This is a genomic window from Martinezella sp. CNPSo 3957, assembly GCF_057784395.1.
Genome location: NZ_JBXSOU010000003.1, coordinates 1 through 230686 on the forward strand (window position 1 = coordinate 1; position 230686 = coordinate 230686).

Sequence of the window (230686 nt, forward strand, 5' to 3'; positions counted from 1 at the left end):
GATCGTGCCGATGTTAACGTGCGGCTTATTGCGCTCAAACTTACTCTTTGCCATTTGAATGCTTCCTGTGAACGTAATGAGTGACCCCGGCGAACCGGTTTAGTGCCGCCGTTTAAGGCTTTCATCGCATTTGCGCAAGACTTAATTGCAGGCCCTATTTTCGGCAAAGGCGAGCAGATGGCGCATGATCTCAAGCCATCAACATTCCTTCGCCGCGTAAGGTCCGCCGGCCGATCCGGAAAGACAAAAAAGCATTTGCCGGTTCAGGCGCTTAGATAGGAAGGCACGGCGAAGAATTCCAGTGCCAATAGAGGGGGAGGCATTCGTCCGATCTCGAACGCAAAGCGCCCTCTCCCGGCGGGAAAGGGCGCAGAACTATCAAACCACAATCAATCGTCGCTTGTCACGATGCATCATTCGACGCAGCCGATCGGAGACGCCGAAGCTTTGCAGCGGTCAATCGAGCAGATCGGCCGGCACCTTGCCGCCATTGTCCGAAAGCTTCTTCAGAAGAGCCTTGTGAAGGAAGATGTTCATCTTGGCGGAATCGCCGGCATCGCCGGTATAGCCAAGCTCCTGCGCCAGTTCCTTGCGCTCGGAAAGGCTCGCATCCATGCCAAGCGCCTTCATCAGGTCGACGATGGAATGCTTCCAGTCCAGCTTCTGGCCGCTTTTCTTGACCGCTGCATCGAGGATAGAAGCGATATCCACCGGCGCGGACGGCGCGCTGGTCGCAGGCGATGTTGCCGCTGTCGTCGCTGAAGGAGTCGGCGTCGGCGCAGGCGCCGGATTGTCAGTTGCGGCGGTGGTCGATGGTGCCGGAGCTGCCTCGGCAGCCTTTGCCTCTCCCCAGATTGCACCCTTGATCTTGTCGAAGATACCCATTTGCGCTCTCCCGTTTCGGTTGCCTGAGCAATATGTATCGCTCGCGCAAATATAAGCAACCCTTCATGTCAAATACGCAAAGACGGAAACTAATACGCACCGGTGAGGCACGCTGACCGCAGCAACGATCAGGACCAGCAGCCATCCAAGGCACGTCACGCTCTTCGCCGTAACACGGAACGTTAAAGATGCTAACAAATTGAAATTCTTGGAGCGGGTAGCGGGAATCGAACCCGCGTATTCAGCTTGGAAGGCTGCTGCTCTACCATTGAGCTATACCCGCGGGATGGTCAAGATCCGGCACGGAATGGTGGAGGGAGTTGGATTTGAACCAACGTAGGCTGAGCCAACGGATTTACAGTCCGTCCCCTTTAACCACTCGGGCATCCCTCCAGTATTCCGACTGGATCTTGCGACCAAGCTTGTCAGACCGTGGCGTCGCCGCCGTGATCTGCGCCGCGTATATGGCCGGACCACTTCCGTCTGTCAACACAAGGAATTACCAAAAATGACAAAAAAAATTTCAGCCTGTGGGAAAAGCCCGGCACTGAAAGAGGCTAGGCGCTTGCGGACGCGCTGGTTATAAAGCCGCATGAGCAAAGATAAAATTTCCGGCCGCGCCGGCCCAGACAGCACCTCCGACGACAAGTCGGCCAAGGACACGCATTACGCCACCCTGCGTCGCGCGCATCGCGATGCCAAGCGCGAGCGCGGCGAAATCCCGACGCCGACGCCGCAGAAACGTAAGAAGACTGGTGCGGACGATTGGAAGCCGCCGGCGCTCGCACCCGACCAGGTCTTTCTCTATGGCCTGCATACGGTCCGAGCCGCGCTTGCCAATCCCGAGCGCAAGAACATCAAGTTGTCGACGACGCAGAATGCGCTGGTGCGGCTGGAAATCGGCCCCGCGGATGCACTCGGCATTCCCGTCGAGATCGTCTCGCCGCAGGATATCGACAAGATTCTCGGCCCTGAAGCCATCCATCAGGGCGCGATGCTGGAAACGCGCCCCCTGCCCGTGCGCCGTCTCGAGGCATTGAAGGACAGCCCGTTGCTTCTGGTGCTCGATCAGGTGACGGACCCGCACAATGTCGGCGCCATCATGCGCTCGGCGGTCGCTTTCGATGCGGGTGCCGTCATCACGACACAGCGCCACAGCCCAACCGAATCAGGCGTAATGGCAAAATCGGCCTCGGGCGCGCTGGAACTCATACCTTATATACAGATCACCAATCTCGCCGATGCGCTCGGCGAGCTGCACCGGCTCGGCTTCACGACTATCGGACTTGATTCGGAAGGTCCGGCACCGCTGGAAGGCACCTTCAGTGGCGACAAGATCGCCCTCGTGCTCGGCTCCGAGGGTAAGGGCCTGCGCCAGAAGACACGGGAGACGGTGAATGCGCTCGCTCGGCTCGATATGCCGGGCGCCATCAAGTCGCTCAATGTCTCGAATGCTGCCGCGATCGCGCTATATGCGACGCGGTCCTATCTCAAATCATAGTGGCGCCCTTGGCGGCCGCAGCACGTTGGGAGAATTTGCTTTGATCCGTCTTCTTGGTCCCGCGGCGGTTGCCGCCGCCCTTGCTTTGACCATAGTCCAGCCGGCGCGCGCCGCCGATGACGAAATGATCCAGGCACAAGCAGGCGTCTGGCTGGTTGCGCCGGAAAGCGGCGCTAAGGGCTGCCGCCTCACCTTCGGGACGAATACGGTGTCCGGCGGCTACGAGATTACGGGGGCGGATGCGTGCGCGACGCCGCTCCCCGCCCTTACCGCGGCCAAGATCTGGAATTTCACCGATGATGGCGCGCTGGCGATCGCGGACGGTGGGGGCAAGCCGCTCATGCGCTTCCAGCAGGAGGAAGGCTCGCCGTGGGAAAGCGAAGGCGGCGATCGGACCTGGCTGCTGCCGGCGCTCGGCGATGTCGATCACGTGCCGACTACCGAAAGCCTTGCCGGCGCGTGGCGCATCCAGACGCCGGACGGCAAGCCCATCTGCGATATCACGCTCACAACCGACAAGGATCAGGACGGCACCTCCAAGATGTCGCCGAGCGGTGATTGCGCCAGCGAAGTCGGTGACCTCAAGCTCTCACTCTGGGCGACGGAAGGGTTCGGGCTTGTCATGCTGGGCAATGACGGCTCCTCGCTCTCCTTCGATATGAAGCCCGACGGCAGTTTCCAGAAGTCCGAAGAAGAGGAAGGCGAGCCGTTGCTGCTGGTACGCAAATAAGCAGAGCCCGGCCGCGGCCCGCCGTATCGCAAACATAGCCACATTTCTGATGTTGGCGACCGCCTTCATACGAGGCCGAGGCCGCTTCCCGAGGCTGCTCTTTCCGCGCACCTAGCGCCGCCAATGCGCGGACAGGTGATTAGTGTATCGCAGGATCCGCTTCGTCGAAGAACGACCTGATGCCATCGCGTGCAATCGTCGCAAGGAACTCGTCGAATGCCTCGCGGTCGGTCGCGAAGGGCTCTTCCCATTCGATCAGATCCTCTTCCGGCGTGATGACCTCCATCCGCCAGTCGGCATTGGTGCCAGCCGGGCGAAAGATATCGACCAGGACGGTCACGCCATCATCGGTGAATTCACCCGAAAGCTCGGAGTGTTCGAGTTTAGGCTTCTTGGGCTTGCTGGGCATAGGGTTCCAGGCACACGAATATAGGATTGATGACTGCTACGCGTGTTCCGAACTCGCGCAGCACGACATATTATATCGCCGCCGCCGGTTTTCCATACCGGAGATAAAACGATCGACGATATCCAGGAAAAAATGGTGCCCCCGGCAGGGTTCGAACCCGCGACCCCCTGATTACAAATCAGGTGCTCTACCAACTGAGCTACAAGGGCGTATGGGCATGCCAAGTAACAGATTTTGAAATCCTGTAAAGGGAAAATCGGTCGATCGGAGTCAAAGCTGGGGATCGACCGATTCACCAGTTCGCGCGAAACGTCTTGTCGCGACAAGGGAATAACATTACGAAGAATCGCTATTCAGAGGACATTGCATGTCGCGCAATCTTCAATCCGTTTGTTTTCTCGCCTCCACCGCGCCAGAGGCTCAAGCGGCGCAGGAAGAGCTTATTGACCTTTACGGCCAGACATCGCAGGAAGATGCGGATATTGTCGTGGCTCTCGGCGGCGATGGTTTCATGCTGCAGACGCTGCACAAGACGATGAATACCGGCAAGCGCGTCTATGGGATGAATCGCGGCTCCATCGGCTTTCTGATGAACGACTACCGCACGGATGGCCTGGCCGAGCGCATTGACGCAGCCGTCGAAAACGCGTTTCACCCCCTGCAGATGACCACACGCAATGCGGACGGCAGCTCCTGCGTCGCGCTCGCCATCAATGAAGTCTCGCTGTTTCGTCAATCCTATCAGACGGCAAAGCTGAAGGTGGAGATCGACGGGCGGGTCCGCCTGCCGGAACTGATCTGCGACGGGCTGATGGTGACGACGCCGGCGGGCTCCACCGCCTACAATCTTTCCGCCCATGGCCCGATTCTGCCGCTGGAAGCGCCGCTGCTTGCCATGACGCCTGTCAGCGCCTTCCGCCCCCGCCGCTGGCGCGGCGCGCTCCTTCCCAACAGAGTGACGGTCGACATCACCGTGCTCGAAGCGGAGAAGCGCCCCGTCAATGCCGCCGCCGACAATACCGAAGTCAAATCGGTTCTCGGCATTCAGATCCGCCAGAGCGAGGATACGACGGCTCGTATCCTCTCCGATCCGGACAGGTCATGGTCGGACAGGATCCTGGCGGAACAGTTTTCGGATTGACCGAGCTATCTGCATCAGGCCCAAGAGACCGGAAGCAGCCGGGCAGAATGCACCATGAAAAAAAGCCCCGTCTCCGGGGCTTTTTCTATGCGTGAACGGACGCGACCTTATTCGACGTCGTCGACGACGGCATCGGCAGCACCGCTGATGCGATGCGCTAGGGCTGCTTCCATGAACTCATTGAGATCACCGTCCAGAACGTCGCTCGGCGCCGTGCTGGCAACGCCGGTGCGCAGATCCTTCACCAGCTGGTAAGGCTGCAGGACGTAGGAACGGATCTGGTGACCCCAGCCGATATCCGTCTTGGAAGCGGCTTCGGCATTGGCAGCCTCTTCCCGCTTCATCAATTCGGCCTCGTACATGCGGGCGCGCAGCATGTCCCACGCCTTGGCGCGGTTCTTGTGCTGCGAGCGTTCCTGCTGGCACTGCACGACAATCCCGGTCGGAATGTGCGTGATACGCACGGCCGAATCGGTCGTGTTGACGTGCTGACCGCCGGCGCCCGACGAGCGGTAGGTATCGATGCGGCAGTCGCTTTCATTGATCTCGATCTGGATCGAGTCGTCGACGACTGGGTAGACCCAGATCGACGAGAATGACGTGTGGCGGCGCGCGTTGCTGTCATAGGGCGAGATGCGCACGAGGCGATGCACGCCCGATTCGGTCTTCAGCCAGCCATAGGCATTGTGGCCCTTGACGAGCAACGTTGCAGACTTGATGCCGGCTTCTTCGCCGTCATGGACTTCCAGCAGCTCCACCTTGAAGCGCTGGCGTTCGGCCCAGCGGGTATACATGCGCAGAAGCATGTTGGCCCAGTCTTGGCTCTCGGTGCCGCCGGCGCCGGAATGGACTTCGAGGTAGGTGTCGTTCGAGTCAGCCTCGCCCGACAGCATGGCTTCCACCTGCCGGCGCGCGGCTTCCGCCTTCAAGCCCTTGAGCGCTTCTTCAGCCTCGCGGACGACATCGGCGTCGCCCTCTTCTTCGCCCAGCTCGATCAGTTCGACATTGTCGGCAAGCTGCTGCTCCAGCGCGCGCACGCCACTGATGCCGTCGTCAAGCTGCTGGCGCTCGCGCATCAGCTTCTGCGCCTCAGAAGCGTCGTTCCAGAGGGTCGGATCCTCTGACTTGTTATTCAACCAGTCCAGTCGTCTTACCGCCTGGTCCCAGTCAAAGATGCCTCCTCAGCAGGGTGATAGCCTGCTTGGTTTCATCGACTACTTTCTCGATTTCGGCTCGCATAGTCCCACTTCTTCATTTCACCGCTCAAGACAAGCGGTCATCCAATTCAAAGAGTGCTGGTGACATAGATATACATGCCGCTGGTGTAAAGCCCCGCGGCATGTCGATCAGACAAATAGGGTCGGATCAGAAGAGACCGCCGGATCCGGAGGTAACCGCCTGGTTCGCCTGCGGCGAAGTCCTGAGGATTTCCTCAGGCGCCACCTGCGCCGCGGCATCGCCGCCGCCGATGACCTGCAGGCTTGTGGCCGGGCCGGTGCCGGGCTTGAAGGCTTCCATGATTGCATTCGGCTCGCCGGGCTGTGCGGCCATGCCGGTCGCGCGGTTGACCGCAACCATCGTCATGCCGGCCGGAACCTGGAACTTCTCAGGCGCCTCATCCTTCGTGGCAGCCTGCATGAACTCGTTGAAGATCGGCGCGGCAAGGGCGCCGCCGGTGCCACCGCGGCCGAGCGTAGCTGGCGTATCGTATCCGATGTAAAGGCCGGCGACGAGGCTCGGCGTGTAGCCGACGAACCAGGCATCCTTCTCATCATTGGTGGTGCCGGTCTTGCCGGCAACATCAGTATTAAGCTTGATCTTGCCGGCGGCCGTACCACGGATGATGACGCCCTGCATCATCGACGTGACCTGATAGGCCGTCATCGGATCGAGCACCTGCTCGCGATTGTCGGCGATGACGGGCTCGTCCTGATTCTGCCAGGCGCTGACATTGCAACTGTCGCAGACGCGTTCCTCATGCTTGAAGATGGTCTTGCCGTAACGGTCCTGGATGCGGTCGATGAGCGTCGGCTTGATCTGCTTGCCACCGTTGGCCATGACCGAATAAGCCGAAACCATGCGCAGCACCGTCGTTTCGCCAGCGCCGAGCGACATGGCGAGCACGGGGTTCATATGGTCGTAAATGCCGAAGCGCTCGGCATATTCGGCAACCAGAGGCATGCCCATATCGGAAGCGAGACGCACCGTCATGAGGTTACGCGAGTGTTCGATGGCAAAACGAAGCGTATGGACGCCACCACCCTCGCCTTCGTAGTTCGTCGGCTTCCAGACATCGCCATTGCTCAGCGTGATCTGCAGCGGGTCGTCCAGAATGACGGAGGCCGGTGTATAGCCATTATCCATGGCGGCCGCGTAGACGAAAGGCTTGAACGATGAACCGGGCTGCCGCTTGGCCTGCGTTGCACGGTTGAATTCGGACTGCCCGTAGGAGAAGCCGCCGACCATGGCGAGCACGCGGCCGGTATGCGGGTCCATGGCAACGAGACCGCCCTGCACCTTCGGCGGCTGGCGCAGACGGTAGCTGCTCGAATCGGCATTGCCGGTCTTCTGCACGTAAATCACATCACCGGGGCTCAAAACGCCGCTCGGTGATTTGGCCGACTTGCCGCCGGCCGAGCGATAGGCCCAGCGCATGTCGGCGGGGGAGATCGTGCCGCGCGTCCGCTCCGTCGATACCTTGCCGGCGGCATCGACGCGCGGTTGCAGGCCGATATCAACGCCTTGATCCGATACGGAAAGGACGACGGCGACCCGCCATTCCGGCACGTCGCTCAGGCTTGGAACCTTCGCGAGCTCGACGCCCCAATCCTGTGAGGTAGCAATCTGCTTGAGCGGGCCGCGATAGCCGCGGCGCTCGTCATAATCGATCAGACCATCCTGAAGGGCCTTGCGAGCTTCGAGCTGCATCTGCGGGTCGAGCGACGTACGAACGGAAAGGCCACCTTCGTAGAGGGTCTTCTCCCCATATTGGTCGATCAACTGGCGGCGAACTTCCTCGGCAAAATAGTCGGACGCGAAGAGCGACGGGCCGCTCTTCGGTGGCACGACGCCAAGCGGCTGCTTCTTTGCCTCTTCACCGTCGCTCTGGCTGACATAGCCGTTCTCGACCATGCGATCGATCACCCAGTTGCGGCGGGTGAGCGCTGCTTCGGCACGGCGGAAGGGATTATAGTTCGACGGACCCTTCGGGAGCGATGCCAGATAGGCCGATTCGGCGATGGTCAGTTCGTTGACCGACTTGTCGAAATAGGTGAGCGCAGCGCCGGCGATGCCGTAGGAATTCAGGCCGAAATAGATTTCGTTCAGGTAAAGCTCGAGGATCTTGTCCTTGCTGTAGGCCTGCTCGATGCGGAAGGAGAGAATCGCTTCCTTGATCTTGCGGTCGAACGTCTGGTCGGCGGACAGTAGGAAGTTCTTGGCGACCTGCTGCGTAATGGTGGACGCGCCGACGAAGCGGCGGCCGGAGCCGATATTCTGCAGATTCACGGCCACGGCGCGGATAAGACCACCGACATCGACGCCGGGATGGTTGTAGAAATTCTTGTCTTCCGCCGAAAGGAAGGCCGCCTTGACGCGATCGGGAATGGCCTGGATCGGCACGAAAAGCCGGTTCTCGCGCGAATATTCCTTCATCAGCGCGCCGTTGCCGGCGTGGATGCGCGTCGTGACGGGCGGCGCGTATTTGGCAAGCACCTCGTAATCGGGCAGTTCCTTCGAGACCACGCTCAGATAGATGGCAGCCGCAGCCGCCACACCCAGAAACAGGAGGCAGCCTAGGCCAAAGAAATATCCAATCAGTCTGATCATCTGATACTACCGGTGCTTGTTCTTCATGCGGCACGTGCGCGAGATCATCGCATAATCACGGGCGTTTTGCACGCTCGCGGCGTGAATGCAAGACGGCAATGGGACAAAGCCGTGCTTCATACGCGAGCAAATGATACTTCGCTGTAACGGCGGGAATGTGAGCAAAATAGGGCCCGACGCCAGCATTCCAATTTCATCCAGTCCTAAAGTACATCGCTGTTACATGGAAGCCACGACGGATCGTCCAATCCGAAGCCATCAGCCGCCATTGGCGATGATGGCCACGCGATACCGCTTCACCGCCTCCGTCAGACGATCGGCGACCTTCTCGCGCCAATTGCCATCGAGCAGCAGCTTTTCATCCTCCTTGTTGGAGAGAAAACCGAGCTCGAGCAGGATCGAGGGCACGTCGGGCGCAGTCAGGACCTGGAAACCCGCATGGCGATGCGGATTGTTGATCATGGCGATCTGCCCGTTGAACGAAGACAGCACGTCCTGCGCCAGCGAAATGGAAAAGGCTTGCGTCTCGCGGCGTGTCAGATCCATCAGAATATCATTGACGGCGGCGGGCTGCGCCTGTGTTTCGGCACCGGCAATCTGATCGGAATTGTTTTCACGATCGGCTACCTCGCCGGCAAGACGGTCCGACGCCTTGTCCGAGATAGTGTAGACGGTCGCGCCGCGGATATCCTTCTGCTTCAGCGTATCGGCATGCAGCGAGATGAAGAGCGAAGCGCGATTCTGCCGGGCGATGGTCACGCGTTCGGACAGCGAGAGATATTGATCTTTGTCGCGCGTGAGGAAGGCCTTGATGCCGGGCTGTGCATTCAGCTTGTCGGCAAACATCTTCGCAAATGCGAGCGTAATATCCTTTTCCTGCGTGACGCCGTCCGTGCCGGTCGCGCCCGCGTCGATACCGCCATGACCGGCATCGACGGCAACGAGGAAGACATTCGGATCGGCTTTCTGCGCCGGCTCGACCGGACCGACGTCCTTGGCGGTATCGTCGCTCGTCCAGCTCTGCTTATTTACAAGCTCGGCAAATTGTTCGGCAGGCAGCATCTCGGCATCCAGCACGAGGCGCTGCCCCTTGCCGCTCTCATCGGCCTGAACCTTGGCCGCGACCAGCTTAACCGGTTTCTTTGCCGTCAGCACGATACGGGCGCTGTCCGCATCCATCGTGCCGTAGCGAATATCCTTGAAGAGGCCGGTCGGCTTCAGACTGCCGGCGGGGAAGCCGAATGCGGTTGATGGGAGATCGACGACGACACGGACGGGATTGTCAAGGTAGTGAACCGTGAAAGTGGGAGCCCGGTCCATATCGATGACGATACGCGTGCGGGCATCGTCGCCGGCAATGCGGGCGCCATAGGCAAGGACAGAAGCATCCGCCGCCACTGCGGGCGCAAATGCAGAAACCGAAACGAGAATTACCAGAGCAAAGGCCGCTGCCGCAAATCGCAAAGCCCTCACGCCACTCTCCGCCACATGCCGCAATCCCTTTACCAAGTGCCCAATGCGCCCCATATTGGTTTCGGCGTTGTTTTTGAAGTGCCAATAACGGGAACCAGGTTTGACCTGATGGCTGCATCGGTGATGCGCCGGGAGACGAATCGACAAGACATCCTCCCTCGTCCTCATCATCCGACGAATCCATCAATATTATGGCATACTTGGCTTTTCCCTTGCTATTGTGACAGATAAAACATACAACGCATATTAGGGTAGAAGTGTTGACGGGATAGAGTCGTCGCAAAGGCAGCCGCCTCGAGTACCAGGCGCCAATAAGCGGCATTCATCCGCCGTCTGCAGTACTTCTGCTCGAAACAGTGGATATCTGAATTTCCGGCTTCAAACGGGAAATTCATCGGTGGAGAGCCACCAAACGCTCTTTAGAGAGCACCTTCATCGGACCCATTTGTGGGTCTAAGGCATAGTCGATCTCGCTTGGTTACGGATGTTACCGCAGCAGCTTTTTCAGAAAGTCAACAGACCCCAGGGATATGATGCCCCGGCTGCCGTCTGGATGCTGTCATCGCCGAACCAATCGCGACTTTCATTATCCGGTGCAACAATTGCGGATCACATCCGGCTTGTCCCAGTGACAGGCAGGCCCCCATCCGACTGTCTGCGCCGAGGAGCACAGCTTTCATGGCAGACAAAATGCTTATCGATGCGTCTCACGAGGAAGAGACGCGCGTCGTTGTCGTTCGCGGGAACCGCATAGAGGAATTTGACTTCGAGTCCCAGCACAAGAAGCAAATTCGCGGCAACATCTATCTTGCAAAGGTAACGAGGGTCGAGCCCTCGCTTCAAGCCGCTTTCGTTGATTACGGCGGCAACCGGCACGGCTTCCTGGCCTTTGCGGAAATCCATCCCGATTACTACCAGATCCCGCTGGCCGACCGGCAGGCGCTTTTGAAGGCTGAGGCCGAAGAGCATCGCCGCGACGACGACGTCGAGCATGTCGAAACAGCGCTCGATCTTTCGCAGCAGGAACAACCCGATATCGGCATTGTCCCGGCGCAGGCCGAAGAAGCCGCAGTGCCGGCCGCAATCGCGGAAGAGGCTTCTGCCTCGGAGGCTGTCGAAGCCACCGAAAAGGCCGCACCTGCCAAGAAGGCAAAGCCGCGCCGCAGCCGCAAGAAGGCCGCAGTTGAAGAAGCCGCCGCCCCTGAAGCGACGGACGCAGTCGATGCGCCGAGCGAGGACGAAGAAGGACCGTCGGGCGAAATGGCGGCGATGGTTGAAAGCGATTCGATCTCGGAAGACGTCGCGACCTCCAAGCGTCGCCGCGATGACGACGACGATGATGACGATCATGACCATGAAGAGGAAGTGATCGAATCCGTCGGCGCCGAAGACGCGATGGAAGAAGTTCCCGATCGCGCCCAGCGCAAGCCGCGCAAGCAATACCGTATCCAGGAAGTCATCAAGCGCCGCCAGATTCTACTGGTGCAGGTGGCGAAGGAAGAGCGCGGCAACAAGGGTGCGGCACTCACCACCTATCTTTCGCTCGCAGGCCGCTATTCGGTTCTCATGCCGAACACGGCGCGCGGCGGCGGCATCTCCCGCAAGATCACCAATCCGCAGGATCGCAAGCGCCTGAAGGAAATCGCCAAGATGCTCGAAGTGCCGCAGGGCATGGGCGTCATCCTGCGTACCGCCGGTGCCAACCGCACCAAGGTCGAGGTCAAGCGCGATTTCGAATATCTGATGCGCCTGTGGGAAAACGTCCGCACGCTGACGCTGGCATCGACCGCTCCTTGCCTCGTCTACGAAGAAGGCAGCCTGATCAAGCGCTCGATCCGCGACCTCTACAACAAGGATATCAGCGAGATCATCGTCTCCGGCGAGGAAGGCTATCGTGAAGCGAAAGACTTCATGAAGATGCTGATGCCGAGCCACGCCAAGGTGGTTCAGCCGTATCGCGACATCCATCCGATCTTCTCGCGCTCCGGCATCGAAGCGCAGCTCGACCGCATGCTGCAGCCACAGGTCACGCTGAAGTCCGGCGGCTACCTGATCATGAACCAGACGGAAGCGCTGGTTTCGATCGACGTCAACTCCGGCCGCTCGACCCGCGAACATTCGATCGAGGACACCGCGCTCCAGACGAACCTCGAAGCAGCCGACGAAGTGGCTCGCCAGCTTCGCCTGCGCGACCTTGCCGGCCTGATCGTCATCGACTTCATCGACATGGAAGAAAAGCGCAACAATCGCGCCGTCGAGAAGAAGTTGAAGGAATGCCTGAAGAACGACCGCGCCCGCATCCAGGTCGGCCGCATCTCGCATTTCGGCCTTCTGGAAATGTCGCGCCAGCGCATCCGCGCTTCGGTTCTCGAAAGCACGACGCAGATCTGCTCGCATTGCGGCGGCACGGGTCACGTCCGCTCGCAGTCTTCCGTTGCCCTGCATGTCCTGCGCGGCATCGAGGAATATCTGCTCAAGAACACGACGCACGACATCACCGTGCGCACGACGCCGGACATTGCGCTCTATCTGCTCAACCACAAGCGCCAGACGATCATCGATTACGAAAGCCGCTTCGGCGTCGCGATCCTCATCGATGCCGACAACGCCGTTGGCACGCAGCACTTCGCGATCGACCGTGGCGAGCCGGTCGCCAATCCGGTGAAGATCGAAAGCCTGTTCAACTTCGCAGCCATCCCGGACGATGATGACGACGATATCGTCATCGAAGCCGATGAGGATGAAGACGAAGAGTTGGAAGAAAAGGCTGCAAGCGCCGAGCAGCAGCCTGCCGCTCGCTCTGAAAGCAATGATGGCAACCGCAAGCGCAAGCGTCGTCGGCGGCGTCGTGGCCGCGGCAATGATAACCAAGCCGCTCCTGCTTCCGAAGATGGCTCCACGGCCGATACCGCCGATGATGGAGACGAAGGCGACGATGACGAGGATGATGCCGGCACAGATAATGCCGCATCCGCTGGCGGCGACGATGACGCGCAGCAGAAGCGCAAGCGCCGCCGTCGCGGCAAGCGTGGTGGCCGGCGTAATCGTGAAAACGAAGGCAACGAACAGACCGCTGCAGGCGAGGAAACCGGTTCCGGCGAAGCTGATGAGAATGATGCCGAAGACGGCGACGAAGCAACCGTAACGGTGGCCGAGATCGCGGTTGCCGAAGGCGAAGCTGCCGTCGAGGCGCAACCCGCTATGGCAGCAGTCGAAACCGCAGCAGCCGTCACTGAAGACGTCAAGCCCGCCAAGGGCCGCGGTCGTCGCAAGGCAAAGGCCGTCGAGGCATCGCCCGTCGAAACGCCTGTGGTCGACGAAGCGCCGGCAGCGGATGTCGAAATCGAAGCAGTCGCTGAGACCACCGAAGCTTTGGACAATTCGGCGGAAACGGCCACGCCCGAAGCGACTGGGGATGCAGCCAAGCCGGCCCGTGCCAATCGCGAATCGAACGTTTCCTCCTCTGCTCCAGTGGTAAAATCCACTCGCACCAATGAAGGTGGTGAGAGCGACGGAGAGTCGGCGAAGCCGAAGAAGGCCGGCTGGTGGCAGCGCCGCGGCTTCTTTTAAGAAAACCGACTGAGAATAATTTGACAAAAATCCGGTCGTGGCGACGCGGCCGGATTTTTCGTTTCCGTCGCGCGATTTGTTCGTCAGTCATGCCCAAGCACTGAACAGATCGAGGCCAAAGCGTACAGCCCTTCGACTTGCGAAAGCACTTTCGCAAGCTCGCACAAGCCATTGATTGCGGATTCTATTTCAGCCAGGCCGCCATGCGTTCGGTGGCTTCCTCGATCTCGGCATTCGAACCGGCATAGGAGAAACGCATCGCGCGATGTCCTTCCACGGGATCGAAATCGAGGCCGGGCGTGGCGGCGACATTGATTTCCGCCAGCATCTTTTGCGCGAAGACCATGCTGTCGTTCGTGAAGCGGCTGACATCGACATAGGCGTAGAAAGCGCCATCCATGGGCGAGGCAATGCGAAAGCCGATTTCCGGCAGCCGGCGCATGAGGAAATCGCGGTTGCGGCCATAGCTCTCGCGATAGACATCCAATTCGGCACCTGCGCCGAGCGCTGCCTCGGCGGCGATCTGCGACAATTCCGGTGCGGAGATATAAAGGCTCTGGGCCACACGTTCGACGGGGCGGACCAGCCGCTCCGGCAAAACCATCCAGCCGATGCGCCAGCCGGTCATGCAATAATATTTCGAGAAGGAATTGATGACGATCGCCTCGTCCGTCAGTTCCAGCGCGCTCGTCTCCTCGCCGACGAAGGTCAGCCCGTGGTAGATTTCATCGGAGATGAAAGCGATGGAGCGATCGGCGCAATAATCCGCCAGCGCCTTCAAAGCCGCCCTGCCCGTCACCGTGCCTGTGGGATTAGCCGGGCTTGCCAGCAGCACGCCCTTCAGGCGCTTGCCGCTAGCTACCTGTGCTGCCTCGAGGCTCTCGGGCGTGAGCGTAAACTGGGTTTCCTCGGTGACCGGCACTTCGACGACGTCGAGGCCGAGTGCGGCAAGGATATTGCGATAGGCCGGATAGCCGGGCCGGGCGATGGCGACGCTGTCACCGGCATCGAACAAGGTCAGAAAGGCAAGGTTGAAGCCAGCCGACGATCCGGTCGTGATCGCAATACGCTTCGGATCAATGCTGAGGCCGTGGTGTGCCTGGTAATGGGTGGAGAGTGCCTGCCGCAGGGCTAGAGTGCCGAGCGCATCCGTATAGCCGATGCGGCCATGGCCGAGAGCCGCACGCGCAGCCTCCAACGCCGCCTGGGGTGCGGGATGAGACGGCTGTCCGACAGCCATGGAAATGACCGCGTGTCCGGCTTGGCGTCTCCGCGTCGCTTCCGCCAGTACGTCCATGGCGTGGAAGGGTTCGACATCGCTGCGCTTGGATAGGGAAAACAAGGTCAATTCTCTCTCGGATCGGATAGACAAGCGACATTTGCCGCAAGATCGGCTCGTTCACAATCCTGCGATTGCGGCTTTGTCGTGAAAATTCCTGTTTCTGGAAATAAGGACGCACCGTAAATTGTCGATGCCTATTTGCGGATGTTAACCCGACGATGCTATGGCGCATCTAAGAATGACGTCTCCGATCAGATCCAAACGAGGACCCAATGACCTTTTCTCTCAAAAGCCTGCTGACGGTTTCGGCGATTGCCCTGACAGCGTCCTTCGCCACAATCCAGCCGGCCGCGGCGCTGGACGACCAGCAGAAGAAGGAAATCGGGGATTTCATCAAGGAGTATCTCGTCGAGCATCCGGAGGTGCTGCTGGATGCGCAGGCCGCGCTCGAAAAGAAGCAGGACGAAGCCCGGACCGCACAGTCGTCGCAGGTGATCACGCAGAACAAGGACGCGATCTTCAATTCCAAGGATGATGTCGCCATCGGCAATCCGAAGGGCGATATCACCGTTGTCGAGTTCTTCGACTATAACTGCACCTATTGCCGGCATGCGCTTGGCGACATGGACAAGCTCCTGCAGCAGGACAAGAATGTTCGCTTCGTGCTGAAGGAGTTCCCGATCCTTGGCCAGGATTCGGTAGCAGCTTCCCGGGTTTCCAGCGCGTTCCGCCTGCTCGCACCGGAAAAATATGCCGAGTTCCATCATAAGCTGCTGGGCAGCGACGGCCGCGCCTCCGAGGACACGGCCATCGATGTCGCCACCTCGCTTGGCGTCAGTGAGGCGGCCATCCGCGCCGAAATGGCAAAAGCGCCGAATACCGCCATGATCAAGGCCACCTACCAGCTTGCTACCGATCTCGGCGTTAACGGCACACCCGCCTACGTCATCGGCAACGAGATGATTTCCGGGGCAGTTGGCCTTGATGCCATCAAGGAGAAGATCGCCAACGTTCGCAGTTGCGGCAAGACGAGCTGCTGAGCGGCGCAAAAATGCCAAAATCGCGGCGTTTCCACATCTAGAGGCACGCAACCTTCGCACCGGGGCTTTCCTATAGGGCCTCGGGAGTCTATAGGTTGCGCTGCACTTTGACGGAACCACTGATGGCGCAAACTATTTTCGTCCTTAACGGACCCAATTTAAATGCTCTCGGCAAGCGCGAGCCGGGCATCTATGGCGGCAAGACGCTCAAGGATATCGAAGCCGACTGCAAGTCCGTCGGTGAAAGCCTGGGCTTCGTTGTTGATTTCCGGCAGAGCAATCACGAAGGCGTGCTGGTGGACTGGATCCATGAAGCCGGCGACAAGGCCGCCGGTGTCGCGATCAATCCCGGTGCCTACGGTCACACGTCGATCGCTTTACACGATGCGATCCGCGCCATCTCCATTCCCGTCGTGGAGGTGCATATCTCCAATATCCACGCACGCGAAGAATTCCGGCACAAATCGATGATCGCGCCCGCTGCAAAAGGCATGATCTGCGGTTTCGGACCTCATAGCTACATCCTGGCGCTTCAAGCGCTGAAATCCATCACCCAATAACAAAAATACAGGGCAAGAAATCCAATGGCTGAAAAGAAATCGGGTATCGACCAGGCGCTGATTCGCGATCTCGCCAATATTCTCAACGACACGGATCTGACCGAGATCGAAGTCGAACAGGAAGATTTGCGCATCCGCGTATCGCGCGCCGGCGCGACGCAATATGTTCAGGCGCCGATTGCCGCCCCGGTCGCCTATGCGGCTCCCGCCGCCGCTGCAGCAGCACCGGCCGCCGCTGCTCCGGCAACCAACGCCCGCAATCCCGACAATGTCGTCAGCGCACCCATGGTCGGCACTGCCTACCTGGCGCCGGCACCGGGCTCTGCTGCCTTCATCCAGGTCGGCGCGGCCGTCAAGGAAGGGCAGACGCTGCTCATCATCGAAGCCATGAAGACGATGAACCAGATTCCCGCGCCGAAGTCCGGAACGGTGACTGAAATTCTCGTTCAGGACGGTCGTCCGGTCGAGTACGGCGAAGCCCTGGTCGTCATCGAGTAAGGTCGGCCCATGCCCATTATTTCGAAGATTCTCATAGCCAATCGCGGAGAGATCGCTCTGCGCGTGCTGCGCGCCTGCAAGGAGCTTGGCATTGCGACCGTTGCGGTGCATTCGACCGCTGACGGCGACGCGATGCATGTGCGCCTGGCGGATGAAAGCGTTTGCATCGGCCCGCCGCCGTCGCGCGACAGCTATCTCAACATCCACCAGATTGTTGCCGCCTGTGAAATCACCGGCGCGGACGCCGTGCATCCCGGCTATGGCTTCCTTTCGGAAAATGCCAAGTTCGCCGATATTCTCGATGCACACGGCATCACCTTCATCGGTCCGACGGCGGAGCATATCCGCATCATGGGCGACAAGATCACTGCCAAGACCACGGCGCAGCAGCTCGGCATTCCGGTTGTCCCCGGCTCCGACGGCGAAGTGAAGACCGAGGCGGATGCGCTGAAGACGGCGCGCGAAATCGGCTATCCGGTTCTCATCAAAGCAACCGCCGGCGGCGGCGGCCGCGGCATGAAGGTTGCCCGCACGGAAGAGGACCTGATCGAGGCCTGGTCGACGGCCCGCACGGAGGCCGCAGCCGCTTTCGGCAACGAATCCGTCTACATGGAGAAGTACCTCGGCAAGCCGCGCCACATCGAAATCCAGGTTTTCGGTGACGGTGAAGGCAACGCCATCCATCTCGGCGAACGCGATTGCTCGCTGCAGCGCCGCCACCAGAAGGTCTGGGAAGAAGCCAACTCCCCGGCGCTCAACGTCGAACAGCGCATGAAGATCGGCCAGATCTGCGCCGACGCGATGAAGAAGCTGAAATATCGCGGCGCCGGCACCATCGAGTTCCTTTATGAGAACGGCGAGTTCTATTTCATCGAAATGAACACACGCCTGCAGGTGGAACATCCGGTCACGGAAGCGATCACAGGCATCGACCTCGTGCACGAGCAGATCCGCGTCGCTTCCGGCGGTGGTCTTTCGGTAACGCAGGACGAGGTGCATTTCCAAGGCCATGCCATCGAATGCCGCATCAATGCCGAGGACGCGCGTACCTTCGTCCCCTCGCCCGGCACGATCACGCATTTCCATGCGCCCGGTGGCCTCGGTGTTCGTATCGATTCCGGCGCCTATCAGGGCTACAGGATCCCCCCCTACTACGACAGCCTGATCGGCAAGCTGATCGTGCACGGGCGCACCCGCGTCGAATGCATGATGCGCCTGCGCCGCGCGCTGGACGAATTCGTGGTGGATGGCATCAAGACCACCCTGCCGCTCTTCCAGGATCTGGTTTCCAACCAGGATATCGCCAACGGCGATTACGATATCCACTGGCTGGAAAACTACCTGGCAAACACATCGGCTTAACCAATGCCCGGAGCGCGCGGCAGACATCCCGGCATTACCCCGGAGATCCTGTTGCGCGCCTATTCCATCGGGCTTTTCCCGATGGCCGAATCGGCTGATGACCCGGAAATCTTCTGGGTCGAGCCGGAGCTGCGGGGCATCATCCCTCTCGATACGTTTCACGTCTCCAAGAGCCTCGCCAAGAAAATCCGTCAACACCCCTTCGACATCCGTTTCGATAGCGATTTTGAGGCGGTCATCGCGGCCTGCGGCGAACAGACGAGCGATCGCCCCAGCACCTGGATCAACGAGACGATCCGCTCGCTCTACGCCACTCTGCACCACATCGGCCATGCCCATTCCGTCGAAGCCTGGGAAGGCGATCGGCTGGTCGGCGGGCTCTATGGCGTCTCACTGGGGTCCGCCTTCTTTGGCGAAAGCATGTTTTCGCGCCGCACGGATGCTTCCAAGATCTGTCTTGTCTATCTGGTGGAGCGCCTGCGCGAACGCGGCTTCACCCTGCTCGACACGCAATTCACCACCGAGCATTTGAAGACATTCGGCGCCATCGACGTGCCGAAGGATGCCTATGCGAAGATGCTGGAGGAGGCGATGGAATCGCCCAATCTCACCTTCTCCGACGGTGGAAATCTGCCCGAAATTAATTGATTCCGAAACGGACTGCCCTAAGTTCGGCACAACAGCCGAGGGTAGAATAGTGAAGAATCATATTGCAATTGTTTTTCTCGCCGCGTTGACGATCACAACGCAGGCCAACGCCAAATCATTCCAAGATATGTTCGGAGCTGAGCCGCCTGCAGGCGATGAAAGCACCGTGCTGAAAACGCTGGATTTCCAGCAGGGCGCGATCAAGATCCCCACCGCTAATGCCACGCTGAATGTCTCTGACCAGTTCTATTATCTCAATCCGCAGGATTCAAAGAAGGTGCTGGTCGAGCTCTGGGGCAATCCGGAAAGTTCGGTCGGCAATCCGCTCGGCATGATCTTCCCGGCGAAATACCCGCCCACCGACCCGCATTCCTGGGGTTCCGTCATCGACTATGACGGCAGTGGCTATGTCTCCGACGAGGATGCCGCGTCGACCGATTACGACGACCTGCTGAAAAAGATCCAGGACGCGATCAAGGAAGCGAATCCTGAACGCGAACGGCAGGGCTTCGATCCGATCACGTTGGTCGGCTGGGCAGAACCGCCACATTACGATAAGGCGACCCAAGCCCTGCACTGGGCGCGCGATCTGATTTTCGGCAAGGATCCCAGTGCCGGCCACACGCTTAACTATTCCGTACGTGTGCTGGGGCGAGAGGGCGTCACCGAGCTCGATTTCGTCGCCGGACTGGATCAGCTGCAGGAAATCAATGCCGCCATCCCCAATGTCATCAACACCGTGCAATATGACAGCGGCAAGCGTTATGCCGACTTTGCCAATGGCGACAAGATCGCCGCCTATAGCATGGCGGGCATGATCGCTGCCGGCGCGGGCGTGAAGGTTGCGGCAAAGCTCGGCCTGCTTGCAGTCGTTCTCGGCTTCTTCAAGAGTTTTGGCGTCGCCCTTCTGGCATTGAAGAAGGGCCTCATCGTCGTGCTGGCGGGTGTCGTCGCGGCCGGCCGCAAGATCCTGGGTCTGTTCCGCCGGAGAGGGAATACCGACGCGTGAAGCAATCCAGGCCTGAAGTTCTTTGCATCTTCAAATTCTAATTGTAGTCTGCTATCCCTGCTCGAGAAGAGCTTTGGTGCGTAGAGGTTCCACTTTGCCGTCGTAAATACCGGTCTCATCCAAATCACCCCGTGCCTCAGGGCGGCAAGATGCCATCCGATGCATGTTCACGTCCATCGGGTGATGGCCTGAGACCGGTTTGGCATTGTCAAAACGCGCCTAATACAGCCGCCGCTGTCTCAGCTCTTCAGCCGTCCCGCAATATCGCCATACCGTGCCCCGACGGGCTTGTCTCACCGCCAGCTTGGTGGACTTCCATACGGAAGACCAAGACGGCATGTGCAATATTTTTCAGGTCCGTTGGACCCTTACGCCTAAAACATCGCCTCAGCCATGGATCGCCTGCAGCGGCTGCGGATGCCAGAAACCGTTCAGATCAAGCGGCAAGGTAAGGCTCAATGCCAATGGCAAGCGGCTCGACGCCTGGCTCGTCTATAAGTGCATCGATTGCGACAAGACATGGAACCGAACGCTCTTCGAGCGCCGGACCGTTCAAGACCTTGGCCCGTCCACGCTAGAGGCGCTACAAGGCAGCGATCCGGAGTGGGTGCGAGCGCAAGAGTTCGAGCTTGATGGATTGAAGCGGAAAGCAAAACGTATCGACGAGCCGCCCGACATTATCATCCGGAAGGAGACGATACGTGCGGCAAGCGACTGGACTTTGCTTGATATCGAGATATCAGCCAAGTTCCCGGTGAACCTGCGTCTTGATCGGCTGCTTGCATCGGAGTTGTCGATCTCGCGCTCGCGGCTTCAGGCCCTCCGTGACGGAGGCAAGTTGAGAACCCATCCGGACCGCAACGACTTGTTTCGTCATAAGGTCAAAGACGGCGTGAGGATCATTCTCGACTTGTCGGAGATTGCCGATCGTCAGGCGATAGGTGAAGCCGCCGCCCCTACCGAGTAAAGCTAAAACCATGCCCGCAGGAGCAAGGCTTCTGCGGGCTGTCCTATCCCGCAATCTACGTCTTCAGGTCGATTACTTCGCGCGGGTGCCGGCGGTATCCGGCGCCGGCACGTCCGACTTTTGCTTGCACTCTTTCAGCCAAACGTCATAGATCGGGTGCTCGACGGCGTTGAGGCCGGGGCTATCGGCAAACATCCAGCCCGTGAAGATACGGCGGATACGGCGATCGAGGGTGATCTCGTCGACTTCGACGAAACCGTCTACCTTCTGCTGCTCGGTATCGTCTCGCGAATAGCAGGCGCGCGGCGTCACCTGCAGCGCGCCGAACTGCACGGTTTCGTTGACATAGACATCGAACGTGGTGATGCGTCCGGTGATTTTGTCGAGGCCGGAGAAAACGGCGACCGGATTTGCGATGCGGGCGGCCTCGGCGGTGGAAGCTGCCAAAATGCCGGCGACGAGAGCAACGCCGGCCACGGCCATTGCACGCAAAGAAGCGCTCCGCGTGAAAACCATCATATCCGCCACTCTCCGCTTGGTCTCGGTCAAGGCGCCGAGCAAAAGCCGGCATATGTCGCGCCTAAAGCCCAATTGTGGCCAAAGGACGAGCCGGCTTCTCGCTTAGTTGCCCGGGGTCCAGGCGTCGTAATCGCCAGTCACGCGTGGACGCTCGCCGGCAACGGCGAGGGAGCCCGGCGGGCGGTAAGCCTGCGGCGAGCCGGTTGGATTGGCGCGATGTTCCTTCTGCCATTCCTTGGTGACATAGTTTTCCTTGGTCGGCGGAACGTCGGTGCGATGATGCATCCAGCCGTGCCAGCCCGGAGGAATGGCAGAAGCTTCGGCATAGCGCTTGTAGATCACCCAGCGCTTCGGAAGGCCGTAGGAGGACGTGCCGCCCTCGTAATAGACGTTACCGAATTCATCCTCGCCGACACGCTTGCCAAAACGCCAGGTCGCGAAGCGCGTGCCCATGGTCTGACCGTTCCACCAAGTAAATGTCTGTACGATGAAATTCCACATGTCTTTTCCTCGATACCCGCTAGGCGGCGAGCGATACCAGAATTCGATAGTTTGCTTATGCCGCCCCTGATCCTGCTTGTCCAGTGATTCCAGCAGGCAAAAGGCTTCATTTCAATAGCATCTTGAAGCCTAGATGCGTCGGCTTGAAACCCAATCTCTCGTAAAAGCGATGCGCGTCCTTGCGGGCATTATTCGATGTCAACTGAATCATCCGCATCCCGCGGCTTTTTGCCTCGTCGATGCAGAAATTGATCATGACGGCGCCAATCCCCTGCCCACGCATATCGGCGCGCGTCTGGACCGCTTCGATGATCATGGCGGAACTACCTCGCCCGGTCAGCGTCGTCGTGATCATCGTCTGGAACGTCCCGACAACTTCGCCGGCGCGTTCGGCGACATAGAGCGTCTGCTCAGGCGACGCCGCGATGGTGCGAAACGCTCGGAGATAATCGTCATAGGCGGAGGCGTCGGTCGTATCGCCATGGCCACCCACGGCGTCGGCGGCAAATAGACCGATCAGAGCACGAAGGTCGGCTTCTTTCGCTTCGCGGATTAGCAGGCGGGCGGCTTCCATGAGCGGTCTCGTCTATTCTTTCAGTGGGCCGTCAACGGCTTCTCGAAGATCAGCGCTGGAATGCCGGACTGCCCATTGCCGCAGTTTTCCGTGCGGCCGACCTCGACAAAGCCATGGGCTTGGTAAAAGGCGATCGCAGGCTCGTTCTGCGGATCGACTTCGAGGCGCATGATCTCCGCATCCGGGAAACAGGTCTCCAGCTCAGCGAAAATATCGCGGCCGATACCCTCGCGCTGATGCTTTGGACTGACATAAAGCATGTGGAGCATGACGGTTTTCGTCATCTCCTTGGACATGGCGGCATAGCCCATGCCACCGATTGTCTTGCCGTCATCGGCCACAAGGAATTCCGAATTCTTGTTCGCCAGCCGCGCCTTCAGCGAGGCCGGCGAGTGCCAGGAGGCATGCAGCTCGCTGACCCTTTCCGGCCCATAGATCCGGTCATAGGTCGCATGCCATGTTTCGCCGAGCAGAGCGCGGACCTTTTCCAAGTCCTGCTCGCTGGCGGTGCGGACGAAGAACACCGATTATTCCTCTTCGATGCCGAGCTTGGCCTTGACCAGCGCCTGCACCGCCTGTGGGTTGGCCTTGCCGCCCGTCGACTTCATCACCTGGCCGACGAACCAGCCGGCGAGCGTCGGCTTAGCCTTGACCTTGGCAACCTGATCCGGATTGGCGGCGATGATCTCGTCGACAGCCTTTTCGATCGCGCCGGTATCCGTGACCTGCTTCATGCCGCGGGCTTCGACGATCTCGGCAGGATCGCCGCCCTCGGTGAGCACGATTTCGAACAGATCCTTGGCGATCTTGCCGGAGATCGTTTCGGCCTTGATGAGGTCGATGATCGCGCCGAGCTGAGCGGGCGAAACCGGAGTCTCTTCAATGTCTTTGCCGATTCTGTTCAGAGCGCCCAGGAGGTCGTTGATGACCCAGTTGGCAGCCATCTTGCCATCGCGGCCGGTAGCAACAGCTTCGAAATAATCGGCGATCGCCTTTTCCGAGACAAGCACGGAAGCGTCGTAGATCGAGAGGCCGAGTTCGCGGACGAAACGTTCCTTCTTGTCGTCTGGCAGCTCAGGCAGATGCTCGGCAAGCTCCGCGACGAAGGCATCGTCGAATTCGAGCGGCAGCAGATCCGGATCGGGGAAATAGCGGTAGTCATGCGCATCTTCCTTCGTGCGCAGCGACCGCGTCTCGCCCTTGTTCGGATCGAACAGGCGGGTTTCCTGGTCGATCGTGCCGCCGTCTTCCAGAATGCCGATCTGCCGGCGCGCTTCATATTCGATCGCCTGACCGATGAAGCGGATGGAGTTGACGTTCTTGATTTCGCAGCGCGTGCCGAATTCGCCGCCTGGACGGCGGACCGAGACGTTGACGTCGGCGCGCATGGAGCCTTCGTCCATATTGCCGTCGCAGGTGCCGAGATAGCGCACGATCGAGCGCAGCTTCGTCATATAGGCCTTGGCCTCGTCCGACGAGCGGATATCCGGCTTGGAGACGATTTCCATCAACGCAACGCCGGAGCGGTTCAGGTCGACATAGGACATCGTCGCATGCTGGTCGTGCATCGACTTGCCTGCATCCTGTTCCAGATGCAGACGCTCGATGCCGATCACGATGTCCTCGAACTGGCCCTGGCGATCCGGCCCAAGTGAGATGACGATCTTGCCCTCGCCGATGATCGGATCCTTGAACTGTGAGATCTGATAGCCCTGCGGCAGATCGGGATAGAAGTAGTTCTTGCGGTCGAAGATCGAGCGTTTGTTGATCTGCGCCTTCAGGCCGAGACCGGTGCGCACGGCCTGCTTCACGCATTCCTCGTTGATGACGGGCAGCATGCCTGGCATGGCGGCATCGACCAGCGACACGTTGGAATTCTGCGGCTTGCCAAACTCCGTCGAGGCGCCGGAGAAGAGCTTGGACTTGCTCAGCACCTGGGCGTGGACTTCCATCCCGATAACGACTTCCCAATCACCGGTGGCACCGGGAATGAAGCGTTTCGGATCAGGCGTACGGACGTCGACAATGGTCATGGGAAGCTCTTGTATAATGCTGTTTTCTGCTTTGGTGAGGTAGAGCAATTGGCGTGACGGCGCAAGGCTTTCGGCATCGACCGCTTGCTATATGCCCGGGCCATAGGCGCCGTCGCTGTCATCGACCAGCGATTTCGAAAGCCCGACCGTCGGCACGTCGCTGTCGAGCTTGGGGGAATAGACGATCGACAGCCAGCGGATTTCATAGCCGCGTGCCCTGAAGAAGCCTATGGCATCGGTGTTGCCTGCGTGGCTCTGCAATGAAACCTTCTCCAGTCCCTGCCCGCGCACATCCGCTTCGATCCGCGCCAAAAGCGCCGTGCCGAGGCCGCGTCTGACGAAATCCGGATCGATCCAGAAATCGGAAATCGCCTCGTCCAGCGCCTCGCGCGCCGCCCAACCCACAGCCTCGCCGTTGAGCTCTATGACTGATATCGTCAGCCAGAGATTGCGGGTGAAATTTTCAAAGGCTTCGCTGGCACTCTCCAGCAGTTCACCCGTGCCGCCGATCGCGCTCATCGCCTTTTGCCAGGAGCGCAGGCCGATGCTTGCAAGCACCGCCGTTTCACCTTCATGGGCATTGCGAATGTGGATCATCGAGCCCCCGCTATTTGGAGATAGTAAAGCACCCATAGAAAGCATTTGCCAGCGGCGAGATTGGCAAACAGCTATGAAGCAAAACGCATCGAATGGGTTGAACTTGACGACGTGGCGCAACCTGCTTTAGAGAGAAACATCAACGGAGTTTTGATGTCTAACTTTTGTCAGTCCCGGTAGAGGCCCCGCTCGCAAGTCTTCTTGCGTGCCGGGCCTGAAAAACGAAGCCCCGACTTCCCGAAGGGAAGGCTCGGATCGTTTTTGTGCGCCCTTTGGCGCTATATGGATTCTGACGACAATGGACATTTCCCGCGCGGAACAGCGCATTCTCCACCTGCTCGCCCAGGGCGGGCGCATCGAAATCGAACGCAGCGACAATAAGAAGATCGAGACAGTCTACTGCTTTACGCGAGATGGCTGGGTCTACCCCGATTTCGACCTCGACCTCTTCCGACGACTGAAGCGTCTCAAGGCGATAAAATCCACCGACGGCCATCCCTATCGCATCAGCGAAAAGGGATTGCGGCTGGTGAGGGCGCAGTTGAACAATCGATAAACCGGACACGAGAGCCGCCGAATGAGGCGGCTCTCGTCGAGCGATACTATTCGGAAAAGAAAGCGCTGGGCGATCAGAAGCTGCGGATGATCTCCGCCACGTCATCACCGCGGCGATCGTTTTCTGCCTGCACCGCATCGCGCCTTTCGTTGAGGGCAGCGATTTGATCCTCGCTATTTGCCAGAGCCTTCAAATAGCGTTTCTTCAGATCGCTATTGTCAGGTACGGCACCGAGATTCTGTCTTATCCGTTCTTGTTCGCTGGTGGTCTTCTCGATTTCGCTGTCGAGGCGCTCCAGATCGTTCTGGACGGCAACCTGCCTTTTGCGTGCATCGGCGAGGTTTGTCAGCTTATCCGTAAGTGCCTTGTCATGTGCCGAAGCCGACCATCCCAGCAGCAGGTCCGGTTCGGCATCGACCAAAGCATAACTGCTGCTCTGAAGCTGCTCGTCGACTGCGGTCAACACTTTCTCCGTGCCTGCCGGCACGACCGCCTTGAGACGCTGATGCGTTGCCGTCTTGCCGAAGCTTTCAGCCGAGGAGAATGACCAGCCATCCCGGATCGGATGCTCGATGACAACAGTCCGTTCGCCGTCCAGCGCGCCCGATACGGTGTAAGTCGTCGTCTGACGATATTTGACGGTGGCATTCATCACGCCATCGGCGACTTTCAGCGAGACAATCTCCTCTGTCGGCATCTGCTGCTCGCTGATCGTTACCTTACGATCGGTCGCGAAGCTGGCGAGGCGCGTGTCGTCCTTCGGCAGCGCCGATAGCTGAGAATCGCCAATGTAGCCCGTCTTGCCGTCATAGAGCGTCAGAATTCCTGCCGGCATGCTGACACCGGTGCTGTTCCTGAGCATCACGGCGGCGATGGGATTGCGATAGGCACTGCCGGCCCGATACATGTCCACCATGTCGGCTTCCACATCCGCATCCATGATCGGCACCGACAAGGTATCGCCATTGGCCAGATCGTAAGTGCCTGGGAGCTCGAAAGTAGCGGAGATATCGCTTTCGGTCGCAGTGGTGGGATCGACTGCAGCCATTTGCATGGGTCTAGCCGGCTTTTCCAGCTCGTCAGCAGTGTCTGCCGCTGCCTTCCTACTGACGCCGCCCATCATCGCTTTTGCGGGTGCGGGTGCCGCCCGTTCCTCGAAATTCGCCGGCAGGGGCTGTCGGTTGGACAGGTCGCCGCTATCGGGATCAGGAACATTATTCGACGCCGTGTTGACCGGCACCTCCTGCCGCTCACGCCAATAGAGCTTGTGCAGACCCTGCTTCAGCGTTACCGGTTCGGCCGAGGTCAGCGTCAGTTTCACGCCTTTCCAGTCTTCGCCGCTGGCGTTCTCCAGCACCGTCCATGCCTGCAGACGTGCCCTATTCTTTTCGTCGATCACGACCTTGTAAGCCGTTTTCCAGATTGGAGACGGCACGACATAGGTCAGGCCGACGGTGCTGCCGTCCTTCACACCGTTCAGCTTGATGTCGATGGTGCGGGTGCGATCGTTCTTGCCGTGGGCGATGGCTGCCGCAGCTTTGGCAATCTTCGCTCTCAGTTCGGCATCCTCAAACCGGACGGATGCGTCCTCGCCCAGTGCCAGCGTCTCCACTGCGCCATCCCTATCGATAACGGTGAGCAGGTAAGCCGCTGCTTTATCGCCGGACTTTCTCGTCTCGATACCGAGAATATTTCCCTCGACGGTCTTTCCCCCGCTGGTGACGGACACCCTGGCGCCCTGCATCGATGTCAGAAGCGACGGCACGGACGAAAGCGCTTCGGGCGTGAACGGCAGGCCCTTGAAGGTCTCCTGCAACGGCTGTAGGCCGGCTAGCGACATGCCGGCCACCGAGCCCGCCGACCCATTCACCACAAGGCTCTTCAGGATATCATCGACCTGATCGAGCGGTACCTCGATCCGGATCACGCCGTCGCTACTGATATCGGCTGATCGAGACACCTGGGCTAGGCCGCCCGAGGACAAGGTAATGGATCGAATGGCGGCCCCGTTGTCGGCCGCCAGCGCAATCGCTGGAAAGGACGCGCTGAGGAGCAGGATCGCCGTGACTTGCTTGAGCATGAAGAGACCTTCCGATTCGGTTGCAGAGGACGAGACCAAGCGGCCGGCTGCAATTTATGATCGTATTTCGGTCCAAAGTGTGATGGCGCGCGGGCGGAATATTGGCACATGAAAAAGGGCCGTCCGGATTTCCGGACGACCCTTTTTCTATTGGCTTTAAACTCCGCAAAACTTGACGAGATCGTTCATCAAGCCCCCTCGTCCGAGGGTAGCGCTTACCACCACTTCGCCGGCGTGAACTTGCCGGCGGCCTGTTCGATGACGTGGGCGGTCTTGAAGAGGGTTTCTTCTTCGAACGGCTTGCCGATGAGCTGCAGGCCGAGCGGCAGGCCCTTGGGGTCGAGGCCGGCGGGAACGGCGATACCAGGCAGGCCAGCCATGTTGACCGTCACCGTGAAGATGTCGTTCAGGTACATCTTCACCGGATCGGAAGCGAGGTCCTCGTCGGCGATGCCGAAGGCCGAGGACGGCGTGGCCGGAGTCAAGATCGCGTCGACGCCGGCATTGAAGGCCAGCTCGAAGTCACGCTTGATCAGCGTACGGACCTTCTGCGCGCGCAGATAATAGGCGTCGTAGTAACCGGCCGACAGAACATAGGTGCCGATCATGATGCGGCGCTTCACTTCCTGACCGAAACCGGCAGCGCGCGTCTTTTCATACATGTCGACGATGTCCTTGCCGTCGACGCGCAGGCCGTAGCGGACGCCGTCGTAACGGGCGAGGTTCGACGAAGCCTCGGCAGGCGCGACGATGTAATAGGCCGGCAGCGCATATTTCGTATGCGGCAGGGAGATGTTGACGATCTCGGCGCCGGCATCCTTCAGCCAGGCGATGCCCTGCTGCCAGAGCGTTTCGATCTCTTCCGGCATACCGTCGACGCGGTATTCGTTGGGGATGCCGATCTTCATGCCCTTCAGCGACTGGCCGAGCGAGGCTTCGTAGTCCGGCACCGGCAGGTCGACGGAGGTCGTATCCTTCGCATCGACGCTTGCCATCGACTTCAGAAGGATGGCGGCGTCGCGCACGTCGCGGGCAATCGGCCCGGCCTGGTCGAGCGACGAGGCGAAGGCGACGATGCCCCAGCGCGAGCAGCGGCCATAGGTCGGCTTGATGCCGACGGTGCCCGTGAAGGCGGCCGGCTGGCGGATGGAGCCGCCGGTATCGGTCGCGGTCGCGCCGGCGCAGAGATGCGCGGCAACGGCTGCAGCCGAACCGCCGGACGAGCCGCCCGGAACCAGCTGCTGGTTCGAACCCTCGGCACGCCAGGGGTTGATGACCGGGCCGTAGTAGGAGCTTTCGTTGGAGGAGCCCATGGCGAACTCGTCCATGTTGAGCTTGCCCAGCATGACGGCGCCGTCATTCCAGAGGTTCTGCGTGACGGTCGATTCGTAGCGCGGCTTGAAGCCGTCGAGAATGTGGCTGCAGGCCTGGGTATGGATGCCTTCGGTGCCGAACAGATCCTTGATGCCAAGGGGAATGCCTTCGAGCGCGCCGGCGTTGCCGGCGGCGAGACGGGCGTCCGAGGCCTTGGCCATCTCGCGCGCCTTGTCGGGCGTAACAGCGATATAGGCATTGATCTGACCGTTGGCCGCATCGATCGCCGAGATATAGGCCTCGGTCAGTTCAGTGGCAGTAATCTGCTTGGCACGCAGCTTGTCGCGGGCTTCGGCAATGGTCAGGCTGGTCAGTTCGCTCATTTTGTTTCGCTTCAGATCTGGAATTGGGCAACGGGTCGGAAAGGCTCGAAGGAACCGTTATTCGACGACTTTGGGCACCAGGAAGAAATTCTGATCGGTATTCGGCGCATTGGCGACGATGTCGGCGGCCTTGTTGCCGTCCGTTACTTCGTCGGTGCGCTTCTTCATCGCCATCGGGGTTACCGAGGTCATGGCTTCGACGCCATCGACATTCACTTCGGAAAGCTGCTCGACGAAGCCCAGAATGCCGTTAAGCTCGCCCATCATCCGCTGCGCTTCGTCTTCATTGACGGCGATGCGGGCGAGATGGGCGACGCGTTTGACAGTAGCGAGATCGACGGACATGGCATTCTCCGGATAGCAAGATTATCCACCAAAAGTGGATTTGCTTCACGCTATAAAGGCCATGCCCGCCATACGCAACGGGTATCGTCAGGCAGAAACGCTCTCGCCCGCCTTCGGCGCGGCAACCGCGGTCTTCGAACCGTCCATGCCGGCGATGAACTTTTCCGGCGTCGGATCGATGATCGGGAAGGTGCCGTAGTGGCAGGGAATTGCGGTCTTGAAGTTGAAGAAGCGCTGGCAGGCGAGTGCCGCCACCGCACCGCCCATGGTGAAGCGGTCGCCGATCGGCACGATGCCGATATCGGGCTGATGCAGCTCGTTGATGAGAGCCATATCCGAGAAGATATCCGTATCACCCATGTGGAACAGCGTCGGCTCGTCGTCGAAATGCAGCATCAGGCCGTTCGGGTTGCCGAGCGCGTGGGAAACGCCGTCCTCGGTGATCTGGGCGGAGGAATGCAGTGCATTTGTAAAGGTGGCCGAGAAGCCGCCGAGGCCGACTGTGCCGCCGGTATTGCCCATTTCCAGCTTCTCGACGCCCTTGGTGCCGAGCCAGGAAGCGAGGTCAGCATTGGCGAGAACGACGGCGCCGGTATCCTTGGCGATCTGAACCGTGTCGCCGACGTGGTCTGCATGTCCATGCGTCAGCAGGATATGGGTGACGCCTTGCGCAACGTCCTTGATGTTGAGACCGGCGGCCGCAAAGGAAGAATTGTAAGACAGAAATGGATCGATCAGTATTTTTGCATTGGCCGTTTCGATACGAAAAGCGGCATGGCCGAGCCAGGTGATCTTCATTGGATTTCTCCTTATGACTTGATTTGAAATGAAAGGCTGGTGTCTGGAGCATTTCCGATGGAAACGCTCCTTCTATTGGCTCTTCCGCATTTCCGCAGGCAAAACCGCTGTGCGCTTTTGCTGGAAATGCTCTAGGAGATATCCCAAACCGCAGCAAAGAAAAGCGGTTAGGACTTCAATTTGTTTTGACGAGAGCGAGACCCTGATGACGACGCTGACCATCGAAGACCTAGCCGTGATGCTCCTGCCCGGCCAGCCGATCGCCGGTCTCGATCTCGGCACGAAGACGATCGGGCTCGCGATGTCCGATCTCGGGCGGCGCTTTGCTACGCCTCGCCCGGTCCTCAAGCGCGTGAAATTCACCCAGGATGCCCAAACATTGCTTGCTTTCGCCGAGAAGGAAAAGGTCGCAGCCTTCGTCATAGGGCTTCCGATGAATATGGATGGTTCTGCCGGACCGCGCGTACAGGCAACCCGCGCCTTCGTGCGCAGCATGGCGGAAAAGACCGCCCTACCCTTCGTGTTCTGGGACGAGCGGCTCTCGACCGTTGCCGCCGAGCGAGCGCTTCTAGAAATGGACGTCTCGCGGGCCAAGCGCGCCGAGCGGATCGACTCGGCAGCGGCAAGCTTCATTCTTCAGGGAGCGTTGGATAGGCTATCGGCACTCGGAAGAGCGGCCTTGCCCGACCTCGATGCCTGACGGCGCCTCCACCATTCGATGATGGCAGCGCGGCGGCGAAAGCCGAAAATCGCGAACACAAGGACGCTGTCGAAAGCGATCGCGCGCGCGACCAGCGGCGGGATGGTTTCCGGCGGAATGCCGAGAATCTGGCCGTAAATGTCGAACACGAGGTCATGCATCTGCCGCGTCAGCATGAAGATGCCAAAACTCATGTCGTAGTACGACAGGTAATACCATACCCCGAGAAACGAGACCGGTCCGGCCCAGCAAATCAACAACCACTTCATGCGGTACCCCTTCGACGCTGAAATTGCGTCGTGCCAGCCGAAAGGACGAGCCAGTTCGACAGCGCCATGGCGCTCAAGACCATCGCGGGCAGCGTAATATCTAGTGCGAGCACGGCGAAGAACATCACTGCCGTCACGAGAAACACGAATTTAGTGGGCTTCAACCCCATTGCTGCACGCTTGATGGTTAACTAATCATCTTCCAACAGTGACGAGTTAACCGCTGCGGCGCAATGTAAACCATTTGTTAAGGTTAATGGCCGAGCGAGCCTGTGGATATCCGCTGCCCGGTGGTCGATATCAGCCGTAGACGCCGCGCACGATCCGCTTCAAGGCCGTTGCTGCCTTCTCCCAATCCTTGCCGTTTTTCAATGCGAGGCCGGCGCATTGATCGCTGACGGCTGACGCCAGCACGATGTGCTGAATGGCGGCAAAGATCATGGCGTTGACCGCCTGGGCATCGACGCCCTTGGGCGGCACCAGCGAGCCGCGCATGCGCTCGATCCAGCCGGCGAGCGCCTTCGAACGTGCTTCCGACAGGCGGCGCACCTGCTCGCTATTTTCCGAGACTTCCCAAGCAACGATGCGGCGCATCAGCGGATCGGCCCGCAAGGCATCGAGAAATAGCATCGAAAGCCGCTCCATCAGATCCCCATAGGTCAGAAGGAACATGCCGCCGGTATCGTCCGGAATGCGATCCGTCACCCAGCTGCCGAGATCGGTGCCGATGGCTTCCACCAGGCCGTCGAGGCCGCCGTAATAGCGGTAAATCAGCTGCTTGTCGCAGCCGGCACCGCGGGCCACCGCATTGATACCGAAATTCTGGAACCCCTCCTCCGCCAGAAGGCGTTTGGCGGCGTCCAGGATTGCCTGCTCAGTCGCGGCGCGATTGCGCACGCGCTTTTCCACGACAGGCATTTCCAAAGGGATTTTAACGGCAGCGTTTGCGGGGGCCATCGACTCGACTCCAATCTGTCACCGAGCGGTGAATAACAAGCCAAGTCGCCCTAAACAACAAAGCCGTCAGGCCTCTGTCCGTCAAAACGCGCGAATCCACAGATTAGAGAAACTGACCAAACCACACTGTCGTTTCGGACGCCAGACATCTCTTCAAAGATGCCGACCGACATCCATTCGCCGGTGCAATATGCGAATGATCGCGATTTCACCATCCCGCAAAAGATAGTAGATCACATGGGACCCTACGGCATATTTGAAATAGCCGTCGCGGATGTCGGTCGCGCGGCCAATTTTTAGACCGGATGCCAATCCCTCGAAAGCCTCGACGATTTCGGCATGGTAGATCTCGGCTTGTCTTACAGACCAGTTCTCGACCGTATATCGCCAGATACCTTCAAGATCGGCCACCGCAAGCGGGGAAAGACCGTACTTGCGAGGCCTATTCACCATAGGTCGTGCGCATTCGCTGGAGGAATGCGGCGTTATCGAAGGAAGCAACCTGCCCGGATTCTTCCCCAGTGATCAACGCATCCTGCAGAGCCCTGACCTTTGCCTCGTGCTCTTCAAGCAGGCGCAGGCCCGCGCGAACAACATCACTGGCAGAGCCATATCGGCCTGTCTTTATCTGTGCCTCGATGAAGGCGCTGAAATGATCTCCCAGCGAGACGGATGTGTTGCGAGCCATGGAGCCCTCCTTGCCGATATCAATAGATAATAAATATTGGTATCGCATCAATCAAGGATGCCGCGACAGAACCGCTGGCGCAGCGCTATGTCGCTGGTGGATACAGCAGATCGACGATGTAGCTGGCATCGAAGCGCGAATCGAGCATGCCATAGGTGGCGCGCCAGCCGCCAGCAAGACGGGTTTCGATGAAGGCATCGGCGATCTTGCCGGCTCCCAGGCGATAAAGCTCGGCAGCACCGGCCGCGAGCGCCATCTGTTCGACCAGCAGGCGTGCAGCGCCCTCATCCTGCTCGCAAAGTGCCATGGCCGCGCGCAGGACATCGATGGTCTTCTTGCCGGCCGGGCCGAGATCGCGGGCGAGACCGGCAAAGACGGTCTCGAACAGGTCCTTGCCCCGGTTCAATACGCGCAGCACATCAAGCGCCATGACATTGCCGGAGCCTTCCCAGATCGCATTGACGGGGGCTTCGCGGTAATGGCGGGCAATCGGACGCTCTTCGATGTAGCCGCTGCCGCCGATGCACTCCATGGCCTCGTAGATCAGCGCGGGCGCGATCTTGCAGCACCAATATTTGGCGACCGGCGTCATGACGCGGGCATAGGCCGCATCTTCCGTGCTGCCGCTGGCCTTGTCGAAAGCTTCAGCCAGACGGAAGGCGAGCGCGGTCGCGGCGGCGACATCGAGCGCCATATCGGCAAGTACGCGCGTCATGATCGGCTGGTTGACCAGCATCTTGCCGAAGACGCTGCGGCCGCGAGCGTGATGCACGGCTTCGGCGAGCGAGGCGCGCATGATGCCGGCGGAGGCCAGAGCGCAGTCGAGCCGCGTCAGCGTCACCATGTTAAGGATCGTGCGGATGCCGCCATCGGGCGCGCCGAGCAGAAAGCCGAAAGTGTCGGTGAACTCCACTTCCGAGGAAGCGTTCGAGCGGTTGCCGAGCTTATCCTTCAGCCGCTGGAAGTGCAGGCCGTTGGCCGAACCATCCTCAAGCAGCCGCGGCACCAGGAAGCAGCCCATGCCGTCCTTGGTCTGCGCCAGCATGATGAAGGCATCGCTCATCGGCGCCGACATGAACCACTTGTGGCCCGAAAGCCTGTAGATGCCTTCGCTGACCTTATCGGCACTCGTCCGGTTGGCACGCACATCCGTGCCGCCCTGCTTTTCCGTCATGCCCATGCCGATAGTGACGGCGCTCTTCTGCATGGCGGGCTTGTTGGACGAATCGTACTTACGCGAGAGAATCTTCGGTGCCCAATCCTTCTGCACTGCTGGGGAAGCCATCATGGCGGCGACGGAGGCACTGGTCATCGTGAGGGGGCAGAGGTGGCCGCATTCGAGCTGCGCCGTCAGATAGAAACGGGCGGCGCGCACTTTATGCGAATGACCCTTCGCTTCAGGGTCAGCCTGCGCATCCCAGATCGAGGAATGCAGGCCCATCGCCATGGAGCGACGCATCAGCGCGTGCCAGGCGGGGTGAAACTCGACGACATCGAGACGCTCGCCGCGCGGGCCGTGGGTGCGCAGTTGCGGCACGCCTTGGTTCGCCATGCGCGCCAGTTCCTGCGCCTCATGCGAGGTGACGAAACGACCATGCTGCTCCAGCTCTTCCCGTATCGAACGCGGCAGGCTGGAGGTGAGATCGACGATCAGCGGATCGGAACGATAAGCATTGATGCCGGTCCAGAGGCTCGGCTGGTTCAGGTCGGCAAAGGGGTCGTCAGTCCGGGTCGCTTGGGTCATGAATCGCTTGTAGAACAAGTGGGTTGCAAAGGGAAACTGGAAGTTACGTCTCCCACCGGCATCGCTCCTGTAGCGGGATTCGGGCGAAATTGCATGGGGAACAAACGGCCTCAGCAGATACCCCCGCTTGCCCCATCGGCGCTCCCTCTTTATAGACCGCCTGACGAAATCCGGAGGCAGGTTCATGGTCTTCTTTCCCCACCGCCACCTCATTGGCATCAAGGGCCTCACCGAGCAGGATATCACCTATCTTCTCGACAAGGCCGACGAGGCGGTCAAGATCAGCCGCCAGCGCGAGAAAAAGACATCGACGCTTCGCGGGCTGACGCAGATCAATCTCTTCTTCGAAGCATCGACGCGCACGCAATCCTCCTTCGAGCTTGCCGGAAAACGGTTGGGCGCCGATGTGATGAACATGTCGGTCGGCAACTCCTCGGTCAAAAAGGGCGAGACGCTGATCGATACGGCGATGACGCTGAATGCCATGCGGCCTGATGTGCTTGTTATCCGCCATTCGAGCGCGGGCGCTGCCGCGCTCTTGGCGCAGAAGGTCTCCTGCTCCGTCGTCAACGCCGGCGACGGCCAGCACGAGCATCCCACCCAGGCCCTGCTCGACGCGCTGACGATCCGCCGCGCAAAGGGCAAGCTCTCGCGCATCATCGTCGCCATCTGCGGCGACGTGCTGCATTCGCGCGTGGCCCGCTCCAATATCCTGCTTCTCAACGCCATGGGTGCACGCGTCCGCGTTGTCGCACCCGCCACGTTGCTGCCAGCCGGCATCGCCGACATGGGTGTTGAAGTCTTCCATTCGATGAAAGAAGGGCTGAAGGATGCCGACGTTGTAATGATGCTGCGGCTGCAGCGCGAGCGTATGTCCGGCGCCTTCGTGCCCTCGGTGCGAGAGTATTATCACTTCTACGGGCTCGACGCCGAAACGCTTAAGGTCGCCAAGGAGGATGCGTTGGTCATGCACCCGGGGCCGATGAACCGCGGGGTGGAAATCGCCTCAGAGGTGGCCGACGGCCCGCAAAGCGTCATCGCCGAACAGGTGGAGATGGGCGTCGCCGTCCGCATGGCCGTGATGGAAACCCTGCTCGTTTCACAGAACCAGGGACCTCGCACGGAGGGAGCAGGCGCATGAGCAACTCGATCGTCTTCCAGAACGTCCGCATCATCGATCCCTCCCGCGACCTCGACGAGGTCGGCACGATCGTCGTCGAAGACGGTGTGATCGTAGCCTCCGGCAAAGATGCGAAGAGCCACGGCGTTCCCAAGGGCGCGACCGTTCGCGACTGCAATGGGCTTGTCGCCATTCCCGGCCTGGTCGATGCGCGTGTCCATGTCGGCGAGCCTGGCGGCGAACATCGCGAAACGATCGCCTCTGCGAGCCGTGCGGCTGCGGCCGGCGGCGTCACTTCCTTCATCATGATGCCGGACACGAACCCCGTCATCGACGATATCGCGCTGGTCGAATTCGTCCGCAAGACGGCCCGCGACACGGCTGTCGTCAACGTCTATCCGGCAGCGGCTCTCACCAAGGGACTTGCCGGCGAGGAGATGACGGAAATCGGCCTGCTGCGCGAAGCCGGAGCCGTCGTGTTTACCGACGCACATTCCAGCCTTCACGATAGCCAGGTCCTGCGCCGGGTGATGACCTATGCGCGCGAATTCGGCGCTGTCATTTCCTGCGAGACGCGCGACAAATACCTCGGCGCAAACGGCGTGATGCATGAAGGACTGCTCGCAAGCTGGCTTGGCCTCTCCGGCATTCCGAAGGAAGCTGAACTGATCCCGCTCGAGCGCGACCTCCGCGTCGCGACGCTGACGCGCAGCCATTACCACGCCGCTATGATCTCAGTGCCGGAATCGGCGGAGGCAATCCGCCTCGCCCGTTCGCGTGGCGCCAAGGTCACCTGCGGCATCTCCATCAACAATCTCGCGCTCAACGAGAACGACATCGGCGAGTACCGGACCTTCTTCAAGCTCTACCCGCCGCTGCGCTCAGAGGATGACCGCACAGGCATGATCGAGGCCCTGGCCGACGGCACGATCGACATCATCGTCTCCTCGCATGATCCGCAGGATGTCGATACGAAACGCCTGCCGTTCGGCGAGGCAGAGGACGGTGCGGTCGGGCTGGAAACGCTGCTTCCGGCAGCGCTCCGGCTCTATCATAGCGGCCAAGTCAGCCTAATGCGGCTCGTCGATGCGCTCTCGACGCGGCCGGCACAGATCTTCGGGCTGCCCGCCGGCACACTGAAGCCCGGCGCCAAAGCGGATATCGCTCTCGTCGATCTCGACGAGCCTTGGCTTGTCGCAAAAGACATGCTTTTGTCGCGCTCGAAGAATACGCCCTTCGAAGACGCGAGAATGAGCGGCCGGGCGGTTGCAACCTATGTCGCCGGCAAGCTGGTTCACAGTCTCTAAGGCAATCGCCAGGGTTTACGGAGAATAAGACGCGATGGCTGATTTCTGGACTTGGCAGCTTACCCTGCAGACCGCGCTGGCCGCGCTTGTCATCGGCTATCTGCTCGGCTCCATTCCCTTCGGCCTCCTGCTGACCCGCATGGCCGGGCTCGGCGACGTGCGCAACATCGGTTCGGGCAATATCGGCGCGACCAACGTGCTGCGCACCGGCAACAAGGGGCTTGCAGCCGCAACCCTGCTGCTCGATGCCTTCAAGGGTACGGCCGCCGTGCTGATCACCGCGCATTTCTTTGGCGAGGATGCCGGCGTTCTTGCCGGCTTTGCCGCCTTCATCGGTCACATCTTCCCGGTCTGGATCGGCTTCAAGGGCGGCAAGGGTGTCGCTACCTATCTCGGCATCCTGCTCGGGCTTGCACCGCTGATGGCCCTGATCTTTGCCATCGTCTGGCTGGCGATCGCCTTTACCACCCGCTACTCCTCGCTTTCCGCACTGGTTGCAACTCTTGTCATCCCGGTTGTATTGTGGATATTGGGGGCCGATAAGATCGCCGCCGTCATGGCGCTGATGACCGTCATCTCCTGGTACAAGCATAGGGCCAATATTGCCCGGCTGACCGCGGGAACGGAAGGCAAGATCGGAGCAAAGGGATAATGGACACAGGCAGCGCAAGACGGACCGGAGTTGCGCTGACCGAAAAACAAAGGATCGCCTGGCTCAGGCTCATCCGCTCCGACAATGTCGGACCGTCCACCTTTCGCGACCTCATCAATCACTATGGTTCGGCTGAATCCGCTCTGGCCGCATTGCCGGAGCTTTCGCAGCGCGGCGGCTCGACGCGCGCGATCCGCATTGCCGATGAGCGAGACGCCCTGCGGGAGTTGGAATCAGCACACCGCTTCGGCGCACGTTTCGTCGGCATCGGCGAGCCGGATTATCCGCCCACCCTTCGCGAGATCGATGGCGCGCCGCCGCTGCTTGCCGTCAAAGGCAACATATCCGTAGCGACGAGGCCGGCCATCGGCATGGTCGGCTCGCGGAATGCCTCGATCAGCGGTGCCAAATTCACCGCCATGATCGCACGCATCTGCGGCGAGGCCGGTTATGCGGTGGTTTCCGGTCTGGCACGTGGCATCGACACGGCAGCGCACCGCGCCAGCCTCGCCACCGGCACGATCGCCGCCATGGCAGGCGGGCTCGACCAGCCCTACCCGCCCGAGAATATCGGCCTGCTCAATGACATCTGGGATGGCAACGGGCTTGCCGTCAGCGAGATGCCTTTCGGCTGGGAGCCCCGCGCACGCGATTTCCCGCGCCGCAATCGACTTATTGCGGGCATATCGCTCGGTGTCGTGGTCGTCGAGGCGGCAACGCGCTCCGGCTCGTTGATAACAGCGCGACTTGCAGGCGAATTCGGCCGGCTCGTCTTTGCCGTTCCCGGCTCGCCGCTCGATCCGCGCTGCGAAGGAACGAACGGCCTACTGAAAGATGGCGCGATGATCGTCACGACACCGGACGATGTCGTCGAAGCGCTGCGGCCGCTCGCCGAGCCCGATCTCTTTCGCCCGCGCCCCGCAACAGCACCTGTCGAAAGAAGCAAGCCGCTCTCCGCGCCACCCGATGATGCAGAGCGAGACCATATCGTCGAGGCGCTAGGGCCGACGCCGGTCGAGATCGACGATATCGTCCGCCATACCGGCCTGCCGATATCGGCCGTTCACTCCGTTCTTCTCGAACTCGACATGGCCGGCCGGCTGCATCGGCATCCCGGCGGACTCGTATCGATCTCCATGCTGGATTGAAAACTGCGATCCGCGTACCGATTCTAAGCACGCATCGTCGCGCCAAGCGCAAAAATCGCATTCCAGCGCCACGCGTCACATATGACGCGCAAAGGTCGCTGCAACACGTTAAAGGTGCTGCCTAATTTTATGCTTCAATCGATTCCGATTTAAGGAATTATGCAGTAGCCTCTTGACCGCGACGATTTCCCTGTCCATGTCGGAAGGCCGGGAAGACGGAAAAACCCGGTATCTCCCGCGTCTTATACCGGCGCGACCTCTTATTCAGAGACTTGATGATGAACGTTGTAGTGGTGGAATCGCCTGCCAAGGCCAAGACAATCAATAAATATCTGGGACCCGGATATAAGGTTCTTGCATCCTTCGGCCATGTGCGTGACCTGCCCGCCAAAGACGGCTCGGTGCTGCCGGACCAGGATTTCGAGATGCTGTGGGAAGTCGATGGTGCCTCGCAAAAGCGCATCAAGGACATAGCCGACGCGCTGAAAACCTCCGACGGCCTGATTCTCGCGACCGACCCGGATCGCGAGGGTGAAGCCATTTCCTGGCATGTGCTCGACGTGCTGAACAAGAAGCGCGTCATCAACGGCAAGCCGGTGAAGCGCGTCGTCTTCAACGCCATCACCAAAAAAGCCGTGCTCGACGCAATGGCCGAGCCGCGCGACATCGACGTGCCGCTGGTGGACGCCTATCTTGCCCGCCGCGCGCTTGACTACCTCGTCGGCTTCAACCTGTCGCCGGTTCTGTGGCGCAAGCTGCCGGGCGCGCGCTCGGCCGGCCGCGTGCAGTCCGTGGCCCTTCGCCTCGTCTGCGATCGCGAGTCCGAGATCGAGCGCTTCATCTCGGAAGAATACTGGAATCTCTCGGCAATCCTGAAGACGCCGCGCGGCGACGAATTCGAAGCCCGCCTCGTATCCGCCGACGGCAAGCGCCTGCAGCCGCGTGCGATCGGCAATGGCGAAGAGGCCGGCAAGCTAAAGGCGCTGCTCGAAGGCGCTTCCTATATCGTCGACACCGTCGAGGCGAAGCCGGTCAAGCGCAATCCGAGCCCGCCCTTCACTACTTCGACGCTGCAGCAGGCTGCCTCCTCGAAGCTCGGCTTCTCGGCTTCGCGCACCATGCAGGTGGCGCAGAAGCTCTATGAAGGCGTCGACATCGGCGGCGAAACAGTCGGTCTCATCACCTATATGCGTACGGACGGCGTGCAGATGGCGCCGGAAGCGATCGATGCGGCACGCCACGCCATCGCCAACCAGTTCGGCGACCGCTACCTGCCGGAAAAGGCGCGCTTCTATTCCACCAAGGCAAAGAATGCCCAGGAAGCACACGAAGCGATCCGCCCGACCGATTTCGACCGCGTGCCGGACCGTATCCGCAAGTTCCTCGATGACGATCAGCTCAGGCTTTACGATCTGATCTGGAAGCGCGGTATCGCCAGCCAGATGGCATCGGCAGAAATCGAGCGTACGACGGTCGAGATCCTGGCCGACAACGCCGGCAAGAAGGCGGGCCTGCGTGCCGTCGGCTCCGTCATCCGTTTCGACGGCTTCATCGCCGCCTATACCGACCAGAAGGAAGACGGCGAGCAGAGCGACGACAGCGAAGAAGGGGGCCGTCTGCCCGAGATCAACGCGCGGGAAAATCTCGCCAAGCAGAAGATCAACTCGACCCAACATTTCACCGAACCGCCGCCGCGCTATTCTGAGGCGTCGCTGATCAAGAAGATGGAAGAGCTCGGCATCGGCCGCCCCTCCACCTATGCGGCGACGCTGGCGACCCTGCGCGACCGCGATTACGTGACCATCGACAAGCGCAAGCTTGTGCCGCAGGCCAAGGGACGGTTGGTGACGGCTTTCCTCGAAAGCTTTTTCACCAAATATGTCGAATACGACTTCACGGCCGATCTGGAGGAGAAGCTTGACCGCATCTCCGCCGGCGAGCTGAACTGGAAGGACGTGCTTCGCGATTTCTGGCGCGATTTCTTCGCCCAGATCGAAGACACGAAGGAACTGCGCGTCACCAATGTTCTAGATGCTCTGAACGATGCGCTGGCACCGCTTGTCTTCCCGAAGCGCGAAGACGGCAGCGATCCGCGCATCTGCCAAGTATGCGGCACGGGTAACCTCTCGCTGAAGCTCGGCAAATACGGCGCCTTCGTCGGCTGCTCGAATTATCCGGAATGCAATTATACCCGCCAGCTTTCGTCGGAAGGCGGCGCAGAGGCCGAATCCAACGGATTGAACGAGCCGAAAGCGCTTGGCACCGATCCGGTGACCGGTGAAGAGCTGACGCTGCGTTCGGGCCGCTTCGGTCCCTATATCCAGCGCGGCGACGGCAAGGATGCCAAGCGTGCATCGCTGCCGCGCGGCTGGAAGCCGGAGGATATCGATTATGAAAAGGCGATGGCGCTGATCTCGCTGCCACGCGACATCGGCAAGCACCCCGAGACCGGCAAGATGATTTCTTCCGGCATCGGCCGCTATGGACCGTTCCTGTTGCACGACGGCAGCTACGCCAACCTCGAAAGCGTCGAGGATGTCTTCACCGTTGGTCTGAACCGCGCCGTCACCGTTCTTGCCGAAAAGCAGAGCAAGGCAGGCGGTGGAGCGCGCGGCGGGACGCCCGCAGCGTTGAAGGATCTCGGCGCGCATCCGGATGGCGGCGGGTCGATCACCGTTCGCGACGGCAAGTATGGCCCCTACGTCAATTGGGGCAAGGTCAATGCGACGTTGCCGAAGGGCACGGACCCGCAGGCGATCACCGTCGAGGAAGCCCTGGCTCTCATCGCAGCCAAGGCCGGCAAGAGCGGCGGCACCACCAAGAAGGCGCCCGCCAAGGCAAAGGCCGCGGCAGCCGGCGCAAAAGCCACGAAAACGACTGCCAAGCCGAAAGCTGCTGCGAAGAAGCCAGCGGCCAAGACGGCAGCGAAAAAGAAGAGTGCAGAGTGAGCAAGGAATCGCGCGGTAGGATTTCATCGTCGGAGCGACGCCCCGGCAAGTCTGGTCGCGCGACCAAGCGGGGCGAGAACGCTGAGCCGATGATGGCAATTATCCACGGCGAGCTGCCGCCGCGCGAGATCATCCTGCGCTTCATCGCCGATCATCCGCAACAGGCTTCCAAGCGCGAACTCGCCAAGGCCTTTGGCCTGAAGGGCGAGAGCCGCGTCGCGCTGAAGGAACTGCTGCGCGAGCTTGAAGAAGAAGGCATGGTGCAGAAGAGCCGCAAATCGCTCATCCGCCCTGGCGCGCTGCCGCCGATTGCCGTTCTCGATATCACCACCCGTGACAAGGATGGCATGCTGATCGGCCGCCCCGCCGAATGGGCCGACGAAAACGGCGTCGCGCCCGCAGTCATGATCAAGCAGTCCTCCTCGCCGGCCGGCCGCAACGGTAAGGGCAAGGCGCCGGTCGCCGGCATGGGCGACCGCATTCTTGCGAAGATCTTCTCGGCCGTCGATCGCGGCGGCCCAGCCTATACGGCTCGCATCATCAAGGTCATCGACAAGCGGCAGGGCGCCTCCATGGGCGTCTTCCGCGAAACGCCGGGCGGCGGCGGGCGGCTGATGCCGATCGAACGGCGCGGCGAGGAAATGGTCATCGACCCCGATTATACCGGCGGCGCCAAGGATGGCGATCTAGTCGAAGTCGAAGTGGCGCGTCTCGGCCGCTTCGGCCTGCCGCGCGCCAAGGTTCTATCTGTCGTCGGCTCCGTCGCCTCGGAAAAAGCGATCTCGATGATCGCCATTCACGCACATGGAATTCCGCATGTCTTCCCCGCCGCAGTCATTGCGGAAGCCGATGCCGCCAAGCCCGCCACCATGTCCCATCGCGAGGATTGGCGCAGCCTGCCGCTGATCACCATCGACCCGGCCGACGCCAAGGACCATGACGACGCCGTCTATGCGGAAATGGACCCCTCGCCCGACAATCCGGACGGCGTGATCGTCACCGTCGCCATCGCCGACGTCTCCTGGTATGTGCGCCCGAACTCGCCGCTCGACCGCGAGGCGCTGAAGCGCGGCAATTCGGTCTATTTCCCTGATCGCGTCGTGCCGATGCTGCCCGAGCGCATCTCCAACGATCTCTGCTCGCTGAAGGAAGGCGTCGACCGACCTGCCCTTGCGGTGCGGATGATCTTCTCCAAGGAAGGGCGCAAGGCCGGCCACACCTTCCATCGTGTTATGATGAAGAGCGCTGCCAAGCTTTCCTACCAGCAGGCGCAGGCTGCGATCGACGGCCAGCCCGACGACAAGACCGGACCGATGCTGGAGCCGATCCTCAAGCCGCTCTGGCACGCCTATGAGATTTTGAAAAAGGGCCGCGACCGGCGCCAGCCGCTCGAACTCGACATGCCCGAGCGCAAGATCCTGCTGAAACCGGATGGCACCGTCGATCGTGTCTTTGTGCCGCCGCGCCTCGATGCGCACAAGCTCATCGAAGAAATGATGATCCAGGCGAACGTTGCCGCGGCGGAGACGTTGGAAAAGCGCAAGCAGGTGCTGATCTACCGTATTCACGATGGCCCGACGCTCGCCAAGCAGGAAATCCTACGCGAATTCCTGGCGACGCTCGGCATTTCGCTTGCCAAGGGCGGCAATGTGCGCGCCAACAGCTTCAACGGCATTCTGGCGAAAACCGAGGGAACGGCGCATCAGACCATGGTCAACGAGATGGTGCTGCGCTCACAGAGCCAGGCGATCTACAGCCCCGACAATATCGGGCATTTCGGCCTGAATCTGATGAAATACGCCCACTTCACCTCGCCCATTCGTCGCTATGCGGATCTGATCGTGCATCGCGCGCTGGTCGGCTCGCTCGGCCTCGGCGAAGGTGCGATCACGCCGGAGGAAGAAGGCTCGCTTGACGATATCGCAGCCGAGATCTCGACCTTCGAGCGCCGCGCAATGGCTGCCGAACGCGAGACGGTGGACCGGCTCATCGCCCACCACCTCGCCGGCCGTGTCGGCGCGGAGTTCGAGGCGCGCGTCGGCGGCGTCACCAAGTCGGGACTTTTTGTCACCCTGCCGGACTATGGCGCCGACGGTTTCATCCCTATATCTACGCTCGGCACCGACTACTTCATCTATGACGAGGCGCATCAGGCGCTGACGGGCGAAAGAACGGGGCTCGGCTATCGTCTCGGCGACGATGTGACGGTAAGACTAGCGGAAGCCGTACCGCTTGCCGGAGCGCTGCGCTTCGAAATGCTGAGCGATGGCAAGCCGATGCCGACGGCGGTGCGCTCCTTTCATAAGGCCGCCCGCCGCAACAAGAACCCGGCCCGCAAGGCGCCGGGCACGAGACCGCCGCGCGGCCGCAGGTAAAGAACGGCTGTCGGCACGGAGGAAGCGCATTCATGACGGGCAGCCCATCCGACTCCCCCATCCGCTTCGGTGGCTCAGACGAAAGCGAACGTCCGCTCGGACGCTCGATCCTGCGTGGCATGCTGAACCGCTGCCCGCGCTGCGGCACCGGCAAGCTCTTTCGCGCCTTTCTGAAGCCAGTCGACCGATGCGCGGTCTGTGATGAAAATATCTCTCATCAGCGAGCCGACGACCTGCCGCCCTATCTGGTGATCCTGGTTCTCGGCCACCTGATCGTCGGCGGCTATATGCTGACGGATATGACCTTCAAGCTGCCGCTCTGGGCGCATCTAGCCATTTGGGCACCCATCACCATTATCGCGGCCCTTGCCATCATCCAGCCGATCAAAGGTGGCGTCATCGGCCTGCAATGGGCGCTGCGCATGCATGGCTTTGGTGGCCATGACGACACCCCAGAGGAATGGGATCAAGGAAACGGCCGGTCGTGACCATGCTATCCGGTTCATGCCGCCGGTCTCTATCGTTGGCAGAGATTGCTTCCGCGCATTGCGCTTCTATATCGGAAACTGCAGAACTTTTGTCGCTTAATCGTGCTTCAGGCGAACTGCTTTACCGGCAAACGCTTGACATGAGCAGCATTTCTTGTCTGAACATGCCGCGCGTCATAGGGACTACTCCGGAGGGTGTGATCGATCACATGAAAGCCGACCCGTCACCTGAATTTGGCCGAGCCGTGGCTTCCTGTGCTCCACATTGCGATCGATTCGCACGCCTCATGCCCCAGGGATTTTTTTATGCTTGAACCGACGAACGACAAGGCCGGCCATGTCGAAGAAATTCACTGGCCTTCGCTCGTCGCAGCCATTACCTCCGTATCCGCCGTTGGCATTGCCATCGGGCTGGGACTGCCGCTTCTGAGCATCATTCTCGAAAAGCGCGGTGTTCCCTCGAGCCTCATCGGCCTCAACACGGCCATGATGGGCGTCGCCTCGATGCTGGCAGCGGTCGTCACGACCAAGCTCGCGCATCGCTTCGGCGTCGTGCAAACAATGATCTGGGCGGTTTTCCTATCGGCTCTGAGCTCGCTCGGCTTCTACTATGCAGAAAATCTGCTTCTGTGGTTTCCGCTGCGTATCGTCTTCCATGGGGCGACGACAACGCTCTTCATCCTGTCGGAATTCTGGATCAACGCCGCCTCGCCGCCTTCCAAACGCGGATTCGTACTCGGTCTCTATTCCACCGTCTTCTCTCTGGGATTTGCGGCCGGCCCCCTCGTCTTTTCCGTCGTCGGCAGCGAAGGCCTGATGCCCTTCCTCATCGGCGCCTGCATCATCCTGGCCGCTGCCATCCCGATCTTCATTGCGCGAAACGAGAGCCCGATCGTCGACGAGAAGCCGGAACTGCATTTCGTGCGCTACATCTTCCTCGTGCCGACGGCGACGGCTGCGGTCTTCGTGTTTGGCGCGGTTACCGTCGGCGGCGGATCGCTCTTCACCAGCTATGCGACCCGCCTCGGTTTCAACGAATCACAGGCGGCACTGCTGCTGACCGTCATGGGTGTGGGCAACTTCGTATTCCAGATCCCGCTCGGGCTGCTTGCCGACCGCATGCGGGACAAGCGGCCGCTGCTGTCGATCATGGCCACGATCGGGTTTGTGGGAGCGCTCCTGCTACCGTCGCTGTCATCGAACTGGATCATTCTTGCCATCATCCTGCTCTTCTGGGGTGGCTGCGTTTCCGGTATGTATACGGTCGGCCTCAGTCACCTCGGCACGCGATTGACCGGCGTCGATCTCGTCGCCGCCAATGCGGCCTTCGTTTTCTGTTACGCCGTCGGTATGGTCCTCGGGCCGCCGACGGTCGGCACGGCCATGGATCTCGCCAATCCCAGCGGCTTTGCCTGGGCCGTGGCGTTTTTCTTCGGCCTTTATGTCCTGCTTTCGGGGATACGACTGCTTTTCATGGGCAACAGAGGTTGACTTTTCGGGCGCGATTTGTATTTTCGCGCCAGAATTCGCCGTGGACCTCCGCACAGGCCGTCCACGGCGTTCATTTTTATTAAAGGCAGGACGACCATGGCCAAGGCTACCACCATCAAGATCAAGCTGCTGTCGACGGCCGACACCGGTTTCTTCTACGTCACGACGAAGAACAGCCGTACGATGACAGACAAAATGACGAAGACGAAGTACGACCCGGTTGCTAAGAAGCATGTCGAGTTCAAGGAAACGAAGATCAAGTAAGTTTCCTAAACTTCAGGTTACAAAAAGGCGCGACCTTCGGGTTGGCGCCTTTTTTTATTTTATAAACCTCATCTCGATCGCCGTCCGATTTTGCAACAGCGGTTGGAAACGCCTCAGCCGAACAATGCCTTGCCAGCATCGCAAAAGAAAAACGCCGCCCTTCAGAAATGAAGAGCGGCGTTTTGAATGGGGGCCGGCTAGCCTGCAAAACGGCACGAGGAACCGTTATCTTCTGCCTGCCAGCCGACCGACCCCACGACCCAGGAGATGCGGCGGACCTGAGCATCATGGGGTATCTCGGATGCCCTAATCGGTTGTCTGTATACGGGACTAAACTCGCGCGAAATCAAAAGGAAATCAACAAATTCTTAATGATAAAAATACCTGTCTGCCCGGATGGTTAAAATTCATCACTTTGATGGAAAAGAATGCCCGATAGCATTAACAAAAAATTGTCAAGAAATTACCAAGAATAAATGGAGATATCCTCTCTCGACAGAAAAGATATACTACAGATACTAAAGTAAAATTGAATATTCAATTTAGTTTCAATCAAGCCCCCGCCTTCCAGCTCCCACCTGATCACCAAGCCATGAACAAGATAAAAACATATAGTAATATAATACGAATATTTCGGCCTTGGGCAGAAAGCGAGAACTTATTCCAAAATCGAAAGTATAAGTATTCTTATTTTCTTTGCACCAGAACTCAAGTGGCTGTGGAGGTGAGATAAAGAACGGAAAGAATTGAATCGCGATTCAAAACCTGGAAGCTACCTCAGTATTGACGGGTAACTGCCAGTTTCGGCCGTTTACCCCTATGCGGCTGAAGCTACGACCCTGTTGCGGCCTGCCCTTTTGGCTTCGTAAAGCGCAAGATCGGCCTGTTTCATCAACTGCTCCGGGGTATCGATCGTCTCCAAACGGCACGAAATTCCGAAGGATGCGGTAATGTTAAGCGCGACACCAGTGTCGCGTAGTTTTACAGGCATATTTTCTACCGCAGCACGTAGACGTTCTGCGACGCCTGCGGCGATATCGGCGGGCGTATCCGGCATGACGACCACGAATTCCTCACCTCCGTAACGACAGGCAAGATCGGCGCCGCGCACGGTTGAGCGGATCCGTGCGGCAAACTCCTTGAGAACTTCGTCGCCGGCATCGTGACCATGGGTGTCGTTTACGGTCTTGAAGCGGTCTATGTCGGTGATCAGAATCGAAAGCGGCCTGCCCCGTGCCAGGGATCGATCAAAAAGCACCTTTAAGTGATTGTCGAGGTAGCGTCTGTTGTGCAGGCCGGTGAGCGCGTCGGTGACGGCAAGCTCGATCGTCTGCTGTACGCTGGCACGCAGACGGTCGTTATAGCGCTTGCGGCGTATTTGCGTGAGGCAGCGGGCCACGAGCTCATTCGGCTCGATCGGCCGGACGATATAATCATTGACGCCGAGATCCAGCGCGCGGACGATCATGTCATCGGCCCCTTGCTCCGTCACCAGCAGCACTGGCAGGAAGCGCGTACGCTCCAGCGAGCGCAGCTGCGAGCAAAGCCGCAGCGGATCGTAATCGTCGAAATTAGAATTGACGATCACCAGCTCGAACGGCCGTTCGGCCGCTTCGAATAAAGCCGCCTGCGGATCGGACATCGCAATGACCTGGGCAATCGGCTTCAGCGTTCGGATAATCCGCTCCTGCGAATTGGCGCGGCCATCGACCAGCAGCACCTGGCCGGCTTCCTCGGAACGGCCTTCTCCGGAGCGCATCAGATCGCCGATGCCGAAGTTGCGCGCGGTCTCGTTGCGCATATGCAGCTCATCACTCAATGTCTTGAGGCGAAGCAGGCTCTTGACGCGCGAGATGAGCTGGAGGTCATTGACGGGCTTGGTCAGGAAATCGTCGGCACCGGCCTTGAGGCCGCGCACACGGTCGGCAGGCTGATCGAGCGCCGTCACCATGACGACCGGGATATGGGCGGTGCGGGGATCGGATTTCAGGCGCTCGCACACTTCGAAGCCGTCCATGCCGGGCATCATAATATCGAGGAGGATCAGATCGACCTGCGTGCTCGCGCAAATGGCGAGCGCCTTCAAGCCGTCCTCAGCCGTCAGCACTTCGAAATATTCGGCAAGCAGCCGCGCTTCCAGAAGCTTTACGTTGGCCGGAATATCGTCGACTACCAGGATGCGTGCGGTCATCAGCTGCTCCCCATCATCAGGCGTCGCCCAGATAGGTTTTAATGGTTTCAATGAATTTCGGCACTGAAATCGGCTTCGAGACATAGGCCTCGCAGCCACCCTGGCGAATGCGCTCCTCATCGCCCTTCATGGCGAAGGCCGTGACTGCGATTACGGGGATCATGTGCAGGTCGTCGTCTTCCTTCAGCCACTTGGTGACCTCCAGACCGGAGACCTCCGGCAGCTGAATATCCATGAGAATCAGATCTGGACGGTGCTTGCGCGCGAGATCGAGCGCTTCCATGCCATTGCGGGTCTGGATCGTTGTATAGCCGGAGGCTTCGATCAGGTCGCGAAAGAGCTTCATATTCAGCTCATTGTCTTCTACAATCATTACCTGCTTAGCCATGGAACGCTGCCCCTGCATCCGGTATTGCATCCATTCTCTCGAAATATAGGGTCGCGAGGAACCGATTCCAGAAATAGTTGAATCGCAAATTACCGGCATTTGGTTGAAAAATAGGTAACTCACCCCTCAAAATGCAAAGTAACTTCAAGAACCCGAAGAAGAGCGCGGCCAACCCGCAAGAGACTGCTATTGCCGTACTCGGCTGGCTCGCCAATGAACCCGATATGTTTGGCCGCTTCCTGGCGCTCACCGGCGTGGAGCCGGCGCAGGTGCGCAACGCCATCAACGAGCCCGCCTTTCTTGCTGGCATGCTCGATTTCCTCATGAACCACGAACCGACATTATTGGCCTTCTGCGAGGCCAGCGGCATTCCACCGGAGGCCGTCGCCGCCGCCTCGGCGCATTTTTCGCCGCCCGGCCTTGCCTCCGGAGAATACTGATCATGGATGCCCCGATCGAATTCGACGTATCGCATATCCGGCTGCAAGAACGGCCATTGATCGTCTGCGATGTCGATGACGTTGTTCTGCATTTCTTTGCGCCTTTCCTGGCCTTCATCGACGCCGAAGGCCATGAATTCCTGCCGCGCTCCTTCCGGCTGACGGGCAACATCGTTTCCAAGGCCGATGGCTCCGTGCTGGAAGAAAAGGATGTCCGCCGGCTGATCGAGGCGTTCTTCGAGGTGCAGGAGCAATGGCAGACGCCTTTCGATCGCGTGGTGGACACGCTCGCCACCTTTTCGAAAGATGCCGATATCGTCTTCCTGACAGCCATGCCGCCGCAGTTCTGGGAGCAGAGGCGGCGGCTCCTCGACAGGCTTGAGCTTGACTATCCGTTGCTCGCGTCGCTGAAGCCGAAGGGGCCGATCGTACGCTCGCTGCATCGACAGCGCGAAATGCCCGTCGCCTTCGTCGATGACATGGCCCACAACCTGCATTCGGTCAGCGAATATGTTCCGGGATGCCTCCTCATCAATCTGAAACCGGCCTCCATCGTTCACCGCATGGCGCCCGCTGTCGCCGCTGGCATTCCGCAAGCCAATGAATGGGGCCAGGCAGCACCGCTGATCCAGGCTCACATCACACGCTGACGTCATCCAACCTACCCTCAAAGAGCGAGACGCATCAAAGGCCTGCCGTCCTTCCGCTTCGCAACTTCAGAAAATCCGGCGGCCTCGAATATGCGCTGCGAGCCGACATAGAGACCGACCGATTTCGACTGCTTCGTACGCTCGATCGGGCAGCCCTCCAGCAGTCGCGCGCCGGAAGCACGGGCGAAATTCACGGCCTCCGACAGCATGCGATGGCTATATCCCTTGCCGCGATCCTTCGAATTTATGAAGAAGCAACTTACCGCCCAAACAGTGCTGTCTTCCGCATCGGCTGGATCGAGCGGACGAGACACCGTTTTCGGCGAGTTCCATTGCGGCAGCTCTGCACGCGGACCAACCTGCACCCAGGCGATCGGTTGCCCATCAATGTAGCCTAGAAGACCGGGCGGCGGCCCAGCCGAGATTCGCTCCTGGATCAACTGCTTCTTTGCTGCCGCATCCATCGTCTTGCGCTGCGATGTCGCGACACGGAAATGAGTGCACCAACAGCCATAGCAGGCACCGCTTGGTCCAAACAGTGTCTCGAAATCGCCCCAGCGATCCGGCGTCAATGCCTGCACGATTAAGTTCTGCACTCGCGCCTCCCCGGCAGTTTTCCAGCTTGAGACTCGCGAGCTTAGATCATAAAGTGGCGATGTTCAATTTTTGTTCTCACTCGATGACCCATGCGCCCGACAAGATCTCCGGCTTCTGTCGCGATTGCTTGAGCGAGCAATCGGCGACGCGCACGCGCTGCCGGAGCTGCGGAAGCCCTCGCCTCGTTTACCACCGGGAACTCTACGCACTGACGCTGGCGCATATCGATTGCGATGCCTTTTATGCCTCCATCGAGAAACGTGATAATCCGGAGTTGGCCGATAAGCCCGTCATCATCGGCGGCGGCAAGCGCGGCGTCGTCTCCACCGCCTGCTATATCGCCCGCATCCATGGGGTGCGCTCCGCCATGCCGATGTTCAAGGCGCTGGAAGCGTGCCCGCAGGCCGTCGTCATCCGGCCGAACATGGAGAAATACGTGCGCGTCGGCCGCGAGGTCCGTGCGATGATGCAGGACCTGACACCGCTGGTGCAGCCGCTTTCGATCGACGAGGCCTTTCTCGAGCTAGAGGGCACGCAGCGGCTGCATCACGATCCGCCGGCGCGCATCCTCGCCAAGTTCGTCAAGCGCGTGGAGCAGGAAGTCGGCATCACCATCTCCGTCGGCCTTTCCTACTGCAAATTCCTCGCCAAGGTTGCCTCCGACCTGCAGAAGCCGCGAGGCTTCTCCGTCATTGGCAAGGAAGAGGCGCTCTCCTTCCTGGAGCCACGATCGGTCACCACCATCTGGGGAGTAGGCAAGGCCTTTGCCGCTACGCTCGAAAGCGACGGCATTCGCACCATCGGCCAGTTGCAGGCCATGGAGGAAGGTGACCTCATGCGCCGTTATGGCGTCATTGGCCAGCGGCTTTTCCGTCTCTCGCGCGGGATCGACGACCGAACCGTGCATCCCAATGAAGCGGCGAAGAGCGTGTCTTCCGAAACCACCTTCTTCGAAGACATCTGGCGCCATGAAGATCTCGTGCCGATCTTGCGCGATCTCTCCGAGAAGGTTTCCCGGCGTCTGAAGCGCAGCGGCATTGCCGGCCAGACGGTCGTGCTGAAGCTGAAGACCGCAGACTTCAAGATCCGCACGCGCAATCGTCGGCTGGAGGACCCAACCCAACTCGCGGACCGGATTTTCCGCACCGGACTGCGGCTGCTCGAACCTGAAACCGACGGCACGAAATTCCGTCTCATTGGCATCGGGGTTACCGATCTTGGCGATGCCGGGCGCGCAGATCCGCCCGATCTTATCGACGTTCAGGCCATGCGACGGGCCGCTGCGGAAGCAGCCATGGACAAGCTCCGAGAAAAATTCGGCAATAAGACAGTCGAAACCGGCTACACGTTCGGCGACAAAAACCAAAAATAACAATTATTTAGCATAAGTCACCAGATGGTGATTTTTGGCTGCGCCGCAAATAATTGAACGACGCGCGCGATTCTTTAGCGCGAGAAAGCTCGGATTCAAACTTTTTTGGTAAATTTCCATTAGGACTTGGATTCTGTAACTTTCCGGCGGCGTGAACTCGTCGCCTCCAGTGTTTTGCGTACGGGTTCCTATGCGTCTATCGGCTGTATCGACCATTCTTCTCGCCTGCCTGACGATTTCAGGCTGCGCCGCCCGAGGTGAGCGCGAAGCCGCGCAAGCCGCCCCGCCTTCGAAAGAATTGACCGGTTCCATCACAAAGACCAGTAGGGTCGTGCCTTCGGTCGAAATCGGCGAAACCGTTTCGCGCGTCGAGCGGCAGCAGGCGCTCGCAGTCGCGATGCCGACGAATCTCCGGCCTGAGGGCCTTATGCCCTCCGACCAGAGCGGCGACGATGACGCGCCAGTCCCGCTGCAACGACCGCTCGCCATGCTCTCGCCATCGAATCCGGTGCCCCGCGCCCTGCGGCAGCAGCCGATGCAGATCTACAGCCATCGCTTCCGCGATGCCAAGCCGATCAACTTCGGTACATCAACCTCGCCCCGGAAGCTCGCTGTCCATGGCGTCGACGTCTCTCGCTGGCAGGGCGAGATCGACTGGGATACGCTGCGCACGCAGGGTGCGAACTTCGTCTACATCAAGGCAACGGACGGCGGCGATCACATCGATCCCATGTTCAAGAAGAACTGGCGGGCTGCCCAGCAGGCCGGTCTGAAACATGGCGCCTATCATTTCTTCTACTGGTGCCGGACTGCTGGAGAGCAGGCCGACTGGTTCATTCGCAACGTGCCGAAGGAAGCCGGAGCCCTGCCGCCGGTCATCGACGTGGAATGGAACGGTGAGTCAAGTTGCAAGCGGCGGCCCTCGCGCGAGCAGGTTCTCGCCAAGATGCAGGTCTTCATGGACAAGCTCGAAAAGCATTACGGCCAGCGTCCGATCGTCTACACGGCTCCGGACTTCTATCGCGACAATCTGAGTGGCGAACTGCTCAACTATCCCTTCTGGCTGCGCGCCGTGGCTCAACATCCGTCCAAGGTCTATCCGGGTCGTAAATGGCTGTTCTGGCAATATTCCGGCTCCGGTGTATCCCACGGCGTCGAAGGCAAGATCGACCTCAACGCGTTCCACGGCAGCGAGCAAGACTGGCACAACTGGGTGGCCTCCAGCGTCCACTGATTCCCTGTCAGTTCAAGATTTCAATCATCGCCGAAGCAGAGTTTGAACGCTCCGCTTCGGCGATGCCGCATTGGGCTCATGTTCTGCTAACTCACGTTTCCATGGACACGGAACGGTATGAGTTTTCGGCAAGTCTTCCTTAAACTTCCAAGTCTAACCTCAGGTACAACGAGTATTGCGTTTTGGTTGTGTCTATGAAGCCATTTTTATTGCTGGGGCTTGCGCTGGTGTCAGCCACCGCCCTTTCCCATCCCCTCTTTGCTGCGCCGGATACCCGCACCCTGCAGATCGTGGTGTCGAAGGACAGGCAGTCGCTCGCGGTCTATGACGGTGATAAGGTAATCGCGACTTCGAAGGTTTCCACCGGCAAGCGCGGCCACACGACCCCCAGCGGTATCTTCTCCATTCTGGAGAAGAAGGTGTATCACGAATCCAATCTCTATTCGGCCTCGCCTATGCCTTTCATGCAGAGGCTGACCTGGTCGGGGATCGCGCTGCACGAATCCAATTCCGTCCCGAATTATCCGGCATCCCATGGCTGCGTGCGGATGCCGAAGGCCTTTGCCAAGACGCTTTATCAAATGACCGAGCGCGGCGTGCATGTCGTCATCGCCGATCAGCCGCTGGTGCCGCAGCCGTTTGAAAACGCGATGCTGTTCCAGCCGCTGCCAGCTCCACCGCCGTCGCTATTTTCGGGCATCGAACTCCGTCCGATGACCGCAAGCTTCCTGCCGCAGGCACAACAGCTGCAGGTCGCGACGAACGACGTGACGTCGATCCAGATACCGAAGGCGCGGGAGACTCTGGCGCCACCGGCCGATCCCGCACCGCTCAGCATCCTCATCACCCGGCGGGGCTTGCGCGAAAACGTGCGCGACCTTCAGGGCATCCTGAACGGAATGGGCTTTATCACCGGAACGCCCGACGGCATGCTGGGGCCCGCGACAGTGCAGGCGATCGAGGACTTCAAGAAGGCACATGACATCAAGACGACGGGCGGCCTCGTCAGCCCCGCGCTGATGAACGCAGTCTATGCCGCGGTCGGCAAGGGCAAACCGCCGAACGGCGCGATCATGGTCCGGCAGAACTTCAAACCGCTCTTCGAAGGACCGGCCATCATTGCCGAGCCGGAGGAGGCGCTCGGCGTGCATTTCTTCACCGCCAATGCGATCGACCGGATCAGCGGCAAGGCCGACTGGTTCGGCATGACGCTCGAAGAAGATCTGAGCAAGCAGACGAAGAAGCGCTACGGCATCACCAGCGAAGAGCAATCGCAATCGTTCGACGCAGCCGGACAGGCGCTCAATCGCATCACCATCCCTGACGATATCCGTCATCGCATCGAGGATCTGCTGACAGCGGGATCGTCGCTGACGATTTCCGATACCGGCGTCGGACCGGAAACCGGCAACGAGACCGATTTCATCACCGTTACCAACAACGGCGCGCTGGGTAAGAAGGGCTAGAGCCTTTTTGTTTTTACGCAATTCCGGACGGAAAACCGCTATACACTTTTCCTGGAATTGCTTCAGACCAGTTCCACGTCGATCACGCCGGGTGCCGTGCGCAAGGCAGCGGCGATTTCAGGCGTGATGCGATATTTCTCCGGTAGCGCCACCTCGACCTCGCGCAAGCCCTCTTCCTTGATGACGATGAAGGAAACGAGGCCGTCGCCTTTCGTATTCAGATGCGCGGCAACGGCTTTCAGCGGGCCGGAATCGCGGACATAGACGCGCAGCGCCTTCTGCATCTGCAGCGACTTCTCTTCCAGCGACTGTGCCGTCTGCAGCCGCAAGCTGATACCTTCGGGGCGCTCGTCCGCCTGGGCGGTAATGACGAAGGATTTTCCGACTTCGAGAACGTCGCGATATTGGTTGAGCGTCTCCGAGAAAAGCACAGCTTCGAACTGGCCTGAAGCATCAGAGAAGACGAAGATGCCCATCTTGTTGCCGGTGCGCGTCTTGCGCTCTTGCTTCGAGATGACAGTGCCGGCGAGACGCCCGTTGCTAGCGCCCTGCTTCACCGCCGCGGAAAAATCGGCAAAGGGCTGCACCCGCATCTTGTCGAGCACGCTCTTGTAAGTATCGAGCGGATGTGCCGTCAGATAGAAGCCGAGCACCTGGAATTCGCGCAGCAGACGCTCCGAGGCGAGCCAGGGCGTGTAGGGCGGGAACACGATCTTTTCCGGGCCGGAGGCGGCACTTCCGAACATGTCATGCTGGCCGCTGCGCTTATTTTCCTGCGCCACCTGGGCATAGCCCATGACGCGGTCCAAGCCGGCGATCAGCTGCGCGCGATCGATCTCGAAGCAGTCGAAAGCGCCGGCGCAGATCAGGCTTTCCAGAACGCGGCGGTTGATCTGCTTGGGATCGATGCGCAGGCAGAAATCCTCGATGCCGGCAAAAGGCTGATCGCCGCGCACCTCGACGATATGGTCGACAGCGGCTTCACCGACGCCCTTGATAGCCGCCAGCGCATAATAGATGCGGTTGTCGCCCGTCTCGAAATGGCGAAACGAGGTCTGCACGGAGGGCGCGATAACCTCGATGCCCAGCCGCTTGGCATCCTGACGGAAGTCGTTGACCTTTTCGGTATTGGACATATCGAGCGTCATCGACGCGGCCAGGAATTCCACCGGATAATGCGCCTTCATATAGGCGGTCTGGTAAGAGACGATGGCGTAGGCGGCGGCGTGCGACTTGTTGAAGCCGTAATTGGCGAACTTGGCGAGCAGATCGAAGATGACATCGGCCTGCCCCTTCGACACGCCGTTCTTGATGGCACCGTCGACGAAGCGCTCGCGCTGCTGGTCCATCTCCGCCTTGATCTTCTTACCCATGGCGCGGCGCAGAAGATCGGCTTCGCCAAGCGAATAGCCCGAGAGCACCTGGGCGACCTGCATCACCTGCTCCTGATAGACGATAACGCCCTGAGTTTCCTTCAGGAGATAGTCGATCTTCGGGTGGATCGACTCGATCTCTTCCTCGCCATGCTTGCGGGCATTGTAGACCGGGATGTTCTCCATCGGGCCCGGACGATAAAGCGCCACGAGCGCGATAATATCCTCGATGCAGTCCGGGCGCATGCCGATCAGCGCCTTGCGCATGCCCGCACTTTCCACCTGGAACACGCCAACCGTCTCGCCGCGCGAGAGCATGTCGTAGGTCTTCTTGTCGTCGAGCGGGATGCTGGCAAGATCGATCGAGATGCCGCGCTTGGCGACGAAATCGACCGCCGTCTTTAGAACCGTAAGGGTCTTCAGGCCAAGGAAGTCGAACTTCACCAGACCGGCCTGTTCCACCCATTTCATGTTGAACTGGGTGACCGGCATATCGGAGCGCGGGTCGCGATACATCGGTACCAGCTTCGACAGTGGGCGGTCGCCGATGACGATACCGGCGGCATGGGTCGATGCGTGGCGATAGAGGCCTTCGATCTTCTGGGCGATATCGAGAAGACGCGCGACGACTGGCTCCTTGTCCGCCTCCTCCTGCAAGCGCGGCTCCTCCTCGATCGCCTTGCTAAGGGGGGTCGGATTAGCAGGATTGTTCGGCACCAGCTTGCAGATCTTGTCGACCTGGCCATAGGGCATTTCGAGCACGCGGCCAACGTCGCGCAAGGCCGCACGCGCCTGCAGCGAACCAAAGGTGATGATCTGCGCCACCTGCTCGCGGCCGTATTTGGCCTGCACGTAGCGAATCACCTCTTCACGCCGGTCCTGGCAGAAGTCGATATCGAAGTCCGGCATGGAGACGCGTTCCGGATTGAGGAAGCGCTCGAATAGCAGCGAGAAGCGCAGCGGATCGACGTCAGTGATCGTCAGCGCATAGGCGACGAGCGAGCCTGCACCGGAACCGCGACCGGGGCCGACAGGGATATCGTGGCGCTTGGCCCATTTAATGAAGTCGGCAACGATCAGAAAGTAGCCGGGAAACTTCATGCGCTCGATGACGCTCAGTTCGAATTCCAGCCGATCGCGATAATCCTTCTCCTCGTAACCCGGCGCCATGCCAAGCGAGGTTATGCGCTGCTCAAGGCCCTCGACCGCCTGAGCGCGCAGCTCGGCCGCCTCGGCGCGTCCAGCCTCTTCAGGGTCGTCAGTCGCCCCGGTAAAGCGCGGCAGGATCGGCGAGCGGGTCTTCAACACGAAAGAGCAGCGGCGAGCGATCTCGACCGTATTCTCAAGCGCTTCAGGCAAGTTGGCGAAAAGCTTTGCCATGTCTGCGCGGCTCTTCAGATAGTGATCCGGCGTCAGGCGAAATCGCGTATCGTCCGAGACGATGGCGTTGTGGGCCACCGCCATCAAGGCGTCATGCGCATCGTAATCGTCCCGCGTCGGGAAAAAGGCTTCGTTGGTAGCAACGAGCGGGATCTCGTGCTCGTAAGCCAGCTTGATCATCTTCTGCTCGTGACGACGATCATAGGTGCCGTGGCGCTGCAATTCGACATAGAGCCTGTCATCGAACAGCTGCTTCAGCCTCAACAATCGGGAGAGCGCCTGTGCGGCATGCCCTTCTTTCAAAGCCATATCGACCGGGCCGGTGAGCGAACCGGTGAGCGCGATCAACCCTCCCGTACCGATCTCATCCAGCCATGAGGCTGCGATGTGAACGGCGTTGTTGCCCTCGCCGCCGAGATAGGCGCGGCTGACGAGATCGACGAGGCGCTCATATCCCCGCTCGGTCGCGGCAAGCAGCACGAGGGATGGCATCTTCGCCAAAGCTTGCTGCGGCCCGCGCTTCTCGCTCTCGCCGCCATCCTCCATATCGATCGATACCTGACAGCCAATGATCGGCTGCAGGCCCTCATCCATCGCCTTCTGCGAGAATTCCAGGGCGACGAACAGATTGTTGGTATCGGTAATCGCAATGGCCGGCTGGCTGTCCCCGGCAGCCTTGGCCAATATCTTCTTGAGCGGCAATGCGCCCTCTAGCAGAGAATAGGCGGAATGAACCCTGAGGTGCACAAATTCCGGCATTTCGCCGACCGGCGCTGCCGCGCCGCTGCCACCCGCATCCGCCATTTCATACCCTTCCGCACGCCTGAATGAATCAGCGGCATTTTCGGCATTGCGGACCATAAAGTCCAGAAGTTGCTCCCATCAAATATGGGAACAGCATGCGCAAACGGGGATAAAACTTACATCGCCATCATGATGAGGGAAAAGCTGGCGACGAACATGACGATGGAAGTGAATGCTGCAACGTCTCGAATAATGTCGGTCATTTAGGCGCTCCTTACTCGTTATGTTTTCTTTTTGTTCCATTTTTGTTCGAGAGTCAATAGATGCATCAGTAAATTTCATCTGACCACTTTTCAGCCTGCAATGGACGCCGGCGCGGCCGGGCGCTATGCAGAGGCAAACCGGGGAATCACGATGAAGTCACTTGGCTTCGCTCTCATTCTTCTTTTGACCGCAATCGCGGCTCGCGCCGAAGATACCATTGCTTCCGACCGCATCATCGACGCGGCGATCGGCGATTGGAACAAGGACGGCAAGCCGGACCTTGCATTACTGGTGACGATGCCGCCGAATGACCAGGCCGATTATGAGATCGGGATCTATATCTATCTCCGCGACAAGGAACATGAGCTGCTCAAACTGGCCGCGGCCGCCCCTGATAAGGTATGGGGCCGCGCTGAGCCTGGCGGTATCTACGGCCAGGAACCATCGATCGCCGCACTGCCGAACGGTTCAATCGCGGTCACCTCGCAGAACGATGCGATCGGGCGCGACCGATGGCATCAGACTTTGACGCTTGCCTATCGCAACAGCGCATTTTTGGTTGCCGGCTATAGCTACGATTTTCGTGACAACGTCGAACCCGGTAACAGCTATAGCTGCGATTACAACGTTCTGACCGGCAAGGTGACCAAGGACGACAAGATACTGAAGGCCGATGCCAAGGCCGTCACCATCCAGGACTGGCAGGATGATATCGGCCAGAAGGCCTGCGAAAGCAGCCATCGCTAGCAAATGTTCTCTTTTTGTTCTTTACAAATCTCGCATTGAATGGCATCTTGGCCGCTCACCAAAATTGGAGAGGGTCATGCCGGATCTTGCCGAGCTGAACGATTTTATTGTCGTCGCCAAAGCCGAAACCTATGTCGGTGACGGCGAGAGGCTGCCATCCTGCCGTAGCGGCTCGCATGACATTGGCTATGCGAGCGGCCGCTGGCGCTATCTCGACAGCTACTTCGGCGGCACTGACTTCGCCGGACAGGAGCTCGTATGGCATGACGGCGAGCCGGTATGGGCCATGAACTATTTCGGCCATATCGTCGAACACGACCTGATCGACGGAACGCGCGCCGGCATGGTGATCAAGGCGGCCTTGCTGCGGCTCTATCTTGACGAAAGGCGCTTTCTCGGCGGTTTCGAGTTCGAGCATGCCTATGGGCTTTACATCGATGAAAACATCGGCGACTGCCACCATTTCAGCGGCTACGAAGCTATCGTCGTGAGCGAACGCAGGGCTTACGAACTGGATTATCGCGGTGGCCTGATCATCCCGTAAAGGGATCAGACCTCCACAACCTTGCCTTCGCTCAGTGTCACGCGACGATCCATGCGGGCTGCCAGCTCGTGATTGTGCGTGGCGATCAGCGCCGCAAGACCGGATTGGCGCACCAGCGCCTCCAGCGCGTCAAAGACGTAATGCGCCGTTGCCGGGTCGAGATTGCCTGTCGGCTCGTCAGCCAGAAGCACCAGCGGTGCATTGGCAACCGCACGGGCGATTGCGACACGCTGCTGCTCGCCGCCGGACAATTCGGCGGGGCGATGATCACCGCGATGGCCGATGCGCATATAGTCGAGAAGCTGGGCGGCTCGCTCGCTGGCATCTTTCCGCGAGAGGCCGGAAATGAGCTGCGGCATCATGATGTTCTCAAGCGCCGAGAATTCCGGAAGCAGGTGATGGAACTGATAGACGAAGCCGATCTCGCTGCGGCGCACGGCGGTACGTCTATCGTCAGACAAGTCCTCACAGGCCTGACCGTTGACGAGGACTTCGCCGCCATCCGGATGCTCAAGCAGCCCAGCCACATGCAGAAGCGTCGATTTACCCGTGCCTGACGGCGCGACGAGCGCAACAATCTCGCCGCTGTGCAGCGTGAAATCCGCCCCCTTCAAGATCGACAGCCGCGTCTCGCCCTGCCCGTAGTGACGCTCCACGCCAGAGAGCTGGAGAACGACGTTGCGTTTCATCAAATGAAATATCCTTATTCGTAGCGCAGCGCCTGCACCGGATCGAGCCGCGAGGCCCGCCAGGCCGGAAAGATGGTGGCAAGGAAGGACAGGGTGAGTGCCATCACGATGACGGAGATGGTCTCGCTGAGATTCATCTGCGCCGGCAATTTGCTGAGGAAATAGACCTCGGGATTGAAAATCACGGTGCCGGAAATCCAGGAGAAGAACTGGCGGATGGACTCGATATTGAGGCAGACCAGGACACCGAGTATGACGCCGGCGAACGTTCCAACGACGCCGATCGCCGCCCCCGTCATGAAGAAGATGCGCATGATCGCGCCCGACGTCGCACCCATCGTGCGCAGGATGGCGATGTCGCTGCCCTTGTCCTTCACCAGCATGATCAGGCCGGAAATGATATTCAGCGCGGCGACGAGAACGATCAGCGTCAGGATCATGAACATCGTGTTGCGCTCGACCTGGAGGGCTGAGAAGAAAGTGGCGTTGACCTGCCGCCAGTCCGTCAGGAAAATCTGCCGCCCCGCCGCCTCTTCGATCTTTGGCCGCAATTGATCGACGTCATCGGGATTGGTGATGAAGAGCTCGATCTTCTCGACAATGCCCTCGGCATTGAAAAAGACCTGTGCCTCCTCCAGCGGCATGAAGACGACGGAAGAATCATATTCCGACATGCCGACTTCGAAGATACCCGAGATCGTGTATGCCTTGACGCGCGGGTTGACGCCGAAGGGCGTGACGTCGCCGTCCGGTGCCGTAAGGGTGATCTGATCGCCGACCGTCAATCCCAGTTGCCGGGCCAACCGGCTGCCGACAAGAACGCCCTGTCCGGAAGCAAAGCCGACAATGTCACCGGAAACGACGTGATCGGAGACCGATTTGAGCTTGGTCAGATCTTCCGAACGGATGCCGCGGACTAGCGCGCCAGTGCCGGAGCCGCCGCGGCCGGAAGCAAGTGTTTCGCCCTCGACGAGCGGCAGGGCCATTGTGACGCCGGGAACGGCAGAAAACTTCTTTGCCAGATCAGCATAATCGTTCAACGGCGAATCAATCGGCTGCACCACGACATGACCGTTGAAGCCGAGAATCTGCTTGAAGAGCTCGGCGCGGAAACCGTTCATCACGGCCATGACGATAATCAGGGCAGCGACACCGAGCATGATGCCGACCAACGAGAAGCCGGCAATCACCGAAATCGAGGCTTCCTTGCGCCGGGAGCGCAGATAGCGCCAGGCGACGAGCCGTTCGAAACCGGAGAACGGGCGAGACGATGGGCCGGCCTTGAACGAATTTTCCTGCTGTTCCACTGCCGCGCTCACCGCCATTCGCCTTTCATCCTTTGTATCGTCAATCAGCCTGCCAGCCGATTGATCGCTGCCTCGACCGTCATCGTCTCGCGAGCGCCGGTCTTGCGGTCCTTCACTTCCACTTCGCCGCTCGCGATCGAACGCGGGCCGACGATGATCTGCACGGGCACACCGATCAGATCGGCCGTGGCGAACTTCGTTCCGGCGCGCTCGTCGCGATCGTCGTACAGCACGTCCTTGCCGGCCTTCGACAGCGCGGCATAGACCGTTTCGCAAGCTTCGTCACAGGCCTGGTCCCCGGCCTTCATGTTGATCACCACGACATCGAACGGCGCGACCGAAGCCGGCCAGATGATTCCGTTCTCATCATGCGATGCTTCGATGATGGCGGGAACAAGGCGTGTCGGGCCGATACCGTAAGATCCCATGTGGACAGCATGTTCCTTGCCATCGGGACCCTGCACCTTCGCGCCCATCGGCTCGGAATACTTGGTGCCAAAATAGAAGATATGGCCGACCTCGATGCCGCGCGCAGAGAGGCGATCGCCTTCCGGAATGGCATTGAAGGCGGCTTCATCATGCATTTCGGAGGTGGCGGCATAGACCGAAGTCCACTTGTCGAAAATCCCCTTCAGGCCGACGGCATCATCGAAATTCGTGTCTTCGCCCGGAATGTCGAAATTGACGAAATCCTTGTGGCAGAAAACTTCGGACTCGCCGGTATCGGCAAGAATGATGAATTCGTGACTGAGATTGCCGCCGATAGGACCGGTATCCGCGCGCATCGGGATTGCTCTCAGGCCGAGGCGATTGAAGGTGCGCAGATAAGCGGCGAACATCTTGTTATAAGATTGCACGGCGCCTTCCTGCGTCAGATCGAAGGAATAGGCATCCTTCATCATGAATTCGCGCGAGCGCATCGTACCGAAACGCGGACGGATTTCGTCACGGAACTTCAGCTGGATGTGATAGAGATTCAGCGGCAAGTCCTTGTAGGACTTGACGTAAGACCGGAAGATGTCGGTGACCATCTCCTCGTTGGTCGGACCATAAAGCATGGGCCGATCCTGCCGGTCCTTGATGCGTAGCATCTCCTTGCCGTAGGCGTCATAACGGCCGCTTTCCTGCCAGAGCTCGGCCGACTGCAGTGTCGGCATCGACAGCTCGATGGCGCCGGAACGGTTCTGTTCCTCGCGGATGATCTTATTGACCTTGTCCAGTACGCGCTTGCCCAGCGGCAGCCAGGAATAGATACCCTGCGACTGCTGCCGGATCATGCCGGTGCGCAGCATAAGCCGATGGGAAACGATTTCAGCCTCCTTGGGATTTTCCTTCAGGATGGGCATGAAGTAACGAGACAGACGCATGACGCTTGTTCCAGATGGTTTGACGTTCCGCTCGCGGCGGAATCGTTAGCAAATTATGTACTGGAGGCAGTTCATAACTGCTTCGGCGTAGGAAGGAAACCCGCATTCTTCAACACAAGATTTTGGTAAAAGCCCGGAAATCCAGGGGAAAGCGCCTATTTCGGCTGTTTCGAAAAAGCGCACATTTATAAGGATTTACGGCGAAAATCCATCAACAGAAAAATTCTGCGCGAGTGTAGCAAAAAAGCAAAAAAAAGGATGACAAAGCTCAATGTTTGAGCTAATTTTAGCTCACAAAAGAGGCAGGAAGGCTAAATTCTTGTCGTTTCGCGGTCAAGTCTTGGGAGGATCAGATCTTAGGCGCGCTCGTTCGCTGCCCCGGTAACGGATAAGGATCACGCGATACTTTAAAACAAGGCTTTTAGCCTTGTTTTTTTTTGCTTTCTCAGCTCGATCTACTGCAGATCAGTTCAGTTGCGAGAAAGTGTCTTCAGCCTTTCGGCAGAACAACTCAAATGTCGGCCGGGATTTGATGCGCCATGCACATGACAGACGTGTGACGAATTGATGGCGATTGCGAGGCGCAAGCAAAGAGAAGGCTCAAATGATTGATCCGTGTTTTACCGCGCCCTTTCCATCAATTGTAGTTCGGCACGAACCTTGGAATGGAATCTATGCTCAGCCCGAAATAATGCGATGCAACATACCAGGTGCCATACAGGAGAGCTGACACCAGCGTCGTGATGAGAACCACTCGCCAAGCGCGGAATTTCGTCGGCGCACTTTCGACCGTACCTAGAATCACATGCTCGTCTTCGGCCTGGGTGCGCAGACCGAACGGCAGGACGGCAAAAAGCGTAATCCACCAGATGACGAAATAAACGGCGAAACTGGCGATGATCTGCTGTGCCATTATGCTCCCTTCGAGACGAGCCCGCTCGTCTCCTCCTCTTCCAAACTGCTTATAGGGGCAAAACAGTTGTCTTTCAAAGCGCAGATCAGCGCACTTAAAGCGGATTGAGATTCTAAAGCGCGTCGCGATCTTTCAGATTCGCTTCCCACGCTTTAGTCTTTGATTTTGCGCATGTCGTTGTCGCAAAACCGCTACACACTTTTGCGCGACATGCTCTGGGCCAGTTCCGCCAAAAATCATCCCGCTCCAGTGTCACACCTGCTCAAGCTCGACAAGCGTGCCGAAGAAATCCTTCGGATGCAGGAAGAGCACGGGCTTGCCATGCGCGCCGATCTTCGGCTCGCCATTGCCGAGCACGCGTGCGCCCGACGCCACAAGTTTATCGCGAGCCGCGAGGATGTCGGCGACCTCATAGCAAATGTGGTGCATGCCGCCATCCGGGTTCTTGGCCAGGAAGGCAGCGATGGGCGAGGCTTCGCCCAGCGGCTCGAGCAGTTCGACCTTGGTATTCGGCAGCTCTATGAAAACGACGGTAACGCCGTGTTCCGGTAGTGTCTGCGGCTGGGATACTGTAGCACCGAGCGTTTCACGATAGGCCTTAGAAGCCGCCGCAATATCCGGCACGGCTATCGCGATGTGATTGATCCGTCCCAGCACGGTAGTTCTCCTCCCCGATCGGCCGTTGAACTCAGCCGCCGGTGCGCGTCACGAACACGGTCACCATCGGCTTCTTGCCCCAGCCCTGATTGGCGGCGGCGCGCACCGCGCGGCGTACCGCCTCCTGCAGCATATTCAGATCCTTGCGGCGAGCGCGCGGAATGCTTTCGACGGCGCTGACGATGGCGTCGAAGAGCGTGTCCTCCATCTCCTCACCTTCATCATCATAGGCCGGCAGGCCGATCGGCACGAGGTCGGGATCACCGACGATGTCGTAACGGGCATCGAGCACGACATTGACGGAGACATGGCCGACATAGGAAAGCTTCTTGCGCTCGCCGATGCCCATCTCGTCGAAATCGCCGATCAGAATACCGTCCTTGAAGATGCGCCCATGCGGGGCCTCGCCGATGACTTCGACGGGACCGGGCGCAAGGCGCACGACATCGCCATTGCGTACGCGTGGCACGGTGGCAATGCCGCTCTGTTCGGCCAATTCCTTATGGGCGGTCAGATGCGTCGCCTCGCCGTGCACGGGGATGACGACCTTCGGGCGCGTCCATTCATACATCTTCTGCAATTCGTTGCGCCGAGGATGGCCGGAAACGTGCACGAGCGCCTCGGCATCCGTCACCACATGAACGCCCTGTTCGATCAGGCCGTTCTTGATGTCCTGAATGGCCTTCTCATTGCCGGGAATGGCGCGCGAGGAAAAGACGACGATATCGCCAGCCGCCAATGCGACGTTGCGCATCTCGTCCCGGGAGAGCTTGGCAAGCGCTGCGCGCGGCTCGCCCTGGCTGCCGGTCAGGATCACCACGACCTTGTCGCGCGGGATATAGCCATATTCGTCTTCGGCGATAAACGGCTTGATGCCTTCCATGATGCCGATATCGCGAGCGACGTCGACGACGCGTTTCAGCGAACTGCCAAGCAGAAGTATTTCCCGGCCAGCAGCTTCGGCAGCTTCGGCAATGGTGCGGATACGACCGACATTCGACGAGAAGGTGGTGATCGCCACCCTGCCCTCGGCATCCTCGATGATCTTGCGCAGGCTTTCCGACACGTCCTTTTCCGAAGGCGAAACGCCGTCGCGCAGCGCGTTGGTGGAATCGCACATCAGCGCCAGCACACCCTCTTCGCCGAGCTGGCGGAAGCGAGCCTCGTCGGTCAGCGGCCCAAGCGACGGCTCGTGATCGATCTTCCAGTCACCGGTATGGACGACATTGCCGAGCGGCGTGCGGATCATCAACGACATCGGCTCGGGGATCGAGTGGTTGACGGCCACGCCTTCGATCTCGAACGGGCCGACATTGATGCGGTCGCCGGCCTTGAACAGCGTCACCGGGATCTCGCCCATCGATTTCTCGTAATCGCGCTTGGCTTCGAGAAGGCCGGCGGTGAAGGCGGAGGCATAGATCGGAACGTTCAGCCCGGGCCAAAGATCATTAAGCGCGCCGTAGTGATCCTCGTGCGCGTGGGTGATGATGATGCCCTTGAGGTTCTTGCGTTCCTTGGCGAGGAAACGGATATCCGGCAAGACGAGATCGACACCCGGCAGATCCGGCCCCGGGAAAGTGACGCCGCAATCGACCATGATCCACTGGCGCTGCTCCGCCGGGCCATAGCCGTAGAGCGCGAGATTCATGCCGATTTCGCCGACGCCGCCGAGGGGCAGAAACACCAATTCGTCTTGCTTCGCCATCTGATCCCCAACCATTATCTAAAGAAAACATCGCCCGCCGCGATCGGCATGATCCTGCCGTCCTCGGTTTCGAGCATCAACAAGCCATTATCATCGATGCCCGAGAAATGGCCCAAAATCGAGCGATCCGGCAAGTTTACCGTGATCTTTTCCCCGATGCCGCACGCAAATTCACGCCAGCGCGCGGTGATTTCCCGAACGCCCCTGCCGCGGCTCCAGACCTCGAGCGCCTCCGACATCGCGGCATAAAGATGGGCAAACAACTCCTCCGGCGACACCATCGAGCCCTGCTGCCTCAGGCATGTGACGGGATAGATCGGATTGTCAGGCATCACGGCAATGTTGATGCCGATGCCGATGACGAGCGCATACCGGCCATCCGGCAGCGCTTCGCCCTCGATCAGGATGCCGCAGGTCTTCTTGCGGCCGATCAGGATATCGTTCGGCCATTTGATCTCGACCGGCTCGGCGGCGAGCGGCAGCACGCCGCGTACCGCCTGATGCACAGCGAGCGCCACCGCAAGCGGCAGAGAGCCAAGGCGGTCCATGGGAGCGGGATCGATCAGAAGGAGAGATGCGTAGAGATTGCCGGCTTCCGACGCCCAGGCGCGACCGCGGCGGCCGCGTCCACCCGTCTGACGCTCAGCGGTGACCCAAAGGTTTCCAGGGTCGCCTGCGCGCGCCCGTTCGAGACAGACGCTGTTTGTGGACGAGGTTTCCTGAAGGGCATCATGCCGGAAGTCGGCGAGCGACTTCCGGCTATTCATGTCAGACGCCATCAAAACAGCGTCGCAGCAGCGAGATCGGCAGCTCCGCCGATTACACCACCGAAGAAGACATAGGCAATGACGAACAGGCCGGAGAGACCGAAGACGAGGCGCAGCGAACCAGCGGTACGTGCGAATTCATCCTTGGCTTCATCGAACCACATCACCTTGATGACGCGCAGATAGTAGTAAGCGCCGACGACCGAAGCCAGAACGCCGATAATGGCGAGCGCATAGAGATGCGCCTGGATGGCAGCAACGAAGACGAAATACTTTCCGAAGAAGCCTGCGAGCGGCGGAATGCCGGCCAGCGAGAACATCAGCGCCGTCAGGACGACCGCCATGAAAGGATTGGTCGTCGAAAGGCCGGCGAGATCGTCGATGTTTTCGACCTGACGGCCATCCTTGCGGCGCATGGCCATGATGATGGCGAAGGAGCCGAGCGTCATGACCATGTAGATGACCATGTAGAGCATGACACCGGAGACGCCGGTCTTAGTGCCGGCGGCGAGGCCGACAAGCGCATAGCCCATGTGACCGATCGAGGAATAGGCCATCAGTCGCTTGAAATTGCGCTGACCGATCGCCGCGAACGAGCCGAGCAGCATCGAGGCGATCGAGATGAAGACGATGATCTGCTGCCAATCGGCCAAGACCGGATGGAAGGCCGTGACCACGATGCGGGTCAGGATCGCCATGGCGGCAACCTTTGGCGCAGCCGCGAAGAAGGCTGTGACCGGGGTCGGCGCACCTTCATAGACATCGGGCGTCCACATATGGAACGGCACGGCGGAGATCTTGAAGGCGAGGCCTGCAAGCACGAAGACCAGACCGAAGACGAGGCCGAGCGAACGGGTTTCGGCGCTGAGTGCGGTCGCGATCGCATCGAAGCTCGTGTGACCGGTGAAGCCGTAAACCAGCGACATGCCATAAAGCAGCATACCGGAGGACAGCGCACCGAGGACGAAGTACTTCAGGCCGGCTTCGGTCGACTTCAGGCTGTCGCGGTTGATGGCGGCAACGACGTAAAGAGCCAGCGACTGCAGTTCCAGCGACAGGTAGAGCGAGATCAGGTCATGCGCCGAGATCATCAGCAGGATGCCGAGGGTCGCGAGCAAAAGGAGCACCGGGAACTCGAAGCGATCGAGCTGCTGCTCGCGCGCCTGGCCAATGCTGAGGAACATGGCGACGATCGAGCCGACCAGCGCGACGATCTTCATGAAGCGGGAGAAGCCGTCGGCGAGATAGGCGCCGCCATAGGCGAGGCCCTCGCCCGGCACGAAGATGATCCAGAGACTTGCCACCGCGAGGACCGCGATGGCAAGACCGGTGACCGTGGGTCCCGACCGCTCGCCCGAGAAGACGCCGATCATGAGCAGCACAAGCGCACCGACCGCGAGGATGAGCTCCGGAATGGAAAGATGCAGGCTTGCAAGAATTGTGTCAGCAGTCATGTCGAATAAGTCCCGTCATCAATTCATCGACAGCGCAACATTCTGCGCAGCGTGCAGGGCAGCGGTATAATTGTTCACCAGCAGATCCACCGAAGCCGCCGTGGCATCGAAGATCGGAGCCGGATAGACACCGAATAGGATCGTCAGCGCGATCAGCGGATAGAGGATCAGCTGTTCACGCGGCGACAGATCCAGAAGCTTCTTCAGGTTTTCCTTCTCCAGCGCACCGAAAATCACGCGGCGGTAGAGCCAGAGCGCGTAGGCGGCCGACAGGATCACACCAGTCGCGGCAAAGAGCGCAACCCAGGTATTGGCGCGGAAGACGCCGATCAGGGTCAGGAATTCGCCGATGAAGCCAGAGGTACCGGGCAGACCAACGTTCGCCATGGTGAAGACCATCATGGCGACGGCATATTTCGGCATGTTGTTGACCAGACCGCCGTAAGCCGCGATTTCGCGGGTATGGGTGCGGTCATAGATCACGCCGACGCAGAGGAAGAGCGCGCCCGAGACGATGCCGTGCGACAGCATCTGGAAAATCGCGCCCTGCACGCCCTGCTGGTTGGCCGCGAAGATACCCATCGTCACGTAGCCCATGTGGGCGACCGACGAATAGGCGATCAGCTTCTTAATGTCGTCCTGCATCATCGCGACCAGCGAGGTGTAAATGATGGCGATGACCGAAAGGGCAAAAACGAGCGGCGCAAAATATTCAGAAGCGTTCGGGAACATCCCGAGCGAGAAGCGGATGAGGCCGTAGCCGCCGAGCTTCAGGAGCACGCCTGCCAGGATGACCGAGCCTGCCGTCGGCGCCTGAACGTGCGCGTCGGGAAGCCAGGTATGAACAGGCCACATCGGCATCTTCACCGCGAAGGAGGCGAAGAAGGCCAGCCATAGCCAAGTCTGCAGCTGCGGCGGGAACTTGTAAGCGAGCAGCGTCGGGATATCGGTCGTACCGGCCTGCCAGTACATCGCCATGATAGCGAGCAACATCAGCACCGAGCCGAGCAGCGTGTAGAGGAAGAACTTGTAGCTGGCGTAGACGCGATCCTTGCCGCCCCAGACGCCGATGATCAGGAACATCGGAATGAGGCCGGCTTCGAAGAAGACATAGAACAGCACGATATCCAGCGACACGAACACGCCGACCATCATCGTCTCGAGGACGAGGAAGGCGATCATGTAGTCCTTCAGGCGCTTTTCAACCGAGAGCCAGCTTGCGAGCACGCAGAAGGGCATCAGGAAGGTGGACAGGATGACGAATAGCATGGAGATGCCATCGACGCCCATGTGATAGCTGATGCCGCCCGTCAGCCACTCATGCTTTTCGACGAGCTGGAAGCCCGGATTGGCGTTGTCGAACCAGATCCAGACGAACAGCGACACGATAAAGGTGACGATGGTGGTCGCCAGCGAAATGTTCAGGACGTTCCGGCGGCCGTTGGCGCCGTTCTCCTGCGTGAACAGCAGAAGGAGAACGCCCACCAGCGGCAGGAAGGTGACCGTTGAAAGAATGGGCCAATCGGTCATCAGAGGGAACTCCCGAGCATCATCCAGGTAACGAGGGCTGCGATACCAAGCAGCATCGCGAAGGCATAGTGATAGAGGTAGCCGGTCTGCAGGCGCACGACGCGGTTGGTGACATCGACGACGCGGGCAGCAATGCCGTTCGGGCCGATGGTGTCGATGACCCCGATATCGCCCTTCTTCCACAGAAAGCGGCCAAGCGCCTTGGCGGAGCGGACGAAGAGGAAGTCGTAGAGTTCGTCGAAGTACCACTTGTTCAGCAGGAACTCGTAAAGGACGCGCTGCTGCTGAGCGAGGCGGCGCGGCGTTTCCGGCGACCTGATGTAGAAGTACCAGGCGGTGACGAGGCCGAGGAGCATGGCGATGAAGGGGCTGAGTTCAACCCACACAGGCGCATGTTCCATTTCCTCGAGGATCTTGTTGTCCGGGAGCGTGAACAGCGCATGCTTCCAGAATTCCTCGTAGGCGTGGCCGACGAAATCGGCGTTGAAATACATGCCGGCGGCGACAGCGCCGATCGCCAGCAGGTAAAGCGGGATCAGCATGACGTTCGGCGATTCATGCACGTGGTGCATGACCTCGTGCGAAGCGCGCGGCTTGCCGAAGAAGGTCATGAAGATCAGGCGCCAGGAATAGAAGCTGGTGAACATCGCGGCGATGACCAGCAGCGTGAAGGCGAAGCCGGCAGCTGCATTGTGCGAGGCGAAGGCCGCCAGGATGATCGCATCCTTCGAGAGGAAGCCGGCGAAACCGATATGGGTCAGCGGGATGCCGACGCCGGTGATTGCCAGCGTGCCGATGACCATCATCCAGAAGGTCTTCTGGATATGTGGGCGCAGGCCACCCATGTGACGCATGTCCTGCTCGCCGTCGACGGCGTGGATGACCGAGCCGGCGCAGAGGAAGAGCAGAGCCTTGAAGAAGGCGTGGGTGAAGAGATGGAAGATCGCAGCGCCGTAAGCGCCGACGCCGAGGGCTACGAACATGTAGCCGAGCTGCGAACACGTCGAATAGGCGATGACGCGCTTGATGTCGTTCTGCACGAGGCCGACGGTCGCGGCGAAGAAGGCCGTGATCGCGCCGATGATGGTGACGAAGGTCAGTGCATCCTGCGACAGTTCGAAGATCGGCGACATGCGGGCGACGAGGAATACGCCGGCGGTGACCATGGTGGCGGCATGGATGAGTGCGGAAACCGGCGTCGGGCCTTCCATGGCGTCCGGCAGCCAGGTGTGCAGGAGGAACTGTGCCGATTTACCCATTGCGCCCATGAACAGCAGCAGGCAGACGGCCGTCAGCGCGTGGCCGCGATCGAGATGCATGCCGAGGAAATTGAGCACGATATCGGTCGGCTGGCCGCCCTGCCCGGAAGCAAAGCTCTGGGCATTGCCGAAGATGACGTCGAAATTGATCGATCCGAAGAGGACGAAGACGCCGGCAATGCCGAGAACGAAGCCGAAGTCGCCAACGCGGTTGACGATGAAGGCCTTCATCGCGGCAGCCGAGGCGGATGGCTTCTTGAACCAGAAGCCGATCAGCAGATAGGAGGCAAGACCAACGCCTTCCCAGCCGAAGAACATCTGGGCGAGGTTGTCGGAGGTCACCAGCATCAGCATGGCGAAGGTGAAGAGCGAGAGATAGGCAAAGAAGCGCGGACGATGCGGATCGTGATGCATGTATCCGATCGAATAGACGTGAACCAGGGTCGAGACCGAGTTCACGACGATCAGCATCACCGAGGTCAGCGTGTCGACGCGCAGCGCCCAGGAAACGTCGATGCCGCCGGACTGGATCCAGCGCAGGACTTCAACCTTGATCGGGCCATCCGTATGGCCGAGCGCCACCGCGAAGAAGACGATCCACGAGAGGACGGCCGCGACGATCATCAGGCCGGTGGTAACATATTCCGAAGCCTTGGCGCCGATCGCACGGCCGAAAAGGCCAGCAATGATCGCGCCAATCAGGGGAAGAAAGACGATAGCCTTATATAAAAACATAGCTTTATCAGCCCTTCATCACGTTGACGTCTTCGACCGCGATGGAGCCGCGGTTACGATAGAAGACGACGAGAATTGCAAGACCGATCGCGGCTTCCGCCGCGGCGACGGTCAAAATGAATAGAGCGAAAACCTGGCCGACGATGTCGTTGAGGAACGACGAGAAGGCGACCATGTTGATGTTGACGGCGAGCAATATGAGCTCAACCGACATCAGGATGATGATGACGTTCTTGCGGTTCAGAAAGATACCGAAAACGCCGAGCACGAAGAGGATGGCGCTGACCGTGAGGTAATGGGAAAGTCCGATGACCATGTTGTTGTTCCTTTGATCCTCGTGCCTCGCCTCAGACGCCCTGCCCCGGCTTGACCTTGACCACCTCGACGGCAGTCGCGGGCGTGCGGGCGACCTGTTGGGAAATGTTCTGGCGCTTGATATGCGTGCGATGCTTCAGCGTCAGCACGATTGCGCCGATCATCGCGACCAGCAGAACGAGGCCGGCGATCTCGAAGAAATAAACGTAGTTGGTATAGAGCACGTCGCCGAGGGCGGCAGTGTTCGTCCGCTGCGTCAAGGCCGGGATCGGCATGGCGACGGTCTTGGCAACGGTCGGCGAAATCACGCTGCCGCCGATAACGACGATCAGCTCGGCCGCAAGGATGACGCCGATCAAAGCGCCGATCGGTGCATATTCCAGAATGCCGGCCCTGAGCTCGGAGAAATCGATATCGAGCATCATGACGACGAAGAGGAAGAGAACCGCCACGGCGCCGACATAAACGACCAGCAGGATCATCGCCAGGAATTCAGCCCCCATCAGCAGGAAGAGGCCGGCCGCGTTGAAGAAAACCAAGATGAGGAACAGGACCGAATGGACCGGATTCCGCGCCGATATAACCATGAACGCCGACGCCACAGCGACAAAGGCGAAGATATAGAAAAAAAGAGCCTGCAGACCCATGTTGGTGCCTTTTTCGTCTTCCCCCGGGCAGCGAGGTGTTTCCCCTGCCCGATGGAGCTCGGTCGGACCCATGTCCGGCAAAGCCCCGGTCTAGATTCAACCGCGACGGCAGCGCTTGGCCGCCCGTCACGGCATATTCAAAACTCCGCTCAGCGGTACGGCGAATCGATCGCGATATTCTGCGCGATTTCGCGTTCCCAGCGGTCGCCATTGTCCAAAAGCCGCGCCTTGTCGAAGTAGAGCTCTTCGCGGGTCTCGGTGGCGAATTCGAAGTTCGGCCCTTCGACGATCGCGTCGACCGGGCAAGCCTCTTGGCAGAAGCCGCAATAGATGCACTTCACCATGTCGATGTCGTAACGCACCGTGCGGCGGGTGCCGTCGTTGCGGCGCGGCCCGGCTTCGATGGTGATGGCCTGGGCAGGACAGATGGCCTCGCAGAGCTTGCAGGCGATGCAACGCTCTTCGCCGTTCGGATAACGGCGCAGCGCATGTTCGCCGCGGAAGCGCGGGCTGACCGGCCCCTTTTCGAAGGGGTAATTGATCGTTGCCTTCTGCTTGAAGAAGTAACGCATCGACAAAAAGAATGCGCCGACAAATTCCTTGAGGAACAGCGAGCTGACGGCGTTGGAAATTCCGGCCATCTTCAACCTCCAAATCTGCTTGAAGCGAGGATCGACATCATCATGCCCATCCCGTCAGCTTCAGCACGAATGCAACGATAACGACCATGGCGAGCGACAGCGGCAGGAAAACCTTCCAGCCAAGGCGCATGAGCTGGTCGTAGCGGTAGCGCGGCACGAATGCCTTCACCATCGCGAACATGAAGAACACAAAGCACGACTTCAGCAAGAACCAGATGATGCCCGGAACCCAGTTCAGGATCCAGATATCGACCGGAGGCAACCAGCCGCCGAGGAACAGGATCGTCGTCAGCGAGCACATGAGGACGACGGCGGCATATTCGCCGAGCATGAACATCATGTAGGGCGAGGAGCCGTATTCGACCATGAAGCCGGCAACCAGCTCCGATTCCGCTTCCGGAAGGTCGAAGGGCGGACGGTTCGTTTCAGCCAGCGCCGAAATGAAGAACACGATGAACATCGGGAACAGCGACAGCCAGTGCCAGTCGAGGAACGAGGCCGGCAGGCCGAGCTTGGTGCCGAGGCCGGTCTGCTGCGAGAGCACGATATCCGTCAGGTTCAGCGAACCGACGCAGAGCAGCACGGTGACGATGACGAGGCCGATCGAGACTTCGTAGGACACCATCTGCGCCGCCGAGCGGAGCGCGCCGAGGAACGGGTACTTCGAGTTCGAAGCCCAGCCGCCCATGATGATGCCGTAAACTTCGAGCGACGAAATCGCCAGAATGTAGAGGATGCCGACGTTGATATCAGCGACGACCCAGTTCTGCGCGACAGGCACGACGGCCCAGGTCGACAGCGCCAGCACCACGGAAACCAACGGAGCCAGCAGGAACACCGTCTTGTTGGCGCCGGCCGGGATGATCGGCTCCTTGAACATGAACTTCAGCAAGTCGGCGAAGGACTGGAACAGGCCGAAAGGACCGACGACGTTGGGGCCACGGCGCAGCTGGACGGCAGCCCAGATCTTACGGTCGGCAAGCAGAATGTAAGCGATGAAGATCAGCAGGCAGACCAGGAGCAACAGCGACTGGCCAATCATGATCAGCGCCGGCCAGAGATAGGTCGAAACGAATGAATCCATAGTCCTCTGCCCTTACTCTGCCGCAACGCGGAAATTGTTGCGGGCCAATGCCGAGCACTCGGCCATGACAGCCGATGCGCGCGTTATCGGGTTCGTCAAATAGAAGTCTTTGATCGGCGAAGCAAATGCCGATTTGCCCATTGCGCCGGCTTTTTTCGCAAGTGCGGCAATTTGGGCGCTATCGCCTTCAGCAATCTCGTCGATACCGGAGAAATGCGGGAAGGCTGCATAGAGCTTGGCGCGTAATTCTCTCAGCGAATCAAAGGGAAGCTTCTTGCCGAGCACGTCGGAAAGGGCACGGATGATCGCCCAATCTTCGCGGGCGTCGCCCGGCGCGAAACCGGCGCGATTGCCCATCTGGACGCGGCCTTCCGTGTTGACCCAGGTGCCTGACTTTTCGGTATAAGCTGCAGCTGGAAGGATGACATCGGCGTTCTGAGCGCCGTTATCGCCGTGCGAGCCTATATATACAGTGAACTTCGCGCCCTTACGGCTAAAATCAAGCTCGTCGGCGCCCAGCAGGAAGAGGACGTCCATCGAGGACAGCATGGTAGCGGCGTTGACGCCCTTTGCGCCCGGCACGAAGCCGAGATCAAGGCCGCCGACACGCGCAGCTGCCGTGTGCAGCACGGCGAAGCCATTCCAGTCTTCCTTGACGACGCCGACGGCGGCAGCGAGCTTGGCGGCATTTGCCAGAACCTCGGCACCGTCTTCGCGGATCAGGGCGCCCTGGCCGATGATGATCATCGGCTTTTGAGCATTCTTCAGCACGTCGGCGAAGCTGTGCGAGCCGCTGACGAGATCTGCCAGCGTGTCCGGGCCGGCGCCGAGATAGTCATAGGAGTAGCGAAGGTCTGCAGCTTCGCCGATCACGCCGATCGGGAACTTGCCGCGACGCCAGCGCTTGCGGATGCGCGAATTCATCACCGCAGCCTCGAAGCGCGGATTGGCGCCGACGATCAGCAGCGCATCGGCGGCTTCGATGCCTTGGATGCTCGGGTTGAAGATGTAGCTTGCGCGGCCGAGCGACGGATCAAGCGCCGTCCCGTCCTGGCGACAGTCGAGATTTTCCGATCCGAGCGACTTCAGCAGCTCGCCAAGGGCGTACATTTCCTCGACCGAGGCGAGATCGCCGGCGATCGCGCCGATCTTGTCGCCGCTGGTGGCGGAAACGGCCGACTTGATGGCAGCGAAAGCGTCGCTCCAGCTTGCCGGTTGCAGACGGCCGTCCTTACGGACATAGGGCTTGTCCAGGCGTTGGGTCTTCAGGCCGTCCCAGATAAAGCGGGTCTTGTCGGAAATCCACTCTTCGTTGATCTGCTCGTTGACGCGGGGCAGCACGCGCATGACTTCGCGGCCGCGCGTATCGACGCGGATTGCCGAGCCGAGAGCGTCCATGACGTCGATCGATTCGGTCTTGTTCAGTTCCCACGGACGAGCCGTGAAGGCGAAGGGCTTGGAGGTCAGCGCGCCGACCGGGCAAAGGTCGACGACGTTACCCTGCAGCTCGGAGGTCATCGCCTGCTCGAGATAGGTGGTGATCTCGGCATCCTCGCCGCGGCCGATGAGGCCGAGCTCGGAAATGCCGGCAACTTCCGTCGTGAAGCGAACGCAGCGCGTGCAGTGGATGCAGCGGTTCATCACGGTCTTGACGAGCGGGCCGATATACTTGTCCTCGACGGCGCGCTTGTCTTCCTGATAGCGCGAACTGTCGATGCCGAAGGCCATAGCCTGGTCCTGCAGGTCGCATTCGCCACCCTGATCGCAGATCGGGCAATCCAGCGGGTGGTTGATCAGCAGGAATTCCATCACGCCTTCGCGGGCCTTCTTGACCATCGGCGTGTTGGTGAAGACTTCCGGAAGCTCTCCGTTCGGGCCGCCGCGGATATCGCGAACGCCCATGGCGCAAGACGCCTGCGGCTTCGGCGGGCCACCCTTCACCTCGACTAGGCACATGCGGCAATTGCCGGCCACCGACAGTCGTTCATGGAAGCAGAAGCGCGGGACTTCGGCGCCGGCTTCCTCGCACGCCTGGATAAGCGTGTAGTGATCCGGAACTTCGATCTCTTTACCGTCAATCTTCAGTTTAGCCATCGTCCACTCAGTCCTATGTCACGTCTCCAGCCCAACCTGGCCGCAGACAATTTCATGATCGCAAGCCGGATTGCCATCGGGGCGGCTCAGACGCCTGATAGCACCGGTTTGCTCACAATAAGCTTTGCCAAGCCTTGTCCCCGCAAGACCAGCTTTGCGATCGAGCCATGCGGGGCACCCACATCGTCTCCATCGCCTTCATTCACCCTCCCCGGCCGCGATCCAGCCGAGGAAAACCTTAACTCCGGCCCTTCGGCAGCAGCGCCTTCGCCTGGCCAACCCAGTCATCGCGCCGGATGCGACCTTCGAAACCGAGCTCGCCATCGATCCGCTCAATATCCGCATCGCTCCAGGCAGCGATATCGGCGAAGCGCTTGATGCCACGTCCGTTCAGCACCTGCTCCAGCTTCGGACCGACGCCGGAAATCCGCTTCAGGTCGTCAGCCTTTTCGGCTGCCTTGCGGCCGCGCGCAGGAGCCGGCTTTGCGGCGACCGGCGCGGCGGCTTCAACCTTCGCCGTCTTCTTTGCAGGAGCCGTGACCGCCTTCGGTGCAACAACCGCGGGCTTCGGCTCGGCTTTCTTCGCGGCAGCCGGCTTCTGCTTCGCAGCAACCGGTTTCGGTGCAACAGCCTTGACCGCAGCCTCCTTGGCTGCAGCCTCGGGCTTTACAGGTTTCGCGTCCCCTGCCCCACCATCCACGCCCGCCCGCTTCGCAGCGACCTCAGCCGGATGTTTTTCCTCTTCAAGGGCATCGGCCAGCCGGGTGCTCGCTTCAACGGCGCCCTGGAAGGCACCGAAGAATGCACCCGCCAATTGCGAGGTAAAGCCGAAACCGATTGCTGTGACGGCCGCAATGGCTGCGACCGGATGGGCCATCAGCGGATGGATCGGCATGATCGGCGCGTTCCCAAACATATCGGCAGCAGCGCGGCCAAGATCGGCCGATGCATTACCAGCCGCTCCGCTCTCCTGCCTGATATGGTTGGTCTTCGCCATCTTCGATCCTTACTCGGCTGCTTCCAGAACCGCGCCGTGGCTCGTCGCATTGGCAGTGTACTGGTCGATGCGCTTTTCGATCTCGGGACGGAAATTGCGGATCAGGCCCTGAACCGGCCATGCTGCTGCGTCACCGAGCGCACAGATGGTATGACCTTCGATCTGCTTCGTCACCTGGAACAGCATGTCGATCTCGCGCTTCTGGGCGTTGCCACGAGCCATACGCTCAAGAACGCGCCACATCCAGCCGGTGCCTTCGCGGCACGGCGTGCACTGGCCGCAGCTTTCATGCTTGAAGAAGGCCGAGATGCGGGCAATCGCCTTGATGATGTCGGTCGACTTGTCCATGACGATCGCCGCTGCTGTGCCGAAGGACGACTTAACTTCGCGCAGGCCGTCGAAATCCATCGGGCAGTCGATGATATCGGCGGCCGGAACGACGGGGCACGATGCGCCGCCGGGAATGACGGCAAGCAGATTGTCCCAGCCGCCGCGAATGCCGCCGGCGTGCTTGTCGACGAGTTCACGGAAGGTGATGCCCATGGTTTCCTCGACCGTGCAGGGACGGTTGACGTGACCGGAGAGCATGAACAGCTTCGTGCCGACATTGTTCGGACGGCCGAAGGAGGAGAACCAGCCGGCGCCGCGGCGCAGGATCGTCGGGGCAACGGCGATCGACTCGACATTGTTGACCGTCGTCGGGCAGCCGTAGAGACCCATGTTGGCCGGGAATGGCGGCTTCAGGCGCGGCTGGCCCTTCTTGCCTTCCAGGCTTTCGAGCAGCGCGGTTTCCTCGCCGCAGATGTAAGCGCCGGCGCCGTGATGAACGAAAACATCAAAATCCCAGCCGAGTTTATTGTTTTTGCCCAGCAATCCGGCATCGTAGCATTCATCGATCGCAGCCTGCAGGGCTTCGCGCTCGCGCATGTACTCACCGCGGACATAGATGTAAGCGGTATTCGCGCCCATGGCGAAACCGGCGATGACGCAGCCTTCGATCAGCGTATGCGGATCGTGGCGCATGATGTCGCGGTCCTTGCAGGTGCCGGGTTCCGACTCGTCGGCATTGACGACGAGATAATGCGGACGGCCGTCACTTTCCTTCGGCATGAAGGACCACTTGAGGCCGGTCGGGAAGCCTGCGCCGCCACGGCCGCGAAGGCCGGAAGCCTTCATCTCGTTGATGATCCAGTCACGACCCTTTTCGAGGATTTGCTTCGTGCCGTCCCAATGGCCGCGCGACATCGCGCCCTTCAGGGATTTATCCTTGAGGCCGTAGATATTGGTAAAGATGCGATCCTGATCCTGTAACATGCTTCACCTCTTACCGCGGCTTCTTGCCGAAGACCTTGATATATTCCGCTTCGCCACCCTTAGCGAGTGCCTCAGCCTGCCTGACCCAGTCGTCACGATCGATCCGGCCCTTGAAATTCAGATAGCCGTCGACCCAATGGCGCTCGGCTTCGTGCCAGCTGGCAATCTGCGCGAAGGTAAAGATGCCGAGCTCATGCAAGGTCCCTTCGATCTTCGGGCCAACGCCTGAAATGAGCTGCAGATTGTCCGGCTGCGCGGGTCTTTCGATACCGGCGGGACGATTCTTGTCGTCGAGCGACGGCTTTCCGGCGACAGGCTCGGCAGCCGCAGTCCCAGAAAGCGGCTGCGCCTCCGCTGCCTTGGCGTTCTTGGCTGCCTCCTTCGGCGCCGTCGCCGGCGTCTTCAGGCTCTTATTGGTTTCCGCATCCGTGCTCTTGGCACGGGCGGCTTCGGACGGCGGGATCGATACGGTATCAGCAGTAGCCTTGGCCACCTTGCTCGCCGTGCTCTTTGCCTTGGCCTCATCCGACAGCAGAGACGTCAAACCGCCTTCCGGAGCGGAGAAAACGCGATCGATCTGTGGGCCGGTCTGAATCTCATGACCCTTGCCTGCGGCGAATGCATCGATGATCTCTTCCAGGCGTGTCGGCGTCAGATCCTCATAGGTATCCTTGCCGATCACGACCATCGGTGCGTTGACGCAGGCGCCCTGACATTCGACCTCTTCCCAGGAGAGAGTGCCGTCGGCATTGCGCTCGAAAGCGTGATCGTTGATCCGGCTCTTGCAGACCTTGATCAGCCCCTCGGCGCCGCGCAGCATGCACGGCGTCGTGCCGCAGACCTGAACGTGAGCGCGCGTGCCAACCGGGTGCAGCTGGAACTGCGTATAGAAGGTCGCGACTTCGAGCGCGCGGATATAGGCCATGTCGAGCATGTCGGCGATCGTTTCGATGGCCGCCTTGGTGACCCAGCCTTCCTGCTCCTGCGCACGCATCATCAGAGGGATGATCGCGGACTGCTGGCGACCCTCCGGATATTTCTGGATCGTCTTTTCAGCCCAGACCGAATTCTCCGCATTGAAAGCGAAGGCGGCAGGCTGGAATTGATCTTCGGCTAGTCGACGAACGGACATCTTTCACGCCTTATCTCAGTTTAAGGACCCACACCGCGTATTCGTCAGAGACGAGAATTCGCAGGCATAGGCCGACTGGTCTTTCTGCATAAACACAACGAACTTACCGCCGTTCGGCACGGCGGCCTTGATCTGGTAGCCACGGGAAAGAAGGTCCGCAACGGTCGAATCTCCGCCCGACATACCCTCATTTCCGCCTTTTGCAGTATTCGTGCTCGTGGCATTCGAACCCTGCATGTTGAGCGTCGGCAGGCTCAGCGTCTTGCCGGTCTGCTGTGCCGAGGCACCGCAAGCGACCAGAAGCGCCGGAACTATCACCTGCCAGACCCGCATCAGCGATCCACCTCACCGAAGACGATATCGAGTGAACCGAGCACGGCTGCGACGTCGGCGAGCTGGTGGCCGCGGCACATGAAGTCCATGGCCTGCAGATGCGCATAGCCCGGCGCACGGATCTTGCAGCGATACGGCTTGTTGGAGCCGTCCGAGACGAGATAGACGCCGAACTCGCCCTTCGGCGCTTCGACGGCTGCATAAACCTCGCCGGCCGGCACGTGATAGCCTTCGGTGTAAAGCTTGAAATGGTGGATCAGCGCTTCCATGGAGCGCTTCATCTCACCGCGCTTCGGCGGAACCACCTTACCATCGAGCGATGAAACCGGTCCGGTCCTGGCATCGCCGAGCAGACGATTGACGCACTGCTTCATGATGCGGACAGATTCGCGCATTTCGATCATGCGGATGAGGTAGCGGTCATAGCAGTCGCCGTTCTTGCCGATCGGAATATCGAATTCGAGATCGGAGTAACATTCGTAAGGCTGCGCCTTGCGCAAGTCCCAGGCAGCACCGGAGCCGCGGACCATGACGCCGGAGAAGCCCCAGGCCCAACAGTCTTCCAGCGAGACTACGCCGATATCAACGTTACGCTGCTTGAAGATACGGTTGCCGGTCAGCAGATCATCGATATCGTCGAGCGCCTTCAGGAAGGGGTCGCACCAGTCGCCGATATCCTGAACGAGCTTTTCAGGCAGATCCTGGTGAACGCCGCCCGGACGGATGTAGGCTGCGTGCATGCGCGAACCGGAGGCGCGCTCGTAGAACACCATCAGCTTTTCGCGCTCTTCGAAGCCCCAGAGCGGCGGTGTCAGCGCGCCGACGTCCATAGCCTGCGTCGTGACATTCAGAAGATGCGATAGGATACGGCCGATTTCCGAATAAAGGACGCGGATCAGCTGGCCGCGGATCGGGATATCGATGCCGAGCAGCTTTTCGACGGCCAAGGCATAGGCATGCTCCTGGTTCATCGGCGCGACATAGTCGAGGCGGTCGAAATAAGGAACGGCCTGAAGGTAGGTCTTCGTCTCGATCAGCTTTTCCGTGCCGCGATGCAGCAGGCCGATATGGGGATCGACGCGTTCCACAATTTCGCCGTCCAATTCGAGGACAAGACGCAAAACGCCGTGCGCAGCCGGATGCTGCGGACCGAAATTGATGTTGAAGTTGCGAACGTTATGTTCTGTCATGGCGGCGATGCTCGCGTTGTCAGATATTCAGAGAATGGCGGGCTGAAGCCCACCACACGCTCCCAAATTATGCCTTCGCCTTTTCATCGCCAGGCAGCACGTAGTCCGTGCCTTCCCAAGGAGACAAAAAGTCGAAGTTGCGGAATTCCTGCTTCAGCTCCACCGGCTCGTAGACGACGCGCTTGGCGGCATCATCGTAGCGGACTTCGACGAAACCGGTCGTCGGGAAGTCCTTGCGCAGCGGGTGACCTTCGAAACCGTAGTCGGTCAGGATACGACGCAGATCCGGATGACCTGTAAAGAGAACACCGTACATGTCCCAGGTTTCGCGCTCGAACCAATCGGCGCCGGGATAGATACCGCAAGCGGAGGGAACAGGCTGATCTTCGCCGACGGGAACCTTGACGCGGATGCGCAGGTTCCTCTTGGGCGACAGCAGATGGTATACCACGTCGAAACGCTCGACACGCTGCGGCCAGTCGACGCCGCAAATATCCGTCATGTTGACGAAGCCGCACTTGGCGTCATCACGCAGGAAGGTCAGCAGGGCGATAACGTTTTCGGTCGTCGTCGTCACGGTCAGCTCGCCATATTTGATCTCGCTCGATGAGATCAAGGCGCTGCGGACTTCCGTGAGGTAGGCGGCAAGCTCGTTCAGGGCTTCACTCATAATACCTTGTCCCCTGCCTTACCGTTCGATCGTGCCGGTGCGCCGGATCTTCTTCTGCAGCAGAAGCACGCCGTAAAGCAGCGCCTCCGCCGTGGGAGGACAGCCCGGAATATAAATGTCGATCGGAACGACACGGTCGCATCCGCGAACGACGGAATAGGAATAGTGATAATAGCCGCCGCCGTTGGCACAGGAGCCCATCGAAATGACGTAACGCGGCTCGGGCATCTGGTCGTAGACCTTGCGCAGAGCGGGCGCCATCTTGTTGGTGAGCGTGCCGGCAACGATCATGACGTCAGATTGGCGGGGCGAAGCGCGCGGCGCAAAGCCGAAGCGCTCGACGTCGTAACGCGGCATCGAAACCTGCATCATCTCGACGGCGCAGCAGGCGAGACCAAAGGTCATCCACATCAGCGAGCCGGTACGAGCCCAGTTGATCAGCTCATCGGTGGAGGTGACCAGAAAGCCCTTGTCGGCCAGCTCATTGTTGATCTCGCCGAAGAACGGATCATTGCTGCCGACGGGCCGGCCGGTCGCGGGATCGATGATCCCCTTCGGCTGGGGCGCAACGAGCGTCGTGTTGCTTGGAGCTACTCCCATTCCAGGGCTCCCTTCTTCCATTCATAGATAAAGCCGATGGTCAGCACCGCGAGGAACACCATCATCGACCAGAACCCGAACCAGCCGATCGCACCGAAAGATACGGCCCACGGAAAGAGGAAGGCGACTTCCAGATCGAAAATGATGAAGAGAATCGATACCAGGTAGAAGCGGATATCGAACTTCATGCGGGCGTCGTCGAATGCATTGAAGCCGCATTCGTAAGCCGACAGCTTTTCCGAGTCAGGCGCCTTGAAGGCGACGGCAAACGGCGTGATCAACAGCGCCAGGCCAATCACCAGGGCAATACCAATGAAAATCGCTATCGGAATATAGGAACTGAGCAGTCCAGTCATCATGTCCATCCCTGCTTGCGGTCGGCGCCGGGGCGGCGCATCTGAGCAAATGCCCAGCAAGCGAAAGAGCGTTGCAACAGAGCCGTGGTTAGCGCAGGCGGAGCGCGCGCGCAAGCCTTTTGAATCTGTCGTTCAGGGTCCTGTCGAGCGGTAGATATCAATGTGTTGCGACGACAACGCGACAAATTGGCGCAAACGCGAAAAGGCTCGTTCGCAATCGCAATAAATTGACGTTTGATTGTAATGGCTTGGAGAGAATGGCGCGAGTGACGGGGCTCGAACCCGCGACCTCCGGCGTGACAGGCCGGCACTCTAACCGACTGAGCTACACCCGCGCATTGTTTGGCCTTTCAGCCAGTACGGATCCGAAATTTGCCTTGAAATGGCGCGAGTGACGGGGCTCGAACCCGCGACCTCCGGCGTGACAGGCCGGCACTCTAACCGACTGAGCTACACCCGCATTGTATTTCAAGCATTCCAGATGCTTCCGCACCCATCAAAGCGGCCCTCGCCGTTCGATGAGCGGCTAACTACGGGGTTCGTGTTTGGGTGTCAAGCAGGTTTGAATACAAATCGATGACAGAATGCGAATTGTTTTGGACAAGCACTCCTGCAATTTTCGGTCCTCTCGATTTCACATGGCAGGTTCCCGCCTCACGCATTTCATGAGAGCCTGATATGCATGGGGAATAACCTGGCGGACGTCGAACGACGCATATGTTGACGGGTGCGGCCAGGAATGTGCAAAAATCAAAAAAATCAAAAAATCTTCATAAACACTCTTGCGGTTTTTCCTCGTTCCGCATAGATCACGGCCACCGAACGCGGCGGGCCAATGACCCGCTTCGCAGAAGGGCGATTAGCTCAGTTGGTAGAGCGCCTCGTTTACACCGAGGATGTCGGGAGTTCGAGTCTCTCATCGCCCACCACTCCCATACAGGTTAAATTATTGGTTCATGTGCGAGACGCATCGATTGCGTCTTCTGGACGGGCGCCCCCGCATGTCCGACTGCAGTCGCTCAGTAATTGCCGAGAATAATCACGCCGAGAAGCACCACGGAAACAAGCACGAGGGCTGCTATGATTATAAGCAGCTCCTTCAACATGAATCGTTCCATCTTGCTGTCATCCATGACGTTTGCTCCCGGCAAACCGTTATTGAAATTCACTCCCAACGTCGAATCGCCGCGCCGGGTTCTCAATCAATCCACATGTAAGCGGTCGTATTGTCAATTTCAGCCTGACGCCCCCTCGCGGCGGCATTCTTCTTTCATCCCATTGCATCTTCATTACGGCACATGAAACTTTATCGGCCGCTGCCTTGGCGGCGGGTCGATGTAGGCGTCGGGCAAATTGACCGTTCGCGATAACAGTCTCTCGGCAATCTGCGCGGCGGCGGCGCGAGCGCCCTCGCGCGAGCAAAAGTTGCCGCGTACCTGTACTGCCGCGGCCAGCAGGCGAAAGAATGCATCGCGCAGTTCCGGTGACGGCTGCGTCGGCTCCAGCCAGAATTGATCCAGGTTCCCCTGGTCACTCAGTCCATCGATATCGTAGATCGCGGCTCCCAGCGCTTTGACCGGCTTTCCCGCCTGCAGCGCCGAAAGGGCCGCAGTCGAGTTGACCGTTACCATGCCCTGGCTGGCGACAATCAGCCGGTCGAGACTGCCGCCATCGATCAGATGGATGCGCGGCGACAATCCGCATGAGGCGCCGATATGCTCGACATAGGCCCGCCAGTCCACGAGCCCGTTGTCGAGCGGATGAAGCTTTAGGACGAGATGCATATCCGGCGCTGCATGCTCCGCAAAAGAACGGAGAATCAGCCGGATCGCATCCTGCTGCTGATGAAAAGGCGAATGCGCGCGGAGCTGAAAATCGGTCTGAAGCTGCAGAGGATAGACGAAGAATCGTTTACCACCTGCAATCAGTTCCTCGATCACACCCTGCGCTTCCCGTGTCCTTCTGCCGCTTGCCGGCAGTTTTTTCAGCCATCCGGCATATTCCATCAAGGGATGGTAGAGCCCGTGCCGGCGATAGCCGGGATAGAGGAACCACAGAAAGACGGTCGGCAGATAGTAGGCGAGATCGTAAAGCGCTTCCGCCAGGAAAGTCTGGTTGTAACGACGTGTCCAATCCGGCTCCGGCAGATTGGACGCTGCCTTCAGAATATGGACCGGATTGGTGGGAAAATGCGAATTGGAAGAGAGGCCGTCTCGCTCGAGGGTCACCCAGTCCGGCCGCAAATAACCCATTTCCACGACATTGACGGCAACGCCGGCGCGGCGTGCCTCCTCGATGGCGACCCGGTGATAGGGCCGCTCTTCGCCATGTAGGATCAGATCCGTGACATTCTCGGCTTCGATTCGAAGCCTGACATAGGCGCGCCATCCGGCAAAGTCGCCGCGATAGTTGAACGCCTTGCGGCGGCGCCACGAAATCCAGTCCCCGGCATTCAGGTTGATGCGGATGCAGCGGCCGCCGGCCTTCGCCAATATCCTGGCAGTCTCGACGAACAAAGGCGAGGATGGGCCTTGCAGGAAGAGGAAGACGCGCGGTCGCGCGGCCCCCTCCCCGCTGGGCATCATTCCGCAACCTCGGTGGCAAGACCGGCATAGCGCAGCAATGTGCCGATCAGATTCCAGGGCGCCTCTTCCTGCGGCGGCTGCGGCTTTTGCGAATGAGCGCGCGCGCGGCCAAGCGGAACGATGACATAATCGGTGCGCGGATCCGGGAACGGATCGGCAAAGGCCTTCAGTAGGGGTGCGTGATCGCCATAGAAAAGCAGCCAGACCGGGCGATCCAGCCTATCGAGGTGATGGGCGAGATTGCCGAGCGCGTGATCGGCGCGCATCAGGAGTTCGCCGTAGATATCCACCGGATTGACGAGGTCGCCGCAACGGCCCGGCTCCCAGGGGCCGTGATTCGCCATGGACGCGACAAAGAGGAAGTTCTTACTCGTGCCGTCATCATCGATCGTCCGAATCACGCTTTTTGTCAGCGAAAGGTCGCTGACATAAGGGCCATCGCGCTCGGGATTGTGATCGAACTCGTCCAGCATCATCATCCGGTCGAAGCCAAGCTGCGGCAACGCCTTGTGACGCAGGAAAAACGTCTTGTCGTAGGGATGGATGAACTGCGTCTTCCAGCCGGCCTTTTTCAGCCGCGCCGGCCAGACGACATCCTTGTAATGGCTGGCGCGCAGATAAGGGTAGCTGGCGTCGATATGCACATTTTCGGGCAGTAGCCCGCTCAAGACAGCAAACTCGGTTCGTAGCGTATAGCCACCCTCGAAGACGCTGGTCATGCGGCCCCATTGCGCAGCCTGCTCCCTCAGACGGTCGAGATTGGGAAGCTTGATATTGTCGACGCCGAAATGTCTGAGATCGATGAAGGATTCGGATTGCCAGACGACGATGAGCGGTTCGTCTTCGCCATGTTCCCAAAGCTCCTGCAGCGCGGACATGAAGCGCTCGGACAATTCCGAAACGATTGCCTCGCGCCGGACACCGACCCAGATGACGAAATGAAAAACGACGGAGGCAAAGGTGCCGAATCGCACCGTATCGCTCTTGACGTCAACCTTGCCGAGAAATTTCTGCGTAAGACGGCAGACCGGTTCGCTGACGACCCGGCTGAACAAAGCGATCCATGGCGTAAAGGCTGCAGCCAGCATCAGCAGGATCCAAAGCACGCCGTGGTTGTCCGGCAGAACCGCAGGCTCCAGATACATGTAAAGACCGCTGAGGCCGAAGACGTAGGCAAAAGCGATGATCCAGAAGACGATGTTCAGCGATGTCGCGTAGAAGATCTCCTTGTATTTGAAGACATCCACGACGAGCGCGATGTCCGAAAATACCAGAGGCTCGCGGATGAACTCGAATTTCGCCCTCGATATGCCGGTGAAGATGACGAAGAAACTGATGACGGCCTGAGTGCTGTAGATCGGGCGCCAGGAAATGGCGAAGAAAGCCGCATAGATCAGGATGATAACCGGAATTCTTGCCGCCCAGTCGCAGGCTACTCGCCGCCAGCTTCTTTTCGTACGGTTCTCGGCGTTGATGGCCGCCGGCATCGCCAACGGATCGGTCAGAAAGACGATGACGCAGGAAAACGCGAAGCAGGCAAGCGTCAAAAGAACTGGAAAATCGTGAAGCTTCAAGACTGCGCCATCCAAATGCCCGCTGCCTCGGCAGCATTTCCATACCAGCGAGGAACGGGCCGCCAATACCCCTGACTTACCTTCTCTTGCACGTGTTTCGCTGGCGGTGCAACTCCTGCGCCTGTTTTGTATTACTTATCGCGATCAAAGCTCTGCTTGCCGGTATCGGCAAGACCGCTATCCGCCTCGTCACCAAATATTTTTCGCGCCTTGCGTGAAAACCACCATAACAGCAATGGTTTTATCAGGGGTCCGAAGTAAGCCAGCGCCGTCAGCGAAAACCCGAAGTGAATCTTCTGCCTGCCGCGATCCATCCCACGGACGATTCTTGCTGCGACCTCCTCCGCACTCCACGGCTTGACGGCCCCCATCAAAATCTCCGCTTCGCGCGGCCTTAACGCGATTTCCCGGGCATATTGCGGCGTCATCGTATCGGGCGGGAAGCAGATCGAAATCTGCACGCCCCAAGCGCCGGCTTCCGCGCTCAAAGCCTCGGCAAAGCCAGCCAGCGCCGATTTGGATGCGCAATAAGCGCTATAGCCAAAGATACCGATCAAGGCGGCACCCGAAGAAATCATCATGATCCGGCCGCCGCGCCGGCTTTTCATGCCGACGTAGACGGCACGGACCACGTTGGCCGTCCCGAGGAGATTGATGGAGATCTGCTGATCGAAAACCAACGCGGGCATTGCATCGAAGGTACGGGGCTCGACGATACCCGCGGAAGCGACAAGAATATCGCAAGGGCCGAAGGACGCCTCGCAAAGCCTTACCGCCTCGGTAGTCTGTTCGGCAGAGGCCACATCAACGGAAGCCGTCCGGATAAAGGCACTGTCGACACCGGGAAGCATCGCGATTTCAGCACACGCCTCTTCGAGACGCCCGGTATCGCGAGCAAGAAGCGAAACCCGAGCCCCTCGGGCCGCATAAAGCTTGGCTATCGCGAGACCAATTCCGCTTGAACCTCCCGTGACGATAACGTGCATGAGACGATCGCCCCGAAACTTAAGAGCCGCCTGGAGTTTGAGCCATGGGCAGCAGTTGCACCATCTTCTCCATATCCAGCGAGGCAAGACCGAAATTGCGGTCCTTCAAGCTCTTGAGTTTTTCCGCTGTCAGCCTGACCGCGCGCCGGATTTGCTCCTCGGTATGATTGCAGGTGATGAAGAAACGAAGGCGCGCCATGCCCTCGGGCACCGCCGGATGGATGATGGGCAGCACGTTGATGCCTTCGGCGAGCAGGTCGTTGGAAAGCTGCGCGGCCCGAAGCGAATCGCCGACAATCACGGGCACGACCGAGTGCCCCACGCTGAGGCCGGTATCGAGGCCAGCCGCCTTTGCCTCCTCGAGAAACAGATGGCCGTTGCGCCTAAGCCGCTCGGTTCGCTCCGGTTCAGACTTGAGGATATCGAGGCCAGCGATGGCGGCGGCGGCGAGAACGGGCGAAAGGCCGACGCTATAGACGAAACCGCCTGCTTCCGCCTTCAGAATATCGGCAAGCGCACGCGTGCCGGCAATATAGCCGCCGCAGCTCGACGTCGTCTTCGAGAGCGTGCCCATCCAGATATCGACATCACGCGGATCAAGATCGAAGTGCTCGAATGTGCCGCGGCCCGTCCTGCCGAGAATGCCAAGCGCATGCGCCTCGTCGACCATCAGCCAGAAACCATAGCGCGCCTTGAGCTCCAGCAGCGCCGGCAGGTTGGCGATATCACCATCCATCGAATAGATGCCTTCGACGATGACCAGAATGCGCCGGAAATCCGACGACAGCGTCTTCAGGATATTCTCGAGGCTATCGACATCATTATGCTGGAACAGCCGACGGGCGGCACCGGAAAGCTTGATGCCGGCAAGCGCGCTGTTATGAATGAATTCATCGTGGATCACGAGATCCTGCGGCCCCATCAGGCAGCCGATGGCAGCGACATTGGTCAGATAGCCGCTGACGAAGCAGACGGCGGCATCGACGCCATAGACCTCGGCAAGCCTGCGCTCGAGCTCCACATGATCAGGTCGCTCGCCTGCGACGAGACGACTGGCCGACGCCGAGATTCCGAAGCGGTCAATCGCCTCCTTGGCGCGCTTGGCGACATGCGGGTCCGTATTGGTCGCCAGATAATCATAGGAGGCAAAATTGACGAATTCGCGCCCGCCAATGCGCGTCGTCGCGCCGGCGGCGGCATCATGCGACCGATAGAATGGATTGGCGACGCCGAGCAGCTCGCCTGCCATGCGCTGCGTTGCGACACGCTTATACTCGGGCAGATCCTCGAAACGGGTCGCCTGACGCGGTTGTGACTGTGGTTGCCGGTTCAGCCTTTCGGTCCGATTGCGGCCGGAGGATTCGCCCACACGGCGCATCTGCTCAAGCAGCTTGCTTTTCTTCTGCTCCGCCTGTTCGCCATTATAGGTCACTGCACGGCCCTTTTTTCGTGTTCTGCGGCATGGCTGCGCGCCAGGCGCTCGACCACCTCGTCTCCGGCCATGTCACTGGCAGCATTATCGCCGTTGCGATTCATGACCCGATCACGCAAACGGCTGACGACATCGCCCACCGTCGTCCCCTCGCCTACGCCGCTCAAAGGAATATCGAAGCCGGTTTTCTGCTGGAAGCTCATGCCGAGCTCCATAGCCATCAGGCTATCGAGGCCGATATCCTTCAAAACCTTGTCGGGCGTCACCGTGTCTTCGGTCACGCGCAGGATGGCGGCAATCTCTGCCGCGACAAGCGCATGCAGAGCGGCCTGAGCCTCTTCTTCCGATTTCCCGCTGATCAGTTGCCTGAGATCGATGCTGTCTCCGTCGTTGAGGGCCTGATGGCTGCCTGCATGGCGCATCAGCGGCTCGAACAGAGAACGTCCGGCAATCGGCAGCAAACGAGCCGCATTCCAATCGATCTCGGCGATCATGACCGCCGCCGCGTCGACATCCCCTCTGTCCGCCAGCATATAACGCTCGACCTGTTCCAGCGCATCGCGTGCCTTCAACGCCGCCTTTCCGATACGCTTGGAAAGGAGATCATTGACCTCGATGTTGCGAGCAAGGAAGCCCTTGTCGGCGATCGCGCCGAAGCCGACAGCGAGCGCGGGCCTGCCTGCGGCCCGACGCGCACGCGCCAACCCCTCCAGATAGCCATTGGCCATCACATAGTTAGCCTGACCTGGATTGCCGAGCATGGTCGTTGCCGAGGAGAACAGCAGGAAGAGTTCCAGCCTGTCATCTCGCGTCAGACGATCCAGATTTTCCGCACCACGGATCTTGACCTCGAGAACGGGGCGATTGCGTTCCGGCGTCAGATTGACAAGGAGTGCGTCGTCCAGGACCATGGCGGCGTGAATGACGCCCTTCAATGCCCTTTCGGTGCGGAGCGAAGCAAGCAGCGTCTCAACCGCGGCGGCATCGGTGATATCACAGGCATGCAGCGTCGTAACGACACCCCGCTTTGCCCAATCTGCTATCGCCTGCTTCGTTTCAGCGTCGGCAATGCCGCGACGCGAACATAGCGCTATGCGGCGCGCGCCCTTCGAAACGAGCCAATCGGCGGCAGACAGCCCGAAGCCGCCAATGCCGCCAGCGATCAGGAAAACACCCTTGCCATCGACACGCAGAGATTTCGCGGGTGCGCGCAAGACGCTGTCAACACCCGCAACGGGTGGCCGCACCACGATTTTGCCGATATGGCCGGCATTCTGCATCAGCCGGAAGGCATTGCCGATCTCGTCATAAGCGAAGGCGCGATATGGCAGCGGCGTCAGCTTTTCCTCAGCGAAAAGCTGACCGATCTCTCTGAAGATGCGCCGAGTGAGATCGGGTACGTTGACCAGAAGCTGATCCGCATCGATACCGAAATAGCTGACATTGCGTCGGAACGGACGCAGGCCGATCTTACGGTCGGAATAATAGTCGCGCTTGCCGAGCTCCAGGAAGCGGCCAAATGGCTTGACCAGCTCGATGCTCCGCTCCATCGCTTCGGAAAAGAGCGAATTGAGGACAAGATCGACACCTTCCCCACCCGTAAGCCGCCGCACGCCGGAAACGAAATCCAGAGAGCGGGAATCAAGCACATGATCGGCGCCGAGCATTTCGAGGAAGCCACGCTTCTCGACCGTGCCGGCGGTGGCGATCACCCTGGCACCCTTAAGCTTGGCAATCTGGAGCGCCGCCAGACCGACGCCGCCGGCAGCTCCATGAATCAGTATGGTTTCACCCGGCTGAATGCGCCCAAGCTCAACCATCGCATAATAGGCGGTCAGAAAAGCTACAGGCACGGTTGCAGCCGCAACGGTGTCCATCCGTTCGGGGAGCTTCGTCACTCCATCGCGGTGAACACGGACATGGGTCGAGAACGCAGCAGGCCCGATCCCCATCACCTTGTCACCCGGCTTGAGATCGTCGACGGCATCGCCAACGGCAAGAATTCGCCCAGCGAATTCCATGCCAATGGTGGCACCGGCAAAGCCGTCTTCCAGCGCCTCCTCCGGCAAGAGCCCCATAGCCCACATAACGTCGCGGAAATTGAGGCCGGTCGCTTCGACGGAGACGACAATCTCCCTCTCGTCAGGCACAGGAAGGCTTACTTCCTCCCAGACCACGCTATCCAGACGACCGCCTACATGTTGCCGGATCATCGCCGCGGCAAAATCCCGGCGGCTTGCTTCGACGGCATCAAAGGGACCTGCGGCAGCTCTGATCTCCCGGACCTTTCCGGTCGCGCGATCCATGAACCATTCCCTATTATCCGTGTCCGCCGTCATGAGGGTATCAACTGCGGAAAACACTCGCCCGTCATCCGCATCGGCATCCAGCAGATGGATGTCAAAGGCATCATATTCGTTTTGAAGAACGCGGCCCAAAGCCCACAGACCGGCATTCGCGTCGTCGACGGGGCGAGCCGACAGCGGAGAACCGCCCGGCGCCAAGATCACCAGTCGAGGCCGCGCTCCATCGCCGTGCTGCGACAGCAGGTTCGCCAGTTCGGTGAAGATCGAGAGACGCGATAGTGAAAGTTCCACCGCAGCGCCGCGCTTCACGCCGGCAAGATACACGATCCGGCTGGTTCTCCGGTTGACCGGATCGAGAGCGCCGGTAATATCTGGCGACGATACATCAAGATCGATGACCTTTGCATTCTCACCCAGCTTGCCAAGACCTTTCTTGCCCTGCTCCGACAAGATCAGGATGGGCTCGGCGGTCTCTACGATGGCAGCTGTTTCCAGTTTCCGTTCGGATACAGCCGATACCGCTATCAACGCTCCCTCGGGGAATACCTGCTCACGGATCAGCGGCTTGGCAAAGCCCAAGCTCCCCAGGAGCTCGGCGATCTGCTGCGGCGTGCCGAGCCGCCCAACGGGGAATTCGGGCGACGGGCTATCGGCAAACCAACCTTCGGAAAGGCCGAAGACGAAATCATTGAAAGCGCTCGGTGCACGATCGACCAGCAACAACCGCGCGCCGCAGGCGGCAACCGTCCGGACAGCCCGCTTGATATCGTCATTGTGGAGCATCAGGTACTGGCTCTGATCGCCGGAGGCGACGACGAGGTCCGCGACATAGCGATCCGTCAGTTTGGCTGGGTCGGTGACGATGACATGCGCTTCGCGTTCGAATGCGATCTCCAGTGCGCGGCGCGCCTGCTCACGCGGCTCGGCGATCACGAGACATGCGCCCGCTGCTGCGGTGATCGTCGCCAGTTTTCGGCTGAAAGCGGCCGAAACCGAGCCGACTTCCAAAACGTGTGCGATCGCGCCGGCATCGGCCTCGATGGCGGATGTCAATGCTTCCGCGAGCATCGCAAGCCGCCGTTCGCTCAAGGGCGAATGAACAAGCACATGCTCCAGAGTCGCCCCACCCGGAATGTTTGCCCCCTGGGCAACAGGCTCACGCTCCAACACGTGCGGCCGTATCGTCGCCAGATGTTCGAGCGTCTCGCGATAGGCATCGCCAACGAGAACACTTTCGGCCACGCGCCCAGCGTCCTCACGATAGATTTCCTGCAGCAGCTCAGCCACAGGCGGCAGTGTCGGCTCCAGGGGAACGTGCCACTTGCCGCCTCCCGTCTCCGCGATGCCGGCATCCTCCAGAATGTAGAGGCAATTGACAAGGAAAGACCGGAATTCGGCATCGCCGGGAAGGCCGGAAAATGCGACGGCGCCGTTACGGTCCGCAACCTTTAGTGCGATATCGTAGCAGGCGCGATAGACTGCGGCTTCAAGAAGAAGGCTTGCATTGTTGAGCGCATGGCTCTCGCCGGAACTGCCGTACGACGGAATCTGCCCTACGTTAGCGCCCGATTTGTGCGCGCCAGCGAAAAGAGCCGAAGGTACGCTCTCGTAATGAAATGCAACAGAATCGAGCGTTGCCCTGCGGCGCAGCTGTGTGCGCCGGAAACGACAATCGTCAAGAACGGCAACCGCGCTACCCTTCGCATCGAACAAGGTGAAACGGGCCTTGATCGAATTCGCGCTGAAACGCTCGATCTCAATGAAGGCTTTGACGATCGATCTTTCCTTGCCGAAAGCTCTCACGGTGCCAAAGTGAACGGGAATATAGGGAGCGCCGGTTTCGTCGCCGGAAAATTGATCGAACAATGCGACGAGACCGTGAAAGGCCGCGTCGACCGACATAGGGTTGAGATTATAGCTGGCGAAGGGATGAGACGGTGAGGCAGCCGTCTTCAGGTCCACTTCGATCGCATGATGACCAGACGCCACGGCTTTCGACAGAAGCTGGAAATGTGGGCCGTAATGCAATCCGAAACGTTCCGCGGTTTCGTAGGCCACCTCGGACGTCAATATGGATTCACGGTCCCCGCTCGATCGCGCGGCGGCCTTGCTATCCATCTCAGCCGCCAGCGGCTTGCGGCAACGTCCGACCGCATGCACTGTCCATTCGTCATGGCTGAGGCGCTCGCGCGACCGGATTTCGAGATCGCCCGTCTCGGGTGACAGAATGGTGGACAGTTCGACCATCCTGTCCTGAGATAATTCGAGCGGCCGGAAGATTTCGAGATTGCCGATTTCGACTTCATCAGTCCCGTAATAATGCTGCGCAGCCGTTACCGCGATTTCGATAAAGCCGCTGCCGGGAAGGATTGCCTTACCATCCACCACATGTTCGGCGAGGTCTGGAAAAAGGCGGGCGTCGAGATGGTTCTTCCAATTCGTACCATTGCGATCGGCGCGCCAGCCAAGCAGCGTATACGGGCTTTTGCGGTCGCGACCGAAAATATCGATCTCGTCCGTCGTCGCATGGGCACGAAGCTCCACCGGCTCGAAAGGCAGGGGCGGCAGCTTGACGAAGGCGTTGCGCGTGGCGCTGTTGCGCGTGCGTAGCGCAGGCGCACCATTGGCAACCGCCCGTGCAAATGACTGTGAGACCGGATCATGGCCATCAATCGGGGCCTCGCGCAACAAAGTCGGTATTGCGATTGCCTGAACCGATGCCTGTTTTGCGATCTCCGCGACATAGTTCGACAGGATCGGGCGCGGTGAAATCTCTATAAAGAGGTTGCAGCCCATTGCCAGAGCGACCTGACAGCCAGCCTTGAAAAGCACGGGATCGCGAACATTGCGCCACCAATATTGCGTATCCAGCAGGCGCCCATCGCGCAGTTCGCCTGTTACCGTCGAGATGAAGGTCCCAGTGCCGCTATCCGGCGCGAGATCGGGCAGGTCTGCGAAAAACGCCTCCCTGGCACGGTCGATGATGGGATGGTGGAATGGATAGTTGATATCGAGAATATGCGCGACGATCTGAGATTTACGCGCGGCGTCCCTGTAGGCCTCTATCTCATCGGCAGGACCGGAGATCGTTACCGAATTCGGCGCGTTGACAGCCGCAATACATATATCGTCCAGGCCCCTGGCTTTCGCAAAAGCCAGCGCTGCATCCTCGCCAAGCACAACGGCGGCCATCTTGCCCTCACCGGCAAGAAGATCCTGATGGAGCGAACGCTTCGCGACGATTGCAACCGCCTCGGCAGCCGTCAGCACCTTGGCTGCGTAGGCGGCTGCGATTTCGCCCACCGAGTGGCCGAAGACCGCATCCGGCTTGACGCCCATCGACCAGAGGCAATCGGAGAGGGAGGCCTGGATCGCGAACAGCAGCGGCTGCGCGATCTTGGTATCGGCCAGGCGGGCAGCAAGATCAGAGGCGACCAGAACATCAGTCAGCTTCTCGCCGAGATAATATTCAAAGAGAGCGCTGAAAGATTGAAAGCATTGCCGGAAATGGCGGTTTTCCTGATAGGCGCCGATGCCCATTCCCGCCCATTGCGCGCCGTTGCCGGAAAAGACGAAGGCGATCTTGGTGGCCTGGGCCGGAGCTTCGCCAGCCTCGCCGGCCGAATTTCTCCCTGCAAGATGCGCATCGATCGCAGCAAGCACGGCTGCACTGTCTTTTGCGCGGGCTGCGAAACGATGACGCATGGGTTCGCGATTGGCAGCGGCAGAAGCAACAATCTGACGCGCTTCTTTGGGCTCGGCCGTTTCAAGGCGAGTCCTATAGTCTTCGAGCAGCGCCGAAAGAGCCGAGGCCGTATGAGCGCTGACGGCGAAAACGACCCCCTCGCCTCGGATTGACGGTTCGGGCGGTGCAATCGGATCGGGGTCACTGATGACGACGTGAGCGTTTGTTCCGCCAAAGCCGAAGGAATTGATCCCGGCAAAGCGTGCCTGCTTGGCCGGAAGAAGCTCGATCGTTGATGTATTGACCCGAACGTTCAGGCCCTCGAAATCGATGGACTCATTCGGGTGGTCGAAGTGCAATGAGGCCGGTAAGAAATTATTTTCAAGCGCAATCACAGCCTTCAACAGCCCGAAAAGGCCGGATGCCGGTTCGGTATGGCCGATATTCGTCTTGATCGAGCCGATCGGCACAGGCGCCCGCCGATTGCGCCCTATGACTTCGCCGATCGCCCAGATTTCGGCGGGGTCGCCGACCTTCGTTCCCGTCCCATGCCCTTCGATGAAGGCGATGCGATTGACGTCGATATTGCGCCCTTCATAGATCGACTGAAGCAAGGCGGCCTGCGCCTCGCGCGACGGCATGGAGATGCCGTTGGTGCGTCCCGAAGAATTGACGCCCACGGCATGTATCCTGGCATAGCTGCGGTCCTTCTCGCGCAGTGCAACGTCCGTCCGGCGCAATACGATCGCCGCACCACCTTCTGCGCGAACGTAACCGCGACCGCTGTCGTCATAGGCGCGGCAGAGCCCTTCCGGCGATAGCATGCGCGCCTGCGCGAAGCCCACGAAGGACATGGGGTTGAGCAGAATATTGATGCCCCCGACGATCGCGGTATCGATCTCTCCGTTTTCGAGGGCCTTCACCGCCTGGTCGAGCGCTACCAGCGACGACGAACAGGCCGTGTCGATCGTCATGCTTGGCCCACACAAGCCGAATATATGCGAGATGCGGTTGGATGCGATGGAAAGCGCATTGCCCGTCATGAAATACGGGCCACCCGAGGCGGGATCCTCGATCGTCAGATTGCCATATTCAAGGGAAGATGCGCCGACATAGACGCCCACCCGCTGGCCTTCGAACCCATCGATCGGCAGGTTTGCATCTTCCAAAGCTCGCCAGACAAGGTTCAGAAGGATGCGCTGCTGCGGATCCATCTGCATCGCTTCACGCTGGGAAAGGCCGAAAACCGCAGGATCAAAGGCATGGACATTCTCAAAGACGCCGGCTGCAAAACTGTAAGTTTTTCCCTGGATGCCCACAGCCGGATGCCAAAAGCGCGCAAGATCCCAGCGCTCCCCAGGTATACGGCTTACGGTGCAACGCCCCTCCTTTAGGACGAGCTGCAGTTCATCGATAGAACCCGCCCCAGGGGCAATGCTTGCGCGTCCGATAATCTCAACTGTCATGATCTCTCAGCAATATACCAAACTGACGAAATTCAATATCAGCTACTCACGCTTTCAACACCTGTAGTTGTCACTGACTAGTATTTTGCGTGTGCAGCCAATTTGCAGCAGCGCAGCAATCAACGCGATATGTGATTACTTGGACTCTCAATTCAAATCAAAGATCGCAGTTCTTGCTTGCGGCGGCTGCAGTTCTTTCACTAAATCAATTCGCGACGAATTTCCGTTACCGACAAGGCACGATCCGTCACAATCATACAGATGTCGGCATCGATCAACGAATACGATGGATGCTGATAGGCTAGGTAGACCCCCTGTCGTTCCGATTCTATTAATCACCGGCCTCGTCATGAACCTGCGCCGGCTGCACGCGACACAGGGCTTCATCGATCGCGCGCTTAACCCCGCCTATAGCCACGATAAATCAGACCCCAAGATCGTGGTGCCTACGCGCCTGCATATCCTGTCGATGTCTTAGAGCATTTCCGCTTTTCTTCGAATCGCGAAAACGCTCTATCTTCTTGTTTTTACGCAGTTCCGGACTTAAAATCGCTTCGCACTTTTGCTGGAACAGCTATAGCCCGATCCGGGACCGCTCCTCGTCAAAGCTGGATCAGATCGAGACCCCGACCGATCTCGCTCTTAGCGAGCTCGACTACGCTCTTCTCATGGGTAAACAGGATCGTCTGGAAACGATCGGCCGTAGCAGCCAGCACCTGTAGACCGGCGCTGACGCGCTCGTCGTCGAACGTCTGGAAAATATCGTCGACGATTAGCGGCGCAGGCTCGTTGCGGGCGGAATAATCTTCGAGGAATGCCAGCCGCAGCGCAAGATAAAGCTGATCGCCAGTTCCCTCGCTCAAGCCGTCAAGCGGTACACGCTCGCCTGCCGCACGCTCGGCCAGCAATTGTAGCGTGTCGCTTTCATCATGCGCTTCGACAAGACGGGAGAAACGACCGCCAGTCAGCTGCGAGAACAACTCGCCCGCCCGCCTGATGACGGGATCGGCCTGCTTTTCGCGATAGGCTTCCATCGAGCCGGCCAGCATTCGCGCTGCGATCTTGAGGACAACCCATTGCCGAGCAAGGTCCTTTGCCTCCTGCTCAGCCGCAAGCCTCTCAAAAACTGCGTATTCTGCGCTGACGCCGGTTTCCAGGGCCTGTCGTTGGCGGCGGTTCTCAGCCAGCCGGGCCGAAAGCTCGCCATGCATGGCAAACTGCCGCTGATCTTCCTCGGTCAACCGCTCAATTTCAAGATCGGCTGCAACCCGCTCAAAACCGGCAAGCTCGGCGCGAAGCTCGTCTTCGGCCTTGCCGTCAGCCTGCTGGCGGAATCGATCGCGGCTTTCGGCAAGCCGTGCGGCGAGACGCGCACGTTCGCGCAGCCGTAAGAGCAGTGCAGGCAGATCGTCGACACCGCGAAGATCCGCGGTTAGCTGGTCGAGTTCGACGGCAACGGCGCCGAGCACTGCCTCCTGGCGTGTTACCATGGCCTGCCAGCGCTGCCGCTCCTCTTCGAGGCCGTCGCGCTTTTTCAGCTCTCCGCGCATGGCGTTGACACGGGTATGCAGCGCCTCGGCAGCGGCATCCGGCGGCAGATGGTCCAGCTCATAGCCGCTGTTGGCGGCAAGCGTCGCCAGCCGCCGCTCGAAATCGGCCATATCGCGGCGCATACCGCTAACCCGGCGTAGACGGTTCTCCCGCTCCGCCAGGACATCGGGCAGTTCCTGCCATGCTTTCAGGGCAACATTCGCCATCTCCAAGGTCGTGTCGGACGGCAGCCGGAGCAGTTCGACGGCCTTGGCGAAGGCGGCGCGCCAGGCGACCTGCTGACGTTCCAAGAACTGCTGCTGATCGTCGAAGCGAGCCAGCCGGTCACGCGCGGCCCCGATCTCGCCTTCCCGCGTACGGCTTTCGCTCCAGCGCTCCGAAAGAAGGCGCAGATGCTTGCGCAAGCCTTCCGCAATCGCGGCCGGCGGAAGGCGGCCGCTCTTGTAGCCGGTCGCCTCGACGATATCCTGCAGGGCAGGCAAGACGCGCCCTTCCGCCAGTGCATTCTCATCCCGTTGATCGACTAAATCCCGCAAAGCCTTGCGTTCGCGTCGCAGCAGCTCCACTCCGCGGCGCCATTCCAGCATCGTCGATGGATCGAGGGCATCGACGCCGCAAGGCTCAAAAAGGGCTGCGAAGGCTGCCTGTGCATCCTTCAGCGATTTCTCGCAGCTCTTCAGCCGACCGGAAGCCTCCTCCCGCTCCCGCAGCAGACGCACCTGCCGCAAACGATAGTCGGCGTGGCGCGCGACACGATCCGCATCGCTCAGCGCGGCATCGGCCAGACGATCGGCCTCGGCCACGCTGACAGTCAGTTCCGCAAGAATCTTCTCTTCCGGGGCCGCACCGCCCTTCCATTTTTCCTGGATGGAGGACCATTGCGCATCGCGGCTCGCGCGCGCGGCGACGATCTGTTCGCGCGTAACAACCGGCCCGGTGCGCTCGGCATCCGCGAGGATTCGTGCTATTTCCGCCAGTTGCTCATCATAAGTCTGCAGCTTGCTGGTGGCATCGCGCACCTTCGATCGAGCGGCGTCGATCGCATCGCGATGTCCCGTAATCTCCGTCGCTTCCGGAAGCGGCACAGAAAACAATACATCGATGTCACTGACCGGTGGCTGCAGCCGTCCGGCCGCCTCGTGAAGATCGGCCTCGATGCGGTGTATCTGGGTTTCCAGCCCATCAAGGCGAGCCAAGGCGGAGAGATCGCTGCCCAAAGCCTCAAGCTGGTCAATATAAGGTCTCGGATCGATCAGTCGTCCGTTAAGGCTGTCCCTCTCCAGAGTGGTAAGCTGCCTGCGCTCGCTGTCAGCCTGCTCGGCAAGCGACTGCAGCTGCCGCGCGAGCTGCCGGCCTTCGTCCACCAATTCGGACAGGCGCGCGCGGTCGACGTCACTCGGCTGCTGCCGCTCCAGTTCGGCCTCGGCAAGACCGAGACGGCGCGCAAGCTGGGATAGCGTCGTGTCGTAACCGGCAAGTTCCTGATCGACGCGCGGCAGGTCCTGCCGTTGAGCACGGTAGTTGCCGGTATCTGCAAAGAGCTGGGTGATATCGCCCGACATCTGGAGCAGCGCTTCATCGACGTGAACACGCGCGAGGTCTTCCTCGGCACGCACAACGGCTTGTTGAGCACGGCGCAGTTCCTCTTCGCTCGCCTGTTTCTCGCGCAGCTTCTGTTCAAGCCGGTCGGCGAAACCGTTCGGTATGGCAGCGAGATCGGAAAGACCGTCGAGTGCAAGGGTTTCCGCACCGATCTCGGCAAGCAACGGCTGCAGGGTCTTCAGCCGCTTCAGCCGATCCAGCGCCTCGCGCGTGCCGCGGCGCTCCGCCTGCAGGCGCTCCAGCTCTGCTTCCAATTCGGACGCCTCGGCGAGAAGCTTCTTCCAGTCGCCGGATTTCAGCTCGTTGTCCCGCTCAGCCTTGCGGGCCTCCTCATAGCGATCGAGAGCCTGGTAGAAGCCGCGGTCCTTCGAACGTCGGGCTGCATAGATGCCGTCGGCCTCCGCTTCCAGCGACTGGCGCAGGCGCGACAGACCGGTAAGCCCGGAAGCTGCAGAAAACAGCAGGCTGCCGATCTCGCCGCCGCTGCGCAGCATGGCAGTCGCACCCTGCCGCAGCCGGTGTGAATCGAGGCCGAAGGCGCGCTCGAAGACATCACGGCTCAGATTGCCGAGGAAGGGCACAAGCGCATCGTCGGCCAGCGCCGTCTCCTTGTCATCGGGCGCGAGGAGCGTTCCCTTGCGGCCACGACGGCGGCGAAAACTTAAGCGTGCGCCATCGCGCGCGCTGAGATCGGCGCCGATCCGCAGAGTATTCGGCTCATGCAGGAAGCTTTGCTCGGCAGCGGCCGGGAAACCGAAGAGAAGATCTGAAATCGCGCTTAAAGCCGAGGATTTACCCGCCTCGTTCGGACCGTAGATTACATGCAGCCGTGCATTGGGCCGAAAATCAATGACGCGGTCGGTCAACGCGCCGTAACGGAGGATATTGAGCCGGGTGAAGCGCATCAGGCAGCCCCCTGCCCGCGCGCCAGCAGCAATTGCCGCGCCTCTTCGATGAGGGCATCCATGCTGTCATCCAGCGGCTGTTCCGTCGCGCCGAGGCCGCCCGGCAGGCGCACGGCAATCTCGTCGATCAGGCGGCTTGCTTCCGCCACAATATCGGCATCGCCAGCATGGTCTGCCAAAAGCTGGCGCAGATCGAGCGCACCGTCCGCCTCCACCGATCTTTCCGGCGGCGGCTCAAGCCGCAGTTCCAGCTTTTCCAGCCAGATATCCTCATGCACGCGATGACAGGCGGCTTCCACCTCGTCGCGCCATTGCTGGCGGTTGGCAGCGATCGCACCCTGCAGCGGCGTTACGCCGGAAAGCCGGACGCGTAGCGCGGTCATGCGACCCGCCATCTCATCGGCAATCGGCTGCACCGCCTGCTCCACATGGCGCAGGATCGCCGCCTGATCGTCCTCCGGTTCAACGACGATATCGACTTGCGCAAAGCGCGCCTCATCGACGATCAGACGCTCATGATCGATCCGCCCGTCTTCGACTGTCACCAGCACCGCGCCCTTGGCGCCGCGCTCGCGGATGTTGCGGCCCTGCAGATTGCCCGGAAAGATGACGAGCGGGTCTTGCGCCACCACTTCAAAGTCGTGCACATGGCCGAGCGCCCAGTAGTCATAGCCGCGCGAACGCAGATCATCGACGGAACACGGCGCATAGGGCGCATGCGGCTCGCGGCCGGTCAGCGAGGTATGCAGAATGCCGATGTTGAACCAACCGGAGACGCGTGCCGGATAGGTGATCGCCAGATTGTCATTGGCAGAGCGTTCGGCAAAGCCCTGACCGTGCAGCGCCACCTTCAGCGCCTCCAGCCTGACACTGCCCGGCTTGCCGATCGGGAACTCATGGACGTTTGATGGCAGAGTAATGGTCTTGGTGATGACGCTTGCCGCATCGTGATTGCCGCGCAGCAAATAGACCGGGATACCCGCCCGCTCCAGCCGCGCCATTTCGCGATTGAAGAACAGGCCAATCTTGTTGTCCTTCCAGTCACCATCGTAGACGTCGCCGGCAATGACGAAGAAATCGACGCGCTTTTCGATCGCCAAGCTCACCAACATCGAGAACGCCTTACGGCTCGCTTCGACGAAGATCGCCGCGACGGCGGCATCCTTCAAGGCCAGCCCCTGAAACGGACTGCCAAGATGCAGATCGGCGGCGTGAATGAAGCTGAAAGAGGGCATGGGCTCCGATAGCGGTCAGAAATCCGATCTCCCCTTTTAAGGAAGCGAAGGCGCTGTGAATACCGTGCCGGCGGCTTCATCCAACGGTTTCGTAAGCCGGCCAGCGCCCACCATGTTTCTAAGTCACGCGATTGCGATCCTCGATCGCCAATGTGCGCTTGTGGCCCTGTCGGACGGCTGCTACTGCGCTATCATCTTACGAATAAAAGAGAGGAGACTTTTCATGAGACATCATGCCTTTGGACGGACGCCCTTTATCGTGACCGATGTCGGCTTCGGAGCCTGGCAAATCGGCGGCGCATGGGGCGATGTCAGCGAGGCCGACGGTCGCGCGGCGCTGAATGCGGCTCTCGATGCCGGCATGACCTTCATCGACACCGCCGACGTCTATGGCGATGGCCGCTCGGAAAAGATCATCGCCGATGTGCTGAAGGCGCGTGGCGGTGAGCGCCCGATGGTGGCGACCAAGGCCGGCCGCCGGCTGAACCCGCATGTTGCCGACGGCTATACCAAGGCCAATCTGGAGGGCTTCATCGATCGCAGCCTGAAGAACCTCGGTGTCGAAAGCCTTGATCTCGTGCAACTTCACTGCCCGCCGACCGAAGTTCTCTATCGACCGGAAGTTTTTGCCGGGCTCGACGAATTGCAGAAGGCCGGCAAGATCAAGGGATACGGCGTCAGCGTCGAGAAGGTCGAAGAGGCGCTGAAAGCGATCGAATTTCCTGATGTCGTCAGCATCCAGATCATCTACAACATCTTCCGCCAGCGGCCAGACCATCTGTTCTTCAAGGAAGCTAAGCGCAAGAACGTCGCCGTCATCGCCCGCGTTCCCCTCGCCTCCGGCCTGCTCTCCGGCAAGATCACCCGCGACACGCAATTTGCCAGCGACGACCATCGTAATTTCAACCGTCATGGCGAGGCCTTCGATGTCGGCGAAACCTTTGCGGGCGTGCCGTTCGAAGTTGGTCTGCAGGCCGTGGAAGAAGTGCGCAAGCTGGTTCCGGCCGGCGTCAGCATGGCTGCCTTTGCACTCCGCTGGATCCTGATGAATGACGCCGTCACCGTCGTCATTCCGGGTGCGCGCAATGCCGAGCAGGCCAAGGCCAATGCCGCCGCGGCCGACCTCGCTCCGCTTTCGGCCGATGTCATGGCGGCAACGCGCGAAATCTACGAGCGACTGATTGCACCGCACGTTCATCATCGCTGGTAAGGCCATTTTGGCATGAATAGCCGGGACCCCGTTCCGGCTATTCGAAGATCAGTTCGAAACCGAGGAGGAGGAAGAGAATGAAGGTAGCGCTAGTAACGGGGGCATCGCGCGGCCTTGGCGCCGTAATCGCCTTGCAGCTCGCCGAGGCTGGCTGGGCCGTCGCCGTCAATTATGCGAGCGACACTCAGGGGGCCGAGAAGATCGTCGATACCATTCGGCAGCATGGTGGGCAGGCTTATGCCGCAAAATTCAGCGTGATCGACAAGGACCAGCTTGTGGACGGTCTGGAAAAAATCAGGGCATCGATCGGACCGGTCGATCTCATCGTCAACAACGCGACCGGCCCTCAGCCGGAAATGCCGCTCATGGAGCAATCCTGGCGGACCTATCTCGATCAGCTCGAGTTCTTCGTCAAGGCACCTCTGGAGCTGCTCCAAGCCGTGCTCCCCGATTGGCGGGCGCGCAAATCCGGCCGCGTTATCAATATCGGCTCCGAAGTCGCTGAGCTCGGCAATCCGAATTTCGGCAATTATGCCGCTGCCAAGGGCGCTATGCTCTCGATGACGCGCTCTTGGGCGAGAGAGCTCGCGCCAGAAGGCATTACCGTCAATCTCATCGCGCCTGGCTGGATACCGGTCGAGCGTCATGCCGATGCCTCGCAGCAGGCAAAGGACGGCTATCTCGCACAGACGCCCCTTGCCCATTTCGGCAGGCCGGAAAATATCGCCGATGCCGTCGTCTTCCTCGCCTCGAGCAAGGCAGATTTCATCACCGGCCAGAAACTCGCGCTCAATGGCGGCCGGACGCTGCTCTGACTCTGCACTTCGGTAGCAAAGCTCATCAGCCGAAGCTGTGGTCGTGGCGCTGCCTCGCACCTCAAGCAGTCATCCGACGCCGGCTCCGCGGTTTGGAGCAGGCATCTATTTTCTCGTGGTCTGTTTTCGGCCGCGAGTTGTCGTTCTCTCGGGTATGCTTTCCCCATACTCGTTCCACCATGCCATCAAGGCTTCCATGGTCGGTCCAAGCCCGCTTGCCTTCGCAGTGATCTCATACTCTACGCGAGGCGGAACTTCGGCGAAGACTGTGCGCGAGACAAGGCCATCCGCCTCCAGCTCCCGCAATTGCGCGGTCAGCATGTGCTGGGTGATGCCCGGAATCGCCTTACGCAGCTCGTTAAATCGATAGATCCGGTGGTTGAGAAGCCACATGATTTCCAGCTTCCATTTCCCCGAGAGCAGCGCGAATGCGCGGCGCATCTCCTCATGCATATTGATGCCTGGCTCATTAGTCTGGTTTTCCATACTTACTACGCCAAATTCATCCTACTTGTATAGATTCATTTAATACCACATTTTCAATCCGCATACCGGAGAAATGGCGGATCACTATTCCGGACATCGAAAATCTTGAACGGAACAAGCTGCCGGAGCCATCCGGCGGCAACGGATATCCCATGTCTGAATTCCATGTTTACTGGGCCGCGACAGCCCTGCTTGTCCTGCTGTATCTGGCCTCTGCCGTGACCTACGTCGTCAAAACCGAGTGGGTACGGCAAACGATCCTCGGGTACGGCTACCCCGGCTATCTCGTCCACCTTCTGACTTTCGTGAAGCTCGCTGCCATCGCCGCTGTCGTTTCGCGGTTCAACGTTGCCGTCAGCGATCTGGCCTATGCGGGCATGTTGTTTCACCTCCTGCTTTCCGGACTTGCCCACATAGGCGTCCGAAAACCCTCAGGCGCTCTGCCGCCTGCAGTGGGATTGGCATTGCTCGCGGCCTCCTTCGCCACGCAGAACGCGGGACGCGAAACTCCCTCGCCATACGCCCTTGCGCAGGCGCTCTGATTGCTCAAACCGAAAGGAAATCGAATGGGAAAGCTAACTGGAAAAGTGGCTATCGTCGCCGGTGCCGGCAGGGGCATCGGACGTGCCACGGCGGAACTCTTTGCGGCGGAAGGCGCGAAGGTCGCGGTATTGTCGCTCACCCCAGCCAACGTGAATGCGGTCGTCGCTCACATCCAATCCAAGGGAGGAACCGCGCTCGGCGTGGTCTGTGACCTCAGTTACGGCGAGCAGATCGCCGAGGCAGTGGCAAAGGTGGTGCGGACATTCGGAGGGGTCGATATTCTGGTGAATGTCGCATTCGACCCGACGGTCGTTCACTCCTCGATCCTCGATCTCTCCGTAGAACAATTGCAACGCAACTTCGATATGGGCCCGATTGCATATCTGCGAACCATGCAGGCCTGCTATCCATACCTGAAAGCCAGCGGAGAAGGCCGTGTGATCAACTTTGCGTCTCTGGCAGGCATTCTCGGCATGTCCCCTTACGGGCCATACAACCTCGCCAAGGAGGCCGTACGCGCTCTCACGAGGTCCGCTGCCCGCGAATGGGGTCCGGACAATATCACCGTCAATAACCTCCTGCCCGTAGCCGACACTTGGGGCGCAGGACCCGACACTCCTCCACCAACGAATGCCCTTGGCCGCTTCGGCTCACCCGAAGACGATGTCGCACCCGTCGTCCTTTTCCTTGCCAGCAGCGATTCGAGATTCATCACGGGCTCAAGTCTGACGCCCGATGGTGGCCAGATCATCGACAGCGCCCGATAGCTCCCGTTGGAGCACCGCATGAACACATCGGTGTTCATCCGGCCCGATGCGGGATGGCGATTGCGGATCGGAAACTACCCATAAAAAAGGGCCCGCTTTTGCGGGCCCCAATCTTGTCCACCCCGCAAGGCTAAAGCCTCGCAGCGGGTGAAACGAATTAGCTGTTGACCGAGTCCTTCAGGCCCTTGCCGGGCGTGAACTTCGGTACGTTACGGGCAGGAATATCGACCTCGGCGCCGGTGGACGGGTTACGGCCCTTGGTGGCTGCACGGTGAGAAACGGTGAAGCTGCCGAAACCAGCAAGGCGAATGTCGCCGCCCTTCTTCAGTTCGGCCTGGACAGTATCAAAAACAGCGTCGACAGCGGAAGCAGCGTCAGCCTTCGTGATACCGGCCTTCTCGGCCACTGCGGACACGAGCTCATTCTTGTTCATGTTTCCACCCCTTTCTCTGGTATGAAACGACTTATCAGTAAGCGGGGTGCAAATAGGAATGCTCTTACCCGCCGCAACCCCAAAAGCCCTGCAAATCAAGGAAAAGCAAGCGTTGGCATACGCTTTTCACAAAAAAGACCGGCAAAAATGCCGGTCTTTTCGTCCATTTATGTCAATTCGACAGAATTGAGGCGAAGGGGCTCAATGAGCGATGGTAGAACCCACATCGTCGACGCCTTCGACCGTTGCGATCACAGGCGTTTCCACGGTGCCATCCCACTCGATCGGCTCAGGACGGCGAACAAGCGCGTGCTTGATCACCTCGCCCATGCGCGACACGGGGATGATTTCCATGCTGTTCTTCACGTTGTCCGGAATCTCCGCCAGATCCTTGGCGTTTTCTTCCGGGATCAGCACCTTCTTGATACCGCCACGCAGTGCTGCGAGCAGCTTTTCCTTCAGGCCGCCGATCGGCAGCACACGGCCGCGCAGCGTGATTTCACCCGTCATGGCAACATCCTTGGAAACCGGGATGCCGGTCATGATCGAGACGATTGCGGTTGCCATGGCGACACCGGCCGACGGACCATCCTTCGGCGTCGCACCTTCCGGCACGTGCACGTGGATGTCGCTCTTATCGAAGCGAGGCGGCTCGATGCCGAAATCGACAGCGCGCGAGCGGACGTAGGAGGCCGCCGCCGAGATCGATTCCTTCATGACTTCCTTCAGGTTGCCGGTGACCGTCATGCGGCCCTTGCCCGGCATCATCACGCCTTCGATCGTCAGCAGCTCGCCGCCGACTTCAGTCCAGGCAAGACCGGTGACAACACCGACCTGATCGTCGCGCTCGGCTTCGCCATGGCGGAAGCGCGGCACGCCGAGATAGTCGGAAATATTCTCCGCCGTAACGGCAACCGACTTCACCTTGCCCTTGATGATCTCGGTGACCGCCTTGCGGGCGAGCTTCATCAATTCGCGCTCGAAGTTACGAACACCGGCTTCGCGGGTGTACTGCTGGCTAATCGCCATCAGGGCACCGTCGGTGACCGAGAATTCCTCCGGCTGCAACGCATGTTCCTTGATGGCCTTCGGCAGCAGGTGCCGCTTGGCGATCTCGCGCTTTTCATCTTCGGTATAGCCGGCGATACGGATGACTTCCATGCGGTCCATCAAGGGCGCAGGGATATTCAGCGTATTCGCCGTCGTGATGAACATCACATCCGACAGGTCATATTCGACTTCCAGGTAGTGATCCATGAAGGTCGAGTTCTGCGCCGGATCCAGCACTTCAAGCAGAGCCGAAGACGGATCGCCGCGATAGTCCTGGCCGAGCTTGTCGATCTCGTCGAGCAGGAACAGCGGGTTGGACTTCTTCGCCTTCTTCATCGACTGGATGACCTTGCCGGGCATCGAGCCGATATAGGTGCGGCGGTGACCGCGGATCTCGGCTTCGTCGCGAACGCCGCCAAGCGCCATGCGGACATACTCACGGCCGGTCGCCTTGGCGATCGACTGGGCGAGCGAGGTCTTGCCGACGCCCGGAGGGCCGACGAGGCACAGGATCGGGCCTTTGATCTTCGTCGCGCGAGCCTGGACGGCCAGATATTCGACGATGCGTTCCTTGACCTTTTCCAGGCCGAAATGATCCGCTTCGAGGATCTTCTCGGCATTGTTCAGGTCGGTCTTGATCTTCGACTTCTTGTGCCAGGGGATGCCCAGCAGCCAGTCGAGATAGTTGCGCACAACAGTCGCTTCAGCCGACATCGGGCTCATCTGCCTGAGCTTCTTCAGCTCGGCATCGGCCTTTTCCTTGGCTTCCTTCGACAGCTTGGTCTTGGAGATGCGCTCTTCCAGTTCGGCCATCTCGTCACGGCCTTCTTCGCCGTCGCCGAGCTCCTTCTGGATCGCCTTCATCTGCTCGTTCAGATAGTATTCGCGCTGCGTCTTCTCCATCTGGCGCTTGACGCGCGAGCGGATGCGCTTCTCGACCTGCAGAACCGAAATCTCGCCTTCCATGAAGCCGAGCGCCTTTTCCAGGCGAGCCTTGACGCTGGTGGTTTCCAGCATTTCCTGCTTTTCGGTGATCTTGATCGAAAGATGCGATGCAACGGTGTCCGCCAGCTTCGAATAATCATCGATCTGGCTGGCTGCACCGACCACTTCCGGCGAAATCTTCTTGTTGAGCTTCACATAGCTCTCGAATTCGGAAACGACCGAGCGGCTCAAAGCTTCGAGCTCGACCTGGTCTTCTTCCGGCTCAAGCAGGACATGGCCAAGGGCTTCGTAGAAGTCTTCACGGCCGGTATATTCGTCGATTTCTGCGCGCGCACGGCCTTCCACCAGCACCTTGACGGTGCCGTCGGGCAGTTTCAGCAGCTGCAGGACATTTGCAACGGTACCGACCTTGTGGATGGCGTCCGGCGCGGGATCGTCATCGCTGGCATTGATCTGGGTGACGAGCATGATCTGCTTGTCCGAACCCATGACCTCTTCCAGCGCGCGAATGGATTTCTCCCGTCCGACGAACAGAGGCACGATCATGTGGGGGAAGACCACGATGTCGCGCAACGGCAATACCGGATAGGCAATGCTGTCGTGTGCCGCAGACGTTTTCTTACTCATGTCATTTCCTTTCCGTCGTCCCGTTCCCGGGCTCTCTGCCGGCTTGGGGGAGTTAGCCGGCTCTCTCACTTGGTAAACAAGTGGAGCTTCACACTGCCTATTTCAAGTCACAGGAAACGCCCGCCAGAAGGCAACGATCCCGCATATCCGCAAGGAGGAACGCAACAACAAAACACCAAAGCCCGACAACTCGAACGCTGCCGGCGACGTTAAGATCCGAAGAAAAACGCCGGGCCTACGCCCTGTCCGCCTCGTGCTCCAGAATCATGCCATCATGGCTGCAGCAGGGGCTCTTCACAACCGGTTCCGACGGCATTCCCTTAAGCTTATCCAAGACTTTATCAGCAAACCGTGCGATTTTTCAAACAGAAAGGGGCCCGTCGATGACGAGCCCCCGATTCGTGATCACGGATGATGGATCAGGCCGTTGCGTTGGCCTTCTCCTCCTGCCGGTCAGCATAGATGTAGAGCGGGCGGGCCGAGCCGCGAACCACCTCCTCGGAAATGACCACTTCGCGCACGCCTTCCAGCGCCGGTAGCTCGAACATGGTATCGAGGAGGATCTTCTCCATGATGGAACGCAGACCACGGGCACCCGTCTTGCGGACGATCGCCCTGCGGGCGATTTCGCGCAGAGCGTCCTCGTGGAAGGTCAGCTCGACATCTTCCATCTCGAACAGGCGCTGATACTGCTTCACCAGCGCGTTCTTCGGCTCGGACAGGATCTGGATCAGCGCATCCGCATCCAGATCTTCCAGCGTCGCCAGAACGGGCAGACGACCGATGAATTCCGGGATGAGACCGAACTTCACCAGATCTTCCGGCTCCAGCTCGCGCAGCACTTCGCCGACGCGACGGTCATCTGGTGCCTTGACGGTCGCGCCGAAGCCGATCGAGGTCTTCTCGCCGCGGGCGGAGATGATCTTGTCGAGGCCGGCAAACGCACCGCCGCAGATGAAGAGGATGTTGGTCGTGTCCACCTGCAGGAATTCCTGCTGCGGATGCTTGCGGCCGCCTTGCGGGGGAACCGAAGCCACCGTGCCTTCCATGATCTTGAGAAGCGCCTGCTGCACGCCCTCGCCCGAGACGTCGCGCGTGATCGACGGATTGTCCGACTTGCGGGAAATCTTGTCGACTTCGTCGATGTAGACGATACCGCGCTGTGCGCGCTCGACGTTGTAGTCGGCAGCCTGCAGCAGCTTCAGGATGATGTTTTCGACGTCTTCGCCGACATAGCCTGCTTCGGTCAGCGTCGTCGCATCGGCCATGGTGAAGGGAACGTCGATGATGCGGGCGAGCGTCTGAGCAAGATAGGTCTTGCCGCAGCCGGTCGGGCCGACGAGCATGATGTTCGACTTCGCCAGCTCGACGTCACCGTTCTTCGATGCGTGAGCGAGCCGCTTGTAATGGTTGTGAACGGCTACGGAGAGGATCTTCTTCGCCTGCCGCTGGCCGATGACGTATTCGTCAAGAACCTTGATGATGTCCTGCGGGGTCGGAACACCGTCACGAGACTTCACCATCGAGGATTTGTTTTCCTCGCGGATGATGTCCATGCATAGCTCGACGCACTCGTCGCAGATGAATACGGTCGGTCCGGCAATCAACTTCCGGACTTCATGCTGGCTCTTACCGCAGAACGAACAATAAAGCGTGTTCTTTGAGTCGCCGCCGTTGCTGCCGCTGACTTTGCTCATATCACTTTCCTTCCAGCACGCCGCAAATTTCCAGCTTGAAATCGCGGTCCACTCTATGCGCCCGCCGGACCTGCCCCTCGTTTGCAGATCGCGGCGCCCTTCAGGGTACTGAACGCAGGCCAGGCAACCAAACCGGAACTGCGTGGCAACGATCCCCCTTCGAATGCCGAATGCTATGTCATAAAAACGCTACATAGCATTAATGCGTACTATTACCGCGTTCTGCTCCACATTAAACCCCTATTCGATCACAAATGGGATAGAACTGTGGCGTAGAAGTCACCGCCTAGTGGATAATCACGAGGCGGTTTCACCTTCTATTTCAGTACGCGACGTCAGCACCTTGTCGATCAGACCCCATTCCTTGGCCTCGTCGGAGGACATGAAATGGTCGCGATCGAGCGTCTGCTCGACCTCTTCGTAGGTCCGGCCGCAATGCTTGACGTAAACCTCGTTGAGACGGCGCTTCATCTTGATGATGTCGCGTGCGTGGCGTTCGATGTCCGAAGCCTGGCCCTGGAAACCGCCCGAAGGCTGGTGAACCATGATCCGGGAATTCGGCGTTGCGAAACGCATGTCCTTGTCGCCGGCGGCCAGAAGCAGCGATCCCATCGAGGCAGCCTGGCCGATGCAGAGCGTCGAAACGGCCGGCTTGATGAACTGCATCGTATCGTAGATTGCCATGCCGGCAGTGACGACGCCGCCCGGCGAATTGATATAAAGGGCGATTTCTTTCTTCGGGTTTTCGGCCTCAAGGAAGAGAAGCTGTGCGCACACCAGCGTCGCCATATGGTCTTCGACCGGTCCGGTCAGGAAAATGATGCGTTCCTTCAGCAGGCGGGAATAAATGTCATAAGACCGTTCCCCGCGGTTGGTCTGCTCGACAACCATCGGCACCAGAGCCATAGCTGTATCGACTGGATTTCTCATGTGCGTCCTTTATCAAACTTGTCCCGGCGACGGAAACGCCGGGAATCGGAGTAAAAATCCTTTACTCCTACATAGAGTGTCCCTGCCCTTCACTTCAAGACGCCCGAAAGCATAACGTCAAAAAGCTCTAATGACCCGCGAAGCGTTCACAAAGCATTTCTAACCGCGGCTCCTCGAATGCCAAGGTGCTGCAGCGACACGCAACCTGCTACTCACCACATTTCCAGATCGCAAGGTGAAGGAAGCATGAAGGCCCGGATCGCACCGATGCATATCTTCAGCACAGGCAAAATTTACCAAGGCACTTAAGGAACTTGCCATCTTATTGGGCAAGGATGAAACGATCGCGGAAATCGTCGTGCTGCTTGCGCCGACGGCCCCAAAACAGCGGAGACGTCCGATCGTGCTGAATATGACGACAGGCCTGACCATCTGGTGCTCGGAAGCCATAACGCTGGCGACCGTTCTCCTTCTCGCCTGGCGGCATGATCGCAAATCCCCAGCCTATTTGATCTGGGCACTGGGCTTCACCGTCAGCGCCGTGGGATTCGCGTTGGTGGCTGCTCGAGATCTCATCCCCGATATATGGTCGATCCAGATCGGCAATGCCGTGGCCCTGCTCGGCGAGAGCGCCTGGATCGTCGGATTCCGCGTCTTGGACAAGCGTAGGCTGGAATGGTCGGCATTCCTGCCGCCGGCCATCTGGCTCGTCGGCGTCAGCCTTCCCTGGGTCACCGGCGATTTCGCCAATCGCGTCATCGTCTATGATCTCGCGGGCGCAGTCGGCGCGACCTTGCTAGCTTTTGCCGTGCATCCAGGCGACGGCCGACGGGAGCCGGCGCGCGGGCAACTCGGCATCGTCTTCGTGGCGCTCGCCTGCTTCTGTTTCGGTTCGGCTCTGTGGATGGTGCTTGCTGCCCCTTCACTGGAAGAGGCCATGATCTATCGCGGCTACATGGCGCTTGGCTACGGGCTGCTCGTCATCATCGCCATCGTTCTCAACGGCAAGCTTCTCATGGAACGCGCCGAGCGCCGCTGGCGGGCGATATCCATCACCGATACTCTAACGGGAGTTCTGAACCGGCGCGGGCTTCAGGAAAGTTACGAGATTCTCGTTGGCAAAGGGCAGCAACAACAGCAAAAGCTTGCCGCCCTACTGTTCGATCTCGATCATTTCAAGAAGATCAACGATCGCCATGGCCATCAGGCGGGTGATGCGGTGCTCGTCGAATTTGCCCGCATCGCTCGTCAATTCGTGCCTCGCACCGGCGCATTCGGCAGAATGGGCGGGGAGGAATTCGTCGCCTTCGTTCCGATAGACGAGCAATCGGAGGCCGAAGCGCTGGCGGAAACCATCCGCGCCGATTTCTGCCGCGTGCCGTTGCTTGCCGGCCGCACGCTGGTGCCGGCAACCGTCAGCATCGGCGTCGCGATCATGCCGCGCGACACCGTCAGCTGGGATCGGCTGGTCTCTTTCGCAGACCATGCGCTTTACGCTGCCAAGCGCGCAGGCCGCAACTGCACCATCCTCTTCAACGAAACTGAGACTGCCAGGGAGCCCGATGCCGCATTTGCAACGGACGAAGGCGAACTTGTGCCGACCCTCGACGACCAGATCCACGCCTTGCGGCGCATGGGTACACTCGCGAGGATGTGACCGGCTTATTCGGCGCATCCCATTCTATCAGCTTTGGTTTGACCAAATCGCATAGCAGCCCACCACGACGGCCATTCCCCAACGCAAAAAGCGCGGCTGAATAGCGCGCTTTCGCAAATTTGGCAGCAATGTCCAGCCGTATCAGCCGTAACGACCGGTGATGTAGTCTTCCGTGCGCTTGACCTTCGGCGCCTGGAAGATCTGCTCGGTCTGGCCGTATTCGATCAACTCACCAAGATACATGAAGGCAGTGCTGTCGGAGATACGGCTCGCCTGCTGCATGTTGTGCGTGACGATAACGATGGTGAAGTCGCCCTTCAGCTGCGACACAAGTTCTTCGACCTTGGCGGTCGAGATCGGATCCAGAGCCGAGGTTGGTTCATCGAGCAGAAGGACTTCGGGACGAATGGCGATGGCGCGAGCGATGCAGAGGCGCTGCTGCTGCCCACCGGAAAGGCCAAGTCCGCTCTGGTGCAGCTTGTCCTTGACTTCGCTCCACAGCGCCGTTTCCGTCAGCGCCGCTTCGACGCGGGCGTCCATTTCCGACTTGGAGACCTTCTCATAGAGGCGGATGCCGAAAGCGACGTTCTCATAGATCGACATCGGGAACGGCGTCGGCTTCTGGAACACCATGCCGACCTTGGCGCGCAGATCGTTCAGATCGACGTCCTTGGTGAGGATATTGCGGCCATCCAGCAGAATCTCGCCCGCAACCGTCTGACCCGGATAAAGGTCATACATGCGGTTGAAGGTGCGCAGCAACGTGGACTTGCCGCAGCCTGAAGGGCCGATAAAGGCGGTGACCGCGTTTTTGCGGATGTTCATATTCACGCTCTTCAGAACGCGATGGCCGTTCTGATAGGTGAAATCGAGGTTCTTCACCTCAAGCTTCGCCAGGCCGAGATCCGAATGGGAAGCAGCATCCTTCCCCGGCTGTGCGTTGACGCTCTGGAAATTGCTGTCGCTCATGTTCATGGTCTCATTCCTATCGTTCGGCGGCTGCGTCACTGGCGGCGCCCACTCAAGACACGGGCAAGGATGTTAAGCGCAAGGATGGCAACGGTGATGATCAACGCGCCGGCCCAGGCCAGCTGTTTGAGATCCTCGCCAGCATCGGCGGCGAGCGTATTGATCGCAACCGGCAACGTAGCGATCGGACCGGTCAGGTCTGTATTCATGAATTTGCTGTAACCGGCCGTAAAGAGCAATGGCGCGGTTTCGCCGCTGATGCGGGCGATGGCCAGCAGGATGCCGGTGAGGATGCCGGTCCAGGCGGAACGGTAAACCACCATCATCATGGATTTCCAGCGCGGCGCGCCGAGCGCCGCGGTCGCCTCACGAAGCGCGTTTGGCACCAGCAACAGCATGTCCTGTGTCGTGCGATTGACGACCGGAAGCGCGATCAGCGCCAGCGCAAGGATGCCCGCGATAGCGGAGTTGCCATGCATGGGCACGACCACCGCGCCGTAGACGAACACGCCGATGATGATCGAAGGCGCGGACAGCAGGATGTCGTTGAGGAACTTGGCAGCCTCGGCAAGTTTGCTGCCGTTGGCATATTCCACAAGATAGGTGGCGGCAAGAATGCCGATCGGCGCAGCGATCACGATCGCGAGACCCGTAACCAGCACGGTGCCGTAGATCGCGTTGATCAGACCGCCGCGCGAGCCCTGGGCCGGGATCGACATGGTGAACACGTCGAGGCTGAGCGCCGATATGCCGCGATAAAGCAGGGTCGCAAGGATCACGCTGAGAAAGAAGATGCCGAGGACCGCCGCGATGAGGCACAAGACCATCATCACCCGGTTCTTCCCATAACGCCTCGACACGAGGTTCTGACGAATTGCATTGTCCATGGCTTTTTTCCTCAGTGCGAGTCGCCGCGGCCGATCATCCATCTCGCCAGCGCAAGCACGCAGAAGGAAAGGACGAACAGGAGCAGGCCGAGCGCAATCAGGCTCGACAATTGCAGACCGTCGGCATCGCCGAAATTGTTCGCGATCTGGGCGGAAATGGTGGTGGACGGCGAGATGATCGACGATTGCAGACGGCTCACCGAGCCGATAACGAAGGTGACGGCCATGGTTTCGCCGAGCGCGCGGCCGAGACCGAGCATGATGCCGCCGACGAGGCCGCGGCGTGTATAGGGAATCAGGATGTGGCGAGCCACTTCCCATGTGGTCATGCCCATGCCGTAGGCGGATTCGCGCAGCATCGGCGGCACAGTGCTGAACACGTCGCGGGAAATCGCGGTGATGAACGGCAGGATCATGACGGCCAGCACGAGGCTTGCCGTCAGCAGGCCGACGCCCGGCGCCGGCGGCTGGAACAGCAGGCCGATCACCGGCACCTGGCCGACAGTCGCCATCAGGAAAGGCAGGATATTGTTTTGCATCAGCGGCACGAGAATGAACAGGCCGACGATGCCATAGATAATGGAGGGAACGCCCGCCAAAAGCTCGATGGCCGTGCTGATCGGACGGCGCAGGCTGCCGGGGCAAAGTTCCGTGAGGAAGATGGCGATGCCGATGCCCAGGGGAACGGCAATCAACATGGCGATGAACGAACTTACGAGTGTGCCGACCACGGCAGGGACGGCGCCATAAATATCGGCCGGCGCGCTCCACTTGGTGCCCCAAAGGAACGACAACCCAAAGGTCTGAAATGTGGGTAAGGCATCGATGACAAGAACCACAAGGATTGCCAGCAGCAGAAGCACGACAAGAATAGCCGAGCCAAGCGTCATCAAATAGAAAATCCGATCCTGTATCCGGAATTTTCTGGTCGCGGCGGAGGTATTCACAGCCTGGAAGCCAGCCATCTGAGTCGCGTCAGCCATCGATTTCCCCTTGTCCTGTCACGAAAGGCGGACAGGGAAATACCCTGTCCGCCGCAACTTTTTCGCCTAGCACAAATTACTTCGTGCCGAAGTCCGTCTTCCAAGACTTCTCGACGATCTCGACAACATTGTCCGGAACCGCAAGATAAGACAGCGCGGTCGCGTCCTTCTGGCCATGCTCATAGGACCACTTGAAGAACTTCAGTGCTTCTTCGTTCTTAGCAGCATCAGCCGGCTTCTTGTAGAGCAGAACCCAGGTCGAAGCGGCAATCGGCCAGCTCTTTTCGCCCGGCTGATTGGTGATGATCAGGTTGAAGTTCTTGGCCTTGGCCCAATCGGCGTTGGAAGCGGCAGCCTTGAAGGTTTCCAGGCTCGGCTCGATAACCTTGCCGGCAGCATTCTTCATCTTCGCGAAACCGATGTGGTTGGCGACGACGTAGGAATATTCAACGTAAGAGATCGAGCCAGCCGTCTGGTTGACGGTGGTGGAAACGCCTTCCGAGCCCTTGGCGCCAAAGCCGACCGGCCATTCAACAGCCGTGTTCGAGCCAACCTTTTCCTTCCACTCCGGCGAAACCTTCGCCAGGTAGTCGGTGAAGTTGAAGGTCGTGCCGGAGCTGTCGGCGCGGTAAACGACCGAGATCGCCGTGGACGGCAGCTTCACGTCCGGGTTGAGAGCCTTGATGGCTGCATCGTCCCACTTGGCAATCTTGCCGAGGAAGATGTCGGCCAGCGTCTTGCCGTCAAGAACGAGTTCGCCCGGCTTTACGCCTTCGACGTTATAGGAAACGACGATACCGCCGGAGATCATCGGGAACTGGGCAATGCCGTTCTTCTCGAGGTCGGCGTCGCTCATCGGCTTGTCCGAAGCGCCGAATACGATGGTCTTGTCGAGGAGCTGCTTGATGCCGGCGCCAGAACCGACCGACTGGTAGTTGACGACGTTGTTCGTCGCAGCCTTGTAGCCTTCGGCCCACTTGGACAGAACCGGTGCAATGAAGCTCGAGCCAGCGCCCGTGATGTCGGCAGCGGAGGCCGAAGCGGACATAGCCGCGATGAGGCCTGCAGTCAGGCAAAGCGAACGGAGTTTCAGGTTAAGCATAGTAGACTCACTTCCTCAAGTGAATGAAAGGATGGCGAGCAGAAGATCGGCGTGAGGTTGCCCATGGTAAACGAACCTCCCCGCCTGAAGTCTCCCGGCGACAGACTTGGCTCTAAAGACGCATTGTTTCAGTTTGATGACAGTTTAATGAAGCGGTAGTGACACAACCTGCGGCAATCATCGCCGCCATTGCGGAACGGTGTCAAACGAGCTGCGCCAACGGGCGCATGAACGTGAACTTCATGTTCTGATTCAAGAGCATCGTCAGAGACGGATCACGTAATCCTTGCGAGTCGTTTCAATAACTTCCCAGGTCCCCTTGAAGCCCGGCCTCAAGATAAGGCGGTCGCCTGCGCGCAGATGGAAGGTCTCGCCATTCTCACTCGTCACAATTGAATAGCCGGAGAGGATATGGAAATATTCCCATTCGTCATAGGCGATCCTCCATTTGCCTGGGGTTGCTTCCCAGATACCGGCATAGAGGCCGCCATCAGCCTCATCCAGGCTCCAGGTTCGGAATGTCGGGGCTCCCGAAATGAGGCGATCGGCTGCGGGCGCGCCCGTTTCCGGTTCGACGCCGCCGATGTCCACTGCCAGATAGGTCGTCACGAATGCCTCCTATTGATTGCCCCGTGTGGCTCTCCGCGAGCTCAAGGACATGCGAACCCGAAACGCACATCATCCTGACCTGCCGCCCGATATCAAGGCCCCACCTTTCAGGGAAACGTCAGAAAACAATGCCCTAGTGCGCTTCGTTAATCTGGCTCGACCATCTCAAGCGGGCCGAAATCGTAATCGCGGTCCAGAAGGAGACAGCATGTATGAACTAGATGCCGTTATAACAGGGTGGATCAATGGCATGGCCGGAAACCCGACGGTCGACCGCCTGATGATCCTAATCTCGGCATACGGCGTTCCCTTGTTGATCGCTCTTGTCGCTATCCAATGGTGGGCCAGAGAACGTCGACCGGAAACCCGACACGCACTCGTTGCTGCGGGCCTGACCTTCGTCGTCGGTCTCGGTATCAACCAGGTCATCCTGCTTTTTGTCAGCCGCGTTCGCCCGTATGATGCCGGGGTCACCAAGCTACTTGTAGATCGCAGCAATGACCCGTCTTTTCCCTCTGACCACGCGACGGCCGCCTTCGCAATCGTTGCCGCATTTACGCTTCAACGCATGCCAGGGCGGAGCCTCTTCTTCCTACTCGGCGCGATCCTCGTATCCTTCTCCCGTGTCTACGTCGGCACGCATTATATGAGTGACGTCATGGGCGGGGTGCTTACCGCCGTTTTCGCGGCGATCCTGGTCAAGACGCTCTATCGTCCTGAAACCCGGCTGGATCGCTTCGTAACCGGCATCCTATAGGGTCAAATTTGCAGAGGCCCGTAAGAATTGCCGAGGCCATATCTGCGAGCGTCCTGTTTTCAGGTTTTTTTGGCGGTCGATTCAATGCAACCTGATAAAAAGTTGTCAAAGGTATGTGAGGAACCACATCAGACTTTCGCCAGCGCCTGCTCCAGATCGGCGATGATATCCTTGACGTCCTCGATACCGATGGAGAGGCGCACCACATCGGGGCCGGCGCCGGCTGCGACCTTCTGTTCGTCGCTCAGCTGCTTGTGCGTGGTCGAAGCGGGATGGATGACGAGCGAGCGCGTGTCGCCGATATTGGCAAGATGCGAGAATAACTGCAGGCCTTCGACCAGCCCCTTGCCGGCTTCATATCCCCCCTTCAGACCAAAGGTGAAGACGGAGCCGGCGCCCTTCGGCGAGTAGCGCTGCTGCAGCGCGTGGTTGGGATCGTCCTCAAGGCCGGCATAATTGACCCATGCCACCTTTTCCTGCCCCTTCAGCCAACGTGCAACGGCAGCCGCATTGTCGGAATGGCGCTGCATGCGCAGCGGCAGCGTCTCGATGCCCGTCAGGATCAGAAAGGCATTGAATGGCGAGATGGCCGGTCCGAGATCCCGCAGGCCCAGCACGCGGCAGGCAATGGCGAAAGCGAAATTGCCGAAGGTCGCATGCAGCACGATGCCGTTATATTCCGGACGCGGTGAAGACAGCATGGGATAATTGCCCGAGGCGGACCAGTCGAAAGTGCCCCCATCGACGATAATGCCACCCATGGAATTGCCATGGCCACCGAGGAACTTCGTTAGGGAATGCACGACGATATCGGCGCCATGCTCCAGCGGCCGGATGAGATAGGGGCTTGCGAGAGTATTGTCGACGATCAGCGGCAGGCCATGCTCGTGCGCGACGGCCGCGATCGCGGCGACATCGACAAAGGTGCCGCCCGGATTGGCAAGGCTTTCGATGAAGATAGCGCGCGTACGGCTGTCGATCTGCGCTTCGAAGGTCGCCGGATCGGCGGAATCAGCCCAGCGGACCCGCCAGTCGAAATTCTTGAAGGATTGCCCGAACTGATTGACCGAACCACCATAAAGCCGTTTGGCCGCGACGAAATTGTCGCCCGGCTGCATGATGGCATGGAAGATGAGGAGCTGCGCTGCATGACCGGAGGCGACGGCCAGAGCCGCAGTGCCACCTTCGAGGGCAGCTACCCGCTCTTCCAGCACGGCCTGGGTCGGGTTCATGATGCGGGTATAGATATTGCCGAACTGCTGCAATCCGAAGAGAGCGGCTGCATGATCCGCATCCTGAAAAACGAAGGATGTCGTCTGGTAGATCGGCGTCGCGCGCGCGCCTGTCGCCGGATCCGGCTGCGCGCCGGCATGGATTGCAAGCGTGTCGAAACCTGGGTTGTTTGCTGGCATATCTTTCCTCCCGCCGGATTTTGTTCGCAACGGGAAAAGCATAACGCCTGGCGTATGAAAGTTAACCGCGAACTTTGCCGTGCTTTTCGGCTCGCGGAAAAAACTTGCCATCTTTCGGTGAGATCGCGCGATAAACGGCCGGATGCCGTCGATCCGCTGTGATCTCGATCAGGCGACCAGGCGCGGATATTCGATGGCCGGGCAACGATCCATCACGACCCTTACACCCGCCGCCTCCGCTCGCGCCGCGGCGGCGTCGTCACGCACGCCGAGCTGCCCCCAGATGACCGGCGGCCGCGGCTCGATCATGATCGTCTCCTCGACCACCGATCGGAGATATTCGGGCGCCCGAAAAACATCGACCATATCCACGGGCTCGGGGATATCGGCCAGACGCGCATAGACCCACTGCCCCAGAATTTCCTTGCCGGACTGCCCAGGATTGACGGGGATGACGCGATAGCCCCTGTTCAAAAGATAGGCCATCACGCCGTTGCTCGGGCGCGCGGGATTGGGCGAAGCGCCGACGAGCGCGATGGTCCTCACGGACAAGAGGATATCGGCTATATAGGAATCGTCATAACTGTCGTGGTTCATCACGAAGCCTCCCGCTCCGATCACACTTGCGTTTTGCCATAAATACGGAAACCGCGATGGCGGTCTCCGTGTATAGTATATTATAGCAACTTCAGGGAGGATTACTCAGATGAAAAAAATCATCCTGCTCGGCCTGCTCATTACATCGGTCGCAACGCCGGCCCTGGCTATCTCGCGCTACAATTCCATGTCCATGACCTGCGCCGAAGCGAGGGCTGTCATCAACCGGGAGCGGGCGGTCATTATGCGCTATCCTGCAAAGAGAACGCAGAAAATGACGCTCTATGATCGCTATGTCGCCGACAGCGGAGCGTGCGACCAGGGCTTTTATGCCTACCAGGACTATCTGCCCACCAAAGATCGAGCCTCGTGCCCGGTTTATATATGCCGGCCGACGACCGATCTGGATGACGACGATTTGATTTTCCGGCGCTGATCGAAGTACGCCCGAACGGGATGTGGTGGACGATTCATGCGCTCGTCGCGATGACCACCGATCACAATCTATGATCGCAATCGGCACTGTGCACCTTCGGCACTATTGGCATCCTTGTATTTTCCGCGAGGCTGTCCGGAGGTCATTCTTCAAAGCGCTTTTAGTCACTTTTGTGCGCCCGGAAAGTTGCGTTCTCATGAAATGCAATCTTTGTTCTCTATTTATTCACATGTAATTTAGAAAATACGCATGAATAATGAATTCACATGAGAACCGATTGCGAACATGGAACATCCACCTACTTCATAAGTTCTCCACAGAATAATTGTCGAACTCTCGCAATGAGATATGTAGAAAATTGTCCGTTTCTCGATCCTATACTTGGATATAGACGATTTTTATCGCCTCTGATTGGCGGCAGCAGCTGTTAACTGTAATATTTTTCAACTGCTGTAGAATTATCCACCCTTCCTCATGCGGCGCTTACGGTTGCGCCGGCAACAAAAAACAAGTTTATGGCGAACCCCCATTGTTCCTGACGATAAGTAGCGGTGCGACCGTCCGGCGCGCTCTGTCGTTTTTAAGTAAGAAGTGTCTAATGCTACTCCCGCGTTCACAGGACATGCGATATTTGTTCGCGCTTCATACTCTAGTAAATTAGTTATTTATAATACCAACGCGAACAATAAAGAACGCAACGAGAACGCGACTCTCGATGCCGGCTATCGATCACCACAGGTGGAACAAGCCTTCAAAGTTGCCGATATTTCGTTGCTTTTCGATGTATTGCGGATCATATGGGGGCCGCATTCCCACAAAATGCCAAGCGCTGCCATGCACCTGCCAAATCGCGAGGTTTTCCGTGTCTCTCGACGTTATCGCGCTCGTCCTCTTCGGCGCCCTGCTGCATGCGACGTGGAACGCGATCATCAAGGCGGGAACCGATAAATCGCTCGATGCGGCACTGGTCTCGGCAGGCGGCGCGGCTGCGGCCCTTCCTCTGTTGCCATTTCTGCCTTTGCCGGCCTCCGCCGCCTGGCCTTTCATCGGGGCTTCGGCCATCCTGCAATTTGCCTATTTCCAGCTTGTGGCGGCAGCCTATCGTGCCGGCGACATCGGGCTTGTCTATCCGCTGATGCGCGGTGTAGCACCTCTCATCATCGCCTCGACAAGCAGTTTCATCCTGAAAGAAACTCTTTCGGGCGGCGCATTGATCGGAACCATGACCATCTGCGCCGGCATATTGACGCTTGCCTTCGAGGCCCGAAAGGGCAGCCGTCGGGCGATCGTCCTGGCCCTTGCCAATGCCGTTGTTATCGCGACCTACACCTATGTCGACGGCATCGGTGCGCGGGCGTCGGGCAATTCGGTATCCTATACCCTATGGATGGCGCTCTTGCCGCCCATCCTCCTATTCGCCTGGGCAATATCGCAACGCGGCCTCAATGCCGTCGCCGCCCATGTCCGCTATAATTGGTGGCGCGGGCTTATTGGCGGAGGCGGCTCGATCGCATCCTACGGGTTGGCGTTGTGGGCGATGACCAAGGCGCCGGTCGCCATGGTCGCCGCCTTGCGCGAGACTTCGATCCTCTTCGCTTTGGTGATATCCGTCGTCATTTTGAAGGAACGCTCCAGCATCTGGCGCTATATTGCCGGCGCCATTATTGCTGGCGGAGTGCTGGTTTTACGGCTGGGCTGACCATAAATTATGTGGTTTTATTTTACCACACAAGCAACATATTGATTTTGCTTTATAATTTTTACAGCCCGCCAGTCAGGCGATATTGACCCTGGCTCTTAATCGATCTATAAGCCGCCTCAGATCGCAGCCTTTCCGGGCTGCTTTCTTTTTGGCGCGCCTCCATGCGAGCCAAATCAAGCAACAAGAAACGCCCAGACGCCTTCGGGCCAAGGGTCCTAAAAGAGAGTATGCAACATGGCAACCTTCTCCCAGAAGCCTGCAGAGGTGGAGAAGAAGTGGGTTCTCATCGACGCCGAAGGGCTTGTCGTTGGCCGTCTCGCTTCTATCATCGCAATGCGTCTGCGCGGCAAGCATAAGGCTACCTTCACGCCACACGTCGACGACGGCGACAACGTCATCGTTATCAATGCCGACAAGGTCGTCTTCACCGGCAAGAAGTACGAAGACAAGGTTTACTACTGGCACACCGGTTATGCCGGCGGCATCAAGGAGCGTACGGCTCGCCAGATCATCGAAGGTCGCTTCCCGGAGCGCGTCGTTGAGAAGGCCGTCGAGCGCATGGTTCCCCGCGGCCCGCTCGGCCGTCGCCAGATGAAGAACCTGCGCGTCTACGCCGGCTCCAACCATCCCCACGAAGCTCAGCAGCCGGTCGTCCTCGACGTCGCCAAGCTGAACAAGAAGAACGTAAGGAGCGCCTGATAATGGCTGACCTCTCCTCCCTGAAGGACCTCGGCACGACTTCGGAAGCAGCTGCTGCTCCGGTTCACGTCCGCAAGGTTGACTCGCTCGGCCGCTCCTACGCGACCGGCAAGCGCAAGGACGCCGTCGCCCGCGTTTGGGTCAAGGCCGGCTCCGGCAAGATCATCGTCAACGGCAAGGACTACACGGCTTATTTCGCCCGTCCGGTTCTGCAGATGATCCTGCGTCAGCCGATCGTCGCTGCTGCCCGTGACGGCCAGTTCGACATCATCGCAACCGTTGCCGGCGGCGGCCTCTCCGGCCAGGCCGGTGCCGTTCGTCATGGCCTGTCCAAGGCGATCACCTACTTCGAACCGGGCCTGCGCTCGGTGCTGAAGAAGGGTGGCTTCCTGACCCGCGACAGCCGCGTCGTCGAACGTAAGAAGTACGGCCGCGCAAAGGCACGTCGTTCCTTCCAGTTCTCCAAGCGTTAATCGCTTATCCGAGATCGGATTATTGGAAAGGCCGGGGTTTCCCCGGCCTTTTTCTTTGCAGCATTGAAATGATGCAGATTTGCCGAGGCAGGGAATGCTTTTTATGGCAAAGTCCTCTTGCAAGCATCGGGGGAGTTTAATGCGCAGCCTCATCTTTTCGCTTCCATTCCTGATCGGCATGGCATCATCGGCTCTGTGCGACGACGCCCAGCCAATTCCCCCAGCCGACAAGGCCGCGGAGATGCAAAGCATGAAGGATTTTCTCCAGGCAAACGCGGACTGTCGCGAGTTCAACGACAGCTGCTCCTATTGTGTCGTGACCGATGGGCAGGCCAATTGCTCGACGCCGCAGATCGCCTGCGTGAAAAAGGCGTATCAATGCACCGCTCGATCGGGCAAATAGTCGTCGGATCTTAGTTTACGATTCCAGCCCGAATTTCGAGATTTGACCGCTCTCCGGAGAAACACCATGAGCAAGAGTACTTCATCGCGTTTCGCGGCCACTCCCGAGCCGCCCTATTATATTGTCACATTCGCGTCGCTCCGCACCGAAGGCGACAACGGCTATGGTTCTATGGGCGACCGCATGGAAGAACTGGCAAGGGCACAGGACGGCTTTCTTGGCATTGAGAGCGTCAGGGAGCCTGGCGGCTTCGGCATCACCAACTCCTTCTGGCGTGACGAGGAAAGCATCCTCGCGTGGAAGAATGTCGTGTCGCATCTGGCCGCGCAGAAACTCGGCCGCGAGCGCTGGTACGAAGAATACAAGGTACGCATAGGCAGGATAGAACGGGCCTACGACTTTCACGCAAATAAAGGAGAGGCCCTTGCCGAGCACGTCGATTGACCATGCCTTCACCGCGGCAAGTCTGACCTCGGCTGCCAGCGATCCGACCTTTGCCGGCGCGCTCTCCTTCATGCGCCGCCGGTTCACCAAATCGCTCGAAGGCATCGATGCTGCGGTCTGGGGCATCCCCTTCGATGCCGCCACCTCGAACCGGCCGGGAACGCGCTTCGGGCCGCAGGCGATCAGGCGTGCCTCCGCGATCTTCGACAACGATCCGCAATATCCATTCAACCGCGATCTCTTCGCCGACATGGCCGTCATCGATTATGGCGACTGTCTGCTCGATTACGGCAATCATCAGGATACGCCCGCTGCAATCGAAAGACAGGCGGCGACGATCCTTGACAGCGGTGCCTTCCTGCTGACGCTCGGCGGCGATCATTTCGTCACATGGCCGCTGTTGAAGGCGCATGCCTCCAAGCACGGGCCGCTTGCACTGGTGCAGTTCGATGCTCATCAGGATACCTGGTACGACGACGGCAGGCGTATCGACCACGGATCCTTCGTCGCACGCGCCGTACGCGACGGGCTGATCGATCCCGACCGCTCCATCCAGATCGGCATCCGCACGCATGCGCCTCACGATTTTGGTATCCAGATCCTCTATGGCCAACAGGTCGAGGACATGAGCGCCGGCGACATCGCTTCGACGATCATCTCGCATACCAAGGGCGCGCCGACTTATCTGACCTTCGATATAGATTGCCTCGATCCGGCCTTTGCTCCGGGCACGGGAACGCCGGTCGCCGGAGGCCCTTCCAGCGCCAAGATCCTGTCGGTGCTGCAGCGGCTGCATCGGCTGGATATCCGGGGCGCCGACGTCGTCGAAGTCTCCCCTGCCTACGACCACGCCGACATCACCGCCATTGCGGGAGCGACCGTGGCGATGTATATGCTCGGTCTCCACGCCGAACGACGTGCGAGCGGTCGCTGAGACATGATTTTGGGATAGGCGGGCCGGTTTTCGAAAACCGTCCTCCCGCTTCCGCAGCGGCTGTTATGAAATTGAATCAACTGCATGGCAAACTGAGTCCGGAAACACTCTCAACCTATTGAAAGAGCAGGAATAAGATGGCACCGAAGATCTTCATCGATGGCGAACACGGAACCACGGGCTTGCAGATCCGCACGCGCATGGCCGACCGCCGCGATGTCGAGCTGCTGTCCATTCCCGAAGCCGAACGCCGCAATGCCGCCATGCGCGAGGACATGCTGAATAGCGCCGATATTGCCATCCTCTGCCTGCCCGACGATGCGTCGAAGGAAGCGGTGAAGATGGTGGCGGGCAACAACAATGTCCGCGTCATCGACACCTCGACGGCCTTCCGCATCCATCCAGACTGGGCCTATGGCTTTGCCGAGATGGACAGCAACCAGGGCAACAGGATCAAAGCGGCGCGTTTCGTCGCCAATCCCGGCTGCTATCCGACGGGTGCGATCGGCGTCATCCGGCCGCTACGCGCCGCCGGCATCCTTCCGACGGACTATCCCGTGACAGTGAATGCAGTGTCCGGCTACACCGGCGGAGGCAAGCAGATGATCGCCCAGATGGAAAATTCCGATCATCCGGATGCGATCACCGCGCCGCATTTCCTCTACGGCCTGCCGCTGACCCACAAGCATGTGCCCGAGATGACGACCCACGGCCTGCTAGAGCGCGCGCCGATCTTCTCGCCCTCCGTCGGCCGCTTCCCCCAGGGCATGATCGTGCAGGTGCCGCTGCATCTCGGCGATCTTGCGGAAGGCGCAACGCTGGAAAGCATTCATGCCGCACTCGTCGAGCATTACGCCGGTCAGGATATCGTTCAGGTCGTTTCGCTCGATGAGAGCCGCGCCCTGCCCCGCATCAACGCCGTCGAGCTCGCCGGCAAGGACACGATGAAGCTCTTCGTCTTCGGCACGCCGGGCGGAGCGCAGGTCAATCTCGTTGCCCTGCTCGACAATCTCGGCAAGGGCGCATCGGGTGCAGCCGTACAGAACATGGATCTGATGCTGAGCGCGTAGCTCAGTCCAATGCGGATTGAAATTCGAAAGGTCCGGCATGTTTATTCAGGCCGGGCCTTTTCACGTCAAAAGCAGTTTTGCGCAATTTAGGCTCCGCTGCCGTACTCGGCCTTATTTTTGCCGTTGCCCTAAATTAGCGGAACCTACACGGAAAAGTGAACAACCGTTGGGCTTGCGACCAATTGTCGGCCGGATTTGCTCTTTAACGGCTTTGCTTGCCCGAATAGGCGGGACGTAAAAACTATCCCTTTTTTCAATGAATATCCAAGAATGAGCCATCGTAAAGGAATTGGTTACCATAATTCGGCATGCTTCCAGACAGCCGGCAAGTTGGCGACCGAACGCGATTTTCGCGTTAGGGCACGTGTGCGTTCTTGAGCCGGTTCAGTGTCTGTGTAGTTTGGATAACGAGTATCATGGCGTTCGTGACCGAAACGTTCGGTAACTTCAATTCGCGCTCCGGCTACGCCTCGCGATCGAAAAAATCCCTCAGCATCCGCCCCGGCACCCTGGCCACCGGCGTCGCAGTCGCGGCGTTCGCCTGGGTCACTGCGACGCTGATGACGACGCAATCGATGGTGCTGTCGCTTCCCGGCGCGGCGACATCGACCGACAGCTTCCTCGCGCCGCGAGCATCGGCCTTCATCGTTCCGCAAAGCCACGTGGCCCACCCTGCCCGCTACGCGAGCCAAACCACTTCGCTGCATGGGCAAAGCCGCTTCGGCAACGTCGCGGCTGCAGAGGTTCAAACGAAAGCTGGCAGGACGGATGCGGTTCGTGCGCAACTCGCATACGCACTCGCACAGCAGACGTCGGATATGAAGCAGGCTCAGATTGCGGCCGCAAGCATCAAGAGCGGCCGTCTCGAAGTAGCCGCGGCTTCGCCTGAGACGATTGACCATCTGCGCAAGGTGATCGCGATCAATTTCGCAACCGCAGTGCAATCGCTGAGTCAGGCAAAATATGCAGCCGCCCTGATGCCGGCCGCAGGCCCGCTGAAAACCACGGAGGAGCCGGCGGCGGTTGCTTCCGCCGCTCCTGAGGTCAGCCTGCCCGCCATAGCGGAAGCAAAGCCGGTGCCTGCGAAAGACGCCGACATTGCGGTGGCGGAAGCCGTGCTGAACGTCATTCCCATGACGCGCCCTGCCCGCGAAACGCCCGTGCAACGCGCCAGCGCCACAAGCGCCATCGCCAGGGCAACGGGAAGCGAAACGTCCACACAGCCGCCATCGCGCATGATGGCCTATGCCGATCCGGATGACAGCTCGGTTCGCAAGACGAAGCCCTTCATCAACCCGTTTGCCGCCATCAGCCCCGGACCAGGCACGGCGATCTACGATATCGAGGCGAAGACAGTTTACCTGCCGAGCGGCGAGCGCCTCGAAGCCCATTCCGGCCTCGGCCACATGCGTGACAATCCTCGCTATGTCGATCGCAAAAACACCGGCCCGACGCCGCCGGAAACTTATAACCTGACCTACCGGGAAAGCCTGTTTCACGGCGTGCAGGCACTGCGCCTGACACCCTCAGGCGGCGCTCGCGTCTACGGCCGCGACGGCCTGCTGGCTCACACATACATGCTCAGAGGCGGCCGTGCCGAATCGAACGGCTGCGTGGTCTTCAAGGATTACAATCGCTTCCTCGCCGCCTTCCGGCGTGGCGAAATCAAGCGGCTGAAAGTCGTCTCGCGGATGTCTTCGGCAGCAAGTGTCGCTTCCGCACGCTAAAAGGATTTGAGGCGCAAAGCGCCTCAATCTCTCACGACGATCGAGGTCTGGCGCGGCAGTTCACCATAGAAACCGCGCCAGTTGGCAATCGCAAAGCCGAAGACGATCAGGGCGCCGGCCTGATGCGCCAGGGCCAAATGCAGCGGCACATGCAGCAGCAGCGTTGAAATGCCGAGGATCGCCTGGATTAGCACAAGCACGAAGAGAACGACGGACCGGCGCGCATGCGTCGTTTGCGCCGCGGCGCGCAGCGAGATGATCATATTGATGGCGACCACCACGAAGAGCGCATAGGCACCGAGACGGTGAACGAACTGGACCATCTTCGGGTTCTCGAAGAAATTGATCCAGCCCGGTGACTGTATGAAGAGATCGCTGGGCACGACGGCTCCATCCATCAGCGGCCAGGTATTGTAGCTGAGGCCTGCATCGAGACCGGCGACGAGCGCGCCAAGATAGATCTGAAACAAGGCCATGAAGGCGATCAAACCGGCGAGCTTTGCCGAATGGCGAGTTGGCGGCGGCTCGTTCGAATGCGGCGACAGGGCGCGCATGAACCACATGCAGGCGGCAAAGATCAGACAGGCGGTGACGAGATGGGTAGCAAGCCGGTACTGGCTGACGTCGGTGCGTGCTTCCAGCCCCGAGGAGACCATCCACCAGCCAATCGCACCTTGAAGGCCGCCCAGCACGAAAATGCCGGCAAGCGGCAGCCAGAGTTTGCGCTCGACGCGGCCGGTCAGGACGAAGAACAGCAGCGGCAGGCCGAAAATGACGCCGATGGTGCGAGCAAGTAAACGATGCGCCCACTCCCACCAAAAGATGCTCTTGAACTCCTCGACCGTCATATCCTTGTTCAGGATCTGGAATTGCGGGATGCGCTTGTAGAGATCGAATTCCTCCTGCCATTCCTGCGCATTCAGCGGCGGGATGACACCGTGGATCGGCTGCCATTGCGTGATCGACAGGCCGGAATTGGTGAGGCGCGTCGCACCACCCACCAGCACGAGAGCGAAGAGAACCAGAAGCACGCAGGCGAGCCAGATGCGGATGGCGCGGCGATTGCGGTCCTGACGGGCCACTTCCTTCAAAATTGCCTGTTCGGTCGTGAAATTAGTGGCAGCCATGGCTTCTCCCTTCGATCAGGCTGTTGATTTGCCCGATAGGGGCGTGCAAAACAAGTCCCGGGAGTTTGCGGCATGCCGTCGCGGCATGCTGTCATAATGAGGAGAAAACCCCGTGCCCCTTCGCCTGCGCAAATTCATTGGCATGATCCTGCTCGTGCTGCTGGTTGCAATCTATGCGATCGTCGCCATGATCGTTGCAGTGCGAACGCTTGCAGATCAACCCGGCTGGGTACATTTCCTGTATTTCTTTCTCAGCGGCATCATCTGGGTGCTGCCGGCAATGGGCATCATCAAGTGGATGGCTGGGCCACGCCCGCAATAGCGCTCGCCTCGACGCGATTTACATTAGGCTAACCTTGATCCGTGCCTTATCCCGCGCGAATATCCCATATTAAGCCAAAAATAAGCCGTTGGCCGCCAGACTGCGTCCGAATACCGCCGGAGCGGAGAAGATCGGATGCAGACCCAGACGCGAGATATCGCCAGCATCGCCGCCGCTGCCGGTGAGCAGATTGCGTCGATCGAGATGGAGCCTGCGCCCACCGTTCATCTGCAGGTCGACATCTTCGACAGTATGGCACCGCTTGAAGCCGAATGGCGCGCGCTGGAACAGGACGACCTCAACTCGCTGCATCAGAGCTATGACTGGTGTGCAGCATGGGCGGAGAACCTCAAACGCCCTCTCGCCATCGTCAGGGGTTCCATCCGAAATCACGTCGCCTTCATCCTGCCGCTCGAGATTATCCGCAGTCACGGGATAAGACGAGCCGAGTTCATCGGAGGCCACCACAACAATATCAATACCGGCCTGTTTTCGGCTAAGTTCCTGATGAACGGTCCACTGACCCCCGTTCAAGTGAACGCCATATCCGCGGCTCTGGAGGGTAAGGTGGACGTCGCTATCCTGCGCAATATCCCGCTAGAATGGCGGGCGCGCCCAAGCCCCCTCGCCTCGCTGACGACGATCGAAAACCAGAACCGAGCTTTTCAGCTGCCCTTCCTCGGCAGTTTCGAAGCAAGCCTGAAGCAGGTGAACGCCAAGCGCCGGCGCAAGAAGTTCAAGCATCAGAGCCGGATTCTCGACGCCAAGGGCGGTTACGAATATCTGATTGCCGGTCCCGACCAGCAAGATGCCTTTCTCGATCTTTTCTTCCGACAGAAGGCGACCCGCTTCAAGGATGCCGGCTTGCCTGACGCGTTCAAGGATGCCCGGATCAAGGCTGCGCTGCACGCCATGTTATACCGACGCAACGACGATGGCATCGGCGCGACACTTCAGATGCATGCGCTCCGGCTGAAAGGCGAGCACGAGGGCCATATTCCAGCCGTCGCCGCCCTCTCCCGCAAGGGAGACCACGTCATCTGCCAGTTTGCTTCCATCGACGAGGCTGTGGTTGCTGACGCAAGCCCCGGCGAATTGCTATTCTGGTTGATGATCGAGCGACTGCATCGCGAGGGCGTCGCACTCTTCGATTTCGGCATCGGCAACCAGACCTACAAGCGCTCCTGGTGCCCAATGGAAACTGTGCAGCATGATCTTTTCCTGCCGATTTCAGGCGTGGGACGCCTCACGGCAATGGCGAGCCGGAGCATGACGCGCACGAAAGTGGCGATCAAGTCCAATAGAAAGCTCTATTCCCTTATCCAGCGGCTGCGGGCGAGACATGCAGCTGGCGCGCCAGCGGATGATGGCGGCGACGCAGATTGATCAGGCGGCGTCCCGGCGCGTATCCGGATCATGCTCTTCGCGCCAGCCGGACATCAGGATGATGTGTTCGTAGCCGGCCTTTTGGAATTCCGTCATGGCTGCGATGAACTGGCTTTCATCCGGCTCCGGCATAGAGAGGACGATTTCCGTCTCCTTGCTGCGCGTCAGCCGCGCGACGCCGGAGACCTCGGCCGCCCCGCACTCCACCAGAACGATGTCATAGGCCGAGTTCAGGGCATCGAGGATCAGTGACAGGCGGTCGGCACCCCGCATGGCGCGCGCAAGATCGCTCATGCCCTGGGGCACGATATGGGCGTCCGACAGGCGATCCGGATGGATCGTATCGCCAAAGGCCGCTTCGCTGCATAGCAGATCGGTTACACCGGGAAGTTCGTCGTGCTCGGCCATCAGCTTCGAGGGGCATCCTGTGCCGGTCATGTCGACCAGCACGATGCGGCAACCCGCATCGGCGATGGTCCGCGCCAGCATCACGGTCGCTGTCGAACCATTGTCACCGGTCGGAGATATTGCGATAGCAAGTCGAGAGCCGCTGTCGATCAGATAGTCGGCGACGGATTGAATGGAGAAATCTTCCTCTTCATCCGCGGCCTGGACAGCCTGCTTCGGCTCGTGATCCGGAGCGATTGCGGTACCCAAGGCAATTGCCGCCTCCGGAGCGACTGCGGTGTTCGCAACCTGAACCGGGATCTCTTCTGCTGGGACCGAGAGCATGCTTGTGGGCGCCTCGACACTGCTTGCTCGCGTGACTGGCCGAACCGGAGCCGGCGCGGGGACGGTTTGAGCACGCTTCGCTATCTCCAGCATGGCGGCATCTTCTTTGCGGGCAGAACCGACAGGTCGCAATGCGCGGCCGCTGAACAGCTCCGAAAGCATGATGACGATGGCCGTCAGGAGAAAGGTGGCAAGAGTTGCGACGACGACGATCGGGCCGACCTTCGGGAAGGAGGGATCGACCGGCTCAACCGCCGTGGAAACGATGCGCGCGTCGGCAGGGCTGGAATTCTTGTCGACGCGAGAGGCCGCCTCGCGATAACGGGCGAGATAGGTCTCGAGCAATTGCCGCTCGGCCGTGGCTTCACGTTCCAGGGCGTTAAGGCCGACTTCGTCCTCCCCTGCCCGGGCGCTGTCGGCTTTCAGCGTGTTGGATTGGGCGAGGAGCTGCTGCTCGCGCAGTTGCGCCACCTTCGCTTCATTCTCGATGCTTGCCAGAATCCTCTGCGTCTCGCGCTCGATCTGCTGACGGATATCGGCGAGCTGCGCCCGCAGGCTCTTCAGCCGTGGATGTCCATCCATCAGCGTCGTGGAGAGATCGGAGATCTGCGACTCCAGGTTCGACTGGGTCGCCTTCAGCCGCTGAATTGTCTGCGATCCCGCGACATCGGCAAGCGTGTCGGTGGAGCGGCCGCTGGACAGCGCGCTGCGCACCGCTTGCGCTCGCGCCTCGGCATTGGCCTTATCGCCACGCACCTGTGCCAGCTGCGTCGAAATATCCGCGAGCTGCTGCGTGGCGAAATTGCTGTTCTGACTGGTCTGGAGAAGACCGTTGGCGGAACGATAATCGGCAACCTTCTTTTCGGCCTCGCTGACCTTGTCGCGCAGTTTGGCGATCTCCGGCTCCAGCCAGCGCGTTGCCTCGCTGTTGGAATCGAGCTTGGCTCCGCTCTGCATCGACAGATAGACCTGGGCCATGGCATTCGGCACGCTGGCGGCAAGATCCGGATTTCGGGACGTGAAGCTGATGCCGATCACGCGCGAGCTGTTGATCTGATAGACCTGCAGGCGGCTGTTGAAGGCGTCCAGCATCCGCTCTTCCGGTGCCTTATCTGCCGCCGGTTGTCTCAGATGCAGCTTGATCAGAATATCCGAGATCGCGGAGCTATTGTTGCCTGCGGCGAATTCGGGACGATCGTAGAGCTTCAGATTGGTAATGACCTGTTTCACCAAATCTGCCGACTGTAGGATCTGCACCTGGCTGGCAATGTTCAGCTCGTCCAGTAGGGGTCCGGCACCGGCATCATTGCCAGACGTCGTCGTTGCGAAGGCCTGCGCACGCTGCTCGATGAGGATGCGGGCTTCGCTGCGGTATTCCGGCGCCATGACCTTGGCAATCGCAAATGCCGCGCACGCACCGGCCAGCGTGATGGCGATGACACGCACCCGCCGCTGCCACACAGCGCGAAAGAGCTGAGCGAGATCGATGTCCACATCCTGCTGGGTGCTGTTGACACCGGACATATGCAAAACTCCGTAATAGAAAGCCGGAATTAATCGTAAACGACTATAGTAACCCAAGCGTTAATAGTATTTCGTCGGCATTATTTTTGATGCCGCTAATTTTTTCCCGGATTTTCATTTGCTCTTTACCGACCGTTAACCCTAACGGATCGATAACGACGACAGTGTCCTTCCCTTTCTAATGAGCGCGAAATGCCCTTCGCAAAGCCAAAGATTGTCCTTGCACTCGGCATGGCTGCCGTGAGCGCCGCGCTCACCGGCTGCAACACCTATCAACCGGCTCCAAAGGCCTTCAATGAAGCCACGATCCAGCCCTATGCGCTTGACAGCGGCGACCGGCTGCGGGTTACCGTGTTCGACCAAGCCGGCCTGACCAACACCTATACTGTCGACCAAGCCGGCTATATCGCCTTCCCGCTGATCGGCCAGGTCGCTGCCCGCGGCCGGACCTTGCAACAGCTCTCCGGCCAGATCGCGCAGAAGCTTCGCCAGGGGTATATTCGCGATCCCGACGTCACCATCGACATCGACCGCTATCGCTCCGTCTACATCATGGGTGAAGTCGGCCAGCCGGGCCAATATTCCTACGTTCCGGGTATGACCATCCAGAATGCCATCGCGGTCGCAGGCGGGTTTACCAGCCGGGCCAACCAATCCAACGCGGATGTCACCCGCAAGATCAACGGTCATGTCATGACTGGACGGGTCGGCATTTCCGATCCGGTGCTGGCGGGCGACACCATCTATGTCAGAGAGCGGTTGTTCTAACCGCGACCGCTCATGACCCGGCCACTTCGAATCCTTCATTGCTTTAGGTCGCCGGTCGGCGGGGTCTTCCGCCATGTCCGAGATCTGGCTGAGGAACAGAGCAAGGCGGGGCACGAGGTCGGCATACTTTGCGACAGCTTGACGGGCGGCGAGCATGAGGATCGCCTGTTCGACGACATAGCACCCTTCCTCGCTCTCGGCATCATTCGCCTGCCGATCCGGCGGCAAATTACCCTCACGGATGCTGCGACACTTTGGAGCAGCTACAAGGAAATCAAGAGTTTGCGGCCGGATGTGCTGCACGGGCACGGCGCCAAGGGCGGCCTGCTTGCGCGCGTTCTCGGCTCGGTCCTGCGGGTCAACAGGTATCGCGTAGCCCGCCTTTACACCGCGCATGGCGGAAGCCTGCATTTTCCCCGTCACTCCCTCCAGGGAATACTTGTCCATAGTCTGGAACGGATGCTGGAATTTTTGACCGATGGGCTGATCTTCATTTGCGATTTCGAACGCCGCACCTATGAAGCAAAGATCGGCAAACCGCGCACCCGCTCGGTTATGATCTATAACGGCATCAGCGAAAGAGATTTCCGCATCATACCGACGCGATCGGACTCCGTGCACTTCGTCTATATCGGCATGCTGCGGGACCTCAAAGGTCCCGATCTGTTCGTTGACGCCTTTGCGAAAACGGAACGGCGGATCGGCAGGCCGCTTTCCGCTCTGATGATCGGCGACGGGCCGGACAGAGACAAATATCACCGGATGATGGTCGAGCGGGGGCTTGGTCACCGGATTGGAATGTTGCCGGCCATGCGCGTGCAGGAAGCCTTTGCGGTGTCCCAGAATGTCGTGGTTCCCTCGCGCGCGGAAGCCATGCCTTATATCGTTCTGGAAGCACTCGCCGCCGGGAAGGCCGTGATTGCTTCGCGGGTTGGCGGCGTTGCGGAAGCGCTTGGCGATAACAGTCCCGCACTCGCCAAACCGGAAGATGCCGACGACCTCTCGCGCATCATGGCTGAAGCGATCACAGAACCGCTATGGGGCGCCCGCAACATGCCCGATATCGGGACGATCCGATCGATTTTTTCCGCCTCAGCCATGGCACGGGATACTTTGCACCTGTATCAAAATATACTTGGCCTGGATAGCGACGGTTAGAATACAGCCAAGTGTTGTAAGTGTTTCTTAGCTGATATCTGGTAGGCCTTGTCCGATAACGATCGGATAAGCTGTCATGAACACTACCGAAAAGTCCGAGCAGCTCAGCTTGGACAATCTTCGCAAGCAGGTTTCGGAAATCCGCACGCGCGGTGCCGGCGAGACGCCGGGCGATCGTCCCGGCGGAATGAATATCTATGCGCGGCAGATCGCCGAGCAATTTCGCGAAACCAACCAGTCTCCGTCCATCATCGTCGGACAATACCGGTTGTTCGAATTTCTATCGCTGCTCGCATTCGGGCTTGCAATTCTCCTTTTCGGCACATCGGACAATCATCCCTTCCTCTCGAAGAGTGTGGTGACGCTCGCGCTCTGCGGCCTCGCCATTGCCTTCCTGCAGATTGCAGACGCCTATCAGATCCCGGTTCTGCGCTCGCCTCACCATTACCTGCACAGGATTCTCGGAGCTTGGGCGGCAGCCTTCGCGGTCATGGTCATCGCCCTGCTCCCGTTCGATATCAATAATATCTATTCTCTCCCCCTCCTCGGTCTGTGGTTCGCAGCCGGCGCAGGCTTCCTTCTCGTGGCACGCCTGCTCTTCGCCTATGGCATTCGCCACTGGGCCCGCAACGGCGTCATGGAGCGGCGCGCCGTCATAGTCGGCGGCGGCGAACCGGCCAAGGAACTCATTCGCGCCCTCGAACATCAGCCAGACAACGATATCCGTATCTGCGGCATCTTCGACGATCGTGGCGAAAAGCGTTCTCCCATCATGGTGGCCGGCTATCCGAAACTCGGCACGGTGGCGGAATTGGTCGAGTTTGCGCGGCTCGTGCGCATCGACATGCTAATCATCGCGTTGCCAATCAGCGCCGAAGACCGCATTCTGCAATTGCTGAAAATGCTTTGGGTACTGCCCGTCGACATCAGACTGGCGGCGCATGCCAACAAGCTGCGCTTCCGCCCCCGCGCCTATTCGCATGTCGGCGCCGTGCCGATGCTCGACATCTTCAACAAGCCGATCCGGGACTGGGATGGCGTTGCCAAGCGCATCTTCGACATCTTCTTCAGCGTGGTCGCGCTTGCCCTTGTCTGGCCGATCATGCTGGGGGCTGCAATTGCCGTGAAGGCGACCTCGAGGGGACCGGTGTTCTTCATGCAGAAGCGCCACGGGTTCAACAACGAGATCATCAACGTGTTCAAGTTTCGCTCGATGTACACGCATATGAGCGATCCGTCGGCTCGCAATGCCGTGACCAAGAACGACCCGCGCGTGACCCCCGTCGGCCGCTTCATCCGCAAGACGTCGATCGACGAGTTGCCGCAGCTCTTCAACGTGCTGCTCGGAAGCCTCTCGCTCGTCGGCCCGCGGCCGCATGCCGTGCTTGCCGCCAGCCATAACCGCACCTATGCCGACGTGGTCGAAGGTTACTTCGCGCGCCATCGCGTAAAGCCTGGCGTGACCGGCTGGGCGCAGATCAACGGCTGGCGTGGCGAGATCGACAGCGACGACAAGATCAAGTTCCGTACGGCCTACGATCTCTATTATATCGAGAACTGGTCACTGCTGTTCGATCTGAAAATCCTGTTCCTGACGCCATTCCGTCTGCTCAATACGGAAAATGCATATTGAGCGCGATCGATCTGCCATCACCCCGCGTCGCGCAGCCGCAGCTTGCCGCATTGCGGCTGGTCGGTACGGCGAGCGTTGCTGTGGGCGTATTCCTGTCGGGCTTTGTTATCGCGGAGCCCGCACCCTACGAGCTGTGGCTCGCCTTTTTGATCGGCACATGGTTCATTCTCGGCTTGAGAATATCGCGCAGCGTGGCGCCGCTTCTGGCCCTGTTCCTGACGTTCAATGTCGGCGGGATGCTCTCGATCACGCAGATGCATGACCTCGCCGCCGGCAACCATCTCGATGGTCCGATCTATATCGCGGTCTCGACCTTTCTGGCGCTGAGCGCCGTCTTCTATGCCGCCATTGCCGAAGACAACCAAAAGCGGCTGAAGCTGATCTTCAATACCTGGGTCGTGGCGGCGCTGATCACCGCAAGTCTCGGCATCCTCGGCTACTTCCATGCCGTGCCGGGCTTCGACATCTTCACGCGCTACGACCGCGCCATGGGTGCATTCCAGGATCCGAACGTCTTCGGCCCCTATCTCGTGGCGCCGAGCCTCTATCTCATGCACGGCCTGCTGATCGGCGACCTGAAAAAGGCGCCGATCAAGGGCATCTGCCTGTTCGTCCTCGCCTTCGGCATTTTCCTGTCCTTCTCGCGCGCAGCCTGGGCCCTTTTCGCTTTCACCTCGGTGATGCTGATCTTCTGCATGTTGCTGAAGCACCGCAGCAATACCTTCCGGCTGCGCATTCTGGTGATGTCGCTGGCGGCCATCATCCTCATGATCGTGCTGCTCGTCGTCGCCCTACAATTTCCGCAGGTCAGTGACCTGTTTTCGACGCGCCTCCAGCTGGTTCAGAGCTATGACGGCGGGCACCTCGGCCGTTTCGAGCGCCACAGCATCGGCTTCCAAATGTCCATGGAACGTCCTTTCGGCATCGGGCCTCTGGTCTTCGGCCAGATCTTCCGCGAAGACGAGCACAATACCTGGCTAAAGACGCTGACCACCTATGGCTGGCTCGGTTTCGTGACCTGGATCAGCATGATCTGCTGGACCATCTATATCGGCTTCCGCAACCTGCTGAGGGAGCGTCCCTGGCAGCCCTACCTGATGATCGCCTGGATCGTCATTCTCGGCCATGTCGGCATCGGCAACGTCATCGATACCGATCATTGGCGCCATCTTTACATGCTGATCGGCATCGTCTGGGGCTGCGGCGCCCTGGAGCAAAAATATCAGCGTGACTTGAGCAGAAGGGAAGCTGCGCGGTGAACATTCGCACCAACGTCAAACGCCTGTCGTTGTTGCAGGTTCTCGAACCGAGCGGCGGCGGCTCCGGACGACATTTCCTCGATCTGTGCCGGGCCATGCAGCATCGCGGCCATTTCGTGACCGCCATCTATTCCCCGGTGCGTGCCGAGCCCGCCTTCGTCGCTGAGCTGGAAAATATGGGCCTGGACAATGTCATTCCGCTTGCCATGCGGCGCGCTCCCGGCCCCTGGGACCTGACGGCATGGTGGCAGCTCCGCAAGCTCGCCGCCATTCACGGGCCGTTCGATCTGATCCACGGTCACAGCTCGAAGGCCGGCGCTCTCACGCGCTTGCGGCTGCCGGGGCGGCATGTGCCTGTTCTTTACACACCGCATGCCTTTCGTACCATGGACCCGACGCTGGGTTCGAAAGGCCGCCTGATCTATGGCGGCATCGAGCGTCTTCTCGGGGCTTTTTTGACGGACCGGCTGATCTGCGTTTCCCAGGACGAATATGATCATGCCCTGTCGCTCGGCATCCCGGAAAAACGCCTGCGCGTCGTCGTCAACGGCGTAAACGCGCGGCCCATCGGCCAGCGGACGGCCATCCGCAGACGCTATGGCATTCCACAGGACGCCCTGCTCTTCGGCTTTGTCGGACGGATGACACGACAGAAGGCGCCGGAGCGCCTGGTCGAAGCTTTTGCGCGGATAGCACCCCACTTGCCGCAAGCGCATCTGCTGATGATCGGGATCGGCGAGCTCGCCGATACAACAAGAGAAATGATCAGGGCAGCCGGGCTTGAAGATCGTGCCCGCATCGATGGCAGCGTGCGTGGTGTGACCGCCATAGACGCCGTCGATGTCGTCGTCATGCCCAGCCGCTACGAAGCTATGTCCTATGTGATGCTGGAAGCGGCTGCAGCAGGCAAGCCGCTGCTGCTCGCCGATGTCGGGGGCGCGCGCACGGTGCTGGAACATGGCAGAAACGGTTATATCGTGCCAAACAGCGATGATCCTGAAGCATTGGCGGCCGCTATGGCGAGGCTTGCTGACCCGGCGCGGCTTGCAAGTTTCACCGCTGAAGCTCGTCGCCGCAAGGATGGCTATACGCTTGCCGGCATGGCCCATGCGACCGAGAAGATCTATTACGACCTGCTCGGTCAACCCTTCCCCGCCCCGCTGGAACTGGCAAGTTCCCACTTCAGCGATGCAATCAAAGGCCGGAAGAAAAGCGCGTCGGCCCTCTAAACTCGCATCGGATTTTCGTGCGAAATCGGTTCCGCTTTTCGAGCCGATGCGATAGACTTAACTCATGATTACTTCAGCACAATTGCGCGGCGCGCGCGCCATGCTCGGACTGACGGTGGAGACGCTTGCCAGCGAGAGCAAACTGCCGACTTCGACGATCGAAGCCTTGGAAACAGAGGGCGGTTCGGCGGACATGAGAGCGCTTGCGGCAATCCGCTCCGTCCTCGAGAACCATGGCGTGATTTTCCTCGCTGGTGGCAGCGACGGCCCGGGCGGCCCCGGCATTCGCTTCAAGCACTGGTCCGACGATGATGGCATCCGGCCTGAGAACCTGAATGCCACCAATGACGATTGAGGGCTGAGGCAAGGTTGCGACCTTCAGAGCGGATCAGCTTTTCGCGCAGGCTGCGAACCGCTTGATCTCTTTGTTTCTAGCAATTCCGGACGTAAGGCCGTTGCACGATTTCGCTTATCTGCCTCAGGCTCCAAGTTTCCAACTTTTGACAAGCTCTTCAGGCGCCGACAGCGCAGCCGGCAAGATGTAGCGTTCAGTATCGTTAGCCGGTTCCCAGCCTTCGACGATCGAGCCGACGGGCAGGCCATGCCCGAAATCGATCAGCGTCACCAGTTCCAAAATCAGATGACCGTAGTCGTCGCGCCACTCGCGCCGTTCGCCGCCCTCGAAGAGACGCAGCCGACCCTTGGTGCGCGGACGCTCGCGTGCGGCAAGCCATTGCGCAACGGATGCCTCCGCATTGGCGAAGGCTACCACCTCATCGGCGTCGCCATGCCAGATGGAAACGACCGGAAAGCGAGCGGCATCGGGCGACACTTCGCGCACAAGCTCGGCCCATTTTTCGGCCGGGCGGCTTGAGCCGCGCTTCATGACGTCGAGCGCCGACATGGCGTCCCGGGCAGCGCCGAAAGGCAGACCGCCGATGATGGCGCCCGCGGCAAACAGCTCCGGATAGGTCGCGAGCAATGCGGCGGCCATAGCACCCCCAGCCGAGAGGCCCATGACGAAAACCCTGCTGTCGTCGATCACATGCAGACGACGGCTGAAATCGATCATTTCTTTGATAGAGCCGAGTTCACCGCGATCGCGCGTGACCAGGCTCGGGCGAAACCAGTTGAAACAGAGATTGGGATTGTTCGAAGCCTTTTGCTCTGCAAAAAGCACCGCAAACCCATGCTGACGGGCAAGTGCCGTCCAGCCACTCGCGCGATCGAAATCCTCTGCATTCTGATGGCAGCCGTGCAGAACAACAACGAGCGGCATCGGCCCCTTCACACCAGGCGGTACATATTCGAGCATGCGCAGATTGCCAGGATTGCGGCCGAACCACAAAACTTCGGTCAGCCGCTGGGCGGAAGGACGCGTGGAAACACGACGGCGTGCCGGCTGAGATTGCGGCTGCGTCATCGGAAACTGGAGCCGCGGCAGCTCAGCGGAATCGACAAGCAAGCGGCGAAGCCGGCTCGGAACTTTAAAATTCATCATGGACCTTTCCATCCACGTCAGCCGCGGTCGGTATTATCCCGCTGCTGGCTGACGCGCACTGTTCCTTTCGAGAATCAGTGATATCGAGAAATCGAATCTCTTTGTGCAATGCAGCAAATATAAGGAACCTTGTCCGCTTAGAACAGGCACAATGCATCATTGCAGCTATGTGAAATCAGCTTAAATCGATTAGATTTTCGGCCACAAAAAACCGCAGCTGTGTCAGAAATAAGCCCGCGCAAGGGAGAGCAGCTTTGCGTCATCCTTCACGCCCTGGCGATAGAGCTGGATGATCAGAGCGCCGAGGCGCTCTGCCTCAAGGCTGCGAGGGTTCATGCCACGGTCCTTGCAGACGGTTTCCAGTATCTTCTCGAGACGGTCCAGATCGTCTGAAAACAGCGGCAGATCTCGTGGATGTATAGGTGTGTCCAGCATTTGCGCGTCTCGTTGTCCGTTCGGGCAGAAGCACGCAGTACTTCGCCGGCACCCGTTTTATTTCCGACGATAAGGCTGGACTATGCGCCTTGCATATTGGGTTGGCAAGGAAGCATTTTGGCGCGAAGTATTTCCGATTCGCAAATTTTACGGAAAATCGAGCGAAGGTACAATTTTAAGTTATGGCATCACCGAGCCTTTATCTGCTTATGCGACAAGCGGAAAAAACGGAGGCACAATGATGACCAAATTTCTGATTCGGACCGCTCTCGGCTTGACGCTGGCAACGATGGCCCTGCCCGCCGTCGCACAGAACTTCTCGAACCTTCCGCTACGCAACCCTCGCCAGCCGCCCGAAGGATATATTTCCGTTCAATCCGGAATATCGATTTCCTATCCGGTGGCGGATGGAGACAACGAGGAGCAGCAGGAGAAGGCCTTGAAATCCTTCTACAAGATTGCCGCCGGCAGCTGCGCCACCCTGCTCGACACCATTGCGGATGCCTGCGAGATCAATGCTCTGTCGAGCAATAGCGCGGTCAACAATCTCGACAATCGCGGCACGAGACTTTCCATCAATGGACAGGTGACAATGTCGGTGAAACTGAAGGCGCCGACGGCGGCCGCGAAGTAGCCTTTCCCATCGCAGTTCATGATCTCCGCCAAAGCCAACGGATCGGTAAGAAATGGCGGCGATAATCCCCCTCGCAATTGAGGGACGATACCATGGCGAAAGCGAAACGACGCACGCGGCGCAAGCCGCAGTCCAAGGCGGGCAATTCGATGTGGCTATGGGGCGTTGTCGGCCTGGCAACGGTAGCCGGCCTCTACGCCTATCAGCATCGGAAAGATATGCCGTCGATGCTGGCGCATGCCGGAGCAGTTGCCGGCATGCCTCATATGGCTAGGGACGCGCCGGTGCCGGCTGCGAAGCCGCAGATAAAGACGGCGGCGATCACACCCGAGCCTCGAGCCGAATCTTCCCTGCCAGTGCCGCCCGCCGCCATTCCGGTGGCGATGCCGGTCAACAAGATACCGGTCGAACGGCCCATACCAAGCTTGCGAGCTCAGTCCGGCGGCCGCTTCGTGCTTTGCGGCGCCGGCTCCGGGACCAATTGCGTCGTTGACGGCAATACTTTCTGGCAGGACGGCATCAGAATCCAGCTGGCCGATATCGACGTCCCGGATGCCGGTACCGCGCGCTGCCCCAGCGAAAAGCAGCGAGGCGTGGCCGCAAAGCTTCGCCTGCAGGCCATTCTCAACGATGGAAACTTCGTGCTTTCCGGCAGCAACCGCCGCGACGACCCGAATGGCGGCAAGCTGCGCATTGCCATGCGCGCGGGGCGCTCGCTCGGGGACCAGATGGTGTCGGAAGGCCTCGCACGCCGTTGGACCGGCCAGGCGACATCCTGGTGTAGCTGATTTTCAAAAATTCGATTGGGAGTTCAAGGAGATAAATGGTCGGGGCGACTGGACTCGAACCAGCGACCCCTTGACCCCCAGTCAAGTGCGCTACCGGGCTGCGCTACGCCCCGACCTGCCGAAACGGCTTGTTTCGTTTAGAGTTTAGCGTTTGCCGACGCAAGCGAAAAGTAGCAGCCTGCTCAGAAAAAGTTGCCGTTCAGCGGCACAGCTGCCTCGGCCCATGGCTCGGCTGATAAGTGTTATCCGAGGCGCGATAGGAGCGGTAGCGGCTTGCGCAGCCACGCGCATGGCTTCCGTAATAGCTCTGCGAGCCCTGGCTGTTGAACAGAGTGCCTGTCACGAAAGATTTGAAAAGCACGCCGCTGTCCGAATCGTCGTCATAATAGCTGTCCGAGCCGTGCAGCCGGTGGCCGCTGCGCCAACGATTATGGTGATGGTGATGCCCATGACCGTGGCCATGATCGCGAATCTGGATGATCTCAGGCTGTTCGGTTGCAGGAACGGTCAGGGCCGGCATGGTGATGGCATTCGCCGGCATGACGACGCCGGCCGCCAGTAAAAGACCAAAGCCAGCGGCAGTTATCGATCTGGCAATCGTAAACATATGCGACTCCTTCGAAATTCGGCGGCGCTGCGAAGTAAATCTGCATGCAAACCTTGCTGCCGAGCACGCCGTCATTATGTCTATATAGTGATTTGAAGCCACACTCATAGATGCCCTTCCGCCTTTGTTGCGCGACAGATTGCGCAAGGTGGGAGGTGCGCGGAAAGTCAAGGCAATGAAGCCCCTCTTAGCTCTCATCATATGCGTACCACTGCTTGCCGCGTGCAACACAACGGAAACAGTGCAGCCCATTCCAGGCAGCATCACCTACGGCGGCCAACCGCATATGAAGCTGACACTTTCGCCCCCCGGCTCGCAATTCCAGCACCATTTCACCAACCAGTGGGGCCAGGATGTGCTCGAAACCTACATCGTCCAGCCGGACCGAAGCGTGAAGCTCGTCAACCGCCAGGAAATGAGCCCGCCAGACTAGGGCATTTCCGCCTTTCTTCGAATCGCGAAAACGCTCTATCTTCTTGTTTTTACGCAGCTCCGGACGCGAAAATCGCTTCGCACTTTTGCTGGAACTGCTCTAATAGCTCGCTGTGTCCCGGACGTGAAAACTCCGTCAGCGCGAGCTGACGGAGCATGGCCTGGCGCGGATAAGGATCACACTTACCAGCAGCGATAGCAGCGGCGATAATAGGGACGGCCGTAATAGCCGCGATGGTGGTGATTGTCGCTGACAGCGGCGCCGACGAGAACGCCGCCGATGATGCCGGCGGCAGCCAGAGCGACGGCCTGGTTTTCAGCCTGTTGCGCCTGGGCGCGATTGGATTGATAGGTCGCGCCGACACAGCGATTGTAACGCTGCGTCCCCGGACGGAACCCTTGCGACTGGCAGGTCATTTCCGCATTCATCGCCGATTCCTGCGGTGTCTGACAGCTCGATAGAATGGTTGATATAGCGACGAGGCTCGCCGCCATTGTGGCACGTACGCGCATGTTCCCTCCGGCAATTTTAGATACAACCCTAGGGAAAGGGAAATACAGCCAAAGGTAAGCTTTAGCAAGCCAACCCTGCCAAGCAGAAGGCGAAAATCGGCCAAATTATGGCAAAACTGTGCACAGAGATCGCATCGTGCTTAACAGCCGGATAGCGCGTTAGCATAAAATGCAAAGGCCCCGCTCGATGGCGAGGCCCGTATCCGATTTGCAGGCCCGCAGGCTATTTAGGCCGGCGAACATTTTCGCTCAGAAGTTCCGCTCGAAACGAAGGATGCCGGCGACCGTGTCATCCTTGATGTAGTCGTAATGCACATAGGTGAGTTCCGGCTCGACCAGGAAATCCTTCACCGGATAGATCTTGAGGTTCGTGGTCGCCTCGAACATCTTGGACTCGGTATAGGCAAGCTGCAGGTTCCACTTCAGCTTGTCATTGACCGGAACGCCGACGCCGGCCCAAAGCGCCCAGTCACCCCAGCCACATTTGGCGGCATTGACGGTGCCGTTCGATTTCGTGCAGGCCGAGATATCCTGGTTGGTGCCGGCATATTTGTTCAGCTTGTCGCCGTCCGTATTCCAGCCCCCCATCAGGAAGGCTTCTACGCCACCGAATTTGGCGTCAAGACGAGCCTTGATGGCACCTTCCTCGACGATCGAGTCATAGCCGCCGACAACCTTGATGCCCCAGTTGCCCGTCTTGTAGCCAAGGCCGGCAACGACGTCGGGAGCATAGTGGTTGGATTTGTCATCCGTCCACCAGCCGGCACCGTAAGAGGCCTCACCGTCGGAGGTGGAATTGGAATCTTCCAGGGAGATCACAGCCGAGAAGCCATTGTCTGGCTCGTATTTATAGGTCAACTGGTTGAGTTCGTACGGACCGTCATAGATCACATCGTCGTTGATGACGTCGCCGGCATAGCCCACGTAAAGATTGTATTGAGAGTCGAGCTTGCCGACTGTGAAGCCAGCGAGGCTGATATTGGCGAACAGCAACTTGGAGTTGGTTGCGCCTCCATCGTTCCACTCCCAGCGGAAAATGGTGTTGGTCTTCAGCGGACCGTATTCGGTGTCGGTCGCGGTATCGACATTGAGCTCGACACGCTCGTGCCAGAGGGTGCCGACCCTGCTGCGCGGATTATAGGCGTCATACCACTCGCCCTCGGTGCGCACCTTGCCGCCGATCTTCAGGCAGGTTTCCGTGCCGGGAATATAGAAATAGCCTGTGCCGTATCCATCGCAGATGCGGACATATTCAAGCGGTTCGGGTTGAGCGGCGACAATGGCGTCTGCGGCATGGCCAGCGCCTGCTGCGGCGACAGCAGCGGCGGAGCCAAGAAGAAGGCTCTTGATGTTCATGATATCTCCATTCGACTATTCGTCAGAGATGGAGTCTCCCGGCAGACAACAACGTGCCCCTCCATAGCCTGACTGTTCCCTCAAAACAGGGCGAAGCCATAAGCTTCGCCGTCAAACTGGACCTGTGATTTCCACTCATCAAGTTAATAAGGCTGCCGAACTAATTTTCACAACGCAGAAGCGTGGGCTATGTGACAATAATGTCACTCAGCCGTCGCAATAACGAAACGTCCGGCTTGCGTACATCGAATACGCGCACCAAACCCATCGCGACAGTTTTCGGCTGTGGTTTGCGAGGTACTTATGCTTTGGTCGCAATCCAACGCCGCTGCCAGCCTCATCGCACCTGGTCAAGAAGGCGCTTGCATTCCAGAAGATCGTAAAGCGTCTCCTGAAGCAAAGCGCGATCTTCCTTGCCGACACTCGATTTTCCGATGGAAACATCCGGCACGCCGTCGTCCCCGCTGACGAAATTGAAGAAGCGGCGGCTGATCGGCGCCTTGGCGCGGCCGACGATCTGATCTTCCTCGGAATTGGCAGAGGCAACGCGAGGCTCGACGGCGGCGGGCTCCTGCGCAGCGGCAAGCGCTTCCACACTGGCGAGATCGCCATGCCCGACGGCGATGACGAACTTGTTGCCATTGGTCTTCAGGAGCTTCTGGACGCCCTTGATGGTGTAGCCGTGATCGTAGAGCAGATGGCGGATGCCATTCAGCAGGTCGACATCCTCGGGGCGATAATAGCGCCTGCCGCCGCCCCGCTTCATCGGCTTTATCTGAGGAAACCGAGTCTCCCAGAACCGTAGGACATGCTGCGGCAGATCAAGGTCTTCCGCGACTTCGCTGATCGTGCGGAACGCATCCGGGCTCTTGTCCATCATCATACTCCCACACTGCACATGCGGTGCCGTTTAGCCGGATCACACATAAGTGGATTTCGGCATTCGTATCGCTCGATGATACGACTCACCATATTTCAACGGTTTGGCGGAGGAAATTCAAGTCAGATATTCAGCCGTTACACAAGCTTGCGACAAATCGGCAAGCAGATCGGCCTAAAACGACGGCGTCACAAGGCATGTGGCCGGCTGAAATCGAAATCGCGAGGATGGATCAGGAGGCGGGATTTGCCGGCTTGGTCTTTGCCTTGCGGCTCGTATGGGCCTTCAGGATACGGGTCTTCAGAACGTTTGACGCCTTGAAGGTCATGACACGCCGCGGGGAAATCGGCACTTCTTCGCCGGTCTTCGGATTGCGGCCGATGCGCTCGTTCTTGTCGCGCACCTGGAATGTCGCGAACGAGGAGAGCTTTACCGTTTCTCCACGCACGATGGCGTTGCAAATTTCATCGATCACAGTCTCGACGAGTTCCGCCGACTCCGTTCTGGAGAGACCGACTTTCCGGAATACCGACTCCGCCAGGTCTGCGCGCGTCACTGTCTTGCCCGTCATAGCTCCCCGCCCATTTTGCTGCGTAATCTTCTTCAAGTTTTGCGAGACTATTGCCGTTGCGCCGAGCGGTCAAGCTCTTGTTCGGAACGGCTTTTAGAGATGCGGCGCTACCAGCGCAGCAGGACCGCGCCCCAGGTGAAGCCGCCCCCCATGGCCTCCAGCATCACCAGATCGCCTTTCTTGATCCGTCCGTCACCAGCGGCCACGGCAAGGGCAAGCGGGATGGATGCAGCCGACGTGTTGCCGTGAAGGTCCACGGTGACCACAACCTTCTCGGGAGCAATTCCGAGCTTCTTGGCGGAACCATCGATGATGCGGCGATTGGCCTGATGCGGCACGAGCCAATCGAGATCGTCAGGCGTGGTGCCCGTCGCATCGAATGCAGCCTGGATAACGTCGGTGATCATGCCGACGGCGTGCTTAAAGACTTCGCGACCCGCCATATGGAGAACGCCGACCGTTCCCGTTGTCGACGGGCCGCCATCGACATAGAGCTTGTCCTTGTGCGAACCGTCAGAGCGCAGGCTTGCCGTCAGCACGCCGCGATCGGTATTGGCGCCGGTACCCTCGCCGGCTTCCAGGATCAGCGCACCGGCACCGTCGCCGAAGAGAACGCAGGTCGTGCGGTCGGTCCAATTGAGAATGCGCGAAAATGTCTCGGCGCCGATGACGAGCACGCGCTTGGCAAGCCCGCCGCGAATATAGGCGTCGGCCGTGGTTACGGCATAGACGAAGCCGGTGCAGACGGCCTGGACATCGAAGGCAAAGCCATGATGCATGCCGAGCCGGTTCTGGATATTCACCGCCGTCGCGGGAAAAGTATTATCCGGCGTCGAGGTGGCAACGATGATCAGATCGAGATCATCCGGCGTCATGCCGGCATTGGCAAGGGCGGCACGCGCCGCCTGCTCGCCGAGCGAAGCCGTGGTTTCACCTTCGCCGGCGATATAGCGCTGACGGATGCCCGAGCGCTGGACGATCCAGTCGTCGCTGGTATCGACGACCTGCTCCATCTCGGCATTGGTCATGACGCGTTTCGGGAGCGCCGCCCCAAAACCGCGAACAACTGAACGGATCATTCTGCTTGTACCCCGTCTCTCATGCCGCTTCCGGCCCGATAGGGGGCAGCCGTTTGGCATGATATCTCTTCAAATCGTTTTCGATTTTCTGCGTGAGCCCATTCTTGGCCATATCATAGCCGACATCAATGGCGGCTGCGAAGGCTTCTGCATTGGCTCCGCCATGGCTCTTGATGACGATACCGTTGAGGCCGAGGAATACGCCGCCATTGACCTTGCTGGGATCGAGCTTCTCGCGCAGCAGGTCGAAGGCGCCCTTGGCTAATACATAGCCGATACGTGCAAGCAGCGTGCGCGACATCGCGGCACGCAGATAGGCGCCGATCTGCTTTGCCGTGCCTTCGGCCGCCTTCAGCGCGATATTGCCGGAAAACCCTTCCGTGACGACGACATCGACGGTGCCTTTGCCGATATCGTCGCCTTCGACGAAACCGTAATATTCAAGCGATTCGAGATTGGCCTCGCGGATCAGGCGCCCGGCGTCCTTGACCTCTTCCTGACCCTTGATTTCCTCGACGCCGACATTCAGCAGGCCAACCGTCGGCCGTTCAATCTCAAAGAGCGCGCGTGCCATGGCGCCGCCCATCAGGGCGAAATCGAGCAATTGCTGGGCGTCGGCGCCGATCGTGGCGCCGACATCGAGCACGATGCTTTCGCCGCGCAGCGTCGGCCAGATCGCCGCAATTGCCGGGCGTTCGATATTGGCCATGGTGCGGAGGCAGAATTTCGCCATCGCCATCAGCGCGCCGGTGTTGCCGGCGGATACGACGACATCGGCGTCGCCCGTCTTCACTGCCTCGATCGAGCGCCACATGCTGGAGACGTAGCGGCCGCGGCGAAGCGCTTGGCTCGGCTTCTCATCCATACTGATGGCAACTTCGCATTCGTGAAAGACCGATTTCTCGCGAAGCTTGGGATATTTGGCGAGGACCGCCTCGCAGCGTTCCTTCTGTCCGTACATCACGAACGTGATATCGGGATGCCTATCCAGCGCCTTGGCCGCGCCGGGAACAACAACCTCAGGGCCGAAGTCGCCACCCATTAGGTCAAGAGAAATTCTGATCACGCGTCCCTAGTCCTTTTTCTCCGCCGCGACGGGCGAATTTGGCGTCAAAATACCGTTTTCTCCCCCGGTGACAACTGAATTGTGCTCGAACCGCACCCGGGCCTATTCCTTTTTCCAATCTTTCAGAACGGCAAAGGGCGAAGGCTTTCTGTCGTCTTCACCGGTGTCTTCAATATGCGCTTCGAACTCGACGCCAGGCTTGCGCGGATAAGGGTCGATGGCCAGGGCGGCGAATTCCGCAACGGCCACACCAGCGTCTATCGTATCGCCGGTGAAGGTCTCCGGAAGATCCGGACCATCGGGATCAAGTATCATTTCTCCGGCATCCACAGAAGGCGCGCGCGCCAGTTTGGAATCCTCGGGCACGAAGATGTGCTCGAAGTCCTCATCGATATCAGATTCGACCGGCTCGAGTGTGACAACGCAAGCCTGAACGATCTTTGCCTTCACGTTGCCCTTGATACGCACGCCGTCACGCTTCCAGCGCGAAATCTTGAGATCGGCTTCGAGCTTGCTGACCGAGAGAACATTCCAAAGGGCCGCGAGCCCAACCAGTTCGCGATCATCAGCCTCGATGTGCACATCCACCGGATTGGCCGAGATATGCCCTACCTTCACGGGATAGGAAAACGGCGTTTCATCGGAGTCGTGTCTTTTCATTTTTATCTCCTAACCGGCCTGTTGACCGACTTTGTCTGGCACCGGCAGCGTCGCCGAGCCCGTGGCGATCTGATCTTCCGTAACGGTCGCCAGATGCGCTTCCGCGATCATCATCCAATCGGCCAATGCACTCATGGACGCTGTGGCCTCATTCGCCTTGGGATAGATGTTGCGCTGTAACGCCACGGCGAGCGCGGCGCGATCATCGACATCCATGGCGCTCGCATAGCTTTCGAGGCGTCCATAGAACATGCCGGCCAGCTTCTTCATGCGCTTTGGCACGCTATTGTCGCCTATACCAAGCTCGCGGATCGAATAATCGATATCCTCGAAGAAAGCATCCACAATTTCCTGCGCCAGTTCCTGACCGCTTGTTGCCGAAGACCGCGTGCGGCGGAAGAACAGGATCATCATGACAGACAGTAACTCGAAACGCCCCATCACCGTATCTGGCACGTCGTATTCGGTATAGAAAACCGGCTGCCGCGCCATGGAGGTCAAGGTTTCATACTGCCTGACGACGATGATCTGATTGTGATTTCTTTTGCGGAAGAGCCCAAAAATCATGAAAATTCCCGGAATTGGCTCCCTCGGAGCGCCCCGTTTTTGCTTGGCCTTGTTGCATCCACGCAAAAGCTGGTTTACCGAAGCAGGCGCGAATTGCAATGCCGTTTGTGCCCGCTTCGAGGCTCCAGCCCTTACCGTCGTCACGTTGTGCATGATCGGTGACGAAGAGTGCCGAACAACATGATTGTGCCTTTTGCCATCGCGGAAAGGACACAATGATGTGTACAGCAAGGTCATACCGGCCGTCCGGCCATCGGATTGATTCATTAGGGGAGATGAGATGTCGTTGACCAGACGGTATTTCAAGTCTGACATTACTTTCAGCAGCACTGCCGCCATCGCCCTGGTGATTGCGACCATAGGCCTTTCCGGTTGCAAGACCAGCGAGGTCATGAACAACGGCTACATCTTCGATCCGCAGTCACTGGCGCTTGCGCCGGTCGGTTCGAGCCGCGAGCAGGTTCTGCTTTCGCTCGGTACGCCCTCGACCACAGCAACCTTTGACGGCGAAGTCTTCTATTATATCTCCCAGAAGCGCACGCGTGCCGCCGCCTTCATGAAGCCGAAGCTGGTCGACCAGAACATTCTGGCGATCTATTTCGACAAGGACGGCGTGGTGAAGCAGGAAGCCAACTATACGCTGAAGGACGGCAGGGTCTTCGACATGATCAGCCGCACGACCCCGACCGGCGGCCGCGACATCACCTTCCTGCAGCAGATCCTCCAGGGCAGCGGCAGCGGCGTCAACGGCGCGAGGAACTTCCTCAACAACCTCAACCCAGGCCAATAAGCCGGGATACCGTTTCAACGAAAAACCCGCGAGGCATGGCGTCTCGCGGGTTTTCTTTTGTAGTCCGTTTGCTTAGAGCAATTCCAGGAAAAGTGCGTAGCGGTTTTCCGTCTGGAATTGCGTAAAAACAAAGAGATAGAGCATTTTCGCGATTCGAAGAAAAGCGAAACGGCTCTAGCCGGCGAGAATGGCAAGCAGAAGCAGAGCCACGATATTCGTTATCTTGATCGCCGGATTGACTGCCGGGCCTGCCGTGTCCTTGTAGGGATCGCCGACGGTGTCACCCGTGACTGAAGCCTTGTGGGCTTCCGAGCCCTTCATATGACGCGTGCCATCCTTATCGACGAAACCGTCCTCGAAGCTCTTCTTGGCATTGTCCCAAGCACCGCCGCCCGACGTCATCGAAATGGCGACGAAGAGGCCGTTGATGATTACGCCGAGCAAGGAAGCGCCGAGAGCGGCAAAAGCCGAAGCCTTAGAGCCGGAGAGCAGCAGGACGCCGAAATAGACGACGACCGGCGCCAGAACCGGCAGCAGCGACGGGATGATCATTTCCCGAATGGCGGCCTTGGTCAGAAGGTCGACGGCACGGCCGTAATCGGGACGCTCGGTGCCCTGCATGATGCCGGGCTTTTCGCGAAACTGCTTGCGAACCTCCTCCACGATCGCCCCGGCGGCACGACCGACGGCGGTCATGGCGATGCCGCCGAAGAGATAGGGAATGAGGCCGCCGAACAGCAGACCGGCAACGACGTAAGGGTTCGAAAGCTCGAACGAGATCGTGCCGATATTGGCGAAGTACGGGTATTTGTCACCGTGAGCCGCGAAATATTGCAGGTCGTTCGAATAGGCCGCGAACAGCACGAGCGCACCGAGGCCGGCCGAGCCGATGGCGTAACCCTTCGTGACGGCCTTGGTGGTATTGCCGACCGCGTCCAGTGCGTCGGTGGATTTGCGCACCTCCGGCGGAAGATGCGACATTTCCGCAATGCCGCCGGCATTGTCCGTGACGGGACCGAAAGCATCGAGAGCGACGATCATGCCGGCAAGGCCGAGCATGGCGGTAACCGCAATACCCGTGCCGAACAGACCGCCGAGTTGGTAGGTGGCGATGATGCCGCCAACGATGACGATCGCCGGCAGTGCCGTCGATTCCAGCGAGACGGCAAGACCCTGGATGACATTGGTGCCGTGACCGGTGACGGACGCCTGGGCGATGGAATTGACCGGCCGCTTGTTCGTGCCGGTATAGTATTCGGTAATGACGACGATCAGCGCCGTGACGATGAGACCGACGATGCCGCAGGCGAACAGCTTCCCGCCGGTGACATCGAAGCCGGCGACGGTGCCGACCGAACCCCAGCCGATGGTCAGCGAAGTGGCTGCACCGAGACCGATGATCGACAGGACGCCCGTGGCGATCAGGCCCTTGTAGAGAGCGCCCATGATCGAGCCATTGACACCGAGTTTCACGAAGAAGGTGCCGATAATCGAGGTGATGATGCAGGCGCCGCAGATCGCCAGCGGATAGATCATGGCAGAACCGAGGATCGGCGTGCCGGCGAAGAAGATGGCGGCCAGGACCATGGTAGCGACAACGGACACAGCGTAGGTTTCGAACAGGTCGGCCGCCATGCCGGCGCAATCGCCGACATTGTCGCCGACATTGTCGGCGATGGTCGCGGGATTGCGCGGATCGTCTTCGGGAATGCCGGCCTCGACCTTGCCGACGAGGTCGCCGCCGACATCGGCACCCTTGGTGAAGATGCCGCCGCCGAGACGGGCGAAAATCGAGATCAGCGAAGCGCCGAAACCAAGGGCGACGAGCGCATCGATCACGTCACGCGAACCGGCTTCATGACCGAGGATACCGGTCAGGACGTAGAAGTAGATGGAGACGCCGAGCAAGGCGAGACCCGCAACCAGCATGCCGGTGATGGCACCCGACTTGAAGGCGATATCGAGGCCTGCGGACAGGCTCTGCGACGAGGCTTGCGCGGTGCGGACATTGGCACGCACGGAGACATGCATGCCGATGAAACCTGCGGCGCCTGAGAGGATTGCGCCGATCAGGAAGCCGAAAGCGGCTTCGGCCGACAAGAGGAGCCAGGCCGCGATGAAAACGATGATCCCGACGATGGCGATGGTTCTATATTGGCGCGCCAGATAGGCTTGCGCTCCTTCACGAATATACCCGGCAATCTCCTGCATGCGGACATTGCCCTGATCGGCAGCGAGCACCGACCGGGTTGCCCATACGGCGTAAATCACCGAGAGCAGTCCGCATGCGATTACTCCTAAAAGAATCGACATTTCGCTTTTTCCCTCCAAAAAAGCCGGCGGTTCACTCCTCCCCCGGCCGCCTGCAACAACGATCGGTCCCCTCCTCCAGGAGACCGACTGATGTGCAGTTGCGAGATTGATGGCGGGAAAACGTCGCGTCAAGACCGTCCGCGGGTAAAACACCCGCAGAAGGTTCAAAAGAATATTCGAAGATGAAATCAGGCGCGAACGAAGGAAACGAAAATGCGTTATGCCGCGATCCGAGCGTCCGGCGCGGTTTTATTTCTTCGCTTCGCCGCGAACCTGCTTGGCGATTCGGTCGAGCACGGCATTCACGAGCTTGGGCTCGTCCTCCTCGAAGAAGGCATGCGCGATCTCGACATATTCGGTAACGATGACCGGGACCGGCACGTCCTTGCGGTCGATAAGCTCGAAGGTGCCGGCGCGCAGGATGGCGCGCACTGTGCTGTCGAGACGCGACAGTGCCCAGTCGTCCTGAAGCGCGGCGCCGATCAGCGGATCAAGCCGCGTCTGCTCACGCACGACACCCGATACGATAGAGCGGAACCAGGATGCATCGGCCTTCAGATAGGTCTCGCCATCCAGCTCCTGCCCCAGACGGTGAGCCTCGTATTCAGCCACCACCTCCAGAACGCCGGTTCCGCCGATATCCATCTGATAGAGCGCCTGAACCGCCGCTAGACGTGCGGCACCCCGCTGATTGGCGGGCTTGGCCGGTCGCTCGTTATCCTGATTGCTCATGTATTATGCACCCAACTTCTCTTTCAGCGCGATCATGGTCAGCGCCGCACGGGCGGCAAAACCGCCCTTGTCCTTGTCCGAACGGCGCACACGCGCCCATGCCTGCTCATCGTTTTCGACGGTGAGGATACCATTGCCGATTGCGAGGGATTCGCTGACGGCCAGATCCATCAGCGCCCGCGAGGATTCATTGGCAACGATATCGAAATGATATGTCTCGCCGCGGATAACCATGCCGAGAGCCACATAGCCATCATAAACCACATTACCATTGTCACCGCCATCGAGCGCCATGGCAATTGCCGCGGGGATCTCCAGGGCGCCGGGGACGGTAACGATATCATAGGTCGCGCCTGCCTCGTCGAGAGCAGCCTTGGCGCCATCAAGCAGGGCATCGGCCATATCGTCATAGAAGCGGGCTTCGACGATAAGGATATGAGCATTGGAAGAGCTGGTCATACATCACCTGCGATTTGAGAGGGCGCGGCACCTTGTTAGGCCGGGTCAAACCACGGCGGGCCTCGCTTGGCAAGTGTTTTTCAATGGCCCGCGCCGATTCCGGCCCTATTTGGAAATGATCGACGCACCGCGGAAATTGTGGCTTCCGCACACGCAACCGCTTCGATAATAATTTGAAGCCTGCAAGGGGGAGGTTCATGACGAAGAAATCCGCACCCGCCGTCAATGTCGGCGAACTCGAGCTGGAACACTGGCAGCAAGGCAGCTTCTTTGCCGGCAGCGACACCTCCTTCGGGGCGAAGCTCGGGCTGAAGCAGCTCGGCATCAGCTACAACGAAGTGCCTCCGGGCAAATCCGGCTGTCCGTTTCACAATCATCACGTCGAGGAGGAGATGTTCGTCATTCTCGACGGCGAAGGCGAATATCGCTTCGGCGACCAGCGCATCGCAGTTGGCAAAGGCGATGTTCTTGGAGCTCCGGCCGGCGGCCCGGAAACGGCACATCAGCTCATCAATATCGGCCCGGGCGTACTCACCTACCTCGCCATTTCCACCAAGGCTCGAACAGAGATCGTGGAATACCCCGATTCCGGCAAGTTCCTAGCCAAAACCTATAGCGATGGCAAGACGGCATTCCGTGCCATCGGCCGCGCCGCTGCCACCAACCTCGACTACTGGGACGGCGAGCCCGGCGCCTCGAACGACTGACCATCACCAAAACCATTTTCGGCAAAGATTTAATCCGATGACCCATATACCGACACTGACGACCGACCGGCTTCTGCTGCGCGGCCACACGCGTGATGATTTCGACGAATTCCTCGAGCTCTGGAAACACAGGGAGATCGTCCGCTTCATCGGCGGCGAGATGCCGACACGCGAGCAGGTTTGGGCCCGCCTGCTGCGCTATGCCGGCCTATGGCATCATCTCGGCTTCGGCTTCTTTGCTGTGGAGGAACGCCAAAGCGGCCGGTTGATCGGCGAGGTGGGATTCCTCGACCTGCATCGTGACATGACGCCGATGACGGAAGGCACGCTGGAAGCCGGCTGGGGCATCACGCCGCCGATGCAGGGCAAGGGCTATGCGACGGAGGCCATGAACGCCGCCATCGCCTGGGCGGACAGACAGTTCACAGGACGGCGCATGACCTGCATCGTAGACGTTGAGAACCTACCGTCGTTGCGGGTTGCCGAAAAGATCGGCTTCCGACGTATCGATGAGCTCATGCTCAAGAACAGATCCAACGTCATCTTCGAACGTTAGCCGTTACAGGGGTGAACCATCGTGCCGGTTCCGCAGAAAAGGTTTTCTGTCAAACGCTACGAACCAAGCGACGCCCGAACCACGATCGAGATTTTCCTGCGGGCCGTTCGTGAGGTCGCATCGAAAGACTACAGTCCGGAGCAGGTTGCCGCCTGGGCAAAGGTCGAAGATACCGAAGTCTGGGCGCAGTATCGGGCAAGCCGGCCGACCTGGCTTGCTGTCGATGGTTCTACACCCATCGGCTTTACCGATCTAAAACCGGATGGCTGCCTGGATATGATGTTCGTTTCGCCGGATTATCAGGGAAAGGGCGTCGCCAGCCTTTTACTAGAGACGGTCGAAAGGGCCGCTCGCGAACAGGGCTTGCAACGGATTTTCACCGAAGCAAGCCTGACCGCCCGCCCCTTCTTCGAGCGCAGGGGCTTTATCGTCCTGGCCGCGCAGCAGGTGGAAAAGCGCGGCCAGATATTGTCGAATTTTCTTATGGAAAAAACACTTGCGTAGGCCGGAAAGGCGCCGATCGACGCCTTCCTGCAGTGAGCTTACGAAACTCAGGATTCGCGGACCGCGGGGAATTCCGCCAGACGAGCGGCGTAGCGTGCCATGGTGTCGACTTCGAAATTGACGAAGTCGCCAGCCTTGCGCTCGCCCCAGGTCGTGACCTCCAGGGAATGGCGGATCAGCAGCACGTCGAACTCCGTACCCTCGACGGCATTGACGGTCAGCGAGGTGCCGTCGAGCGCGACCGAACCCTTCGGCGCCACGAACCTTGCGAGATGTTCCGGCGCGCGCAGACGAAAGCGCGTGGCCTCACCCTCCGATGTTACCGACAGGATTTCCGCCTTGCCATCAATATGGCCGGACACGATGTGACCGCCGAGTTCGTCGCCGATCTTCAGCGAGCGTTCAAGATTGATCTTGGCGCCTGCTTCCCAGGTGCCGATGGTCGTAAGCCGCAGCGCCTCTTCCCAGGCCTCGACCTCGAACCATCGTCCGTTGCTGCCCTGTTCAGGCAGACCCGTAACCGTCAGGCAGACGCCGGCGTGCGAGATAGATGCCCCCATGTCGATCGTGGCCGGATCGTAATTGGTGGCGACGCGCAGCTTGATGCCTTCCTTCAACGGGGAAATGGATTCGACCGTGCCGACGTCGGTGATAATTCCGGTAAACATCAAAAACCTCTTTCGTATTCGTCGCAGAGATCGTCGCCGAAGCGGCTCTGGCCAACATGAATAAAATCAGCTGGGATATTGGATTTCAGAACCGGCGATTCAATACCACCCTCGCCGATCTCGGCAGGACCTTGAAACAGCAGGATACGGTCGACCATTCCAGCGTCGAGGAAACGCCGTGCCGTCTTGGCGCCACCCTCCACCAGCAGCGACGAGATACCACGCGTGCCCAATGCCTCCAGTAGCTCGCCCGGCTCGCTCGAATTTGATTGCAAAACCTCGACGCCGGCGGCATCCAGCGCTGCGCGGCGTCCGAGGAATGCGGCGTCGGTATTCTCGTCAAACGGCGGCGGATGGCCGGCGACCGCGATCACCGGATATTGCCGGGCCGTGCGGACCAGCTTGCTGCCAAGGGGAAGCTGCAGCTCGTCGTCAATGACGATGCGTAGCGGCGTGCGATCCTCCATACCGGGGATCCGACAGGTCAATTCAGGATCATCTGCTATCGCCGTACCTATGCCGACAAGAATGGCATCACTTTCGGCCCGCAGCATCTGCACCTCAGCGCGTGCGGCATCGCCGGTGATGCGAACCTGCCCCGCGCCCGTCTTGCCAATCATGCCATCGGCGGAAATCGCAAGCTTGAGAGTCACATAGGGGCGGTTTCTCGTCTGGCGCATGAGATAGCCCGCGAGAGATCGCCGGCCTTCCGTCTTCAGAACACCGGTATCGACCGCGATGCCGGCCTCGCGCAGCATGGTGATGCCGCGTCCGGAGACGCGCTGGTCGGGATCGGTGACGCTGATGACGACGCGTGCCACGCCGTAAGCGATCAGCGCCTCAGCGCATGGCGGCGTCTTGCCGTAATGCGAGCAAGGCTCAAGCGTCACGTAGGCGGTGGCACCTCTGGCCCCCTCACCTGCCTCGGCCAGCGCCTGAGGCTCTGCATGCGGGCGCCCGCCCAGCGCGGTCACACCGCTGCCGATAATCACGCCATCCTTGACGATAAGGCAGCCGACGGATGGATTGGTCGAGGTCAACCCCAGATGCTGGCGCGACAGACGGATGGCCGCGGCCATGAAATGCTCGTCCTCGGGCCGCAACGCCATGGTCAAGGGTCCAGCGGATCGCGAGCGATCTTGGCGTTGATCTCGTCAATCACGTGCTCGAAATCCTCCGCATGCGAAAAATCGCGGTAGACGGAGGCGTAGCGCACAAAGGCGACGTCATCGAGGCTCTTCAGCGCTTCCAGCACCTGCAGGCCAATCTGCTCGGAGCTGATTTCGGTCTCGCCCGAGCTTTCGAGGCGGCGCACGATGCCCGATACGGCCCGCTCGATCCGGTCACGATCGACCGGGCGCTTGCGCAGCGCGATCTCGAAGGAGCGCACCAGCTTGTCGCGATCGAACAGCACCTTGCGGCCCGTCTTCTTGATAACCATGAGCTCGCGCAGCTGCACGCGCTCGAAGGTGGTGAAGCGGCCGCCGCAATCCGGACAAATGCGCCGACGGCGGATGGACGTATTGTCCTCCGCCGGGCGCGAGTCCTTGACCTGGGTGTCTTCTGAGCCGCAATAGGGGCAGCGCATGCGCTCTCCTTAGCCCATGTAGCCGTACATCGGGAAGCGGTCGGTGAGCTTGACCACTTTCTCGCGCACGGCAGCCTCGACGGCAGCATTGCCTTCGTCGGAATTAGCGACCTTCAGGCCATCGAGCACTTCGATGATCAGATTGCCGATTTCACGGAATTCAGCTTCCTTGAAGCCGCGCGTCGTGCCGGCCGGGGTGCCGAGGCGAACGCCTGACGTGACGAAGGGCTTCTCGGGGTCGAAGGGAATGCCGTTCTTGTTGCAGGTGACGTAGGCGCGGCCGAGTGCGGCCTCGGCGCGCTTGCCGGTGGCGTTCTTCTTGCGCAGGTCGACCAGCATGAGGTGGTTGTCCGTGCCGCCGGAGACGACATCGACGCCGCCGGAGATCAGCGTTTCGGCAAGCGCCTTGGCGTTCTTGACGATCTGGGCGGCGTAGTCCTTGAACTCCGGCTGCAGCGCTTCACCGAGCGCAACCGCCTTGGCGGCGATGACATGCATCAGTGGGCCGCCCTGGAGGCCGGGGAAGACGGCCGAGTTGAACTTCTTAGCCAGATCCTCGTCGTTGGTGAGGATCATGCCACCGCGCGGGCCGCGCAGCGACTTGTGCGTAGTCGTCGTGGCAACGTGGCAATGCGGGAATGGCGACGGATGCTGGCCACCGGCAACCAGACCGGCGATGTGGGCCATGTCGACCATCAGATAGGCGCCGACGCTGTCGGCGATCTCGCGGAAGCGCTTCCAGTCCCAGATGCGGGAATAGGCCGTGCCGCCGGCGATGATGAGCTTCGGCTTGGTTTCCTCGGCCTTGCGCTGCACTTCGTCCATATCGAGCAGGTTGTCGCCTTCGCGCACGCCGTAGGACACGACGTTGAACCACTTGCCGGACATATTGACCGGCGAACCATGCGTCAGGTGACCGCCCGAATTCAGGTCGAGACCCATGAAGGTGTCGCCGGGCTGCAAGAGCGCCAGGAACACGGCCTGGTTCATCTGTGAACCGGAATTCGGCTGAACGTTGGCGAAGTTGACGCCGAACAGCTTCTTGGCGCGCTCGATGGCAAGCTCCTCGGCGATATCGACATACTGGCAGCCGCCATAATAGCGCTTGCCAGGATATCCCTCGGCATATTTGTTGGTCATGATCGAGCCCTGCGCTTCCAGCACGGCGCGCGAGACGATGTTTTCCGAGGCGATCAGTTCGATTTCGTGCCGCTGGCGACCGAGTTCCTTGCCGATCGCACCAAAGATTTCCGGATCGGTATCGGCAAGCGAGCGATTGAAGAAGGGTTCGGTGGACGCATTGGTCATCGTGAAAGCTCCTGAACGGGCCGGAAGGGCAATGCAAACGGTATTAACGTCAGGGTCGCCGGAGAGCAATACGACCAGCGACATTTGCGCGCATAATCCCGAAATCCAGTAGGATTTCGGAAAGGATTATGCGCCATTTCAAAGCGTTACTGCGTCCTTTGCGCGTCTAAGGACGCGCGGTGCAGTAAGCATTCTACGCAGAGCGATGTTCGGCAAACGAAAAAGCCGCATCCTGAGATGCGGCTTCCATGTAGATGGGGTTCGAACAACGCCGATTATTGAACCGGTTGCTCCATGCCCTGGGTCGTATTGAGCGCCAACTGCGAGTTGCCGTCTAGATTGTAGATGTCGTCGCGGAACTGGACGATGCCGTCGCGGGCGCTCCAGGCCGAAATATAAACGAAATAGACAGGCACTTCGGTCGCCAGCTTGATCGGCGTGTTGACGCGGGTGGAGATGACCTGCTCGATGTGCTGACGCGGCCAGCCCGGCGTTTCGGCCAGCAACCAGGTCGCGAGGTCGCGCACGTTCTGGACGCGTACGCAGCCCGAGCTGTCGAAACGCATGAGCTTGTTGAACAGGCCCTGCTCCGGCGTGTCGTGCATATATTCGTTATTGGGATTATAGAAGTTGATCTTTGTGGACGCCATGGCGTTGGTCTTGCCCGGGTCCTGACGGAACATCAGGTCCGGCGCCTTGTCCGAATTCCAGTCGATCGTCTCGGGAGCCACTTCCTGGCCCTTGCCGTCGAGAAGACGGATGTTGTTCTTCGTCAGATAGGTCGGGTCCTTGCGCATCAAGGGCACGATGTCCTTGACGACGATGGAGCGCGGTGCCGTCCAGTACGGGTTGAGGATGACCTCGTAAATCTTTGAATTGATGATATGCGTCGGCCGTGATTCCCGGCCGACGATCGCCTGGTGGCGCAGCGCCACCTGACCGTCCTCGACGGCTTCGACACGTGTCGCCGGGACATTGACCATGACATGACGACGGCCGAGGTCTGACGGGAACGTCTGGAGGCGGACAAGATTGGTGTTGAGCTGCTGCAGACGGACGTTTGCAGGGATGTTCATCGCCTTCAGCGTGAAATCACCCATGACGCCATCGGCCGGCAGGCCGTGGCGAGCCTGGAAACGCTTGACAGCGCCGTCGACATAGGAGTCGAAGGCAGAGGACATACCAGCCTCACGCGGAAGGTCGCCGGTAATCATCAAATGCTGGCGCAGCGACTGCACGGCCGGATCGGTTGCGCCGAGTTGCAGCGGTTGCTGGCTTGTCGGATTGACCTGCGGCCATCCGCCGTTAGCGGCAATATTCTGATATTGCGCGATCGCTTGCTGAATATTCGGTACGGAATCTGGCCCGAGGATTGGCGTGTTCGACTGGACAGCGGCGGCGGTGCGCGCCGCAGCCTTGGCGTCGAACTGGTCGTCCCAATTGCCACGGGAGCGATCGTTGATCAACGCCTCAAGCGGAGTCGCGTTTTGCGCAAGGGCCGGAGCGGCCAGTGCGGCAGCGCCAAGAGTTGCAGCCGACCGCAGGAAAGAGCGGCGCGAAAAGGGTTCAATTCCGTTTTTCTTCGACATATCCTAACCGTTCAACGCTGCGATCCAATCATGCGCAGCCTAGAGAGGAAGCAGTAAATAGCGCAGCTTGCGCCAAGTAACGTGGCTCAGTATCGACCCGTTCCCTTAATGCACCACCAAAAACTTGGCCACGAACTATCACAATATCGCGAAGCCAAGACCTTCAGGTCGGAAGATCGTATTTCGAGAACGCTGCCTGCAGTCGATTTCCGCTGTCATAGCAATATGGCCAATTCGTGTCTCCCGGCACAGAACTTGCATTGCCGCATCACAACGAAAGAAAAGCCAAACTGCATTTGCTAAAATACCACAGCTGCGCGTGGTTCATAGCGTGTCTTGAACCGGCGTCAATGGCTTAGCCACCCGGGACGTTACATGGGACGAAAGGTGAAGCGCAAACGTGACAAAAAGCGCACAACAGCCGGGCCGGTAACGCATTCAAGCCGGACACGCAGGGAACGTGTCCAGCTTGCTTTACCGGAAGGTCTTATGATCGATCCGCCACCGCTACTTACATGCGGTAAGCGATGCTGTCGTTCCAGAAGCGGTCGAGGCGCTGCAGAAGCTTGTTCATCTGGGTGAACTCGTCGGTGCCGATGCCGCCGACCTTGTCGATCGAGCCGATGTGGCGCTCATAGAGCTTGGCAACGGTTTCGGCGATATCCTGGCCGGTTTCCGTCAGGCTGATGCGGACCGAGCGGCGGTCGATGCGCGAGCGCTGATGGTTGATGAAGCCGAGGTCGACCAGCTTCTTGACATTGTAGGAAACGTTGGAGCCGAGGTAGAAACCGCGCGAGCGCAGCTCGCCAGCCGTCAGCTCGGAGTTGCCGATATTGAAAAGGAGAAGTGCCTGGACGGCGTTGACGTCGTCGCGACCCTGACGGTCGAACTCGTCTTTGATAACATCAAGCAGGCGGCGGTGCAGACGCTCGACCAGGTGAAGGGATTCCATGTAGAGAGCCCGGATGTCATCAACCTGCTGATCCCGAGCGTTTGCAACTGCCTGCGGCTTGATTTTCGTGTTCATCATGACTTGGCCTCACTCTGTTTTGTTTGGCGGTGTCGTTTTCTTCCCGCCTTGAGTGAGACCCTATCGAATACACATAAAATTCTACTTAAACTGCAGGCTTAACAGCACCTTACCAGGACGTGTTGCTGCCTCAGGGTAAATCAACCATTACCTGCTGCTGACGGCGCCGGCGTTTCTCCTGCCATAACAGGATGCGGAAAAGGCAATAAATCACGGCGACGCAGGCGTGCAAGATCATGATCAGCGGATTGGATCCGAATATCTCCGGCCATACACCATACATCAGTGCCTGCCCCCCTGCCGCCACCACCCACATGACCGGTCCCCAGGAGACAGTAAGCCACAATCCGAGGGCAGCGACCGGGAAAACCACCGCAAGCCCGGCGCCCGCGACCTTCCAAGGGAGAGCGAGCAGATCAAAGCGGGCATGACCTTCCAGCGAGTAGCCGACCAGCATGGCCCAATATTGCAGGCCGAGCCAAAAGCAGGCGATCGCGATCAGCCGCAGGAACAGCACGAACAGGATGTCCGTCAGCGTATTCTTGGGTATGGTCGAAGAATCAGGTTCCATGCGCGAACAATACGTAGGAGGCACGTGCCTCGCCAGAATATAATGGCTGCGGCCTTTCGCCTGGTTTTGAATCCTGGGGACGGCGTGATAGGTACGCGCCCCATATAGAATGGCATAAATAGACGAAGAAGGATGGCGGCATCATGGAGAACAAGACGCATCTCGTTGACGAGATCACCGGTCATCGGCGCATGCGGCGCAACCGCAAGGCCGATTGGACGCGCCGTCTCGTGCAGGAAAACCGGCTGACGGTCGACGATCTCATCTGGCCTATCTTCGTGATCCCGGGCACCGGCATCGTCGAGCCGATCCCTGCCATGCCCGGCGTCAACCGCATGACCGTGGACAAGGCGGTGGAAGCGGCCAAGGAAGCAGCAGATCTCGGCATTCCCGCGCTTGCCACTTTCCCGAACATCGAAATGGAGCTGCGCGACGAGACCGGCTCCAACAGCCTCGAGAAGAACAATCTCATCAATCTCACCACTGCCGCAATCAAGAAGGCCGTGCCGAACATTGGCGTCATCACCGACGTCGCGCTCGACCCTTTCACCAGCCACGGCCATGACGGCATCCTGCGCGGCAATGAAATCGTCAATGATGAAACGGTCGAACAGGTGGCGCGCGCCGCGGTCTACCAGGCGGATGCCGGAGCAGACATCATCGCGCCTTCGGAAATGATGGACGGTCGCATCGGCGCGATCCGCCAGGCGCTCGATGCTGCCGGACACCAGAGCGTGGGCATCATGAGCTACGCGACGAAATTCAGCTCGGCCTTTTACGGCCCCTACCGCGAGGCGATTTCGACCGGCGGCCTGCTGAAGGGCGACAAGAAGACCTATTACATCGATCCGGCGAACGGCACCGAAGCCGTGCGCGACGCCACGCTCGATGTCGAGGAAGGCGCCGACATGCTGATGGTCAAGCCCGGGCTGCCCTATCTCGACATCTGTTGGCGGCTGAAGGAAGCCTTCGGCCTTCCAACCTTTGCCTACCAGGTCTCCGGCGAATACGCGATGATCAAGGCTGCCGCCGCCAATGGCTGGATCGACGGCGAGAAGGTAATGCTCGAAAGCCTGCTCGCCTTCAAGCGCGCCGGCTGCGACGGCATCCTCACCTATTTTGCGATGGATGTGGCGCGACATCTGGCGAAGAAATAGCGTCACGCCGCCCGCTTATTGTATTTGCTGATGTCGATACCATATCTTCGGCGAATGTTTTCCCGCTGCGACTTTTGGGTGCTCTACCGGTCGTACAAAAGTCGCAGAGGGATCTTTAACTAGCATTGGCCCCTTGCGGATCTGAAGAATTGACGGGGCTAGCGCGAAGGAGCAAAACGATGAGCCTGAACCCGAGCCCGCTCTATGCAGCACCGGATGACTGGCGCGCCTATAGCGGCGTGCTGAGCCGGCGCATCTTTGCGTTCATCGTCGATTACATCATCGTTGCGCTGCTGTGCATTCCGGCCGCCGTGCTACTGTTTTTCGTTTCGATCCTGACACTGGGGCTCGGTTTCTTCCTTTATCCGGTGCTGTTCGTTCTTGTTGCAGGCCTCTATTTCGGCTGGACGCTCGGTGGCCCTTACCAGGCTTCGCTCGGCATGCGCGCCATGGGCCTCACCATGGTTCGTGTCGATGGCCGGCGCATGGATTTCCTGACGGCGATCGTCCATCTGGCGCTGTTCTGGATCCTGAACTCCGTCCTAACGCCGCTTATCCTGCTGGTGGGTCTCTTTACCGACCGCAGCCGGCTTGTGCATGACCTGCTGCTCGGCACCGTCATCGCTCGAACGGCCTAAAACCACGCATAATCTTGGGACACCGCACGGATCTCCTGCGGAGCCACTGGCGCGCGGGAGATATTTCTGTGCATGGTCAATTAGGAAACTTCGATCTTTAGCAAAGGACGTAGTTGACGTTTTCTAAACTTGGGCCATGCTTGTAGGAAACGGATGCCGCAAGAAAGGTCAATCAACGGCAGATGAACACGCAGTCGACGCCATCTCCGCAGTTTTATCTGACGGCACCGGCTTCCTGCCCGTACTTGCCGCATGAGATGGAACGCAAGGTCTTCACGCACCTTGTGGGGCCTCGTGCCGCCGAGATGAACGATATCCTGACGCAGGGCGGCTTCAGGCGTTCTCAGAACATCGCCTATCGTCCCGCCTGCGAATCGTGCCGGGCCTGTATATCGGTCCGCATCCTGGCGCAAGAGTTCGAGCCCACCCGATCGATGAAACGGGTGCTGACGGCCAACAGCGATATCATCGCCACCGAATTTCCGGCGCAGCCCTCCAGCGAGCAATATTCGCTCTTCCGCCGCTATCTCGACTATCGTCATCAGCAAGGCGGCATGTCCGACATGACCGTGCTCGACTATGCGATCATGGTCGAGGACACGCATGTGAACACGCGCATCATCGAATATCGCCGTCGCGAGGAAGGTTCAGGGCTGGAGCAGCGTCCGAAGGGCGAACTGCTAGCTGCGGCTCTGACCGATGTGATGAGCGACGGGCTGTCCATGGTCTATTCCTACTTCAATCCCGATCTCGACGAGCGATCACTCGGCACCTTCATGATCCTCGATCATATCAAGCGGACGAAGGCGCTGGGGTTGCCGCACGTCTATCTCGGCTATTGGGTCAAGGGCTCGCGCAAGATGGACTACAAGACCCGCTTTCAGCCGCAGGAACATCTGACGCCGCGCGGCTGGGAACGTTTCGACCCCGCAGCCGACGGCGACAAAGATACCTTCCGCTGAATGTTTTCCCATCTCTCGGACCATAAGAAGGGCCTGCTGCTGACGATGCTCGGCGGTCTGGCGCTGTCGATGGATATCCCGCTGATACGGCTTTCCAGCGGCGAAGTCTGGTCGGTGCTGTCGGCTCGCAGCCTTGCGACCATCGTCGTGGCGCTGGCCGCCCTCTTCGTCATCCGCCGGGTCACGGGTTCGTTGCAAACTGTGTTACCGGGCTGGCTCGGAATTCCCGTTGGCTTCTTCTATGGGCTGACCACCATCACCTTTCTTCTCGCCGTCTATTATACCAAGGCGGCAAATGTGGTCTTCATCATCGCGCTCAACCCGATGTTCACCGCGCTGCTGTCCTGGATTTTCCTGAAAGAGCGCCCTGCCCTTTCCACCTTCATTACCATGGCTGTTATGATCCTCGGTGTTGGTCTGATCGTCGGTGACGGCATGGAGGCTGGGCATCTGCTTGGCGACGCGCTTTCCGTGCTCGCATCGCTTTCCATCGCCTGCGCCATCACGATCAGTCGCGCCTCGGGCCGGGACATGGGTTTTGCGTCCTTGCTGGCGGCCGTCATTCCGGCGGCAGTCGGGCTCTATCATATGGTGCCCTCGGGCTTTTCCATCGATCATCCGGGCTGGATCCTTTTCGACGGCGCCGTGCTGATGCCACTTTCCTTCTGGTGCCTTGCGACGGGCACGCGTTTTCTTTCGGCACCGGAAGTGGCGATGTTCTATCTGCTGGAAACGATCCTGGCGCCGATCTGGGTCTGGCTGATCTTTTCCGAGGCGCCGACCAACATGACGCTTGCCGGCGGCGCGATACTGATCCTGGCACTGGCCGCTCACTCGCTATGGCAGGCCCGGGTGAAAGCCAGAGCAGCAATCACCGCACAGAGCCTTGCACATTGAAACGAAAGTCAGCCAATGTTATAACTAGGTTATCACATTGGAGCTGAGACATGAACGTCACCATCCGCAAAATCGGCAATTCCGAAGGCGTGATTATTCCGAAGGAAGTTCTCGACCAGTTGGGACTAGGCGCTGGCGATACATTGGAGCTCAGCCTGAAGGATGGTGGATTGCTGATGCAGCCAACCGACGCCGACTTTGCGCGTCAGATGGAACACGCACTGCGTTTCATGGATCAGTATAAAGTGGCACTCAAGAAGTTGGCGGAGTAATGCCCTTTATCTTCCTGACTAGGCCGCTCATCGAGCAATTGCACAAGATGCAGATCAAAAGGTTCGGCGGCTCCTATGGTCTCAGAGACGAAGGCTCCCTCGAATCAGCCTTGGCACGCCCGATTAACAAAGCCCAATATGGCAGCAACGATATCATTGAACTGGCGGCGGCGTATCTATTTGGGCTGGCGAAAAACCACGCGTTCATAGATGGAAACAAACGCATCGCCATCGTGACGACGGCAGTCTTCCTTATGGATAACGGCTACCGTATTCAAACCACGGACGCCAATCTTTACAGCTTCGTCATGGCGGTGGCCGCCGGCGAAATCGATGAAGAGGGAGCGACACGTTTCCTGCGAGATGTCTGCATTCCGGAGACAGCTTAGAAACTAACCGCCTCCTATTCGCTTCGGCGTTGGGTTTCTGATGTCTGCCGGCGATCGACCCGGCTGCCGATTGCCGTCTGTTGACAGTCAAGCGGTACCAGCCCGGCCTTCGCTAAGACTCATGGCGTTCGTCGCTGCAATCGACCCGCTGGGTCGATTGCTCAAGCTTTGTCCGACCGCTCCTCACCCAGAAAACCTGCCGCTTCTGGGGAAGCCCTTCGGCACGGCGCGGCCGGCACCGGCGCGGTCGCCCAGCCATTCCACCAGCTCGTCCTTGGTCTTGGTGAAGGTGCGGCCGGCACTGTCTTCCCATGTCAGGCCATCGACAATCGCGAAGCACCTGACATCGGCGATGCCGCCATCCTTGTATTTCTGAAGGCGCACGCCCTTACCGCGTGACATTTCCGGCACCTGCGCGAGCGGGAAGATGAGCATCTTGCGGTTCTCGCCGACCACGGCAACGTGATCGCCTGATATCGGGACGAGAAGCTTGGTCTCGTCGGGATAGGAGACGTTCATGATCTGCTTGCCCTTGCGGGTATTGGCGACCAGTTCCGCCTCGGCAACGATGAAGCCGTTGCCCGCCGTCGATGCGATCATCTGCTTGCGCTGGGGATCGTGGACGAAGGCGGTCAGCACATCCTGATCGTTTTCCATGTCGACCATGATGCGCAGCGGTTCGCCATGGCCGCGGCCGCCGGGCAGCTTGTCGCCGCCGAGCGTATAGGCCTTGCCGCCCGTCGTGATGATGAGGATCTTGTCTGTCGTCTGCGCCGGAAAGGCAACCTTCAGACCGTCGCCCTCCTTGAAGGTCAGCGAGGACGTATCGGAAATGTGGCCCTTGAGGGCGCGGATCCACCCCTTTTCCGAAACGACGACCGTGATCGGTTCCTTCTCGATCATCGCCTGCTGGATGGCCGCATCGTCAGCTTCGGGCGCTTCGGCAAACTGCGTGCGGCGGCGACCGATCTCGGTGGCCTTGGCGAATTTTTTCTTCACCTCGCCGATTTCCCAGGCAACCGTCTGCCACTGCTTCTCGTCCGAAGCGAGCAGTGCCTCGATGTCAGCCTTCTCCTTCGTCAGGCCATCGAATTCCTTGCGGATCTCGAACTCTTCCAGCTTGCGCAAGGAGCGCAGCCGCATGTTGAGGATCGCCTCGACCTGATTGTCCGTGAGGCCGAACCGCTCCATCATGACGGGCTTCGGCTCATCCTCCTCGCGGATGATGGCAATGACCTCATCGATGTTGAGATAGGCGACCAGCAAGCCGCCGAGAATTTCGAGCCGCTTTTCGATGGCCGCCAGGCGGAAGCGGGAGCGGCGCAGCAAGACTTCGCGGCGATGATCCAGCCATTCCTTCAGCACCTCGTTCAGGGCCATGACCCTGGGGATACGGCCCATGGACAGAACGTTCATATTGAGCGGGAACCGGCTCTCAAGCTCGGTCAACTTGAACATCGATTCCATCAGGATCGTCGCGTCGACGGTGCGGCTTTTCGGCACGAGAACGACGCGGATATCCTCGGCGGATTCGTCACGGATGTCCTCGAGCAGCGGCAGCTTGCGCGCCAGCAGCAGTTCGGCAATCTTTTCGATCAGCCGCGACTTCTGCACCTGGAACGGAATTTCGGTGACAACGATCTGATAGCCGCCGCGACCGAGATCCTCGATCTCCCATTTGGACCGGACACGGAAGCCGCCACGACCGGTCTTGTAACTTTCTATAATGCTCTGGCGATCATCGATAATGATGCCGCCGGTCGGAAAGTCGGGACCTGGAATATACAGCTCCACCAGCTTCTCGACCGTGGCCTCACGATCCTTGATCAGATGCAGCGCGGCGTCGCAAAGCTCGTGAGCATTGTGCGGCGGGATAGAGGTCGCCATGCCGACAGCGATACCCGAAGAGCCATTGGCGAGCAGATTTGGAAAAGCTCCAGGCAGAACGATCGGTTCAGAATTCGACTCGTCATAGGTGTCGCGGAAATCGACCGCGTCCTGATCGATACCCTCGAGCAGCAGTTCGGAAACCGCCGTCATCTTGGATTCGGTGTAACGCATCGCGGCCGGGCTATCGCCGTCGATGTTGCCGAAATTGCCCTGGCCGTTGACCAGCGTGTAGCGCTGCGAGAAATCCTGAGCCAGGCGCGCCAGCGCATCATAGATCGATTGGTCGCCATGCGGGTGATAGTTACCCATCACCTCGCCGACGATCTTAGCGCATTTGCGGAAAGCGGCATTGGGGCGCAGCCCCATCTCGCTCATCGCATAAACGATACGGCGATGCACCGGCTTCAGCCCGTCACGAACGTCCGGAAGCGCGCGTTGCGTAATCGTCGACAAGGCATAGGCCAGGTAGCGCTCTTCGAGCGCGGCCTTCAGATCGACCGGAAGGATATTGTCGTCGCCGTCACCGGGCGGCGGAGTCAGATTTTTTCCCATGGCTCTTGACTATAAGAGATGGCGATTCCGGGCAAGAAATCGGTGGAAAGCACCTGTGGATGAAGGCGTTTCAGCTCTCTTGCGAGATGGCAACCGATACATTTTTGCTGCACCTGCCTTCAACATTCATTGTCATTGGATTTTCAGAGAAAGATCAATATAAGTCAGCCCAGCACACGCTCAATCTGTATGCCCATGCCTATACCACCGGCTTAAAGAGGAAACGCCACAATGACTTTCTACCGGACCACGCGGCTAATGCTTTGCAGCGCCGCCATCCTGTCTTTCGCCAGCTCCGCCTTCGCGCTCGACGGCAACGATCTGCTGAAAAAGATCAACGACCTCTACGGCCAGCAGGGCGGTTCGATTGCAGCTACCGGCATCGATGTCGACGGCAGCACGGTGACGCTGAAGGGTGCGAGCTTCAAGGCAGCCGGTATGGAAGACAGCATTCCGCTCGGCGACATCACCCTTGATGGCGTCGAGGAAAACAACGGTGGCTACACGATCGAGGAAATCGATTTTGCCGATGTCGACTTCAACAAAGACGGCGCCTCTGTTTCCGCCACCGACCTCAAGTTGACCGGTGTCGAGATCCCGGCCGACGCGAGCAAGGGTGACCTAAGCTCGCTGTTCTACTACAAGAGCGCCCATGCAGGTGCCGTGTCCGTGACCAAGGACGATGTCGAGGTGTTCTCGATCGAGGGCGCAGACGCCAACACGAAGAAGCGCGACGACAAGTCGGGCCTCGATTTCGACGCCAAGATCAATGGCATCAAGGCCGATCTCAGCAAAGTCGACGATGCAAAGACCAAGGAAGCCATCGAAGCGCTGAAGCTGCAGCAGATCGACGGCACTGTCTCCATGAAGGGCAGCTGGGACATGGGACCCGGCACTATCAACATTAGCGAATATTCCTTCGACTTCAGGGACATCGGCAAGCTGAACCTCGCCTTCAGCATTTCCGGCTACACGCCCGCCTTCGCCAAGTCGCTGCAGGATGCGCTGAAGACGGTTCGCTCCAATCCGAACCAGCAGGAAGCACAGCAGTCCGCCGGCCTCGCCATGCTTGGCCTGCTGCAGCAGCTCACCTTCAACAGCGCCCAGATCCGTTTCGACGATGCGTCGATTACGGCACGCGCGCTTGACTTCGCTGGCAAACAGCAGGGTGTCACGGGCAAGCAGCTCGCCGACACACTGAAGGCAATGACGCCGATCATGATGGCGCAGCTCAACATTCCGGAGCTGCAAAATGCCGTCTCGGCAGCGGTCAGCACTTACCTTGACAACCCGAAGAGCCTGACGGTCACCGCTGCCCCCGGCAAGCCGGTGCCGGTCCCGATGATCATCGGCGCCGCCATGGGCGCACCGACGACGATCCCGCAGGTTATCGGCCTTAAGGTTTCCTCGAACGACTGAGCGGCCGCTCGTCGAACCATTCAAAACCCGGCGATCTCGGTCGCCGGGTTTTTCTTTGCCTCAACGCTCCGAGACTTTCGGTCGCTGATACGTCTTGAGCTCGCTAAGCGCGTGAGACAGGAGGGCAAGCAGCTCCTCCGTCGTCGCCCCATCGCGCGCCTGAACGGACATGCCCTGCACGATTGCTCCCAGAAAGCGTGCCAGCGACCGAGGGTCGGCCTCAGGCCGGATGTCACCTTCTGCAATCCCGCGCTCGATGCGGGCGGTGAAGACATCGAGCGTCTGTAGACGCATTGACGCGACATGATGGGCGATCGGCTCGTTCTCCTCCGCACAATTCAGCACCGCTGTGGATATCATGCAGCCCTTTGGATGCTCCGGAGCCGTGAAGATCCTGGCGGAGTTCGTCAGAAAGCGCTCAAAGGCCGTCACGGTATCCAGCTTGTCCTGAAAGGGATTGCCGGGTTCCGGACGAGGCATGCGCCGATATTGATCAAGCGTCTCGCGATAGAGCTCGGCCTTCGAACCGAAGGCCGCATAGAGGCTTTGCGGCGTGATGCCCATCGCCGCCGTCAGATCGGCGATGGAGGAACCGTCATAGCCATGCTTCCAGAAGGTGTCCCGGGCGGCAGCCAGAACCGTCTCGCGATCGAAGGCCGGCGGGCGCCCACGCTTGCGCGGCAAAGAATTTTTCTTCTCTTCAATATTTTTCACAATGGTCACTCTAGAATTATTTCCCGATCTGGTTTATTCAGGAATGGTCATTGTGATTATAGAAGGTTTTGCTCCATGAGTCTTCCCCTGGAAAATTCCGCACATACAAGAGACGGCAGCCTTGCTGAAGGCGTCGATGCTGCAATCGATTCCGCCCTCGCGGACAAAAGGCTGGTCGGAACCGTCGTTCTGATCGCTCAGGATGGAGAATTGGTCTACGCCCGCGCCGCCGGTCTGGCGGATCGCGAAAACAAGGTAGCAATGCGGGAAGATGCCATCTTCCGCCTCGCCTCCGTCACCAAGCCGATCGTCACCATTGCCGCGATGCGGCTCGTCGAACAGGGCCGCATCGGGCTCGACGATCCAATCACCAAGTGGCTGCCGGATTTCCGGCCGCGTCTGCCGGATGGTGGTGAAGCCGTTATCCGCATCCGGCATCTGCTCTCCCATACTTCTGGATTGGGCTACTCATTCGCCGAAGCTCCGGACGGCCCTTATCATCGCGCAGGCGTATCCGACGGCCTGGACACTCCAGGCCGATCATTGGCTGACAACCTCCAGCGCCTCTCCAGCGCGCCCCTTCTCTTCCCGCCCGGCGAAAACTGGCAGTATTCCCTGGCGATGGATGTCCTTGGCGGCATCGTCGAGAAGGAAACCGGCGGTTCTCTCGGTGATGCGGTTGCGGAGCTTGTCATGAAGCCGCTCGGCCTTTCCGACACTGCCTTCTCCGTACGCGACCGCAGCCGCCTGGCAGCCGCCTATGTAAATGGCTCACCGGAGCCACAGCGGATGGGCGACGAGGCGCTCGTTCCAATCTTCGACGGTACGATCCGCTTTGCACCCGACAGGATATTCGCCCCCTCTTCCTATGACTCCGGCGGCGCCGGCATGGCCGGAACGGCAAGCGACATCCTTGCCATTCTGGACACAATACGGAAGGGCGGTGTACCGCTGCTATCGGCCGACACGGTGAAAACCATGACGGCCGATCAGGCGGGCGGGCATATGCAGGCGCAGCAGGCCGGTTTCGGGTTCGGCTACGGCTGGTCCGTTGTCCTCGATCCCGTGGTCGCGCAGGTCCCCTTCTCGGCTGGCACGATCAAATGGGGAGGCGTCTACGGGCACAGCTGGTTCGTTGACGCCGAAAAGGGTCTGACGGTGGTTGCGCTGACCAATACGACTCTTGAGGGCATGTGGGGTCAGTTCACCACGGATCTGGCAAAAGCGGTCTACGCCGCAATCTAGCTGAGATTAGCGTCCTAAACAAAAACCCGGCGATTTCGGTCGCCGGGTTTTGTATTTCATTAAGCCCGTAAAAGCCTCAGTCCTTCTTAACCGGCGGTACCGGGCGGATCGCCAGTTCGCGCAGCTGCGTCGGCGTTGCGGCCGAGGGAGCACCCATCAGCAGATCCTGCGCCTGCTGGTTCATCGGGAACAGCGATATCTCGCGCAGGTTCTTGGCGCCGACCAAAAGCATGACGATACGGTCGATACCGAAAGCAGCACCGCCGTGCGGAGGCGCACCATACTGGAAGGCGCGGTAAAGACCGCCGAAGCGCTCTTCGACGTCGGTCTGACTGAGGCCCACCTTTTCGAAGGCGGCAACCATGGTCTCCGGCGACTGGTTACGGATCGAGCCCGAGGCGATTTCGAAGCCGTTGCAGACGGCGTCGTACTGGAACGCCTTGATTGTCAGCGGATCCTGGTTCTGCAACGCCTCGAGGCCGCCCTGCGGCATCGAGAACGGGTTGTGTGCGAAATCGACCTTCTTTTCTTCCTCGCTCCATTCGAAGAACGGGAAGTCGACGATCCAGCACAGCTCGAAACGGTCGCGATCGACCAGGTTCAGCTCCTCGCCAGCCCGGGTGCGAGCCTCGCCGGCAAACTTGTAGAACTTGGCGGGATCGCCGGCGACGAAGAAGCAGGCGTCGCCGTCATCGAGACCGAGCTGGGTGCGGATCGCATCCGTGCGCTCTTCGCCGATGTTCTTGGCAAGCGGACCTGCGCCTTCGAGCTTCTCGCCTTCCTTGCGCCAGAAGATGTAGCCGAGGCCCGGCTGGCCCTGGCTCTGTGCCCAGGCGTTCATTCGATCGCAGAATGCGCGCGAACCGCCGGTCTTGGCCGGGATGGCCCAGACTTCGACCTTTGGGTTGGAGGCGATCATGTTTGCGAAGACTTTGAAGCCGGAACCGGCGAAATGCTCGGTAACGGCCTCCATGACGATCGGGTTGCGCAGGTCCGGCTTGTCGGAGCCATACTTGCGGATGGCGACGTCATAGGGGATGCGCGGCCATTCCTTGGTGACCGGCTTGCCCTCGGCAAACTCCTCGAACACCTGGCTTATCAGCGGCCCCATCGTGTTCCAAACGTCTTCCTGGGTGACGAAGCTCATCTCGAGGTCGAGCTGGTAGAATTCGCCCGGCAGACGATCGGCGCGCGGATCTTCATCGCGGAAGCACGGGGCGATCTGGAAGTAGCGGTCGAAGCCGGCGACCATCAGCAGCTGCTTATACTGCTGCGGCGCCTGCGGCAGCGCGTAGAAGGTGCCGGGGTGAATACGGCTCGGCACGAGGAAGTCGCGCGCGCCTTCCGGCGAAGAGGCCGTCAGGATCGGGGTCGTGTATTCGGTGAAGCCCACTTCGCCCATGTGGCGACGCATGGACGAGATGATCTGCGTGCGCTTGACGATGTTCTTATGCAGCGTTTCGCGGCGCAGGTCGAGGAAGCGATACTTCAGGCGCACGTCTTCCGGATAGTCCGGCTCGCCGAAGACGGGCAGCGGCAGCTCCTTGGCAGCGGAGAGCACTTCGATCTCCTGAGCGTAAAGCTCGATCTCGCCGGTCGGCATGTTCTTGTTGACGGTGTCTTCCGTACGCGCCTTCACCAGGCCGTCGATGCGGATGACCCATTCGCCGCGAACGGTTTCCGCGAGCTTGAAGGCTGGAGAATCAGGGTCGGCAACGACCTGGGTGATGCCGTAGTGATCGCGCAGGTCGATGAACAGCACGCCGCCATGATCTCGGACGCGATGGACCCAGCCGGAGATACGGACAGTCGAACCGACGTCGGACTTGCGCAGGGCGGCGCATGTGTGGCTGCGATAGAGATGCATAGTATATATCCTGGACTTGGCGGGCAGCGGCGAAAGGACACGCGAACCCCTCGCCCGCCGACGAGAAAATCGGGCGGAAAAGCGCATGGCGCGCCCGATTTGTCAAGGCTCGAACGCTGCTTCTATCTCGCCCCCGGCGGGCGAGAAAGCAAAAACTTAGGCTTAGATGAGGGCTCGCCCCTCTTCTAAGTCTTCGTTTTTGCAAGAGAGGGGGTAGGCAGGGACGCGCCCAATCCTTGAATTGCACGAGCAAGAAACAGACCCCCGCTCTTGCAATTTCAATGGCTTAGAAATTGCGCCACGCTTTGGAATACGACGCAGCTCCCAGTGCGCAATTCCTAAACCAGTGAAATTGCTTTCTCGCCCGCCAGGGGCGAGATAGAACTGCGCCAACTTCACCCTCCCGGTTATTCTCCGCTATTTTTCAGCTCTGCCAGAATCGTCAGGCAGACTCCCTCAATATTTGCCGTCACTTCGTGGTTCCACACTCGTATGGTGCGAAAGCCTTGATTGGAAAAGTGCCCATCTCTCGACATGTCCTTGGTACTTTCGGCGTGCTGCGAGCCATCGACTTCAATGATCAGCCTCGCTTCAAAACAAACGAAATCGAGAATGTAACCATCGACCGGAACCTGCCGCTTGAATTTGAAGCCTCCAAGCTGGCTTCGACGCAAAGCCTGCCAAAGCATGTTTTCAGCCTTCGTGGCATCATTACGCATTGCTTTGGCGAATTGGCGCAATCGAGCCGGTACGTCGCGGCGCATGGGCTCTCCCGTTTGGCGATTGCGTCCAAGAAAGCATACAGCTCTATCGAGATCCAGCATGACGATAAACGCAACAGCATCCGCAAGTAGCCGTTGCGGCGGTTTGGCTACTTCGATGCTATTGCTGAACGCTTCAGTCAACTTTAAACAGGCATCGCTATATCGTCGCCCCCGGAGCATAACATGCCGATCCTTACCCGCCGCAATCTGCTCAAAGCTTCAGCCGTTGCCGGCGCCTATGGGGTAGGCCTTGGCATTGCCGGGAAGTTCGCCGACAAGGCGGCCGCGGCCGAGCCACTCACGCTGAAGACGGCCAAGATCGAGGCCAACCTTACCGACGGCGGCAAGACCAAGAATGTCCTGACCTATGGCGATGCCGGCATGCCGCCGGTCGTGCGCATGAAGAAGGGCGAGCCCTTCGCGGCGAGACTGATCAACGGCATAGACGATCCGACGACTATCCACTGGCACGGCATCCGACTTCCGAACGCCATGGACGGCGTGCCGTTCCTCACCCAGCCCTATGTCTATACCGGCGATCATTTCGACTATGCCTTTACGCCGCCGGATGCCGGTACTTTCTGGTATCATCCGCATTGCAACACGCTGGAGCAGATGGGCCACGGCATGACCGGCGTCATCGTGGTGGAAAATCCCAAGGATCCGGTGTTCGATTCGGAAGTCGTGGTCAATCTGCGGGACTGGCGACTGGGGGGAGACGGACAGTTCATCGCGCAATTCAGGCCGCGGGATGCCGCGAAATCCGGCACCTACGGCACCGTCCGGACCGCCAACTGGCAACAGGAGCCGCAATATGACGCGCCTTCCGGCGGGCTGGTGCGGCTGCGCATTGCCATTACCGATGTCACGCGCATCTATTCCTTCCGCATGGACGGCGCCGAGGCGACAGTGATCGCGATCGACGGCAATCCCGTACCGCAGCGCTTTCCGCTCGATCTCCTACAGCTCGGACCAGGACAGCGGCTGGAGCTTGCCGTGCGCATGCCCGACAGCGAAGGCGCGGTCGTCAAGCTCGAGGACATCAAGGGCACCAATCCGAAGGTGCTGGCGACGCTGCGCGCCGTGGGCGCATCATTGAAGCGAGACGTACGCGATCTGGCCCCGATTGAGGCAAATCCCGTGCAGAAGGCAGACCTTGGTTCCGCCACCCATATTCCACTGATCCTGAGCTCGACGGCGGAGAACACCGCCGACAACAGCATATGCGGCTCGCTCGGCTACAGCTTCTGGGCGATCAACAAGGTGCCTTGGCCGGGCGATACGCCTGATCCGACCGCGCCGCTTGCCGAGCTCAAACTCGGCAAGAGCTATGTCATCGACATGGAAAACGTCACGCCGCATAGCCACCCGATCCACCTGCACGGGATGAGCTTTACGGTCCTCTCCTCTTCGACTCGGCAGGTGCAGCCCTTTGTCTCCGATACCTATCTGATCCAGCCGGACGAGAAAGTGCAGCTTGCCTTCGTTGCCGACAATCCCGGCGATTGGCTCCTGCATTGCCATATCATCGAACACCAGAAGACGGGCATGACGAGTTACATCCGTGTGGCGTAGGCGGTCGCAAGCCACCTCGATTGCAGGCAGTTTCGGTCGAAGCTGTCACAGTCCCCGGCAATTTCAGCGAAAAGCGAAATGCGGCAAGGGCTTTGTCCGCGAAAGTATTGACATATCCGGCTGAAAGGAGAAGGAAGTTAAGGAAGTATTTTACCATTGAATGTGTTGATATGATCGAAACTACCGCCCAATTGGAGGCGGCCTGCCAAGAGCTGGCCAAGTCGGAATTCATTACCATCGATACGGAATTCCTGCGAGAAACGACCTTCTGGCCGGAGCTGTGTTTGATACAGATGGCAAGCCCCACCACCGAAGTGCTGGTGGACCCGCTGGCCAAGGGGCTGGATCTCGCGCCCTTCTTCGAACTGATGGCCAACTCATCGGTTTTGAAGGTGTTTCATGCTGCCCGCCAGGATATCGAAATCATTTTTCATCGCGGTAACCTCATTCCGCATCCGATCTTCGATACGCAAGTTGCGGCAATGGTTTGCGGCTTCGGCGATTCGGTTTCCTACGACCAGCTCGTCAGCCGCATCAAGAACGTCCATATCGACAAGTCCTCGCGCTTCACCGACTGGAGCCGGCGGCCGCTCTCGGAAAAGCAGCTCGACTATGCGCTTGCCGACGTGACGCATCTGCGCGACGTCTATCTTTCGCTCAAGGAGCAGTTGCAGCGCGAAGGACGCGCCTCCTGGCTGCAGGAGGAGATGGCGATCCTGGAGGCGCGCGAGACCTACGACCTGCACCCCGACGATGCCTGGCAGCGGCTGAAGATGCGGCTGCGCAAACCGCAGGAACTGGCCGTCCTTAAATTTGTGGCCGCCTGGCGCGAGCGCGAGGCCCGCGCACGCAATGTCCCCCGGGCACGCGTACTGAAAGACGATGCGATCTATGAGATCGCCCAGCAGCAACCGAAGGACACCGAGGCGCTTGCGCGGCTGCGCACCATCCCGAAGGGTTGGGAGCGCTCGGCTGCCGGTGCGGCGGTGCTCGAAGCGATCAATGCTGCATTGGCGCTGCCAAAGGCCGAAATGCCGCATCCGCCGCGCCACCAGCAGGCTCCCGAAGGTACCGCAGCGGCTTCCGAACTGTTGAAAGTCCTTTTGAAGCTGATTGCCGAAAAGCATGGCGTCGCGCCGAAAGTCATCGCCAACAGCGAGGATCTCGACAAGATCGCCGCCGAAGGAGAGAAGGCCGATGTCGCGGCTCTGACCGGCTGGCGGCGCGATCTCTTCGGCGAGACGGCCCTGCAGCTGATCCAGGGGCAAGTGGCTTTGCGCTTCGTCGGCAAGCGCATCGAGACCGTCGCCCTCTAGCCAAGACATTCTCCTTCCCGGATCCCTTGTAATTGCGTATGATTCGCGAAGCGGTATGGCGGCTGCAATCACGATTGTGCCGCAAATCTCATGGAATGAACGTCTGATGTAATCGTTCTATTCGATGACGTTCCAGTTTGCCGGCGCAATTCCGCGTCGAGGACAGGCGTCGTTTCTCGGCGGAAAAGTGAATGGGTATTTTCCATTCGATGCGCAACTGGATCCTGATATCGCTGTTCGTCGCTTCGACGGGCGTCATTTACGGCAAACTATTCTTTCCTGAATCTCCGATATATATCGGCGGAATCTTCGCCCTGTTCTGCGGCATGCCGCTGCTCGCCTTCGAGCGCCGCATGATCCTGCCGCGGCTGAGCGACTGGATGCACAGACTGCCAACGCCGGCCTTCATCCTTTCGGCTCTCGTCGTCGATTTCCTGCTGATGAGCGTCGGCTATGCCATCGCAGGCAGCTCCATGAAATTGCTGGGCCTGGTCAAAGCATCATGGGAAGACCTGACAGTACTGAAGATAGACGTCTACATCTATGCAGTCGTCGTAACCGCCATCGTCATTTTCATCGGCCGCGTGCGGGAATTGCTCGGTCGCGACGTCTTCTCCAGCCTGTTGACCGGCCGTTACCGCAATCCCGTGCAGGAGGAGCGCGTCTTTCTTTTCGTCGATCTCGTCGGCTCCACTGCCTTTGCCGAGGAATATGGCGACTTGAGAACGCAGGAATTCCTTGGCGCCGTATTCAGTGCCATGGCCGAGCCGGTGCGGCGGCACAAGGGCGCGATCGACGACTATATCGGTGATGCCGCCATCATCACCTGGCCGCTCCAACGGGGCGTCAAGAATGCCAATTGCGTGCGCTGCGTCTTCAATATCCTCGACGATATCGAAAAGAACGCCGAGACTTGGCTGAAATCCTACGGCAGGGTGCCTCGTCTTAGGGCCGCTCTGCATGGCGGCAGCGTCGTGACGGCCGAAATCGGGGTCGACCATCACAAGATCGCCTATTTCGGAGACACGGTGAATACGACGGCAAGGCTGGAGTCGCTCTGCAAAACGCTGGAGCGCCAGGTGCTGATTTCCAGCGACCTTGCTAGACGGATGGAGCTTCCCGAAGGGGTCCTAAAGGAAGAACTCGGCGAACATGCCGTTCGTGGCCGCGATCAGCACCTCGGCGTGATCGCCCTTCATACACAAGACCGGCAAGCGTTGAAGACCGTTCGCGGTAGATCGTAAACAATACGAAGTGTTGGCTGCAATTCAGCACTGATGCACGCCTGAGCTTCACAGCCTATGGGTTGTCCACAGTCACCAAATCTTCACCTGAGCGTTAATTCGCGGACACAGGTCGCCTGTTATGCGGAGTTGTTTTCGCCACTCTCCGCCACAAGGTGACATGATGACCCGAATCCTTTCCGCTTCCACGGCACTCTTCATTCTGCTTGCCGGCTCGGCTCAGGCAGACGAGCAGCAGTTCAAGGCAAAGCTCGTCGGCCAGGCGATCCTGCCGGCCAACACCATCACTGCCGCTCCTGCCGATGCACCAGATTTCCTGAAGACTTCAGGCAAGTTCACCACGCCGGATCGCAAGCGCACCGACGCTCTCGGCACCGTGCCGGGCAAGGATGGCGCCCGCGTCACCGACCTGAAGCTGCCCTTCGCGGGCCAGCCGATCCAGGGCTTCTCCGGCATCAAGACCATGCCCGACGGCACGTTCTGGACGCTCTCCGACAACGGCTTCGGCTCCAAGCAGAACTCCTCCGACGCGATGCTCTTCCTACATCAGCTGAAATTCGACTGGGATAGCGGCAAGGTCGAGGTCGTCAAGAACCTGTTCCTGTCCGACCCGAACAAGAAAGCCCCCTTCCCGATCGTCATGGAAGGCGCCGAAAAGCGTTATCTAACGGGCGCCGACTTCGACATCGAATCGATCCAGCCGGTCGCCGACGGCTTCTGGATCGGCGACGAGTTCGGTCCTTACCTGCTGAAATTCGACACGGACGGCCAACTGACCGACGTCTTCGCAACGACGCTCGACGGCAAGCCGGTCATGTCGCCCGACAATCCGCTGATCCAGTTGCCGGGCAACCCCACACAGAAGATGCCGGCCTTCAACCTGAAGCGCTCGGGCGGCTTCGAGGGCCTCGCCATGTCGAAGGACGGCTCCAAGCTCTACGGCCTGCTGGAGGGCCCGATCTACAAGGATGATGGCCAGATGGAGAGCGTCGATGGCAAGACGGCCATCCGCGTCATCGAATTCGACGTTGCCTCGAAGAGTTGGACCGGCCGCAGCTGGCTTTATCCCTTCGCGGACAAGGGTGTGTCGATCGGCGATTTCAACATGCTCGATGAAAAGACTGCCCTCGTCATCGAACGCGACAATGGCGCCGGCACGAAGGACAAGGTTTGCGCCGATCCCAAGCAGCCGAAGCCAGATTGCTTCGAGGCCCCGGCAGAGCTGAAGCGTGTCTACAAGATTGAGTTCAGCGACGCCAATGTCGGCAAGTCCGTTCGCAAGATCGGCTATATCGACCTGCTACGCATCGAAGATCCGGACCACAAGCGTCGCCAGGGCGGCGGCGAAGGCTTCTACGACATGCCCTTCGTCACCATCGAGAATGTCGACCGCATTGATGCCACGCACATCATCATCGGCAACGACAATAACTTGCCCTTCTCCGCAGGCCGCGCGGTCAACAAGGCTGACGACAATGAATTCAGCCTTCTCGAAGTCGGCGATTTCCTGAACGCGAAGTAAGCACGATGAAACCGCCTCTCCCTGCCGTGCAGGGAGAGGCTTCAATCCCATGCAACACAAAGCTTATTCGAAGCAGAAAGCCAGGCGGCGATTGGTGAGCTTGCCGAGCTGCTGCAGGCGGCCGTCCAGCCTCTCGCCGGCAAAATCGCGATATTCAGAGGGAACGACGAATTCGAGATCGAGATCAGGCTTCGTCGAACGGCGGAACGACAGGTTGCGGACGATACCGGGCATCGAGGCCGAGAATAGGTAGACGACGCGCAATAGCCCGCCGAGCAGCTTGGCGCGTTCGATGTAGAGCGGCGTAGCGATCGTTGCCAGCGGCTCGGTCGCACCGTCGTCGTTCAAGCCCTCGAAGCGATAGTAATTGGCAAGCGCGATGAAGGCGCGGCCGGCATGAGTGATGCCGACGAAGGACGTGTGGGCGATGATATTCAGCGCCTGTAGGCCGCGATAATCCGGATGGGCGCGCCAGCTTATATCGGCAAGCAGGCAGGCTGCCTGGCGATAGCGGCTTTCCTCGTCGGTCTCGGTGATCCCGAAGAAGGGCATCATTCGTCCGGTCCAATCGGCAAGCTCGCGGGCATGTTCCGGCGAGCGCGCACGCAGGATGGCAAGCTCGCCGGCTGCGGTGAGCAGCGGATCGCTGTTACGCTCGGCCTCGGTCAGCAGCGAATAGAGATAACCTTCACGAACCCCCTGGGCGGAGAAGGAGATGACGGACGGCTTCATGGCCGTCAACACTTCGCGCATGGCGACTGCGCCGAAAGGCAGCAGCGAACGGCGATGCTTGGACACCGCCTGAAATGCCGGATCCTTCGAATCCTTCGCTTCGACGATCTGATCCAGGAACCGCAGCATCTCATCCAGCGGCACTTCATAGCCCTGCATCATGTGGAGCGGATATTTGCGGATTTCCATGTGCAGCTTGGCGACGCTTCGCCATGTGCCGCCGACCGCATAGAAAGTGCGGCCCTCGCCCTTGCTCAATAGCTTCGCGGTCTTGACATGCTTGCGCGCGAAGCTGCGCGCCTTCTCAATCGAGCCGCCGGCATATTCGGACAGACGCAGGCCGCCGAGCGGCAGCGTGATGCCTTTACCGATCTCCCGATCCTTGATGTCGATCAGCTCCAGCGAACCGCCGCCAAGATCTCCGGCGATGCCATCGGGGTGGAAAAAACCGCTGATGATACCGAGCGCGGAGAAACGTGCCTCTTCTTCGCCCGAAAGCACGCGCACCTTGCGCTGAAGAATGGCTTCGGCCTGGTGAATGAACTGCGGACCGTTGCTTGCTTCGCGCGCCGCAGCCGTTGCCAGGACGTAGATGGTGGCGGCACGCGCCTGATCGGAGAGTGCCTTGAAGCGATGCAGCGCTGCAAGCGCCCGCGCCACGCTTTCCTCATCCATCTTCCCCGTCAGCGCTATGCCTTTGCCGAGGCCGCACAGCACTTTTTCGTTGAAGAGGATGGTTGGCGACCGCGAGTGGCCTTCATAGACGACAAGACGGACCGAGTTCGACCCGATATCGACAACGGAGACAGGGGCGATGCCCGGAAGACGCCCCTGGGCTTCTGATTCAACCATGCAGGTCCAATTTATTTGTTGCGGCCCGACAGCAGTCCAGCGATGAGTTTCGGAGCGCTGGATTTCAAGGCTTCACCACGGCCAGACAGGCTGGGATTGGTCATGAAATACTGCTGCGCGTTGAATGGCTCTTTTCCCTGACGCACTTCCATGCGCCGTGAAGTCCCGTCCGGCAATATCTCGTAGCTTTGCTGATTGTCAATGATATTGCCCAGCATGATCTGTGAAAGCACCTGTTCATGCACGGTCTTGTTGGTGAGCGGCACGAGCGTTTCGACGCGACGATCGAGGTTGCGCGGCATCATGTCGGCGGAGCCGATATAGACCAGCGCCTTGTCCGACGGCAGGCCCTGACCATTGCCGAAGCAGAAGATGCGGCTGTGCTCGAGGAAGCGGCCGATGATCGACTTTACGCGGATATTTTCCGATAGACCCGGTACCTGCGGACGCAGGCAGCAGATGCCACGCACCACCAGATCGATCTCGACGCCGGCATTGCTGGCGCGATAGAGCGCGTCGATGATGTCGGGATCGACAAGCGAATTCATCTTCATCCAGATCGCAGCCGGGTGGCCGTTCCTGGCGTGCTCGATCTCGCCTTCGATATGCTGGAGGATGCGGGGACGCAGCGTATAGGGCGAGACCGCGATCTTCATGTCGTGTTCCGGCTCGCCATAGCCGGTGATGAAGTTGAAGATATTCGCCATGTCGTGGGCGATCTTCGGGTCGCAGGTGAAGTAGGAAAGATCGGTGTAGATCTTGGCGGTGACTGGGTGATAGTTGCCGGTGCCGAGATGGCAATAGGTGCGCAGCTTGCCGTCCTCTCGGCGCACGACCATGGACATCTTCGAATGGGTCTTGAGCTCGATAAAGCCGAAGACGACCTGCACACCGGCGCGCTCCAGATCGCGCGCCCAGCGGATGTTCGCCTCTTCGTCGAAGCGGGCCTTCAGTTCCACCAGCGCCGTAACCGATTTGCCGAGATCGGCTGCATCGATCAGCGCGCGGACGATCGGGCTATCGTTCGAGGTACGGTAAAGCGTCTGCTTTATCGCCAGAACATCAGGATCCCTAGCAGCCTGGAGAAGGAACTGGACCACCACGTCGAAGGATTCGTAAGGGTGGTGGACGACCATATCTTTTTCGCGGATTGCGGCGAAGCAATCGCCGGCATGTTCACGGACGCGCTCAGGAAATCGGGCATTGTAGGGCTCGAAGCGCAAATCGTCGCGTGGGGCCTTGCAGATTTCGGAGAGCGTGTTGAGGGCAAGCAGGCCCGGCAGAACCGCGATGCGGTTTCCCGGCACGTTCAGCGATTCTACCACGAACTGGCGAAGCTCGAGCGGCATTTCGGAGTCGGTCTCAATGCGGATCACGGACCCACGGCGGCGGCGCTTCAGCGCGGTTTCGAAGAAGCGCACCAGATCTTCGGCCTCTTCCTCGACTTCGATATCGCTGTCTCGGATGATGCGGAACGTACCCGAGCCCTGAACCTCGTAACCCGGATAGAGCCGGTGGATGAAGATATTCACCACATCTTCGAGCGTGATGTAGCGGATGACGTTGCTGGCGTCCGGCAGGCGCACGAAACGGTCCAGCGCCGGCGGCAGGCGCAGCAGCGCCGTCATCGGTTCGCGGCCGTTCATGCTTTTGAGCTGCAGCGCAATCGAGAAACCGAGGTTCGGAATGAACGGGAACGGATGGGCCGGGTCGATGGAGAGCGGCGTCAGAACCGGGAAGATCGCCTGTTCGAACTCATTATGGAGCCACTGGCGATCGGCATCGGAAAGGGCAGCCGGGCGAACGATCAGAATATCTTCCTTGGCGAGATATTGCTGCAGGACCGCAAGGGAGGCCTGTTGCTCCATCTGCAGATTGTCGATCTCGCGCAGGATATCGTCGAGCTGCTCGGCGGGTGTCTTGCCGTCTGGGGTGCGCACGAGGATCTTCTGGCGCACCTGGCCTTCGAGGCCGGCGACGCGCACCATGAAGAATTCATCGAGGTTGGCGGCGGAAATCGAGAGAAAGCGGACACGTTCCAGCAGCGGATGTGCGGTGTTCAGCGTCTCCTCAAGGACGCGGCGGTTGAACTGCAGCCAGGAGAATTCGCGGTTGATGAAGCGCTCGGGGCTGGTCATCAATTCGTTGACCGCAGGTGCCGCCTCTGGATTTTCCTGGTTGGCGTCCTGATGTTCCGTGAGTGCCGAGTCCATGTTCCACCTACCCTCTTTCCAATCTTGTGCCACCTATATCAGTTTGACGACGGAACTGTGACAGTCGCAGCCAGCTCAATCCGGCTGGTCGGAACTGCCCAGCTCGTTCAGGACCTCGGCGGCCAACAGGCGCGTGATCCTTGTTCCCCGTCCAAGCGCCAGCCGGTCCAGCCTGTCGACGATCAGCTGCGCCGCGTTCAGGGAGCGCTCCATGCGATTGACGATATAAAGGACGAGTTTGTCATCGATATAAAGCTGGCGGTCGGCGAAGAGCTTGACGATCACCTGCGACAGCAATTCCTCGTCCGGCTCGCCGATCTCGACCACCGTTGCCGCCTTCAGGCGGGAGCGCAGGTCGGGCAGTGTCACCGGCCAGGACATCGGCCAAAGCCTGCTCGTCATCAAAAGACTGGTGCCGTTTTCGCGAACGCTGTTGATGACATGGAAGAGTTCGGTATCGTCAAAGCCGATGCGATCCACGTCTTCGAAGATGACGGGGCCGTTTGCCGCTGCGACTGCGGCATCGGAGCCAGCGACAGGATGAATGTGGACGGCACCGCACCGCTCGGTCCAGATGCTGGCGAGATGCGATTTGCCCGAACCGACAGGCCCCGCCAGGATCACCACCGGCGACGGCCAGTGTGGCCAGGAATCGACGATCCTCACTGCCGCGCTCAAGGGATCGGCGACGAACAGATCGTCGCGCCCGTTTGCGGGGTCGTGCGTAAAGGCCAAGGGCAGCTGCTCGGCGGCCTTGCGCCTTAGATCAGCGTTCTTTGCGTCGGTCATGTCTAGCTATTCTCGGTCTTGCCGGCCTTGGCTCTGCGCGCCTTGCCCGCTTCCGAGCGTCCGTAATAGAGATCGCTCTGAAGGTAGCGCGAAAGGGCGAAGCGGACAAGAACGCCGCAGGCTGCAGCGGCAGGAACGGCGATCAGCAGCCCGACGAAGCCGAAGAGCGCGCCAAAGGCGAAAAGCGCGAACATCAGCCAGACTGGATGCAGGCCGACGCTTTCGCCGACGAGCTTCGGCTGCAGCACATTGCCTTCCAGGAACTGGCCGGTGAAGAAGACGACGAGCGTCAGGCCGACCCAGAGATAATCCGGCCAGAACTGAACGAGCGCGACGCCGACGGCCAGAACGAGGCCAACCATCGAGCCGACATAGGGAATGAAGCTGATCATGCCGGCAAAGAGGCCGATCAGCAGGCCAAAGTTCAGGCCGACCAGCGACAGACCGACGCCGTAGTAGACGCCGAGAATGATGCAGAGCGAGCCCTGCCCTCGAATGAAGCCGGCGATCGCCTGATCGATCTCGCGGGCGATTTCGCGAACGGTTGCAACATGATCGCGCGGGATCCAGTCGTCTACCTTGGCGACCATCCGATCCCAGTCGAGCAGCATATAGAAGGCGACGACGGGTGTGACGACCATCAGCGAGAGGATGTTGACCAGCGCCTTGCCGGAGCTCCAGAGCTGCGCGAACAGGCCGCCGACGAAGCTCAGACCTTCGGACATGATGCTGGAGAAATTGTCCTTGATCGCGCCGAGCTGGTTGCGGATCCAATCCGGCAGCACCATGGTCTGCGCCTTGGCGATCAGCTGCTGGATCTGCTGCACATAGGTCGGAATGTGCTGGATGAAATCGTTGAACTGATTGACGATGATCGGGATGAAGATCGTCAGAGCCAGCGCGAAGAGCAGCACGAAGGAGACGAGGATCACCACCGTTGCCATAAGGCGGCTGAGGCCGATCCGCTCCAACCGGTCGGCGACCGGATCGAGGAAATAGGCAACCGCCATGCCGGCGATGAACGGCAGCAGGATCGTGCTGAAGATATAGATAAAGGCGATGAAGGCGACGAGCACGATCACCCAGAAGGTGACTTGACGCTTGAGGCTCGCCCCGCTGACCTTTTGCTCCATCGTCTTCCCCGTTACTCCGCGCCCGTTTGCCGTGTGCTTAGGACATAGGATGATGCCGCAATTATGGTCAAGTCTGCGGCCGGAAATCTGCCCTGAGCAATGGGAAGCGGGGAAAATTGAGGGTGTTGCGGCGCTTGCGCCTTGCATAAAGGCCCCTATCATGCAATGGCGACCCGATCAAAGCCCTGTCATAATGGACGGGCGGCCATCGGAGGCGGAAGCATGAGCCAGTCTGGGAAAAACGGTCTGACCTATAGCGACGCGGGTGTCGATATCGACGCCGGCAACCTGCTGGTCGAAAAGATCAAGCCTGCCGTCCGTTCGACGCGCCGGCCGGGTGCCGATGGCGAGATCGGCGGCTTCGGCGGCCTGTTCGACCTCAAGGCCGCCGGCTTCACCGATCCGGTGCTGGTCGCCGCCAATGACGGCGTCGGCACCAAGCTCAAGATCGCGATCGACGCCAATTATCACGACACCGTGGGCATCGACCTCGTTGCCATGTGCGTGAACGATCTGGTCGTCCAGGGCGCCGAACCGCTCTTCTTCCTCGATTATTTCGCCACCGGCAAACTCGACCCCGACCAGGGCGCAGCGATCGTCGGCGGCATCGCGGCAGGCTGCCGTGACGCAGGCTGTGCGCTGATCGGCGGTGAGACGGCTGAGATGCCGGGCATGTATTCCCACGGCGATTACGATCTGGCGGGCTTTGCCGTCGGTGCGGCCGAACGCGGCCAACTGCTTCCTTCGGGCGATATTGCCGAGGGCGATGTCATTCTCGGCTTGGCATCGTCAGGCGTTCATTCCAACGGCTTTTCGCTGGTGCGCAAGATCGTCGAGCTTTCCGGGCTCGGCTGGGATGCGCCGGCTCCCTTCGCCGAAGGCAAGGCGCTCGGCGAAGCACTGCTGACGCCGACGCGCATTTATGTAAAGCCGCTGCTGAAAGCCATCCGCGAAACCCATGCCCTCAAAGCTCTCGCCCACATTACCGGCGGAGGCTTTCCGGAGAATATTCCGCGCGTACTGCCGAAGCGTCTGGCCGCCGAAATCGATCTCGCTGCGGTCAAGGTGCCGCCGGTCTTCTCGTGGCTTGCCAAGGTGGGCGGCGTCGCGGACAAAGAAATGCTGCGCACCTTCAATTGCGGCATCGGCATGATCGTCGTCGTCGCTCAGGAAAACGTCGACGCCGTAAAGGCCGCGCTTGAAGCTGAAGGCGAAGCGGTCGTTACCCTTGGCCGCATGGTCGCCCGTGAAGAAGGCGCTCCCGGCACCGTCTACAAGGGCACGCTCGCTCTATGACCACGCCGCGCAAACGCGTCGTCGTCTTCATCTCGGGTGGCGGCTCCAACATGCTGGCTCTTTTGAAGGCCACGAAGGCAGCGGACTATCCGGCCGAGATCGTCGGCGTCATTTCCGACAAGGCTGATGCGGGTGGTCTCGCAAAGGCTGCGGCGGAGGACATCGCGACCTTCGCTTTCGTGCGCAAGGAATTTGCCAGCAAGGAAGCCCATGAAGAGGCGATCCTTTCGCAGCTGGAAGCCCTCTCGCCCGATATCATCTGCCTCGCCGGCTACATGCGGCTGCTTTCCGGCCGCTTCATCCAGGCCTATGAGGGCCGGATCATCAATATCCATCCCTCCCTCCTGCCGCTTTTCCCCGGCCTGCACACGCATCAGCGCGCGATCGACGCCGGCATGCGCATCGCCGGCTGCACCGTGCATTTCGTCACCGAAGGCATGGACGAAGGTCCTGTCGTCGGCCAGGCTGCCGTGCCTGTCTTGACCGACGATACCGCCGACAGCCTTGCCGCCCGCGTACTTACGGTCGAGCATCAGCTCTATCCGCAATCGCTGCGGCTGCTGGCGGAAGGCAAGGTCAGGATGGAAGGCGGCAAGGCCATAAGCCTCGGCAAAACACCTGCTGTCGATGGACGGCAGATTTTGTCACTACTTGGCGACGCAGGTTAAATAAGGAATTCCGGCGGCAAACAGTCCCCTCATCCGCCGCTCTCAATCGCCCTTCCTCAAGCCGCAATTGCCATCAGCGGATGCAGGGTGCCGTCGCTATAGACGATGCGGCCGCCGCGGAAGGTGGCGCGGATACGGTGAACCGAGCCGGGCTCGACGGCGACCAGATCGGCAAGCTGACCGACAGCAATCTCACCGCGATCCGTTAGACCGGCCGAACGGGCAGCGTTGGCGGTTGCCGTCGCAACAGCCGCCGGCAGACCGCCGGCAACAACATCGGCGATCTTGAAGATCGCCGGCACAAAGGCCGCCGGGTGATAATCAGCCGCGATGATGCCGAGCAGGCCGGAGCGCGCCGCATCCAGGGCGCTGAGATTGCCGGACATGGACTGGCCGCGCAGTGCGTTCGGCGCGCCCATCAAAGTCCAGAGACCGCGACGGCAGGCTTCCTCCGCGGCAGGTCCCGTCACCGGAAACTCGCTGATCGTCACGCCGAGATCGTGCATCGCGGCGACTTTTTCGGCACTGTCGTCGTCATGCGAGGCGAGCGATAGCTTGTGCTTCAGCGCAAGTTCAACCACGTCATGCAGCTTGCGTTCGATCTCAGGATCCTCGCGCTGTGCGATGCGCTTTGCCACGACCTCCTCGGCCGCCTCGCGCGACATGGACCGGCGCTCGGACATGCTGCGGATATAGCTTTCGATGTCGTTATACTGCCCCTGCCCCGGTGTGTGGTCGGTGAGCGAAATCATATCGACGGAGCCGTCTTCCAGCAGCCGCTCCAGGGTCGGCGCCGCGCCGAGATTGGTGATTTCGTAGCGCGCATGGACACGGTGGTCGATCAGGAGCTCATCGCGCAGGCCGCCGATGCCGCGGATCACCGCCGAGGTGGTTTCGAGCGAGCGGACGTGGCCGTAGACGCTTTCGGTCGCAAAGGAGAGCGCCGCAAAGGCCGTGGTGACGCCGGCCGCCGCCAGCTTCTTGTCCAGTTCGTGAATGCCGAAATCGATCGGCATCATCGCATTCGGCCGCGGCGCGATCTCGCGCTCCACCATGTCACAATGCAGATCGACGAAGCCCGGCATCAGCAGGCGGCCACCGCCGTCGAAAGTCGGCTGCTCCACCGGCTCCGAGCGGATTTCAGCAATCACGCCGTCCTCAATGCGCACTGCACCCTTCTCGACGACTTCATGAGGAAGAACGAGCGTGAAATTGCTGAGCCACATCGGCTTTCTCCTGAAATATCCATAAGCGAAGGAAGGGCGGAAGCATTCGAGTGTCTTCGGCCGCCCGCCCCGGTAAGCTCGATTCGTGACAATGTGATGAATGGGAGAGCAAGCTCCCACCCACGCAGCCGCCTATTTCAGGCTGGCAACATTCAAGGCCGCCCATTGCAGCAGCATGATCGTCTTGGCGTCACAGATGTCGCCTGTCTCGATCATCACAATCGCATCGGGCAGGCGAACTTCCAGCACCTCTATATCCTCATGCTCTTCCGCAAGCCCGCCGCCATCGGCAACACGGTCGGACGTGTCAATCACGGCGGCGAAGAAATGAATGACCTCCGTCGATGAGCCGGGCGAGGTCATCGCCTTGAACAGGAAGCGGACGTCGCGCACGCGAAAGCCGGTCTCTTCCATGGCCTCGCGGCGGATCGCGGCTTCCGGCTGGTCGCCGTCGAGCAATCCGGCGGGCACTTCGATCATCCAGACCGGCTCGCCGACCAACTGGGCTGGCAGACGGTATTGCCGAACGAGCACCACGGTTTCGCGTTTGGGATCATAGAGGAGGATGCAGGCTGCCGGCGTGCGATGATAGACCTCGCGCTTCAGCCGATGTTTTTCGCCCTGCGAATCCGTGTAGTCGACCTCGAATGTGCTCAGCCGAGTCCATTGATCCGCCAGCGTCTTTTCGCTGACGATTTCAGCTTTCGCGTTTTCGAATTTACTCATGCCACGTCCTTGCGAAGCCATACCTTGTTGTCGTGGACAGCGGCGCCGCCATAGGGCGCGACGGGGTCCGCGCCGGTAAGCACATTGATCCCCTCGCCGTCGACATGAGCCTTGTTCGGCCACAGCCCCTCGGCGATCAGCACGCCCGGCTTCACCTCCGTCGTTACGCGGGCGTGGAGTCGGATATCGCCGCGGCCATTGCCGATGCGGATCAGCTCGCCATTGACGATATCGAGCCGCTCGGCATCGGTGGGATTGATCATCACCTCGGGACGGCCTTCCTTCTGCCGCGACGTCTTCGTTTCCGCGAAACTCGAATTCAGGAAGTTGCGCGACGGCGAGGTCGCGAGCCGGAACGGATGCTCGGGATCGGCCACCTCGATAACATCGACCTGATCCGGAAACTCCGGCAGCTCGACATGCGGCCCGAGCAATCCGACCGACGCTGGCGGACGGTTCGGCGCCGGCTGGTTGATCCAATCCGGACGGAAGCGGAACTTGCCGTCGGGATGGGCAAAGCCCTTGATGAAATGGGCCTCCTCGAAATCCGGCTGGCGGTCGAACCATTTGTGCTCGAGAAAATAATCGTAGTCCGGCAGACCGCTCCTCGACAGAATCCTGTCGATCATCTCGCGGGCGGAGAAGCCGAAACCGGGGCGATCCGCAACGCCGAGGCGCTTGGCGAGCTCCTCGATGACGAAGAGATTGCTGCGCACGGTCGGCGGCGGCTCGACAAGCTTCGGGCCGAGCAGAATGTGGTTCTGCCCGCCGGCCCGGTAGATGTCGTCATGCTCGACGAACATGGTGGCGGGAATGACGATATCGGCCATGTCGGCCGTATCGGTCATGAACTGCTCGTGCACCGCCACGAAGAGATCGGAACGGGCAAAGCCGCGCTTCACCAGCCGCTGCTCCGGTGCGATATTCACCGGATTGGTGTTCTGTATAAGCATCGCGGTCACCGGGCCGCGATGGCGCAGCGCCACGGCATCGCCCGTCAAAGCGCGGCCGATCTGCGACTGATCGATCATGCGGATATCCTGATCCTTCATGGCGCGGCCGGTGAGTTCGCTCGCGTCCATGCGGAAGATATCGCTGTTCGAATGAAAGGCGCCGCCACCCTCATATTGCCAGGAACCGAGAACTGTGGCGATCGAGGCTGCCGCGTGCATGGCGATCGCGCCATTGCGCTGACGTGTAAAGCCGTAGCCGAGGCGGAAGTAAGTCTTCTTCGTCGTTCCCACGAGCTTGGCGAAGGCTTCGATCTCGTCGACCGAAAGGCCGGTGATATCAGCGGCCCATGCCGGGGTCTTCGACTTCAAATGCTCTTCGAGGCCGGCGGGATCGTCAGCATATTTGGCCATGTAGTCGCGGTCGGCATAGCCATCGCGAAAGGCGATATGCATGACGGCGCACGCAAGGGCCGCATCCGTGCCCGGCTTGACGATCAAGGCCATGTCGGCCTGCTTCATCGTCGGGTTGTCGTAGATATCGACGACGACGATCTTGGCGCCGCGCTCCTTGCGGGACTTCACCGCATGGGTCATGACATTGACCTGCGTCGCCACGGCATTCGTGCCCCAGATGACGACGCAATCCGTGCGACCCATTTCCCGCGGATCGGGGCCGCGCAGCACGCCTGTCGCCATGGTGAAGCCGGTCCAGGCCGGATTGGTGCAGATCGACGAGAAGAAACCGGAATAGCGCTTGGCATGGCGGAGCCGCTCGATGGAATCACGTTGCACCCAGCCCATCGTTCCCGCATAGAAATAAGGCCAGATCGCCTCGCTGCCGTCTTTCGCTTCCGCCTTCACGAAGGCTTCGGCGATTTCATCCAGTGCCGCGTCCCAGGAAAGCTCCTGCCAGCGCCCCTCGCCCTTGGCGCCGGCGCGGCGAAGCGGCTTCATCAAGCGATCGGGATGGTAAAGCCGCTCGGCATAGCGCGCGACCTTGGCGCAGATGACGCCCGAGGTGTAGGAATGGTCGTTGGCCCCGCGAACCCGGCCGATCCTGCCGTCTTCAGTCAGATCGACCTCCAGCGCGCAGGTGGAGGGACAGTCATGCGGACAGGCTGTGTGGCCGATGCGCGATTTGGCTTGGATGGGGGTCGCAATGTTCATGATGTTTGTATATTTCAACCGATGTCCGGCCACTAGAGACAATCCGGCCCATCTCAACAATTCATGCGGACTTCACCGACAATGAACTATCGGCACATCTACCACGCGGGCAATTTTGCCGATGTCTTGAAACACGCTGTTCTCGCGCGCCTCGTCCGCTACATGCAGAACAAGGACAAGGCGTTCCGCGTCCTCGACACGCATGCCGGCATCGGGCTCTACGATCTCTCCTCCGAGGAAGCGCAGAAGACCGGCGAGTGGCGCGACGGCATCGGCAGGGTGCTGGAGGCGGAACTCGTGCCGCAGGTGGCCGATCTGCTGGAACCCTACCTCGCCGCGATCCGCGAGCTGAATCCGGAAGGCGGACTCCGGCTTTACCCAGGTTCGCCGAAACTCGCCCGCATGCTGTTTCGCCCGCAGGACCGGCTTTCGGCGATGGAACTGCATCCGGACGATTTCCAGCGGCTGCACCGGCTGTTCGAGGGCGATCATCATGCCCGCATTACCGAGCTCGACGGCTGGCTGGCGCTCGGCGCGCATCTACCGCCGAAGGAAAAGCGCGGCATCGTGCTCGTCGACCCGCCTTTCGAGGAAGAAGGCGAGTATGAGCGGCTGATCGACGGCCTCGCAAAGTCCTGGCGCCGCTTTCCCGGCGGCACCTATTGCCTCTGGTATCCGATCAAGAAGGACGCGCCGATCAAGCCATTTCACGAGGCGCTGCAGGCACTGGAAATTCCGAAGATGCTCTGCGCCGAGCTGAGCGTCAAAAGCGACCGCGGCTTCACCGGGCTTACCGGCTCCGGCCTTATCATCGTCAACCCGCCCTTCACGCTCAAGGACGAGCTGCACGCGCTGCTGCCGGCTTTGAAGGATCTGCTGGCGCAGGACCGCTTCGCCTCGCAGCGCGCCTTCTGGCTGCGTGGCGAACATTGAGACTTTTCACATACATATCCCACAGGTGATTTCATGAGACTTCTTTGCTCGTCCACCTCCCCCTTCTCCAGCAAGGTGCGCATGGCGGCCCGCCATCTCGGCATCAAGCTCGAGGAAATCCATGTCGACACGAATGCCGGTCCGACGCTGCTCATCGACAACAACCCGCTTGGCAAGATCCCGACATTGCTGACCGGCGACGGTGAGGCCATTTTCGACAGCCGCGCCATCATGCATTATTTCGACCGGCGCGAGGGCGGGCTCTATCCTTCGAAGGCGGGCAAGCGCACCGAAATCGAGGTTCTGGAAGCGCTGATCGACGGCACCAACGAGTGCCTGCTGTCGATCGTCTACGAGCGGCGCCTTCGTGAGCCTGAAAAACAGCACCAGCCCTGGATCGACCGGCAATGGACGAAGGTCAGCCGCGCCCTCACCCATCTCGATGCCGAGCCGCCGAAAATCGGCAAGAAGCTGCATGCGGGCCATTTCGCGCTTGCCTCTCTCGTCGGCTATCTGCAGCTCCGCTTCGAAGGGCAATGGGAAGAGGACCATGCGGGATTGACGGACTGGGCACGCAAGTTCGAGAAGCATTTCCCCGATTTTCCGGTGATGAAGCCGCAAGTCTGACGCCGTCAACTCAGCCCTGGCGGATGGCGTCGGCCTTTACGAAATCGACGAAGGCGCGTAGAGCCGTCGGCAACTGCCGGCGGCTCGGATAATAGAGAAAGAAGCCGGGATAATAAGGACACCAGTCCTCAAGCACGCGGATCAGCCGGCCATCCCGCAAGGCCGGTAGCGCGTGATCTTCAAATACGAAGGCAAGACCGGAGCCATTGATAGCGGCATCCAGCATGATATCGAGATCGCCAAGCGTGAGCGGCCCCTGCACCTCGATCTCCAGCTCGATGCCCCCGCGCTCGAACTCCCAGCGATAATAAGTGCCGCTCGCGAAACGGTAGCGGATGCAGGGGTGATCCTTCAGATCGTGGGGCGTGAGCGGTTTGGGAAAACGCTGAAAATGTTCGGGCGAGCCGACGATCGCCGTCCGCTGGCGAGGCCCGATGGGGACAGCGATCATGTCGGCGGCGATGCGTTCGCCGAACCGTATGCCGGCGTCGAAACCGGAGGCAACCGTATCCACAAGCGCATCGTCCACTACGATTTCGACTTCAATGGCGGGGTAAGTCCTCAGGAACCGCGACACGATCGGCAACAATACCATCCTGGCTGCAGGACGCGGGGCATTGATGCGTAGCTTGCCATAGGGTTGGCCGCGGAATTTATCGAGATCCTCCAGCGCATCGTCGATATCGAGAAACGCCGGGCGGATGCGATCGAACAGGCGTTCGCCGGCTTCCGTCAAGCCGACGCCACGGGTGGTGCGATTGACCAGCCGCACATCGAGCCGCTCCTCGATGGCGCGCAACGAATGGCTGAGCGCGGAGGGAGTCACCCCCAATTCCACCGCCGCTTTGCGAAAGCTACGGTGTTCGGCAATTGCAAGGAAGATCGCCAGATCTATCGAACGGATGCGTCGCATTGGTGAGATTTTCTCAGCTCTTCATGGAAGAGAAAGTAGATTATCTCAGCGATACCATCAAGCTACCTTTCTCCTGCAAGCGAATTCCACCCATGGAATTGCAAACTCACGAAGGAGAAAGCCATGCGTGTTTGGTTCATTACGGGTGCATCCCGCGGGTTCGGTGCCCTTATCACTCAGGAAGCCCTCACCGCCGGCGACGCCGTTGTTGCTACAGCTCGCAATCCCGTTGGGCTGGCGGAGAAGTTCGGCAATCACCCAAACCTCCTATCCGTCGCCCTCGACGTATCGAGCGAGACGCAGGCCCATGAAGCCGCCGAGATCGCCGTCAAGCGTTTCGGCAAGATCGACGTCCTCGTCAATAATGCCGGCTACGGGCTGCTCGGTGCCGTGGAGGAAGCAACTGCCGAGGAAATCGAAAAGCTCTATGCGACCAACGTCTTCGGCCTGCTGAAGGTCACGCGCGCCGTTCTGCCGCATATGCGCCGGCAGCGTTCGGGCCATGTCATCAACATGTCCTCGGTCGGCGGTTATCAGAGCTTTGCAGGCTGGGGTGTCTATTGCTCGACAAAGTTCGCCATCGAAGGCCTATCCGAAGCGATGGCAGCGGAGTTGCAGCCGCTCGGCATCCAGGTCACCGTTGTCGAACCCGGCTTTTTCCGCACCGACTTCCTCGATGAGAGCTCGCTTGCAGTCAGCCCGAGTTCGATTGCCGACTACAGGGACACTCCGGCCGGAGCGATGCGCGATTTCGCGGCCGGCCATAATCACGCCCAGCCCGGCGATCCCAAACGTCTTGCAAAATCGATGATCACGCTTGCCCATTCGGCCAACCCGCCTCTGCGCATGCCTTTCGGCTCGGATACGGTCGGCGCGATCGAGACCAAGAACGAATATGTCGCCAGAGAGCTGACCGATTGGCGCGAACTGGCCGTCTCGACTGACTTCCCGAAGGAAGCCGCCTAAACATTCCGAGGCGTAATGCAAAAAAGCCGGGGTTTTCACCCCGGCCTTTTCTTCAGGCTGTGCCTTCAGATGATTAGAACTTGACGCCGATACCGACCTTGACGCTCTGCTCGTCGTAACCGCGAGAAAAGCGACCGGAGTCGAGGTCAAAGTTCTTCTTGCCGTAGTCCGTGTAGCGGTACTCGAGGCGAGCGGTGATGTTGTTGGTGATGAAGGTTTCAGCACCTGCACCAACCGTATAACCAACAGCCGTCTTGCTGTCGGACGAGGTAGCGTCTTCAAGCTTGTTCTGAGCGAGCGCCAGACCGGCCGTGCCGTACAGCATGAATGGGTTGAAGTCGTAGCCGATACGGCCGCGAACCGAGCCATTGACGCCATTCTTGGCGGTCAGACCGTTGCGGGTGCTGTCAATGCCGGCATAGCCGAGGTCTGCTTCAACGCCGTATACGATCTGGCCCTGCTGCCAGTTATAGCCGGTGAAGGCCTGGCCGCCGAAGCCATAGCCGTTGCCGTTGTGGCTGAAGTGACCCTTGCTCCAGTCGCCTGCACCACCGATGTAGAAGCCGGACCAGTTGTTGACGGCCGGAGCTGCTTCCTGAGCGACGGGCGGCTGCGGAATCTGCTCGACAGCGTCAGCGGCGTGAGCTGCGGTGTAGCCACCGAGGGCGAGAGTGGAGACCATGAGGGTCTTGATAAGAGTACGCATACTTTTCTCCTTTCAGGCCCGTGTGCTTCGCTTACTGTCTTCGACTGTGAAGCGCCACGAGCAATTAAACATATCCCTCCCGGATCGAGGTTGAAATTGGAATGCAAATGAGGAATTGGAAGAGCCAAAATATGATATCATTGTGGCACAGAGGTGGCTGAATTTCGATGTTGCTTCATCGCAACAGAGGAATTATTAACCATAACCAATGGTTAAAGCATGTATACTTATTTTAAACTAAATATATCTTAAGTTTTACATAAGAAATTCCGAAGCGTGTCATTCGCTCCCACATCTTTTCATATGGTGTATCGACGCCCTATATGAACATCGATCGGGTAACGACGAGCAGAAGGCGATCTCTTGAGCCAGGAAAAACTACGCACGGCGCTGATAACCGGCGCGTCCAAAAGAATAGGTCTGGCAATTGCCGAGGATTTATCGGCTCATGGCTTCGCGGTGGCGTTGCATGCCCATCGGTCCCTCGACGAGGCGGAAGAAATTGCGGCGAAACTGCGGCGAACGGGCCGAAAGGCGATTGCGATCAAGGCCGATCTGCTGAATTTGGGCGAGACGTCAACCCTTGTCGAAAGGGCCGCGGATGCTCTTGGTCCGCTCGATCTTCTGGTCAACAACGCCTCGGCTTTCCTCGGTGATTCCGCCGATCATTTCGACGCCGAAGCCTTCGAGGCGCACTTCGCCGTGCACGTGCGCGCGCCATCCATTCTGGCTGCCGATTTCGTCCGGCAGCTTCCCGAACCCTATCCGGGCCTGATCGTCAACATGGTCGATCAGCGGGTCTGGGCGCTTAATCCCCGCTTCTATTCCTATACGCTATCGAAAGCTGCTCTTTGGACCGCAACCCAGACGATGGCGCAGAGCTTTGCGCCGCGCATCCGCGTCAACGCGATCGGCCCAGGTCCGACGGTGCGCAGCGTGCGGCAGAGCGAGGAGGATTTTCAAGCGCAGATCGAGGGCCTCATATTGAAGGCGGCGCCGGGGCTCGAAGAATTCGGCCGGACCATCCGCTTTCTTTTTGACACGCCCTCGATCACGGGCCAAATGATAGCGCTCGATGGCGGCCAGCACCTTGCCTGGGAAACGCCAGACGTGTCGGAGAGTGCGGAATGAATGGAAGAAAGCTGCCCGATGGCGGCGTTCTCTATGACGAATCAGAGGATATCGAAGACGACATCGAGGTGGAGGGCGATGCCGCCGCCTCCCCTGTTGCGCCTGTCGATTGGAATGAAGGCGGCAAGAACGAGACCGGGCTTCGCGGCGCCGAACTGATCGCCGAATTCGTCAAGCGGCTGCCGAACAATCCCGGCGTTTATCGCATGTTCAACGAAGCCGGCGACGTGCTCTACGTCGGCAAGGCGCGAAACCTGAAGAAGCGCGTTTCCAACTATGCTCTGGGCAAGGTGCACTCCAACCGCATCGCCCGCATGGTGCGCGAAACCGCGAATATGGAATTCGTCACCACGCGCACGGAGACGGAAGCGCTGCTGCTGGAAGCGAATCTCATCAAACGCTTGCGCCCGCGCTTTAACGTGCTGCTGCGGGACGACAAATCCTTCCCTTATATTCTGATCACGGGCGATCATCGCGCGCCGGCGATCTTCAAGCATCGCGGCGCCCGCGCTCGCAAGGGCGACTATTTCGGGCCCTTCGCATCGGCCGGCGCGGTCGGGCGCACCATCAATTCGCTGCAGCGGGCCTTTCTGATCCGCACCTGCACCGACAGCGTCTTCGAGACGCGCACGCGGCCCTGTCTGCTCTATCAGATCAAGCGCTGTTCCGGCCCCTGCACGCATGAGATCAGCGATACAGGCTATGCGGAACTAGTACAGGAAGCGAAGGACTTCCTTTCCGGCAAGAGCCAGAACGTCAAGGCGCATATGGCCGAGGCGATGAATGCTGCCGCCGAAGATCTGGATTTCGAGCGCGCCGCGATCTTTCGCGATCGGCTTGCCGCGCTCTCGCATGTGCAGAGCCACCAAGGCATCAATCCAGCCGGAGTGGAGGAAGCCGACGTCTTCGCCATCCATCACGAGGGCGGCATTTCCTGCATCCAGGTTTTCTTCTTCCGCACCGGGCAGAACTGGGGCAACCGCGCCTATTTTCCGAAGGCCGATCCGTCGCTCTCCAGCGCCGAAGTGCTGAACGCGTTCCTTGCGCAATTCTATGATGACAAGCCCGTGCCGCGGCAGATCCTGTTGTCGGAGACCATCGAGGAAATGGAACTCTTGGCGGCAGCGCTTACCGAGAAAGCCGGCCACAAGGTCGCGATCCTCGTGCCGCAGCGCGGCGAAAAGCGCGATTTGGTCGAGCATGTCATCGCCAATGCACGCGAGGCGCATGGCCGTAAGCTGGCGGAAACCGCCTCGCAATCGCGGCTGCTCGAAGGTTTCAAGGAAACATTCAAGCTTCCCTATGTGCCGCAGCGCATCGAGATCTACGACAACTCCCATATCATGGGCACGAATGCGGTTGGCGGCATGGTGGTGGCAGGGCCGGAAGGCTTCGTCAAAGGCCAGTATCGCAAATTCAACATCAAATCGACCGACATCACGCCGGGCGACGACTTCGGCATGATGCGCGAGGTCATGACCCGCCGCTTCTCGCGCCTCCTGAAGGAGGAAGGAAAGCCTGATCGGACAGCTGCCGCAGAAGCATCCGGCACCGATGCAGCCGACCAGCCCTTCCCGGCCTGGCCCGATGTCATCCTCATCGACGGCGGCCAGGGGCAGATGACGGCCGTACGCGCCATTCTCGAGGAGCTTGGGATCACCGACAGCGTCATCGCCATCGGCGTCGCCAAGGGCGTCGACCGCGAGGCCGGGCGCGAGCGCTTCTTCGCGCCAGCGCGCGAAAGCTTCTCGCTGCCGCCCCGCGATCCCGTGCTCTATTTCATCCAGCGCATGCGCGACGAGGCGCACCGCTTCGCGATCGGCTCGCATCGTGCCCGGCGCAAGAAGGAGATGGTTAGGAATCCGCTGGACGAGATCGGCGGCATCGGACCCTCGCGCAAGCGCGCGCTGCTGCAGCATTTCGGCACCGCCAAGGCCGTATCGCGGGCGGCGCTATCGGATCTGATGGCGGTCGAGGGCATATCGGAAACCGTAGCACGACAGGTCTACAACCATTTCCACGAGGATGCCGCGAAATAAGAAACGCTGGTCGCAAATTCCACGCAATGGCGGTGAAAAAATAGAAATAATATTGACGATAAGGTCGCCAAACCATCATCTAGGATTTGATCCCAAAAAGTGCGAAGCGGTTTTTGGAGAAGATCAAGAAAATCAAATGCTCGGAGCGCGATGAAGCCCGAAATCGAGGCTCATCGCGATCCGCCGAGATAACCGAAACGAAACGATTTCCATGGCTTCGCGCGCTTATAGCATCCCCAATCTGCTCACCTACGGCCGCATTCTCTGCGTACCCCTGATCGTTCTATGCTTCTTCATCGAAGGCAAGCTGGAGGGTTCGGATTTCGCGCGCTGGGTCGCGCTCTGGATTTTCGTCATTGCCTCGATCACCGATTTCCTCGACGGTTATCTCGCGCGCATCTGGAACCAGACCTCCAACATCGGCCGCATGCTCGATCCGATCGCCGACAAGCTGCTGGTCTCCGCGATCCTGCTCCTGGTCGCGGCCGACGGCACCATTGCCGGCTGGTCTCTCTGGGCTGCCATCATCATTCTCTGCCGCGAAATCCTGGTTTCGGGCCTGCGCGAATATCTGGCGGCGCTAAAGGTCAGCGTTCCCGTGACGCGCATCGCCAAATGGAAGACGACCGCCCAGCTCGTGGCTATCGCTTTCCTGCTGGCTGGGCCTGCGGGCGACAAGGTGCTACCCTATACGACGGAGATAGGCATCGTCCTGCTCTGGGTCGCAGCGCTTTTGACCATCTATACCGGCTACGATTATTTCCGGGCCGGGCTGAAGCATGTCGTGGATGAGGAATGATGACGAAGCTCGTCTATTTCGCCTGGGTGCGCGAGCGGATCGGCAAAGCGGAAGAAGAGATTTCCCTGCCCGCCGATGTCGTTACCGTCGGCGATCTCCTGAGTCATTTGAAGGGCTTGGGCGAAGAATACGAGGCGGCACTTCAATTCCCCCAGGCGATCCGCGTCGCAATCAATATGGAGCACGCCGAGCACGATGAGCCGATCGCCGGAGCGCGAGAGATCGGGCTTTTCCCGCCGATGACGGGGGGATGAACTGATGGCCGTCCAACCGCTAGTCCGCGTCCAGCGCGAGGATTTCGACCTCCAGGCGGAGATCGACCAACTAACCTCAAGGAGGCACGATATCGGCGCTGTCGTCACCTTCTCCGGGCTCTGCCGTGACGAAGGCGGCACTTTGGGCGCGCTGGAACTCGAACATTATCCGGGCATGGCGGAGGCGGAGATCGACCGCATCGCCAAGCTTGCCATCGAACGTTTCGAGCTTCTTGGCCTTACCGCTATCCATCGCTACGGCAAGATCGCACCTGGCGAAAACATCGTGCTCGTCATTGCCGCGGCACCGCATCGGCAGGCGGCTTTCGACGGCGCCAATTTCGTCATGGATTTCCTGAAAACCTCCGCGCCATTCTGGAAGAAGGAACACGGCAAAGATGGCACGCAAGGCGGTTGGGTTTCCGCCAAGGACGCCGACGATGCCGCGCGGGCCAAGTGGGCCGGTAACAAGTAGGCTTCAGGGCACCACTCGTTCACGGCGGCTCAACACCAACATCAGCACGAGCAGCGAGAAGATGACGAAATCGCGCCAAAGGAACGGACCGTAAGCTCCCCACATCGTCTCCGTCAGGCCGAGGAGCGCGGCCCCGCCGGCCGACTTCAGCGGCTCGGAATAGCCGCCGACCGCCGCAATCATCAGCACCTTCAGCCCGAACATAAGCCCTGCGCCGAAATCCATGGTTCCATAGTAGGAGGTGGCGAGCAGACCGCAGATGGTCGCGACCATAGCGGAGGCGACATAGGCCATCAGGAAGACTCGGCTGGCGCTGGCGCCGCACAGTTCGGCTGCAAGCGCGTCGTCGGTGACGGCACGCCAGATGCGGCCCCATCCGGTGCATTTGAGGACATAGGCACCTATCAAGATAACGAGGATCATCAGCACGGTGTTAAGCAGCTGGATTTCGGTCAGTGTGACGCGGAAGCCGCCGCTGTCCCAGAACACGACTGCACCGTTCAGAAAGGGTGGCAGCCAGATCCCGCGCGTATTAGACGCCAGCCGCGCTGTTTCCATTAAGATGATCATCATGCCAAGTGCCGCGACGATGACCGTGTTCGGCGACTTGCGCGATAGCGGTAGCATAATCGCGCGGCCGACCAGAAAGCTGGTGCCGATCGTATAGCCGACGGCGATCACGGCCCCGAAAGCAAAGGCAGCCGGCAGGATGAGATACATCTTCGTATAACCGACGTCCGTGAAGAGCACGAGCATCTGGCCGGCAAAGGCGAAGAGCGCGCCATAGGTGATATCGGCCCGCTTCATGACCCCGAAGGCAATAGAATAGCCGAAGGCCAGCGTCGCATAAAGTGCAGCGAGCGGAACGGCATTCGCCAATTGCTGCAGAAGATAGGCCATTCCACCCCTCCGAAGAACAAGCAAATAGTAACTGGCAAAATTCATTTTACCAGTTATAATTTTGTCATGAGCTTTACCTGGACTCCACATCGCTTTTCCGGTGGCGCGCTTGCGCTCGATGTCGCCAACAGCGTGATCCTGCGCCATGACGACGAGCGCCGGATCGACCGTTTCGAGGCGGCAGGACAGATGGATAGCTTTCCGAAGGCGGCAGCCAATTTCTGCGCCGAACGAGCGCTCTTCGGCGATATCCTGCCGGTGAAGCGGGAAAACCAAACCGATTTCATCGCGCTCCGCGAATTGATCGATCGTTATTTCCGGGCACGCGTTCTTGGGGAGGCTGCCGATCTGCTGCTCGCCGATCTGCTTGCGGCATTGGCTGGGGTCCTGAAGCGCGCGTCCTCCAATGGGCTCGATGCCGCAACCGTGCATTCGACGCTGCGCCTCATCGCCATGCCCGATCCGGAGCGAATGAAGATATGCCGCAACTGCGGCTGGCTCTTTATCGACCGCAGCAAGAACAAGAGCCGCGCCTGGTGCGATATGGCGGTTTGCGGCAACCGGGCCAAAGCCAGCCGGCACTACCGGCGCAAGAAGGAGGAGACTGCGCCATGACGATGCGAAGGATCATGCTGACAATGATAGGTGCCGTGATCGTCGCCGGCCTGGCATTGGCTGGCTGCCAGCGGAAGGACGACGAAGGCCCGACCCAGCTCACCGGCCGCCTCTTCGTCTTCAACTACCGGGTGGCGAGTGCGAGCTACATGATCACGCTCAAGAAGATCGCCCCGATCCCTGAGGGAACAAAGGCGATCGCGGAATTCGAAAATCCGGCCGGCGGCGACCCGCTTGTCGTCAATCAGAAGATCTATACATTCTGGGACAAGATCACGCTGGAAAGTCCGGACCTCCATTGCGTCCGCAAGGACCGCCCTTACTCCGTCTCAATCAAGCTGGTCGATGCCAGCGACAAGACGATCCAGACGATCAAGACCGAGGTCAAATCCGATCTCGACCAGACCGTGCTGCCGACGAAGCCACTGGTCGTCGGCCCGGTCTATACCGCCAATCCAGATGTCTTCAAGGGCGATGGCAGCACCGATTATGGACATGATGTTGCGTGCCCGGCATGAAAAAGCCGGGACGCGAGGTCCCGGCTTTTTCATGAGTCATTTCAAATCGTTCAGCGCTGAAGCTGAAAGGCTGATTCAGCCGACGATTTCGGTTTCGGAGAACCAGTAGGCGATTTCGACGGCAGCCGTTTCCGGAGCGTCCGAGCCATGAACGGAATTTTCGCCGATCGACAGAGCGAAGGTCTTGCGGATCGTGCCCTCGTCAGCGTTTGCCGGGTTGGTCGCGCCCATGATTTCGCGGTTCTTCAGGATGGCGTTTTCGCCTTCGAGAACCTGAACGATGGTCGGGCCGGAGGTCATGCCTTCAACGAGTTCGCCGAAGAACGGACGTTCCTTGTGAACGGCGTAGAAGCCTTCAGCTTCACGCTTGCTCATCCAGACACGCTTGGAGGCGATTACGCGCAGGCCGTTGTCTTCAAAAACCTTGGTGATGGCGCCGGTCAGGTTGCGCTTCGTCGCGTCCGGCTTGATCATCGAGAAAGTACGTTCAATCGCCATGGGTCCGTTCCTTGTAATCAGAGAAAAGTGGGCGGTCTTTACCTGCCCCAAGGCCCGAAAACAAGGGGGATGGGCCAATTTCACGCCGCTGTCACAGTCCGGGCATCCGATTCGCAATCGGCCGATGGCATTGCGATGGTTTATTTGCAAACTCAGCGGCAACATCGCCGCACCATTGAGGAGAGGTCATATGCTCAAACATTTCAGGATGCTTGCCGACTACAATCGTTGGGCCAATGTTCAGGTCTACAACGCCACGGCAGACCTCAGTGATGCGGAATTCCATGAGGATCGCGGCGCGTTCTTCGGTTCGCTCCACGGAACGCTGAACCATCTGCTTGTCACGGATCGGCTGTGGATGCACCGTTTCAACGGCACCGGCGGGGTGCCGGCGTCGCTCGAGACAGTCCTTCATGACACACTTAAAGGACTCTACAGCTTACGGGAGGCGGAAGATCGAAATATCATCGCCTGGCTGGAAACACTCGATGCCGACGCGCTTGCCGTCAATCTCACCTATACCTCGATCCTGCGACCGGGCGCCATGACCGTTCCCCTCCATGCGGCGGTAGCACATATGTTCAACCACCACACCCACCACCGCGGCCAGTGCCATACCATCCTCACATCCATGGGCAAGCCGTCGCTGGTGCTGGACCTGCTGAACTTCCTGCGCAGTGAAGGAACGCGCTGGATGTGAGCGAGAGGCGAACCGCTGTTTTCCGCTTTCGCCAAAGCGTTGAGCACCTGCCTCATTTTGTTGCGACGCAGGGTGAATAAGGCATTTTGTTCATGTTCCTTTAACCTGCCGACCTGCAGATTGATAAGATATATCAGCTCACGGTCAGAAGCAGGCATGAAGAACTCGCAGACAAGCGTTTCGGCATATTCCATCGATAATGATGAAACGGAAACCGAGCTTGAGGTTATCGGCCGCTTCATGACGCGGCTGAAGGTCAAGAACCTGCCGCGCAACTATCAGCTCTTTCACGAGGCGCTTTACGGGCAGGATCGCCATCTTGCCGAAGAAATCGAGGCGCTTGGCCCCCTTCCCTCGCAAAGCGGGCTCGACGAAATCGGCCTGAAGTATCGCCTCGTCAGCCATTGCGGGCTGGTGGCGCGCAAATCGGAAAGCGATGCCGCCGAAATGCTCCGCGAAGTCGCAGATCAGCTCGCCAAGGGGCTGATGAAGAAACAGCGATTTAGCCGCGAGACCGAAACGGCAGCGAATGCGAACCCCGCCCTCGACAGCCTCAATGCCTCTCTCAGCAATCTCATGCTCTACGAAACCGAGCTGACCGAGCGGCTGCGCAACTGCGCCAACCTCGCGAAGCCCTCGCAAAAGGCTGGCGCCTAAGCGACTTCGCGCTCTTGCCTTCGGCGTCGAGTTCGGCCAAAACCGCGCCATGATTTCGATTTCAGACCTTTCCGCCCGCATTGCCGGCCGCCTTCTCATCGATCATGCCAGCGTGACGCTTCCGGCGGGCACGAAGGCTGGCCTCGTCGGCAAGAACGGTGCTGGCAAATCCACGCTGTTCAGGATCATCACCGGCGATTTTGCTGCCGAAAGCGGCTCTGTCTCGATCCCGCGCAATGCGCGCATCGGCCAGGTTGCGCAGGAGGCCCCCGGCACCGAAGAGCCCCTGATCGATATCGTCCTCGCGGCGGACAAGGAACGCTCCGCACTGCTTGCGGAAGCCGAAACCGCGACCGATCCGCACCGCATCGCCGATATCCAGACGCGGCTTGCCGATATCGATGCGCATTCGGCCGAAGCGCGTGCCGCCAGCATTCTCGCCGGCCTCGGCTTCGACCACGAGGCGCAGAAGCGCCCTGCCTCCTCTTTCTCCGGCGGCTGGCGCATGCGCGTGGCTCTTGCGGCTGTCTTGTTTTCCGAGCCGGATCTGCTGCTGCTCGACGAGCCGACGAACTACCTCGACCTTGAAGGCACGCTCTGGCTGGAGGACTATATCCGCCGCTGCCCTCACACGGTCATCATCATCTCGCACGACCGCGATCTTTTGAACACGGCCGTCAACTCCATCGTGCATCTCGACCAGAAGAAACTCACCTTCTATCGCGGCTCCTATGACCAGTTCGAGCGGCAGAAGGCTGAAGCCGACGAGCTGCAGATGAAGGCGAAGGCGAAGAACGATGCGGCGCGCAAGCATCTGCAGAGCTTCATCGACCGCTTCAAGGCCAAGGCCTCGAAGGCGCGACAGGCGCAATCGCGCATCAAGGCGCTGGAACGCATGGGCACGGTCGCCGCCGTCATCGAAGATCATGTGATGGGCTTCAGCTTTCCGGAGCCGGAAAAGCAGCCCGCCTCACCGATCATCGCGATCAGCGGCGGTGCCGTCGGCTACGAGCCGGGCAAGCCGATCCTCAAGCGCCTGAACCTGCGCATCGATGCCGACGACCGCATCGCGCTGCTCGGCTCCAACGGCAACGGCAAATCGACCTTCGCGAAGTTCATTTCAGGCCGGCTGGGCGCGGAGAGCGGTGAAGTCAGGCTCGCACCGAACCTGATGATCGGCTTCTTTGCCCAGCATCAGCTCGACGATCTCATTCCGAACCAGACGGCCGTCGAGCATGTCCGCCGCCGCATGCCGGAGACACCGGAGGCGAAGGTGCGCGCCCGCGTCGCGCAGATGGGCTTGGCGACCGAGAAGATGGACACGCAGGTCAAGGATCTCTCCGGCGGCGAGAAGGCACGCCTCCTCATGGGCCTTGCCGCCTTCGACGCACCGAATCTGCTGATCCTCGACGAACCGACGAACCATCTCGATATCGACAGCCGCAATGCGCTGATCCAGGCGCTGAACGATTATTCCGGTGCGGTCATCCTGATCTCGCACGACCGCCATCTGATCGAAGCCACCGTCGACCGCCTCTGGCTGGTGCGCGACGGCACTGTCTCGACCTTCGACGGCGATCTTGAAGAATACCGCAGCCTCGTCGTCGCCAGCCCGAAGTCGAAGGACGAGAAGGCCAAAACGAACGGCATCGACGATTCCGTTTCCAAGGCCGACCAGCGCAAGCTCAACGCCGATCGGCGCGCGTCGCTGGCGCCGCTCAAGAAGAAGATCAACGAAATCGAATCCTTGACCGGCAAGCTTGAGAAACTGATTCAGGCGCTTGATGCAGAACTTGCGGATCCCGCCCTCTACGAGAAGGCACCGGCAAAGGCTGCAGAAAAGGCAAAGCAGCGCGCCGATGCCGCCGAGAAGCTTGCGGCAGCCGAGGAGCAGTGGCTGGAACTTTCATCGGAATATGAAAGCGGCATGGCCGGCTGAGGCTGACTGCTTGTTAAGGAATTCGCGGCCGCTCCTAACCGATCATTAACCATAACTGCAGAATATGCGCTCAACTTTCATGGACATAGTGTTGAGCGATTCTGATGAACTACCGTCTGTTGCTGGCTGGCCTTGCCGTGTCTCTGGCTCTCGGAGGATGCGCCACCAAGCCAGGCAATGAAGCGTCGCTCAAGAGCAGCTATGCCGCTGAAGAGCCGCGCCACAAGCCGCTGAATGCCAACGATCCCATCGAGATGGAGCCGAAGAAATGGCTTGTCGCCGATCTCGAAACCCGGGATGACCTGGCCGGCATGAACGGCCCGCACAATCTCGCCGGCCGCACGCTGGAAGTCTCGTCGCTCAAGGATATCAGGCTCGCCGACAAGGAGGTCATTCTGACCTTCGACGATGGCCCGGCTCCCGGCAAGACGGAACGCATTCTCGCCACGCTCGACAAATTCGGCGTCAAGGCCGCCTTCATGATGGTTGGCGAAATGGCGAAGGCTCATCCGGCGACGGCACGCGAGGTGCTTGCGCATGGCGATGCGATCGGCAGCCACACCTTCCGCCATCCCGATCTCGACAAGATGACCTTCGACGCGGCGATGACAGAGATCGCCCGCGGCAAGGATGCCGTCACCAAGGCGATCGGCACGGATGTTCCCTTCTTCCGCTTCCCCTACCTCGCCGACTCCAAGCGCCTGCGCTCCGCCATCGCGGCCCGCGACATGATCGTCATGGACGTGGATATCGACAGCAAGGATTACTTCACCTCGACGCCCGCCTCGGTGGTCGATCGCACCATGAAGCAGCTCCATCAGCGCGGCCGCGGTATCGTCCTGATGCACGACATTCACCAGCGCACTGTCAGGATGCTGCCTGCTCTCCTGAGCAGGCTGGAGAATGAGGGCTACAAGGTCGTCACGCTGAAATACAAGCGCGAACCGGGTCCGGCGACCAATCTCGTCGCGCAGGCCGGCACTAAGATGGTCCGCTGAGGCGGGCCAACACCGAAAAATCTATGACCAATACGGTGCGGAAGGACGGTTGCTTCAGCGCCCGTATTTTGGTTTGCTGATGCCTCATCACCATCAGCAATAGAATCCGGAGCCGCCATGCACCTCCACCTCGAACGCGACGACGATCCGCAAACCTTGCAATTCGTCGCCAAAATGGATGCGGACTCCGAGCGGCTGCTGAAAACGCCGGAGTTCGAGGCGGATCGCACCGCGATCAAGGACATGATCGAGCGCGAGGACCGGTTGATCACCACCACTCGGCGCGGCAACTGGCTGTTCGATTTTCATCGCAGCGCCGATCATCCGCTCGGTCGCTGGTATCGGCTGCCGGCCGATCTCGCACCCCTTCCCGATGCGCCGTGGGAACCGATCTTCGATCTCGATGCTTTCTGTGAACAGGAAGACAGGAAATGGCTCTGGCGCGGCGCCATCACCTGCCCGTGGGAGCCGACGCGGGTGCTGCTTTGCCTTTCCGACGGCGGCTCCGATCCCATTCGCATGCTCGAATTCGATTGCGAGACGAAGAGCATCGTCGAAGGCGGCTTCGACACGCCGGCCGTGCGCAGTCACGCGACCTGGCTCGGCCGCGACGAAATCGCCTATTTCGGCTCCATCGACCGCGAATCCTCGACGCGTTCCGGCTGGCCGCGCGTCGGCCGCCGCCTGAAACGCGGCCAGGCGCCGGCGGATGCGCCCGTGCTCTATGCCGCCGATGACAGCGACATCTATGGCTCCTGTTCGATCTTCGATCCGCAGCTCGCCGGTCTTGCGACGGGAGATGCGGCCAAGCCGATCCGGATCTTCAACGCAGGTCACGAAATCGGCAGCGCCAGCCATTTCATCGAGGATGGGGACGGTTCGCTGCGACGGATCGACCTGCCGAAGGATGCCGAGTTCGGGTTCAACCACTCCCATCTGATCTGGCTTGCCAAGACCGATGAACGGCTTCCGGCCGGCAGCCTGGCCCTGCAGCCCCTGCCGCGGGAGCCCGGCAAGAGCGACGCTGATGAAAGACGCATCCTATTTTCGCCCAATGAGCGGCAATCGGTTTCGCAATTCCTGCTACTGCGCGAATGGTGCGTCTTCATTGTCTCGGACAATATGCAACCGCATCTCTTCGTTCTCGATCTGACCAGGACCGATGCCGAAATCCGCGAAATCGCGCTGCCTGCGGATATTCAGACGGTGTCGGTCGCACCGCTCTATTCCGATCTGCATCTCGGCGACGATACGCTGCAGGTCTATGGCGCCGGCTTTCTGCAGCCGCCCTCCTCCTACCGGCTGGATCTTGGTGATCGCCAGACCCCGCTTGAACTCAAGCACATTGCCAGTTCGCCGACCTATTTCGACAGCGAAGGCATGACTTCCGTCCTGCTGGAAGCCACTTCCGAAGACGGCACGAAAGTTCCCTATCATATCGTCCTGCCGAGAAGCTGGACCAAGGGTGAACTGCCGGTGCTGATGTATGGCTATGGCGGCTTCGACGTCTCGCTTGGCCCCTATTATTCCGGCGTCATTGGCCGCTGGCTGGAGCAAGGCAACGCCTATGTCATGGCCTATATTCGCGGCGGCGGCGAATTCGGGCCGAACTGGCACCGTGCCGCCAAAGGGCACGGGCGCCACAAGGCGTTCGCGGACTTTGCCGCCGTCGCCCGCGATCTAGTCGCCCGCGGCTATACCAAGCCATCGCGCATTGCCGGCAATGGCGGCAGCAATGGTGGGCTTTTGACCGGCGTCATGACGACACGCTATCCAAAGGATTTCGGTGCCATCTGGTGCCAGGTGCCTGTCCTGGATATGACCCGCTTCCATGTCTTCCCGGCCGGAAAAGCCTGGATCGACGAATATGGTGATCCCGACAATCCGGCGGACCGCGATTATCTGCTGAGCTATTCTCCACTGCACAATGTCAAGCCTATCTCCGAGATCACTTATCCGTCGATCTACATCGAAAGCTCGAGCAATGACGACCGGGTTCACCCTTCGCATGCCCGACGTTTTGCGGCTCAATTGGAAGCGCTCGGTCATCACCCGCTGTTCCACGAATTCGGCTCGGGTGGCCATGGCGGCGACGGCGCTTCGACGGAACGCGCGACACGTACCGCGCTGGGCTATAGCTTCCTGCGGGAAACGATCGTAAAAGGCAAAAACCTCTAGGCCGCCCCTCTTCCGGGTTCGAGCAAAAATCAACGGTTGCACGAGCTTCCGATACGCTTGAAACGCGTCGAGGGGCGTGATTAGCTGCAGCCGTGATCACGAAGAGCGGGCGAGCCCGCCCGCTCGTATCCGGGGGGAGTAATAGATGGATCGTCGTTCATTTCTGCGCAAGGCCGGCGTCGCCGGTGCGGGTTCGGTGGCAGCTGCCGCAACGCTTGCTGCTCCGGCCATTGCCCAGAGCAATCCGAAGATCAACTGGCGCCTGACATCGTCGTTTCCGAAATCGCTCGATACGATCTATGGCGGCGGCGAAGTGCTGTCGAAATATGTGTCGGAGGCCACAGACGGTAATTTCAACATCCAGGTGTTTGCGGCCGGCGAAATCGTGCCGGGCCTTCAGGCAGCAGACGCCACCTCGGCCGGAACCGTCGAAGCCTGCCATTCGGTAGCCTATTATTATTGGGGCAAGGATCCGGTCTGGGCCTTGGGAGCTGCCGTTCCTTTCGCGCTCAACGCCCGCGGCATGAATGCCTGGCAATATCACGGCGGCGGCATCGACATGTTCAACGAATTCCTGGCAACTCAGGGGCTGATCGGCTTCCCGGCCGGCAATACCGGTGTGCAGATGGGCGGCTGGTTTCGCAAGGAAATCAACACGGTTGCCGATCTCAAGGGCCTGAAGATGCGCATCGGCGGCTTTGCCGGCAAGGTGGTCGAACGCCTCGGTGTCGTGCCGCAGCAGATCGCCGGCGGCGATATCTATCCGGCGCTCGAAAAGGGCACGATCGATGCGGCCGAATGGGTCGGCCCCTATGACGACGAGAAGCTCGGCTTCTACAAGGTCGCGCCCTACTACTATTATCCCGGCTGGTGGGAAGGCGGCCCGACGGTGCATGTCATGTTCAACAAGGCGGCCTATGAAGGCTTGCCGAAGGCCTATCAATCGCTGCTGCGCACGGCCGCGCAGGCGACCGATGCCAACATGCTGCAGAAATACGATTACCTAAACCCGGCCGCCATCAAGCGGGTCGTTGCCGAAGGGGCCAAGCTTAGACCCTTCAGCACCGAGATCATGAATGCCTGCTTCGACAAGGCCAACGAGGTCTATGCGGAGATGGAAGCCAACAACCCGACCTTCAAGAAAATCTGGGAATCGATCAAGGGCTTCCGCGGCCAGCACTATCTCTATACCCAGGTCGCCGAATACAGCTACGACGTCTACATGATGACGCTGCAGCGCTCTGGAAAGATTTGATCGAATAGCCGATCTCAAAAGAGGAAACCCCGGAGCGATGTTCCGGGGTTTTTCGTTGTGTTAGATCGATAGGCATGCCGATGCGTGTCGTGTGCATCAATTAAAAGACGGAGGCTTGCTGAGATCGTTGGCTGGCGGCTTCGGCTGATCGCCGGCGCCCTGATCCGCCGGCTTGCCGTCAAGCGGATTGCCGCCTGGAAGCTGCAGCCCCGGCAGACCGAGGCCGCCGCCATTGTCCTGGCCGGGTGCACCGAAGCCGGGAACCTCGATCTTAATCGTGTTGGGATCGACACCCGTTCCCGCTCCCTTGTAGTGCATGACCATCTGCGGGAACATGATCGTCAATGCCACCATCAGGATCTGGATGCCAACGAAGGGCACGGATCCCCAGTAGATCTGCCCGGTCGTGACGGGCGCGATCTGCTTGCCCGTCACCCTGTCGAGATAGGGCACGCGGGCAGCGACCGAGCGGAGATAGAACAACGCGAAACCGAAGGGCGGGTGCATGAAGCTGGTCTGCATGTTGACGCCGAGCAGAACACCGAACCAGATGAGATCGATGCCGAGCTTGTCTGCCGCGGGTGCCAGCAGCGGCACGATGATGAAGGCAAGCTCGAAGAAGTCGAGGAAGAAGGCCAGCACAAAGACGAGGATGTTGACGGCGATCAGGAAGCCGACCTCGCCGCCGGGCAGCGACACCAGCAGATGCTCGACCCAGAGATGGCCGTTGACGCCATAGAAAGTCAGCGAAAAGACGCGCGAGCCGATCAGGATGAACAGTACGAAGGCTGAAAGCCGGGTCGTGGAGGTCAGTGCCGAGCGGATGACTTCCATGTTCAGCCTGCCTTTGGCAGCCGCCATCGCCAGCGCGCCGACTGCTCCCATGGCGCCGCCTTCCGTCGGCGTCGCGATGCCGAGAAAGATCGTGCCGAGAACGAGGAAGATCAGCGCCAATGGGGGGATGAGGACGATGATAACCTGCTGCGCCAGCCGGGACATGACGTTGAACTTCAGCCCCTTGTCCAGGACTGCAATAGCGTAGATGAAGGCAACGCCGACGGTGGCACCGAGAATATCCGCGTCCCCGCCATAGGTCGGGGTCAGATAGATGTGGGCGGCATAGGCCACGCCGACACACACTAGCAATGCGATCAGCAAGGATGTGACGCCCGAGCCGAGCGAGCGGGCCTCCTTCGGCAATGCCGGCATTGAGTCCGGCTTCACGATCGACATGATCAATACATAGAGCATGTAGAGACCGGTCAGCACGAGGCCAGGAATGAGAGCGCCGGCATACATGTCGCCGACCGAACGGCCGAGCTGGTCGGCAAGTACGATCAGGACGAGCGACGGCGGAATGATCTGCGCCAGCGTGCCGGAAGCGGCGATGACGCCGGAGGCAACCCGCCGGTCATAGCCATAACGCAGCATGATCGGCAGCGAGATCAGCCCCATGGCGATAACCGAAGCCGCGACGACGCCGGTGGTGGCGGCCAGCAGCGCTCCGACGAAAATCACCGCATAGGCAAGACCGCCGCGGATCGGCCCGAACAGCTGGCCGACCGTGTCGAGCAGGTCTTCGGCCATGCCGGATCGCTCCAGCACGATACCCATGAAGGTGAAGAACGGGATCGCCAGCAGCGTGTCGTTCGACATCACCCCCCAGAAGCGATCGGGAAGAGCATTGAGGAGCGGCCATGAGAGATGGATGGTGCCGCCCGAATAGGGTGCAAGCTCGACGCCGATCCAGAAGAACAGCAGACCGTTCGCAGCAAGGGCAAAGGCGACGGGATAACCCAGAAGCAGGAAAATGATGAGCGAGGCGAACATGATCGGCGCCATGTTCACGGCGATGAATTCGATCATCAGCGCGCCTCCCCGGCCGGGGTTTCGATATCGAGCGGCGCATGCGTCGGTACATAGGGGGTCGGATCATCCATATCGCCGCGCATGACGGCGATCTTCTTGATGATCTCGGAAAGCCCCTGCAACGCCAGCAGAAAGAAGCCTGCCAGCAGCAACGCCTTGCCCGGCCAGATGATCAGGCCGCCGGCGCTGGAAGACACCTCTCCGGACATGAAGGAGGTGCGGACATAGGGCACGAGATCGTAGACCATGAGCAGCACGAAAGGCATCAGGAACAGGCAGTGGCCGATGAGATCGATCCTGTGCTGCAGGCGACGCGACAGCGAGCCGTAGATGATATCGATGCGGATATGCTCGTTCTGGCGCAGTGTATAGGCAGCGGCGAGCATGAAGGCGGCGCCGAACAGATACCATTGCGCTTCCAGCCAGGCATTGGACGAGGTGTTGAAGACCTTACGGACGATCGCGTTTCCGGCGCTGACCAAGACGGCTACCAGAATAAGCCATGAGACTGATTTTCCAATGATCTCAGTCACATAGTCGACGATTCGGCTGAAGCCGAGCAATATTTTCATGATTTCCCCCCGCAGCGATTCTTCCCGGATCTTTTGGCCGCGCAGTGGAAGAGTGCCGATTTCAGGCTGTGAATCAAGAGCCCGCACCCGTTTTCCAAGCATGATGACGCCTGGGCACGATGGTCCAAGATTGGACCTGGTTCTTGCATTTGCGATTTGCCGCCCTTGCCCACATGCGGCATTCTGATAAAGATCGCATCAATAATCATACTAATCGAGAGACGCACATGTCCCCCATCAACCTCGCTATCGTCGGTGTCGGCAAGATCGTCCGCGACCAGCATCTTCCGTCCATCGCGAACAACGCGGATTTCAAATTGATCGCCACGGCAAGCCGTCATGGCACGGTCGAAGGCATTCCCGCCTTCACGACGATCGAGGCCATGCTCGATGCCGTGCCTGACATCGATGCCGTTTCTCTCTGCATGCCGCCGCAATATCGTTATGAAGCCGCATACAAGGCGCTTTCGGCCGGCAAGCATGTTTTCATGGAAAAGCCGCCGGGTGCGACGCTGAGTGAAGTCGCCGACCTCGAAAACCTCGCCAAGGCCAAGGGCGTGTCGCTCTTTGCTAGCTGGCACTCGCGCTATGCTCCGGCGGTGGAGACTGCAAAGAGCTTCCTCGCCAGCACCAATATCCGCAGCGCTCACGTAATCTGGAAGGAAGACGTCCGCCACTGGCATCCGAACCAGGAATGGATCTGGCAGGCCGGCGGGCTCGGCGTCTTCGATCCGGGCATCAATGCGCTATCGATCGTCACCCATATCCTGCCGCCGCTTTTCCTGACCGGCGCGACACTCGAATTCCCGGAAAATCGCGATTCGCCGATTGCGGCGGACCTGCATTTCAAGAGCGGGACCGGCCTTCCGGTCCACGCCGAATTTGACTGGCGCCAGACCGGCAAGCAGAGCTGGGATATTGTCGCAGAGACGGATGCCGGCCAGATGGTTCTGGCCGAAGGCGGCTCCAAGCTTTCCGTCAATGGCGAGCTCACATTCTCGGCGCCCGAGGCCGAATATCCCTCGCTCTATCGCCATTTTGCAGAGATCGTCAAAGCCGGGACATCCGACGTCGATCTTTCGCCGCTGCGCCACGTCGCCGATGCCTTCATGCTGGGCAAGCGCAAATTCGTTGAAGCATTTTACGATTGATGAGGCTTTCCCGGTGAAGACAATGCCGCCCGCGGCGTGCTAGCGTGGTGCATCGTCTTCACTGGAGAGATGCCTATGGCATCGGAGCATGAACAATCTTTTGGCCTCGGCGTCGGCAACAAATCCGTCAAGCTCGCCGACCCGAACCAGAGCTGGCACGAAGCCTATTTGCTGGAGGAAGCTGCCATTCGCAAGGCTCTCGGAGACCTTGCCGTCGATGTCCAGCATTTCGGCAGCACCTCGATCCCAACGATAAAGGCCAAGCCGATCATCGATATTGCCGTCGGCGTGCGGCGTTTCGAGGATGGGCTTGCCTGTGTCGAGCCGATGGCGTCTATCGGCTACGTCTATGCCGGCAGCAATATCGTGCCGGACGACCATATTTTCGGTCGTGACATTCAAGGGGATACCCGCACGCACCTCGTGCATGTGGTCGAATATGGCGGTCCGACCTGGCGCAACTTCCTGATCTTTCGCGACCGGTTGCGCAGCGAGCCGGATTTGGCGCATGCCTATGAGGCACTGAAGATCGAGCTTGCGGCAAAATATGCCAATGATCGAGCGTCCTATACGGCGGCGAAGAAGGATTTCATCCAGAAGATCCTGTCGGAAGGCGCGTAAGGCACCTTCCCGCCAATCAATCGGAAGAAGGTCAGGCCTTCTTCTCCCAGCGGCCGTCCTGCGTCTGCTGCCAATAGGTTAGGTTATGCCCCTCGCCTTTCAGGCGCTTCCATTGGGCACGCGCGCTTTCCAACTGTTCCTGATCGTAGCCGTCGAACATCAGCACGACGCGCTGATAGGCTCCGACATCCGTTGCCTCGGCGCCGTCGATGAAGAAACGCACCGAAGCATTATTTATGTTCTCAGAGGAAATGGTCAGTAGCACCGGCTGCTTGTCTGCCATGTCGCCTTCATCCGTGCCATGCGGCAGAAAGCTGTCCTCGCGATAGGTCCATAGATGGCTATCGAGGAGATCGCGCCGGGCCGGCTCGCGCATCTGCACGGCGACCTGCCAGCCACGCTCGACACTCTTGTCGATCAGCGGCGGCAGGGCGTCTTCAAGCTTCGATTCCGTCAGATGATAGAAGAGAACGTCGGTCATGGCGCCTCTTCTATCTTACAAAATCCGGCTGGTCACGATTCGTAATTGGAACGGACCAGTTCATCGAGCAGGCGCACGCCGAAGCCGGAACCCCAGGACTGATTGATCTCGTCCTGAACCGAGCCCATCGCCGTGCCGGCAATATCGAGATGTGCCCAGGGCGTATCGCCGACGAAGCGCTTGAGGAACTGGGCGGCTGTGGTCGAGCCGGCATGGCGCCCGCCGGTATTCTTCATATCGGCGAACTTGCTGTCGATCATCTTGTCGTAGTCCTTGCCAAGGGGCATGCGCCAGAGACGCTCATCGGTCGCAAGGCCCGCCGCCGTCAGTTCGCCTGCCAGCTTGTCGTCATTGCTGAAGAGGCCGGCCTGCAGATTGCCGAGCGCCACGAGGATCGCGCCGGTCAAGGTCGCCAGATCGATCATGAACTGCGGCTTGAAGCGGTCGTTCGTGTACCAGAGTGCATCGCAGAGAACGAGCCGGCCTTCGGCATCGGTATTGATGATTTCGATCGTTTGGCCGGACATGGAGGTGACGATATCGCCCGGACGCTGCGCATTGCCGTCGGGCATGTTTTCCACAAGACCGATAACGCCGATCGCGTTGACCTTGGCTTCGCGTGCGGCAAGCGTATGCATGAGGCCGGTGACGGCCGCAGCCCCTCCCATGTCGCCCTTCATCTCCTCCATGCCGGCAGCCGGCTTGATGGAAATGCCGCCGGTGTCGAAGACGACGCCCTTGCCGATGAAGGCGATCGGCTTGTCCTTCGCCTTGCCGCCCTTCCATTGCATGACCACCAGCCGCGGCGGCCGGGCCGAACCTTGCGCGACGCCCAGCAGAGCCGCCATGCCGAGCCGGCGCATCTCACGCTCCGTCAGGATCTCGATCTCGACACCGAGCTTCTCCAACTCCTTGGCTTTGGCCGCGAATTCCACGGGGCCGAGGACATTCGGCGGCTCATTGACGAGATCGCGCGCGAGAATCACGCCGCCGGCCACCGCTTCGGAGGTCGCATAGAGTTTCTTGGCGGCGGCCGCCTCCTGGGTGACGATCGTCACTTTCACCGCCTTGCGGGAGGCCGCCTTCTCGTCGTCATCGCCCTTCTTCGTCTTGTAGGTATCGAAGCTGTAGGCGCGCAGAAGCATGCCCAAGGCAAAATCGGCGGCCTCCTTGGGGCCGACTTCGACGTTGGGCGCATCGAGGAAGATCGCAACCTTCTCAGTATTGCGGATTTTTGCCGCCGCACTGCCGCCCAGTTTCAGCCAGTCGTGCGCGCTCAGGTTCCTGGCCTTGCCGGCCCCGATGACGATGATCCGATCGGCGGGCGAGGCCTCGGGCGCGATGAGATCCAGACTGCTCAGCACTTTGCCCTTGAAGCCGGATACAGGTGCCGCCTTGGCGAAAACATTCGCCGGATCGGCGCTCTCCGCCCCCGCCGGCAGTTCACTGTCCGTGTCTTTCAGGAGAATGGCCAGACCGCCGCTGAGACGAGCCGACTTGGCGAAGGAAATCTCGAATTTCACAGACATTTCTGCTCCGATAAATATACGTCGTAGTGAGAGAATTTTGCACAACCATCATTCAAGGTCTCCCTAAGGAATACAAGCTTTCGACGCGGCATTCTCTCCATAAGAGATGTCCGGCCTCTTCAAATCCCTGTCATTTAGCGGGATTAGGCTAGTGCGATGGTGTTTAACCGCCTCGGCGGTTCAATTCTCGCCGGGAAGCCGCCTTGATCATAGATTTCAACAGCATCAACCGCGGAGATCGGTTTCCAGAGGTTCTAAGGCCACGCACGGCAGGCGATGCCTTCATTGCCCTCTTCTGTCTCTGGTTGGCTTTGCTGGGTCTGTTTTCCCTTTTTCCACAGATCGATCTCAGCATCGCGAACATGTTCTTCCAACGGCAGCAATGCTTTGGAAACACAAGGCCTGACCAGATCTGTGGCATTTTTCCTTATAGCAGCGATCAGCACATGCGCCTGCTGAGGGAAATCTTCTTTCAACTGCCCTATGTCGTCGCCTTCGTGCTGCTCTGGATGCTGCTCAGATGCTGGCGGGATCACGGCGCGACCTTCAATGCACCCAGAGCATGCAATCTCAAGGTTGCGCTCGGTTCCGTGCTCATCGGTCCGGTGCTGATCGTCAATCTGTGGCTGAAGGCGTTCTCGGGCCGCCCGCGGCCCCGGCAGACCGATCTCTTCGGCGGCACGCTCGATTTCGTGCATGCCGGGTCCTTCGCCGGCAAATGTGTCAGCAACTGTTCGTTCATCTCCGGTGAGGCCGCAGCGGCCGGCTGGCTCTTTTGTCTTATTCTCATCATCCCGCAGCCGTTCCGATCGGCCGCGGCCCTGCCGATCGCGGCGGTTTCACTGCTGATTCCCGCGCTGAGAGTGACTTTCGGCGCGCATTATCTCTCCGATGCCGTCCTCGGCTGGCTTTCTTCGCCTGTCATATTCGCCGCTCTGCTGGCTTTATCTCAAACGACACACGACAAAAAAATCTCGGAAAATTAACGAATTTTTTTCGAGTTGGTTGTCGCCAAAAAAACGCAAACAGCGTAGAGGAGGGTGAATCTCTGTCGGCTCGCCCGGCAGCTGTTGCGTTTAAGGGCCGGCATGAAGTTATTCGAGACATATATCGTACGGCGTGTCGGTATGATGTTCCTGGTGGCACTGCTGCCGGTGCTCGCTATTATCTGGACCACCCAGGTTCTGCAGCGCATCAACCTCGTGACCGATAGTGGTCAGTCCATGGGCTCCTTCGCAAAGCTCGCGACGCTCATTCTGCCGACGATTATCCCGATCGTTCTGCCTTTCGCATTGGTCATCGGCGTCACGCAGACCTTGACGGCGATGAACAGCGATTCCGAGCTGACCGTCATGGAAGCTGCCGGCGCGAGGCGCAGCATCATCATCCGCCCGATCATGATTCTCGCCATTGCGATTAGCGTGTTCTCCTTTTTCGTCGACAATGTCGTCGAACCGAGAGCCCGCGTCGCCGCGCGTCAGATGGTAGCCGAGGCCTATGCGGATCTTCTATCCACAGTGATCGAAGAGAAGAACTTCCGGCGCATCGAGGACGGGCTCTATGTCCAGATTTCGCAGCGTCTGTCGGGACGCATCCTCAAGGGATTGTTCGTGGTCGATTCGCGCGATCCCGCCTTCGATCTCATCTATTATGCGAAGGAAGGGGCGGTCGACCCAAGCGGTACGTCGCTGCTCATGAAGGACGGTGAAGTTCACCGCAAGACACCCGACAGCACCGTCTCGGTCATCAAGTTCGATTCCTACTCTTTCGACCTCTCGGACATGACGCAAAGTCGCGGCCAGCCAAACGCGCGAGCCAGCGATCGCAGCCTCGGTTTTCTGCTCAATCCGGATACGAATGATCCAGACTATAAGCAAAGGCCTGGCGATTATCGGGCCGAATTGCACCGCCGCCTCAACGACTGGGCACTGCCGGCAATCTTCGCGCTGATATCTCTGGTGATTGCAGGTGATGCGCGGTCACATCGCGAGGCGCGGCTGCATCCGATGGTATCGGCGCTGGGCATAGCGTTCGCGCTACGCTGGGCGGATTTCTACGCCGCCAACCAGATTGACCATTCGACCAAATTCATTGGCGTTCTCTACGGCATCAATATCATCGCAGCCCTTATCGCGATTGTCCTCTTGCTGCGGAGCCGGAAGATGGCGATGCCCGTCTCGATCCGCAACCGCCTCAACAACTGGAGACAAAAAATCCAGGACCGCATGCCGACCGCACCGGGCAGCTCGAACGGGGGCGGTGCATGATTTTCGGCACGCTCTGGCGCTACTTCTTTACGCGTTACATCGTAACGACGTTCTGGTTCTTCCTTGGCGTCGTCTCGATTGTCTATCTCGTCGATTTCAGCGAGACCGCCGGGCGTCTTGCGGGATTGCCCGGATATACGGTGTCCGTCGGCCTGCTGATGACGGCGGTCAGGCTGCCGTTCATCCTGCAGCAGACGGTACCGTTCATCGCGCTCTTCGTGGGGATGACGGTGCTGATCGCCCTCAACCGCCGCCGCGAACTGGTTATCGCGCGCGCGGCTGGCATCTCCGTATGGCAATTCATGACGCCCTTCGTGATGGGCGCTTTCTGCGTCGGTCTCATGACCATGCTCGCGCTTAATCCGGTTGCGGCATGGGGCCAGCGACATGCTGAAACAATCGAAGCCGACCTGCGCGGAGACCCGTCCTATCGCAATACGCTTTCTGTTCCGTGGCTGCGCCAATCCAGCGGAAAAGACGACACGATCATCGGTGCCAAGGCCATTCTGAACAATGGAACGACGTTGACCGGTGTCGTGTTTATCCACTTTGATTCACAGGGAAATATCGTCCTGCGGCAGGACGCCGACTCGGCTAAGTTGCAAGATGGTTACTGGCTTCTTAACAACGTCGTCGAGCGCCGGCCCGGTGAAATTCCGGACCACAAGAGTTCGGTACAGGTTCGTACGAATCTGAAACAGGATTTCGTTTCGCAACGCTTGGCTCAACCGGAAACCATTGCTTTTTATGATCTTTCTAATCGAATAAAGGTCGCACGCTCCTTCGGCATATCGACCAACGCACTTGAGACACAGTTTTATTCGCTTCTGTCACAGCCATTCCTTCTGGTGGCAATGACGCTGATTGCGGCAACCGTGTCCCTAAAATTCAGTAGATTCAATCAATCGCGCTCTGTTATTCTGGGTGGAATCCTCTCCGGCTTCGTGCTTTATGTTGTCACCGTGCTTGTAAAGGCATTCGGGAGCAGCGGAGTGGTTCCTCCCTATGTGGCGACATGGATACCCGTGATCGTCGCATTGGCATTCGGGGCAACGATCCTGCTTCATCAGGAGGACGGCTAAGTGGCGGCAGGCAACCGCAAGAGTATCAGAAAGTTTGTGGCTGCCCTGGTTACGGGCACGGCCGCATGTGCATATATTTTGAGCCCGGTCGTCGCTTACGCCCAGGTCAACAATAATAATGCCAGCAATAACAATGGCGGTGCCGGCACTGCGACCTCCCCTATCAAGGTGAAGGTGCCGGATGGCGCAAAGCTAGTCCTTTCGTCCAACGAACTGGTCTATAACAAGGATACGCAGATCGTCACCGCAAGCGGTGCGGTCCAGATCAACTATGGCGGCTACAGGATGGTCGCTCAGCGGGTCGAATATAATCAGAAATCCGGACGAATGACGGCGCTCGGCAATGTCGAGCTGATCACTCCGGACGGCAATCGCATGTACGGTGACAAAATGGACGTCACCGACAGCTTCTCCGACGGCTTCGTGAACGCCCTTCGCATTGAAATGCCTGACAATACCCGAATGGTCGCCGAAAAGGGCGAGCGCGTCGGTGGCAATCAGCTGATCCTCACAAAGGGCGTTTACACAGCCTGCATGGCCTGCTCCGAACAGGGACGTGCGCCTCTGTGGCAGGTCAAAGCACAACGCGTCGTCCAGAACGGCGTGACGCACACGATCCGTCTCGAGCACGCTCGCTTCGAATTGTTCGGCCTGCCGATCGCCTATGTTCCGTGGGTCACGGTTCCCGACAATACGGTCAAGCGCAAGTCCGGCTTCCTGTTTCCGTCGGTGAGCGTTTCGCAGCGTCTCGGCGTTGGCGTAAGGGTTCCTTACTACTACGTCATCTCACCGAGCATGGATGCGACGGTCACCGCCACGGGCTTCAGCAACCAGGGGCTGTTGCTGGAGGGTGAATTCCGCCAGCGTTTCGAGAACGGCACGCATATCCTGCGCGTTGCCGGCATCAATCAGATGAATCCGGACGCCTTCACGGCCGGGACGACTGATGCCGAGAACAAAACGCGCGGCATGATCAATTCCAAGGCCGATTTCAGGATCAATCCTCGCTGGACTTTCGGCTGGGATGTCATGGTGCAGAGCGATAACAATTTCTCGCGCACTTATGGACTGGACGGGCTCAACCAGAGCACCCATACGAACCAAGCCTACCTGACTGGTATCGGAAAGCGCAATTTCTTCGACATGCGCGCCTTCTACTATAACGAGCAGGATACAGATAATAACGCCACGGCACAAAAGCAGCAGGCATATGTCTATCCGAGCATCGACTATCACTATGTAGACCCGAAGTCGGTTTACGGCGGCGAGCTGTCGGCAACGATGAACTTCACGCACCTGTCGCGCGAGAAGACATCCGCACTCGACAACGTAGTCAATCTTGGCGATGCCAACCTGAACGACCGCTTCCTCGGCCTCTCCGGCGACTATACGCGCCTGAGCACCGAGGTGCAGTGGCAGCGTACCTTTACGACCGATGAAGGCCTTGTGCTGACGCCATTGGCGGCGGCGCGCGGTGACGTCTATGGTCTGGATATGAACTCGCCCAACTCTTTCGGCACATCGTTCAGCTATCCCGGCAATTACGACACCAGCGACTATGCCACCCGTGGCATGGTCACGGCGGGGCTCGAAGCCAAGTACCCGTTCCTGATCACGACAAGCAACAGCACGCACGTGTTCGAGCCGATCGCGCAGATCTATGTGCGGCCGGACGAGCAGCTTGCTGGTCGGTTGCCGAACGAAGATGCACAGAGCTTCGTTTTCGACGCCACCAATCTCTTCGATCGTGACAAGTTCTCGGGCTTCGATCGCATCGAGGGTGGTACACGCGCGAATGTGGGGTGGCGTTATACGGCCAGCTTCGACAGCGGTTACAAGCTTCAGCATATCTTCGGACAGTCCTATCAGCTCGCGGGTCGCAACTCGTTTGCGACCGACGATCTGGCTGGCGTCGGTTCGGATTCGGGGCTTGAAACGACCCGCTCCGACTACGTCACCATGTTCGGTCTGACGACACCGCAAGGTATCTCGCTCGCGACATCCTATCGCTTCGATCAGAAGGATTTCGCTTTCAAGCGCGGCGATACATCTGTCGGCTTCTCGAACGATGTATTCCAGACGTCCTTGATCTACACGCATATTGCGGCCCAGCCGCAATATGGTTTCACCAGCAATCAGGATGAAATCCAGTCGCGCGCGCAGATCAAGTTCAAGGAATACTGGTCCGTCTTCGGCACAGTCAGCTATGATCTCAACAGCAATGAGATTACCCGCCAGGGCGTGGGTCTTTCCTACGAGGACGAATGCACGATCTTTACGGTGTCCTTCCTCGACAAGAAGGATTCGACGGCCAGCTCGGCAAGCAATTGGTCGATCGGCGCTCGCCTGACCTTCCGTACGCTTGGCGATGTCAACCTTGGCAGCGTCCAGGACGCGACATTCTGATATGAATCGAAACTGCAAAAGAGCCGGCTTCACCGCCGGCTCTTTTGCATGGATGCGGCTTGCTGTTTCCGACGTCATTGTTTCGCCGCAAGGATTTTGCAATTCATCGCGCTTGATGTAGACATGTGGCGCAAAGTTGCCGTATTGCGCGACAGGCGCACCAAAACGGCGCAATGCTGGCAGGAAATACCTTTGGGAAGGGGTAATTGATGTTTTCTGGAAATGCACCGATGCGCGCTCTGGTGTTTGGAGCGGCGGCCTTGGTTATGGCGAGCTTCGCCGTGCCAAGCAGCGATGTTGCTTTCGCAGCAAGCGAAGTGAAAGTTCTCGTCAATAGCCAGGTGATCACATCCGGTGACATCGCCAAACGCGTCGCCTTCCTCAAATTGCAGCGCCAGAAGGGCGATCTGAACAAACTCGCCAAGGAGCAGCTCGTCGACGAAACGTTGAAGCGCGCGGAGATCTCCCGCCTGCGCATGTCCGTTTCAACGACGGATGTCGATGCCGCTTTCGGCCGCTTCGCCTCCAGCAACAAGATGACACCGGCGCAGCTCAGCCAGATTCTGGAAAAGGCCGGCGTCGGCGTTGATCATTTCAAGTCCTATATCGCCGTTTCCATGAGCTGGCCGCGGGTTGTCAATGCACGTTTCGGCGCAAGAAGCCGAATGTCGAACGACGATCTCGTGACGCGCATGACGGAAAACAAGACAAAACCCGTTACGACCGAGTATTTCCTGAAGCAGATCGTTTTCGTGGTACCGGCAGCAAAGCGCAACGCCATCTTGAATGCGCGCAAGGCAGAAGCCGAGGCGTCACGGTCGAAGTTCCCTGGCTGCGATCAGGCGAAGGTCTTTGCCGCTACGATGCGCGACGTTTCCGTTCAGGATCTCGGCCGTGTGCTCGCACCGGAAGTCCCGGAAATGTGGAAGCCGATGCTGGAGAAGGCTTCCGGCAATACGACTGCTCCCATCGTGACCGACCGAGGCGTCGAATATGTCGCCATCTGCTCCCAGCGCCAGGTGAACGATGACGTTGCCGCTGCCGCCGTATTCCGCGCCGAGGATATCGGCAAGGATAAGGCAACGGGTGTGAGCGCCAACGATAAGAAGTACATGGATGAACTGCGCTCCAAGGCGCAGATCGTCTATCGCTGATTGACGATGCCGCCGCGCTCCTCCCTCCCCCTTGCGCTCACGCAGGGGGATCCGGCTGGCATAGGCCCCGACATTACGCTCGCCGCCTGGCTGCGCCGCGGTGAGTTGAATTTGCCGCCCTTTCTGTTCCTCGGCGATGCTGCCGTGCTTGCGGCACGGGCCTCTCAGCTCGGACTGGCTGTACCGTTTGCGATCGCCGATCCGACAAATGCCGGCAGCGTTTTTCCCGACGCACTGCCAATCCTGCCGATCGAAGCAGGGGGCGATGTCATCGCCGGCAAACCGCATGTCGCCACCGCCAAGGGAACCATCGCCGCCATAGAGATGGCTGTTTCTCTCAGTATGAGCGGCCAGACATCCGCAGTCGTTACCAATCCGATTGCCAAATCGGTGCTCTATGATGCCGGTTTTGGCTTTCCCGGTCATACGGAGTTCCTGGCAGATCTTGCAACGCGTGCGACCGGAAAGCCGGTCATGCCGGTCATGCTGCTTGCCGGTCCGAAGCTTCGCGCCATTCCGGTCACCATCCATATTCCGTTGAAGGAAGTGCCGGAAGCGCTGACCTCCGACCTGATCGCCGAGACATGCCGGATTACCGATCACGACCTCCGCGTCCGTTTCGGCATCTCCAAGCCGCGCCTTGCCGTGGCAGGCCTTAATCCGCATGCCGGAGAGAATGGTGCGCTCGGCAAGGAAGACGACGAAATCGTCCGGCCCGCGATCGACAAGCTCCGCTCCGAGGGCATCGATGCATTCGGCCCCCTGCCCGCCGACACCATGTTCCATGACGATGCCCGTCGACGTTACGATGTCGCGATCTGTATGTATCACGATCAGGCTTTAATCCCCGCCAAGGCGCTCGGCTTTGACGATTCCGTCAATGTCACGCTCGGCTTACCCTTTGTCCGCACGTCTCCGGATCATGGTACGGCCTTCGGCATCGCCGGCAAGGGCATTGCCAAGGAAGACAGCCTGGTTGCCGCCCTGAAGCTGGCGAACGAGATCAGCAGCAAGACCGGAAACAATCCCTGATGGCCGCTCTCGATGGCTTGCCGCCCCTTCGCGATGTAATCCAGCGCCATGGCCTCGACGCGCGCAAGGCGCTTGGGCAGAACTTCCTTCTCGATCTCAATTTGACTCAGAAGGTCGCGCGCACAGCGGGATCACTCGAGGGCGTCACTGTTTTCGAGGTCGGGCCCGGACCGGGCGGTCTTACGCGCGCCATCCTGGCGCTCGGTGCAGCCAAGGTCATCGCCGTCGAACGCGATGCGCGCTGCCTGCCGGCGCTGGCCGAAATCGCCGATCACTATCCGGGCCGGCTCGAGGTGATCGAAGGCGATGCGCTGAAGACGGATTTCGCCGCCCTTGCCTCGCAAGAGCCGGTGAAGATCATCGCCAACCTGCCCTATAATGTCGGGACGCAGCTTTTGGTGAACTGGCTGCTGCCGGGGCAATGGCCGCCTTTCTGGCAGTCCCTGACGCTGATGTTCCAGAAGGAGGTCGGTCAGCGGATCGTGGCGCAGGAGGATGATGACCATTACGGCCGACTTGGCGTGCTCTGCGGCTGGCGGACATTGGCTCATATGGCGTTCGATATATCTCCGCAGGCCTTCACGCCCCCGCCGAAGGTGACCTCGACGGTTGTACATTTGACACCAAGGGAAAACCCCATTCCTTGCTCAGTCGATAAGCTGGAGAAGGTGACACAGGCCGCGTTCGGCCAGCGCCGCAAGATGCTGCGCCAGAGCCTGAAGCCAATTGGTGGCGAAACCCTGCTGCTAAAGGCCGATATCGACCCGCAGCGTCGCGCCGAAACGCTTTCGGTAGAAGAATTCTGCCGTCTGGCAAACTGCCTGTAATCAGCTTGACAGCTTCGGCGTCTCTTCCAGCAGATCACGGACGAAATCGAACATGCCATGCCGGCGGTCGCGGCGCAGGCGCTCGGCTTTGACGATCGACTGAACGGCGTCGAAAGCAACGTTCAGATCGTCATTGACGATGACATAGTCGTATTCGCGCCAGTGAGCGATCTCGGCCCGGGAATTGGCGAGACGCATGGCAATGACCTCTTCGGAATCCTCAGCACGGCGATGCAGGCGCGACTGCAGCTCCGTCATGGTCGGTGGCAGCACGAAGATGGAGACGACATCAGCCGGCATCTTCTCCTGCAACTGTTGCGCACCCTGCCAGTCGATATCGAAAAGCATGTCGCGGCCCTCTGCCATGGCAGTCTCCACAGGCTCGCGCGGTGTGCCATAGAAATTGCCATGCACCTCGGCCCATTCCAGCAGGGAGTCTGAATCGCGAAGGCGCTCGAACTCGCGCTGCGAGACGAAATGGTAGTGCACGCCCTCGATTTCGCTCGGCCTGCGCTGCCGCGTCGTGACGCTGACGGAGAGGCTCACCTGCTTGTCCTTATCGAGCAGTGTGCGCGCGATCGTCGACTTGCCGGCACCTGACGGCGAGGAGATGGCTAGCATCAGCCCTCGGCGGGCGATCGGAATGGATGTGGCTGTCGCCGGCTTCATGGCCTACTCCAAATTCTGGACCTGTTCGCGGAACTGGTCGATTACTACCTTCAGCTCGATGCCGGCGGCAGTCACGGCCGCGGCATTCGATTTTGAACAGATGGTATTCGATTCCCGGTTAAATTCCTGTGCAAGAAAATCGAGCTTGCGTCCGACAGGGCCGCCCTTCGAGATGAGATCGCGCGCTGCCGCCACATGCGCTTTGAGACGATCGATTTCCTCGCGCAGATCGGCCTTGGTGGCGAGAAGGGCCGCTTCCGCATGCAGCCTGTCACGGTCGAGGCCGGACGAGCCATCGAGAAGCATCGAAACCTGGGTGGCTAGCCTTGCGGCAATTTGCTGCGGCGAACGGGAAGGATCACGCTCGACCGTCGTCGTCAATGCCTCGATCGTTGCCACGTGGCCGAGCAGCACCTTGCCGAGTGCATCTCCTTCCTGCCGGCGCATGTCGCTGAGATCACTGAGCGCGGCCTCAAGGCCCACCATGATATCGGCGTCTCGGGCAGCGATCGCATCTTCATTTTCTTCGGCTTCCTTGAATTCCACCAAACCGCGCACGGCCATCAGGCTTTCCAGTCGCAGCGGCGCGGGATCGACGATGCCGGCCAGCTGATCGCGCAGCGCCAGGACCGCGGCCAGCGCATCCTGATTCACGACGACCTCGACGCGGCTCTCCTCTATGGAAAGGGAAAGGCTGACCTGCAGGTTGCCGCGCGTGAGCCGATCCGCAATCGACTTGCGGACATCAGCCTCAAGGCGCTCCAGGCCTGGCGGCAGGCGCAGACGGACATCCAATCCCTTGCCGTTCACGGAACGCAGCTCCCATGCCCAACGGCCACGACCGCTCGTTCCCTCACGCCGGGCAAAACCGGTCATGGACTGCAATGCCATGCAAGCCTCCGATAATTCTATCCCCATCCAACGAAAGTCTTCGCATTATGGGTCAATGTAAAGTGAATCCGCGCCGCGCTTCCTATACAAGCCGCAGCGCAGTGAGGATCAGTTGGTTTTCTTCTTCTGCTGTGCGCCTGAGCCTGGAGCGACGGCAGCATCGTCGGGCTGACCGTCAACGGCAATGGCGCTGGGATCTTCACCCTTTTCGGCAACCAGCTTG

Annotated in this window: 210 protein-coding genes, 7 tRNA genes and 1 pseudogene (1 of these 218 cut by a window edge); 99 read left to right on the forward strand and 119 right to left on the reverse strand. The window is 59.6% G+C overall.

The window, feature by feature from the left end:
* Positions 1-456: 456 nt before the first annotated feature.
* The 3 genes from AC13QE_RS08470 to AC13QE_RS08480 form a co-directional block, all read right to left on the reverse strand.
* Positions 457-885 (reverse strand): DUF3597 domain-containing protein, encoded by a 429-nt coding sequence (locus tag AC13QE_RS08470; protein ID WP_132716407.1) that lies wholly within the window; start codon positions 883-885, stop codon positions 457-459.
* A gap of 209 nt (positions 886-1094) precedes the next feature.
* Positions 1095-1168: transfer RNA gene (locus AC13QE_RS08475), tRNA-Gly, on the reverse strand.
* Between the two features lie 25 nt (positions 1169-1193).
* A tRNA-Tyr gene (locus AC13QE_RS08480) sits at positions 1194-1278 on the reverse strand.
* A 199-nt stretch (positions 1279-1477) separates the two neighbouring features.
* Between AC13QE_RS08480 and rlmB the strand changes: the two genes are divergently transcribed.
* Positions 1478-2386 carry a 23S rRNA (guanosine(2251)-2'-O)-methyltransferase RlmB gene (rlmB, locus tag AC13QE_RS08485; RefSeq protein WP_132716406.1) on the forward strand — a complete coding sequence of 303 codons (909 nt, stop codon included), beginning with the start codon at positions 1478-1480 and terminating at the stop codon, positions 2384-2386.
* Positions 2387-2426: 40 nt separating this feature from the next.
* Positions 2427-3116, forward strand: coding sequence for an AprI/Inh family metalloprotease inhibitor (locus AC13QE_RS08490; protein ID WP_488483348.1), 690 nt, complete (start codon positions 2427-2429; stop codon positions 3114-3116).
* Positions 3117-3255: 139 nt separating this feature from the next.
* Here AC13QE_RS08490 and AC13QE_RS08495 read toward each other — a convergent pair whose 3' ends face one another.
* Both AC13QE_RS08495 and AC13QE_RS08500 read right to left on the reverse strand, forming a co-directional pair.
* Positions 3256-3525: a hypothetical protein gene (locus AC13QE_RS08495; RefSeq protein ID WP_015339580.1), complete on the reverse strand. Its 270-nt coding sequence runs from the start codon at positions 3523-3525 to the stop codon at positions 3256-3258.
* A 133-nt stretch (positions 3526-3658) separates the two neighbouring features.
* Positions 3659-3734 (reverse strand) — tRNA-Thr (locus tag AC13QE_RS08500).
* A gap of 158 nt (positions 3735-3892) precedes the next feature.
* Between AC13QE_RS08500 and AC13QE_RS08505 the strand changes: the two genes are divergently transcribed.
* A complete protein-coding gene (locus AC13QE_RS08505) occupies positions 3893-4666 on the forward strand; it encodes an NAD kinase (RefSeq protein ID WP_132716404.1) in 774 nt (257 codons plus the stop codon).
* A 107-nt stretch (positions 4667-4773) separates the two neighbouring features.
* Here AC13QE_RS08505 and prfB read toward each other — a convergent pair.
* The 3 genes from prfB to AC13QE_RS08520 all read right to left on the reverse strand — a co-directional run bounded on the left by prfB (position 4774) and on the right by AC13QE_RS08520 (position 10003).
* Positions 4774-5905, reverse strand: a protein-coding gene (gene prfB / locus AC13QE_RS08510; RefSeq protein ID WP_132716403.1) for a peptide chain release factor 2 whose coding sequence is annotated in 2 segments (ribosomal slippage) — positions 4774-5835 and positions 5837-5905 — 1131 coding nt in all. Because the reading frame shifts where the segments join, the coding sequence is not laid out codon by codon here.
* Positions 5906-6031: 126 nt separating this feature from the next.
* Positions 6032-8494, reverse strand: coding sequence for a penicillin-binding protein 1A (locus AC13QE_RS08515; protein ID WP_132716402.1), 2463 nt, complete (start codon positions 8492-8494; stop codon positions 6032-6034).
* A 258-nt stretch (positions 8495-8752) separates the two neighbouring features.
* The gene (locus tag AC13QE_RS08520; RefSeq protein WP_488483723.1) at positions 8753-10003 is read right to left on the reverse strand and encodes an N-acetylmuramoyl-L-alanine amidase; all 1251 of its coding nucleotides are present in this window, start codon (positions 10001-10003) and stop codon (positions 8753-8755) included.
* Positions 10004-10645: 642 nt separating this feature from the next.
* Here AC13QE_RS08520 and AC13QE_RS08525 point away from each other — a divergent pair.
* A complete protein-coding gene (locus tag AC13QE_RS08525; protein WP_488483349.1) occupies positions 10646-13537 on the forward strand; it encodes an Rne/Rng family ribonuclease in 2892 nt (963 codons plus the stop codon).
* A gap of 184 nt (positions 13538-13721) precedes the next feature.
* Here the strand turns inward: AC13QE_RS08525 and AC13QE_RS08530 are convergent, their stop codons facing one another.
* Positions 13722-14879: a pyridoxal phosphate-dependent aminotransferase gene (locus AC13QE_RS08530; protein WP_488483724.1), complete on the reverse strand. Its 1158-nt coding sequence runs from the start codon at positions 14877-14879 to the stop codon at positions 13722-13724.
* 212 nt (positions 14880-15091) lie between these two features.
* On the opposite strand from AC13QE_RS08530, the gene AC13QE_RS08535 reads away from it, so the two are divergent.
* The 7 genes from AC13QE_RS08535 to AC13QE_RS08565 all read left to right on the forward strand — a co-directional run bounded on the left by AC13QE_RS08535 (position 15092) and on the right by AC13QE_RS08565 (position 20903).
* Positions 15092-15859: a DsbA family protein gene (locus AC13QE_RS08535; protein WP_488483350.1), complete on the forward strand. Its 768-nt coding sequence runs from the start codon at positions 15092-15094 to the stop codon at positions 15857-15859.
* Between the two features lie 122 nt (positions 15860-15981).
* Complete coding sequence (aroQ, locus tag AC13QE_RS08540; RefSeq protein ID WP_132716398.1) at positions 15982-16419, forward strand: type II 3-dehydroquinate dehydratase; 438 nt, start codon at positions 15982-15984, stop codon at positions 16417-16419.
* A gap of 24 nt (positions 16420-16443) precedes the next feature.
* Entirely contained in the window at positions 16444-16917 is a 474-nt protein-coding gene (gene accB / locus AC13QE_RS08545) for an acetyl-CoA carboxylase biotin carboxyl carrier protein (RefSeq protein WP_488483351.1), read from the forward strand.
* Positions 16918-16926: 9 nt separating this feature from the next.
* Positions 16927-18279 carry an acetyl-CoA carboxylase biotin carboxylase subunit gene (gene accC / locus AC13QE_RS08550; protein WP_015339569.1) on the forward strand — a complete coding sequence of 451 codons (1353 nt, stop codon included), beginning with the start codon at positions 16927-16929 and terminating at the stop codon, positions 18277-18279.
* A 3-nt stretch (positions 18280-18282) separates the two neighbouring features.
* The gene (aat, locus tag AC13QE_RS08555; protein ID WP_488483352.1) at positions 18283-18927 is read left to right on the forward strand and encodes a leucyl/phenylalanyl-tRNA--protein transferase; all 645 of its coding nucleotides are present in this window, start codon (positions 18283-18285) and stop codon (positions 18925-18927) included.
* A gap of 49 nt (positions 18928-18976) precedes the next feature.
* Entirely contained in the window at positions 18977-19936 is a 960-nt protein-coding gene (locus AC13QE_RS08560; RefSeq protein ID WP_488483353.1) for a DUF2167 domain-containing protein, read from the forward strand.
* Positions 19937-20273: 337 nt separating this feature from the next.
* Complete coding sequence (locus AC13QE_RS08565; RefSeq protein ID WP_488483354.1) at positions 20274-20903, forward strand: DUF1062 domain-containing protein; 630 nt, start codon at positions 20274-20276, stop codon at positions 20901-20903.
* Between the two features lie 72 nt (positions 20904-20975).
* Here the strand turns inward: AC13QE_RS08565 and AC13QE_RS08570 are convergent, their stop codons facing one another.
* From AC13QE_RS08570 to AC13QE_RS08595, 6 genes are all read right to left on the reverse strand, one after another.
* Positions 20976-21422: a DUF2155 domain-containing protein gene (locus AC13QE_RS08570; protein WP_132716393.1), complete on the reverse strand. Its 447-nt coding sequence runs from the start codon at positions 21420-21422 to the stop codon at positions 20976-20978.
* A gap of 102 nt (positions 21423-21524) precedes the next feature.
* Positions 21525-21923 carry an NADH:ubiquinone oxidoreductase subunit NDUFA12 gene (locus tag AC13QE_RS08575; protein ID WP_488483355.1) on the reverse strand — a complete coding sequence of 133 codons (399 nt, stop codon included), beginning with the start codon at positions 21921-21923 and terminating at the stop codon, positions 21525-21527.
* Positions 21924-22029: 106 nt separating this feature from the next.
* The gene (locus AC13QE_RS08580; RefSeq protein WP_488483356.1) at positions 22030-22497 is read right to left on the reverse strand and encodes a GNAT family N-acetyltransferase; all 468 of its coding nucleotides are present in this window, start codon (positions 22495-22497) and stop codon (positions 22030-22032) included.
* 20 nt (positions 22498-22517) lie between these two features.
* The gene (locus AC13QE_RS08585; RefSeq protein WP_488483357.1) at positions 22518-23021 is read right to left on the reverse strand and encodes a GNAT family N-acetyltransferase; all 504 of its coding nucleotides are present in this window, start codon (positions 23019-23021) and stop codon (positions 22518-22520) included.
* Positions 23022-23024: 3 nt separating this feature from the next.
* Complete coding sequence (gene gatB / locus AC13QE_RS08590; RefSeq protein WP_488483358.1) at positions 23025-24530, reverse strand: Asp-tRNA(Asn)/Glu-tRNA(Gln) amidotransferase subunit GatB; 1506 nt, start codon at positions 24528-24530, stop codon at positions 23025-23027.
* A gap of 87 nt (positions 24531-24617) precedes the next feature.
* Positions 24618-25127 (reverse strand): GNAT family N-acetyltransferase, encoded by a 510-nt coding sequence (locus tag AC13QE_RS08595; protein WP_488483359.1) that lies wholly within the window; start codon positions 25125-25127, stop codon positions 24618-24620.
* A 298-nt stretch (positions 25128-25425) separates the two neighbouring features.
* Here AC13QE_RS08595 and AC13QE_RS08600 point away from each other — a divergent pair, with 298 nt between their 5' ends.
* On the forward strand, positions 25426-25683 hold the full coding sequence (locus AC13QE_RS08600) for a YjhX family toxin (protein ID WP_015339560.1): 258 nt from the start codon (positions 25426-25428) through the stop codon (positions 25681-25683).
* Positions 25684-25756: 73 nt separating this feature from the next.
* On the opposite strand, the gene AC13QE_RS08605 is transcribed toward AC13QE_RS08600, so the two are convergent.
* The 4 genes from AC13QE_RS08605 to AC13QE_RS08620 all read right to left on the reverse strand — a co-directional run bounded on the left by AC13QE_RS08605 (position 25757) and on the right by AC13QE_RS08620 (position 30603).
* The gene (locus tag AC13QE_RS08605) at positions 25757-27763 is read right to left on the reverse strand and encodes a DUF4139 domain-containing protein (RefSeq protein WP_488483360.1); all 2007 of its coding nucleotides are present in this window, start codon (positions 27761-27763) and stop codon (positions 25757-25759) included.
* Between the two features lie 215 nt (positions 27764-27978).
* The gene (gene gatA / locus AC13QE_RS08610) at positions 27979-29460 is read right to left on the reverse strand and encodes an Asp-tRNA(Asn)/Glu-tRNA(Gln) amidotransferase subunit GatA (protein WP_075852316.1); all 1482 of its coding nucleotides are present in this window, start codon (positions 29458-29460) and stop codon (positions 27979-27981) included.
* A gap of 57 nt (positions 29461-29517) precedes the next feature.
* Positions 29518-29805 carry an Asp-tRNA(Asn)/Glu-tRNA(Gln) amidotransferase subunit GatC gene (gatC, locus tag AC13QE_RS08615; RefSeq protein ID WP_015339557.1) on the reverse strand — a complete coding sequence of 96 codons (288 nt, stop codon included), beginning with the start codon at positions 29803-29805 and terminating at the stop codon, positions 29518-29520.
* Between the two features lie 87 nt (positions 29806-29892).
* Positions 29893-30603, reverse strand: a complete 711-nt coding sequence (locus AC13QE_RS08620) for a metal-dependent hydrolase (RefSeq protein ID WP_488483361.1) — start codon at positions 30601-30603, stop codon at positions 29893-29895.
* A 205-nt stretch (positions 30604-30808) separates the two neighbouring features.
* Between AC13QE_RS08620 and ruvX the strand changes: the two genes are divergently transcribed.
* Positions 30809-31303 carry a Holliday junction resolvase RuvX gene (ruvX, locus tag AC13QE_RS08625; RefSeq protein ID WP_488483362.1) on the forward strand — a complete coding sequence of 165 codons (495 nt, stop codon included), beginning with the start codon at positions 30809-30811 and terminating at the stop codon, positions 31301-31303.
* On the opposite strand, the gene AC13QE_RS08630 is transcribed toward ruvX, so the two are convergent.
* From AC13QE_RS08630 to AC13QE_RS08655, 6 genes are all read right to left on the reverse strand, one after another.
* Positions 31240-31572 carry a DUF6105 family protein gene (locus tag AC13QE_RS08630; RefSeq protein ID WP_488483363.1) on the reverse strand — a complete coding sequence of 111 codons (333 nt, stop codon included), beginning with the start codon at positions 31570-31572 and terminating at the stop codon, positions 31240-31242. The two genes, ruvX and AC13QE_RS08630, sit on opposite strands and share 64 nt — an antisense overlap.
* Entirely contained in the window at positions 31569-31736 is a 168-nt protein-coding gene (locus AC13QE_RS08635; RefSeq protein WP_162531105.1) for a hypothetical protein, read from the reverse strand. Before AC13QE_RS08635 ends, AC13QE_RS08630 begins: the two co-directional genes overlap by 4 nt.
* A 136-nt stretch (positions 31737-31872) precedes the next feature.
* Positions 31873-32529: a TetR/AcrR family transcriptional regulator gene (locus tag AC13QE_RS08640; protein ID WP_488483364.1), complete on the reverse strand. Its 657-nt coding sequence runs from the start codon at positions 32527-32529 to the stop codon at positions 31873-31875.
* A 153-nt stretch (positions 32530-32682) separates the two neighbouring features.
* Positions 32683-32982, reverse strand: a complete 300-nt coding sequence (locus AC13QE_RS08645) for a type II toxin-antitoxin system RelE/ParE family toxin (protein ID WP_488483365.1) — start codon at positions 32980-32982, stop codon at positions 32683-32685.
* A complete protein-coding gene (locus tag AC13QE_RS08650) occupies positions 32972-33217 on the reverse strand; it encodes a type II toxin-antitoxin system ParD family antitoxin (protein WP_488483366.1) in 246 nt (81 codons plus the stop codon). Before AC13QE_RS08650 ends, AC13QE_RS08645 begins: the two co-directional genes overlap by 11 nt.
* Positions 33218-33302: 85 nt before the next feature.
* Positions 33303-34961 carry an acyl-CoA dehydrogenase family protein gene (locus AC13QE_RS08655; RefSeq protein ID WP_488483367.1) on the reverse strand — a complete coding sequence of 553 codons (1659 nt, stop codon included), beginning with the start codon at positions 34959-34961 and terminating at the stop codon, positions 33303-33305.
* A gap of 184 nt (positions 34962-35145) precedes the next feature.
* Between AC13QE_RS08655 and AC13QE_RS08660 the strand changes: the two genes are divergently transcribed.
* From AC13QE_RS08660 to rpmG, 9 genes are all read left to right on the forward strand, one after another.
* Entirely contained in the window at positions 35146-36102 is a 957-nt protein-coding gene (locus tag AC13QE_RS08660; RefSeq protein ID WP_015339549.1) for an aspartate carbamoyltransferase catalytic subunit, read from the forward strand.
* Positions 36099-37388 (forward strand): dihydroorotase, encoded by a 1290-nt coding sequence (locus AC13QE_RS08665; protein ID WP_488483368.1) that lies wholly within the window; start codon positions 36099-36101, stop codon positions 37386-37388. The genes AC13QE_RS08660 and AC13QE_RS08665 overlap by 4 nt, the downstream gene beginning before the upstream one ends.
* Positions 37389-37422: 34 nt before the next feature.
* Positions 37423-38040 carry a glycerol-3-phosphate 1-O-acyltransferase PlsY gene (plsY, locus tag AC13QE_RS08670; protein ID WP_112414706.1) on the forward strand — a complete coding sequence of 206 codons (618 nt, stop codon included), beginning with the start codon at positions 37423-37425 and terminating at the stop codon, positions 38038-38040.
* Complete coding sequence (gene dprA, locus AC13QE_RS08675; protein WP_488483369.1) at positions 38040-39188, forward strand: DNA-processing protein DprA; 1149 nt, start codon at positions 38040-38042, stop codon at positions 39186-39188. Before plsY ends, dprA begins: the two co-directional genes overlap by 1 nt.
* A gap of 278 nt (positions 39189-39466) precedes the next feature.
* Positions 39467-42136 (forward strand): type I DNA topoisomerase, encoded by a 2670-nt coding sequence (topA, locus tag AC13QE_RS08680; protein ID WP_488483725.1) that lies wholly within the window; start codon positions 39467-39469, stop codon positions 42134-42136.
* 92 nt (positions 42137-42228) lie between these two features.
* Positions 42229-44511 carry a ribonuclease R gene (gene rnr, locus AC13QE_RS08685; RefSeq protein WP_488483726.1) on the forward strand — a complete coding sequence of 761 codons (2283 nt, stop codon included), beginning with the start codon at positions 42229-42231 and terminating at the stop codon, positions 44509-44511.
* A gap of 32 nt (positions 44512-44543) precedes the next feature.
* The gene (locus tag AC13QE_RS08690; RefSeq protein WP_015339543.1) at positions 44544-44999 is read left to right on the forward strand and encodes a DUF983 domain-containing protein; all 456 of its coding nucleotides are present in this window, start codon (positions 44544-44546) and stop codon (positions 44997-44999) included.
* A gap of 306 nt (positions 45000-45305) precedes the next feature.
* The gene (locus AC13QE_RS08695) at positions 45306-46490 is read left to right on the forward strand and encodes an MFS transporter (protein WP_015339542.1); all 1185 of its coding nucleotides are present in this window, start codon (positions 45306-45308) and stop codon (positions 46488-46490) included.
* A 96-nt stretch (positions 46491-46586) separates the two neighbouring features.
* Positions 46587-46754 (forward strand): 50S ribosomal protein L33, encoded by a 168-nt coding sequence (rpmG, locus tag AC13QE_RS08700; protein ID WP_003547442.1) that lies wholly within the window; start codon positions 46587-46589, stop codon positions 46752-46754.
* An 817-nt stretch (positions 46755-47571) separates the two neighbouring features.
* On the opposite strand, the gene AC13QE_RS08705 is transcribed toward rpmG, so the two are convergent.
* Together AC13QE_RS08705 and AC13QE_RS08710 are read right to left on the reverse strand one after the other, a co-directional pair.
* Entirely contained in the window at positions 47572-48945 is a 1374-nt protein-coding gene (locus AC13QE_RS08705; protein ID WP_132716373.1) for a PleD family two-component system response regulator, read from the reverse strand.
* A gap of 16 nt (positions 48946-48961) precedes the next feature.
* Positions 48962-49333: a response regulator gene (locus AC13QE_RS08710; RefSeq protein ID WP_041677854.1), complete on the reverse strand. Its 372-nt coding sequence runs from the start codon at positions 49331-49333 to the stop codon at positions 48962-48964.
* A gap of 131 nt (positions 49334-49464) precedes the next feature.
* Here AC13QE_RS08710 and AC13QE_RS08715 point away from each other — a divergent pair, with 131 nt between their 5' ends.
* Entirely contained in the window at positions 49465-49773 is a 309-nt protein-coding gene (locus tag AC13QE_RS08715) for a DUF3572 domain-containing protein (RefSeq protein WP_112337507.1), read from the forward strand.
* Between the two features lie 2 nt (positions 49774-49775).
* Positions 49776-50423, forward strand: coding sequence for a hypothetical protein (locus AC13QE_RS08720; protein ID WP_488483370.1), 648 nt, complete (start codon positions 49776-49778; stop codon positions 50421-50423).
* 17 nt (positions 50424-50440) lie between these two features.
* Here the strand turns inward: AC13QE_RS08720 and AC13QE_RS08725 are convergent, their stop codons facing one another.
* Entirely contained in the window at positions 50441-51019 is a 579-nt protein-coding gene (locus AC13QE_RS08725; protein WP_488483371.1) for a GNAT family N-acetyltransferase, read from the reverse strand.
* Positions 51020-51102: 83 nt separating this feature from the next.
* Between AC13QE_RS08725 and AC13QE_RS08730 the strand changes: the two genes are divergently transcribed.
* The 3 genes from AC13QE_RS08730 (at position 51103) to AC13QE_RS08740 (ending at position 55092) form a co-directional block, all read left to right on the forward strand.
* Entirely contained in the window at positions 51103-52392 is a 1290-nt protein-coding gene (locus tag AC13QE_RS08730; protein WP_183872337.1) for a DNA polymerase IV, read from the forward strand.
* A gap of 190 nt (positions 52393-52582) precedes the next feature.
* Positions 52583-53626: a glycoside hydrolase family 25 protein gene (locus tag AC13QE_RS08735; protein ID WP_488483372.1), complete on the forward strand. Its 1044-nt coding sequence runs from the start codon at positions 52583-52585 to the stop codon at positions 53624-53626.
* 194 nt (positions 53627-53820) lie between these two features.
* Positions 53821-55092 (forward strand): L,D-transpeptidase family protein, encoded by a 1272-nt coding sequence (locus tag AC13QE_RS08740; RefSeq protein ID WP_488483373.1) that lies wholly within the window; start codon positions 53821-53823, stop codon positions 55090-55092.
* Positions 55093-55154: 62 nt separating this feature from the next.
* Here the strand turns inward: AC13QE_RS08740 and dnaE are convergent, their stop codons facing one another.
* Positions 55155-58649, reverse strand: coding sequence for a DNA polymerase III subunit alpha (dnaE, locus tag AC13QE_RS08745; protein WP_488483374.1), 3495 nt, complete (start codon positions 58647-58649; stop codon positions 55155-55157).
* 354 nt (positions 58650-59003) lie between these two features.
* Between dnaE and AC13QE_RS08750 the strand changes: the two genes are divergently transcribed.
* Together AC13QE_RS08750 and AC13QE_RS08755 are read left to right on the forward strand one after the other, a co-directional pair.
* Positions 59004-59600, forward strand: coding sequence for a hypothetical protein (locus AC13QE_RS08750; RefSeq protein WP_488483375.1), 597 nt, complete (start codon positions 59004-59006; stop codon positions 59598-59600).
* A 76-nt stretch (positions 59601-59676) separates the two neighbouring features.
* The gene (locus AC13QE_RS08755; RefSeq protein ID WP_112410592.1) at positions 59677-60144 is read left to right on the forward strand and encodes a DUF5680 domain-containing protein; all 468 of its coding nucleotides are present in this window, start codon (positions 59677-59679) and stop codon (positions 60142-60144) included.
* 5 nt (positions 60145-60149) lie between these two features.
* On the opposite strand, the gene AC13QE_RS08760 is transcribed toward AC13QE_RS08755, so the two are convergent.
* The 25 genes from AC13QE_RS08760 to AC13QE_RS08880 all read right to left on the reverse strand — a co-directional run bounded on the left by AC13QE_RS08760 (position 60150) and on the right by AC13QE_RS08880 (position 84360).
* A complete protein-coding gene (locus AC13QE_RS08760) occupies positions 60150-60833 on the reverse strand; it encodes an ABC transporter ATP-binding protein (protein WP_112337514.1) in 684 nt (227 codons plus the stop codon).
* 14 nt (positions 60834-60847) lie between these two features.
* Positions 60848-62158 (reverse strand): lipoprotein-releasing ABC transporter permease subunit, encoded by a 1311-nt coding sequence (locus tag AC13QE_RS08765; RefSeq protein ID WP_132716363.1) that lies wholly within the window; start codon positions 62156-62158, stop codon positions 60848-60850.
* A gap of 26 nt (positions 62159-62184) precedes the next feature.
* The gene (gene proS / locus AC13QE_RS08770; RefSeq protein WP_132716362.1) at positions 62185-63507 is read right to left on the reverse strand and encodes a proline--tRNA ligase; all 1323 of its coding nucleotides are present in this window, start codon (positions 63505-63507) and stop codon (positions 62185-62187) included.
* A gap of 637 nt (positions 63508-64144) precedes the next feature.
* Positions 64145-64420, reverse strand: a complete 276-nt coding sequence (locus AC13QE_RS08775; RefSeq protein WP_132716361.1) for a DUF1467 family protein — start codon at positions 64418-64420, stop codon at positions 64145-64147.
* A gap of 252 nt (positions 64421-64672) precedes the next feature.
* Entirely contained in the window at positions 64673-65077 is a 405-nt protein-coding gene (gene mce / locus AC13QE_RS08780; protein WP_488483376.1) for a methylmalonyl-CoA epimerase, read from the reverse strand.
* Positions 65078-65108: 31 nt separating this feature from the next.
* Positions 65109-66782: a ribonuclease J gene (locus tag AC13QE_RS08785; RefSeq protein WP_488483377.1), complete on the reverse strand. Its 1674-nt coding sequence runs from the start codon at positions 66780-66782 to the stop codon at positions 65109-65111.
* A gap of 14 nt (positions 66783-66796) precedes the next feature.
* Positions 66797-67561, reverse strand: a complete 765-nt coding sequence (locus tag AC13QE_RS08790) for a biotin--[acetyl-CoA-carboxylase] ligase (protein WP_488483378.1) — start codon at positions 67559-67561, stop codon at positions 66797-66799.
* Positions 67561-69003: an NADH-quinone oxidoreductase subunit NuoN gene (gene nuoN, locus AC13QE_RS08795; RefSeq protein WP_488483379.1), complete on the reverse strand. Its 1443-nt coding sequence runs from the start codon at positions 69001-69003 to the stop codon at positions 67561-67563. The genes AC13QE_RS08790 and nuoN overlap by 1 nt, the downstream gene beginning before the upstream one ends.
* An 18-nt stretch (positions 69004-69021) precedes the next feature.
* Positions 69022-70533 carry an NADH-quinone oxidoreductase subunit M gene (locus AC13QE_RS08800; protein ID WP_132716356.1) on the reverse strand — a complete coding sequence of 504 codons (1512 nt, stop codon included), beginning with the start codon at positions 70531-70533 and terminating at the stop codon, positions 69022-69024.
* The gene (gene nuoL, locus AC13QE_RS08805) at positions 70533-72527 is read right to left on the reverse strand and encodes an NADH-quinone oxidoreductase subunit L (protein WP_488483380.1); all 1995 of its coding nucleotides are present in this window, start codon (positions 72525-72527) and stop codon (positions 70533-70535) included. The genes AC13QE_RS08800 and nuoL overlap by 1 nt, the downstream gene beginning before the upstream one ends.
* Positions 72528-72534: 7 nt before the next feature.
* On the reverse strand, positions 72535-72843 hold the full coding sequence (nuoK, locus tag AC13QE_RS08810) for an NADH-quinone oxidoreductase subunit NuoK (RefSeq protein WP_007689961.1): 309 nt from the start codon (positions 72841-72843) through the stop codon (positions 72535-72537).
* Positions 72844-72874: 31 nt separating this feature from the next.
* The gene (locus AC13QE_RS08815) at positions 72875-73489 is read right to left on the reverse strand and encodes an NADH-quinone oxidoreductase subunit J (RefSeq protein ID WP_069614970.1); all 615 of its coding nucleotides are present in this window, start codon (positions 73487-73489) and stop codon (positions 72875-72877) included.
* Between the two features lie 149 nt (positions 73490-73638).
* Entirely contained in the window at positions 73639-74130 is a 492-nt protein-coding gene (gene nuoI / locus AC13QE_RS08820; RefSeq protein WP_113233043.1) for an NADH-quinone oxidoreductase subunit NuoI, read from the reverse strand.
* Positions 74131-74170: 40 nt separating this feature from the next.
* Positions 74171-75214 (reverse strand): NADH-quinone oxidoreductase subunit NuoH, encoded by a 1044-nt coding sequence (gene nuoH / locus AC13QE_RS08825; RefSeq protein ID WP_047627053.1) that lies wholly within the window; start codon positions 75212-75214, stop codon positions 74171-74173.
* Positions 75215-75226: 12 nt separating this feature from the next.
* Entirely contained in the window at positions 75227-77308 is a 2082-nt protein-coding gene (gene nuoG / locus AC13QE_RS08830; protein WP_015339511.1) for an NADH-quinone oxidoreductase subunit NuoG, read from the reverse strand.
* Between the two features lie 238 nt (positions 77309-77546).
* A complete protein-coding gene (locus tag AC13QE_RS08835; protein WP_488483381.1) occupies positions 77547-78305 on the reverse strand; it encodes a 5' DNA nuclease in 759 nt (252 codons plus the stop codon).
* A gap of 9 nt (positions 78306-78314) precedes the next feature.
* Positions 78315-79619, reverse strand: a complete 1305-nt coding sequence (nuoF, locus tag AC13QE_RS08840) for an NADH-quinone oxidoreductase subunit NuoF (RefSeq protein WP_112607157.1) — start codon at positions 79617-79619, stop codon at positions 78315-78317.
* A 10-nt stretch (positions 79620-79629) separates the two neighbouring features.
* Complete coding sequence (locus tag AC13QE_RS08845) at positions 79630-80751, reverse strand: NADH-quinone oxidoreductase subunit E (RefSeq protein WP_488483382.1); 1122 nt, start codon at positions 80749-80751, stop codon at positions 79630-79632.
* A 15-nt stretch (positions 80752-80766) separates the two neighbouring features.
* Complete coding sequence (locus AC13QE_RS08850) at positions 80767-81084, reverse strand: hypothetical protein (protein WP_488483383.1); 318 nt, start codon at positions 81082-81084, stop codon at positions 80767-80769.
* On the reverse strand, positions 81084-82274 hold the full coding sequence (locus AC13QE_RS08855; protein WP_112398588.1) for an NADH-quinone oxidoreductase subunit D: 1191 nt from the start codon (positions 82272-82274) through the stop codon (positions 81084-81086). Before AC13QE_RS08855 ends, AC13QE_RS08850 begins: the two co-directional genes overlap by 1 nt.
* A 67-nt stretch (positions 82275-82341) precedes the next feature.
* Complete coding sequence (locus AC13QE_RS08860; RefSeq protein ID WP_488483384.1) at positions 82342-82944, reverse strand: NADH-quinone oxidoreductase subunit C; 603 nt, start codon at positions 82942-82944, stop codon at positions 82342-82344.
* An 18-nt stretch (positions 82945-82962) separates the two neighbouring features.
* Positions 82963-83544: a NuoB/complex I 20 kDa subunit family protein gene (locus AC13QE_RS08865; RefSeq protein WP_015339504.1), complete on the reverse strand. Its 582-nt coding sequence runs from the start codon at positions 83542-83544 to the stop codon at positions 82963-82965.
* Complete coding sequence (locus AC13QE_RS08870) at positions 83535-83900, reverse strand: NADH-quinone oxidoreductase subunit A (protein WP_034489570.1); 366 nt, start codon at positions 83898-83900, stop codon at positions 83535-83537. The genes AC13QE_RS08865 and AC13QE_RS08870 overlap by 10 nt, the downstream gene beginning before the upstream one ends.
* 258 nt (positions 83901-84158) lie before the next feature.
* Positions 84159-84235, reverse strand: a tRNA-Asp gene (locus tag AC13QE_RS08875).
* Positions 84236-84283: 48 nt separating this feature from the next.
* Positions 84284-84360: transfer RNA gene (locus AC13QE_RS08880), tRNA-Asp, on the reverse strand.
* 393 nt (positions 84361-84753) lie between these two features.
* Here AC13QE_RS08880 and AC13QE_RS08885 point away from each other — a divergent pair.
* Positions 84754-84829: transfer RNA gene (locus AC13QE_RS08885), tRNA-Val, on the forward strand.
* A 360-nt stretch (positions 84830-85189) separates the two neighbouring features.
* Here AC13QE_RS08885 and AC13QE_RS08890 read toward each other — a convergent pair.
* From AC13QE_RS08890 to AC13QE_RS08920, 7 genes are all read right to left on the reverse strand, one after another.
* Complete coding sequence (locus AC13QE_RS08890; RefSeq protein ID WP_488483385.1) at positions 85190-86485, reverse strand: capsule polysaccharide biogenesis protein; 1296 nt, start codon at positions 86483-86485, stop codon at positions 85190-85192.
* Positions 86482-88059 carry an LTA synthase family protein gene (locus AC13QE_RS08895; RefSeq protein ID WP_488483386.1) on the reverse strand — a complete coding sequence of 526 codons (1578 nt, stop codon included), beginning with the start codon at positions 88057-88059 and terminating at the stop codon, positions 86482-86484. The genes AC13QE_RS08890 and AC13QE_RS08895 overlap by 4 nt, the downstream gene beginning before the upstream one ends.
* 131 nt (positions 88060-88190) lie before the next feature.
* Complete coding sequence (locus tag AC13QE_RS08900; RefSeq protein ID WP_488483387.1) at positions 88191-89045, reverse strand: SDR family oxidoreductase; 855 nt, start codon at positions 89043-89045, stop codon at positions 88191-88193.
* Between the two features lie 19 nt (positions 89046-89064).
* On the reverse strand, positions 89065-90423 hold the full coding sequence (locus tag AC13QE_RS08905) for an aminotransferase class I/II-fold pyridoxal phosphate-dependent enzyme (RefSeq protein ID WP_488483727.1): 1359 nt from the start codon (positions 90421-90423) through the stop codon (positions 89065-89067).
* A gap of 50 nt (positions 90424-90473) precedes the next feature.
* The gene (locus AC13QE_RS08910) at positions 90474-97934 is read right to left on the reverse strand and encodes a type I polyketide synthase (protein ID WP_488483388.1); all 7461 of its coding nucleotides are present in this window, start codon (positions 97932-97934) and stop codon (positions 90474-90476) included.
* 602 nt (positions 97935-98536) lie between these two features.
* A complete protein-coding gene (locus AC13QE_RS08915) occupies positions 98537-101992 on the reverse strand; it encodes an ATP-binding protein (RefSeq protein ID WP_488483389.1) in 3456 nt (1151 codons plus the stop codon).
* Positions 101992-103227, reverse strand: a complete 1236-nt coding sequence (locus AC13QE_RS08920) for a metallophosphoesterase family protein (RefSeq protein WP_488483390.1) — start codon at positions 103225-103227, stop codon at positions 101992-101994. Before AC13QE_RS08920 ends, AC13QE_RS08915 begins: the two co-directional genes overlap by 1 nt.
* 223 nt (positions 103228-103450) lie before the next feature.
* On the opposite strand from AC13QE_RS08920, the gene AC13QE_RS08925 reads away from it, so the two are divergent.
* Both AC13QE_RS08925 and AC13QE_RS08930 read left to right on the forward strand, forming a co-directional pair.
* The gene (locus AC13QE_RS08925; protein WP_488483391.1) at positions 103451-104437 is read left to right on the forward strand and encodes an aldo/keto reductase; all 987 of its coding nucleotides are present in this window, start codon (positions 103451-103453) and stop codon (positions 104435-104437) included.
* Between the two features lie 77 nt (positions 104438-104514).
* A complete protein-coding gene (locus AC13QE_RS08930) occupies positions 104515-105252 on the forward strand; it encodes an SDR family oxidoreductase (RefSeq protein WP_488483392.1) in 738 nt (245 codons plus the stop codon).
* Positions 105253-105357: 105 nt separating this feature from the next.
* Here the strand turns inward: AC13QE_RS08930 and AC13QE_RS08935 are convergent, their stop codons facing one another.
* Entirely contained in the window at positions 105358-105738 is a 381-nt protein-coding gene (locus AC13QE_RS08935; RefSeq protein ID WP_488483393.1) for a winged helix-turn-helix transcriptional regulator, read from the reverse strand.
* 152 nt (positions 105739-105890) lie between these two features.
* On the opposite strand from AC13QE_RS08935, the gene AC13QE_RS08940 reads away from it, so the two are divergent.
* A complete protein-coding gene (locus AC13QE_RS08940) occupies positions 105891-106280 on the forward strand; it encodes a DoxX family protein (protein WP_488483394.1) in 390 nt (129 codons plus the stop codon).
* A 24-nt stretch (positions 106281-106304) separates the two neighbouring features.
* A complete protein-coding gene (locus AC13QE_RS08945; protein ID WP_488483395.1) occupies positions 106305-107048 on the forward strand; it encodes an SDR family NAD(P)-dependent oxidoreductase in 744 nt (247 codons plus the stop codon).
* Positions 107049-107205: 157 nt separating this feature from the next.
* On the opposite strand, the gene hupB is transcribed toward AC13QE_RS08945, so the two are convergent.
* From hupB to clpP, 4 genes are all read right to left on the reverse strand, one after another.
* The gene (gene hupB / locus AC13QE_RS08950) at positions 107206-107481 is read right to left on the reverse strand and encodes a DNA-binding protein HupB (protein ID WP_015339480.1); all 276 of its coding nucleotides are present in this window, start codon (positions 107479-107481) and stop codon (positions 107206-107208) included.
* A gap of 201 nt (positions 107482-107682) precedes the next feature.
* A complete protein-coding gene (gene lon / locus AC13QE_RS08955) occupies positions 107683-110103 on the reverse strand; it encodes an endopeptidase La (RefSeq protein ID WP_488483396.1) in 2421 nt (806 codons plus the stop codon).
* A 419-nt stretch (positions 110104-110522) separates the two neighbouring features.
* Positions 110523-111800: an ATP-dependent Clp protease ATP-binding subunit ClpX gene (gene clpX, locus AC13QE_RS08960; protein WP_015339478.1), complete on the reverse strand. Its 1278-nt coding sequence runs from the start codon at positions 111798-111800 to the stop codon at positions 110523-110525.
* Positions 111801-112097: 297 nt separating this feature from the next.
* A complete protein-coding gene (gene clpP, locus AC13QE_RS08965; protein WP_015339477.1) occupies positions 112098-112730 on the reverse strand; it encodes an ATP-dependent Clp endopeptidase proteolytic subunit ClpP in 633 nt (210 codons plus the stop codon).
* A 403-nt stretch (positions 112731-113133) separates the two neighbouring features.
* On the opposite strand from clpP, the gene AC13QE_RS08970 reads away from it, so the two are divergent.
* On the forward strand, positions 113134-114387 hold the full coding sequence (locus tag AC13QE_RS08970; RefSeq protein ID WP_488483728.1) for a GGDEF domain-containing protein: 1254 nt from the start codon (positions 113134-113136) through the stop codon (positions 114385-114387).
* A gap of 141 nt (positions 114388-114528) precedes the next feature.
* Here AC13QE_RS08970 and pstB read toward each other — a convergent pair whose 3' ends face one another.
* The 5 genes from pstB to AC13QE_RS08995 form a co-directional block, all read right to left on the reverse strand.
* Entirely contained in the window at positions 114529-115362 is an 834-nt protein-coding gene (pstB, locus tag AC13QE_RS08975; protein WP_132716705.1) for a phosphate ABC transporter ATP-binding protein PstB, read from the reverse strand.
* A gap of 29 nt (positions 115363-115391) precedes the next feature.
* Entirely contained in the window at positions 115392-116243 is an 852-nt protein-coding gene (gene pstA, locus AC13QE_RS08980) for a phosphate ABC transporter permease PstA (RefSeq protein WP_488483397.1), read from the reverse strand.
* An 11-nt stretch (positions 116244-116254) separates the two neighbouring features.
* On the reverse strand, positions 116255-117226 hold the full coding sequence (gene pstC, locus AC13QE_RS08985) for a phosphate ABC transporter permease subunit PstC (RefSeq protein WP_113229636.1): 972 nt from the start codon (positions 117224-117226) through the stop codon (positions 116255-116257).
* A gap of 76 nt (positions 117227-117302) precedes the next feature.
* Complete coding sequence (gene pstS / locus AC13QE_RS08990; protein WP_015339472.1) at positions 117303-118328, reverse strand: phosphate ABC transporter substrate-binding protein PstS; 1026 nt, start codon at positions 118326-118328, stop codon at positions 117303-117305.
* A 264-nt stretch (positions 118329-118592) separates the two neighbouring features.
* A complete protein-coding gene (locus AC13QE_RS08995) occupies positions 118593-118937 on the reverse strand; it encodes a cupin domain-containing protein (RefSeq protein WP_488483398.1) in 345 nt (114 codons plus the stop codon).
* Positions 118938-119145: 208 nt separating this feature from the next.
* Here AC13QE_RS08995 and AC13QE_RS09000 point away from each other — a divergent pair, with 208 nt between their 5' ends.
* The gene (locus tag AC13QE_RS09000) at positions 119146-119694 is read left to right on the forward strand and encodes a phosphatase PAP2 family protein (RefSeq protein ID WP_488483399.1); all 549 of its coding nucleotides are present in this window, start codon (positions 119146-119148) and stop codon (positions 119692-119694) included.
* Between the two features lie 128 nt (positions 119695-119822).
* Here the strand turns inward: AC13QE_RS09000 and AC13QE_RS09005 are convergent, their stop codons facing one another.
* Both AC13QE_RS09005 and AC13QE_RS09010 read right to left on the reverse strand, forming a co-directional pair.
* Complete coding sequence (locus AC13QE_RS09005; RefSeq protein ID WP_488483400.1) at positions 119823-121106, reverse strand: O-acetylhomoserine aminocarboxypropyltransferase; 1284 nt, start codon at positions 121104-121106, stop codon at positions 119823-119825.
* A gap of 168 nt (positions 121107-121274) precedes the next feature.
* Complete coding sequence (locus AC13QE_RS09010) at positions 121275-121703, reverse strand: CoA-binding protein (protein WP_112337558.1); 429 nt, start codon at positions 121701-121703, stop codon at positions 121275-121277.
* Positions 121704-121812: 109 nt separating this feature from the next.
* On the opposite strand from AC13QE_RS09010, the gene AC13QE_RS09015 reads away from it, so the two are divergent.
* From AC13QE_RS09015 to AC13QE_RS09055, 9 genes are all read left to right on the forward strand, one after another.
* Positions 121813-122139, forward strand: coding sequence for a hypothetical protein (locus AC13QE_RS09015; RefSeq protein ID WP_132716324.1), 327 nt, complete (start codon positions 121813-121815; stop codon positions 122137-122139).
* 862 nt (positions 122140-123001) lie between these two features.
* Positions 123002-123838 carry a DMT family transporter gene (locus tag AC13QE_RS09020; RefSeq protein ID WP_132716323.1) on the forward strand — a complete coding sequence of 279 codons (837 nt, stop codon included), beginning with the start codon at positions 123002-123004 and terminating at the stop codon, positions 123836-123838.
* Between the two features lie 237 nt (positions 123839-124075).
* Entirely contained in the window at positions 124076-124540 is a 465-nt protein-coding gene (gene rplM, locus AC13QE_RS09025) for a 50S ribosomal protein L13 (RefSeq protein WP_004122374.1), read from the forward strand.
* Positions 124541-124542: 2 nt separating this feature from the next.
* Positions 124543-125013: a 30S ribosomal protein S9 gene (rpsI, locus tag AC13QE_RS09030; protein ID WP_075852256.1), complete on the forward strand. Its 471-nt coding sequence runs from the start codon at positions 124543-124545 to the stop codon at positions 125011-125013.
* Positions 125014-125107: 94 nt separating this feature from the next.
* Positions 125108-125416 carry a hypothetical protein gene (locus AC13QE_RS09035; RefSeq protein ID WP_488483401.1) on the forward strand — a complete coding sequence of 103 codons (309 nt, stop codon included), beginning with the start codon at positions 125108-125110 and terminating at the stop codon, positions 125414-125416.
* Positions 125417-125482: 66 nt separating this feature from the next.
* A complete protein-coding gene (locus AC13QE_RS09040) occupies positions 125483-125860 on the forward strand; it encodes an antibiotic biosynthesis monooxygenase family protein (RefSeq protein ID WP_132716322.1) in 378 nt (125 codons plus the stop codon).
* Positions 125841-126794 (forward strand): agmatinase, encoded by a 954-nt coding sequence (gene speB / locus AC13QE_RS09045; protein WP_488483402.1) that lies wholly within the window; start codon positions 125841-125843, stop codon positions 126792-126794. Before AC13QE_RS09040 ends, speB begins: the two co-directional genes overlap by 20 nt.
* Before the next feature lie 137 nt (positions 126795-126931).
* Complete coding sequence (argC, locus tag AC13QE_RS09050; RefSeq protein ID WP_488483403.1) at positions 126932-127864, forward strand: N-acetyl-gamma-glutamyl-phosphate reductase; 933 nt, start codon at positions 126932-126934, stop codon at positions 127862-127864.
* 416 nt (positions 127865-128280) lie between these two features.
* Positions 128281-129591 carry a DUF2778 domain-containing protein gene (locus AC13QE_RS09055; RefSeq protein ID WP_488483404.1) on the forward strand — a complete coding sequence of 437 codons (1311 nt, stop codon included), beginning with the start codon at positions 128281-128283 and terminating at the stop codon, positions 129589-129591.
* Positions 129592-129614: 23 nt separating this feature from the next.
* Here AC13QE_RS09055 and AC13QE_RS09060 read toward each other — a convergent pair whose 3' ends face one another.
* Positions 129615-130718 carry a COX15/CtaA family protein gene (locus AC13QE_RS09060; RefSeq protein WP_488483405.1) on the reverse strand — a complete coding sequence of 368 codons (1104 nt, stop codon included), beginning with the start codon at positions 130716-130718 and terminating at the stop codon, positions 129615-129617.
* Positions 130719-130830: 112 nt separating this feature from the next.
* Between AC13QE_RS09060 and AC13QE_RS09065 the strand changes: the two genes are divergently transcribed.
* Together AC13QE_RS09065 and AC13QE_RS09070 are read left to right on the forward strand one after the other, a co-directional pair.
* Positions 130831-131040 carry a DUF2842 domain-containing protein gene (locus AC13QE_RS09065; RefSeq protein WP_015339457.1) on the forward strand — a complete coding sequence of 70 codons (210 nt, stop codon included), beginning with the start codon at positions 130831-130833 and terminating at the stop codon, positions 131038-131040.
* A gap of 135 nt (positions 131041-131175) precedes the next feature.
* On the forward strand, positions 131176-132426 hold the full coding sequence (locus AC13QE_RS09070) for a GNAT family N-acetyltransferase (protein ID WP_488483406.1): 1251 nt from the start codon (positions 131176-131178) through the stop codon (positions 132424-132426).
* Here the strand turns inward: AC13QE_RS09070 and AC13QE_RS09075 are convergent, their stop codons facing one another.
* A complete protein-coding gene (locus tag AC13QE_RS09075; protein ID WP_488483407.1) occupies positions 132427-134682 on the reverse strand; it encodes a GumC family protein in 2256 nt (751 codons plus the stop codon).
* A 192-nt stretch (positions 134683-134874) separates the two neighbouring features.
* On the opposite strand from AC13QE_RS09075, the gene AC13QE_RS09080 reads away from it, so the two are divergent.
* From AC13QE_RS09080 to AC13QE_RS09105, 6 genes are all read left to right on the forward strand, one after another.
* Positions 134875-135450 (forward strand): polysaccharide biosynthesis/export family protein, encoded by a 576-nt coding sequence (locus AC13QE_RS09080; RefSeq protein WP_132716315.1) that lies wholly within the window; start codon positions 134875-134877, stop codon positions 135448-135450.
* Positions 135451-135462: 12 nt separating this feature from the next.
* Positions 135463-136608: a glycosyltransferase family 4 protein gene (locus AC13QE_RS09085; RefSeq protein ID WP_488483408.1), complete on the forward strand. Its 1146-nt coding sequence runs from the start codon at positions 135463-135465 to the stop codon at positions 136606-136608.
* 76 nt (positions 136609-136684) lie between these two features.
* The gene (locus AC13QE_RS09090; protein ID WP_488483409.1) at positions 136685-138241 is read left to right on the forward strand and encodes an undecaprenyl-phosphate glucose phosphotransferase; all 1557 of its coding nucleotides are present in this window, start codon (positions 136685-136687) and stop codon (positions 138239-138241) included.
* A complete protein-coding gene (locus AC13QE_RS09095; protein ID WP_488483410.1) occupies positions 138238-139500 on the forward strand; it encodes an O-antigen ligase family protein in 1263 nt (420 codons plus the stop codon). The genes AC13QE_RS09090 and AC13QE_RS09095 overlap by 4 nt, the downstream gene beginning before the upstream one ends.
* A complete protein-coding gene (locus AC13QE_RS09100; protein WP_488483411.1) occupies positions 139497-140729 on the forward strand; it encodes a glycosyltransferase in 1233 nt (410 codons plus the stop codon). Before AC13QE_RS09095 ends, AC13QE_RS09100 begins: the two co-directional genes overlap by 4 nt.
* A 64-nt stretch (positions 140730-140793) precedes the next feature.
* Entirely contained in the window at positions 140794-141084 is a 291-nt protein-coding gene (locus AC13QE_RS09105) for a helix-turn-helix domain-containing protein (RefSeq protein ID WP_132716310.1), read from the forward strand.
* Positions 141085-141207: 123 nt separating this feature from the next.
* On the opposite strand, the gene AC13QE_RS09110 is transcribed toward AC13QE_RS09105, so the two are convergent.
* The gene (locus tag AC13QE_RS09110) at positions 141208-142230 is read right to left on the reverse strand and encodes an extracellular catalytic domain type 1 short-chain-length polyhydroxyalkanoate depolymerase (protein WP_488483412.1); all 1023 of its coding nucleotides are present in this window, start codon (positions 142228-142230) and stop codon (positions 141208-141210) included.
* Positions 142231-142452: 222 nt separating this feature from the next.
* A complete protein-coding gene (locus AC13QE_RS09115; protein WP_132716309.1) occupies positions 142453-142665 on the reverse strand; it encodes a hypothetical protein in 213 nt (70 codons plus the stop codon).
* Between the two features lie 241 nt (positions 142666-142906).
* Between AC13QE_RS09115 and AC13QE_RS09120 the strand changes: the two genes are divergently transcribed.
* A complete protein-coding gene (locus tag AC13QE_RS09120; protein ID WP_488483413.1) occupies positions 142907-143299 on the forward strand; it encodes a hypothetical protein in 393 nt (130 codons plus the stop codon).
* A gap of 92 nt (positions 143300-143391) precedes the next feature.
* Positions 143392-144087 carry a thermonuclease family protein gene (locus AC13QE_RS09125; protein ID WP_112337573.1) on the forward strand — a complete coding sequence of 232 codons (696 nt, stop codon included), beginning with the start codon at positions 143392-143394 and terminating at the stop codon, positions 144085-144087.
* Between the two features lie 36 nt (positions 144088-144123).
* Here AC13QE_RS09125 and AC13QE_RS09130 read toward each other — a convergent pair.
* Positions 144124-144200, reverse strand: a tRNA-Pro gene (locus AC13QE_RS09130).
* An 86-nt stretch (positions 144201-144286) separates the two neighbouring features.
* Entirely contained in the window at positions 144287-144694 is a 408-nt protein-coding gene (locus AC13QE_RS09135; protein WP_488483414.1) for a BA14K family protein, read from the reverse strand.
* Positions 144695-144869: 175 nt separating this feature from the next.
* Between AC13QE_RS09135 and AC13QE_RS09140 the strand changes: the two genes are divergently transcribed.
* Complete coding sequence (locus AC13QE_RS09140; RefSeq protein ID WP_488483415.1) at positions 144870-145127, forward strand: hypothetical protein; 258 nt, start codon at positions 144870-144872, stop codon at positions 145125-145127.
* A 182-nt stretch (positions 145128-145309) separates the two neighbouring features.
* Here AC13QE_RS09140 and AC13QE_RS09145 read toward each other — a convergent pair whose 3' ends face one another.
* The 8 genes and pseudogenes from AC13QE_RS09145 to AC13QE_RS09180 all read right to left on the reverse strand — a co-directional run bounded on the left by AC13QE_RS09145 (position 145310) and on the right by AC13QE_RS09180 (position 151876).
* Positions 145310-145639, reverse strand: coding sequence for a hypothetical protein (locus tag AC13QE_RS09145; RefSeq protein WP_488483416.1), 330 nt, complete (start codon positions 145637-145639; stop codon positions 145310-145312).
* Between the two features lie 249 nt (positions 145640-145888).
* Positions 145889-146995 carry a porin gene (locus AC13QE_RS09150; protein WP_488483417.1) on the reverse strand — a complete coding sequence of 369 codons (1107 nt, stop codon included), beginning with the start codon at positions 146993-146995 and terminating at the stop codon, positions 145889-145891.
* Between the two features lie 337 nt (positions 146996-147332).
* Entirely contained in the window at positions 147333-147878 is a 546-nt protein-coding gene (locus AC13QE_RS09155; RefSeq protein WP_106997502.1) for a MerR family transcriptional regulator, read from the reverse strand.
* 229 nt (positions 147879-148107) lie between these two features.
* Entirely contained in the window at positions 148108-148446 is a 339-nt protein-coding gene (locus AC13QE_RS09160) for an integration host factor subunit alpha (RefSeq protein WP_041677339.1), read from the reverse strand.
* Between the two features lie 107 nt (positions 148447-148553).
* Entirely contained in the window at positions 148554-149525 is a 972-nt protein-coding gene (locus AC13QE_RS09165) for a beta-ketoacyl-ACP synthase III (protein WP_041677338.1), read from the reverse strand.
* A 19-nt stretch (positions 149526-149544) separates the two neighbouring features.
* Positions 149545-150591 (reverse strand): phosphate acyltransferase PlsX, encoded by a 1047-nt coding sequence (gene plsX, locus AC13QE_RS09170; protein WP_112337857.1) that lies wholly within the window; start codon positions 150589-150591, stop codon positions 149545-149547.
* Positions 150592-150693: 102 nt separating this feature from the next.
* Positions 150694-151251, reverse strand: a complete 558-nt coding sequence (locus tag AC13QE_RS09175) for a YceD family protein (protein WP_488483418.1) — start codon at positions 151249-151251, stop codon at positions 150694-150696.
* Between the two features lie 9 nt (positions 151252-151260).
* Positions 151261-151876, reverse strand: a pseudogene (locus AC13QE_RS09180) (ubiquinol-cytochrome C chaperone family protein).
* A 222-nt stretch (positions 151877-152098) separates the two neighbouring features.
* Between AC13QE_RS09180 and AC13QE_RS09185 the strand changes: the two are divergent.
* Positions 152099-152608, forward strand: a complete 510-nt coding sequence (locus AC13QE_RS09185) for an outer membrane protein assembly factor BamE (protein ID WP_488483419.1) — start codon at positions 152099-152101, stop codon at positions 152606-152608.
* 174 nt (positions 152609-152782) lie between these two features.
* Here AC13QE_RS09185 and AC13QE_RS09190 read toward each other — a convergent pair whose 3' ends face one another.
* The 3 genes from AC13QE_RS09190 to ribH all read right to left on the reverse strand — a co-directional run bounded on the left by AC13QE_RS09190 (position 152783) and on the right by ribH (position 156112).
* Positions 152783-154921 carry a sodium-translocating pyrophosphatase gene (locus AC13QE_RS09190; protein ID WP_488483420.1) on the reverse strand — a complete coding sequence of 713 codons (2139 nt, stop codon included), beginning with the start codon at positions 154919-154921 and terminating at the stop codon, positions 152783-152785.
* Between the two features lie 249 nt (positions 154922-155170).
* Complete coding sequence (gene nusB / locus AC13QE_RS09195) at positions 155171-155653, reverse strand: transcription antitermination factor NusB (protein WP_488483421.1); 483 nt, start codon at positions 155651-155653, stop codon at positions 155171-155173.
* Between the two features lie 3 nt (positions 155654-155656).
* The gene (ribH, locus tag AC13QE_RS09200) at positions 155657-156112 is read right to left on the reverse strand and encodes a 6,7-dimethyl-8-ribityllumazine synthase (RefSeq protein WP_015339431.1); all 456 of its coding nucleotides are present in this window, start codon (positions 156110-156112) and stop codon (positions 155657-155659) included.
* Between the two features lie 197 nt (positions 156113-156309).
* Between ribH and AC13QE_RS09205 the strand changes: the two genes are divergently transcribed.
* The 3 genes from AC13QE_RS09205 to AC13QE_RS09215 are packed head-to-tail and all read left to right on the forward strand — an operon-like array spanning position 156310 to position 157879.
* Positions 156310-156819: a cupin domain-containing protein gene (locus AC13QE_RS09205; RefSeq protein ID WP_132716299.1), complete on the forward strand. Its 510-nt coding sequence runs from the start codon at positions 156310-156312 to the stop codon at positions 156817-156819.
* A 37-nt stretch (positions 156820-156856) separates the two neighbouring features.
* On the forward strand, positions 156857-157375 hold the full coding sequence (locus tag AC13QE_RS09210; protein ID WP_488483422.1) for a GNAT family N-acetyltransferase: 519 nt from the start codon (positions 156857-156859) through the stop codon (positions 157373-157375).
* A gap of 21 nt (positions 157376-157396) precedes the next feature.
* A complete protein-coding gene (locus tag AC13QE_RS09215) occupies positions 157397-157879 on the forward strand; it encodes a GNAT family N-acetyltransferase (protein WP_488483423.1) in 483 nt (160 codons plus the stop codon).
* A 47-nt stretch (positions 157880-157926) separates the two neighbouring features.
* Here the strand turns inward: AC13QE_RS09215 and AC13QE_RS09220 are convergent, their stop codons facing one another.
* The 7 genes from AC13QE_RS09220 to AC13QE_RS09250 form a co-directional block, all read right to left on the reverse strand.
* A complete protein-coding gene (locus tag AC13QE_RS09220) occupies positions 157927-158547 on the reverse strand; it encodes a riboflavin synthase (RefSeq protein WP_015339427.1) in 621 nt (206 codons plus the stop codon).
* On the reverse strand, positions 158547-159656 hold the full coding sequence (gene ribD, locus AC13QE_RS09225) for a bifunctional diaminohydroxyphosphoribosylaminopyrimidine deaminase/5-amino-6-(5-phosphoribosylamino)uracil reductase RibD (RefSeq protein WP_488483424.1): 1110 nt from the start codon (positions 159654-159656) through the stop codon (positions 158547-158549). The genes AC13QE_RS09220 and ribD overlap by 1 nt, the downstream gene beginning before the upstream one ends.
* A 2-nt stretch (positions 159657-159658) precedes the next feature.
* Complete coding sequence (nrdR, locus tag AC13QE_RS09230; RefSeq protein ID WP_047627126.1) at positions 159659-160135, reverse strand: transcriptional regulator NrdR; 477 nt, start codon at positions 160133-160135, stop codon at positions 159659-159661.
* 9 nt (positions 160136-160144) lie between these two features.
* Positions 160145-161443, reverse strand: a complete 1299-nt coding sequence (glyA, locus tag AC13QE_RS09235; protein ID WP_015339424.1) for a serine hydroxymethyltransferase — start codon at positions 161441-161443, stop codon at positions 160145-160147.
* Positions 161444-161718: 275 nt separating this feature from the next.
* Entirely contained in the window at positions 161719-163032 is a 1314-nt protein-coding gene (locus tag AC13QE_RS09240) for a L,D-transpeptidase family protein (protein WP_488483425.1), read from the reverse strand.
* Positions 163033-163543: 511 nt separating this feature from the next.
* Positions 163544-164059, reverse strand: coding sequence for a transcriptional regulator LdtR (ldtR, locus tag AC13QE_RS09245; RefSeq protein ID WP_041677845.1), 516 nt, complete (start codon positions 164057-164059; stop codon positions 163544-163546).
* A gap of 133 nt (positions 164060-164192) precedes the next feature.
* Positions 164193-164633, reverse strand: coding sequence for a DUF6163 family protein (locus AC13QE_RS09250; protein WP_488483426.1), 441 nt, complete (start codon positions 164631-164633; stop codon positions 164193-164195).
* 143 nt (positions 164634-164776) lie between these two features.
* Here AC13QE_RS09250 and hemB point away from each other — a divergent pair, with 143 nt between their 5' ends.
* The 6 genes from hemB to AC13QE_RS09280 all read left to right on the forward strand — a co-directional run bounded on the left by hemB (position 164777) and on the right by AC13QE_RS09280 (position 168948).
* Positions 164777-165790: a porphobilinogen synthase gene (gene hemB, locus AC13QE_RS09255; protein WP_488483427.1), complete on the forward strand. Its 1014-nt coding sequence runs from the start codon at positions 164777-164779 to the stop codon at positions 165788-165790.
* Between the two features lie 179 nt (positions 165791-165969).
* Positions 165970-166428 carry an RDD family protein gene (locus tag AC13QE_RS09260; protein WP_075852219.1) on the forward strand — a complete coding sequence of 153 codons (459 nt, stop codon included), beginning with the start codon at positions 165970-165972 and terminating at the stop codon, positions 166426-166428.
* A gap of 182 nt (positions 166429-166610) precedes the next feature.
* The gene (locus AC13QE_RS09265) at positions 166611-167390 is read left to right on the forward strand and encodes an arginyltransferase (protein ID WP_112337870.1); all 780 of its coding nucleotides are present in this window, start codon (positions 166611-166613) and stop codon (positions 167388-167390) included.
* Positions 167391-168287, forward strand: a complete 897-nt coding sequence (locus tag AC13QE_RS09270) for a DMT family transporter (RefSeq protein ID WP_488483428.1) — start codon at positions 167391-167393, stop codon at positions 168285-168287. It abuts the gene before it with no gap.
* A 50-nt stretch (positions 168288-168337) separates the two neighbouring features.
* On the forward strand, positions 168338-168559 hold the full coding sequence (locus AC13QE_RS09275) for an AbrB/MazE/SpoVT family DNA-binding domain-containing protein (protein WP_488483429.1): 222 nt from the start codon (positions 168338-168340) through the stop codon (positions 168557-168559).
* Positions 168559-168948: a type II toxin-antitoxin system death-on-curing family toxin gene (locus AC13QE_RS09280; RefSeq protein ID WP_132716289.1), complete on the forward strand. Its 390-nt coding sequence runs from the start codon at positions 168559-168561 to the stop codon at positions 168946-168948. The genes AC13QE_RS09275 and AC13QE_RS09280 overlap by 1 nt, the downstream gene beginning before the upstream one ends.
* A gap of 183 nt (positions 168949-169131) precedes the next feature.
* Here AC13QE_RS09280 and parC read toward each other — a convergent pair whose 3' ends face one another.
* Entirely contained in the window at positions 169132-171390 is a 2259-nt protein-coding gene (gene parC / locus AC13QE_RS09285) for a DNA topoisomerase IV subunit A (protein WP_132716288.1), read from the reverse strand.
* Positions 171391-171621: 231 nt separating this feature from the next.
* On the opposite strand from parC, the gene AC13QE_RS09290 reads away from it, so the two are divergent.
* Entirely contained in the window at positions 171622-172809 is a 1188-nt protein-coding gene (locus tag AC13QE_RS09290; protein ID WP_488483430.1) for a YdgA family protein, read from the forward strand.
* A gap of 60 nt (positions 172810-172869) precedes the next feature.
* On the opposite strand, the gene AC13QE_RS09295 is transcribed toward AC13QE_RS09290, so the two are convergent.
* The gene (locus AC13QE_RS09295) at positions 172870-173532 is read right to left on the reverse strand and encodes a TetR/AcrR family transcriptional regulator (protein ID WP_488483431.1); all 663 of its coding nucleotides are present in this window, start codon (positions 173530-173532) and stop codon (positions 172870-172872) included.
* Positions 173533-173598: 66 nt separating this feature from the next.
* Between AC13QE_RS09295 and AC13QE_RS09300 the strand changes: the two genes are divergently transcribed.
* Positions 173599-174768, forward strand: a complete 1170-nt coding sequence (locus AC13QE_RS09300; protein ID WP_488483432.1) for a serine hydrolase domain-containing protein — start codon at positions 173599-173601, stop codon at positions 174766-174768.
* A 76-nt stretch (positions 174769-174844) separates the two neighbouring features.
* Here AC13QE_RS09300 and aspS read toward each other — a convergent pair whose 3' ends face one another.
* Both aspS and AC13QE_RS09310 read right to left on the reverse strand, forming a co-directional pair.
* Positions 174845-176635: an aspartate--tRNA ligase gene (aspS, locus tag AC13QE_RS09305; protein ID WP_488483433.1), complete on the reverse strand. Its 1791-nt coding sequence runs from the start codon at positions 176633-176635 to the stop codon at positions 174845-174847.
* A gap of 407 nt (positions 176636-177042) precedes the next feature.
* Positions 177043-177399, reverse strand: a complete 357-nt coding sequence (locus tag AC13QE_RS09310; RefSeq protein WP_488483729.1) for an endonuclease domain-containing protein — start codon at positions 177397-177399, stop codon at positions 177043-177045.
* 183 nt (positions 177400-177582) lie between these two features.
* On the opposite strand from AC13QE_RS09310, the gene AC13QE_RS09315 reads away from it, so the two are divergent.
* The 4 genes from AC13QE_RS09315 (at position 177583) to AC13QE_RS09330 (ending at position 183056) form a co-directional block, all read left to right on the forward strand.
* A complete protein-coding gene (locus AC13QE_RS09315; protein ID WP_488483434.1) occupies positions 177583-178974 on the forward strand; it encodes a multicopper oxidase family protein in 1392 nt (463 codons plus the stop codon).
* Positions 178975-179144: 170 nt separating this feature from the next.
* Positions 179145-180290: a ribonuclease D gene (rnd, locus tag AC13QE_RS09320; RefSeq protein ID WP_488483435.1), complete on the forward strand. Its 1146-nt coding sequence runs from the start codon at positions 179145-179147 to the stop codon at positions 180288-180290.
* A gap of 191 nt (positions 180291-180481) precedes the next feature.
* Positions 180482-181534 (forward strand): adenylate/guanylate cyclase domain-containing protein, encoded by a 1053-nt coding sequence (locus AC13QE_RS09325; protein ID WP_488483436.1) that lies wholly within the window; start codon positions 180482-180484, stop codon positions 181532-181534.
* A gap of 163 nt (positions 181535-181697) precedes the next feature.
* On the forward strand, positions 181698-183056 hold the full coding sequence (locus AC13QE_RS09330; RefSeq protein ID WP_488483437.1) for an esterase-like activity of phytase family protein: 1359 nt from the start codon (positions 181698-181700) through the stop codon (positions 183054-183056).
* A 63-nt stretch (positions 183057-183119) separates the two neighbouring features.
* Here AC13QE_RS09330 and ppx read toward each other — a convergent pair whose 3' ends face one another.
* The 4 genes from ppx to AC13QE_RS09350 all read right to left on the reverse strand — a co-directional run bounded on the left by ppx (position 183120) and on the right by AC13QE_RS09350 (position 188775).
* The gene (ppx, locus tag AC13QE_RS09335) at positions 183120-184640 is read right to left on the reverse strand and encodes an exopolyphosphatase (RefSeq protein WP_488483438.1); all 1521 of its coding nucleotides are present in this window, start codon (positions 184638-184640) and stop codon (positions 183120-183122) included.
* Positions 184641-184651: 11 nt separating this feature from the next.
* Entirely contained in the window at positions 184652-186853 is a 2202-nt protein-coding gene (locus AC13QE_RS09340; protein ID WP_132716280.1) for an RNA degradosome polyphosphate kinase, read from the reverse strand.
* A 75-nt stretch (positions 186854-186928) separates the two neighbouring features.
* The gene (gene hdaA, locus AC13QE_RS09345; protein WP_488483439.1) at positions 186929-187642 is read right to left on the reverse strand and encodes a DnaA regulatory inactivator HdaA; all 714 of its coding nucleotides are present in this window, start codon (positions 187640-187642) and stop codon (positions 186929-186931) included.
* Between the two features lie 2 nt (positions 187643-187644).
* Positions 187645-188775, reverse strand: a complete 1131-nt coding sequence (locus AC13QE_RS09350; RefSeq protein ID WP_132716278.1) for an AI-2E family transporter — start codon at positions 188773-188775, stop codon at positions 187645-187647.
* A gap of 222 nt (positions 188776-188997) precedes the next feature.
* Between AC13QE_RS09350 and purM the strand changes: the two genes are divergently transcribed.
* Positions 188998-190071, forward strand: a complete 1074-nt coding sequence (gene purM / locus AC13QE_RS09355) for a phosphoribosylformylglycinamidine cyclo-ligase (protein ID WP_488483440.1) — start codon at positions 188998-189000, stop codon at positions 190069-190071.
* The gene (gene purN / locus AC13QE_RS09360; protein WP_488483441.1) at positions 190068-190739 is read left to right on the forward strand and encodes a phosphoribosylglycinamide formyltransferase; all 672 of its coding nucleotides are present in this window, start codon (positions 190068-190070) and stop codon (positions 190737-190739) included. Before purM ends, purN begins: the two co-directional genes overlap by 4 nt.
* Before the next feature lie 56 nt (positions 190740-190795).
* On the opposite strand, the gene AC13QE_RS09365 is transcribed toward purN, so the two are convergent.
* The 3 genes from AC13QE_RS09365 to AC13QE_RS09375 form a co-directional block, all read right to left on the reverse strand.
* The gene (locus AC13QE_RS09365; protein WP_488483442.1) at positions 190796-191965 is read right to left on the reverse strand and encodes an alpha-D-ribose 1-methylphosphonate 5-triphosphate diphosphatase; all 1170 of its coding nucleotides are present in this window, start codon (positions 191963-191965) and stop codon (positions 190796-190798) included.
* Positions 191966-192097: 132 nt separating this feature from the next.
* On the reverse strand, positions 192098-192691 hold the full coding sequence (locus AC13QE_RS09370; RefSeq protein WP_488483443.1) for an NUDIX domain-containing protein: 594 nt from the start codon (positions 192689-192691) through the stop codon (positions 192098-192100).
* On the reverse strand, positions 192688-194811 hold the full coding sequence (locus AC13QE_RS09375) for a molybdopterin-containing oxidoreductase family protein (protein WP_488483444.1): 2124 nt from the start codon (positions 194809-194811) through the stop codon (positions 192688-192690). Before AC13QE_RS09375 ends, AC13QE_RS09370 begins: the two co-directional genes overlap by 4 nt.
* Positions 194812-194892: 81 nt before the next feature.
* Here AC13QE_RS09375 and AC13QE_RS09380 point away from each other — a divergent pair, with 81 nt between their 5' ends.
* Positions 194893-195744 carry a 23S rRNA (adenine(2030)-N(6))-methyltransferase RlmJ gene (locus tag AC13QE_RS09380; RefSeq protein ID WP_488483445.1) on the forward strand — a complete coding sequence of 284 codons (852 nt, stop codon included), beginning with the start codon at positions 194893-194895 and terminating at the stop codon, positions 195742-195744.
* 33 nt (positions 195745-195777) lie between these two features.
* Positions 195778-196371, forward strand: coding sequence for a glutathione S-transferase (locus AC13QE_RS09385; RefSeq protein ID WP_488483446.1), 594 nt, complete (start codon positions 195778-195780; stop codon positions 196369-196371).
* A gap of 10 nt (positions 196372-196381) precedes the next feature.
* Here the strand turns inward: AC13QE_RS09385 and AC13QE_RS09390 are convergent, their stop codons facing one another.
* On the reverse strand, positions 196382-197284 hold the full coding sequence (locus AC13QE_RS09390; protein WP_488483447.1) for a LysR family transcriptional regulator: 903 nt from the start codon (positions 197282-197284) through the stop codon (positions 196382-196384).
* 123 nt (positions 197285-197407) lie between these two features.
* Here AC13QE_RS09390 and AC13QE_RS09395 point away from each other — a divergent pair, with 123 nt between their 5' ends.
* Positions 197408-198250 carry an oxidoreductase gene (locus AC13QE_RS09395; protein ID WP_488483448.1) on the forward strand — a complete coding sequence of 281 codons (843 nt, stop codon included), beginning with the start codon at positions 197408-197410 and terminating at the stop codon, positions 198248-198250.
* Between the two features lie 73 nt (positions 198251-198323).
* Here AC13QE_RS09395 and AC13QE_RS09400 read toward each other — a convergent pair whose 3' ends face one another.
* Positions 198324-198956: an outer membrane protein gene (locus AC13QE_RS09400; RefSeq protein WP_015339392.1), complete on the reverse strand. Its 633-nt coding sequence runs from the start codon at positions 198954-198956 to the stop codon at positions 198324-198326.
* A 363-nt stretch (positions 198957-199319) separates the two neighbouring features.
* Here AC13QE_RS09400 and AC13QE_RS09405 point away from each other — a divergent pair, with 363 nt between their 5' ends.
* From AC13QE_RS09405 to AC13QE_RS09425, 5 genes are all read left to right on the forward strand, one after another.
* Entirely contained in the window at positions 199320-200087 is a 768-nt protein-coding gene (locus tag AC13QE_RS09405; RefSeq protein WP_488483449.1) for an SDR family oxidoreductase, read from the forward strand.
* The gene (gene uvrC, locus AC13QE_RS09410) at positions 200084-202126 is read left to right on the forward strand and encodes an excinuclease ABC subunit UvrC (RefSeq protein WP_488483450.1); all 2043 of its coding nucleotides are present in this window, start codon (positions 200084-200086) and stop codon (positions 202124-202126) included. Before AC13QE_RS09405 ends, uvrC begins: the two co-directional genes overlap by 4 nt.
* Positions 202127-202337: 211 nt before the next feature.
* Positions 202338-202925 (forward strand): CDP-diacylglycerol--glycerol-3-phosphate 3-phosphatidyltransferase, encoded by a 588-nt coding sequence (pgsA, locus tag AC13QE_RS09415; protein WP_015339389.1) that lies wholly within the window; start codon positions 202338-202340, stop codon positions 202923-202925.
* The gene (moaD, locus tag AC13QE_RS09420) at positions 202925-203179 is read left to right on the forward strand and encodes a molybdopterin converting factor subunit 1 (protein WP_069616328.1); all 255 of its coding nucleotides are present in this window, start codon (positions 202925-202927) and stop codon (positions 203177-203179) included. Before pgsA ends, moaD begins: the two co-directional genes overlap by 1 nt.
* A 4-nt stretch (positions 203180-203183) precedes the next feature.
* Entirely contained in the window at positions 203184-203654 is a 471-nt protein-coding gene (locus tag AC13QE_RS09425) for a molybdenum cofactor biosynthesis protein MoaE (RefSeq protein WP_132716266.1), read from the forward strand.
* 3 nt (positions 203655-203657) lie between these two features.
* On the opposite strand, the gene AC13QE_RS09430 is transcribed toward AC13QE_RS09425, so the two are convergent.
* Positions 203658-204554: a branched-chain amino acid ABC transporter permease gene (locus AC13QE_RS09430; RefSeq protein ID WP_132716265.1), complete on the reverse strand. Its 897-nt coding sequence runs from the start codon at positions 204552-204554 to the stop codon at positions 203658-203660.
* A 66-nt stretch (positions 204555-204620) separates the two neighbouring features.
* Here AC13QE_RS09430 and AC13QE_RS09435 point away from each other — a divergent pair, with 66 nt between their 5' ends.
* Both AC13QE_RS09435 and AC13QE_RS09440 read left to right on the forward strand, forming a co-directional pair.
* Entirely contained in the window at positions 204621-205169 is a 549-nt protein-coding gene (locus tag AC13QE_RS09435) for a CGNR zinc finger domain-containing protein (RefSeq protein ID WP_488483451.1), read from the forward strand.
* Positions 205166-205687: a hypothetical protein gene (locus AC13QE_RS09440; RefSeq protein ID WP_488483452.1), complete on the forward strand. Its 522-nt coding sequence runs from the start codon at positions 205166-205168 to the stop codon at positions 205685-205687. Before AC13QE_RS09435 ends, AC13QE_RS09440 begins: the two co-directional genes overlap by 4 nt.
* Before the next feature lie 75 nt (positions 205688-205762).
* On the opposite strand, the gene ndk is transcribed toward AC13QE_RS09440, so the two are convergent.
* The gene (ndk, locus tag AC13QE_RS09445) at positions 205763-206185 is read right to left on the reverse strand and encodes a nucleoside-diphosphate kinase (RefSeq protein WP_004122188.1); all 423 of its coding nucleotides are present in this window, start codon (positions 206183-206185) and stop codon (positions 205763-205765) included.
* Between the two features lie 190 nt (positions 206186-206375).
* On the opposite strand from ndk, the gene AC13QE_RS09450 reads away from it, so the two are divergent.
* The 6 genes from AC13QE_RS09450 to dctP all read left to right on the forward strand — a co-directional run bounded on the left by AC13QE_RS09450 (position 206376) and on the right by dctP (position 213912).
* Positions 206376-206885 (forward strand): DinB family protein, encoded by a 510-nt coding sequence (locus AC13QE_RS09450; RefSeq protein WP_488483453.1) that lies wholly within the window; start codon positions 206376-206378, stop codon positions 206883-206885.
* Between the two features lie 156 nt (positions 206886-207041).
* Positions 207042-207542: a hypothetical protein gene (locus AC13QE_RS09455; RefSeq protein ID WP_488483454.1), complete on the forward strand. Its 501-nt coding sequence runs from the start codon at positions 207042-207044 to the stop codon at positions 207540-207542.
* 49 nt (positions 207543-207591) lie between these two features.
* Positions 207592-209481 (forward strand): ATP-binding cassette domain-containing protein, encoded by a 1890-nt coding sequence (locus AC13QE_RS09460; RefSeq protein WP_488483455.1) that lies wholly within the window; start codon positions 207592-207594, stop codon positions 209479-209481.
* 104 nt (positions 209482-209585) lie between these two features.
* On the forward strand, positions 209586-210479 hold the full coding sequence (locus AC13QE_RS09465) for a polysaccharide deacetylase family protein (RefSeq protein ID WP_488483456.1): 894 nt from the start codon (positions 209586-209588) through the stop codon (positions 210477-210479).
* Between the two features lie 117 nt (positions 210480-210596).
* Positions 210597-212657, forward strand: coding sequence for a prolyl oligopeptidase family serine peptidase (locus AC13QE_RS09470; RefSeq protein WP_488483457.1), 2061 nt, complete (start codon positions 210597-210599; stop codon positions 212655-212657).
* Positions 212658-212802: 145 nt separating this feature from the next.
* Complete coding sequence (dctP, locus tag AC13QE_RS09475) at positions 212803-213912, forward strand: TRAP transporter substrate-binding protein DctP (RefSeq protein WP_015339378.1); 1110 nt, start codon at positions 212803-212805, stop codon at positions 213910-213912.
* Positions 213913-214008: 96 nt separating this feature from the next.
* Here the strand turns inward: dctP and AC13QE_RS09480 are convergent, their stop codons facing one another.
* A complete protein-coding gene (locus tag AC13QE_RS09480) occupies positions 214009-215778 on the reverse strand; it encodes a TRAP transporter large permease (RefSeq protein ID WP_488483458.1) in 1770 nt (589 codons plus the stop codon).
* A complete protein-coding gene (locus tag AC13QE_RS09485; protein WP_488483459.1) occupies positions 215778-216353 on the reverse strand; it encodes a TRAP transporter small permease subunit in 576 nt (191 codons plus the stop codon). Before AC13QE_RS09485 ends, AC13QE_RS09480 begins: the two co-directional genes overlap by 1 nt.
* Before the next feature lie 227 nt (positions 216354-216580).
* On the opposite strand from AC13QE_RS09485, the gene AC13QE_RS09490 reads away from it, so the two are divergent.
* Both AC13QE_RS09490 and AC13QE_RS09495 read left to right on the forward strand, forming a co-directional pair.
* On the forward strand, positions 216581-217504 hold the full coding sequence (locus AC13QE_RS09490) for a Gfo/Idh/MocA family protein (RefSeq protein WP_488483460.1): 924 nt from the start codon (positions 216581-216583) through the stop codon (positions 217502-217504).
* 75 nt (positions 217505-217579) lie between these two features.
* Entirely contained in the window at positions 217580-218125 is a 546-nt protein-coding gene (locus tag AC13QE_RS09495) for a GrpB family protein (RefSeq protein ID WP_132716255.1), read from the forward strand.
* Positions 218126-218156: 31 nt separating this feature from the next.
* Here AC13QE_RS09495 and AC13QE_RS09500 read toward each other — a convergent pair whose 3' ends face one another.
* On the reverse strand, positions 218157-218606 hold the full coding sequence (locus AC13QE_RS09500) for a DNA polymerase III subunit chi (RefSeq protein WP_132716254.1): 450 nt from the start codon (positions 218604-218606) through the stop codon (positions 218157-218159).
* 32 nt (positions 218607-218638) lie between these two features.
* Entirely contained in the window at positions 218639-220135 is a 1497-nt protein-coding gene (locus tag AC13QE_RS09505) for a leucyl aminopeptidase (RefSeq protein WP_488483461.1), read from the reverse strand.
* Positions 220136-220338: 203 nt separating this feature from the next.
* Between AC13QE_RS09505 and AC13QE_RS09510 the strand changes: the two genes are divergently transcribed.
* The 7 genes from AC13QE_RS09510 (at position 220339) to rsmA (ending at position 228903) form a co-directional block, all read left to right on the forward strand.
* Positions 220339-221121, forward strand: coding sequence for a phosphatase PAP2 family protein (locus AC13QE_RS09510; RefSeq protein WP_488483462.1), 783 nt, complete (start codon positions 220339-220341; stop codon positions 221119-221121).
* 102 nt (positions 221122-221223) lie between these two features.
* Complete coding sequence (locus tag AC13QE_RS09515) at positions 221224-222402, forward strand: LptF/LptG family permease (RefSeq protein WP_488483463.1); 1179 nt, start codon at positions 221224-221226, stop codon at positions 222400-222402.
* Positions 222399-223484: an LPS export ABC transporter permease LptG gene (lptG, locus tag AC13QE_RS09520; RefSeq protein ID WP_015339368.1), complete on the forward strand. Its 1086-nt coding sequence runs from the start codon at positions 222399-222401 to the stop codon at positions 223482-223484. Before AC13QE_RS09515 ends, lptG begins: the two co-directional genes overlap by 4 nt.
* The gene (locus AC13QE_RS09525) at positions 223485-225890 is read left to right on the forward strand and encodes an LPS-assembly protein LptD (RefSeq protein ID WP_132716250.1); all 2406 of its coding nucleotides are present in this window, start codon (positions 223485-223487) and stop codon (positions 225888-225890) included.
* A 209-nt stretch (positions 225891-226099) separates the two neighbouring features.
* Positions 226100-227044, forward strand: coding sequence for a SurA N-terminal domain-containing protein (locus AC13QE_RS09530; RefSeq protein ID WP_015339366.1), 945 nt, complete (start codon positions 226100-226102; stop codon positions 227042-227044).
* Positions 227045-227050: 6 nt separating this feature from the next.
* Complete coding sequence (pdxA, locus tag AC13QE_RS09535) at positions 227051-228076, forward strand: 4-hydroxythreonine-4-phosphate dehydrogenase PdxA (RefSeq protein ID WP_488483464.1); 1026 nt, start codon at positions 227051-227053, stop codon at positions 228074-228076.
* A complete protein-coding gene (gene rsmA / locus AC13QE_RS09540) occupies positions 228076-228903 on the forward strand; it encodes a 16S rRNA (adenine(1518)-N(6)/adenine(1519)-N(6))-dimethyltransferase RsmA (RefSeq protein WP_488483465.1) in 828 nt (275 codons plus the stop codon). Before pdxA ends, rsmA begins: the two co-directional genes overlap by 1 nt.
* Here the strand turns inward: rsmA and gmk are convergent, their stop codons facing one another.
* The 3 genes from gmk to mltG all read right to left on the reverse strand — a co-directional run.
* Positions 228904-229572, reverse strand: coding sequence for a guanylate kinase (gmk, locus tag AC13QE_RS09545; RefSeq protein ID WP_488483466.1), 669 nt, complete (start codon positions 229570-229572; stop codon positions 228904-228906). It abuts the gene before it with no gap.
* A gap of 3 nt (positions 229573-229575) precedes the next feature.
* Complete coding sequence (locus AC13QE_RS09550; protein WP_488483467.1) at positions 229576-230463, reverse strand: YicC/YloC family endoribonuclease; 888 nt, start codon at positions 230461-230463, stop codon at positions 229576-229578.
* 108 nt (positions 230464-230571) lie between these two features.
* Positions 230572-230686: the final stretch of an endolytic transglycosylase MltG gene (gene mltG, locus AC13QE_RS09555; protein WP_112410674.1), read on the reverse strand. The gene runs 1100 nt beyond the window's last position; only the last 115 of its 1215 coding nucleotides appear in the window; the start codon falls outside the window, past its right edge — the gene reads right to left on this strand; its stop codon occupies positions 230572-230574.

Coding starts and splice junctions, on each gene's coding strand:
- AC13QE_RS09015 (WP_132716324.1), top strand. CDS start 121,813: ATGAAAAAAATCATCCTGCTCGGCCTGCTCATTACATCGGTCGCAACG.
- AC13QE_RS09190 (WP_488483420.1), bottom strand. CDS start 154,921: ATGTCGATTCTTTTAGGAGTAATCGCATGCGGACTGCTCTCGGTGATT.
- AC13QE_RS09505 (WP_488483461.1), bottom strand. CDS start 220,135: ATGTCTGTGAAATTCGAGATTTCCTTCGCCAAGTCGGCTCGTCTCAGC.
- AC13QE_RS08800 (WP_132716356.1), bottom strand. CDS start 70,533: ATGACCGATTGGCCCATTCTTTCAACGGTCACCTTCCTGCCGCTGGTG.
- AC13QE_RS09040 (WP_132716322.1), top strand. CDS start 125,483: ATGAGCAAGAGTACTTCATCGCGTTTCGCGGCCACTCCCGAGCCGCCC.
- rnd (WP_488483435.1), top strand. CDS start 179,145: ATGATCGAAACTACCGCCCAATTGGAGGCGGCCTGCCAAGAGCTGGCC.
- AC13QE_RS09160 (WP_041677339.1), bottom strand. CDS start 148,446: ATGACGGGCAAGACAGTGACGCGCGCAGACCTGGCGGAGTCGGTATTC.
- AC13QE_RS08940 (WP_488483394.1), top strand. CDS start 105,891: ATGTCTGAATTCCATGTTTACTGGGCCGCGACAGCCCTGCTTGTCCTG.
- AC13QE_RS09460 (WP_488483455.1), top strand. CDS start 207,592: ATGATTTCGATTTCAGACCTTTCCGCCCGCATTGCCGGCCGCCTTCTC.
- nuoK (WP_007689961.1), bottom strand. CDS start 72,843: ATGGTCATCGGACTTTCCCATTACCTCACGGTCAGCGCCATCCTCTTC.
- AC13QE_RS08645 (WP_488483365.1), bottom strand. CDS start 32,982: ATGGTGAATAGGCCTCGCAAGTACGGTCTTTCCCCGCTTGCGGTGGCC.
- AC13QE_RS08945 (WP_488483395.1), top strand. CDS start 106,305: ATGGGAAAGCTAACTGGAAAAGTGGCTATCGTCGCCGGTGCCGGCAGG.
- AC13QE_RS09260 (WP_075852219.1), top strand. CDS start 165,970: ATGAGCCTGAACCCGAGCCCGCTCTATGCAGCACCGGATGACTGGCGC.
- AC13QE_RS09425 (WP_132716266.1), top strand. CDS start 203,184: ATGGCCGTCCAACCGCTAGTCCGCGTCCAGCGCGAGGATTTCGACCTC.
- AC13QE_RS09400 (WP_015339392.1), bottom strand. CDS start 198,956: ATGCGTACTCTTATCAAGACCCTCATGGTCTCCACTCTCGCCCTCGGT.
- AC13QE_RS09310 (WP_488483729.1), bottom strand. CDS start 177,399: ATGCGCCGCGACGTACCGGCTCGATTGCGCCAATTCGCCAAAGCAATG.
- AC13QE_RS08900 (WP_488483387.1), bottom strand. CDS start 89,045: ATGCACGTTATCGTCACGGGAGGTTCAAGCGGAATTGGTCTCGCGATA.
- AC13QE_RS09435 (WP_488483451.1), top strand. CDS start 204,621: ATGAGCTTTACCTGGACTCCACATCGCTTTTCCGGTGGCGCGCTTGCG.
- clpP (WP_015339477.1), bottom strand. CDS start 112,730: ATGAGAAATCCAGTCGATACAGCTATGGCTCTGGTGCCGATGGTTGTC.
- AC13QE_RS09495 (WP_132716255.1), top strand. CDS start 217,580: ATGGCATCGGAGCATGAACAATCTTTTGGCCTCGGCGTCGGCAACAAA.
- AC13QE_RS08655 (WP_488483367.1), bottom strand. CDS start 34,961: ATGACCCAAGCGACCCGGACTGACGACCCCTTTGCCGACCTGAACCAG.
- lptG (WP_015339368.1), top strand. CDS start 222,399: ATGATTTTCGGCACGCTCTGGCGCTACTTCTTTACGCGTTACATCGTA.
- AC13QE_RS08715 (WP_112337507.1), top strand. CDS start 49,465: ATGCAAAGTAACTTCAAGAACCCGAAGAAGAGCGCGGCCAACCCGCAA.
- nuoF (WP_112607157.1), bottom strand. CDS start 79,619: ATGTTACAGGATCAGGATCGCATCTTTACCAATATCTACGGCCTCAAG.
- AC13QE_RS08765 (WP_132716363.1), bottom strand. CDS start 62,158: ATGGCGGTGAGCGCGGCAGTGGAACAGCAGGAAAATTCGTTCAAGGCC.
- AC13QE_RS08850 (WP_488483383.1), bottom strand. CDS start 81,084: ATGCGGGTCTGGCAGGTGATAGTTCCGGCGCTTCTGGTCGCTTGCGGT.
- AC13QE_RS08495 (WP_015339580.1), bottom strand. CDS start 3,525: ATGCCCAGCAAGCCCAAGAAGCCTAAACTCGAACACTCCGAGCTTTCG.
- rnr (WP_488483726.1), top strand. CDS start 42,229: ATGGCAATTATCCACGGCGAGCTGCCGCCGCGCGAGATCATCCTGCGC.
- AC13QE_RS08595 (WP_488483359.1), bottom strand. CDS start 25,127: ATGATCCACATTCGCAATGCCCATGAAGGTGAAACGGCGGTGCTTGCA.
- AC13QE_RS09110 (WP_488483412.1), bottom strand. CDS start 142,230: ATGATGAATTTTAAAGTTCCGAGCCGGCTTCGCCGCTTGCTTGTCGAT.
- AC13QE_RS08710 (WP_041677854.1), bottom strand. CDS start 49,333: ATGGCTAAGCAGGTAATGATTGTAGAAGACAATGAGCTGAATATGAAG.
- AC13QE_RS08620 (WP_488483361.1), bottom strand. CDS start 30,603: ATGAAGATCACCTGGCTCGGCCATGCCGCTTTTCGTATCGAAACGGCC.
- pstA (WP_488483397.1), bottom strand. CDS start 116,243: ATGGACAATGCAATTCGTCAGAACCTCGTGTCGAGGCGTTATGGGAAG.
- glyA (WP_015339424.1), bottom strand. CDS start 161,443: ATGACCAATGCGTCCACCGAACCCTTCTTCAATCGCTCGCTTGCCGAT.
- AC13QE_RS09210 (WP_488483422.1), top strand. CDS start 156,857: ATGACCCATATACCGACACTGACGACCGACCGGCTTCTGCTGCGCGGC.
- AC13QE_RS09480 (WP_488483458.1), bottom strand. CDS start 215,778: ATGATCGAATTCATCGCCGTGAACATGGCGCCGATCATGTTCGCCTCG.
- AC13QE_RS08915 (WP_488483389.1), bottom strand. CDS start 101,992: ATGCGCTTCACCCGGCTCAATATCCTCCGTTACGGCGCGTTGACCGAC.
- AC13QE_RS09265 (WP_112337870.1), top strand. CDS start 166,611: ATGAACACGCAGTCGACGCCATCTCCGCAGTTTTATCTGACGGCACCG.
- AC13QE_RS09350 (WP_132716278.1), bottom strand. CDS start 188,775: ATGGAGCAAAAGGTCAGCGGGGCGAGCCTCAAGCGTCAAGTCACCTTC.
- clpX (WP_015339478.1), bottom strand. CDS start 111,800: ATGAGCAAAGTCAGCGGCAGCAACGGCGGCGACTCAAAGAACACGCTT.
- AC13QE_RS09035 (WP_488483401.1), top strand. CDS start 125,108: ATGCTTTTTATGGCAAAGTCCTCTTGCAAGCATCGGGGGAGTTTAATG.
- AC13QE_RS09070 (WP_488483406.1), top strand. CDS start 131,176: ATGCAGACCCAGACGCGAGATATCGCCAGCATCGCCGCCGCTGCCGGT.
- AC13QE_RS09290 (WP_488483430.1), top strand. CDS start 171,622: ATGACTTTCTACCGGACCACGCGGCTAATGCTTTGCAGCGCCGCCATC.
- pdxA (WP_488483464.1), top strand. CDS start 227,051: ATGCCGCCGCGCTCCTCCCTCCCCCTTGCGCTCACGCAGGGGGATCCG.
- AC13QE_RS09375 (WP_488483444.1), bottom strand. CDS start 194,811: ATGAACATTGCGACCCCCATCCAAGCCAAATCGCGCATCGGCCACACA.
- gmk (WP_488483466.1), bottom strand. CDS start 229,572: ATGAAGCCGGCGACAGCCACATCCATTCCGATCGCCCGCCGAGGGCTG.
- AC13QE_RS09275 (WP_488483429.1), top strand. CDS start 168,338: ATGAACGTCACCATCCGCAAAATCGGCAATTCCGAAGGCGTGATTATT.
- AC13QE_RS08935 (WP_488483393.1), bottom strand. CDS start 105,738: ATGGAAAACCAGACTAATGAGCCAGGCATCAATATGCATGAGGAGATG.
- AC13QE_RS09080 (WP_132716315.1), top strand. CDS start 134,875: ATGCCCTTCGCAAAGCCAAAGATTGTCCTTGCACTCGGCATGGCTGCC.
- AC13QE_RS09005 (WP_488483400.1), bottom strand. CDS start 121,106: ATGCCAGCAAACAACCCAGGTTTCGACACGCTTGCAATCCATGCCGGC.
- AC13QE_RS09395 (WP_488483448.1), top strand. CDS start 197,408: ATGCGTGTTTGGTTCATTACGGGTGCATCCCGCGGGTTCGGTGCCCTT.
- AC13QE_RS08650 (WP_488483366.1), bottom strand. CDS start 33,217: ATGGCTCGCAACACATCCGTCTCGCTGGGAGATCATTTCAGCGCCTTC.
- AC13QE_RS08865 (WP_015339504.1), bottom strand. CDS start 83,544: ATGGGAGTAGCTCCAAGCAACACGACGCTCGTTGCGCCCCAGCCGAAG.
- nusB (WP_488483421.1), bottom strand. CDS start 155,653: ATGAGCAATCAGGATAACGAGCGACCGGCCAAGCCCGCCAATCAGCGG.
- rplM (WP_004122374.1), top strand. CDS start 124,076: ATGGCAACCTTCTCCCAGAAGCCTGCAGAGGTGGAGAAGAAGTGGGTT.
- AC13QE_RS09450 (WP_488483453.1), top strand. CDS start 206,376: ATGCTCAAACATTTCAGGATGCTTGCCGACTACAATCGTTGGGCCAAT.
- AC13QE_RS08890 (WP_488483385.1), bottom strand. CDS start 86,485: ATGATGCCCAGCGGGGAGGGGGCCGCGCGACCGCGCGTCTTCCTCTTC.
- nrdR (WP_047627126.1), bottom strand. CDS start 160,135: ATGCGCTGCCCCTATTGCGGCTCAGAAGACACCCAGGTCAAGGACTCG.
- topA (WP_488483725.1), top strand. CDS start 39,467: ATGAACGTTGTAGTGGTGGAATCGCCTGCCAAGGCCAAGACAATCAAT.
- purN (WP_488483441.1), top strand. CDS start 190,068: ATGACCACGCCGCGCAAACGCGTCGTCGTCTTCATCTCGGGTGGCGGC.
- AC13QE_RS08790 (WP_488483378.1), bottom strand. CDS start 67,561: ATGGCGTCTGACATGAATAGCCGGAAGTCGCTCGCCGACTTCCGGCAT.
- pstC (WP_113229636.1), bottom strand. CDS start 117,226: ATGGCTGACGCGACTCAGATGGCTGGCTTCCAGGCTGTGAATACCTCC.
- pstB (WP_132716705.1), bottom strand. CDS start 115,362: ATGAACATGAGCGACAGCAATTTCCAGAGCGTCAACGCACAGCCGGGG.
- AC13QE_RS09270 (WP_488483428.1), top strand. CDS start 167,391: ATGTTTTCCCATCTCTCGGACCATAAGAAGGGCCTGCTGCTGACGATG.
- AC13QE_RS09125 (WP_112337573.1), top strand. CDS start 143,392: ATGGCGAAAGCGAAACGACGCACGCGGCGCAAGCCGCAGTCCAAGGCG.
- AC13QE_RS09430 (WP_132716265.1), bottom strand. CDS start 204,554: ATGGCCTATCTTCTGCAGCAATTGGCGAATGCCGTTCCGCTCGCTGCA.
- rlmB (WP_132716406.1), top strand. CDS start 1,478: ATGAGCAAAGATAAAATTTCCGGCCGCGCCGGCCCAGACAGCACCTCC.
- AC13QE_RS09220 (WP_015339427.1), bottom strand. CDS start 158,547: ATGTTTACCGGAATTATCACCGACGTCGGCACGGTCGAATCCATTTCC.
- AC13QE_RS09150 (WP_488483417.1), bottom strand. CDS start 146,995: ATGAACATCAAGAGCCTTCTTCTTGGCTCCGCCGCTGCTGTCGCCGCA.
- AC13QE_RS09500 (WP_132716254.1), bottom strand. CDS start 218,606: ATGACCGACGTTCTCTTCTATCATCTGACGGAATCGAAGCTTGAAGAC.
- AC13QE_RS09490 (WP_488483460.1), top strand. CDS start 216,581: ATGTCCCCCATCAACCTCGCTATCGTCGGTGTCGGCAAGATCGTCCGC.
- AC13QE_RS09390 (WP_488483447.1), bottom strand. CDS start 197,284: ATGCGACGCATCCGTTCGATAGATCTGGCGATCTTCCTTGCAATTGCC.
- dprA (WP_488483369.1), top strand. CDS start 38,040: ATGGACACAGGCAGCGCAAGACGGACCGGAGTTGCGCTGACCGAAAAA.
- nuoG (WP_015339511.1), bottom strand. CDS start 77,308: ATGGCTAAACTGAAGATTGACGGTAAAGAGATCGAAGTTCCGGATCAC.
- purM (WP_488483440.1), top strand. CDS start 188,998: ATGAGCCAGTCTGGGAAAAACGGTCTGACCTATAGCGACGCGGGTGTC.
- AC13QE_RS08525 (WP_488483349.1), top strand. CDS start 10,646: ATGGCAGACAAAATGCTTATCGATGCGTCTCACGAGGAAGAGACGCGC.
- AC13QE_RS08720 (WP_488483370.1), top strand. CDS start 49,776: ATGGATGCCCCGATCGAATTCGACGTATCGCATATCCGGCTGCAAGAA.
- AC13QE_RS09090 (WP_488483409.1), top strand. CDS start 136,685: ATGAACACTACCGAAAAGTCCGAGCAGCTCAGCTTGGACAATCTTCGC.
- nuoL (WP_488483380.1), bottom strand. CDS start 72,527: ATGTTTTTATATAAGGCTATCGTCTTTCTTCCCCTGATTGGCGCGATC.
- AC13QE_RS09085 (WP_488483408.1), top strand. CDS start 135,463: ATGACCCGGCCACTTCGAATCCTTCATTGCTTTAGGTCGCCGGTCGGC.
- plsY (WP_112414706.1), top strand. CDS start 37,423: ATGGCTGATTTCTGGACTTGGCAGCTTACCCTGCAGACCGCGCTGGCC.
- AC13QE_RS09300 (WP_488483432.1), top strand. CDS start 173,599: ATGAGTCTTCCCCTGGAAAATTCCGCACATACAAGAGACGGCAGCCTT.
- AC13QE_RS09340 (WP_132716280.1), bottom strand. CDS start 186,853: ATGGACTCGGCACTCACGGAACATCAGGACGCCAACCAGGAAAATCCA.
- pgsA (WP_015339389.1), top strand. CDS start 202,338: ATGGCTTCGCGCGCTTATAGCATCCCCAATCTGCTCACCTACGGCCGC.
- hdaA (WP_488483439.1), bottom strand. CDS start 187,642: ATGACCGACGCAAAGAACGCTGATCTAAGGCGCAAGGCCGCCGAGCAG.
- AC13QE_RS09470 (WP_488483457.1), top strand. CDS start 210,597: ATGCACCTCCACCTCGAACGCGACGACGATCCGCAAACCTTGCAATTC.
- AC13QE_RS09240 (WP_488483425.1), bottom strand. CDS start 163,032: ATGTCGAAGAAAAACGGAATTGAACCCTTTTCGCGCCGCTCTTTCCTG.
- ruvX (WP_488483362.1), top strand. CDS start 30,809: ATGACGACGCTGACCATCGAAGACCTAGCCGTGATGCTCCTGCCCGGC.
- AC13QE_RS09385 (WP_488483446.1), top strand. CDS start 195,778: ATGAGACTTCTTTGCTCGTCCACCTCCCCCTTCTCCAGCAAGGTGCGC.
- AC13QE_RS08930 (WP_488483392.1), top strand. CDS start 104,515: ATGAAGGTAGCGCTAGTAACGGGGGCATCGCGCGGCCTTGGCGCCGTA.
- AC13QE_RS09115 (WP_132716309.1), bottom strand. CDS start 142,665: ATGCTGGACACACCTATACATCCACGAGATCTGCCGCTGTTTTCAGAC.
- AC13QE_RS09380 (WP_488483445.1), top strand. CDS start 194,893: ATGAACTATCGGCACATCTACCACGCGGGCAATTTTGCCGATGTCTTG.
- AC13QE_RS08630 (WP_488483363.1), bottom strand. CDS start 31,572: ATGAAGTGGTTGTTGATTTGCTGGGCCGGACCGGTCTCGTTTCTCGGG.
- hemB (WP_488483427.1), top strand. CDS start 164,777: ATGGAGAACAAGACGCATCTCGTTGACGAGATCACCGGTCATCGGCGC.
- AC13QE_RS08690 (WP_015339543.1), top strand. CDS start 44,544: ATGACGGGCAGCCCATCCGACTCCCCCATCCGCTTCGGTGGCTCAGAC.
- AC13QE_RS09550 (WP_488483467.1), bottom strand. CDS start 230,463: ATGGCATTGCAGTCCATGACCGGTTTTGCCCGGCGTGAGGGAACGAGC.
- gatC (WP_015339557.1), bottom strand. CDS start 29,805: ATGTCCGTCGATCTCGCTACTGTCAAACGCGTCGCCCATCTCGCCCGC.
- AC13QE_RS08835 (WP_488483381.1), bottom strand. CDS start 78,305: ATGGCGAAGACCAACCATATCAGGCAGGAGAGCGGAGCGGCTGGTAAT.
- AC13QE_RS09175 (WP_488483418.1), bottom strand. CDS start 151,251: ATGAAAAGACACGACTCCGATGAAACGCCGTTTTCCTATCCCGTGAAG.
- accC (WP_015339569.1), top strand. CDS start 16,927: ATGCCCATTATTTCGAAGATTCTCATAGCCAATCGCGGAGAGATCGCT.
- AC13QE_RS09365 (WP_488483442.1), bottom strand. CDS start 191,965: ATGTGGCTCAGCAATTTCACGCTCGTTCTTCCTCATGAAGTCGTCGAG.
- pstS (WP_015339472.1), bottom strand. CDS start 118,328: ATGCTTAACCTGAAACTCCGTTCGCTTTGCCTGACTGCAGGCCTCATC.
- AC13QE_RS09370 (WP_488483443.1), bottom strand. CDS start 192,691: ATGAGTAAATTCGAAAACGCGAAAGCTGAAATCGTCAGCGAAAAGACG.
- nuoN (WP_488483379.1), bottom strand. CDS start 69,003: ATGACTGCTGACACAATTCTTGCAAGCCTGCATCTTTCCATTCCGGAG.
- AC13QE_RS09120 (WP_488483413.1), top strand. CDS start 142,907: ATGACCAAATTTCTGATTCGGACCGCTCTCGGCTTGACGCTGGCAACG.
- AC13QE_RS09140 (WP_488483415.1), top strand. CDS start 144,870: ATGAAGCCCCTCTTAGCTCTCATCATATGCGTACCACTGCTTGCCGCG.
- AC13QE_RS08775 (WP_132716361.1), bottom strand. CDS start 64,420: ATGGCACAGCAGATCATCGCCAGTTTCGCCGTTTATTTCGTCATCTGG.
- AC13QE_RS08925 (WP_488483391.1), top strand. CDS start 103,451: ATGAGACATCATGCCTTTGGACGGACGCCCTTTATCGTGACCGATGTC.
- AC13QE_RS08785 (WP_488483377.1), bottom strand. CDS start 66,782: ATGGCGAAGCAAGACGAATTGGTGTTTCTGCCCCTCGGCGGCGTCGGC.
- AC13QE_RS09000 (WP_488483399.1), top strand. CDS start 119,146: ATGTATGAACTAGATGCCGTTATAACAGGGTGGATCAATGGCATGGCC.
- AC13QE_RS09135 (WP_488483414.1), bottom strand. CDS start 144,694: ATGTTTACGATTGCCAGATCGATAACTGCCGCTGGCTTTGGTCTTTTA.
- AC13QE_RS09465 (WP_488483456.1), top strand. CDS start 209,586: ATGAACTACCGTCTGTTGCTGGCTGGCCTTGCCGTGTCTCTGGCTCTC.
- AC13QE_RS09485 (WP_488483459.1), bottom strand. CDS start 216,353: ATGAAAATATTGCTCGGCTTCAGCCGAATCGTCGACTATGTGACTGAG.
- AC13QE_RS09145 (WP_488483416.1), bottom strand. CDS start 145,639: ATGCGCGTACGTGCCACAATGGCGGCGAGCCTCGTCGCTATATCAACC.
- AC13QE_RS09325 (WP_488483436.1), top strand. CDS start 180,482: ATGGGTATTTTCCATTCGATGCGCAACTGGATCCTGATATCGCTGTTC.
- AC13QE_RS08505 (WP_132716404.1), top strand. CDS start 3,893: ATGTCGCGCAATCTTCAATCCGTTTGTTTTCTCGCCTCCACCGCGCCA.
- rpmG (WP_003547442.1), top strand. CDS start 46,587: ATGGCCAAGGCTACCACCATCAAGATCAAGCTGCTGTCGACGGCCGAC.
- AC13QE_RS09055 (WP_488483404.1), top strand. CDS start 128,281: ATGGCGTTCGTGACCGAAACGTTCGGTAACTTCAATTCGCGCTCCGGC.
- ribH (WP_015339431.1), bottom strand. CDS start 156,112: ATGACCAGCTCTTCCAATGCTCATATCCTTATCGTCGAAGCCCGCTTC.
- parC (WP_132716288.1), bottom strand. CDS start 171,390: ATGGGAAAAAATCTGACTCCGCCGCCCGGTGACGGCGACGACAATATC.
- AC13QE_RS08760 (WP_112337514.1), bottom strand. CDS start 60,833: ATGAAACGCAACGTCGTTCTCCAGCTCTCTGGCGTGGAGCGTCACTAC.
- dctP (WP_015339378.1), top strand. CDS start 212,803: ATGGATCGTCGTTCATTTCTGCGCAAGGCCGGCGTCGCCGGTGCGGGT.
- AC13QE_RS09330 (WP_488483437.1), top strand. CDS start 181,698: ATGACCCGAATCCTTTCCGCTTCCACGGCACTCTTCATTCTGCTTGCC.
- ldtR (WP_041677845.1), bottom strand. CDS start 164,059: ATGAACACGAAAATCAAGCCGCAGGCAGTTGCAAACGCTCGGGATCAG.
- AC13QE_RS08470 (WP_132716407.1), bottom strand. CDS start 885: ATGGGTATCTTCGACAAGATCAAGGGTGCAATCTGGGGAGAGGCAAAG.
- aat (WP_488483352.1), top strand. CDS start 18,283: ATGCCCGGAGCGCGCGGCAGACATCCCGGCATTACCCCGGAGATCCTG.
- AC13QE_RS08600 (WP_015339560.1), top strand. CDS start 25,426: ATGGACATTTCCCGCGCGGAACAGCGCATTCTCCACCTGCTCGCCCAG.
- AC13QE_RS08575 (WP_488483355.1), bottom strand. CDS start 21,923: ATGTGGAATTTCATCGTACAGACATTTACTTGGTGGAACGGTCAGACC.
- AC13QE_RS08815 (WP_069614970.1), bottom strand. CDS start 73,489: ATGGGTCTGCAGGCTCTTTTTTTCTATATCTTCGCCTTTGTCGCTGTG.
- AC13QE_RS08855 (WP_112398588.1), bottom strand. CDS start 82,274: ATGACAGAACATAACGTTCGCAACTTCAACATCAATTTCGGTCCGCAG.
- AC13QE_RS08755 (WP_112410592.1), top strand. CDS start 59,677: ATGCCGGATCTTGCCGAGCTGAACGATTTTATTGTCGTCGCCAAAGCC.
- ppx (WP_488483438.1), bottom strand. CDS start 184,640: ATGGTTGAATCAGAAGCCCAGGGGCGTCTTCCGGGCATCGCCCCTGTC.
- AC13QE_RS08920 (WP_488483390.1), bottom strand. CDS start 103,227: ATGCCCTCTTTCAGCTTCATTCACGCCGCCGATCTGCATCTTGGCAGT.
- AC13QE_RS08860 (WP_488483384.1), bottom strand. CDS start 82,944: ATGAGTGAAGCCCTGAACGAGCTTGCCGCCTACCTCACGGAAGTCCGC.
- AC13QE_RS09250 (WP_488483426.1), bottom strand. CDS start 164,633: ATGGAACCTGATTCTTCGACCATACCCAAGAATACGCTGACGGACATC.
- AC13QE_RS08705 (WP_132716373.1), bottom strand. CDS start 48,945: ATGACCGCACGCATCCTGGTAGTCGACGATATTCCGGCCAACGTAAAG.
- AC13QE_RS08905 (WP_488483727.1), bottom strand. CDS start 90,423: ATGCGCCGTGTGGGCGAATCCTCCGGCCGCAATCGGACCGAAAGGCTG.
- AC13QE_RS09455 (WP_488483454.1), top strand. CDS start 207,042: ATGAAGAACTCGCAGACAAGCGTTTCGGCATATTCCATCGATAATGAT.
- argC (WP_488483403.1), top strand. CDS start 126,932: ATGGCACCGAAGATCTTCATCGATGGCGAACACGGAACCACGGGCTTG.
- AC13QE_RS08845 (WP_488483382.1), bottom strand. CDS start 80,751: ATGTCCGTTCGTCGACTAGCCGAAGATCAATTCCAGCCTGCCGCCTTC.
- AC13QE_RS08695 (WP_015339542.1), top strand. CDS start 45,306: ATGCTTGAACCGACGAACGACAAGGCCGGCCATGTCGAAGAAATTCAC.
- AC13QE_RS08640 (WP_488483364.1), bottom strand. CDS start 32,529: ATGGCCCCCGCAAACGCTGCCGTTAAAATCCCTTTGGAAATGCCTGTC.
- nuoI (WP_113233043.1), bottom strand. CDS start 74,130: ATGGCCGGAATTTCCAACGCCGTCAGCTCGCTGTTCCTCAAGGAATTT.
- accB (WP_488483351.1), top strand. CDS start 16,444: ATGGCTGAAAAGAAATCGGGTATCGACCAGGCGCTGATTCGCGATCTC.
- AC13QE_RS08535 (WP_488483350.1), top strand. CDS start 15,092: ATGACCTTTTCTCTCAAAAGCCTGCTGACGGTTTCGGCGATTGCCCTG.
- AC13QE_RS09315 (WP_488483434.1), top strand. CDS start 177,583: ATGCCGATCCTTACCCGCCGCAATCTGCTCAAAGCTTCAGCCGTTGCC.
- AC13QE_RS08750 (WP_488483375.1), top strand. CDS start 59,004: ATGAAGTCACTTGGCTTCGCTCTCATTCTTCTTTTGACCGCAATCGCG.
- AC13QE_RS08565 (WP_488483354.1), top strand. CDS start 20,274: ATGTGCAATATTTTTCAGGTCCGTTGGACCCTTACGCCTAAAACATCG.
- AC13QE_RS08735 (WP_488483372.1), top strand. CDS start 52,583: ATGCGTCTATCGGCTGTATCGACCATTCTTCTCGCCTGCCTGACGATT.
- AC13QE_RS09105 (WP_132716310.1), top strand. CDS start 140,794: ATGATTACTTCAGCACAATTGCGCGGCGCGCGCGCCATGCTCGGACTG.
- gatA (WP_075852316.1), bottom strand. CDS start 29,460: ATGAGCGAACTGACCAGCCTGACCATTGCCGAAGCCCGCGACAAGCTG.
- AC13QE_RS09155 (WP_106997502.1), bottom strand. CDS start 147,878: ATGATGATGGACAAGAGCCCGGATGCGTTCCGCACGATCAGCGAAGTC.
- hupB (WP_015339480.1), bottom strand. CDS start 107,481: ATGAACAAGAATGAGCTCGTGTCCGCAGTGGCCGAGAAGGCCGGTATC.
- moaD (WP_069616328.1), top strand. CDS start 202,925: ATGACGAAGCTCGTCTATTTCGCCTGGGTGCGCGAGCGGATCGGCAAA.
- AC13QE_RS08870 (WP_034489570.1), bottom strand. CDS start 83,900: ATGACTGGACTGCTCAGTTCCTATATTCCGATAGCGATTTTCATTGGT.
- nuoH (WP_047627053.1), bottom strand. CDS start 75,214: ATGGATTCATTCGTTTCGACCTATCTCTGGCCGGCGCTGATCATGATT.
- AC13QE_RS08665 (WP_488483368.1), top strand. CDS start 36,099: ATGAGCAACTCGATCGTCTTCCAGAACGTCCGCATCATCGATCCCTCC.
- AC13QE_RS08570 (WP_132716393.1), bottom strand. CDS start 21,422: ATGATGGTTTTCACGCGGAGCGCTTCTTTGCGTGCAATGGCCGTGGCC.
- aroQ (WP_132716398.1), top strand. CDS start 15,982: ATGGCGCAAACTATTTTCGTCCTTAACGGACCCAATTTAAATGCTCTC.
- AC13QE_RS09530 (WP_015339366.1), top strand. CDS start 226,100: ATGTTTTCTGGAAATGCACCGATGCGCGCTCTGGTGTTTGGAGCGGCG.
- AC13QE_RS08730 (WP_183872337.1), top strand. CDS start 51,103: ATGACCCATGCGCCCGACAAGATCTCCGGCTTCTGTCGCGATTGCTTG.
- AC13QE_RS08740 (WP_488483373.1), top strand. CDS start 53,821: ATGAAGCCATTTTTATTGCTGGGGCTTGCGCTGGTGTCAGCCACCGCC.
- AC13QE_RS08580 (WP_488483356.1), bottom strand. CDS start 22,497: ATGGAAGCCGCCCGCCTGCTAATCCGCGAAGCGAAAGAAGCCGACCTT.
- dnaE (WP_488483374.1), bottom strand. CDS start 58,649: ATGGCGGATGCGGGTGGCAGCGGCGCGGCAGCGCCGGTCGGCGAAATG.
- AC13QE_RS09165 (WP_041677338.1), bottom strand. CDS start 149,525: ATGATCCGTTCAGTTGTTCGCGGTTTTGGGGCGGCGCTCCCGAAACGC.
- AC13QE_RS09075 (WP_488483407.1), bottom strand. CDS start 134,682: ATGTCCGGTGTCAACAGCACCCAGCAGGATGTGGACATCGATCTCGCT.
- AC13QE_RS09010 (WP_112337558.1), bottom strand. CDS start 121,703: ATGAACCACGACAGTTATGACGATTCCTATATAGCCGATATCCTCTTG.
- ribD (WP_488483424.1), bottom strand. CDS start 159,656: ATGGCGTTGCGGCCCGAGGACGAGCATTTCATGGCCGCGGCCATCCGT.
- rpsI (WP_075852256.1), top strand. CDS start 124,543: ATGGCTGACCTCTCCTCCCTGAAGGACCTCGGCACGACTTCGGAAGCA.
- proS (WP_132716362.1), bottom strand. CDS start 63,507: ATGCGTCTGTCTCGTTACTTCATGCCCATCCTGAAGGAAAATCCCAAG.
- AC13QE_RS08515 (WP_132716402.1), bottom strand. CDS start 8,494: ATGATCAGACTGATTGGATATTTCTTTGGCCTAGGCTGCCTCCTGTTT.
- aspS (WP_488483433.1), bottom strand. CDS start 176,635: ATGCATCTCTATCGCAGCCACACATGCGCCGCCCTGCGCAAGTCCGAC.
- AC13QE_RS09185 (WP_488483419.1), top strand. CDS start 152,099: ATGTCGTTGACCAGACGGTATTTCAAGTCTGACATTACTTTCAGCAGC.
- AC13QE_RS09280 (WP_132716289.1), top strand. CDS start 168,559: ATGCCCTTTATCTTCCTGACTAGGCCGCTCATCGAGCAATTGCACAAG.
- AC13QE_RS08660 (WP_015339549.1), top strand. CDS start 35,146: ATGGTCTTCTTTCCCCACCGCCACCTCATTGGCATCAAGGGCCTCACC.
- uvrC (WP_488483450.1), top strand. CDS start 200,084: ATGAATGGAAGAAAGCTGCCCGATGGCGGCGTTCTCTATGACGAATCA.
- ndk (WP_004122188.1), bottom strand. CDS start 206,185: ATGGCGATTGAACGTACTTTCTCGATGATCAAGCCGGACGCGACGAAG.
- AC13QE_RS09060 (WP_488483405.1), bottom strand. CDS start 130,718: ATGGCTGCCACTAATTTCACGACCGAACAGGCAATTTTGAAGGAAGTG.
- AC13QE_RS09440 (WP_488483452.1), top strand. CDS start 205,166: ATGACGATGCGAAGGATCATGCTGACAATGATAGGTGCCGTGATCGTC.
- AC13QE_RS09515 (WP_488483463.1), top strand. CDS start 221,224: ATGAAGTTATTCGAGACATATATCGTACGGCGTGTCGGTATGATGTTC.
- AC13QE_RS08910 (WP_488483388.1), bottom strand. CDS start 97,934: ATGACAGTTGAGATTATCGGACGCGCAAGCATTGCCCCTGGGGCGGGT.
- AC13QE_RS09205 (WP_132716299.1), top strand. CDS start 156,310: ATGACGAAGAAATCCGCACCCGCCGTCAATGTCGGCGAACTCGAGCTG.
- AC13QE_RS08605 (WP_488483360.1), bottom strand. CDS start 27,763: ATGCTCAAGCAAGTCACGGCGATCCTGCTCCTCAGCGCGTCCTTTCCA.
- rsmA (WP_488483465.1), top strand. CDS start 228,076: ATGGCCGCTCTCGATGGCTTGCCGCCCCTTCGCGATGTAATCCAGCGC.
- lon (WP_488483396.1), bottom strand. CDS start 110,103: ATGAGTAAGAAAACGTCTGCGGCACACGACAGCATTGCCTATCCGGTA.
- gatB (WP_488483358.1), bottom strand. CDS start 24,530: ATGACCATTGTCGACGTCCGTACGCCTGATCCGAAACGCTTCATTCCC.